199 protein-coding genes (1 of these 199 only partly in view) are annotated in these 230,686 nt (G+C 49.5%); 56 read left to right on the top strand and 143 right to left on the bottom strand.

The genetic code is table 11. From position 1 onward, the window contains the following. The 5 genes from FJM74_RS00860 to FJM74_RS00880 all read left to right on the top strand — a co-directional run. On the top strand, window positions 1-209 hold the 3' end of the coding sequence (locus tag FJM74_RS00860) for a metal-dependent hydrolase (protein WP_187260665.1). The gene continues 808 nt to the left of window position 1, outside the view; only the last 209 of its 1,017 coding nucleotides appear in the window; the start codon falls outside the window, past its left edge; it ends in the stop codon at window positions 207-209. 266 nt (window positions 210-475) lie between these two features. Then, window positions 476-811 carry a hypothetical protein gene (locus FJM74_RS00865; RefSeq protein WP_187260666.1) on the top strand — a complete coding sequence of 112 codons (336 nt, stop codon included), beginning with the start codon at window positions 476-478 and terminating at the stop codon, window positions 809-811. A 1-nt stretch (window position 812) separates the two neighbouring features. Then, window positions 813-1,121 (top strand): hypothetical protein, encoded by a 309-nt coding sequence (locus FJM74_RS00870; RefSeq protein ID WP_187260667.1) that lies wholly within the window; start codon window positions 813-815, stop codon window positions 1,119-1,121. A gap of 95 nt (window positions 1,122-1,216) precedes the next feature. Then, on the top strand, window positions 1,217-3,814 hold the full coding sequence (gene gyrA / locus FJM74_RS00875; protein WP_187260903.1) for a DNA gyrase subunit A: 2,598 nt from the start codon (window positions 1,217-1,219) through the stop codon (window positions 3,812-3,814). 74 nt (window positions 3,815-3,888) lie between these two features. Beyond that, on the top strand, window positions 3,889-5,025 hold the full coding sequence (locus tag FJM74_RS00880) for a tetratricopeptide repeat protein (RefSeq protein ID WP_187260668.1): 1,137 nt from the start codon (window positions 3,889-3,891) through the stop codon (window positions 5,023-5,025). Between the two features lie 225 nt (window positions 5,026-5,250). Here the strand turns inward: FJM74_RS00880 and FJM74_RS00885 are convergent, their stop codons facing one another. The 20 genes from FJM74_RS00885 to FJM74_RS00980 form a co-directional block, all read right to left on the bottom strand. Further along, window positions 5,251-7,680: a TonB-dependent receptor gene (locus tag FJM74_RS00885; protein WP_187260669.1), complete on the bottom strand. Its 2,430-nt coding sequence runs from the start codon at window positions 7,678-7,680 to the stop codon at window positions 5,251-5,253. A gap of 415 nt (window positions 7,681-8,095) precedes the next feature. Beyond that, entirely contained in the window at window positions 8,096-9,013 is a 918-nt protein-coding gene (locus FJM74_RS00890) for an AEC family transporter (protein WP_187260670.1), read from the bottom strand. After that, window positions 8,997-10,520 carry an FAD/NAD(P)-binding protein gene (locus tag FJM74_RS00895; protein WP_187260671.1) on the bottom strand — a complete coding sequence of 508 codons (1,524 nt, stop codon included), beginning with the start codon at window positions 10,518-10,520 and terminating at the stop codon, window positions 8,997-8,999. Before FJM74_RS00895 ends, FJM74_RS00890 begins: the two co-directional genes overlap by 17 nt. Before the next feature lie 242 nt (window positions 10,521-10,762). Continuing rightward, on the bottom strand, window positions 10,763-12,478 hold the full coding sequence (locus FJM74_RS00900) for a GMC oxidoreductase (protein ID WP_187260672.1): 1,716 nt from the start codon (window positions 12,476-12,478) through the stop codon (window positions 10,763-10,765). A gap of 3 nt (window positions 12,479-12,481) precedes the next feature. Beyond that, window positions 12,482-13,018 carry a gluconate 2-dehydrogenase subunit 3 family protein gene (locus tag FJM74_RS00905; RefSeq protein WP_147922060.1) on the bottom strand — a complete coding sequence of 179 codons (537 nt, stop codon included), beginning with the start codon at window positions 13,016-13,018 and terminating at the stop codon, window positions 12,482-12,484. A gap of 27 nt (window positions 13,019-13,045) precedes the next feature. After that, the gene (locus tag FJM74_RS00910; RefSeq protein ID WP_147922061.1) at window positions 13,046-13,897 is read right to left on the bottom strand and encodes a sugar phosphate isomerase/epimerase family protein; all 852 of its coding nucleotides are present in this window, start codon (window positions 13,895-13,897) and stop codon (window positions 13,046-13,048) included. Window positions 13,898-14,037: 140 nt separating this feature from the next. Further along, entirely contained in the window at window positions 14,038-16,398 is a 2,361-nt protein-coding gene (locus FJM74_RS00915; protein WP_241738891.1) for a glycoside hydrolase family 3 C-terminal domain-containing protein, read from the bottom strand. Between the two features lie 407 nt (window positions 16,399-16,805). Continuing rightward, window positions 16,806-17,519, bottom strand: a complete 714-nt coding sequence (locus FJM74_RS00920; RefSeq protein ID WP_187260673.1) for an SGNH/GDSL hydrolase family protein — start codon at window positions 17,517-17,519, stop codon at window positions 16,806-16,808. Window positions 17,520-17,536: 17 nt separating this feature from the next. After that, complete coding sequence (locus FJM74_RS00925) at window positions 17,537-20,122, bottom strand: hypothetical protein (protein ID WP_187260674.1); 2,586 nt, start codon at window positions 20,120-20,122, stop codon at window positions 17,537-17,539. A gap of 228 nt (window positions 20,123-20,350) precedes the next feature. Beyond that, a complete protein-coding gene (locus tag FJM74_RS00930) occupies window positions 20,351-21,781 on the bottom strand; it encodes a RagB/SusD family nutrient uptake outer membrane protein (RefSeq protein WP_187260675.1) in 1,431 nt (476 codons plus the stop codon). A gap of 27 nt (window positions 21,782-21,808) precedes the next feature. Then, window positions 21,809-24,997: a SusC/RagA family TonB-linked outer membrane protein gene (locus FJM74_RS00935; RefSeq protein WP_187260676.1), complete on the bottom strand. Its 3,189-nt coding sequence runs from the start codon at window positions 24,995-24,997 to the stop codon at window positions 21,809-21,811. Between the two features lie 577 nt (window positions 24,998-25,574). After that, complete coding sequence (locus FJM74_RS00940; protein WP_187260677.1) at window positions 25,575-26,924, bottom strand: glycoside hydrolase family 140 protein; 1,350 nt, start codon at window positions 26,922-26,924, stop codon at window positions 25,575-25,577. A 506-nt stretch (window positions 26,925-27,430) separates the two neighbouring features. Then, on the bottom strand, window positions 27,431-31,537 hold the full coding sequence (locus tag FJM74_RS00945; protein WP_187260678.1) for a cellulase family glycosylhydrolase: 4,107 nt from the start codon (window positions 31,535-31,537) through the stop codon (window positions 27,431-27,433). A 506-nt stretch (window positions 31,538-32,043) separates the two neighbouring features. Continuing rightward, a complete protein-coding gene (locus FJM74_RS00950; RefSeq protein WP_187260679.1) occupies window positions 32,044-35,376 on the bottom strand; it encodes a LamG domain-containing protein in 3,333 nt (1,110 codons plus the stop codon). A gap of 47 nt (window positions 35,377-35,423) precedes the next feature. Then, a complete protein-coding gene (locus FJM74_RS00955; protein WP_147923846.1) occupies window positions 35,424-36,929 on the bottom strand; it encodes an L-fucose/L-arabinose isomerase family protein in 1,506 nt (501 codons plus the stop codon). Between the two features lie 703 nt (window positions 36,930-37,632). Beyond that, window positions 37,633-38,532 carry a DUF5017 domain-containing protein gene (locus tag FJM74_RS00960; RefSeq protein ID WP_187260680.1) on the bottom strand — a complete coding sequence of 300 codons (900 nt, stop codon included), beginning with the start codon at window positions 38,530-38,532 and terminating at the stop codon, window positions 37,633-37,635. A gap of 13 nt (window positions 38,533-38,545) precedes the next feature. Beyond that, on the bottom strand, window positions 38,546-40,153 hold the full coding sequence (locus tag FJM74_RS00965; protein WP_187260681.1) for a RagB/SusD family nutrient uptake outer membrane protein: 1,608 nt from the start codon (window positions 40,151-40,153) through the stop codon (window positions 38,546-38,548). Window positions 40,154-40,168: 15 nt separating this feature from the next. Next, a complete protein-coding gene (locus FJM74_RS00970) occupies window positions 40,169-43,339 on the bottom strand; it encodes a SusC/RagA family TonB-linked outer membrane protein (protein ID WP_241738892.1) in 3,171 nt (1,056 codons plus the stop codon). Window positions 43,340-43,601: 262 nt separating this feature from the next. Then, a complete protein-coding gene (locus tag FJM74_RS00975) occupies window positions 43,602-44,861 on the bottom strand; it encodes an MFS transporter (RefSeq protein WP_147923559.1) in 1,260 nt (419 codons plus the stop codon). 494 nt (window positions 44,862-45,355) lie between these two features. Further along, on the bottom strand, window positions 45,356-46,150 hold the full coding sequence (locus FJM74_RS00980) for a GntR family transcriptional regulator (protein WP_147923558.1): 795 nt from the start codon (window positions 46,148-46,150) through the stop codon (window positions 45,356-45,358). A 488-nt stretch (window positions 46,151-46,638) separates the two neighbouring features. Between FJM74_RS00980 and FJM74_RS00985 the strand changes: the two genes are divergently transcribed. Then, the gene (locus FJM74_RS00985) at window positions 46,639-48,456 is read left to right on the top strand and encodes a glycoside hydrolase family 15 protein (protein ID WP_187260682.1); all 1,818 of its coding nucleotides are present in this window, start codon (window positions 46,639-46,641) and stop codon (window positions 48,454-48,456) included. A 150-nt stretch (window positions 48,457-48,606) separates the two neighbouring features. Here FJM74_RS00985 and FJM74_RS00990 read toward each other — a convergent pair whose 3' ends face one another. Both FJM74_RS00990 and FJM74_RS00995 read right to left on the bottom strand, forming a co-directional pair. Further along, complete coding sequence (locus tag FJM74_RS00990) at window positions 48,607-48,879, bottom strand: hypothetical protein (RefSeq protein WP_187260683.1); 273 nt, start codon at window positions 48,877-48,879, stop codon at window positions 48,607-48,609. A gap of 149 nt (window positions 48,880-49,028) precedes the next feature. Beyond that, the gene (locus FJM74_RS00995) at window positions 49,029-49,691 is read right to left on the bottom strand and encodes a response regulator (protein ID WP_194349926.1); all 663 of its coding nucleotides are present in this window, start codon (window positions 49,689-49,691) and stop codon (window positions 49,029-49,031) included. Between the two features lie 445 nt (window positions 49,692-50,136). On the opposite strand from FJM74_RS00995, the gene FJM74_RS01000 reads away from it, so the two are divergent. Further along, entirely contained in the window at window positions 50,137-50,496 is a 360-nt protein-coding gene (locus tag FJM74_RS01000) for an STAS domain-containing protein (RefSeq protein ID WP_187260684.1), read from the top strand. Window positions 50,497-51,517: 1,021 nt separating this feature from the next. Here FJM74_RS01000 and FJM74_RS01005 read toward each other — a convergent pair. The 5 genes from FJM74_RS01005 to FJM74_RS01025 all read right to left on the bottom strand — a co-directional run bounded on the left by FJM74_RS01005 (window position 51,518) and on the right by FJM74_RS01025 (window position 55,822). After that, complete coding sequence (locus FJM74_RS01005; RefSeq protein WP_187260685.1) at window positions 51,518-52,660, bottom strand: DEAD/DEAH box helicase; 1,143 nt, start codon at window positions 52,658-52,660, stop codon at window positions 51,518-51,520. A 344-nt stretch (window positions 52,661-53,004) separates the two neighbouring features. Further along, window positions 53,005-53,415, bottom strand: a complete 411-nt coding sequence (locus FJM74_RS01010) for a phage holin family protein (RefSeq protein WP_187260686.1) — start codon at window positions 53,413-53,415, stop codon at window positions 53,005-53,007. 105 nt (window positions 53,416-53,520) lie between these two features. Beyond that, window positions 53,521-54,180 carry a peptide-methionine (S)-S-oxide reductase MsrA gene (msrA, locus tag FJM74_RS01015; RefSeq protein WP_187260687.1) on the bottom strand — a complete coding sequence of 220 codons (660 nt, stop codon included), beginning with the start codon at window positions 54,178-54,180 and terminating at the stop codon, window positions 53,521-53,523. Window positions 54,181-54,209: 29 nt separating this feature from the next. Next, a complete protein-coding gene (locus FJM74_RS01020) occupies window positions 54,210-55,199 on the bottom strand; it encodes a cation diffusion facilitator family transporter (RefSeq protein ID WP_187260688.1) in 990 nt (329 codons plus the stop codon). Between the two features lie 320 nt (window positions 55,200-55,519). After that, window positions 55,520-55,822, bottom strand: a complete 303-nt coding sequence (locus tag FJM74_RS01025) for a GIY-YIG nuclease family protein (protein WP_187260689.1) — start codon at window positions 55,820-55,822, stop codon at window positions 55,520-55,522. Between the two features lie 260 nt (window positions 55,823-56,082). Between FJM74_RS01025 and FJM74_RS01030 the strand changes: the two genes are divergently transcribed. After that, entirely contained in the window at window positions 56,083-56,346 is a 264-nt protein-coding gene (locus tag FJM74_RS01030; protein WP_187260690.1) for a hypothetical protein, read from the top strand. 12 nt (window positions 56,347-56,358) lie between these two features. Here FJM74_RS01030 and FJM74_RS01035 read toward each other — a convergent pair whose 3' ends face one another. Beyond that, a complete protein-coding gene (locus FJM74_RS01035) occupies window positions 56,359-56,568 on the bottom strand; it encodes a hypothetical protein (RefSeq protein ID WP_187260691.1) in 210 nt (69 codons plus the stop codon). 210 nt (window positions 56,569-56,778) lie between these two features. Here FJM74_RS01035 and FJM74_RS01040 point away from each other — a divergent pair, with 210 nt between their 5' ends. After that, window positions 56,779-57,534, top strand: coding sequence for a pseudouridine synthase (locus FJM74_RS01040; RefSeq protein ID WP_317175521.1), 756 nt, complete (start codon window positions 56,779-56,781; stop codon window positions 57,532-57,534). 262 nt (window positions 57,535-57,796) lie between these two features. Here FJM74_RS01040 and FJM74_RS01045 read toward each other — a convergent pair whose 3' ends face one another. The 16 genes from FJM74_RS01045 to FJM74_RS01120 form a co-directional block, all read right to left on the bottom strand. Further along, entirely contained in the window at window positions 57,797-58,717 is a 921-nt protein-coding gene (locus FJM74_RS01045) for a DnaJ C-terminal domain-containing protein (protein WP_187260693.1), read from the bottom strand. A 544-nt stretch (window positions 58,718-59,261) separates the two neighbouring features. Further along, on the bottom strand, window positions 59,262-59,468 hold the full coding sequence (locus FJM74_RS01050) for a hypothetical protein (protein WP_187260694.1): 207 nt from the start codon (window positions 59,466-59,468) through the stop codon (window positions 59,262-59,264). 928 nt (window positions 59,469-60,396) lie between these two features. Beyond that, the gene (locus FJM74_RS22775) at window positions 60,397-61,011 is read right to left on the bottom strand and encodes a YqaE/Pmp3 family membrane protein (RefSeq protein ID WP_241738893.1); all 615 of its coding nucleotides are present in this window, start codon (window positions 61,009-61,011) and stop codon (window positions 60,397-60,399) included. 156 nt (window positions 61,012-61,167) lie between these two features. Beyond that, a complete protein-coding gene (locus tag FJM74_RS01060) occupies window positions 61,168-61,893 on the bottom strand; it encodes an N-formylglutamate amidohydrolase (RefSeq protein WP_187260695.1) in 726 nt (241 codons plus the stop codon). Further along, complete coding sequence (locus FJM74_RS01065; RefSeq protein WP_187260696.1) at window positions 61,868-63,136, bottom strand: carboxylate-amine ligase; 1,269 nt, start codon at window positions 63,134-63,136, stop codon at window positions 61,868-61,870. The genes FJM74_RS01060 and FJM74_RS01065 overlap by 26 nt, the downstream gene beginning before the upstream one ends. After that, window positions 63,129-64,598 (bottom strand): RimK family protein, encoded by a 1,470-nt coding sequence (locus FJM74_RS01070; RefSeq protein ID WP_187260697.1) that lies wholly within the window; start codon window positions 64,596-64,598, stop codon window positions 63,129-63,131. The genes FJM74_RS01065 and FJM74_RS01070 overlap by 8 nt, the downstream gene beginning before the upstream one ends. Before the next feature lie 3 nt (window positions 64,599-64,601). Further along, window positions 64,602-65,327, bottom strand: coding sequence for a peptidase-C39 like family protein (locus FJM74_RS01075; RefSeq protein WP_187260698.1), 726 nt, complete (start codon window positions 65,325-65,327; stop codon window positions 64,602-64,604). Between the two features lie 454 nt (window positions 65,328-65,781). Next, a complete protein-coding gene (gene argH / locus FJM74_RS01080; protein WP_187260699.1) occupies window positions 65,782-67,113 on the bottom strand; it encodes an argininosuccinate lyase in 1,332 nt (443 codons plus the stop codon). Window positions 67,114-67,269: 156 nt separating this feature from the next. Then, complete coding sequence (locus FJM74_RS01085; RefSeq protein ID WP_206683985.1) at window positions 67,270-68,343, bottom strand: M20 family metallo-hydrolase; 1,074 nt, start codon at window positions 68,341-68,343, stop codon at window positions 67,270-67,272. Window positions 68,344-68,345: 2 nt separating this feature from the next. After that, window positions 68,346-69,161 (bottom strand): pyrroline-5-carboxylate reductase, encoded by an 816-nt coding sequence (proC, locus tag FJM74_RS01090; RefSeq protein WP_187260700.1) that lies wholly within the window; start codon window positions 69,159-69,161, stop codon window positions 68,346-68,348. A 453-nt stretch (window positions 69,162-69,614) separates the two neighbouring features. Then, the gene (gene argB / locus FJM74_RS01095; protein WP_187260701.1) at window positions 69,615-70,409 is read right to left on the bottom strand and encodes an acetylglutamate kinase; all 795 of its coding nucleotides are present in this window, start codon (window positions 70,407-70,409) and stop codon (window positions 69,615-69,617) included. 64 nt (window positions 70,410-70,473) lie between these two features. Further along, the gene (locus FJM74_RS01100) at window positions 70,474-71,427 is read right to left on the bottom strand and encodes a Rossmann-fold NAD(P)-binding domain-containing protein (RefSeq protein ID WP_187260702.1); all 954 of its coding nucleotides are present in this window, start codon (window positions 71,425-71,427) and stop codon (window positions 70,474-70,476) included. Window positions 71,428-71,562: 135 nt separating this feature from the next. Then, window positions 71,563-72,690 carry an aspartate aminotransferase family protein gene (locus FJM74_RS01105; protein ID WP_187260703.1) on the bottom strand — a complete coding sequence of 376 codons (1,128 nt, stop codon included), beginning with the start codon at window positions 72,688-72,690 and terminating at the stop codon, window positions 71,563-71,565. Window positions 72,691-72,946: 256 nt separating this feature from the next. Beyond that, window positions 72,947-73,951 carry an N-acetyl-gamma-glutamyl-phosphate reductase gene (gene argC, locus FJM74_RS01110; protein ID WP_187260704.1) on the bottom strand — a complete coding sequence of 335 codons (1,005 nt, stop codon included), beginning with the start codon at window positions 73,949-73,951 and terminating at the stop codon, window positions 72,947-72,949. Continuing rightward, a complete protein-coding gene (gene argG / locus FJM74_RS01115; RefSeq protein ID WP_187260705.1) occupies window positions 73,948-75,147 on the bottom strand; it encodes an argininosuccinate synthase in 1,200 nt (399 codons plus the stop codon). The genes argC and argG overlap by 4 nt, the downstream gene beginning before the upstream one ends. Before the next feature lie 9 nt (window positions 75,148-75,156). Then, window positions 75,157-75,801: a GNAT family N-acetyltransferase gene (locus tag FJM74_RS01120; protein ID WP_241738894.1), complete on the bottom strand. Its 645-nt coding sequence runs from the start codon at window positions 75,799-75,801 to the stop codon at window positions 75,157-75,159. A gap of 560 nt (window positions 75,802-76,361) precedes the next feature. Here FJM74_RS01120 and FJM74_RS01125 point away from each other — a divergent pair. Continuing rightward, window positions 76,362-76,646 carry a hypothetical protein gene (locus FJM74_RS01125; RefSeq protein WP_187260706.1) on the top strand — a complete coding sequence of 95 codons (285 nt, stop codon included), beginning with the start codon at window positions 76,362-76,364 and terminating at the stop codon, window positions 76,644-76,646. A gap of 116 nt (window positions 76,647-76,762) precedes the next feature. Here the strand turns inward: FJM74_RS01125 and FJM74_RS01130 are convergent, their stop codons facing one another. From FJM74_RS01130 to FJM74_RS01140, 3 genes are all read right to left on the bottom strand, one after another. After that, window positions 76,763-77,965, bottom strand: coding sequence for an aspartyl protease family protein (locus FJM74_RS01130; protein ID WP_241738895.1), 1,203 nt, complete (start codon window positions 77,963-77,965; stop codon window positions 76,763-76,765). A 399-nt stretch (window positions 77,966-78,364) separates the two neighbouring features. Next, window positions 78,365-79,708, bottom strand: a complete 1,344-nt coding sequence (locus FJM74_RS01135) for a voltage-gated chloride channel family protein (protein WP_187260708.1) — start codon at window positions 79,706-79,708, stop codon at window positions 78,365-78,367. A gap of 294 nt (window positions 79,709-80,002) precedes the next feature. Beyond that, window positions 80,003-80,302, bottom strand: coding sequence for a hypothetical protein (locus FJM74_RS01140; protein WP_187260709.1), 300 nt, complete (start codon window positions 80,300-80,302; stop codon window positions 80,003-80,005). A 705-nt stretch (window positions 80,303-81,007) separates the two neighbouring features. On the opposite strand from FJM74_RS01140, the gene nhaA reads away from it, so the two are divergent. Then, entirely contained in the window at window positions 81,008-82,354 is a 1,347-nt protein-coding gene (nhaA, locus tag FJM74_RS01145; protein WP_187260710.1) for a Na+/H+ antiporter NhaA, read from the top strand. Between the two features lie 401 nt (window positions 82,355-82,755). Here the strand turns inward: nhaA and FJM74_RS01150 are convergent, their stop codons facing one another. Continuing rightward, window positions 82,756-83,340, bottom strand: a complete 585-nt coding sequence (locus tag FJM74_RS01150; RefSeq protein ID WP_187260711.1) for an acyl carrier protein phosphodiesterase — start codon at window positions 83,338-83,340, stop codon at window positions 82,756-82,758. 292 nt (window positions 83,341-83,632) lie between these two features. Between FJM74_RS01150 and FJM74_RS01155 the strand changes: the two genes are divergently transcribed. Together FJM74_RS01155 and FJM74_RS01160 are read left to right on the top strand one after the other, a co-directional pair. After that, window positions 83,633-84,133, top strand: a complete 501-nt coding sequence (locus FJM74_RS01155) for a pyridoxamine 5'-phosphate oxidase family protein (RefSeq protein WP_187260712.1) — start codon at window positions 83,633-83,635, stop codon at window positions 84,131-84,133. 103 nt (window positions 84,134-84,236) lie between these two features. Then, a complete protein-coding gene (locus FJM74_RS01160; RefSeq protein ID WP_187260713.1) occupies window positions 84,237-84,983 on the top strand; it encodes a spheroidene monooxygenase in 747 nt (248 codons plus the stop codon). 1 nt (window position 84,984) lies between these two features. Here the strand turns inward: FJM74_RS01160 and FJM74_RS01165 are convergent, their stop codons facing one another. Then, the gene (locus FJM74_RS01165; protein WP_187260714.1) at window positions 84,985-85,638 is read right to left on the bottom strand and encodes a DsbA family protein; all 654 of its coding nucleotides are present in this window, start codon (window positions 85,636-85,638) and stop codon (window positions 84,985-84,987) included. A gap of 614 nt (window positions 85,639-86,252) precedes the next feature. Here FJM74_RS01165 and leuS point away from each other — a divergent pair. Then, entirely contained in the window at window positions 86,253-89,024 is a 2,772-nt protein-coding gene (gene leuS / locus FJM74_RS01170; protein WP_187260715.1) for a leucine--tRNA ligase, read from the top strand. A 186-nt stretch (window positions 89,025-89,210) separates the two neighbouring features. Here the strand turns inward: leuS and FJM74_RS01175 are convergent, their stop codons facing one another. The 3 genes from FJM74_RS01175 to ispG form a co-directional block, all read right to left on the bottom strand. After that, entirely contained in the window at window positions 89,211-89,681 is a 471-nt protein-coding gene (locus FJM74_RS01175) for a MarR family winged helix-turn-helix transcriptional regulator (protein WP_187260716.1), read from the bottom strand. Window positions 89,682-90,185: 504 nt separating this feature from the next. After that, window positions 90,186-90,350: a DUF6728 family protein gene (locus FJM74_RS01180; protein ID WP_187260717.1), complete on the bottom strand. Its 165-nt coding sequence runs from the start codon at window positions 90,348-90,350 to the stop codon at window positions 90,186-90,188. Window positions 90,351-90,695: 345 nt separating this feature from the next. Beyond that, window positions 90,696-92,669: a (E)-4-hydroxy-3-methylbut-2-enyl-diphosphate synthase gene (ispG, locus tag FJM74_RS01185; protein ID WP_187260718.1), complete on the bottom strand. Its 1,974-nt coding sequence runs from the start codon at window positions 92,667-92,669 to the stop codon at window positions 90,696-90,698. Window positions 92,670-93,028: 359 nt separating this feature from the next. On the opposite strand from ispG, the gene FJM74_RS01190 reads away from it, so the two are divergent. Beyond that, entirely contained in the window at window positions 93,029-93,421 is a 393-nt protein-coding gene (locus FJM74_RS01190) for a hypothetical protein (RefSeq protein ID WP_187260719.1), read from the top strand. Window positions 93,422-93,738: 317 nt separating this feature from the next. On the opposite strand, the gene FJM74_RS01195 is transcribed toward FJM74_RS01190, so the two are convergent. Further along, a complete protein-coding gene (locus tag FJM74_RS01195) occupies window positions 93,739-95,931 on the bottom strand; it encodes a glutamine synthetase III family protein (RefSeq protein ID WP_187260720.1) in 2,193 nt (730 codons plus the stop codon). 490 nt (window positions 95,932-96,421) lie between these two features. Further along, entirely contained in the window at window positions 96,422-99,562 is a 3,141-nt protein-coding gene (locus FJM74_RS01200) for a galactose-binding domain-containing protein (protein WP_187260721.1), read from the bottom strand. Between the two features lie 693 nt (window positions 99,563-100,255). On the opposite strand from FJM74_RS01200, the gene FJM74_RS22620 reads away from it, so the two are divergent. Continuing rightward, the gene (locus FJM74_RS22620) at window positions 100,256-102,094 is read left to right on the top strand and encodes an LTA synthase family protein (RefSeq protein ID WP_187260722.1); all 1,839 of its coding nucleotides are present in this window, start codon (window positions 100,256-100,258) and stop codon (window positions 102,092-102,094) included. A 428-nt stretch (window positions 102,095-102,522) separates the two neighbouring features. Here FJM74_RS22620 and FJM74_RS01210 read toward each other — a convergent pair whose 3' ends face one another. The 23 genes from FJM74_RS01210 to FJM74_RS01320 form a co-directional block, all read right to left on the bottom strand. After that, window positions 102,523-103,002 carry a hypothetical protein gene (locus FJM74_RS01210; protein WP_187260723.1) on the bottom strand — a complete coding sequence of 160 codons (480 nt, stop codon included), beginning with the start codon at window positions 103,000-103,002 and terminating at the stop codon, window positions 102,523-102,525. Continuing rightward, window positions 102,999-104,825, bottom strand: coding sequence for an alkaline phosphatase D family protein (locus FJM74_RS01215; protein ID WP_187260724.1), 1,827 nt, complete (start codon window positions 104,823-104,825; stop codon window positions 102,999-103,001). The genes FJM74_RS01210 and FJM74_RS01215 overlap by 4 nt, the downstream gene beginning before the upstream one ends. A 209-nt stretch (window positions 104,826-105,034) precedes the next feature. Next, complete coding sequence (locus FJM74_RS01220) at window positions 105,035-105,220, bottom strand: hypothetical protein (protein WP_187260725.1); 186 nt, start codon at window positions 105,218-105,220, stop codon at window positions 105,035-105,037. A 101-nt stretch (window positions 105,221-105,321) separates the two neighbouring features. Beyond that, window positions 105,322-105,945, bottom strand: coding sequence for a peptidoglycan-binding protein (locus FJM74_RS01225; RefSeq protein ID WP_187260726.1), 624 nt, complete (start codon window positions 105,943-105,945; stop codon window positions 105,322-105,324). Between the two features lie 4 nt (window positions 105,946-105,949). Next, the gene (locus FJM74_RS01230; protein ID WP_187260727.1) at window positions 105,950-106,228 is read right to left on the bottom strand and encodes a hypothetical protein; all 279 of its coding nucleotides are present in this window, start codon (window positions 106,226-106,228) and stop codon (window positions 105,950-105,952) included. Next, a complete protein-coding gene (locus FJM74_RS01235) occupies window positions 106,209-106,724 on the bottom strand; it encodes a hypothetical protein (protein ID WP_187260728.1) in 516 nt (171 codons plus the stop codon). The genes FJM74_RS01230 and FJM74_RS01235 overlap by 20 nt, the downstream gene beginning before the upstream one ends. Window positions 106,725-106,891: 167 nt before the next feature. Then, window positions 106,892-107,296, bottom strand: a complete 405-nt coding sequence (locus FJM74_RS01240; RefSeq protein ID WP_187260729.1) for a hypothetical protein — start codon at window positions 107,294-107,296, stop codon at window positions 106,892-106,894. Further along, the gene (locus FJM74_RS01245) at window positions 107,293-107,466 is read right to left on the bottom strand and encodes a hypothetical protein (RefSeq protein ID WP_187260730.1); all 174 of its coding nucleotides are present in this window, start codon (window positions 107,464-107,466) and stop codon (window positions 107,293-107,295) included. The genes FJM74_RS01240 and FJM74_RS01245 overlap by 4 nt, the downstream gene beginning before the upstream one ends. Beyond that, on the bottom strand, window positions 107,463-108,800 hold the full coding sequence (locus FJM74_RS01250; protein ID WP_187260731.1) for a hypothetical protein: 1,338 nt from the start codon (window positions 108,798-108,800) through the stop codon (window positions 107,463-107,465). The genes FJM74_RS01245 and FJM74_RS01250 overlap by 4 nt, the downstream gene beginning before the upstream one ends. A gap of 2 nt (window positions 108,801-108,802) precedes the next feature. Next, window positions 108,803-110,299 (bottom strand): hypothetical protein, encoded by a 1,497-nt coding sequence (locus FJM74_RS01255; RefSeq protein WP_187260732.1) that lies wholly within the window; start codon window positions 110,297-110,299, stop codon window positions 108,803-108,805. Further along, window positions 110,296-112,047, bottom strand: coding sequence for a phage tail protein (locus tag FJM74_RS01260; protein WP_187260733.1), 1,752 nt, complete (start codon window positions 112,045-112,047; stop codon window positions 110,296-110,298). Before FJM74_RS01260 ends, FJM74_RS01255 begins: the two co-directional genes overlap by 4 nt. 1 nt (window position 112,048) lies before the next feature. Beyond that, entirely contained in the window at window positions 112,049-113,206 is a 1,158-nt protein-coding gene (locus FJM74_RS01265) for a SprB repeat-containing protein (protein ID WP_187260734.1), read from the bottom strand. A gap of 3 nt (window positions 113,207-113,209) precedes the next feature. Then, window positions 113,210-115,108: a hypothetical protein gene (locus FJM74_RS01270; protein ID WP_187260735.1), complete on the bottom strand. Its 1,899-nt coding sequence runs from the start codon at window positions 115,106-115,108 to the stop codon at window positions 113,210-113,212. Continuing rightward, on the bottom strand, window positions 115,105-118,812 hold the full coding sequence (locus tag FJM74_RS01275; protein ID WP_187260736.1) for a phage tail tape measure protein: 3,708 nt from the start codon (window positions 118,810-118,812) through the stop codon (window positions 115,105-115,107). The genes FJM74_RS01270 and FJM74_RS01275 overlap by 4 nt, the downstream gene beginning before the upstream one ends. A gap of 348 nt (window positions 118,813-119,160) precedes the next feature. Beyond that, window positions 119,161-119,667 carry a hypothetical protein gene (locus FJM74_RS01280; RefSeq protein WP_187260737.1) on the bottom strand — a complete coding sequence of 169 codons (507 nt, stop codon included), beginning with the start codon at window positions 119,665-119,667 and terminating at the stop codon, window positions 119,161-119,163. Then, window positions 119,652-119,972 (bottom strand): hypothetical protein, encoded by a 321-nt coding sequence (locus tag FJM74_RS01285; protein ID WP_187260738.1) that lies wholly within the window; start codon window positions 119,970-119,972, stop codon window positions 119,652-119,654. Before FJM74_RS01285 ends, FJM74_RS01280 begins: the two co-directional genes overlap by 16 nt. Next, window positions 119,972-120,541 carry a hypothetical protein gene (locus tag FJM74_RS01290; RefSeq protein ID WP_187260739.1) on the bottom strand — a complete coding sequence of 190 codons (570 nt, stop codon included), beginning with the start codon at window positions 120,539-120,541 and terminating at the stop codon, window positions 119,972-119,974. Before FJM74_RS01290 ends, FJM74_RS01285 begins: the two co-directional genes overlap by 1 nt. After that, complete coding sequence (locus FJM74_RS01295) at window positions 120,538-121,005, bottom strand: hypothetical protein (RefSeq protein ID WP_187260740.1); 468 nt, start codon at window positions 121,003-121,005, stop codon at window positions 120,538-120,540. Before FJM74_RS01295 ends, FJM74_RS01290 begins: the two co-directional genes overlap by 4 nt. Further along, window positions 121,002-121,949 carry a hypothetical protein gene (locus FJM74_RS01300; RefSeq protein ID WP_187260741.1) on the bottom strand — a complete coding sequence of 316 codons (948 nt, stop codon included), beginning with the start codon at window positions 121,947-121,949 and terminating at the stop codon, window positions 121,002-121,004. The genes FJM74_RS01295 and FJM74_RS01300 overlap by 4 nt, the downstream gene beginning before the upstream one ends. Before the next feature lie 50 nt (window positions 121,950-121,999). After that, a complete protein-coding gene (locus FJM74_RS01305; RefSeq protein WP_187260742.1) occupies window positions 122,000-123,052 on the bottom strand; it encodes a hypothetical protein in 1,053 nt (350 codons plus the stop codon). 34 nt (window positions 123,053-123,086) lie between these two features. Continuing rightward, window positions 123,087-123,944 carry a hypothetical protein gene (locus FJM74_RS01310; protein ID WP_187260743.1) on the bottom strand — a complete coding sequence of 286 codons (858 nt, stop codon included), beginning with the start codon at window positions 123,942-123,944 and terminating at the stop codon, window positions 123,087-123,089. Window positions 123,945-123,965: 21 nt separating this feature from the next. Beyond that, on the bottom strand, window positions 123,966-124,136 hold the full coding sequence (locus FJM74_RS01315; RefSeq protein ID WP_187260744.1) for a hypothetical protein: 171 nt from the start codon (window positions 124,134-124,136) through the stop codon (window positions 123,966-123,968). Next, complete coding sequence (locus FJM74_RS01320; RefSeq protein WP_187260745.1) at window positions 124,136-124,294, bottom strand: hypothetical protein; 159 nt, start codon at window positions 124,292-124,294, stop codon at window positions 124,136-124,138. The genes FJM74_RS01315 and FJM74_RS01320 overlap by 1 nt, the downstream gene beginning before the upstream one ends. A 148-nt stretch (window positions 124,295-124,442) precedes the next feature. Between FJM74_RS01320 and FJM74_RS01325 the strand changes: the two genes are divergently transcribed. The 3 genes from FJM74_RS01325 to FJM74_RS01335 all read left to right on the top strand — a co-directional run bounded on the left by FJM74_RS01325 (window position 124,443) and on the right by FJM74_RS01335 (window position 125,383). Next, complete coding sequence (locus FJM74_RS01325; protein ID WP_187260746.1) at window positions 124,443-124,625, top strand: hypothetical protein; 183 nt, start codon at window positions 124,443-124,445, stop codon at window positions 124,623-124,625. 53 nt (window positions 124,626-124,678) lie between these two features. Further along, window positions 124,679-124,873, top strand: coding sequence for a hypothetical protein (locus tag FJM74_RS01330; RefSeq protein ID WP_187260747.1), 195 nt, complete (start codon window positions 124,679-124,681; stop codon window positions 124,871-124,873). 240 nt (window positions 124,874-125,113) lie between these two features. After that, window positions 125,114-125,383, top strand: a complete 270-nt coding sequence (locus tag FJM74_RS01335) for a hypothetical protein (RefSeq protein WP_187260748.1) — start codon at window positions 125,114-125,116, stop codon at window positions 125,381-125,383. 185 nt (window positions 125,384-125,568) lie between these two features. Here the strand turns inward: FJM74_RS01335 and FJM74_RS01340 are convergent, their stop codons facing one another. The 18 genes from FJM74_RS01340 to FJM74_RS01425 all read right to left on the bottom strand — a co-directional run bounded on the left by FJM74_RS01340 (window position 125,569) and on the right by FJM74_RS01425 (window position 137,512). Continuing rightward, complete coding sequence (locus tag FJM74_RS01340; RefSeq protein WP_187260749.1) at window positions 125,569-126,435, bottom strand: hypothetical protein; 867 nt, start codon at window positions 126,433-126,435, stop codon at window positions 125,569-125,571. Next, entirely contained in the window at window positions 126,432-126,701 is a 270-nt protein-coding gene (locus FJM74_RS01345) for a hypothetical protein (protein ID WP_187260750.1), read from the bottom strand. The genes FJM74_RS01340 and FJM74_RS01345 overlap by 4 nt, the downstream gene beginning before the upstream one ends. Window positions 126,702-126,755: 54 nt before the next feature. Further along, window positions 126,756-127,304, bottom strand: a complete 549-nt coding sequence (locus FJM74_RS01350) for a hypothetical protein (protein WP_187260751.1) — start codon at window positions 127,302-127,304, stop codon at window positions 126,756-126,758. Between the two features lie 36 nt (window positions 127,305-127,340). Then, complete coding sequence (locus tag FJM74_RS01355) at window positions 127,341-128,807, bottom strand: DUF5977 domain-containing protein (protein WP_187260752.1); 1,467 nt, start codon at window positions 128,805-128,807, stop codon at window positions 127,341-127,343. Beyond that, window positions 128,804-130,669: a hypothetical protein gene (locus FJM74_RS01360; protein ID WP_187260753.1), complete on the bottom strand. Its 1,866-nt coding sequence runs from the start codon at window positions 130,667-130,669 to the stop codon at window positions 128,804-128,806. The genes FJM74_RS01355 and FJM74_RS01360 overlap by 4 nt, the downstream gene beginning before the upstream one ends. 130 nt (window positions 130,670-130,799) lie before the next feature. Beyond that, complete coding sequence (locus FJM74_RS01365) at window positions 130,800-132,236, bottom strand: PBSX family phage terminase large subunit (RefSeq protein WP_187260754.1); 1,437 nt, start codon at window positions 132,234-132,236, stop codon at window positions 130,800-130,802. Next, complete coding sequence (locus tag FJM74_RS01370) at window positions 132,229-132,723, bottom strand: terminase small subunit (protein ID WP_187260755.1); 495 nt, start codon at window positions 132,721-132,723, stop codon at window positions 132,229-132,231. Before FJM74_RS01370 ends, FJM74_RS01365 begins: the two co-directional genes overlap by 8 nt. A gap of 514 nt (window positions 132,724-133,237) precedes the next feature. After that, window positions 133,238-133,420: a hypothetical protein gene (locus FJM74_RS01375; protein ID WP_187260756.1), complete on the bottom strand. Its 183-nt coding sequence runs from the start codon at window positions 133,418-133,420 to the stop codon at window positions 133,238-133,240. 24 nt (window positions 133,421-133,444) lie between these two features. Next, on the bottom strand, window positions 133,445-133,801 hold the full coding sequence (locus FJM74_RS01380; protein ID WP_187260757.1) for a hypothetical protein: 357 nt from the start codon (window positions 133,799-133,801) through the stop codon (window positions 133,445-133,447). Window positions 133,802-133,911: 110 nt separating this feature from the next. Next, window positions 133,912-134,283: a hypothetical protein gene (locus FJM74_RS01385; protein WP_187260758.1), complete on the bottom strand. Its 372-nt coding sequence runs from the start codon at window positions 134,281-134,283 to the stop codon at window positions 133,912-133,914. Between the two features lie 43 nt (window positions 134,284-134,326). Next, window positions 134,327-134,587, bottom strand: a complete 261-nt coding sequence (locus FJM74_RS01390) for a hypothetical protein (protein WP_187260759.1) — start codon at window positions 134,585-134,587, stop codon at window positions 134,327-134,329. A gap of 68 nt (window positions 134,588-134,655) precedes the next feature. Next, window positions 134,656-134,988 (bottom strand): hypothetical protein, encoded by a 333-nt coding sequence (locus FJM74_RS01395; protein ID WP_187260760.1) that lies wholly within the window; start codon window positions 134,986-134,988, stop codon window positions 134,656-134,658. A 121-nt stretch (window positions 134,989-135,109) separates the two neighbouring features. Then, entirely contained in the window at window positions 135,110-135,610 is a 501-nt protein-coding gene (locus FJM74_RS01400) for an HNH endonuclease (RefSeq protein ID WP_187260761.1), read from the bottom strand. Between the two features lie 94 nt (window positions 135,611-135,704). Continuing rightward, a complete protein-coding gene (locus FJM74_RS01405) occupies window positions 135,705-135,893 on the bottom strand; it encodes a hypothetical protein (protein ID WP_187260762.1) in 189 nt (62 codons plus the stop codon). Between the two features lie 3 nt (window positions 135,894-135,896). After that, entirely contained in the window at window positions 135,897-136,415 is a 519-nt protein-coding gene (locus FJM74_RS01410; protein ID WP_187260763.1) for a dUTP diphosphatase, read from the bottom strand. 118 nt (window positions 136,416-136,533) lie between these two features. After that, complete coding sequence (locus FJM74_RS01415; RefSeq protein WP_187260764.1) at window positions 136,534-136,941, bottom strand: hypothetical protein; 408 nt, start codon at window positions 136,939-136,941, stop codon at window positions 136,534-136,536. 2 nt (window positions 136,942-136,943) lie between these two features. Next, window positions 136,944-137,285, bottom strand: a complete 342-nt coding sequence (locus FJM74_RS01420; RefSeq protein ID WP_187260765.1) for a beta barrel domain-containing protein — start codon at window positions 137,283-137,285, stop codon at window positions 136,944-136,946. Further along, window positions 137,282-137,512: a hypothetical protein gene (locus FJM74_RS01425; protein ID WP_187260766.1), complete on the bottom strand. Its 231-nt coding sequence runs from the start codon at window positions 137,510-137,512 to the stop codon at window positions 137,282-137,284. Before FJM74_RS01425 ends, FJM74_RS01420 begins: the two co-directional genes overlap by 4 nt. A 126-nt stretch (window positions 137,513-137,638) precedes the next feature. Here FJM74_RS01425 and FJM74_RS01430 point away from each other — a divergent pair, with 126 nt between their 5' ends. Beyond that, on the top strand, window positions 137,639-137,833 hold the full coding sequence (locus FJM74_RS01430; protein ID WP_187260767.1) for a hypothetical protein: 195 nt from the start codon (window positions 137,639-137,641) through the stop codon (window positions 137,831-137,833). 11 nt (window positions 137,834-137,844) lie between these two features. Here FJM74_RS01430 and FJM74_RS01435 read toward each other — a convergent pair whose 3' ends face one another. Genes FJM74_RS01435 through FJM74_RS01460 form a run of 6 tightly spaced genes read right to left on the bottom strand, consistent with a single transcriptional unit; the run spans window position 137,845 to window position 141,976 of the window. Continuing rightward, window positions 137,845-138,213: a hypothetical protein gene (locus tag FJM74_RS01435; RefSeq protein ID WP_187260768.1), complete on the bottom strand. Its 369-nt coding sequence runs from the start codon at window positions 138,211-138,213 to the stop codon at window positions 137,845-137,847. Next, window positions 138,210-138,521, bottom strand: a complete 312-nt coding sequence (locus FJM74_RS01440) for a hypothetical protein (protein WP_187260769.1) — start codon at window positions 138,519-138,521, stop codon at window positions 138,210-138,212. Before FJM74_RS01440 ends, FJM74_RS01435 begins: the two co-directional genes overlap by 4 nt. Next, complete coding sequence (locus FJM74_RS01445) at window positions 138,518-138,727, bottom strand: hypothetical protein (protein WP_187260770.1); 210 nt, start codon at window positions 138,725-138,727, stop codon at window positions 138,518-138,520. The genes FJM74_RS01440 and FJM74_RS01445 overlap by 4 nt, the downstream gene beginning before the upstream one ends. Further along, window positions 138,727-140,562: a bifunctional DNA primase/helicase gene (locus FJM74_RS01450; RefSeq protein WP_187260771.1), complete on the bottom strand. Its 1,836-nt coding sequence runs from the start codon at window positions 140,560-140,562 to the stop codon at window positions 138,727-138,729. The genes FJM74_RS01445 and FJM74_RS01450 overlap by 1 nt, the downstream gene beginning before the upstream one ends. Beyond that, window positions 140,562-141,332 (bottom strand): Lin1244/Lin1753 domain-containing protein, encoded by a 771-nt coding sequence (locus FJM74_RS01455; protein ID WP_187260772.1) that lies wholly within the window; start codon window positions 141,330-141,332, stop codon window positions 140,562-140,564. Before FJM74_RS01455 ends, FJM74_RS01450 begins: the two co-directional genes overlap by 1 nt. A gap of 2 nt (window positions 141,333-141,334) precedes the next feature. Continuing rightward, window positions 141,335-141,976, bottom strand: coding sequence for a PDDEXK family nuclease (locus FJM74_RS01460; RefSeq protein ID WP_187260773.1), 642 nt, complete (start codon window positions 141,974-141,976; stop codon window positions 141,335-141,337). A gap of 141 nt (window positions 141,977-142,117) precedes the next feature. Here FJM74_RS01460 and FJM74_RS01465 point away from each other — a divergent pair, with 141 nt between their 5' ends. Beyond that, window positions 142,118-142,276, top strand: coding sequence for a hypothetical protein (locus FJM74_RS01465; RefSeq protein WP_187260774.1), 159 nt, complete (start codon window positions 142,118-142,120; stop codon window positions 142,274-142,276). An 11-nt stretch (window positions 142,277-142,287) separates the two neighbouring features. Here the strand turns inward: FJM74_RS01465 and FJM74_RS01470 are convergent, their stop codons facing one another. The 17 genes from FJM74_RS01470 to FJM74_RS01550 form a co-directional block, all read right to left on the bottom strand. Then, on the bottom strand, window positions 142,288-142,917 hold the full coding sequence (locus FJM74_RS01470) for a DNA methyltransferase (protein WP_187260775.1): 630 nt from the start codon (window positions 142,915-142,917) through the stop codon (window positions 142,288-142,290). Then, window positions 142,918-143,139, bottom strand: a complete 222-nt coding sequence (locus FJM74_RS01475; RefSeq protein ID WP_187260776.1) for a hypothetical protein — start codon at window positions 143,137-143,139, stop codon at window positions 142,918-142,920. After that, a complete protein-coding gene (locus FJM74_RS01480) occupies window positions 143,129-143,587 on the bottom strand; it encodes a hypothetical protein (RefSeq protein WP_187260777.1) in 459 nt (152 codons plus the stop codon). The genes FJM74_RS01475 and FJM74_RS01480 overlap by 11 nt, the downstream gene beginning before the upstream one ends. Further along, entirely contained in the window at window positions 143,584-144,489 is a 906-nt protein-coding gene (locus tag FJM74_RS01485) for a DNA cytosine methyltransferase (RefSeq protein WP_187260778.1), read from the bottom strand. Before FJM74_RS01485 ends, FJM74_RS01480 begins: the two co-directional genes overlap by 4 nt. 1 nt (window position 144,490) lies before the next feature. Continuing rightward, window positions 144,491-144,685 carry a hypothetical protein gene (locus FJM74_RS01490; RefSeq protein ID WP_187260779.1) on the bottom strand — a complete coding sequence of 65 codons (195 nt, stop codon included), beginning with the start codon at window positions 144,683-144,685 and terminating at the stop codon, window positions 144,491-144,493. After that, window positions 144,660-144,818 carry a DUF6965 family protein gene (locus FJM74_RS01495; RefSeq protein WP_187260780.1) on the bottom strand — a complete coding sequence of 53 codons (159 nt, stop codon included), beginning with the start codon at window positions 144,816-144,818 and terminating at the stop codon, window positions 144,660-144,662. The genes FJM74_RS01490 and FJM74_RS01495 overlap by 26 nt, the downstream gene beginning before the upstream one ends. A 94-nt stretch (window positions 144,819-144,912) precedes the next feature. After that, complete coding sequence (locus tag FJM74_RS01500) at window positions 144,913-145,794, bottom strand: phosphoadenosine phosphosulfate reductase domain-containing protein (protein ID WP_206683986.1); 882 nt, start codon at window positions 145,792-145,794, stop codon at window positions 144,913-144,915. A gap of 177 nt (window positions 145,795-145,971) precedes the next feature. Further along, the gene (locus FJM74_RS01505) at window positions 145,972-146,283 is read right to left on the bottom strand and encodes a hypothetical protein (RefSeq protein WP_187260781.1); all 312 of its coding nucleotides are present in this window, start codon (window positions 146,281-146,283) and stop codon (window positions 145,972-145,974) included. 94 nt (window positions 146,284-146,377) lie between these two features. Next, window positions 146,378-146,584, bottom strand: coding sequence for a hypothetical protein (locus FJM74_RS01510; RefSeq protein WP_187260782.1), 207 nt, complete (start codon window positions 146,582-146,584; stop codon window positions 146,378-146,380). A 35-nt stretch (window positions 146,585-146,619) separates the two neighbouring features. Further along, window positions 146,620-146,865 (bottom strand): hypothetical protein, encoded by a 246-nt coding sequence (locus FJM74_RS01515; RefSeq protein ID WP_187260783.1) that lies wholly within the window; start codon window positions 146,863-146,865, stop codon window positions 146,620-146,622. Then, complete coding sequence (locus tag FJM74_RS01520; RefSeq protein WP_187260784.1) at window positions 146,855-147,568, bottom strand: ERF family protein; 714 nt, start codon at window positions 147,566-147,568, stop codon at window positions 146,855-146,857. Before FJM74_RS01520 ends, FJM74_RS01515 begins: the two co-directional genes overlap by 11 nt. 17 nt (window positions 147,569-147,585) lie before the next feature. After that, window positions 147,586-147,831, bottom strand: a complete 246-nt coding sequence (locus FJM74_RS01525) for a hypothetical protein (RefSeq protein ID WP_187260785.1) — start codon at window positions 147,829-147,831, stop codon at window positions 147,586-147,588. A gap of 162 nt (window positions 147,832-147,993) precedes the next feature. Beyond that, window positions 147,994-148,233, bottom strand: a complete 240-nt coding sequence (locus FJM74_RS01530) for a hypothetical protein (RefSeq protein ID WP_187260786.1) — start codon at window positions 148,231-148,233, stop codon at window positions 147,994-147,996. 126 nt (window positions 148,234-148,359) lie between these two features. Beyond that, window positions 148,360-148,548 (bottom strand): hypothetical protein, encoded by a 189-nt coding sequence (locus FJM74_RS01535; protein WP_187260787.1) that lies wholly within the window; start codon window positions 148,546-148,548, stop codon window positions 148,360-148,362. A gap of 13 nt (window positions 148,549-148,561) precedes the next feature. Then, on the bottom strand, window positions 148,562-148,861 hold the full coding sequence (locus FJM74_RS01540; protein ID WP_187260788.1) for a helix-turn-helix domain-containing protein: 300 nt from the start codon (window positions 148,859-148,861) through the stop codon (window positions 148,562-148,564). A gap of 40 nt (window positions 148,862-148,901) precedes the next feature. Further along, window positions 148,902-149,648, bottom strand: coding sequence for a KilA-N domain-containing protein (locus FJM74_RS01545; RefSeq protein WP_187260789.1), 747 nt, complete (start codon window positions 149,646-149,648; stop codon window positions 148,902-148,904). Window position 149,649: 1 nt separating this feature from the next. After that, window positions 149,650-149,955 (bottom strand): hypothetical protein, encoded by a 306-nt coding sequence (locus FJM74_RS01550; RefSeq protein ID WP_187260790.1) that lies wholly within the window; start codon window positions 149,953-149,955, stop codon window positions 149,650-149,652. Between the two features lie 69 nt (window positions 149,956-150,024). Between FJM74_RS01550 and FJM74_RS01555 the strand changes: the two genes are divergently transcribed. The 6 genes from FJM74_RS01555 (at window position 150,025) to FJM74_RS01580 (ending at window position 154,934) form a co-directional block, all read left to right on the top strand. Next, on the top strand, window positions 150,025-150,444 hold the full coding sequence (locus FJM74_RS01555; protein WP_187260791.1) for a helix-turn-helix domain-containing protein: 420 nt from the start codon (window positions 150,025-150,027) through the stop codon (window positions 150,442-150,444). Window positions 150,445-150,622: 178 nt separating this feature from the next. Further along, on the top strand, window positions 150,623-151,075 hold the full coding sequence (locus tag FJM74_RS01560) for a hypothetical protein (RefSeq protein ID WP_187260792.1): 453 nt from the start codon (window positions 150,623-150,625) through the stop codon (window positions 151,073-151,075). Next, entirely contained in the window at window positions 151,072-151,515 is a 444-nt protein-coding gene (locus tag FJM74_RS01565; RefSeq protein ID WP_187260793.1) for a hypothetical protein, read from the top strand. The genes FJM74_RS01560 and FJM74_RS01565 overlap by 4 nt, the downstream gene beginning before the upstream one ends. Window positions 151,516-151,561: 46 nt before the next feature. Further along, window positions 151,562-152,890 (top strand): tyrosine-type recombinase/integrase, encoded by a 1,329-nt coding sequence (locus tag FJM74_RS01570; protein WP_187260794.1) that lies wholly within the window; start codon window positions 151,562-151,564, stop codon window positions 152,888-152,890. After that, entirely contained in the window at window positions 152,887-154,254 is a 1,368-nt protein-coding gene (gene mtaB / locus FJM74_RS01575) for a tRNA (N(6)-L-threonylcarbamoyladenosine(37)-C(2))-methylthiotransferase MtaB (protein ID WP_187260795.1), read from the top strand. Before FJM74_RS01570 ends, mtaB begins: the two co-directional genes overlap by 4 nt. A 32-nt stretch (window positions 154,255-154,286) precedes the next feature. Next, window positions 154,287-154,934 (top strand): OmpH family outer membrane protein, encoded by a 648-nt coding sequence (locus tag FJM74_RS01580; RefSeq protein ID WP_317175522.1) that lies wholly within the window; start codon window positions 154,287-154,289, stop codon window positions 154,932-154,934. Between the two features lie 391 nt (window positions 154,935-155,325). Here FJM74_RS01580 and FJM74_RS01585 read toward each other — a convergent pair whose 3' ends face one another. Then, window positions 155,326-156,558 (bottom strand): ABC transporter permease, encoded by a 1,233-nt coding sequence (locus FJM74_RS01585; protein WP_187260796.1) that lies wholly within the window; start codon window positions 156,556-156,558, stop codon window positions 155,326-155,328. Between the two features lie 134 nt (window positions 156,559-156,692). On the opposite strand from FJM74_RS01585, the gene FJM74_RS01590 reads away from it, so the two are divergent. Further along, entirely contained in the window at window positions 156,693-157,958 is a 1,266-nt protein-coding gene (locus tag FJM74_RS01590; protein ID WP_187260797.1) for an asparagine synthetase B, read from the top strand. Window positions 157,959-158,167: 209 nt separating this feature from the next. Here FJM74_RS01590 and miaE read toward each other — a convergent pair whose 3' ends face one another. The 3 genes from miaE to lpxK form a co-directional block, all read right to left on the bottom strand. Beyond that, window positions 158,168-158,791 (bottom strand): tRNA-(ms[2]io[6]A)-hydroxylase, encoded by a 624-nt coding sequence (gene miaE, locus FJM74_RS01595; RefSeq protein ID WP_187260798.1) that lies wholly within the window; start codon window positions 158,789-158,791, stop codon window positions 158,168-158,170. 360 nt (window positions 158,792-159,151) lie between these two features. Then, window positions 159,152-161,074: a putative porin gene (locus FJM74_RS01600; protein WP_187260799.1), complete on the bottom strand. Its 1,923-nt coding sequence runs from the start codon at window positions 161,072-161,074 to the stop codon at window positions 159,152-159,154. 344 nt (window positions 161,075-161,418) lie between these two features. Next, window positions 161,419-162,486: a tetraacyldisaccharide 4'-kinase gene (gene lpxK, locus FJM74_RS01605; RefSeq protein WP_241738897.1), complete on the bottom strand. Its 1,068-nt coding sequence runs from the start codon at window positions 162,484-162,486 to the stop codon at window positions 161,419-161,421. Window positions 162,487-162,555: 69 nt separating this feature from the next. On the opposite strand from lpxK, the gene FJM74_RS01610 reads away from it, so the two are divergent. The 3 genes from FJM74_RS01610 to FJM74_RS01620 all read left to right on the top strand — a co-directional run bounded on the left by FJM74_RS01610 (window position 162,556) and on the right by FJM74_RS01620 (window position 165,878). Then, the gene (locus FJM74_RS01610) at window positions 162,556-163,656 is read left to right on the top strand and encodes a Nif3-like dinuclear metal center hexameric protein (protein WP_187260800.1); all 1,101 of its coding nucleotides are present in this window, start codon (window positions 162,556-162,558) and stop codon (window positions 163,654-163,656) included. 3 nt (window positions 163,657-163,659) lie between these two features. Next, complete coding sequence (locus FJM74_RS01615) at window positions 163,660-164,391, top strand: zinc ribbon domain-containing protein (protein ID WP_187260801.1); 732 nt, start codon at window positions 163,660-163,662, stop codon at window positions 164,389-164,391. A gap of 194 nt (window positions 164,392-164,585) precedes the next feature. Further along, the gene (locus tag FJM74_RS01620) at window positions 164,586-165,878 is read left to right on the top strand and encodes an anthranilate synthase component I family protein (protein ID WP_187260802.1); all 1,293 of its coding nucleotides are present in this window, start codon (window positions 164,586-164,588) and stop codon (window positions 165,876-165,878) included. 298 nt (window positions 165,879-166,176) lie between these two features. Here the strand turns inward: FJM74_RS01620 and gdhA are convergent, their stop codons facing one another. After that, window positions 166,177-167,526, bottom strand: coding sequence for an NADP-specific glutamate dehydrogenase (gdhA, locus tag FJM74_RS01625; RefSeq protein WP_187260803.1), 1,350 nt, complete (start codon window positions 167,524-167,526; stop codon window positions 166,177-166,179). Between the two features lie 394 nt (window positions 167,527-167,920). Further along, window positions 167,921-168,409 (bottom strand): DUF2062 domain-containing protein, encoded by a 489-nt coding sequence (locus FJM74_RS01630; protein ID WP_241738898.1) that lies wholly within the window; start codon window positions 168,407-168,409, stop codon window positions 167,921-167,923. A gap of 431 nt (window positions 168,410-168,840) precedes the next feature. Here FJM74_RS01630 and FJM74_RS01635 point away from each other — a divergent pair, with 431 nt between their 5' ends. Both FJM74_RS01635 and FJM74_RS01640 read left to right on the top strand, forming a co-directional pair. Further along, window positions 168,841-171,723 (top strand): TonB-dependent receptor, encoded by a 2,883-nt coding sequence (locus FJM74_RS01635; protein ID WP_187260804.1) that lies wholly within the window; start codon window positions 168,841-168,843, stop codon window positions 171,721-171,723. 467 nt (window positions 171,724-172,190) lie between these two features. Further along, complete coding sequence (locus FJM74_RS01640) at window positions 172,191-174,980, top strand: TonB-dependent receptor (RefSeq protein WP_187260805.1); 2,790 nt, start codon at window positions 172,191-172,193, stop codon at window positions 174,978-174,980. A 167-nt stretch (window positions 174,981-175,147) separates the two neighbouring features. Here the strand turns inward: FJM74_RS01640 and FJM74_RS01645 are convergent, their stop codons facing one another. Continuing rightward, complete coding sequence (locus tag FJM74_RS01645; RefSeq protein WP_241738899.1) at window positions 175,148-176,233, bottom strand: AI-2E family transporter; 1,086 nt, start codon at window positions 176,231-176,233, stop codon at window positions 175,148-175,150. A 158-nt stretch (window positions 176,234-176,391) separates the two neighbouring features. On the opposite strand from FJM74_RS01645, the gene FJM74_RS01650 reads away from it, so the two are divergent. The 5 genes from FJM74_RS01650 to FJM74_RS01670 all read left to right on the top strand — a co-directional run bounded on the left by FJM74_RS01650 (window position 176,392) and on the right by FJM74_RS01670 (window position 183,143). Then, a complete protein-coding gene (locus FJM74_RS01650) occupies window positions 176,392-177,768 on the top strand; it encodes a DEAD/DEAH box helicase (RefSeq protein ID WP_187260807.1) in 1,377 nt (458 codons plus the stop codon). Window positions 177,769-178,086: 318 nt separating this feature from the next. Continuing rightward, window positions 178,087-179,430, top strand: a complete 1,344-nt coding sequence (gene rmuC / locus FJM74_RS01655; protein ID WP_187260808.1) for a DNA recombination protein RmuC — start codon at window positions 178,087-178,089, stop codon at window positions 179,428-179,430. A gap of 186 nt (window positions 179,431-179,616) precedes the next feature. Beyond that, complete coding sequence (locus FJM74_RS01660) at window positions 179,617-180,186, top strand: hypothetical protein (RefSeq protein ID WP_187260809.1); 570 nt, start codon at window positions 179,617-179,619, stop codon at window positions 180,184-180,186. Between the two features lie 363 nt (window positions 180,187-180,549). Continuing rightward, window positions 180,550-182,493 carry an IGHMBP2 family helicase gene (locus tag FJM74_RS01665; RefSeq protein WP_187260810.1) on the top strand — a complete coding sequence of 648 codons (1,944 nt, stop codon included), beginning with the start codon at window positions 180,550-180,552 and terminating at the stop codon, window positions 182,491-182,493. A gap of 137 nt (window positions 182,494-182,630) precedes the next feature. After that, on the top strand, window positions 182,631-183,143 hold the full coding sequence (locus FJM74_RS01670; protein WP_187260811.1) for an FKBP-type peptidyl-prolyl cis-trans isomerase: 513 nt from the start codon (window positions 182,631-182,633) through the stop codon (window positions 183,141-183,143). 283 nt (window positions 183,144-183,426) lie between these two features. Here FJM74_RS01670 and FJM74_RS01675 read toward each other — a convergent pair whose 3' ends face one another. After that, window positions 183,427-184,350, bottom strand: a complete 924-nt coding sequence (locus tag FJM74_RS01675; RefSeq protein ID WP_187260812.1) for a universal stress protein — start codon at window positions 184,348-184,350, stop codon at window positions 183,427-183,429. A 163-nt stretch (window positions 184,351-184,513) separates the two neighbouring features. Between FJM74_RS01675 and FJM74_RS01680 the strand changes: the two genes are divergently transcribed. From FJM74_RS01680 to mnhG, 7 genes are all read left to right on the top strand, one after another. Then, window positions 184,514-186,823: a putative monovalent cation/H+ antiporter subunit A gene (locus FJM74_RS01680; protein WP_187260813.1), complete on the top strand. Its 2,310-nt coding sequence runs from the start codon at window positions 184,514-184,516 to the stop codon at window positions 186,821-186,823. 2 nt (window positions 186,824-186,825) lie between these two features. Continuing rightward, window positions 186,826-187,368, top strand: a complete 543-nt coding sequence (locus FJM74_RS01685) for an MnhB domain-containing protein (RefSeq protein ID WP_187260814.1) — start codon at window positions 186,826-186,828, stop codon at window positions 187,366-187,368. A gap of 6 nt (window positions 187,369-187,374) precedes the next feature. Continuing rightward, complete coding sequence (locus FJM74_RS01690; protein WP_187260815.1) at window positions 187,375-187,755, top strand: Na+/H+ antiporter subunit C; 381 nt, start codon at window positions 187,375-187,377, stop codon at window positions 187,753-187,755. A 247-nt stretch (window positions 187,756-188,002) separates the two neighbouring features. Beyond that, window positions 188,003-189,523 (top strand): proton-conducting transporter transmembrane domain-containing protein, encoded by a 1,521-nt coding sequence (locus FJM74_RS01695; protein WP_187260816.1) that lies wholly within the window; start codon window positions 188,003-188,005, stop codon window positions 189,521-189,523. A gap of 1 nt (window position 189,524) precedes the next feature. Then, on the top strand, window positions 189,525-190,016 hold the full coding sequence (locus FJM74_RS01700) for a Na+/H+ antiporter subunit E (RefSeq protein ID WP_187260817.1): 492 nt from the start codon (window positions 189,525-189,527) through the stop codon (window positions 190,014-190,016). After that, window positions 190,013-190,282 (top strand): monovalent cation/H+ antiporter complex subunit F, encoded by a 270-nt coding sequence (locus tag FJM74_RS01705; RefSeq protein WP_187260818.1) that lies wholly within the window; start codon window positions 190,013-190,015, stop codon window positions 190,280-190,282. The genes FJM74_RS01700 and FJM74_RS01705 overlap by 4 nt, the downstream gene beginning before the upstream one ends. Before the next feature lie 3 nt (window positions 190,283-190,285). Continuing rightward, a complete protein-coding gene (mnhG, locus tag FJM74_RS01710) occupies window positions 190,286-190,684 on the top strand; it encodes a monovalent cation/H(+) antiporter subunit G (protein WP_187260819.1) in 399 nt (132 codons plus the stop codon). 22 nt (window positions 190,685-190,706) lie between these two features. On the opposite strand, the gene FJM74_RS01715 is transcribed toward mnhG, so the two are convergent. Then, window positions 190,707-191,528, bottom strand: a complete 822-nt coding sequence (locus FJM74_RS01715; RefSeq protein ID WP_187260820.1) for a metallophosphoesterase — start codon at window positions 191,526-191,528, stop codon at window positions 190,707-190,709. Between the two features lie 1,104 nt (window positions 191,529-192,632). Between FJM74_RS01715 and FJM74_RS01720 the strand changes: the two genes are divergently transcribed. Next, window positions 192,633-196,835 (top strand): T9SS type A sorting domain-containing protein, encoded by a 4,203-nt coding sequence (locus FJM74_RS01720; RefSeq protein WP_187260821.1) that lies wholly within the window; start codon window positions 192,633-192,635, stop codon window positions 196,833-196,835. Between the two features lie 209 nt (window positions 196,836-197,044). On the opposite strand, the gene FJM74_RS01725 is transcribed toward FJM74_RS01720, so the two are convergent. Next, the gene (locus tag FJM74_RS01725; RefSeq protein WP_187260822.1) at window positions 197,045-197,761 is read right to left on the bottom strand and encodes a 3-ketoacyl-ACP reductase; all 717 of its coding nucleotides are present in this window, start codon (window positions 197,759-197,761) and stop codon (window positions 197,045-197,047) included. An 886-nt stretch (window positions 197,762-198,647) separates the two neighbouring features. Between FJM74_RS01725 and FJM74_RS01730 the strand changes: the two genes are divergently transcribed. Then, on the top strand, window positions 198,648-199,646 hold the full coding sequence (locus tag FJM74_RS01730; RefSeq protein ID WP_187260823.1) for an FUSC family protein: 999 nt from the start codon (window positions 198,648-198,650) through the stop codon (window positions 199,644-199,646). 70 nt (window positions 199,647-199,716) lie between these two features. Here the strand turns inward: FJM74_RS01730 and FJM74_RS01735 are convergent, their stop codons facing one another. Further along, window positions 199,717-200,319, bottom strand: a complete 603-nt coding sequence (locus FJM74_RS01735) for a TetR/AcrR family transcriptional regulator (protein ID WP_187260824.1) — start codon at window positions 200,317-200,319, stop codon at window positions 199,717-199,719. An 888-nt stretch (window positions 200,320-201,207) separates the two neighbouring features. Here FJM74_RS01735 and FJM74_RS01740 point away from each other — a divergent pair. The 3 genes from FJM74_RS01740 (at window position 201,208) to FJM74_RS01750 (ending at window position 204,631) form a co-directional block, all read left to right on the top strand. Continuing rightward, entirely contained in the window at window positions 201,208-202,203 is a 996-nt protein-coding gene (locus FJM74_RS01740; RefSeq protein ID WP_187260825.1) for a mevalonate kinase family protein, read from the top strand. 266 nt (window positions 202,204-202,469) lie between these two features. Further along, window positions 202,470-203,354 (top strand): UTP--glucose-1-phosphate uridylyltransferase GalU, encoded by an 885-nt coding sequence (galU, locus tag FJM74_RS01745; protein WP_187260826.1) that lies wholly within the window; start codon window positions 202,470-202,472, stop codon window positions 203,352-203,354. Window positions 203,355-203,569: 215 nt separating this feature from the next. Continuing rightward, window positions 203,570-204,631: a ferredoxin--NADP reductase gene (locus tag FJM74_RS01750; protein WP_187260827.1), complete on the top strand. Its 1,062-nt coding sequence runs from the start codon at window positions 203,570-203,572 to the stop codon at window positions 204,629-204,631. Between the two features lie 175 nt (window positions 204,632-204,806). Here FJM74_RS01750 and FJM74_RS01755 read toward each other — a convergent pair whose 3' ends face one another. The 5 genes from FJM74_RS01755 to abc-f all read right to left on the bottom strand — a co-directional run bounded on the left by FJM74_RS01755 (window position 204,807) and on the right by abc-f (window position 212,897). Further along, the gene (locus FJM74_RS01755; RefSeq protein ID WP_187260828.1) at window positions 204,807-205,343 is read right to left on the bottom strand and encodes a YceI family protein; all 537 of its coding nucleotides are present in this window, start codon (window positions 205,341-205,343) and stop codon (window positions 204,807-204,809) included. A gap of 508 nt (window positions 205,344-205,851) precedes the next feature. Beyond that, window positions 205,852-207,504 carry an alpha-glucan family phosphorylase gene (glgP, locus tag FJM74_RS01760; protein WP_187260829.1) on the bottom strand — a complete coding sequence of 551 codons (1,653 nt, stop codon included), beginning with the start codon at window positions 207,502-207,504 and terminating at the stop codon, window positions 205,852-205,854. A 476-nt stretch (window positions 207,505-207,980) separates the two neighbouring features. After that, the gene (locus tag FJM74_RS01765; protein ID WP_187260830.1) at window positions 207,981-209,048 is read right to left on the bottom strand and encodes a PAS domain-containing sensor histidine kinase; all 1,068 of its coding nucleotides are present in this window, start codon (window positions 209,046-209,048) and stop codon (window positions 207,981-207,983) included. A gap of 396 nt (window positions 209,049-209,444) precedes the next feature. After that, on the bottom strand, window positions 209,445-210,239 hold the full coding sequence (locus FJM74_RS01770; RefSeq protein WP_187260831.1) for a hypothetical protein: 795 nt from the start codon (window positions 210,237-210,239) through the stop codon (window positions 209,445-209,447). 729 nt (window positions 210,240-210,968) lie between these two features. Next, window positions 210,969-212,897 carry a ribosomal protection-like ABC-F family protein gene (abc-f, locus tag FJM74_RS01775; RefSeq protein WP_187260832.1) on the bottom strand — a complete coding sequence of 643 codons (1,929 nt, stop codon included), beginning with the start codon at window positions 212,895-212,897 and terminating at the stop codon, window positions 210,969-210,971. A gap of 722 nt (window positions 212,898-213,619) precedes the next feature. On the opposite strand from abc-f, the gene FJM74_RS01780 reads away from it, so the two are divergent. Beyond that, entirely contained in the window at window positions 213,620-214,171 is a 552-nt protein-coding gene (locus FJM74_RS01780) for a 2'-5' RNA ligase family protein (protein ID WP_187260833.1), read from the top strand. 682 nt (window positions 214,172-214,853) lie between these two features. Beyond that, window positions 214,854-217,061, top strand: a complete 2,208-nt coding sequence (locus FJM74_RS01785; RefSeq protein ID WP_206683987.1) for a catalase — start codon at window positions 214,854-214,856, stop codon at window positions 217,059-217,061. Window positions 217,062-217,920: 859 nt separating this feature from the next. Here FJM74_RS01785 and FJM74_RS01790 read toward each other — a convergent pair. The 3 genes from FJM74_RS01790 to FJM74_RS01800 form a co-directional block, all read right to left on the bottom strand. Then, complete coding sequence (locus FJM74_RS01790) at window positions 217,921-218,892, bottom strand: deoxyhypusine synthase family protein (protein WP_187260834.1); 972 nt, start codon at window positions 218,890-218,892, stop codon at window positions 217,921-217,923. 241 nt (window positions 218,893-219,133) lie between these two features. Continuing rightward, window positions 219,134-219,673 (bottom strand): ATP-dependent protease subunit HslV, encoded by a 540-nt coding sequence (hslV, locus tag FJM74_RS01795; RefSeq protein WP_187260835.1) that lies wholly within the window; start codon window positions 219,671-219,673, stop codon window positions 219,134-219,136. Window positions 219,674-219,815: 142 nt separating this feature from the next. After that, window positions 219,816-219,974 (bottom strand): hypothetical protein, encoded by a 159-nt coding sequence (locus tag FJM74_RS01800; RefSeq protein ID WP_187260836.1) that lies wholly within the window; start codon window positions 219,972-219,974, stop codon window positions 219,816-219,818. Between the two features lie 93 nt (window positions 219,975-220,067). Between FJM74_RS01800 and FJM74_RS01805 the strand changes: the two genes are divergently transcribed. Then, window positions 220,068-221,342 carry a DUF2157 domain-containing protein gene (locus FJM74_RS01805; protein ID WP_187260837.1) on the top strand — a complete coding sequence of 425 codons (1,275 nt, stop codon included), beginning with the start codon at window positions 220,068-220,070 and terminating at the stop codon, window positions 221,340-221,342. Then, window positions 221,332-221,943, top strand: coding sequence for a GDYXXLXY domain-containing protein (locus FJM74_RS01810; protein ID WP_187260838.1), 612 nt, complete (start codon window positions 221,332-221,334; stop codon window positions 221,941-221,943). Before FJM74_RS01805 ends, FJM74_RS01810 begins: the two co-directional genes overlap by 11 nt. A 214-nt stretch (window positions 221,944-222,157) precedes the next feature. On the opposite strand, the gene FJM74_RS01815 is transcribed toward FJM74_RS01810, so the two are convergent. Next, entirely contained in the window at window positions 222,158-222,397 is a 240-nt protein-coding gene (locus FJM74_RS01815) for a hypothetical protein (protein WP_187260839.1), read from the bottom strand. Window positions 222,398-222,518: 121 nt separating this feature from the next. On the opposite strand from FJM74_RS01815, the gene FJM74_RS01820 reads away from it, so the two are divergent. Continuing rightward, complete coding sequence (locus FJM74_RS01820; protein WP_187260840.1) at window positions 222,519-222,674, top strand: hypothetical protein; 156 nt, start codon at window positions 222,519-222,521, stop codon at window positions 222,672-222,674. Between the two features lie 55 nt (window positions 222,675-222,729). Here FJM74_RS01820 and FJM74_RS01825 read toward each other — a convergent pair whose 3' ends face one another. From FJM74_RS01825 to mnmA, 5 genes are all read right to left on the bottom strand, one after another. After that, a complete protein-coding gene (locus FJM74_RS01825) occupies window positions 222,730-225,168 on the bottom strand; it encodes a TonB-dependent receptor (RefSeq protein WP_187260841.1) in 2,439 nt (812 codons plus the stop codon). Between the two features lie 13 nt (window positions 225,169-225,181). After that, window positions 225,182-225,844 carry a ribulose-phosphate 3-epimerase gene (gene rpe, locus FJM74_RS01830; RefSeq protein ID WP_187260842.1) on the bottom strand — a complete coding sequence of 221 codons (663 nt, stop codon included), beginning with the start codon at window positions 225,842-225,844 and terminating at the stop codon, window positions 225,182-225,184. Between the two features lie 165 nt (window positions 225,845-226,009). Beyond that, window positions 226,010-227,686: a S8 family serine peptidase gene (locus FJM74_RS01835; RefSeq protein ID WP_187260843.1), complete on the bottom strand. Its 1,677-nt coding sequence runs from the start codon at window positions 227,684-227,686 to the stop codon at window positions 226,010-226,012. A gap of 3 nt (window positions 227,687-227,689) precedes the next feature. Further along, window positions 227,690-228,415: a hypothetical protein gene (locus FJM74_RS01840; RefSeq protein ID WP_187260844.1), complete on the bottom strand. Its 726-nt coding sequence runs from the start codon at window positions 228,413-228,415 to the stop codon at window positions 227,690-227,692. Then, entirely contained in the window at window positions 228,412-229,542 is a 1,131-nt protein-coding gene (gene mnmA / locus FJM74_RS01845) for a tRNA 2-thiouridine(34) synthase MnmA (protein WP_187260845.1), read from the bottom strand. Before mnmA ends, FJM74_RS01840 begins: the two co-directional genes overlap by 4 nt. A gap of 236 nt (window positions 229,543-229,778) precedes the next feature. Between mnmA and trpF the strand changes: the two genes are divergently transcribed. Then, entirely contained in the window at window positions 229,779-230,399 is a 621-nt protein-coding gene (trpF, locus tag FJM74_RS01850) for a phosphoribosylanthranilate isomerase (RefSeq protein WP_187260846.1), read from the top strand. The last annotated feature ends 287 nt before the right edge of the window (window positions 230,400-230,686 follow it).

The following is a 230,686-nucleotide window of genomic DNA, read 5'->3' on the forward strand; positions in this document are numbered from 1 at the left end:
TGGAGAAAACAGTGGAAGGCGTGGCCATCAACGACCTCCGGTTTGGGCAGTTCGATGGCTGGCGTAAAAGCGGGGGAGAATACGTGTTTAAGTATAAGCTCTGGTTTGATGAAGAAAAGCAGCTGCAGTTTGAGGAGCAGAATTACCGCCCCAAAGTGGACAAAGTGTACCTGAGCTCATTTTTAAACCGGGTTATGGGAGAAAAGTAGTGCCCTGACGCGCTGATTTATAAAACGGAGATTTGAAGTTGACCTAAGTCTGAAAGGAGATGCCCCCATGCAGCCTCCCCCTTCGCGGGTACCCATGCCCTCAAACAACAGCAATAAGAGCTCCGGAGGGCCATTTTCATTAGAATAATTCAGGTTCTATGGCTCAGTTCATGTTGCTGTGTAGCGGCATGAAACCTAGCCTCAAAAGCCAGTCGATACAGCTCATGGATATCCCCCGAGATTTTCAAGAATAAAAAGGTGAGAGGATGGCTGGAACGCAGAGGAGTCCCGAAGAATATGGTTTTTTCCTGAACACCAGTTTATGGTCGGCCTTTGGGCGGAGCAGGCAGTTTTATCCCTTGCTCAAGCCCCCGGAGCAGGGCAGCCTGGAACTGATTCCCCTGGTGGCCGGGTCCCTAATAGGCCTGCTGGTGCCCTCTACTGCCAGCGGCGGCGGCCTTTCTGTGCCTGGCAGCCGCGGCCTAAATGAGCGGGCAGTGCCGGGCGGTGGATGGCGACTTTTCAATCAGCAGTTTGTACCCGCTCCGGAGCCGTGCCAGGGCCTAAAACAAAGGCGGCAAAAGCTGGTTAAATTGCGCTAAAATGTTTACTTTTGTAGAGTTATGCAAGAAAGTGCCAGGTAATAACCGGGTGCTTTTATTCAACCTTTATATACATGCTTACACCCCGCTTATTATTGCTGTGCTGCGTTCTGTTTATGGCATTTTTCTCTGTTTCCTGCAAGCCAATGTGTCCTATTTCATCGTGCCAGGTGCGCATGGTGCACCCGCATGGGGAGCATCAGTTCAGGGGGCAGCCCTTTTACAAAAAACAGAACCCAAAAATGGGGGAGAAGCTCCCGAAAATGAAAGGCGAGAAGAAAAAAGCCGACAGCCCGAACAACAAGGCTAAGAATAAGAAGTAAGCATGTGCTTTATATAGGCTTTTTTGCATAAATTGCCACTATTAATATTCATCCATATACATTCATATTTTAGACGTTGAGCATGATCGAAGGCGAACGAATAATACCGATAAACATTGAAGATGAGATGCGCGGAGCATACATCGACTATTCAATGTCTGTTATCATTTCAAGAGCCTTACCCGATGTCAGAGACGGATTGAAGCCTGTGCACCGGCGTGTGCTCTACGGCATGTCCGAACTGGGGGTATCCTATAACAAAGCTTATAAAAAATCTGCCAGGATAGTAGGAGAGGTGCTGGGTAAATACCACCCGCACGGCGACTCCTCTGTGTACGAAACCATGGTGCGCATGGCCCAGGAATGGTCGCTGCGCTACCCACTCGTAGACGGGCAGGGGAACTACGGCTCCATAGACGGCGACTCACCAGCCGCCATGCGTTATACCGAGGCGCGCCTGAAGCGAATTGCGGATGAGCTCCTCAACGACCTGGACAAAAACACCGTGGACTTTGTGCCTAACTTCGACGACTCCCTCAAAGAGCCGTCGGTGATGCCGGCCAAATTCCCGAACCTGCTGGTAAACGGCACCTCCGGCATAGCCGTGGGCATGGCCACCAACATGGCCCCCCATAACCTGACCGAGGTGGTGAACGGCATTATGGCCTACATCGATAACAACGATATCACGATTGCGGAACTGATGGAGCATATCACCGCACCGGACTTCCCGACAGGTGGCATCATTTATGGCTACGATGGCGTTAAGGCTGCATTCGAGACCGGCCGTGGCCGTGTGCTGATGCGTGGCAAAGCCATCTTTGAGACAACACCATCCGGTAAGGAGCAGATTATTGTGACGGAGATTCCGTACATGGTCAACAAGGCTTCCATGATCGAGAAAACGGCCGCCCTTATCAACGATAAAAAGATAGAAGGCATCTCCGACCTCCGGGACGAGTCTGACCGTGACGGGTTACGAGTGGTGTACGACCTGAAGCGCGATGCCATCCCCAATGTGGTGCTCAACAACCTGTACAAATACACCCAGCTTCAGTCTTCTTTCGGCGTGAACAACGTGGCCCTGGTTGGTGGCCGCCCCATGACGCTGAACCTGAAGGAGCTGATCAAGTATTTCGTAGACCACCGCCACGAAGTGGTGATCCGCAGAACACAGTTCGAGCTGGACGAGGCCAGGAAACGGGCCCACATCCTGGAAGGCTTGCTCATTGCTCTCGACAACCTCGATGAGGTGATCACGCTGATCCGGTCGTCGCGAGACCCGGAGATTGCCCGTAACGGCCTGATGGAACGCTTCAACCTGTCGGAACTGCAGGCCAGGGCTATTCTGGACATGCGTCTGCAGCGCCTTACTGGTCTGGAGCGCGATAAAATTGTGCAGGAGTACGAAGAGATCATGAAACTGATCGATTACCTGACTTCGATCCTGAACGATGAAGGCCTGCGCATGCAGATCATCAAAGACGAGCTGGCCGATGTCAGAGACCGCTATGGCGACGCCCGCCGCACCACCATTGAGGCCTCTATGGGCGACATCTCTTACGAAGACATGATCCCGGAAGAGAACATGGTAATCACCATCTCGCATGAAGGCTATATCAAGCGTACCTCGCTGAACGAATACCGCAGCCAGAGCCGTGGGGGCATAGGTTCCAAAGGTGTAGGCGCGTCTAAAGAGAGCGACTTTACAGAGCACATCTTTATTGCCAGCACCCACCACCACATGATGTTCTTTACCGAGTTCGGTAAAGTGTTCTGGCTGAAGGTGTATGAGATTCCGGAAGGTGGCAAAACAACCAAAGGCCGGGCCATCCAGAATATCATCAACATTGAGAAGGAGGATAAGGTACGTGCCGTGATTAATGTGCATGACCTGAAGAACCAGGATTTTGTCCTGAACCATAACCTGATTTTCTGCACCGAGCAGGGTACTATTAAAAAGACCGTGCTGGAAGCTTATTCCCGCCCAAGAACCAACGGTATCAACGCCATTACCATTAACGAAGGCGACAGGCTGCTGGATGTGCAACTGACCACCGGCAACAGCGAAGTGGTAATTGCCCTGGGCTCAGGAAGAGCGATACGCTTTAATGAAAGCCAGGTAAGACTGATGGGCAGAAACGCTGCCGGCGTGCGCGGTGTAACCCTGGCTGGACCGGATGATAAGGTGGTTGGTATGGTTTGTGTAGAAAATGATCAGACAGAACTGCTGGTGGTGTCTGAAAACGGTTTCGGTAAGCGCTCCAAATTAGATGAATACCGGATTACCAACCGTGGTGGCAAAGGTGTGAAAACACTGAACGTGACCGAGAAAACCGGCAAGCTGGTTTCGATTAAAGGAGTGGTAGACGGAGACGACCTGATGATCATTAACCGTTCCGGAATTACTATCAGATTGCGTGTAAGCGAGATCCGGGTAATCGGAAGGGCTACCCAGGGAGTGCGCCTGATCAAACTCAATGACGGCGACAGCATCTCTTCAGTGGCCAAGATCGAGATGGAGAACGAGGAGGAGATCGTGCTGCTGGAGTCGGAACTTCAGCCGGAGGATTCGCTTCAGCCTGACGACATGATCGATCCTGTTGCCGATCCGGAAGAAGCGCCATCTGATGATCAGGTTGATGGACCTGAAGACACTGAAACAACGGAAGAAATTTAATTTTTTAATTCATTAGGAATTTTATTTCTTTCATAAACATTTCCTAAAACAAACACAAAACTAATTGGACAAGTATGAAAAAGGTACTTTTGACAGTCTTGGCGGCCGCAAGTTTGCAGGTGGCCACGGCTCAAAACTCAGCCGTTAACAGTGCTGTACTGAATCATAAAAACGGTTTACTGGACAAGGCCCAGACAGACATTGACAAGGCTATTGTACATAAGAAAACCAGCGAGAGCCCCAAAGCCTGGTTTTATCGCGGTGTTATATACCAGGATATGATCTCCAGCCCGATTTACAGCAAGCAGGTTAGCGACGAAACTCCGAACCTGGTGCTTGAGGCTTTCAACAAGGTAAAACAGCTGGAAGGAAATAATGGCGAATACACCAAGCAGTTGCCGGAGCGTATGGAATTGCTTTATGGGCAGGTGCTGAACCAGGCGGTAGCGTTCCATAACGAGCAAAAGTGGGACGATGCCATCAAAAAATACGAGATGGCCTCTAAGATAAGCCCTACCGACACTACTGCGCTGATGTATGCCGCTTATGCCGCCACAGGTAAGGAAGATTACAAAACCGCTATCCAGTATTACGACAAACTTCTGGGCATAGGCCATAAGACAGAACCTGTATACAAAGCTAAAATCCAGCTGATGCAAGCTACTGAGGCCAAGGAAGAAGATGTAATGAAAGCGCTGGAGGAAGGCCTGGCCGCTAACCCGAACAGTGTTTACCTGATGCAGGAAGAGCTGAAGTACTACCTGGCAGCCGGCAGAGGCGACGAAGCAACAGAAAAACTGGAGAAAGCCATTGCCGCTGACCCAAAAAATGCCAGCCTGTATGCAGTGCTGGGCAATGTGCAGGAGCGTAAGAAAGACCTGGAGAACGCTACCAAAAACTACAAAAAAGCGGTGGAGCTGGATCCTAACAACTTCGATGCCTATTATAACCTGGGCGTAATGGAATATAACAAGGCCAGTGAGCTGATTAACCAGGCTGCTAAAATGGATTATGCCACTTACCAGAAAAAAGGCAAGCCATTAGAAGCACAGGCTAAGAAGCATTTCGAAGCGGCAGCTCCTTACTTTGAAGCTGCTCACAAAGCCCAGCCAGACGACATCAACACCATGCAGAACCTGTTCCGTGTGTATACCCGCCTAGACCGCAAGGCCGATGCCGACCGCATGAGCAAAATGCTCGGTAACGAATAGGAAGATATTGCACTCAAAAAAAGAGCCTGCCTTTTGGATAAAGGGCAGGCTCTTTTATTTGTAATACATCATCCAGCCATCCTTAGTGCTTATAAAATTGGGGGAATGTAAGGTCAATTATTCCAATAAAAAGCGCCCTCCAGTGGCGGCTCCTCTGCTGCTGCTCGGCATCTTAAATGTATATCAGGATCCGAACTGGTGGCATGGCTCATTACAGGCTTCCGGCTAAAACTCCACAATAAAACCCAGTGTAGGCACAAGGTTGCCATCATCGTTATTTAATACCACCGGAATAGCATTGCTGCCATCTGCGCGGAGAGCCGCGCCATCGGTGGTAGCGAAGCCGGAATTGTCGCTGTTACGCTGGAAGGTGTAGCGGTCATAGCCTGGGGTTTTGCTGGCAAGTATGTTAGCTACGTCCAGGAACAGGTCAAGGGTTATGCGGTTAAAATTCCACTTCTTGTCGATACGGAAGTCCAGCTGGCTGAAGGGGCGAAGCCGTTCGGTGTTGAGCAGCGAATAGTCCAGTATCCCGACGCCAAGCGCCCCGTAGTTTCTCTGGGATGCCACCAGGTCGAAAGGAGTGGCGGGCGCTCCGCCAGCATAACGATATTTGGCTCCTACTTCCCAGTTCTTCGGAAGCTTTTTACCCACCAGGCCAGAAATCAGGTGCCTGTAATCCCAGGAACTGGAGACAAAGCGCCCATCGGATCCGGCAAATTCGCTTACCACATAAGTATAGGAGAGCACAGAAAAGACAGTGCCGGTCAGTTTTTTCTGCACATAAAACTCCATACCATAAGCACGCCCATCTCCGTTGGTACGCACGTTTTCATTTCCGATAGACCCGAAATCGCCTCCCTGGTTGGCCAGCGAGATGCCGTCGCGCACAGAAACAGGGTAGTTGCTATAGTCTTTGTAGAAACCCTCCAACGTAAACCGCAGGTCGGTGCGTGGCAGGAACTCGGTGCCCAGCACATAATGGATCGATTTGGTGTAGTCTGCCGAGGTGTTCAGGAAATTTCCGTTTTCCTGGTAACCAAGCACTGTGTAAACCGGCAGCTTGTAATAAATACCAGAAGAAGCATTAAGTGTCCATTTATCTGAAAGCAGGTAGGAGAGGGCAACTCTGGGTGAGAGCGTCTTCAGGGGGTTGTCGCCTGTCTGGGTAAACGAATTCAGGTCTGTCCGGAGGCCGAACGACAGGCCCAGTTTATCATCCAATACCGACCCGGAGACTTGTCCGAAAGCGCCATACCTGAAAAAATCGAGGTCGCTGGCATAGTTTATCGTCAGGCCAGGCTGCACCAGGTTGTTCTGCTCATCCCGCAGCTCTTTGCGAATCTGGCTGAACACGTTGTTGGTGAACTGCACATACTGCGCAGAAAGGCCATATGAATATTTTATGCCGTTCTGATATTTGTTCACGTCGAGCCGCAGTTTATTCTCTGTTTCGCGCGAGGTTGACTTCAGCGTGCGCAACGACTCATTTTTGTTCTGGGCGTCTTCGTATTTTTCCAGATCAATGTTAAAGGCGTTGCGGCTCAGGGCCAGGTTTACGTATCCATCCTTCACCAGTCTTTTCACGGCAAAGCCCGTGGTGTAATTCCATTGGTTGTTGAGCGGCACAGAGCGCAGGATGTACTCATTTTCTGGCGTGCTGTTGCGTGGCACCCCAAACGAAAACTCGTCTATGGCACCAACTCCCAGAAAAGAAAGAGAGGTCTTCTTGTTAAGTTGGTGGTCTACTTTGTACTGAAAATCCCAGTAGTTGGGGCGTATCGGAAGATCCAGCAGCTTAAACAACAGTTGCAGGTAAGACCTGCGGCCCGATACCAGAAAAGTGGTTTTTGGAGATAGCGGACCTTCCAGGGTAGTCGCAAATTCGGAGCCGCTTAGGCGCACATTGCCTGACAGCCGCTCCGGGTTGCCATACCGCTGCCGGAACTGGAACACCGAGGCCAGGGCATTGTCGTAACGGGCATCAAAGGCAGAGGAGCTTACTTTCAGATCTTCAATAAAAGACACGTTCAGGATGCCGGTGGCGCCACCGGCGCTTCCCTGCGTGGTAAAGTGGTTGATGAGCGGTATTTCGATGCCATCGAGGTAATATACGTTTTCGTTTGGCGCCCCTCCGCGTATGATCAGGTCGTTGCGGCTGCCACCGCCGGTGCCGCTGGTTGCCACGCCCGGCAGCACCTGCACTACCTTAGATATATCGAAGTTCCCGCCGGGGTTGCTGCGTATTTCCTCCGTGCTCAAACTCTGCACCGATAGGGGAGTTATCAGGTCGGCCACGGCTGCACTTTGCCGTCTGTTCACCACAACCTCCACCTCCTGCAGACTGTTGGCTGCCGGCGATAGCTCGAAATTCAGAATCTGGGCATTGCCGGACGTCACGTTAATATTGAATTTGCTTTGGGGTTGGTAGCCTACATAAGAACTTTGCACGGTATAGCTCCCAAGTGGAATATTATCCAGCCGGTAAGCGCCCGATTCGTCGCTGGCCGTGCCTAAAGAGGTGCCCCTTAGTTGAATAATAACCCTAATAAGGGGTTCTTGTGTGTTAGCATCCCGAACAGTTCCCGTAATAACGCCGGATTGAGCTATGGTAAACCGAGGAATCAGCAGCAATAGCAGTAAAAACAACTTCATGTTAAATGATATAATATCCAAATTGTATTAGAACATAATATACATCAAATTGTTTAGAGCTTATCAGCTACGCAGAGACAAACCGTTTGACGAAATTTGTTGGGGCGGGCAGCACCACCATTTGCTTGATCATTCGATCAGGGAAATATCAGGCAACATGCTGTGGCTATATGAACCTTGGGAGTGACGCGTGCAGCAGATGGCACATATATGAAAAGGGAGTTGTCTTACATACTACTTAACATAATATAAATTATAAGACTTATAATATACGAGTAAATCGTTATCCAATAAGTGTCACTAATAATATACTTTATGTTAAATAGATGGTCTTTTGATTAAGCCCTGTAATTTTGGTAACAGATTGAATAACTGCTGCTGTTTACAGTTAAATTAATTCTTACAACAACTTATATTAAAAAAGCAGCAGACTGACAATCGGAACCAGTAAGAGTGAGATCAGCGATGACGTAGCGACCAATAGTGCGGCCGATTCCTGTTCGGTATCCAGGAAAGATGAAAACACGACCAGGTTGGCGGCTATCGGGAAAACTGATAAAAGCAGCATGAGTTTTTGCTCGTCGCTTTCCAACTGCCCAATTATGGCAGCCTCAGCCAGTACCAGTAAGCCCATCAGGATAACAGATCCCAGAAAACGACTGCCGACCAGTTTGCCGTATTTTTTATAATCCAGCTGCCTCAGGTTCGCCTTTGATAATCCGATTCCGATCATGATCATGCCGAGCGCCGAAAGCGTCCAGCTGGCACCTTTCATTACCGGCGACAAGGCTTCCGGCAATTCAAAACCCAGCAGGTTTGCTATAACTGCTGCTACGCAGGCGTACACCGCAGGAATTTTTAAAACATTCTTAACAGCCTCACTAACTGGCAGATCCTTGCTTCTGGATATCAGAAAGTATCCAATAGTATCGCCATAAAAAACGTTTCCCATATACGCGCTCATAATTAGCGGCATCTGCTCCTGACCAAACAAAGCCATTACCACCGGAATGCCAAACCAGCCAATATTGTAGTACGAAAAGGAACAGTTTAACTGGTACTTGTTGATGTCCTTCACCAGAAATTTACCGACCAGCCAGGCAGGCAAATTCATCAAGACGGCCAACATAAAAATCATGACGGCAACTATGGCCATTTGTGCCAGCTCCGCTTTAATCAGGTGCTCAAAAATGACGACCGGGATCAGCAGGTACAGCAAGAGCCACGAAATCCATTTATCTTTTAGGCCAAACCAGCGGCTGGCCGCATAGCCTACACCTATAAAGCCATACAGCGGCAGTACGTTTGTAAGAAGCTTAGGCAGAATATCCATACTTAAGGCTGCGCAAGATGTGGTTTGTCATTTGATCGATGCAGGCTACATTGAACCAGACGGCGTTGGTGTCAAACAGTTCCCCTACCAGTAACTGGCCAACCCCATAAAGCGGCGCCTTTGGCTGCGCTGGCACATACAACCTCAGCGAATCAGGGTTGGCAAACACACCTCCGGCCGGATGCGGTTGCAGGAACTTGTTTCTGAGCAGGTTCTGCAGCAGCGGGATGTCCATTTTCTCTACATCTTTTGCCGTTCCGGTGGCATTAATCAGGAAAGGAGATTTTTCAATAGTTCCGTCAGCTAGGTGCAGGAGGAACCGCTCCTCCCCTTCCTCCCAGTTAACCTCACTGGAGCCCCCTTTGATGGTCAACTGTCCTTTTTGGAGCAGTGCCAGTATTTTATGGGCATTGGTTATGGGCATGCTGTGCCGGTTAATGTCCCAGTGGGGGCCGAACCATTTAAGAAAATGGACCTTTTCATCTGCCGTGAGCAGTTTCCAGACCGGAAAGGAGAGATAGCGTGTAGAGACAGCCAGTTTCTGGAAAACGCTTTTTCCGGCCAGCGCTACTGTAAAATCATGCTGCAGCAGTTCCTGGTGAGGCTTGTCGGTACGGTTAAACGCCTTCCAGTTATTTTGCGGCCCCATTACCCGCTCAGCATCCTGCCTGAATAAACGGAAAAGGTCTTTGGTGCGCAACTCTCTTTTTTCTTCCCGCATAAGTTTCCGGATGTTCTCCAGCGTCAGGTGCTTCCTTTCAAAAGGAACATCGAAAGGCGTTTGAATGCGTGGCAGCAACCCGTGCCTGGAGTAAAGCGTCAGGTGGCCGGTGTGGCCGTTGTCCATCAACGTTATTACTGTATCGATGGCGGTAAGGCTGGTGCCGAGCAGCGCAACCGGTGCCTCCTTCGGAATGTTCTGGAGTAACTTGCCGGATGGCCAGGGAAAATCGAAGTAATGGGGCGAATGGTTAAGATGCGGGAAATTGTTGGGTTTTGGAGTTCCTGTGGCTAAAATGGCTATATCCGCTTCCAGCCTGGCACCGGATTTTAACACCAGCGTAACTTTATCATCCGTTACTGTTGCATCTGTTGCCTCCTCCTTCAAAAGTGCAACCTCCAAGTTATGCCGGCGGGCCAGTTGCCTGTATGCGTCTAGCTGCTCCTTCAGATAGGTACCGTACAGGCATCGGGGCAGATAAGCATATGCGTGGATTTCTGCTTCGGGAAATTGTTCCTTCACCATGGTGCTGTTTTCCTGTAGCCACTCCACAAAGTGCATCCGCTCTTCTGCGAAAATACCCATCAGGCCTGCAGGTGTGTTCAGGAGGTGGCCCCTCTGCTGCGTTCCGTAGGCCAGCCCTGGACCAAAGTCGCTGTTTTTCTCCAGCAGCACCAGTTTTACCTGTTGCTCCAGTGGTTCGGCCACCAACTTCAGGACCAAATGCAAAAAGGTGGCTACCCCATTGGCTCCACCTCCTACTATGGCAATTGTTGCTTGTTTCATAGGGGTATAGCAAGGTGTGCAGCTTTACCACACCTGCTATACCTAACCTACATTGCCGGAATTTTGTTTTACCGCTGTTCCTGTAAACCTGAAAGGACGCTATGATCACAGGGAATAATGGCCATACTTCCTTCAGCCGGCAAATAAATTATTCTAATTCAAATACCCCTCCGTAGATCTCTTCTGCTCCTGCTGCTGCTGATCAGGTTTTTCCCTCCATAATCTAGTCCGTCATTTTCAGATTACAGATTTCTCTTTTTCATCTCACTTACTGCAAAGTCAGCTGCCCGTGCTGTCAGGGCCATATACGTTAAGGACGGGTTCTGGGTGGAGGTGGATGTCATGCAGGCGCCATCGGTCACAAACACATTTTTGCAGGTGTGCAGTTGGTTGTGCTTGTTCAGCAACGAGGTTTTCGGATCGTGGCCCATTCGCACGCCGCCCATCTCATGAATATCCAGGCCCGGAGCCTGGCCGGTGTCTATTGTTTTGATATTGGTGAAACCTGCCTTCGTAAACATTTCTGTAAACTGCTCATGGTAATCGGCCATCATGTTGCGGTCGTTCTCGTCGTAGTCCAGGGCTATGTTTACCAGCGGAACGCCCCATTTGTCGGTTTTGGTTTTGCTGAGGCTTACGTGGCTTTCTGCTTTCGGAATGGTTTCTCCCATCATGTGCGAGCCTATTTTCCAGTTGGTCCATTTGGGGTTCAGGAGCTCCTCTTTTAAGGAGGCACCAAAACCGGAGCGGTCTTCCACCTCGTAACGCCTGGCATTCAGCGCGCCGGCATATCCTCTCAGGAAATTAGTTTCCTGCCTGTGCAGGTTTCTGAACCTCGGAATGTAACCGCCCGCCGCCGGGTTGCGGCCATCGGTCCTATATTCCAGCAGGCCTTCATATTCAGCCGTTATCCTGGCCCTGTAGTTATGAAAGGCAAAATACTTACCCAGCAGGCCACTGTCGTTTCCTAAACCTTCCGGAAAACGATCGGAAGTAGAGTTCAGCAAAATCTGGTTGGTATTGACGGCCGATGCATTTACAAAAATAATCTGTGCGTAAAACTCCGTCATTTCCAGAGTATTGGCATCTATTACCCTGACGCCGGTTGCTTTGCCTGCTTCTTCATCAAAGATAATGGAATCTACTATGGCAAACGGATGCAGCGTGAGATTGCCGGTTCGTGCTGCCCAGGGTAAGGTGGACGAGTTGCTGCTAAAATAGCCGCCAAAGGGGCAGCCGCGCTGGCACAAGGTGCGGTTCTGGCACTGCGCCCTGCCCTGCTCCAGGTGGATCGGATTCGGTTTGGAAAGGTGCGCGCAGCGGGCGCTGATCACATGGCGGTTTCCGTACTGGGTCTTTAACTGTTCCTTAAAATAGGCCTCTACGCTGTTGAGCGGGTAAGCTGGCAGAAAATCACCGTCGGGCAGTTCAGCCAGACCGTCAGTGTTTCCGGAAATACCGGCAAATTTTTCTACGTAACTGTACCAGGGCGCAATGTCTTTGTACCTGATGGGCCAGTCTACGGCAAAACCATCGCGGGCAGGGCCTTCAAAATCGAAATCGCTCCAGCGTTGGGTCTGCCTGGCCCAGAGCAGCGACTTGCCTCCTACCTGGTAACCACGAATCCAGTCAAAAGGTTTTTCCTGCACGTAAGGCTGCTCTGAGTCTTTTACAAAAAAGTGCATAGAGTCTTCCCGGAAGGCATAGCATCGGCTCACGATCGGCTCGTTCTCTTTTATGGCAAGAGGCACCTCCAGCCTGTGCTCAAACTCATAGGGCATTTTGTTGGTGGTAGGGTAATCTACCGGATGCTTTACGTCGCGCCCCCGCTCCAGCACCAGGGTTTTCAGTCCTTTTTCTGTCAGTTCCTTGGCCGCCCACCCGCCACTTATGCCGGAGCCAATCACGATGGCATCGAAGGTGCGCTGCTCTACGCTTTTTAAATTTAAATTTGCCATGGCCTAACTAACTAATGTTTTACTTACAGGATAATAACCATCGTATCTGCCCGGAATGAGTTCATACACACGCAGTTTCGTCATCACCAATTCTGAATTCAGATATCCTTTGATGGTTTCGTTTTTCATGATGCTGTAGAAGGTAAGCACGTCCTGGGGTGCCTTCTTATTGTTCAGAGCGGCGATCGCCTCCTGCCGCTGCTCCAGGCTGCAATCTGGAAAGGCGGAACCATATTGTTTTTTCACCATTTCTTCGAACTGCGCAAGTCCGGTCATAAAAGCTTTCTGGTCTTGTTTATTGTGGCAATCGTCGAGCATTTTCAGCACAAACAGGTGCAGCCCTAATTCTTTGGCTCCCGCTGTGTCGGTGGCCGGCAGTATAGTTTCGGCTACCTCTGCCAGCACCCTCTCCTGCCCTTCCGACACCGCCAGGTTTTCTAAGCGAATAGAGGCTTTCTTCTCTTCCGTGATGCAGGATGGCAGCAATACGACCGCACCCGAAAATAAAACCAGGTTTTTAATTACCGAACGTCTGTCCATAAAATCTTCTTTCTGCTAATTTCGTTCTTATTTTTTGCTAACCACACTTCTGAAATATGTCACACTTTGTTTAACATCCGGTGTGTTATGGTTCCAGTTATATTCGTACTCGGCAGAGAGCATGCCCTTGAATTTCTGCCTTTTTAACTCCCCGATAACGCCTGCTATGTTGGTAACGCCCTGCCCCCAGTGTACATCGTGCCCTTTCAGGTCCTGCTCATGCAAATCCTTTACATGCAAATGAAAGATCCGGCCTTCCAACTGCTTCAGGCTGGCAACAGGATCGATCCCGGAGCGGGTCCAATGACCGATATCGGCGCACACACCCATTCGCTTGCTTTGGCCCTTCAGGGCATCCTCTACAATAGCAGGGTTCCAGTAGCGCGACGGTGTAGGGTGATTATGAATGGCTACCTTGATTTTAAATTCATCGCAAAGCTGCGATACCAACGGCAGGTCCTCCAGCTTCGGTTCGGAGGTAATGGTCTCTATGCCCATGGCTTTTGCGAATATAAACAGTTGCCGCCAGTCTTCTGCATTGCCCGGCGAAACCACACCGAATGCCTTCATTTTAATTCCTTTCTTCTTCAGCATGGCTAGGAGCTGTTGCCTTTTCTCGGCCTCCATCCGAATGTCCATCTTGCCTTCCAGGCCACCGCCCAGCGGCTGCCCCGGGTAAGCTTCCACATATTTCAGGCCACAGCTGTCGATCTTGCTTAGCGCTTCATAAAAGGTAAAGTTCTTAAACGTATAGGCCTGCGCTCCCAGTTCCCAGCCCAGTTTGGCTTCGGGGTGTTTTTGGGCATAAGCTGCTAGGCTGCCACCTAAGAGCAACACCAGGCAAGCAAAAGCCTGCAGTATTTTAACATGAAGTATCATATAGGTAATAGTTAGTGTATGCTAAATAAAGATCCAGTAATAAGTAGTGCTGCCAGGCAAGCTGACTGGGGCTTTGAAGGAATTATGCTAAAAGAAACGGGCCTCCGGCGCTTACTTCCTCTGCTGATGCAGCTGCTGTTCTAATGCTTTGCCTTGAGTTCGCTGATGGCTACCTCCGGTACCAGCACTTTGTTTACCTGCTCGGTTACAAGGCTTTTAGGTAATTTGAAAGCAGCCGTCTGCTTTATGTTTCTGGACGAAGCGCCTGCTTTCAGCGTGTATTTCCCGGCTTCTGCTACCCAGGCTGTTTTTCCGGTATCGAAAGAGGAAAGCGCACGTGCATCTAAAGTAAATGTTATGGTCTCTGACTGGTCTGGTTGCAGCAGCCCTGTTTTAGCGAAACCTTTCAGCTCTTTCTCTGGTTTGTCCATGGTATTGGCAGGGGCACTGAGGTACAGCTGCACGACTTCACGCCCTGCTACTTTACCGGTGTTCTTCACTTCCAGGGTTACCGTGATTTTATCCTTAAACTTACCAGAGCTAAGGTTAAGTTTACCATACTCGAAAGTGGTATAAGATAGGCCATAGCCGAACTCATAAGCAGGGTTTACCTTAAAAGAGTCGTAGTAGCGGTACCCTACGTAAATGCCTTCTTCATATACTACTTTTTCGGGTTTGCCAGCCGGTGTGCCTGGAAAGTTTTTGGCAGACGGGGAGTCCTGGTACGCCATAGGAAAGGTGGTGGCCAATTTGCCGGATGGGTTTACTCTCCCGCTCATCAGGTCGGCCAGGGCATGACCTCCCTCCTGACCAGGCTGCCAGGCCAGCAGGATAGCGTCTGCCTGGTCGCGCCAGCTGGCTACTTCAATTACACCGCCAATGTTGAGCACCACCACCACTTTTTTGCCTTTGGCCCGAAACGCCTCCGAAACAGTCTTCAACAGCTTTATCTCCTCAGCCGACAGGTAATAATCATTGTTCAGCTTTCTGTCGCCTCCCTCCCCGAACACGCGCATCAGCGTTATCACCGCCATGTCAGCTTCCTGTGCCTTTCTTCGGATCAGGTTTTCGTCAATGGCCAGCTCTCCCAGAATACTGTCCAGCTTGGGCATGGCAGTAATCAGGCTGTCGGCTTTCATGTTGCGCGGGCGGCCTTTCTTCAGGTACTCCTGGTAGCTGCTTTGCAGTTCTTTGTCGAGCTGGTAGCCTGCCTGCCGGAGCCCTTCGGCCAACGAAACACTGTATTTATTGTTTACCATGCCAGAGCCGGTGCCGCCTACTATCATTTTGTAGGAGTAGTTACCGAACGCGGCAATTTTCTGGTTGCTATTTGCTATTGGCAGGGCCCCCTGCTCATTCTTCAGCAACACCACCGACTGTGCCGCAGCTTCGCGGGCCAGCTGTGCATTTTGCTCCAGGTTGGGCTTGTCAGAGTACGGGTAGTTCTTATACGTTGGAGTCTGCATGGCCACCTTCAGGATACGCCCAATGTTATGATCCAGCACTTTCATATCGAGGGCCCCGTTACGGGCGGCGCTGTCTATTTTATTTGACCACACCGCCAGGCCCGGCATTAGCAGGTCGTTGCCTGCCTGCATCTGCTTCAGGGCGTCTTCGCCACCGTACCAGTCGCTCAGCACAAAGCCGTTGAAGCCCCACTCCTTGCGCAGAATCGTCTCCAGCAGCTCCCCGCTTTCTGAGGTATACACGCCATTGATCTTGTTATAAGACGACATCACCGTCCAGGGATCAGCTTCCTCTACCGCAATTTTAAAGCCCTGCAGGTAGATTTCGCGCAGTGCCCGCTCGCTTACAATGGTGTTGATAAAGCGGCGGCTGGTTTCCTGGTTGTTAGCGGCGAAGTGCTTAATGGAAGTGCCCACTCCCTGCGATTGTATGCCCTTAACGGCTGCTGCTGTCATTTTACCGGAGATAAGCGGGTCTTCGGAATAATATTCGAAGCTTCGGCCTCCAAGCGGGTCCCGGTGAATATTCAGCGCCGGGGCAAGCAGAATGTCTACGCCGTACTCCAGCGCCTCGTGCCCCATTGCGCTGCCTACGCGTTCAGCCAGTTTCAGGTCCCAGCTCGAAGCCACCAGCGATGCCACCGGAAAAGCGGTGCAGTAATAGGAGTTTGGGTCATTGTCTCTACGGGGTGCAATCCGCAAACCGGCAGGTCCGTCAGAAAGATAAATGGCCGGAATACCCAGGCGCACAAACGGATAGGTGTAGCCTCCTACTGCCACAATATTTTTTTGCTTCCGTCCTGGTGTGGCGACAGGCACTACCTCCCGTCTTTTGGCTCCGGTTACCATCAGCGATTTTTCCTCAATGCTCATGGCATCTATCACCTCCTGTAAAGGATTCTGGCCGAGCTGCGGGGCCGGTTTGGTTGGCGGCATGGCAGAAGAATTATTCATGGCCGACTGGGCCATGCCTGATCCGGCAAAGAAGCACTGGGCGATAAAGCAAATGAGTAGTGGGTATTTTGATATTTTCATATTAAAAAGATAATAGATTTAAGTTTTGCCCGGTCAGCTTGCCAGGAGGCAGAGGCCCGGATTTTACAATTATTTGAGTGTTTACATATTTCTATATGTATCTCTCCCGCGAGCTTTCAGCTCGAGGACATTTTGAGGCGAGCTTTCAGCTCGCGGGAGTAATGCTACAGGCGATAAAAGTGGTCCTCGCGAGTTGAAAACTCTCTCCTTCTAAAACCACGAGCTGAAAGCTCGCGGCAGGGATGGTAGTTTTAACTGTAGTTAATCTTTTTAGAAACCCCTTAAGGAGCAGCAGCAGCAGAGGGAGTAAGCGCTGGAGGGCCAGTTTCATTAGCATAATTCCTCCAGAACCTGAAAAGAACTTTTCGGTACAGTAGCCTTATTTTCTTATTGTTCTTCACAGACGATCATTTAAACCATTTCAGCAGTTCTTCTGCAATAACCGTATGGCCGCGCTGGTTCGGGTGGTTCACATGCGACATGTAGGGCTCCACAGTTCCTTCGGTTTTTGCGATCTTCTCAAACTCCGCGTACGGGTCGGCCAGGCCAACTCTATATTTGGCCGCCAGAGCCCGGATCTGTTTGGCATGCTGGGCCAGTTTATTGTCCGGGTTTTTCAGGTCCTGCCGCTGATCAGGTGAAGGCGTTACCAGTATTACTTTTATGTTGTGCCGGAGTGCCTCCTCTATCATTTTCTCCCAGGCCACCTTCGACCTCTCCAGGCCAGGCCCCATGTCGTTAAGCGCATAGTCTATAAACAGCACATCAGGTTTGTGTGGTAGCACGTCGGTGGCAAGGCGGGGCTGGCCCTTTTCGGCATACTCCCCTCCTATGGCCGTAATAATGACATTGATAACCGCATGCGGGTACTCCTGCTTCAGCTTGCTTAACAAAAGGTGCGGGTACGACTCCAGCGTATGCACCTCCTGCCGGCTCCAGTACCCCGACGGTACCGAATGACCATGAAACACCAGGTTGATTCTCCTGTTATTCGGGAATACCGTTTTCAGCTCTTGCTGTACCTCGCTTAAATAAACAGAACTGCCTGCGCTTTTCAGGCTCTGGCACTGTGCCGAAAAAGCTAACAGCAAGGCTAATACAATCAGGTTCGTTTTTCTCATTTTCAACAGACAGCCATTTACCAGGAAACCACCAGATTTCCGGTCACATTTTTCACTACATAACTTTTCCCGAATTCCTTCTCCCCTTTCTGGGCAGGAATCTTTCCTTTTTTCCAGGGGTAGGTGGCGTTCACGTAAAAATGAATACCGTCGTCTGTAATCTGCTCATCGGGGTAAACGCGAACCGTAGCGTTCTGAAGTCCTGATATCTGAAGCCTTCTGCTGATGCCCAGTTCACCGGAGTGCATTTCCTTGCACGATACAATGCCTTCGTTCTGCTCCACAAACACCCGGGCCTCTCTGTTCCAGGCAGTCGGGAAAAAATAAGTAGCATATCCGTTCTGCAGCTCCGTGTCGTAACCATTGAGTACCGGTGCTCCCTGCGGAAATTTAAAGCGATGCTTTACAGAGGTGTTGGGAACATATCCAGACAAGAAATACCCGTTGTTGCTGCGCGAAATGCTTAGAACAGGGCTCTTTACGGCCGGGTCGTATTTATCGACGATGTACTCGAGGCCAAACTCCTGCAGGGCATGCCTTAGATAGGCCGGGCCCACCGCATATTTTTCCGGATCATTTGGTTTCAGGAGTCGTCCCCCTTCGTAGTGGCTGGAATTGGTGCCTCTCACATACACTATTTTGCCGCCTTTCCAGTCTGGCTGCGCCCTTACCCATAGCACGTCGCGGGTGTTTTTGCCCTGCGTCATCTTCACCTTTACCTTAGTGTTCGGGTCTTTCAGTTCTCTGATCTGAGTTTTTAGGCCTCCGCCGGAAAAGAGAGCGGCATGCTGTATAACGGCAGGTGCTGCTTTTGTCAGCCGGTCTTTGCTGTAGCTGTCTGCCAATGTAAACTCTCCTTCCAGTGCAGAAGTGTTCTGCAGGTTCATTAAGGCTGCAAAAGCCGGGCTGGCATGGTCCGCAGGCCCGTACACCATCACCTTACCGCCGTTTTTTACATAATCGATCAAGCTTTTTTCGAAGTCGGAGCCTGCTTCCGGCACAATGGTCACCAGCACAGAGGCATCGAACATGTCCGGCTTGTGCTGCAGGGCAGACCCGAAGTATTTGGTAGAGATAATGGTGTTAAGCGGAAAACCATTGTTGATGGCCTGCCGGATAAACCAGTCGCCATAATATATTTCTGCCAGCCGGTCTTGTTCATTGTAAGCCCAGCTATGATATTCTTCAAAAGGATACACCCAAACCAGCGGCCCCGGCGCAGTCGGGCTGTCGTAGCGGGCTTTCAGAATGTGCGGGGTTACTTCGTTGGGCACCTGTGTCGGCATATTGCCAAAGGAGTCGTCGATGGTCAGGAAATTGAGGTGCGTGGGCAGCTTTATCTCACCCTGCTGGTTAATCATGGCCACTGACATTGGCAGGTAGATGTCGTGTGGTTCACGGCCATACCGGTCGAGCCAGGGGCTGTTCAGCCACCAGGGGTCGTGGGTATAGTAGCGGAAAATGTAGCGGTTGTCGGGCAGCTGCGCAATGCGTGACATGTACCCCACCATCTCCAGTCCAAAATCTCCGTCCAGCGCGGCCCAGGGCGAGTTAGGTGGCGGCAGAATATTATAGCCACCCTCGTAAATCGCCTTCAGGTCTACGCCATCTTTGGCCAGGTCGATGCCCGTAGCCAGGTTGGTGCCCCGCGTCTCGATCCTGAAATCAGGGCATTCCTCCCGGAAAAGGGTCCAGAAATTGATGATCTTGTCTTTGGTGTCTGTCAGATTTTCTTCGTTAAAGCCTTCGCCTGTAAAAATAGTGCCGGTAGAGGCCCAGGGCTCCATGCCAAACCCAAAACCGTTGCTGAACCAGATGTAGTCGAATTCCAGGTCTTTGAGGAAATGCTGGCTCTGGCGACCGAAAAAAGTGCCAAAAGGCGTATTGTCCGGTATTCCGTTTGGAAAGCCTGCGTACGAATCCTGGTCAGCTTTTAAAGTGGCGTAGCTGAATACAAAAGATTTGTGGCCCATGGCGCTACCTTCCAGTATCTCAGGGTGTTTTTTGTACTTAAAATCAGACTTGGCGAATTCCGGCCCCGGATCAAAAGTAGCACCTATGCGGATAGGTTTACCCGTAAGGGCTTCCCCTGTTTCCTTTAAGGTCTGCACTATAAACTTCAGGTCCTGGTAAGTAAAGTTGGGCGGGTTTTCCATGTACAGGTAAGCCCGCTCATGCAGCGACAGCTCTTTGGGCCCTACGCCTACCTCATGTTCGGTATTTGGGTTACCAATGTATTTTGCCCACTCCAGCGGTTGCTCCAGGCTGCCGTTATAATCCAGAATTTCGGAGCCATCAGAGGTCCAGAGCATCACCGAAATGGTATCGGCGTGACGTAACAAAGCGCTCCATTGCGTAAACATCTCTGCCGCCACCCTCCGGATGTAGGCCTCATCGTTTTGCTTGAATGGCTTCAGAGAAGTCTCCAGTGTAATGTTCTGAAACGGTTCCCCCCTCAGGCTAGTGTCTACCAGTGGCAAGGGGGCAGACTGGGCAGCAGTTGGAGCAGGAAGCGGAGGTGGTGGTGTGGTTTTGGAACTGGTGCAACTGTAGGCTAAAAGCCCCAGGAGTAGCCAAAGCCGGTGTTTAAGCTTAAAATTCATTTTTTGTTATAGCGTTATTAGCAGTAATTAAAAGGAAATCAGTATCGGCAATAAGGCACTGGTGTGCTTCAAATTAAATATTAGAAATGATGGAAGATAGGTTCTCTGGCAGATTTTTCAGCATGAAACCTTTTTCCAAATCCATATGGTGGAGCACTTGGTTACGGATCATTAGATTTTCCATAATAGTTTGTCCATTCTGTTATAGACAACGCGTGCCTTTCTTAATTAATAACCTGTATTTTGCTTAATGGCAGGATTTATTTCAATTTCTCTTCTGGGAATAGGCAGGATAAGCTCGTGCGGGGCTATAGAAAAGTTGAGGCCCTTTCCGGCATAGTAGGCATTAACCACCTCTTGTGCCCTGCCAGTTCTTACCAGGTCGAACCATCGGTGCGCTTCGTACGCCAGCTCTACTCTTCTCTCCTGCATTATCACCTCCCGCATCTCCGGCTGAGACAAGCCTTCCAAACTTTGCAAACCGGCCCGACGGCGCACTTCGTTCACATATTGCTGTGCGGATTCCGGGCTCCCCTGCTCATTTAGCGCTTCTGCATACATCAGCAATACATCGGCGTAGCGCAGGACTAAGAAATTAACGGCACCATCTCTTGGGTTTACAGCGGTCAGGTCCACAAACTTAAGGCCATGGCGGCTGTATTCGGTTGCTCCGGTCAGGTTGGAGGTAATGGAGTCGCCTACGGAGGCTTCTCTCCTGCTGTCGTCTGCTTCATAGGCATTCATCAGGCTCAGGGTTGGGGTTATGCGGCCAGAGCCCTGCTGATTATTGGCCAATAGCCCCGTAGAGGCCGGTGTAAACTGTACCGAATAGCTATTTCCTAAGTTCGCGCCCGAAATAAACTTCAGCTCAAAAATAGATTCGGGAAGATTCTCGTTTCCTTTCACAAACAGGCTTCTGTAATTTTCCGCCAGGGTGTACTGGCGTGCGTCTATTACTTCTTTCAGTTTGGAGGCGGCCAGGTCGTGGCGATGCTGGGTCAGATATACTTTCCCCAACAAAGTTTTAACTGATCCGCGGGAGGCATGCCCTTTGTTGGGGTTAACTTCAGCAGGCAGCAGGGTTTCTGCACTTACCAGGTCCTCTATAATCTTACCATAGACTTCATCTTTTGGCTTTAACGTTAAGTCTGTTGCTTTTATCTGTTCAGGGCTGCGGAACTCCACCTGGCTGATGGGGGCAGACCCAAAAGCTTGTACCATGATAAAATTGGCGTAAGCACGCATAAATTTTGCCTCTCCCAGTATCTTGTTCCTGGTAGCCTCATTAATGTCAGCACCTTCCAGGCGATTGATAATAACATTGCAGCGGGAAACAGTATAAAGTAGTCGGTCCCACACTGATTGAACAATGGTATTGGCCGGTGTAAGATTCATTTCATCAAACTCCACTTCTGTAATGGAGGAAGATGAAATAGAAATCTCCGCATTATCCGACATCAGTTCAGCTATGTAGAAGATATCGGTGTTGTACACGTCCCGGAAGGTTCCGTAAACACCGATCATGGCTTTTTCGAAGTCGTTTTCGGTCTTAAAGAAATTCTGGTCGTTTATCTGCGCTTCCGGTTGCAGGTCTAAAAAATCCTTGCAGGAAGTTAAGGCAACTATCAGGAACAGTATAATGATCGCTTTATTTTTCATGGCTTTGTTGCTGTAGGTTAAACTAACTTATTGAAGCGTTACTCTTAAGCCTAGTGTGAAAATCCTTGGGAGCGGGTACGAAAAATAATCTATCCCACTGGCCGCCACATTGTCGCCGGTTGAGCTTGACTCGGGGTCGTAGCCCGGGTAATCGGTAAAGGTGTACACATTCGCCACATCTCCGAACACTGTGAGCGCAGGAATCCGCAGTCTCTGCAGCAGGTTGTCGGGCAGCCTGTAAGACAGGTTGATGTTCCTGATTCTCACAAAAGAGCCATCGAACAGATACCTGGAATTGGAGCTGAGGCCTCTGGCGTAGTCGTTCCGGATGGCTCTGGGTACTATCCCGTCTCCCGGTTCCTGCTCCGATTTCCAGCGGTTGGCCACCAGGGCCAACTGGTTCTGCACACCTGCACTGTTCAGCACGATCTCTCCTCCCTGGAAATAAACCTGGTTTCCTTGCGTACCCACAATGGTCGTACTCAGGGTCAGGTTTTTAAAGGTAAGGTTATTCGTGAAACCGAAAGTGTATTTTGGCCAGGGGTTTCCTACAATAGTTCTGTCAGCATCTGTTATCACACCATCGCCGTTCACATCCTCAAACTTTAAATCGCCGGGCTGCACGTTGGGGTGTTGTTTGGGCAGGGCATCTACCTCCGCCTGGTTTTGAAACACCCCGATGGCATGCAGCATAAAGAAGCTTGAAATAGGATGCCCTACTTCCGTTATCTGGTAGGCCGAGTTACTTATTCTGGAACCTGTGGAGCTCAAGGCCAGCACTTTGTTCCGATTCATGCTGATATTGAAGTTCGTGTTCCAGGTGAAATTGGAAGATCTGATATTAACCGTGTTTAAGGCAAGTTCTAAACCCTTGTTTTCGAGTTCACCTACATTTTGGGTGGAAGATCCGAATCCTGAGATGGCGGGTAGCAGGCTATTGAGCAACAAGTCCTTTTTGTGGTTCCGGTATACATCTGCTGTCAGCGTAAGGCGGTTGTCGAAGAGGGAAAGGTCCATGCCCAGGTTCACTTCCTGTGAGCGCTCCCAGGTCAGGTTTTCGTTGGCCAGGCTTTGTGGTACAATGCCCAGCACCGGCTGCGCTCCGGACACATACCTGGAAATGCCGAGCAGACCGATGTGCGCGTAGTTCCCGATCAGGTTATTGCCGGAGGTGCCATAGCTGGCCCTGAACTTTAAGTCATTCACCGCTGTCAGGTTAGCCATGAATGGTTCTTTGGACACACGCCATCCTGCCGAGAAAGAAGGGAAAGTGCCCCACCTGTTATTTACCCCAAACCTGGAGCTGCCATCGCGGCGGATAGTGGCCGTAAAAAGGTATTTGTCGTGGTAAGTATAGTTTACCCTTGCCAGCAAAGAAAGCATCGACCACTCCGTTATAAAGTTGGTCCCGGCATTTACGTTTCCGCCTGCCAGAATCGGAATATAATCGGTAGGGAAATCCATGGCGCCGGCCTGGAACATTTCCAGGGCATCTTTCTGGGCCGTAAACCCTGCTACTGCGTTCAGGCTGTGCCGCTCCCCGAATACCCGCTGATAGTTCACGGTGTTTTCGTTGAGCCAGTTCAGGTTGGTGCGCTGGTGCGTTCCTGCGGTGGCCGGGCTGGTTTTGGCTCCCCACTCTCCTATTTCTGACGATTTCCAAAGCCTGGTCTTGTCTACAATGTAATTGACGCCCAGGGAAGTGCGCAAGGTAAGGCCATTCAGGATTTCATATTCCAGAAAGTTATTGTTGAAGATATTCGTGGAGTTGCGCCGGTCGCTGAATTCATCCAGAATAAGCAGCGGGTTTTCTACAGGCACTCCAAGCGGATCCAGTAGCTCTGAGCTGTACTGTCCGTTTTCGGTATAAATAGGAAGAGCGGGCGAATTGGCCAGGGCTGCTGAGATCAGGCCCCTTTGGCCCAGGTGACCTTCGGCGCGGGCAAAGTCACCGAATGAGTGGGAACCGGCCACCGATACGCCAATCTTTAAACGTTTTGTTAAATAGGCATCTACGTTGGTGCGGAGGTTAAACTTTTTAAAGTTGGAGCCCTCTATTATTCCCTCCTGATCGAAATAGCCACCTCCTACATAATAATTGATATCGTTGGCACCGCCACTTACCGATAGCTGATAATTTTGCATGGTGGCTGGCCTGAAAATTACATCCTGCCAGTCGGTGTTGGCCGGAAGTGCGGCCGGGTTCCGGAATTCAGGCTTAACGCGTGTGGCTCCTGATCTTATCTCATTTGGGTCGGAGGCGTTTCCACCGGCATACACCCAGGCATTGTCCCGGCCATCAGCCACGAATTCAGCAAACTGCTGCGCGTCCAGCAGGTCCAGTTTCCTGGCTACGGTCTGCACACCACCGGTTGCCTCAAAGCTGATGGAAGCCTTGCCCTGACGGCCCCGCTTGGTAGTAATGATAACAACCCCATTGGCTCCCCTGGAACCATAAATAGCCGTGGCAGAGGCATCCTTCAGAATTTCTATCGATTCAATATCAGCGGGGTTGATGGTGCTGAGCGGATTGATTTTGTTAGCGGTGTTGTTGGCCATGCCACTTGAGGAAAAAGAGTTTCCGTTGAAGCTGCTCACATCTGAGCCGCCACCTCCGGCACCAATTGCATAGCCGTCTATCACATACAGGGGCTGGTTTCCGCCGGTAATAGAGCTGATACCCCTAATCAGGATATTTACGTTCCCGCCCGGAGCTCCTGTTGTTTGCGTAATCTGCGTACCTGCCACTTTGCCCTGCATCATCTGGTCAAAGCTGGCTGATGGAGTTGGCAACAGCTGCTCACTGGTCAGGCTTACCATCGAGCCGGTCAGGTCTTTTTTCTTCTGGGTGCCATACCCCACCACCACAACTTCCTGCAACAGCTTCTGGTCGTTATCGAGCGCAACATGTACAACAGCCCTATTTCCGACAGCTACTTCCTTGGGGTTGTATCCTACAAAGGAAGCAACCAGAATAGCGTTTGGACTCACTGATAAGGTAAAGCTGCCAGTTACGTCGGCTGTGGCGCCGTTCATTGTTCCTTTCTCCACGATCGTGGCCCCGATAAGCGGTTGTCCGCCATCTGCGGCTGTGATGGTTCCGCTGATCTCAATTTTGCTGCCTGATTGTGCTGCCAGCTTATTTTCAAAGCCTGTTAACTGTAACACCACGTAAATCAAGCCCAGAAAAAGTACTTTACTGTTTACATATTTCATCGTAGTTTATCATATAGGTGAGGCAATGAGTTTATAGTACTACTTGTAATCTTAATAACTGAGTAATGCTGAAAAGTTGATCTTACATAAAACATCCTAACGCACTAAGTTAAAACAGGCAAAAAAAATAGCTCCATTTTATGTGCCTTAAGTTAGCTGCGATGTATTGTCGGTGTTGTTCATAGATCAACTTAATGTAAAACCTGATAATATAAATTAATTATTTTGGATAAGTTACTAGACTCTCTTTTTAGCTCTATGGGGCAATTTTAATTGGTTAGTACTCTTAACGCACTAAGCATGTAGCAATAATAAAAAAATATCCTGAAACAACCTAACACCTGTAAGTCTTTTACCAATTATTTCTTCCATGTTTAGGAGCAGCAGAAGCAGAAGAGTGCTCAGGAGGGTGTTTTTGATTAGAATAATATGGGTTATGCTGAACAAGCTTATAGGGCCAGATGGCACTTTCTGAAGCCTCTGGTACACCTCCCATTTCATCTAAATGCAGGTGTCGTATTTAAAATACTGCCCAATCGGCCTGGCTCCGTCTGCTGACTTGGCCTGCAGCACGAGGTCAGCGGGCATCGAGGATTAGCACCCAGTCCTGGTCATCGCCTTGTGTGGGTGGGGAGAACGCTTTGGTGCCGGAGTTTTTGAAATTACCTCCTTTGCTTACCGTTCCGGTTCTGGGGTTAAACCAGGAGGCCTTTATTTTTTTCCCGGAAATAATTCCCAATTGTAATGTGAAAGGCAGCCCCGAAGCGGAATAAACAAAGCTGTATTCCGTTCCCCGGGTTGCCTGAATTCGCTCTTTATAATGATCAGAAACCGGGCTTACGATCATCGACTGATCCGGCACCCGCTCCAGCAGGGGGCGCGACTCCATCAGTTGCCGCACATGTGTCATGGCGTTGGCGCCAGGCAGGTCCAGCGACTCGTACCAGGGCTTGGTGGCATCTATATGCCTTTTACGTTCCGGCGCGTACATCTGCCACACGTTATTGCAGCCGTAGGTGTGGCCATGGGCACCGGCAAACAAATTTAAATAAGCCTTTCGCCGGATATCGGTGGGATCTGCGTAGCCGTTTTTCTCCAGGTTAAAGCACACGGGAATTTCTTCGTACATCGGCTCCCCATCCATGGTCGGCTTTACGGGTGACAGATTATAATCGTGCGTGATCTTGTCCCAGACTTTGGTGTCGGCGCAATGCCCGGACTGCCACATGTTAAAATCCAGCCAAGGTTCGGCATGAAACCACTTCGAGGAATTTGTTTGCGGGTGGAAGGTCATCATGGCATTTTGGTTGCCGCCTACTGCTTCGGTTATGCCTCTGGCCAGTGCGCGCCACACCTCTACATCCTCAGAGCCATCGCGAGGGTTGCGGTCGCCGCCAATTACCCAGATTATATTTTTCCGCTCTTTGTACCGGTTGCCGATATACCTGCCGTAGGCATAGGCGTTGCGGTAATCGAGGATCTCAGGCCCCACCCCCCACTTATTCTTAAACAGCTTGTCGCCCCAGGTGGGCAGCAGGGCCATGTGTAAACCCAGTTCAGCAGCTTTATCCAAAATAAAATCTACGTGCTCAAAATAAGCTTCATTGGGTTTTAAGAGATCGTTCCCGTGCAAAGGCGTGTGCCCATAGGGGTTCGGGTCGTTCAGCCCATCATGCTCGGCCAGGACGACGGCCTGAATTACAGTAAAACCCTTTTGGGCCCTGTTGGTTAAGTACATGGTTGCTTCTTCGCGGTTTAACCTGTGAAAAAGCTCCCAGGCCGTATCGCCCAGGTAAAAAAACGGTTTACCATTGGTGTACACCAGGTACCGCCTGTTGTCGCTTACCTTTAAATCAGTCTGCGCTCCCGACAACATTGGAATAGTGAGGGCGAGGACTACAAACAAGGCTTGTACATAGTATTTCATAGGGAGTAGCGTTTTTGAAACTTTGATAAAGAACCTAAATCAAATTATTTAAATGAAAATGCCCCTCCCGAGGCATTTTTTCTGCTGCTGCACCTGCTGAAGCTGCACCTGGAACCAGCAAAATCAAAACATAAAGTACCTGGCTAAAAGCTTTATGTTGGTGTAATTCATCAGCTAAAGTTAAAAAACTATTCCTGCTTAAACCTTGCTTCCTTATGGTGAGGCAGCACAAATTATTCTGATGAAAAACCTCTTTGGGACTGCATCGAATTCAACATTAGGAATGATGGCAAATGTGCTTTGACAACAGCTATCGTAGCAATTTTCATCTGCTTATAATTCGTGAGTTGCTGAATTTATTCCAACAGTTTTACTTCAAAAGGCTTTTCATCAGAATTTTCACCTGGCCTTGTTAGAGATAAGTTGCATGCGTTTCAGTAAGCGGTGAGTAAGGCAGTTTGGGCAACACTGTTTCAGATACCAGCTTGCTCCACGTTGCCTTATTTTTAAAACTGCACGATAAATTTGCGGCTCATCTTGCTGTTTGCATTGTAGAAGGTGGCAATGTATAAGCCCGACGACAACCTCTGTACCGGCACCTCCAGTGCGTTAGTTCCCTCGGTAAAAGCATATGGTAGCTCTGCCAGTTTTCTGCCCAGCATATCTGTTATAATGACCGTACCTTTACTGTCAGCGGAAACTGTGGCAGCGATATGAATAGCCCTTTCTGTTGTTGCCTTAATGTGCAGTTGATCCTTTTCTAGTACATGCTTTGTGGAGTACAAGGCATTGGAGGTAACACTGCCAGGGTTTTCCAACTGCTGGTGAGACGAAAGTTGAATAAAATCGATACCTACGGCTTTCCCTAAAGATGCTTCCTGCACCGGGCTCGGTACATCGAACCGGATGATGCGCGCATAGCTCTTGCTGCTCCAGGCAGCTATCTGGCTTAGGTCCAGGGTATATTCCTTAAATTCAGTGTCGTTGCTGCTGATCTCAAATTCCAGAAAGTTAGCGACGTTGTCGCCTACCGGCCCCCACCAGTAGAACCTGGCTTTGGTTTCCTCTGTATCGTTTTTCAGCTTAATGGTGAGGTGCTTATACACTTTCGGTTCGATGGGCGACATGGCTGGCACATCGTAGCGGATGTTGTTGTAGGTTTGGGCGGCGGTCAGGTTCAACACGCCTTCTTCCGTAAAGGCACCGGTATAGTTCACGATGCTCCAGCCTTCTGCCTTGTTGTTCACCACGGGCTCGTTGAATTCCCAGCTATAGGTAAACACCTGTGGCAAAGCCGACAACAACTTAACCTGATCTACCTGCACCTGCTTGCCCTGGGCAGCAGCACTTGCCACGGCAGGCACATCAAATCGAATCAGGCGGATGCTGCTTTTGCCAGTCCAGGCCGCGTTCTGGCTCAGGTCTAAGGTATATTCCTTTACACCTGTGTCGTTGCTGCTGATGTCGAACTCCACGAAATTTGCCACATTGTCACCGACTGGTCCCCACCAGTAAAACCTGGCTTTCGTGTCTGGGGTCTCATTTTTCAACCTGATAACAGCGTATTTGCTCAGGTTTGGGTTAATGACATTGCTGGCCGGCACATCGTATTTTATGTGCTGGTAGGTCTGGTTTACGACCAGGTTCAGCAGGCCTGCCTCAGAAGCTGCCTGGGAATAGTTCACAATGGTCCAGCCATCTATGGTGTTGTTCTGAACGGCTCCGTTAAAGTCCCAGATATGCGTTTCCGGGTTATCTTCTACTTCGTTCGTGCATTGGGTTTTTGCAGCAGTGTATTTTTCCAGTATCGCCATCTGCGGCCTGTCCACGCCGCCAATGGGTTCTACAGCCAGTTTGTACGTATTCCACCAGGGGCCGGCAGCCCAGTAGGTGCCGTTAATGCAGTTATCCCGCAGGTAAGCCAGCATATTGTCGAGTGCAACCAGCCAGCGTTCATCGTCGTCAGGCACACCATACTCGCCTACAAAACCTCTCAGGCCGTTCTCACGGAGCCACCTCACAAAGGGAGCCGTGCGGGCTATGCCAATGGTTGGGTTGGCCTGCTCCCCATCGTAGGTCTGGTCGTACTTGCCGGAAGCATCATCGTCGAAGTACACATGCGCCTCAAAGATCAGGTTGTCGGAGGGGTCCTGCAGGTTCTTCAGGTTATCGCTGGCGGCCGGCCAGCGGGCAGCGGAGCTCCAGCTGTCGCCTCCTACCACAATAGTGGTTTGGGTATCGATGCTTCTGATGCTGGTGATGATGGCTTGTGCAATATTAAACCAGGGGGTGGATGCCAGCATGCCGTGAGGCTCATTCATGATGCCATAGCCCCATATATTTTCATCGTTTCGGAACTCATTGGCCAGTTTTGCCCAGGCATCTGCCACTGTGGCCACAGGCAGTTCCGGGTTTCCGATTATGAACTCCACCCCGTTTATTCTCCGGCGGCCGTAGTTGTGCATGTCCAGCAGTACCCATACACCACGGGCCCTGGCATCCGCCAAAAATGTCCGCATCCGGGCCAGCTCCACCGGGTCGAGCGGTCCGTTCAGTTCCGGCTGTATCCGCTCCCACTTAAAGGGCATCCGGACCAGGCCCAGCCCTTTAGATTTAAAGTAGGTCAGTTCTGCAGCGTTGGGGTAGGTGTAATCCGTACCGAAAACGCCGGGTATGTTTGAACCGAACTCAGCACCGGCCAGGTTCACGCCAAAGGAAGCCGGTTCTCTGGCAGGCATGGGCTCCAATGGCTCCGGTTCCGGAAGAGGCAATACCTCGGTGGTAAGTTTAATGACATCTACCTGCACGTTTTTACCGAAAGAAGTAGCATGCAAGGGGCTCGGCACATCAAAGCGGATGATGCTAATAGAGCCGCTCCACCTGCTGTCTCTGCTCAGGTCTATCTTATATTCTTTGAACTCCGTGTCGTTGGCAGATACAGGAAACTCTATGTAGGCGGCCGTAGCGGCACTCCCCCACCAGTAGAACCTCGCCATGCCATTCCCAGTCTCGTTTTTTAAACGGATAACAGCTGTTTTGCTCTGCGCCGGATCTATGGCATTGCTGGCAGGCACATCGTAGCGGATATGGTTGTAGGTCATGTTGCCGGTCAGGCGCAGGATGCCGTCAGTGGTGCTGGCATTGCTATAGTTCACGATGGTCCAGCCTTCTACCTTATTGCCAACTACCGGCTCTTCAAACTCCCAGCTATGCGTGTTATTTTCGTTAGGATCGGTCTGCGCGCCCAGGCTAATGCGGTAGGCATGTGTAACGGGCTTGTTGATCGTATAGATATGGTCGGCTACGGCAGCGACTTGCTGCTCGGTTTCCTGTTCCTGTGGCTTCTCCAGGAGGTAAGCATCAAACAGGCTTTTGTTGGCGGCATAAACCGGATCGTTTATAGTTCTCAGGTTGTCGATATGAGCTTTAACCTCTGAAAAAGCCGCCTGCTTCAGGGATGCCGGGAGGTAGTTTATCTCCAGCCGCTTTATATCGCGGAGTTTGCGCTGCAGCGAACGGTAGCGCATGGTCTGGGCCCTCACCTGCACGGCCTGCCTGTATTGCGGTGTGTTTTGCTCCAGCGCCAGGTTTACGCCCTTATTTAACTCTTCGCTGGTGTAGTTTCGGATAAAGATGCCATCAATGGTAAGGGCATAGTCGCCTTTGGGCAGCGCTGCCACTTTTAGCAGCTCAGCATTCAGTTCCTGCTGAAACGGCACCAGTTCCAGCGCAGATGCTGCCTCAGCTGGTACCGGGAAAGGCAGGCTTTTGGCAAGGTGGTTAAACTCTATGAGGTCGTTCCCTGTAACCAGGTTGCTCACCGTACAGTCTTTACATCTTTGCAGCTTGCCGCTCCGGATGCTGATTTCCGACACGAATCGGGGGGCGCCCGTATCTTTCAGAAACTGATAGGCCATTATAAAATTGCCGGGCGTACCCGGATGGATGCGGTCGTTGCTGATCAGGGTGGCTTTGGGGTTGGTTGCCTGCACCTGCTGGTTCAGGTTGTTCAGGATGCTAAAATAATCCACCACCTTCAGGTTGTATTGCTGTGCCAGCTCGTCTATGATGACCGTGCATTTTTGCAGGGCATCGTTCACGCCATACATGTTGGGGGCTGGCAAATCGCCTGTCTGGTCGTATATAGATGGCTTTTGCAGAATTACCCTGGTGTTGGCCTGCAGAAGCCTCTGAATAACCTGGTTCAGGTAACCTCTGTAGTCATCGATTGCCCGCTGTTTCTTTACTTCGATGTCAGGTTCATTTTGCCGCTCTGGCGCGTACAAGCCTCTGTTCACATCGTTCATGCCGGCCATTACAACCGACCAGTCGGCTGGTTTGCGCAGGATGTCTTCGTCCATTCTCCGGAGGAAGTTGTTGGCGTTGTCGCCCCAGATGCCGGAATTGTAAAAAGTTACTTTTGAGTCGGGGAAGCGGGTGGCGTAGTACAACATAATAAAATTATGGAACTCCCCGCTATGCGTAATGCTGTTGCCAATGAAGTTGATGCGATCGCCGTTCTTAAAAATAATGTCCTGGTCTTGCCGGGCAAAGGAAAGGTGGTGCAGCACCAATACCAGCAAAAGCGTAAGTAAAGCTGTTTTCTTTCTCATGGTTTTTATGTGTGAGGTGAAAGGTTTGCAGGTTTGGTGGGTGCTGCAAAGACAATAGGCCGGCGGCCCTGCAGAAGCTCGTTTCTTCCATAGGAAGCTACCCACTAAAAATGTGTGGCAGCAGAAAGCCAGTTGGCATAAAAAATAGCCTGATGCCATTATCGAAAATATGCAAATAAAATCTCTGCACGTAAGCGCAGGCAGCAGCTCGCCTCCAGTAAGCTGGCAGTACCAGCTTCAGCTCCCTTCTTACACATCTAACTCAGCGAATGATCTACTGTTGAAGCAGTCTTTTTCAGGGAATGGTTACCAGGTTGAGGCAACTCCCATCATCAGCAGCATCAGCAGCAGCAGCAGCAGCAGCAGAAAGGAGCTCCGGAGGGCATTTCTGATTAGAATTATTCATAAAACTATATCGTATGACCCTCTCTCGCTTACCTTTTGGCAAATAATAGCAGGTACTTGGTCCTGTTCTACAGCTGCCACCTTTCTGCTCTACTGGTACATTAAGGATTATTTCGGGAAGCCGCGTCTAAACTGGTTTCCGGGGCCAGCAGCGCAGCAGCCCAGTCTTCCTGCAACAAAAAGTAAAGTCGGGAGTAGTGTTTATTATCCCAGGTTCTTGCCGCCAGTTCCAGATAAGGCGCTAGTTTGCCCTTGTCCATGCCTTTTTCACGGGCTAGTTTCTGCACTGTTTCCAGTTTGCTCCGGAGGCCGTTCACGAACTCTTTCGGCAGCCGTACGTCTCCTCCTGCCACAGCCTGTTGCCCCTTGTTACTAGTGAAAACCCGTAACTCGTATGGCTTCAGGGCCAGCTTGACTTTGCGTGTTTTTTTGGTGCTTGTGCCAATAGCAGGCTCCATTAGCCGATCAGCGTGTGTGAGGTTTATGGTAACCTGGGCTGGCTCCGGCAAGGTGTTCAGCACATAAAAGTACAACTTGCCGTCCACCACTTTCTGCCGGATGCGCACAGGGTCTGCTACCGCTGGCACATCGTCGAATTTAACGGCTGGCAAGGCCTGCAGTGCCCGCGAGAACTGACTTAGCTCCTCTTCCATTCCGAAGGTGCCTACCACGTATCCGCCTTTCACTAAACTGGTGGCATCGAGGTGGTGCAGGGCGAAAACATAGGGCTCCATGCTGTGGTAGCCAACCGCATTCAGCGTAGATGCCCGCCACACCATTTCATTAACGCCTAAGGCTTTCAGTCCTGCCAGCGGCGCCTCTTTTCCGATCGGGTCTTCCCAGTAGCGGTCGTGTATCGTTACCCGCACCTTCTCATGGTCTTTAAGCGATGCCACTACTTCGGGTGCCGTCATTACAGTACGGTTTACCTCATGATTGGCAGGCGGATAGTTGTTTCGTTTCCAGCGCATGTCTGCCGGTACCGTGGTATAGTTAAAGACGATGTTCGGGTGATTTTTGTAGAGTTCCGGGTCTATACCCATCTCCCGCATTACTTCCACGCTGGGTTCAGTAAGGTAATCTGCCAGGCGCTGGTTATGGGTAAGGTGCACAAATACGTTCAGCTTTAGTTTCAGGTCGGGGCGGTAAGTGGCCATGTGGCGGCCCAGGCTGGCGTAGTGCTCATACAGAACCTTACAGCGCCAGTCGATCCAGGCTTTTTTGGCGGCTGGGTTGTTCATGAGCCAGGTGTAGCTCTTGTTAAAGCGTGTCGGATCTCCTGCTTTGTAAACCGGTATCCGGAGCCCGGCTTCTTCCTGAAATCGTTTGAGGTTACTGTCGTTGTAGCCGGATGCCAGGGAACCGAAGGTGAATAGTTTCGGGCGAGCCATGACCAGGGAGATGCCGTCAAAGGCCGGTTCCTGGGCGTAGCGTTCGCAGAGTTCCGTTACAATATTGGTCACCGAAGCCATAACCCGCGGATCGGCCGGGTTATAGTTAGGGTCAGCGCCATGCCAGTAGCCATACCAGAGTTTCCCGTCTTTGTTAATATTGATGACGGTTTCTTCGCCTGTATGCAGCAAGGCGGTATCAGCTAAAGCATACTTGTTTAAGCTGGGCAGCGTATGGATGTGTAGACCTGCCGTAAACTTGATCTGTTGTTCCCCCAGCCGCTTGAGCAGGTAAGCCGGATAACCATCGGGATGAGGACGCTGCCCGCCCTGGGCCCCATCTATGTCTGGCTGAAAAGGTTCTACAGCAGTACCGTATAGTGGGCCCGCATACCAGGCTAGCGGGTACTCCAGCTCCGTCTGCCCAAACGACTGCATGTATTGCAACAGCCGATCGGTGGCTTTGGTGAACCCTGCAAGGTCACGACCGGTGCCGAAGTTATGGAACAGTACCGGGTCTTCGTAATAGAGGCCGGTGCTGCGGGCCGGTACCGTGCCGGAAAAACGGTTTTTCGCATCTGTCACTTTAAAATGCTGGATCTTGTAAATTTTGATGTGCTGCACCGCTGCCGGATAATCGGGTTCAGCTGTCATGAAGATGAACGCCTGTTTTTTGGAGCGGGGCCAGAAGACAATGCGGTGCTCCTGCATGTTGTGGGAGAGCGGATATTCCTCCCCCGTAAAAACACCGGTATGCGCCTGAAAATCTATGTTGTTGCCAAAGTCCTGCAGAAGCACCTCCATGGTGCGGGGCTTATCGTCCGGATAGCTAATCACAGCCAGGTGCGGCTCATTGGCTTCTTCCACCTCAAAGGCCATGGCAAAGCGGTCGCGCTGTTTGGCACCAGCTTCGCGGTAAGCGCCAATGGGAGCTTGAATCAGCGTAGTGCCGCCAAACTCGCCAACCGGCTTCTGGCTTACGGCGTCTACCTCGGCCACCAGGACCTGTTTCGCCTCCTGCGCCTTAGCCTTTTCTGCTACAGCCAGCACATGCACCGGTGACTGCGCCTTTTTTGGCATTCCTTTTTCCTTGTAATACAAAGAGAGCTGGTAGGTGCCAGCCGGGTTAGCTGCCAACTCAATCGTAAGCTTCGATTTCTCCAGACCCTTCAGCGTTTGATCAGGAAGCTTGCCCTGCTGCAGCACCTTGCCGCTATTCCCTGTGAGTTCAAACCGAAGCTCCTTCAGGTTTATGGTGGCCTGGCCGGCATTGGCCAGCACTACAGGAACCTGAGCAGGCGAGGCAGCCGTTACAAAAGGATCATGCATCGTGACATCAGCTGTAAACTCTCTAAAACGGAGGAACGCCTCTCTTGCCTCAGCTTCGGTCAGTTCGCGGTTGTAGATGCTGAACTCATCGATGGCGGCAAGGCTGGCACGCTCTCCTTTTGCATTGGCCGCCCCTATAAAAAAGGAATTGTACGTGGCAGGTTGCCATTGGGGCATCCAACCAATAGAGGCGGGCTTGCCATCTACATATATACTGGCTCCTTTCCTGATGTTCCAGGTAAAGGCCACGTGGTGCCACTCCTGCTGCCAGTCCTCAATTTTATGGTAAAAAATGTACGAGTCTTTCGGGTCTTTTATGCTGAAGCGGATAAACCTGTCTTTGTACAGCTCTATTTTCAGGCTGTTACTGCCAGCGTTTTCAGGGCCATCTTCATTGAACAAGGTGTAGACCTCTCCTTTCCTGCCTTCACTCCCTGGCGGCAGCCGAAGCCACATGGCAATGGTGCCTTCCTGCTTTTGCAGGTTCCCGGAGGAGGCATACTGCAATACCTGACCAGGTGTAAAGCTGACGGCTTTCCCCTTAATCCCGCCTGTTGTGGCAGGCCTGTTGCTGCTGTTGACGGGGCTACGCCTGCCCCTGGCCTCTGCCTCGAAGCCTTTGTCAAAATCCAGGTGGAACAAGACCTGCGCTTCCTTTTGGCTGCCGGGTGCTTCACCTGGATTATTAAAAGCCACCGCTGCAAAAGAATGCAAAAAAAACAGGATTAAAATAGAATTTGCCGTCCGCTTCATCATCATATTTACTCCACTATTACTGCTTCAATGTTTAGATATTCGCCAATTTTCTTAATGGTCTGCGCATGGTGGCCTACACCAAGTGCAAAGTGATGGGTTGGCCCTTCTTTCACCCATTTTTTCAGGAAGGTCCGCACATCCGGTTTAAAATAGCCCCTGGTGTTGGTGTTGCCTGTTGGCGGAATAGGGCCTTCAACCGATGTTCCTTCCGCTATCACAAACTTAAACTTGCCATCGTAGGTGGAGGTAATACTAAGCATGGTGATGGGGCCTTCCTTAATCTTGAACTCCACTCCTGCCCCGAAACCGGGTTTGCCATGGTACTTTTTAAGGCTTCTGAGCACTGGTTTACCCTGTGCTATGGTCACGTTATGCGGGCCGTCGTGCCCTACCAGAATAAAGTTCTCTTTAAAGTCCACCGGGTGAAATTCGGCGAAGCTGCCACCAATGCCCAGCCGCTCCATTATCATCATGGCGATGCAGCATTTCAGGTCCGATTCGCCACACATCGGGAAGCCGGCACCCGTGAGCAGGGAGTTTCCTACGATCAGGTTCGTCATAACCTTGCGCGTGTCGCTCTCCGCTTCGCCTTCGTAGTAATAGGCCAGTCCGTCCAGCTTCTTATCTTTCACAAACTCCTCCAGCGCCACCGACACGCGTGCGGCCACTTCCAGGTCGGTAGCGCGCAGCTTTTCAGAGATAGGGTCAGAAACAGGGTCCGGGGTGTCAAAGAAGTCGAGGATGCGTTTTTCTTCTTTTTTGATGTCCTGCTCCGCTACCCGATGGTATTTGCTTACAATTTCGTGGGCTTCGCACTGCACAATATGTAACCCGAAGTGTGCGGTGAGCATGGTGGCATCGGAGTGCATATCGAGCATAGCCTCGATGGGGTGACCAATATGGCCGATACGTGCCGTTTTAAGGTCGTGCAGCACGCGGGCAATGTTGCAGTAAGTACCTATCTCTGCCTCGGCAGCCGGATCGTCGTGCAGGGTTCCTATAATTACATCGGGAACCTTTTTACCCATGCGCACGGCCACACCCGTAAACTCTGGCAGCGAGCAGATATCGTCGTTGTACAGTTGCTGATAGGTCGACGCTTTGCTGTAGTTCAAGGCTTTGTCAGGCTGCAGCGCCACCAGTACCACCGGCACGTCAATGCTCTTGATGATGATGCCAAAAGTGCTGGAGGTGGCATAAGTGAGCATGTCGCAGAAAATAAGGTCCAGGTTGGCGGCTTTGAGTTTCGGCAGCAGTTCATAAGCGCTGATCACATCGTCTACCATCCCAAAGTCAACTACCTCCGCATTATGCTTCTGCACCTTTTCCAGGAAAATTGCCTGCTTCTCCAGCATTTGCTCATACAGCCCCTCAAATTGCTCCCAGTATTTAGAGTACCCTACCCCAAAAACACCTATGCGGGGAACCGTTTCCTTTCTTTTTTTAATAATCGGTGAATGTTGTGTTTTCACGTCTAGTTCAGCAATTGCCAACTCTTCCAATTGATTCATATTCTAAGGTTTAATACTTTATTATATTCTTTACGCACTAAGGTTTTTGCAGAAAAAAGATCCCTCTCTGGGAAGTTGTTTTAAACAGTAATTATTTGCTTTTAGGCTTCTTATTAAGGATTCGCGACAGTATTCAAAGGAGGTTCCTGCAGCTTTCTTATTGTCTTTCTCTTTTAAGCTGATGCCGAAAGAAAAGGCAGAACAATTGCCACCCGAATTATTCTAATCAAAATGCACCCTCAAACCATATGTCTGCTCCTGCTGCAGTTGCTGCTTTGCCGGCTGATGGGCTTATTAAATGGCGCCTCTGCTTCCAGGCTCAGGTTTAATTTTGATCTGTTTTTAAAATAAAAAGTTAACGCACTAAGTTAATAAAATTATTGATACTCCTACCTTTTCAAAGCCTTATTATTCCGAAAAGGACTAAAGTTTTTTGCCGAAGCGGAATTGCCTCTCTTTGGAGCCCTGAGACTAAATTTAGGACTGAAGGTTTATGGCTGAAACTGGTGCTAGCATTCAGATCTTCCTTACTAACAGCAGCAACAGCAGAGCCTTGCTCTTAAAGAGGCGATTTTTCATTAGAATAATTGCTCCTGTGCTCCACAGCATTTGCTTCTATGTACTTCGGCCCAATCCGGCTACATCTCTGGATTAGTAACAAGGTTTTTTATAGCGGGAGTTTTAAAGCTGTCACTATTTCGCCTTACTCCGTTATGGTGATTTCAAATTGCCTCATCACCTGCTTGCGGTCGTCAACAGTTTGGTTGGCGCCTATAAAAGTGACGACGTAGGTGCCGGGTTGTGTGTATACAAACTGGTGGCTGTCCAGGGCATTGGTTCCTATATTCTGGATAGGCGTGCCTCTGTCGGGTGGCACCTTAGTAAAATAAAGCGGTTTGGTAACGTACCAGTCTTCGCTTTCGGGCGCATTTTTGCCGCCACCTATTATAACCAGATCCACAATCGGGGTGCCCCTGGAGTACCAGGCATTGGCATCGTTTGTAATGCTGAAGGGCTGCCAACCGGCAGTCTGCAAGGTAGCCACCGGAATGGCGGAGCCATCGGGCAGCAGGGTGCTGGCTTTGAACTCCGGCACGATCCAGTTTCCGGCTGCCTTGTCGGGGTCGGTGGCTCCCTCAAATTTCAGGGCAAAGAACAGCGGCTTGCCCGGTTCCACTACGTCAGAAATATCCATCGTTCCGGAAGGGGTTATGGTGGGGTTAGGTGCAATGGTGCCTCTGTTGGTAATGTCTGTCCAGGAGGCTGCTTTCACACCTTCTGCCGTTAACGCAGCAAGGTCGCTGCTCACCATTAGCTTAAGGGAATTCAATTGGGTGCCTCCTCCGCCATACTGGGTGGTAACGTGCAACTGTGGCTTGCCGCCTTCCACCTCGGTGCGGTCGCGGAAATTGTAATCGGCACCGGGCAAGCCTGAATAAAACGTGATATGGCCTGCATAGCCTGTAAAATTGAACTTAACAGGCTCTCCGACCTTATAAGTCAGCTTTTCTGCCTGCACATCGAAATCAGGTGCAACCACCTCCATCGTCTTATCGCACGAAAGCAATGTAAGGGCGATAAGCATTCCGTATAAATATCTCATAACCAATATCTTTTTAGTATCCTGGATTTTGTGTAAGAGCCTTGTTCAAGGCCATGTCGTAGGTTGGGATAGGCAGCAGCAGGTTGCGCTCCGACACGTTGGTCTGCGCCAGCACGTGCCCCTGCACAGCGCCATTGGCAAGTGCCCAGCTCATATAGGATTTCATATCGCCTATAAAATTGCCCCAGCGGATCAGGTCCGGCCTTCTGGAAGCCTCGAAGCAGAACTCGCGCGCTCTTTCATCTTTAAGTATTTCCCTGAATTCTTCTTTGCCCAGTCCGTCCGGCAGATCGGCGTTTATGTCGGGTTTGGGCGGGTTGGGCAGCAGGAGGCCATAGGCTCTTCTACGCACCTCGTTTATGGCCTCATAAGCCACAGCCGTCGGGCCATTCAGCTCGTTTTCTGCTTCTGCTATCATTAAGAGCACATCGGAGTACCTGAGGATAGGGAAATTCTGTGGCGAGGTGCTGATGTCTTTCGGAGACACCACCTCATACTCTCTTCTCCACTTGCCCATGGTGCGCCTCCAGATGTCGGGGTTTGGCGTGTACACGGCCGGGTTGCCCACATAGGTGAAGGGGGCAATGTTCCAGTCTCGGCGCAGGTCGGGCGAGGCCTGGGGTACGTCGGTGTTCTCCGCATCCTTTTCATACAAATCGAACAACCGGCGGGTAGCGAGCACAGATCCGCCACTGATTCCTTTATCACGGTCTGAAGGGTTCCGGATGCCCCCACGCGCCCCTACATAGTAGGTGTACTCGCTGTGTGCCCCGGTGTTATTGCCGAAGAACTCCACTTCCCAGATGCTCTCTCTAACATCGTACTGGTCTTTGGCATATTTCATGAAAACATCGGTATAATCCGGGTTCAGGCCATGCCTGCCGGAGTCACGCACCTTTTTTGCCCAGGCCAACGCTTCAGTGTACCTGGAGTGGTCGTTTAGTGGGAAACCAGCCATCTTCAGGTTTACCCGTGCCAGAATTCCCTGCACAGCCGACCGCGACACCCGGCCGCCATAGCTAAGGCCTCCTTCTGCGCCCGGACCGGCCACATCCTCTACCAGCGCTTCCGCCTCCGTCATGTCCCGAATCACCATGTCGTACACTTCACGCATAGGGGTACGCGGTATGTCAACCGCCGAAATGGAAGGCTTGTCGGTGAGCAGTAGCGGCACATCGCCATAGTTGCTTACCAGCTGAAAGTAATAGTATGCTCTGAGGAACAGGGCCTGGCCTTTTATTTTATTGCGCGCCGCTTCGTCAATCTCAGGGTTGTCTACAACAGCCAGCAGCAGGTTGGCCCGGTAAATGCCCTGATACAGGGTTTTCCAGTAGTTGGTGATCTGGGCATCTGCTGGCGTATAAATATAGGCAGTGGTGTTTGACTGGCCTGTATTGGTATATTCGATGTCAGAGCTCACGTTGAGCCAGTAAGGCACCACATCGCCGTACATGGCCTGCGACCCCAGCACATCATACACGCCGGCGAGGGCGGTTTCCAGTTCTGCTAAAGTAGCATAGTTAGGAGCTATAAAATTGGTTGGTTCGGTATCCAGAAAGTCTTTGCAGGAAGTTCCTCCCAAACAAAGCACGGAAGCAAGGATGTAATATTTCAGTTTCATATCTCAGCAGTTAGATTACAAGGTGGTGCTTAAGCCTACAGTCAGGGTTCTGGCCAGCGGGTATGAGGCAAAGTCGAAGCCCGGTGTCAGGGCGGAGTGCCTGGTCGACACATCGGGGTTAGATCCGGAGTACTTGGTCCAGGTAAAGAGGTTCTGAGCCGAAACATACACCCGCAGCGATTTCAGCTTTACGCGGCTTACCAGCGACTCCTGGAAGTTGTAGCCCAGGGCAACTGTTTTCAGGCGCAGGAAAGAACCGTCTTCGATCACGCGGCTGGAGTAGTAAGTATCTCGTTGACCACCGGTTCTGAACAGCGTGTTGCTTGGATTTTCCGGCGTCCACCGGTCCACGTAGCTGGCGTACTGGTTCAGAGAACGTGTGCGCTTGGCGTTTCCTTCGAACAGCAGGCGGTTGGCATTGATGATGTCGTTGCCGTAGGACCACTGGAAAAACACGTTCAGGTCAAAGCCTTTGTAGCTAAAATTGTTTGAGAAGCCGCCTACATGAATCGGAAGTCCTCTTCCAATTACGGTGAAGTCCATTTCATTCACCACCAGGTCGCCGTTTATGTCTTTGTACTTAATGTCGCCAGGCTGGATGTTGGCTCTTGGCTGTCCGTTTGTAGGGATGTTGTCTTTCAGCACATGGTTACCCAGCACCAGGTCAAAATCCTCATACTGGTACACGCCGTCCCAGATCAGGCCGTAAATCTGGCCTATTGGCTGCCCCACCTGCGCAATATAAGGTGAGGTGTTACGGAAGTCGGTGTCAAATGCTACCTGGCTCAGCAAGGATGTCTGCCCCTCGTTCAGAGCCAGGATTTTGTTCTGGTTAAAGCTGATGTTGAAGTTTGTGGTCCAGCTGAAATTGTTTTTCTGTACGTTCACGGTGTTCAGCGTCAGCTCCAGCCCCTGGTTCTGCAGCTTCCCGATATTTTTGAAGGCGGTTGCCATGCCGGAGGTGTTCGTAAGGCCGGTGCCATAAGGCAGGCTGGCGTTCAGGAGCAGGTCGCGGGTAGTTTTGCGGTAGATATCGGCCATAATTTCCACACGGCCTTTCAGCAGGCTCAGGTCATAGCCAATGTTGGCCTGCGCTGTTGTTTCCCACTTCAGCTCGGGGTTGCCATAGTTCTCCAGCAGCGCGCCCCTGGTCGGGTTGCTGTTGTTGAAGGAGTAACCTCCGTAGCGCGGCACGCTCAGCTGGGTCAGGTAAGGGAAGTCAGACACACGGTTGTTGCCGGTAAGACCATAACTCACACGAAGCTTGGCATCATTGATAAAGCTGATATCCCGGATCAGAGGCTCGTCTGACATCCTCCAGGCAAATGCAGCCGAAGGGAACAGGGCCCAGCGGTTGCCGGGAGCAAACTTGGAAGAACCGTCGTTCCGGATAGAGGCCGTGAGCAAGTACTTCGATTTGTAGTTGTAGTTCACACGACCTAAGAGAGAGGCCATCGTCCAGCGGGAGCTGTAAGAGTAGCCAATATTGGTGTCTGCTTCGTCCAAACCGTCGATGCCGAGTGCTTCGTTTAATACATTAGTAGCTGTAAACCCATAATTTGCGTCGTTTTGTTGCTGCATGGTAAAACCGCCCACCACGTTCAGGTTATGGTGCTGGTTAAAGGTCTTTTTGTAGGTAAGGGTATTTTCGTTCAGCCAGTTCGTAACGGGCCTGAAGTTAATGGAACCGTTTACACCTTCTGCTCTCCTGCTGTTGCCGTTGGTAGTAAGCGAGTTGAAAAAGTTGTCGCGGCGTACCATCATGTTCGTGATGCCGCCAGACACGCGTAAGGTCAGCTCGGGCGTAATGGAATACTGGGCGTAGGAGTTTACATTCAGGTTGTTCACCCTGGTTTCGCGCAGCTCGTTTTTGGCAGACATGATGGGGTTAACCCGGAAATCGTTGCCGAGCATAGTAGGGTCGAAAAGCTGATCCAGAATCTGGTCGCCGGCACCTGCCACCGGCCGGAACCCCCAGACAGAGTAAAGCAGACTCAGGCCGCTGTAGGTCATGGTGTGTGAGGTGTTGGATACGATAGCACCATAAGTCAGTTCGCTGCTGTAGTTGGCGTTAACCCCTACTTTCAGGTTTTTGCCGATGCCCTGGTCCAGGGTAAGCCGGCCCTGGTATCGCTTAAAGCCGGAGTTAATCACAAGCCCCTGCTGGTCGATGATGTTGCCGGAAATGGAATAGGTAGTAGCGCCGTTGCCACCTCTTATGGCCAGCTCGTGGTTCTGAATCGGGGAGCGTTGGTAAACCTCTTTCTGCAAATCTAAACTTTCGGCGTTACGGTAATCCTCCAGCGTTTTTTCGCCGGTAAAATATACGTTGTCGGCAAATTCCGGCTCCAGCTCGCTCTGGTATTTCACGAACTCATAGGCATTCATGAGCTCCAATGGTTTAGGGTTTTCAGAGATGCCGTAGAACGTGTTATAGGAAATGACAGGGGTTCCCTCCTTGCCTCTTTTGGTTGTGATCATCACGACCCCGTTGGCACCTCTGGCTCCATAAATGGCTGTGGCAGAAGCATCCTTCAGGATGTCAATCGATTCAATATCGCTTGGGTTTATGGAGTTGGCCATAGAGGTCTCCATCGGGAAACCATCTACCACATAGAGCGGAGACGTATCCTGTGTTAAGGAGCCTGCCCCCCGGATTACAATGTTGTTGTTGGAGCCCGGCTGCCCATCGTTTCCAGAAACGGTGACACCCGCCACACGGCCTGCAAGCGCTTCATCAAAGGACTTTACAGGGGCTTTCTCCACATCCGCCATCTTTACCTGACCGACTGCACTGGGCACGTCTTCGCGGGCAGAGGTGCCGTAGCCAATCACGACCAGCTCTTTCAGTTGCGCCTGACTGGCCTCCAGTTTTACATTAATGCCTGTCTGGTTCTTTACCGGAATTTCCTGGCTTTTAAATCCTAGAAAGGATACCACCAGCGTAGCATTGCTTTTTACGCTAAGGCTGAACCGTCCGTCAGTATCTGTGGTCGTGGCGTTGGTAGTGCCTTTCTCCACCACAATGGAGCCCGTCAGGGGGGCGCCATCTGCTGCGGCCGTAACTTTGCCGCTAACTGTAGTCGTCTGCACCGCCTGTGCTGCCAGGTCCTGCACGCCCAGTGAAAAACCCAGCATGACACAAACCATCTTTAACCACAGCAGGTTGTTTAAAAAGTGTTTCATACTTCTATCTTGTTAAATTGTTAAAATACATCGTCTTGATTTTTATATTTTACTTAAGGAAAATCTATCTCATTTCGTTAGGACTGGATAATAAAACTTTTGAAGGTGGCCTACTTTAATAAAAGGCAAAACATCTTAACGCACTAGGTTAAAAAATTCAATACTATGCCATCATGGTTTTAAAACCATCTATCCTCTTTCCGGATACTTACCTTTAGATATTTATTGGAGAAGGCATCAAGCCGAACACTCCTTCAAAGAATTAACCTACTACCTGTTTTTCCAGCTTTTGCCCGATGCTAAAATCAACGGCTTTAATCTTCGGGATAAAAATGGCCAGCAATACAAAAGCCAGAGGATACATGATGCCGGAAATTATCCATAGCGGGCCATAAGAGTAATCTTGTATGACCATACCGATGAGCGGATTCATGACCATGCCGGAAACAGCTCCTGCCGTGCCAGAAAGCCCTACCACCGTAGAGGTGGCGTAACGGCCAAACACATCTGAGATAGCGGTTATATAGTTGGTGATCCAAAGGCCATGGGCCAGCATCAGTACGGCCATCAGCAGGATGGCCACCTCCACCGAAGATACCCAGGCAATAAGGGGAGCAACCAGCGTAATCGCCGCTGCAATGCCCATAACCCATTTTCGGGCAGAATTTACAGGAAGGCCTCTTGCTATCAACCTGTCGGAGAACCAGCCGCCCATAATGTTGGAGATGCCCAGGGCCAGGAACGGAATCCAGAAAAGCTCCCCTACCCGCTCAAAAGACACGCCCCGCTCCTGGTTGAGGTACTTGGGCACCCAGAACATTAGGAAGTAGAAAACAGGGTCCAGCAGAAAACGGATCAGGATAAAAACCAATACCTCCTTATTTTTCAGCAGCGTAAGGAACGGGATTTTAGGCGCTTTCTCCTGCTCCTGTTCCACTACAACTGGCTGCTCTTTTGTAGCTTTTTTGCGCCAGGGCACCAGCATCCACACTAACACCCACACAATACCCACCAGCCCGGGAATGGCAAAGCTCCAGCGCCAGCCCATGCTGTTTGAAATAAGGATAGTGACAGGCGGCGCCAGTACGGCTCCAATGGCAGAGCCCCCAATAGCAATGCCATTGGCAAGGGCACGCTCTTTTTTGCCGAACCACTCATACACCGTTTTGGCAGCGCCTGGAAAACAACCTCCCTCGCCTACACCCAGCAGGAACCGGAAGGCCAGCAATTGATGAAAATTCGTCATGACGCCGTGCAGGCTATTGGCCACTGACCACACCCCCACCGAGAGCGCCAACCCCGCCTTTCCGCCAATCCTGTCGATCAGCCTGCCACCAACCGTGAACATAATCGCGTAGCTGATCAGGAAACTGGTGTTAACCCAGCCATACTCTACATCACTGATATTAAACTCATCCTGAATTTTAATGATGGTCATGGATAGCACCTGACGGTCCAGGAAGTTGAGCCCTGTGGCCAGGAAGACTAGCCCTAATATAAACCAACGTATTTTGGATCCCATATCTCTTAACGCACTAAGTATGCGACAATAATAAAAAAATATTTTACAACTACCTAACATTAGTAAGTAAAATTTAAGATAAATTTCAATGATCAAGCAGAGGGCACCTCTAGATTTAAATATTTATCTCTTTTAAATTATATTTATCAATACAATTGCCTTTTTTATGTTATAAGTAGCTGCATTTATTACAAAATTTCCTAACGCACTAAGGGTAAAAAACAAACATAACTTTTCCGCCCATATAGGAAAATAATCACGAAAAAGATGGGGTAACGCTTAAGGAAAGGTAAATTTTATATTGGGTTTCTGCTTTAAGAGTGAAACTCCGTTAAGATACCGGGCTTGCAATATGCTTTCGTTATGATTTAAAGATTCACAACCCCGCCCGAATCAGCAGGGCGGTGGGCCAGACTAACTATAAGTTTAAGCTCTTCCTTACAAAAACCAGGAAGCGGTGCAGCTAAATAATGGCGGCAACTGTGCCCGGCCTCTTACCGCAGGTTATGACTCTTTTTAGGCTCCTTCCCGTGGTGCATTTCCTCGTCTTTGTACTCTGGGTTAGCCACAATCGCGAATTTATATTTATCTCCCCTGTAATAAGATTTCTCGATTTCCAGCACCTTGTCGGGCTGGCTAACTACGGCGCTATCCAGTACAAATACAGGCAGGCGTCTGGACGTATCAAAATTATTGTCGGAAGAGTCCGGCTCCAGGATTGAGGCACTCAGCGTTTGCTTTACATCCGTAATTTTATGGCGGTACTTATCTTCATACACCTTAAAATAAGAGATCTCTGTAGACATCATATTGATTTTAGGGCAGAGCTTCAGGGAGATGTATTTTACCTCGTCTTTTATAATAGTGTCGTCTGCATAGCGGAGCTGGTGTATTTTCAGGACCGGCCCCTCCATAATAAAGTGTTTGCCGCTAATTTCGGAAGAGATGCCGTGCTGCAGAATGGTTTTTTCGAGTACAATGTTTTTGGGGTTGAAGCCTTCTGCGCGTAAGCTCTCGTTAAAGCCGCGCCGGGTAGAATCAATAGAGCCGAGGGTGCGTAGAATGTGGTGGTCCTCGGTGCGGTTCAGCACAAAGGTGCCTTTGCCTTTTATCCGTTGGGCCCATCCTTTAGACTCTATCTCCAGCAAGCTTTTGCGGGCAGTGGTATTACTGACCTTGAAATTTTTTATGAGCTCGTTTTCTGATGGAATCTTATCGCCCGGCTGTAGTTCCCCCGACTTTATCTTTTCTATGATGGACTCACTAATGGAGATGAATTTAGGCTTCATGCATGTTTAGATTAACAACAAGGTCCAATATAAAAGAATTAATACAATAAGAGAATTCAAGGTTAAGAAATAAGTCTTTTGGCGGCAAAAACCTCTGTTAGCGGGAGCGGGAATCTATATTTCGCTCTTTACAGTGCCCTATGGGTCCGAATCAGCCTTTAGAATGTTTGCCGTACTTTAGCAGCAGCAACAGCAGCAGAGGGTGTTGGAGGGCTGTTTTCATTAGCATAATCCTGCCTGTCAGTTTTTTTCTTCCCGGGTTGTCTGTGTTATCTTTCCAGATGATAAGCTTGTAGTATGCTGCAGGCCGGAAAAGACCGGAGGTGAATTATGCTAATGAAAACAGCCTTCGAAAGGAACTTACGGCTGCTGCTGCTGCTGCTCCTCTTTAGCTAAATCCGGCTGGCACCTAACCCAAAAGATTCTGCCACGTAACATAGCTTATATATTATATTCAGATGATTGAATAAACTTACAGCCTTTACTACATGGGATACCTTCCGATAGAGAATTATGGTGTGATTGGAGATTTAAACACCGTGGCCTTAGTAGGCCTCAATGGCTCCATCGACTTTATGTGCTTCCCCGATTTCGACTCTCCCACTATTTTTGCCTCTATCCTGGACCAGCATAGTGGTGGTTTTTTTGCCATAAAACCCGCTCGCGACGGCCTTAAAACCAAGCAGCTTTATTTGCCCGACACAAATGTCCTGCTCACCAGGTTCCTGTCGGATGAAGGTATCGGCGAAATAACGGACTTTATGCCGGTGGAGGAACTCTACCAGGGCAAGGAACTGATCAGGCGCATCACCTGCGTGCACGGCGACATGACCTTTAGCATGCGCTGCGCTCCCCGCTTTAATTACGCACGCTCGGAGAAGGTGACTGAGCAGATCAGCGACTATGAGATCATCTTTCTGAGCAAAGGTCCCGACGATACCGTTATCCGCCTAAAGAGTTCTGTTCCGATACACATGCAGGATGGTGATGCGGAGGCCACCTTTTCGCTTAAAACGGGAGAAAAAGTAGATTTTATCCTTGAATTTATCGATTATACCCATCCATCTGCCACTAACCTGGAAGAGTTTGTAACGCAAAGCCTCTACGATACCATAAATTATTGGAAGGATTGGGTGGCGCATTCGAGCTACAAAGGCCGCTGGTTCGAAGTCGTGAACCGGTCGGCACTGGTGCTGAAACTGCTGACCTCCCACCGCTATGGGTCTATGGTGGCGGCCCCTACCTTTGGCTTGCCCGAGGAGATTGGCGGTGTCAGGAACTGGGATTACCGCTACACCTGGATCCGCGATGCCTCCTTTACAGTGTATGCGCTCCTGCGCCTGGGGCACAAAAAAGAGGCGAAGGCGTTTGTTGACTGGGTCGACAGGCAGTGCGACGATGTGGGAAGTGCCGGTTACCTGCGCCTGATGTACACACTGGCAGGCAAGAAAGACCTGGAGGAGGTGGAACTGCATCACCTGGAAGGCTATATGGGCTCTAAGCCTGTCCGGATCGGCAATGGCGCCTACGACCAGATCCAGCTTGATATATATGGGGAGCTATTAGACTCGGTGTATCTCTACGACAAATATGTGGAGCGCATCTCCTTCGATTTCTGGAACGACCTGCGCATACAGGTGGAGTGGGTTTGCGATAACTGGCGACGCGAAGATGAGGGGATATGGGAAGTGCGTGGCGGCAAAAAGCAGTTCCTCTACTCCCGCATGATGTGCTGGGTGGCAGTAGACAGAGCCATGAAGATTGCCGAAAGCCACTCCTACCCTCTCCCCGCCCGCTGGCGCGAAGAACGCGACAGTATCTTTTTCTCTATTCACAACGAATTCTGGAACGAGCAGCTCCAGTCTTTTGTGCAGTACAAGGGAGCCGAAACCGTGGACGCAGCCACGTTGCTGATGCCCCTGATCCGGTTTATCGGTCCTAAAGATCCGCGCTGGCTCTCTACGCTGAAGCGCATTGAGGAAGAGCTGGTATCTGATGCGCTGGTATACCGCTACCGCGTAGATGCCGACTTCGACGGGCTTACCGGTGGCGAAGGCACTTTCTCTATGTGCACCTTCTGGTATGTGGAGTGCCTGGCCTTATCTGGCCAGCTGGAAAAAGCCAGGTTGTATTTTGAGAAAATGCTAGGTTATGCCAACCATCTGGGGCTCTATGCCGAACAGCTTGGCCTGAAAGGAGAGCACCTGGGGAACTTTCCGCAGGCTTTTACCCACCTGGGCCTGATCAGCGCTGCCCTGAGTATAAACGATAAGCTCAACGAAGATCAGCAGAAAAGCAGGTTCTAAAATAATGTGCCGACTGTTTCCGCGCTATGCGTATCTTCACCAGCCAGCAGGAACGCGGCCCTCTCCCCTGCTGCAGCTCTACCACAGGACCATAAAAAAAGAGAGATAGCCTTTGCTACCTCTCTATTTTTATGTAGTAACGACAGAAAATTATTTATCCTTCTCGTACCCTTCCATTTTTACCAGCTTATTATATAAGCCTAAGAGCAGGAATGGTGCTGGCCACTGGCCTACAAATAATGCCTCCTCATCCTTTTTCATGATTTTCAGGGTAGCAGAAACGGCCATGGACCCCAGAGCTGCCCAGAGGAACAAATCAGAAGGAAGTTTTGAAGTGTATTTTTCGATGGAAGCGGCTACGGGGCCTTCTTTTCTTTCAGGATTAAAATTGTCTGCCTTATTTTTCAAATCTCTTGTTTCCATAATTTTATCTTGGTTTTAGTTTCACAATAGTTTTATGGAAACGAATTAAATGGCACTAATGTTTACAAAAATTTATCTTTACGGTTATTTTATCTGTTTTTAACAGGAAGTTTCAAGGCAATCGGGTGGCTCATAAACAAGGCCGGTGTTCAGATTAACCCATTCAATACCGCGTATTTTATCAGGCTGGCGGTGTTCTTGCACTTGGTTTTTTCGAGCAGGTTCTGGCGGTGTGTTTCGATGGTGCGTTTGCTGTTAAAAAGCTTCTCGGCTATTTCGCTGTTGGTGAAGCCCTCGGCTATCAGGTGCAGCACTTCCATTTCGCGTTTAGAGAGGTTATTGGTAGCCTGAGTTGCCATATCCGATGTGTCGTGGAGAGTACCGGCCTGCAGCAGGTTAAGGCTAATGCTGGGGCTGATGTAGGGGGCTCCGGAAGCAACCAGTTGTATAGCGGACTGCAGTTCCTCCTTGCCTGCATTTTTTAGCAGATACCCATCGGCGCCCAAATCCATCGCCTTCTTCACATAGCTCTCATGGTCCAGCATCGACAAAATCAACACCTTCGTATCCGGGTAAGCTTGTTTTAGCTCTTCTGTAATCTCCAGCCCGCTTTTTCCGGGCATGTTCATGTCCAGTAGCACCACATCGGCATGGATTTTCGTCAGCATATCCAGAAGTTCTGAGCCGTTGGAGGCTTCCCCCACTATTTTAATTAAACCCTGGTCCTGAAAGAGTGCTGTAATCCCATCTCTCACAATTTTATGGTCGTCAGTAATCACAACCCTGAGTATCTTTTGTTCAGCTCCGTTCATAAGAAATAACCTTTGTCACTTTTACGGTTATGCAGCAAAAAATGCCAGATTAATTTCAACTCTGTCTGGGCAACATCTGCCCCTGATACTAAAAACAAAAGCACCCTGAGGTCGGCGCTGAGCATCTGGTGTCATTTTATTGATAACAGTACAATTCCGGTTTCTAGGAACCTGAGCAGCAATCTGTATTAATCCTATATAGTATTCATTTAATTGTGTTTATGTTCCGACCACAAATTCCGATAAGCATTTTACCTCTTAAAATTAGTACAAAAACACTAGCATAAATCTTTTGCTTTCGCTATATTTGTTATACACCTTCAGGCTATCTTCCTGAAACATATTGCTTTGAGGCTTACTTCATCGGGATATGCGGTAAGCAGAGATTACGATCAAGTAAGTGAGCAGATAAATGAACGCGGCCCAAAAGTAAAATCTGAAAGTTATGAAAACATTTGATATTAATTACACTGAAGTAGATGACAGCATCTTTATCAGTATTGAGGGAGAGCTAGATGCCAGAACCTGCGTAAAAGCCCATTATGGTTTCCAACGGATAGACATACATAAAACCAAGGCCATTATCATAGATTGCCGGGAGTTGTCATACGTTTCCTCGGCTGGCATCGGCGTATTAATATCTATGTATCACGCCTGCCTGCATAACGGGACGCTGCTCGTGCTGCATGGCCTGCAACGCAAGGTCAGAAATGTGCTGGAGATACTCGGACTGGAGAAAGTCATGACCATTACAGACACGTTCTCTGAGGCAGTAGAACTGATGAGAGAAAAAATACCCGCCTAACGATTATACCTGTAGTATGTGCGGGTCCTCTCCCACTGCCTGAAGTTCTGGTACAGAGTCAAGAAGATTGGATAATGAAGGCTCTGCTGGTTACATAACAGCAATGGTCCAGCTTCCTGGTTATTAGCATGATATGGTTTTTGTGCCAGTGCTCAAAACAACTATCTCCAGACGATTATGTTAATCCTCAGGCCCTTCCGGAGGCTGGTACTTGTGCTGCTAAAAGCCGGCAGTTAATCCTGTTTGCTTTACTAACTACATGCTCTCGGGTTTTATCGGCGTAATCAGCATAGCAGCAAGTGGCTCGGATTCTGAATTATTCCAATCAAAATGCCCCTCCGGAGCTCATCTTACAGGGAAAGAATAGGAAGTGCCTCCAGATGAAATGTAGCAGTTTTTACTTATTGCTCAAATAACAGAAAAGAGCCTTTACAATGTCCCTTAGCGGTTTTAAGGTTTTCCCCTTGGAGAATAGCTTTGGAGAGATACGCTGCTGATCAGGATGGTATGCAATAATGGGTGCCGGCTAAAGCCCAATTATAGGCAAAAAAGAAGGGAACCAGAAGGTCATTTGTTTCATGAGCTTACGGCTCCCTTTTCAACTAAAATAGTCAGCCTACCCTCAACACCCAATCAGGTAGAACAGCCTATCTAAGTTTATTCAGAAGCAGAAATTTGCTCTATCGTTTATAGATACCTGACAAAAGCCAAATATTAAACAAACCCTTCACGATACAGATTTTCCTGTCTGCTGATTAAATATACGGGCTGAAATTTTTTTATCCTTGTCCTGCACTCTAAACAGGTACTTATTCCTATGAATTACAGGTTTATAACCAGTCTTCTCCTTAACAGTGTATTAATACGGACGTAAAGAAGATGCCTGAAAAAACGGGATGCAATAACGCACAAGTGTTCCTCCAATTTGATTTTAGAAAGATTTAAGGCTTGTAAAGCTTACAAAAGGCATACCTACCATAATTTCTAATTTTGAATTTCTAATTCTTAATTTGGCGAAGCCCTAGTAACCATGCAGATCGAGCATGTCTGTTTGTATCATCTCCACCTGCTTTCCCATCTTCTTCTGAATAATCTTAAAATGGTGTGCATCTTCGGGCGTAACAAACGTGATGGCTTTGCCTGGAGATGCTGCCCGGCCTGTACGGCCAATCCGGTGCACATAATCTTTAGGGGAGCGCGGAAGCTCGTAGTTAATAACGTGCGGCAGAAACTGTATGTCTATCCCCCTGGAGGCCAGGTCGGTGGCTACCAGCACGCGCAGCCTGCCCGCCTTAAATTTGGTGAGGGCATCGGTTCGGGCTCCCTGGCTTTTGTCGCCGTGCAGGGCGGCTGCCTGCACACCGTGTTTCAGAAGCTTTCCTGCTATGTTGTCGGCTGTGCGGATAGACGAGGCAAATACCAGCACCTGCTGCATGTCTTCGTGCTGCAGGAGGTAACGCAGCAGGGGCCCCTTGCGGGCTGCCTCCACAGCATAGGCCAGCTGGTCGATCAGGTCAGGAACGGACGTTTCTTCTTCCTGACGCATGGTGACCGGATCAGAAAGCAGCCTGCTCACCAGCGCCTCTACCTCGCCGCTTACCGTGGCTGAAAACAGGAGGTTCTGGCGCTTTTGCGGCAATAGCCCGAATATTCTGTCCACTTCCTGTTTAAAGCCCAGGTTCAGCATTTTGTCGGCCTCGTCGAGCACCAGCATCTCCACCTCCGAAAGCTGTACCGCCTTGTTATCGACCAGGTCGAGCAGCCTGCCGGGCGTTGCCACGAGCACATCCGTACCATTCATCTTGATCATCTGCGGGTTGATGGACACGCCGCCATAAACAGCCAGCGACCTTACCTGCCGGGGCAGCCTGGAACCAAAGGCTCGGATCACATCCTGTATCTGAATAGCCAGCTCGCGGGTTGGCACCAGCACCAGTATTTTAACCGACCGGCCTTTGGCCGGTTTCCTGCTCTGCAAAAGCTGCAGAATCGGAAGCACAAAGCCAGCTGTTTTGCCGGAGCCTGTCTGCGCAATTCCCAGCACGTCTTTACCAGCCAATACCGCCGGAATAGCCCTTTGCTGAATAGGGGATGGCTGCACGTATTTGTGTGCCTCAATGGCTTGTATGAGTGGCGATGAGAGGCCAAGATCTGAGAATGACATATACTTTAACATGTGAGGCACAAAGGTAAGCAATAATTTCGTGCCTGCCCCGGCCACTTCATCCTTCCATAGTTAAAGCACAGCACCTGGTAGAACTTCCCTCTATTTTCAAGCAGGGGCGGTTTTTTCCTGATCGCAGTAGCCTGGAATATTATCGTTGTCTTCAATAAAGGAGAGCGACAAATTATTCGAATGAAAACAGACCTCCGGAAGTATAATCTGCTGCTGCTCCTGCTGCTGGCTACATAAAAAGGCCTGTACTTTTATTAGTACAGGCCTTTGGGCGGCTATAGACAATGACAAAAAATATCAGGATTTAAGTCGAGGTCTATCATACGGCAGGGCTACATCTGAGCCAGCAGTTGTTCGGTTTGTTGCGGGCGGGGCTCCAGCGAGGCTCTTTCGTTTTCACCTTCGCTGCCTCTGATATAACCTACGGCGGCTATTGCCAGTGCGGTGGCAATGGCAATGATCAGGGCCGGCAGAAAACCGTCTACCTTGAAGTTCCTCACCAGCTTGTCGACCAGCTTAATCATGAGAGTAGTCACAATTAAGCCCACAATGGCATCGAGCAGGAAAAAGGTAACCAGGTTTAGGATACCTCCTAAAATCCAGCCGATGGTGGCGTTCAGCAGGCCGATCAGAAAGGCCACCCACAAAGCAGTCCAGAAGCTTTTGACGTGGACTGAGGGCAATATATAAGCCAGCAGTACGATCACCCCTGCGCTTATTAGTAAGTTTACAATAAAATCCATAGTCTTATCCGTTAGTACAATTGTTGTCACTACCTTACGCACAGAATAAAAAATGGATATTTAAAAGGGTACATATCCCTAAAATGATTGTTCTCTCCCTGGTTCTTATTTCAGCTTCTCCTGAAAATTCTCTTCCAGCTTTTTCATCTTAGGGCTCATCACAGACCTGATGTAAGGGTTGTCTGGATTGCGCCGGTAAAAATCCTGGTGATAATCCTCCGCCACCCAAAACGTGCTGAAGGGCTCCACCTGCGTTACAATCTTTCGGCGGTAGGTACCTTTCAGGTTGAGCTGGCTGATGTAGCTCTCTGTTAGCTGTTTCTGTTCTGCGTTATGATAGAATACCGCCGAACGGTACTGCTCCCCAATATCGGGCCCCTGCCGGTTGAGCGTGGTGGGGTCGTGCGTGGCAAAAAACACCTCCAGCAGTTCCTGGAAAGAAAGCTCTTTGGGGTCGTAATAGATCTGCACGGCCTCTGCATAACCCGAGTTGCCTTTGCTTACTTCTTCGTAGGTTGGGTTAGGGCTGGTGCCGCCGCTGTAGCCCGACACCACCTGCCGGATGCCCCGGAGCTGCTCAAAATATCCTTCGGTGCACCAGAAGCAGCCGCCGGCGAAGGTGGCGATCTTCAGCCCGGTGGTGTCGGTCTGCAACTCAGGGCCAGCCTCGCTGCCCGCCTGCATCTTGTTTTTGGTGCCGGCCTCGGTGCAGCTTGCCAGCAGGCTCAAAGAGCCCAGTAACAGCGCAAAGATGGTAATTTTCATGGTCAGGAAAGTTTACTGTTGTTTTAAGGCTACTGCAGCCCATGCTTTTTGTCGGCAATCACTTTTTCGAACTCCCACTCCACCCGCTCCCTGAAATCTGCTTTACGGGAGGAGCAGGCAGACTTACCGCACACCGTGCACGACAGCTCCACACAAGGGTCAGTATGTATAAATAACTCAATAGAGGGATCAATGTTTTCGCGCACCAGCCGCGACAGCTCGTCTACCTCGTCGTGCGCCTCCAGCACGGTCAGGTACCAGGGCACCGTCAGGTGGCAGTCTATGTGCAGTTTGGCGCCATACTTGATCACGCGCAGGTTGTGTATGTCTATCCAGTTGTCGCGCCTGTTATCGTTCAGCACCTGCACGATCCGCTTGAGCAGGTCGTAATCGGCTTCATCCATAATGCCGGCTACGGATGTCCGGGTTATTTTAAGCCCTGAATAGCAGATGATGCCTCCGAAAACTACCGCCACTATGCTATCGAGCCAAACCAGCCGGGTTAAATATATCAGCAGCAGCCCCACCAGAATGCCTGCCGTAGAATAAGCATCAGTTTTCAGATGCCTGCCACCGGCCACCAGCACCATAGAGTTGTTGTCGCGGCCCTTCTTCTCGGCCACATACCCGGTGGCAAAGTTCACGACCCCCGACATGGTAATGAGCAGGATGCCAAGATCCAGCTGCCGCAGCTCAACCGGGTTAAAAAAGTTAAAGATCGATTTTATGATGATGAAAACCCCTGCCACTATTATGAGGGAGCCTTCTACAGAAGAAGCGATGAACTCAATTTTCCCGTGCCCATAGGGGTGGTTCTCGTCTTTGGGCCTTGCCGAAATAACCAGGCTATAAAGTGAGAAAAGGCCGGCTACTACATTAATAACAGACTCTAACGCATCTGTAAGAATAGCATTGGAGTTGGTCAGGAAATAGGCGACGAATTTCGTGACAAGCAAAATCCCCCCCACCGTCACTACCAGCATCTGCAACCGAATATTCTCGCTCAGGCCTTTAAGCATGCTTAATGATTCAGATTAATAAAAAAAGCTCCACTCAGGCAAAACCCATAGCCTGTTAGAACGGTTGGAAGTAACAGACAGTGGAGCCACCGAAAGGCAAAGATACAGCAATATAAAGGTTAACAGCAATTTCAGACTTCGGAACCAGGTTATGCGGGGCTTCACAATGCAAGGCATCGGGATGTCTTTCTTTTCTGTTGAAAACGAAAGAAATATACCTTCACACCTGAGTCGGATCCTTTAAACCAGGCGGCCAGTTTTCTAAGGCTGACTAAGAGTAACAGAGTTCGTTTAAGAACATTCCTGCCTGTGGCCTGCTGTTAATTCAGGGTATCGCTCAGGTCGAGCCAGTTGGGGTTCATGGAGTTGATCAGGCTATACGTAATCTCCTGAGGATTTTCTTTTAACTGGCGCTCACGCTCCAGGGCAATGGCCTCCAAGTCGTAGTGCTCGTAATACACCAGGCTCAAGGCCTTGTCCGGACCCTGAAACTGAGAGCTCGTGGAGCCGGGAGCTGCCAATTGATCCCGCTGTTCCAGGTCGGCTGCTACACCTATCTGTACCTGGCTGCGCTGCTGGTCGCCGTATATATAAACAAAAAAGTGGGTGTCTTGAAAGGTCATAACTAGCTAGTATACATGTTCTAACGATGCCGTTGCCGTATAAGTATATCTGTGGGGCAGCTGTAGCGAAGCAGAGTTTCTGCCGAAAACTTAGAACTGCTTATAGGACGGAAATTGACATGGAAAGTTGAGGGAGAAAGGGCTTGTTTAAATCTCTTTTATGTTACTATAAGCCTGCTGTTAAGTCATCTCCTGTTGCGGCTGGCCCTAACTCCTGGCATTCTGTTTCGTACCACCTTTTATAAGCAAGTATCAAGAATATGACCCTGAACGAGAAGCTGGTCGCGAAGCTAAACAAAAAATATGCTCCCGATGCACGGATAGATGATAGCTACCATGGCAAAGACCTGACCTTTATGACCAATGAACATGGAGAGCCGGTAACGCTGTTTATCGGCAAAAGGCGGGAAGACGGGGCCATTGCTGGAGAACGCTACACCCGAAAAATTATACGGAAACCCAATAGCCAGGAGATCCTGAAAAGCCATTGGGACCTGAAGGGAAAGGTCACGCGTTCTGCCTGAGCTGCCTGCTGCTCATAGCGAACCGTATTCCTGCAAATCAAAATCTTTGCCTTTGCCGAATCTAGTCAGAGCCTCGAGCAGGTATTTATCGAGTGTGTGCAGGTCCTTTACCTGGTACACCCCCTCCTCCGGCATGGCTATCACCTGAAAGTCAAAAACCTCCCCATAGTTTCGTAAACTGTATTTTTTCCCTATCCGCAGGTTGTCGAACGATAGCGCCATGCTGTCATGTGGTTAAGAGTAGTTTTGAGTTGCTGATATGCCCGGAAGGAATCACTCCGGGAACTCCAAGGTATTTTTTATCATACCTGGCTTCAAATATACGAAGCATATCGGAGTAATAGTTTACCGATGGCGTTTTATAGGCAAACTGCCTTGCCTGGCTCACCTAAAGGAACCTATCTTTGCAGCCGGACTATTTACGATTTCCTGGTGGAGTTAGAGCTAATTTATGAAGATGAGCAGTACGTGGCTATAAACAAGCCAAACGGGCTGCTGGTGCACCGTACGCGCATAGCAGAAGAGAAAAAGGAATTTGCACTGCAGCTGCTCCGCGACCAGCTCGGATATCGCCTCTACCCGCTCCACCGCCTGGACCGCGGCACCTCCGGCGCTCTGCTGTTTGCTAAAAGCCCGGACGGTGCCGCCCCGCTGGTAAAAGCCTTTGAGGAACAGCAGACTGATAAAACCTACCTGGCCATTGTGCGCGGCTATACCCCGGAAGCTGAAACCATAGACAATCGCATCAGGCCAGATAAGGACCACCGGCACAAGGCCCCGCAGGACGCCCTGACACACTATAGCCGCCTGGCAACCGTTGAACTCCCCATCCCCGTAGGGCGATACGATACCGCCCGCTTCAGCCTGGTACGGGTAAAGCCTGAAACAGGACGCATGCATCAGATCCGGAGACATTTTGCACACATCCGCCATTATATCATCGGGGATAAAAGGCATGGCGACTGGCGCCAGAACCGCATGTTTCTGGAGGAACTTCAGAGCCCTTTCCTGCTCCTGCATGCGGCTGAACTGGGTTTTACACACCCCTTCACCGGGCAAAGAATTACGATTAAGGCACAGTTGCCGCCTAATATGGCTCGCCTGTGCCAGCAGTTTGGATGGCAGCAGGTGCTGGAGCAGCAGACATGCCTGCCACAACCCATCCCCTTTGCCCTGCCGCTACCCTGACAATGTCCTGGCGCAGCAGCAGACCCTCCGGAGGTCATATTTCATTCAAATAATTGGTCTGTAGGCAATTAAGACAAGATATACACAAATCCTTTATGCGGTATTTGTCCGGATAAAGGGTCATCAAAATATACCTGCCAGGGGAGTGTGGATAAGCGCCCCTTGTAGTGGTGAGCGCGGCAGACTCTGCCTGTATCTGCAAGAAACCTCCTGGTTACCAGCATAGCTTAACCTTCTCCGGCAGGGCAGGTTACAAATTGAGTTAAGCTTTTGCGGAACGTGCCATGACCATCGCTCTCAGTTTTTCGAGCTGTTCTTTCTCTTCAGCAGTGAGATGCACCGGCAAAGCAACCTCGATCCTTACATACAGATCGCCGAACTGGTCAGGTTTGGTATAAACAGGCATGCCCTTTCCGCGCAGGCGCAGCGTTTTTCCATTTTGAGTGCCAGCAGGTATTTTAACCCTGATTTGTCCGTTAAGCGTGTTGACCTGTGCATCGCCCCCCAGTATGGCTGTGAACATATCGAGTTTTATGGTGGTGTGCAGGTCATTTCCTTTTCTTTCGAAGGCAGGATGCGGCTCTATCTTCACGGTCAGGAACAGGTCGCCGGGGGTGCCTCCTCCTGCAGCGGCACCGCCCTTGCCCTTTATTTTAAGCACTTGTCCGTCTGCTACCCCAGGTTTGGTCGTAATGCGCAACTGCTGGTTCTCCAGTGTAAGGAGCCTGGAGGTGCCGGTAAAAGCCTCCTGCAGGGTTATGAGCATTTCTCCTTCGTAGTTCTGGCCTTTCTGGCTCCTGGGGCGGCGATAGCCGGAACTGCCTCCTCCAAAAAACTGCTCAAAGAAATCAGAGAAGCCGCTTCCGAATATATCGGATGGGTCCTGGGTGGAGTAGCCTCCGAAGCCTCCGCCTGGTTGCCCGCCATAATGCTGGCCGCTGCCGGGACCTTGCTGGTACTGCTTCCAGTTTGCGCCTAGCTGATCATATTTGCTACGTTTCTCCTCGTCTCCCAACACCTCATACGCCTCAGAAATTTCCTTAAATCTGCCTTCAGCTTCTTTGTTATCCTTGTTTTTATCTGGATGAAACTGCTTTGCGAGCGAACGGTATTTCTTCTTAATCTCAGCCTGAGACGCTGATTTATCTACGCCAAGAATTTTATAGTAGTCCTTATAGTCCATACTGAATGTCGGTAGAAGTTACTTTAGTCGGTGCGCCATCTAAGAAAAGAAAGTAGCGGTAGCTTTAACAGAACTGCTATTCTCTTCACACCTTCCTAATACGTTCGTCCGGGAGGAAAGTATCTGAAAATTAGAATGCAAGTAAACAGACCCTTGGCACAATGGTCTGTGCGAATAGCGGAACATCTATTAAGGGTCTGATATTAAGATTGTTGTAGAAATGCTATTTAGCAGCGTATTTGGGAACAGCACATCGTATGTTTTAGGTAAAGTACGTTAAAGGATCAAAGAAAGGGAAAGGCTTTACCCGGATAATTTTTTGGAATAAAGTTCTTAAAAACAAGCCGGAAGAAATTTTTTGGAAGATGAGGTGTGCCTATTTGGGAATATTTTCCCGGAACGGGTTAGCAAAATAATATGGAGCCAGCCTGGATAAAGCTTGCTGCACGGCCAACTGAATTTTACAAAAAAAGGGAATTAGCCATTCGAGGCCGGAGGTTTCTCCTTTCTCGAATGGCTAAAAAATATCATGTGTGGGGAGCTTTCAGGAAGTGTAGCTGACCATGTTGGAGGTTTCGTATATTACATTTACAACAACAGATTTCACCTCATCGTCAATCTCGACGTCACGAACAAAAACAAAGAGGTTGTTAGATGTAAGCTCATAATGCCCGTCGGCAACCTCCACCTCGTCGTTCACGAATTCAAAAATGTTATATACGTAAATAAACTCTTTCGTATTGTCGTTCATACCATCAATCACGACCACTTTATCCAGTTCAAGGCAATCGCCATACAGTATTTCCTGTTTGTTATTTTTCCTGGATCGGTGATTTACACGATATGGTACTTTTATGAAGCAGTTGTCATCGCTTCGCTTCTTTATATTTAAAATACTCTGTTGGATATTAAAGTCGGTAATTTCAGAATTTGAAGGCTCACGGTCATACGAATTTTTATAAAAATCCATTATAAGTGCTACTTCGCTTTCGTATTTGCTAAGATTCCAGTATGTATATTTCATGGCAATTAATTCTAATTCAGTTTATTATATATATCAATGCCTAATAAAACTTCTTACGTAAATGTAGGTTAAATGATATTTGTTTACAAAACTTTTTTTAATAATAATTTAATATAACCTACAGAGGTATTTTTATCAGAACCAGAAAAGGCGTGCATTCAATCACAAACGCTTGTTAGGGTAAGTATTAAATATCATGCCAGCTTTGCGATACGATGCCTATTATTATTTTAATTTTTGTAAGGGCACGCTTTAGCAGAGGCACTTATGATGCTGTAAAAGAGGTGAGATACGTGCTGTAACTTGTATGCATGGAAGGCGCTTAATATCGTCTGGGCTCTGGGCCATCGGACTTAATGCTTCACCAGTTTAAAAATTATAAATTCAAAATTAGTAAGGAGGGCTTGGTAAGTATTGGGGCAATTATGCTAATCAAAATGCCCCTCCGGAGCATATTTCTAATGCTGCCGCTGCGACCTAATTACCCCTCAGAAAATCCTGTCTACTGTCTTTCAACCTCTACCTGATTCTGAAGGTAATGACGGGCAAATTCCAGATTCTGGACAAAAAATCCAGGAATTGGAAAATGTTAAAAAATGTGGCGCATAAAAAAAGCGCCAGTTGGAGCTGGCGCTTTTTTTGTTCGGAAATACTGTTATATAGTGTCTGTTACAACCAGAAGCGCGTGTATGACACCCGGCACGAAGAAGAGCAGGGTAAGCAGGATGTTGATCCAGAAAGAAGATCCAATGCCATCGTGCAGGAATACGGCAAGCGGCGGCAGGAAGATGGCGATGATGACTTTCACCACTGTAGAGACGTCGCTATCCTGACGCATGGTGTCGCGGAATTCTTTCTTCAGCGCCTTTTTCTCTGCTTTGGTCATAGAGGCAATTCTTTCTTTGGCCATTGCCATCGCTTCAGCTTCTGTAAGGCTGGTTTCGGTTGCTTCCGCAGCTACTGATGCCCTGCTGATGGGCGCCACCGTTTTAGGAGCCATAACAGGAGCAGCCTCTGCCGCACTGGCTGCTAACACGGGCTGTGTGGAGATTAAAGCTTCTGCGTTGGCTTTTTCATCTGCAGCTGCCAATGCTACCTCTGTCAGAGAAACCGGGGCCTCCTCTGCAGGAGCCGCTTTCTGCTTTTGCTGCTGCAGGTACGGAGCCTGCTTTTTTGCTGTAAATTCGTAATAACGAGCAGAGTTACAAGAAAAAAGTAACTGGCCAACTATCATTACCATAACCAGGTGAAGTACACTTTTGATGTTCATAGTTTTAAGTTTAGTGGTGAAATTAAAATGAATTGAAATTTGGTTGTCAACTCTGATGTACCTCATCAGAATTAATATAGAAATACTTGAATTTCATATATTTTGTTATGATTTTGCCCTGCAACAGCAGTTTTAGTTTTTTTGGACCGATCTCAGTCATGCCAAATCCCGGTCTGCCGTTGTGATAATGGGCTGAACGGCAGATATAAGGGTGTCCCGGATCTTATTTTTCAGGTATTCCCACTGGTGCGCGTCTCCTACCGGAAATTTCTGATTTACCTCTAGTTCTATGCCGGCATACTGCGCATTGGTGAACTTGCGGCGCAGGTAAGTCGGAAAACCGTCGGCAATGCCCAGGTAAGGGTAGTTATAGCGCACAGTCAGCGATGGATCAGCCTGCTGTAGCGCTGTTTTCCAGGCTTTGCTGATGGTCTGCTCCAGGTCTCTTTTAGGGTCGTAGAGCAGGCCAATGTCTGTCTGCCTCACCTCGCCCTTCAACTCCGGCGTGAAGGAGTGCACCGAAATATGAATGACTTTCCGTCCGGCATTTACCAGGTCCTGCACCATGTGCTCTACCTGTTCGCGGTAGGGCTTGTAGAAGTTTTTGATCAGAAAAAGTTTCTCCTCCTCAGAAAGAGACTTGGTGACTTTCGAAAATAGCTTCGGGTGATGCTCTGAGCGGTTTAACTCAATCAGCAGGCGGCTGTCTTCAGAGAAAAAGCTCACATCGGCTACGGGCCGCAAGGACTTAAAGAGGTCCAGGGCTCCTATATCATATCCTTCATGCGTTGAGAGCAATTCTTCGTGCCCCTTAAAGTAGGTTTCAAAACCGGGCGGTATTTGGTTACCCCCGTGTTCACAGGTTAGTAAAATTTTTGGCATAAGCATTAGGTTTAAATAGAATTCCGGTATGAAGGCAGGTGGCTAATTGGTGGTAGACTTGCAGAATGGTTTCGTGAGTCGGCGATGCTCCCAATGCGTTTACCATACGGTTAGCCAGGTTTCCCTCTTCCAGGATGGTCTGCAGTGCCTGCACAAGCTCCTGCTCATCATCAGTAGCACTGGTTTCGGTTAACAAATGTTTCCAAAGCTCGCCGGCTGTGCAAGGTGTTGATATGCCAAAGCAGCTGAGGTACTGCTGATCCTGTAAAGGGGTGTCCTGCCCTGTGCGGATAACCTGCAGCAGCAGGTCGGCCAGCATTTGGGTGTCAGTGTGATTTAAATATTCGATGGGCTGCCACCTCTCCGCTACCAGCGCCTTTACCACCCCAACCACGGCCTGCACGATAGCCAGGTCAGCCAATGGGCACTCCTGTATATCGATCAGGCGGATTTCGATGGCATTTCGGCTGAAGCGGGCAATGGCTCCCCTGGAGTTGAGAAATTCCTCCTGCAGTACCCCCCGCACATCATAAGGCGCCACATCGGCATAGATAGGTTTCAGAATCTGCTCCTCGTACTGCTGCTTTGTAAATACCGGTTCTGGAATTACATTGCCGGCAATAGAAGGGATCTTGGCCTGGTTGTGGCGGTATACCTCTATCCGGGTGTCCAGCAGGCCGGTTAGTTTGCCGTCCAGCACCGGCGAGGAGGCACTGAGGGCCGGTATCAGGGGCAGCACCAGCCGGATGGCAGCATGCAGCCTGGCAAATTCCTGGTCGTTGGCAAACGGAAGGTTAATGTGAGTGCTTTGCAGGTTAGACCAACCGTGCCCCCGGCAGTCGAAGATCTGGTTGTAGGCGTTGTACACGGCGCTGTACTCGTGCTGCCAGAGCACCGTTTCCGTGAAGGGGTCCATAAAGGGGTGCGCGCCAGTTGGCAGTAGCTTAGCGTTATATTTGGACAGCATCTGGTTTATCTTCTGCACGTGCTCCTGAAACTGCTGCGCCAGCCCGGTTAAGGAAGGGGCTGGTGTCTGCGTCTTCAGCTCCACCACATGCTGCACCAGTTCATTAGACCAGGCTATCTTACCAAACTCCACATCCGACACATAGGCCCCCACCTCGTCGTAAATCAGCTTGTCGGCAATGGGCAGCACCCGCAGCGAGTCTTTGTCGACTATCATGTATTCGAGTTCTATGCCGAAGCCTTCGAACAGGTGCAACACGTTTCCTGTACTACTCATTTACCCTGAAATTTTTATGGTTGTCGATCCGCTTTTTAATGGACTTCAGAATGGAGGCATACAGTTCCTTTTTTAGAATCTGGTCTTCACATCCGGCGTCGATGCTGGGGTTGTCGTTCACTTCGATTACGTAGGCTTTTCCATCTATTTCTTTTACATCAACGCCATATAGCCCATCCCCGATCAGGTTTGCTGCCTTAAGCGCTGTGTGCATCACCACAAACGGCACCTCCTCAAAAGGAACTGTCCGAACGGCCCCCTCTGTGTTGTGCTTCTTGCCGTTCCAGTTGTAAATCTGCCAGTGGCCTTTGGCCATGAAATACTTGCAGGCATAGAGCGGCTGCTTGTCCAGTATGCCAATTCGCCAGTCATAATCTGTGGGGATATACTCCTGCCCGATTACGAGTTCCGAGTCCAGCAGCATGGTGTCCAGCTCCTGCGCCAGGCTCTCGGTATCTTTTGCCTTCACCACCCCTTGCGAAAAGGAGCTGTCGGGTGTCTTGAGCACGCAAGGCAAGCCCAATTCCCGCTCCACCTGTTTCCGGTTGTCTTTGTGAATGATCATGGTTTTAGGGGTCGGCACTTTTGCTTTTGCCAGCAGCTCTGCCAGGTATACCTTGTTCGTGCAACGCAGAATCGATTCGGGATCATCGATCACCACCAGCCCTTCGGCATAGGCTTTGCGGGAGAACTTGTAGGTGTGGTGATTCACGGCAGTCGTTTCCCTGATAAAAAGGGCGTCGAACTCGGCGAGCCGGCGGTAGTCGTCTTTGGTAATGAGCTCGGTATAAAAGCCCAGGCTATCGGCGGCATCCAGGAAATGCTGGATGGCTTTCTTGTTGGATGGCGGCCCCTTCTCCTCCGGGTCAACCAGGATGGCCAGGTCGTATACTTTGCGGTTCAGCCGGGCACCGGAGAAGCGGTGGCGCGCAAAATATGATTTTGCAAACGTTTCCAGGTACTTCCAATGATAGTCCGGCACCTCGTTTATTGGAATGGCCGACACGCTTTGCAGCACCCACTCCTCTTTCTTGATGAATTGCACCCTCAGCAGCGGCGCCTGAAACAGGTCGTGTAGCTGTTTGCAGAGCTTCTCATACTTATTGGCTACATTCTGCCCAAAATAAATACTGAGCGTAAAGGTTTTGGAACGTAAAGAGCCCAGGCTTTTCTTGATCAGGTCCTCGATCTCCACGGTGATGGCCCTCACAATGGTCTGGGTTTTGAGGTCCTGCATGGTGGTTACGCTCGGAATGGGCTTGTGCCCGCGCGCCTCGGCCAGCAGCGACACGTAATATCCGGCGGTCTGGTACTTGTAGGACCTGCAAAGATTAAAAATCCGGGCATGTTTGATTTCGGTGTAAGCCGTATCAGTTAGGTATTTTTGAACATCTACTACCTCCACATCTTCTATCGTGACGCCCCAGTCTTTTGGGTAGTCTACCACAACAATTTTTCGCATTTTTTATTCCTGAGAAGTTTCCGGTAAGGCAGGTTGAATAGCAAGCAGGTTGGCATCGTAGGTGGCCATGCCCAGCATAATGGAATTCAGCAGCCGCGACACATTAACCTGGTAATAATTATTTTGGAAGAAGGGATTCTCTTTATATGGGTCGGCCACGACAATGTGCTTCTGGTCTTCGGCAAAGCCGCACAACACAACAAAATGCCCCATCGGGAAGCCCTGTACATCATCGTAAACGGAGGCACCCAGCTTATCGGTGCATTCGCGGGCGCTCTGGTACAGGTAGGTGGCACTAAGCCCGGTGAGCAGCGGCACCCTTTGCTCAAAATATTTGCGCAGCAGGCCTTTCGTAAGATCTGTGCAGCGCAGCTCCCCTCCCAGCTCCAGAAACTCGATGTAAGCCCGCGTGGCCCTCTCAAATTTGCTGGTGTGTTTTTTCAGTTCCAGCTGCATTTCCAGTTTCTCTATTATCTCCTCGTTATCAAGTTTAAACCAGGTAGGATCAAACACGTGCAGGTTATAGGTATAGATGCGGGCACGGTAGCCTCGTTTCAGGGCGTGACTGGCCAGCAACACCTCCAGGGTGCCGCCTTCATCGAGATATGGCACTTCCCTGATTACCTCATTGAGCGGTATCGGGTCGTTGAAGTAGCGGTACACGGCATGCAGGCTGGTAGGGCCGCAGGTGGAGTCGTCGGGTTGCGTATGTATCTTAATCGGAATCACATCGGCTGGTTTGCTTGTAACAGAAACAATGTGCCCTTTATACGCGGATTGCGAAGGAAGTTTTGCGAAAAGAGGTTGTTTTAAAAAGAATAAAGCTGACAGGTTTTAGGACCGTGTCAGCTTTAGGTAAAAAGTCAATTATTTGAATGAAAAAGGCCCTCCGGAGGCAAAAACGGGACACCAGACGCAGGACATTGGACGCAAGACATATTAGCTAGCGTAAGGTCGTTATTTTGTCAGTTGGTGATTGTTGCTTGTTTATTTTGATCGTTTTATGACCTTCCCCCTGGCCAATCACCTTCAAATTTTTAAATCAACCATGTAGCCTTTAAACCATTTAACAATCAGCAACTAACAATCAGCAACAATGTCATCAGCAACAATGTCATCAGCAACTACCCATCGAACTAATTATTCGAATGAAAATGCCCTTCAGGAGGTAGAAAAACGGCTGCTAACTTACGAGTTCCTGAAGCGCTTTCTCGGCACGACTGAAGTTGAATCCTTTAACGGCCTGCTCCATGAGTCCGCGGATCTGCTCGTTGCACAGGTTGCCGATGCTTCCTTCGTGAGTGTGGGTGACAGAGGCTGGCACTGTGAAGCTGCCTGCCTCTATCGAAGCTCCCACATTTTTGTAGGCATCGCGGAAAGGAACGCCGCTCAACACCTCGGCATTCACGGCATCTACACTGAAGGCGTATTTATATTTCTCCTCTTCCATAATCTTGTCGCGCACCTGCAGGTGCTCCGCCATAAAGGCCATCATCTGCAGGCAGTTTTCTATTTCGGAAAAGGCTGGAAACAGGCATTCTTTCAGCAGCTGCAACTCCCGGTGGTAGCCGGAAGGCAGGTTCACCAGCATCATGGTCACTTCATTTGGAAGCGCCTGCAGGCGATTGCACTTGCCTCGCATGATCTCGAACACGTCCGGATTCTTTTTATGGGGCATGATGCTGGAGCCTGTGGTGAGGTTATCGGGCAAGGTTACAAAAGCGAAATTTTGACTCATGTACAGGCACAGGTCCATAGCCATTCTGGCCAGGGTAGCCGCCACAGAAGCCAGGGCCACGGAAACCACACGCTCCGTTTTTCCACGCCCCATCTGCGCGTACACCACGTTGTAGTTCAGCGACTCGAAGCCTAGCAGATCAGTGGTCATCTGGCGATTGAGCGGAAACGACGAACCATAACCGGCAGCTGAGCCAAGCGGGTTTTTGTCGGTTATCTTGTAAGCCGCCTGCAGCAGGTGCATGTCATCGATCAGGCTTTCGGCGTAGGCGCCGAACCACAGGCCAAACGACGAAGGCATGGCTACCTGCAGGTGCGTGTAGCCTGGCAGGAGCTTATCTTTATGTTTTTCGCTTTGTGTCAGTAGCACCTCGAACAGGTTTTGTACCTGCTGTACGGTTTGCTGCAGCTGGTGCCGGAAAAAAAGCTTCAGGTCCACCAGCACCTGGTCGTTTCGGGAGCGGCCGCTGTGTATTTTCTTGCCGGCCTCTCCAACCCGCCGTGTCAGTTCCAGCTCCACCTGCGAGTGTACATCCTCTACACCTGGCTCGATAGAGAACTCTCCTTTCTGAATACTTTGGTAAATTATTTTTAACTCCCGTTGCAGCTCGTCCAGCTCGGCCTTCTCCAGCAGCCCGATGCTCTCCAACATGCGCGTGTGGGCGAGCGAACCGAGCACATCGAAAGCAGCCAGTTGCAAATCAAAATCCGGGTCTCTGCCAACCGTGAACTTTTCTATTTCGGATGCGACACTTGTGTTCTTCTGCCAGAGTTTCATTTTATTAGATGTTAGATAGTAGATGTTAGACTAAAAATTTGGACAGGAGCAAAAGTAACAGAAATAGAGGTATGTGTTAAGCGAAAGTTATAATTAGGTTAGATGCAAGCTCTGTAAATTTCAGCATATGAAATTCTAACATCTATTATCTAACATCTAGCGTCTAAAAAGGACTTGCTCCAGCAGCTGCACATACAGGCTGATCCCCTCCTCTATTTCATGCAGGTAAATAAACTCGTCGGCCATGTGAGAGCGGGCGGAGTCTCCGGGGCCCAGCTTTAAGGACGGAATGGAGAGCAGCGCCTGGTCGGAGGTGGTGGGTGAGCCGTAGGTGTTTCGTCCTAACGACAAGCCCGCCTGCACCAGCGGATGCTCCATCGGGATAGAAGATGGCCGCAGGCGCATGGAGCGTGGACTAACCTCTGCCTTTACATTAGACTTAATGATCTCCAGCACTTCTTCCATTGTATGCGCATCCGTCAGGCGCACGTCTACGGTATATTGGCACTGGTCCGGCACCACGTTGTGCTGTGTGCCCGACTGCACCATGGTTACCGACATTTTTATAGGACCGAGGTAAGCTGATGCCTTCGGAAATCTAAAATCTTTGAACCACAGGATATCCGGCAGCGCTTCGTAAATGGCATTTATGCCTTCTTCGCGGGCAGCGTGTCCTGATTTTCCCCTGGCTACACAATCCAACACCAGCAGTCCTTTTTCGGCTACGGCCAGGTGCATAAGGGTAGGTTCTCCTACAATGGCAGCCTCTAAGGGGCCCAGTTCCGGCACGACTAGCTCAATACCGTTTCTTCCTGAGATCTCTTCTTCGGCGGTAGCCGCCATCACCAGGTTATAGGCCATGCCTTCTGCTTTGTAAAAGTGCAGGAACGTAGCCAGCAGCGATACCAGGCAACCACCTGCGTCATTGCTTCCCAGGCCGTACAGCCTGCCGTCTTGTACCGTTGGGGCAAAAGGGTCGCGGATGTAGCTGGTGTTGGGTTTTACGGTGTCGTGGTGCGAGTTGAGGAGCAGTGTGGGTAGTGCCGGGTTAAAATGTTTGTTAAAGGCCCAGACATTGTTGAGTTTCCGGTGCACCTGCTCCACCCCATGCCGCTCCAGAAAAAGCGCAATGGCAGCAGCCGTCTTGTCCTCTTCCCGGCTGAATGACTGAATAGAAATAAGCTCTTTCAGCAGCGCCGTTGCCTCCTGGTACAGTTCCTGCATACCCATGCCTACTCCTTGTGGTACAGCTGCTCAGCTTTGGCTGATGATAACTTAATGCCTTTGATCATGGCAGAACTGAAACCGTGGTGCTCCATCTCGTTAAGTCCGGCAATTGTGCAGCCCTTTGGAGAGGTTACTTTGTCGATCTCATTCTCAGGATGGCTACTGTTCTGTAGCAGCAGCGATGCAGCTCCTTTTGCCGTTTGAGCTGCCATACGCAAAGCATCTTTGGCATGAAAACCGATTTCTGTTCCGCCCTGTGCTGCTGCCCGTATAGAGCGCAGGAAAAAAGCTATACCACAGGCAACGAGTGCCGTAGCTGATGACATGAGTTCTTCCTCAATCTCCACCGTTTCTCCCACTGAGTCGAAAATATCTTTTACCAGCGCCGTGCTTTCAGCCGATGCGTTGCCGGCCAGGCAGGTCATGGACTCACGGATGGCGATGGCTGTGTTTGGCATGGCACGAATCACTTCCACTGGCTTCCCAAGGCGCTGCACAATATCAGCAACCGTTACGCCCGTCACGATCGAGATGAACAGGTGCCGTTTGGGGTCTACGCTCTCGGAGATGGTGTCGAGTACGCTGTCGAGTTGCTGGGGCAGAATGCTCAGGATGATAATATCGGCCTGTACCACAGCCAGCGCATTGTTGGTCGATGCCTTGTAACCTTCTTTTACTATATCGTCGAGCTGACGCAGGTTGCGGCGGGTTAAGGTAATGTTTTCCGCCTGGTATTTTCCGGATGCGAACATGCCTTTGGCTATGGCAATTCCCATATTGCCACCACCCAGTATGGCCACTTTTTTAGATTCAGTACGCATGGTTCATTTTGCTTTCAAGGTGCAATTTACCATTTTTCTTCTTGCCAGTAGCCAATAGTAAGTTTTCCGGCAATTTTAAATGCCGTTTTAGTTGGTTGTAAAACCAGGCACTGCCCCCTGCAAGCTGGAACCGGGTAAGGCGGATTTCTATCTGGTACAAATTATTTGAATGAAAACGCCCTTCCGGAGGCTTTTTTAGTCACCAGACACAGGACTTCTTTATTAGCTAAAAGTGAATAGTTCTGAGTGAAGTGTGGCCGGTTTTCCGTGTCAGTGTAAATGGTTTATTTTGAGGACCCTAAACCTACAGGTTAAGCCTGAAAATATCAGCACCTTAGCACCTGAACCAAATTATTTGAATGGAAATGGCCCTCCTGAGGTAATTTTCAGTGATGAGGCCGCTGCTCTAATTTACGCTTTAGCCAGTAAAAATCATTTGCAGCGTCGCTATCGCTACAACTTGATCAGCGTGCCAGCCTCTCCTCCTGCTACTATGGTTTTGATTTCGGCCGCGTCTCCGATCACAACAGCGCTCACACCCTGGTCCAAGGCCGCAAAGGCGTTGTCGAGCTTCGGGATCATGCCCTGGTTCACAATGCCATCGGCCTTTAACTGCTGATAGGAAGCCTTGTCTATGGTGGCAATAACGGAATCATCGTCCTCGGCATTTTGCAGCACCCCTTTTTTCTCAAAACAGTAGATCAGCTTCACCACATAATGACCTGCCAGAGCGGTGGCCAGTACCGAGGCAATGGTATCGGCGTTGGTGTTGAGCAGGTTGCCCTGGCCGTCGTGTGTGAGCGGGGCGCAGACAGGGGTGATGCCACTTTTCAGAAAGGTGTCCAGCACCAGGGAGTTGATGGTTTCAGGGCCGGCCACATCTCCAACAAAACCATAGTCGATTTGCTTTACCGGGCGTTTGGTGGCGGGAATTATGTTGGCATCGGCTCCTGTAAGCCCGATGGCGTTGCAGCCCATGCTTTGGAGCTGGGCCACTACGTTTTTGTTCACCAACCCGGCATACACCATCGTCACCAGCTTCAGGGTTTCGGCATCGGTAATGCGACGGCCTTCCACAAGATTGGGTTCAATGCCTAACTTTTTGCCTATGATAGAGGCTATTTTACCGCCTCCGTGAATGAGCAGCTTTGGCTCTGGCAGCGTAGCAAAATCCTGCAGGAAGCTCTCCAGCTTTAGCGGAGAATCGAGGATGTTGCCACCAATTTTTATGATGTGTAAAGTTTGCACGAGATTCGGGGATTATAAAACCCCGGCAGGTTATCAAGATCTGCCGGGGTTTTCATTTCCTGTTTTATTTAGAATTTTCCAGCAGTTGCTTGAGTACTGCCTGCGCCGCAAAAACACGGTTGCCAGCTTCCTGAATAACCAAAGAGTTGGGGCCATCCAGAATCTCGTCGCTCAGCTCCAGGCCACGGCGCACCGGCAGGCAGTGCATTACTTTGGCGTTATTGGTGTTGCTCAGCTTCTCGTTGGTCATCATCCAGCCTTCACCGTCAGACAACACCTTGCCGTATTCCTGGTAAGACGACCAGTTCTTCACGTAAATAAAGTCGGCGTCCTGCAACGCTTTCTCCTGGTCGTATTCGATGGTGGCGCCTTCCGTAAAGCTGCTCTCCAGTTCGTATCCTTCGGGATGCGTAATCACAAAATCCACATCGGCAGCGCACATCCATTCGGCAAACGAGTTCGGTACAGCCTGTGGCAGCGCCTTTACGTGCGGTGCCCAGGTAAGCACTACTTTGGGCCTGCGTCCGGCTGGTTTGTGTTCTGTAATGGTTACCAGGTCGGCCAGGCTCTGCAGGGGGTGCCGCGTGGCAGACTCCAGGCTCAGAATCGGAATGCCGGTGTACTTGATGAATTTGTTCAGGATGTCCTCGCTGTAATCTTCTTCTTTGTTTTGCAGCTTCGGGAAAGAACGCAGACCCAGAATGTCGCAATACTGCCCCATTACGGCCGCAGCTTCTTTAATGTGCTCTACGGTGGTGCCGTTCATCACCGCGCCTTCCTGCGTCTCCAGGGCCCAGCCTTCTTTGTCAAGGTTCATCACCATCACGTTCATGCCCAGGTTCAGGGCAGCCTTCTGCGTGCTGAGGCGGGTACGTAAACTTGGGTTCAGGAAAATAAGGCCGAGCGTTTTGCCGGCTCCCAGGTCTTTATGAGCAAGCGGAGATTTTTTAAGTTCCAGCGCTTCGTTTACGAGAGCGGCCACGTCGGCTACATCGTGCACAGAAGTATAGTTTTTCATAGTTATTGGGTTAGGGCTTTGCCAAATTAAAAATTAGAAATTCAAAATTATGTAAACAGGCTTAAATAACAGCCATTAAGCCATTTCTTATTTGATCGCAATCTGCGATCGTTGACAATATCCGGGAGGCTTTACTTAGGAGACTAACGTTTTAAACGCCGCTATAAACTGGTCTGCCTCGGCTTTGGTCACTGATAAAGCGGGAAGCAAGCGTAAGGTGTTTTTGTTATTGGCAGAGCCGGTAAAGATCTTAAACTCGTTCAGGAGTTTGCTGCGTATCGGGCCGCAGGGCTCCGGTAGCTCTACTCCTATCATCAGTCCCTGGCCGCGCACTTCCTTCACCCCTTCCAGCTTGTTCAGCTCCTCCATCAGGTAGTTTCCTACTGTAGTGGCATTGTTCAGCAAGTCTTCCTCCTCCATTACTTCCAGCACCGCCAGACCGGCGGCACAAGCCAGGTAGTTACCTCCGAAAGTAGTGCCCAGCATGCCATGCTTTGCGTTTATTTCCGGGCTGATCAGCACGCCCCCAATCGGGTAGCCGTTGCCCATGCCTTTGGCCGTTGTAATAATATCCGGCTTCACATTCGTGTATTGATGTGCGAAGAATTTACCGGAACGGCCGTAGCCAGACTGCACTTCATCTAAGATCAAAAGTGCGCCATACTCTTTGCAGAGTTTTTCCACTCCTTCCAGAAAATCGCTGTCAGGAATGTATACACCGCCAATGCCTTGAATGCCTTCTATGATCACAGCTGCGAAGTCTTCCTGTTGAAAAGCTTCTTTAACTACCCCTAAATCGTTGAAAGGCAGAAACAGGAAATTATTAGTTTCATTGATTGGCGCTATGATGCTGGGATTATCTGTTGCAGCCACCGCGGCCGATGTACGGCCGTGAAAAGAATTGCTGAACGAGATTACCCGTTTGCGGCCAGTCTGGAAGGAGGCCAGTTTCAGGGCGTTTTCATTCGCCTCTGCGCCGGAGTTACATAGGAAGAGGCTGTAGCTTTCGTAGCCACTCAGCCTGCCCAGTTTCTCTGCCAGTTCTTCCTGCAGGGGCATTTTAACGGCATTGGAATAGAAACCAATCTGGTGCAGCTGCTCCTGTATACGGTTGATGTAATGCGGATGACTGTGGCCAATGGAAATTACGGCATGGCCGCCATATAAATCAAGGTATTCAACGCCGTTCTTATCCCAGACTTTCAGTCCGGAAGCTTTCACAGGCTCAATATCGAAGAGAGGATATACGTCAAAAAGATTCATCTTTTTTAGTTGTTGATTGTTCTTTGTTGATTGTTCTAGGTTTCATGATGAAAGAGTTGATTATCTGCCGTGGCTAGCGCTTATGGCTATTGGTCTGTTTTTATAAGAATTATTCAAATGAAAACGGCCTTCTGAAACGCTTTGCACCTGCTGTTGCTGCTGCTCCGAATCATAGCTGAGTCAGCCTTCTGATCAGATCATTTGATTTAACTGTTAAACAATCAAACCTTTCAACTTTAAACAATCAACAATTAAATTAAAATGCGGCTGGCTTCAGCTTCAAACCGGCTGTTTCTTCCAGGCCGAACAACAGGTTCATGTTCTGAACGGCCTGGCCTGCGGCTCCTTTCAGGAGGTTATCGGTCATGCTGGTGATTACGAGCATTTCCCCATGCTTTTGCAGGTGCACGACGCACTTGTTAGTGTTCACCACCTGCTTCAGGTCCGGGTTATGCTCCGTTACGAACGTGAACGGGTGCGACTCATAGTAGCGCCTGTAGAGTTGCTGCGCCTCCTCCAGGCTAAGGTCTGTTTGCAGGTACGAGGTTATGAAGATGCCCCTGGAGAAAGGCCCTCTGTACGGGATGAAATGAATGTTGGGCAGTTCCTGCTCCGGCTGCAGGTGCCGCAGGGTGCGTCTGATCTCGCGCAGGTGCTGGTGCTCCATTACCTTGTAAGTGCTCACATTTTCGGTGCGCCAGCTGAAGTGTGAGGTTGGGCTCAGGCTTTGGCCGGCACCGGTAGAGCCGGTTATGCCGCTCACATGCACATCGGCCGTAAGCTTGCCGGCATCAGCCAAGGGTAGCAAACCTAATTGTATGGCTGTGGCAAAACAGCCCGGATTGGCAATGTGCTGCGCCTCCTTAATCTGGCTGCGCTGCAACTCGGGCAAGCCGTAAGTGAAAGTTCTTCCTTCGGCCTCTACGTTGGCAGTTTCGGTGCCTTCGTTCCAGCGGAAGTCCTGGCTCAGGTCCACAATCTTAGTTGTAGCAGGCACGGTGGCTGTAGCCAGAAACTTCTTTGCTTCGCCATGGCCGGTGCACAGGAACAGAACATCTACCGCCTCATCCGCATCAGCCGAGAAAACAAGGTCAGTTTCGCCCAACAGGTCGGGGTGCGTTTCGGAAACAGGTTTACCGGCCTGGCTGCGGCTCTGCACAAATGCCAAAGAGACTTGTGGGTGGAGTAAGAGCAGGCGAAGTAACTCTCCGCCTGCGTATCCTGCTCCACCCACAATGCCCGCCTTTATCTTATCTGTCATTTTAATGTCGATCCGTTGATTTTGTGGTACATCACGGATTGGTTACCGAATATCTTGGAGAAGCCTTTAACATCTTCGCCGCTCCAGGTATTGTTCATTTCCCCGTAGCTGCCAAACTTGCTCGACATCAGATCGTGCTCCGACTCGATGCCTTCTACCTGGAAGCGATAAGGTGCCAGCAATACCTGCACTTTGCCGGTTACGTTCTGCTGGGTGTCCTGCAGAAACGCTTCGATGTTGCGCATGGTGGGGTCCAGAATCTGGCCTTCGTGCAGCCAGTTGCCGTACCAGGCCGAGAGCTGGTCTTTCCAGTACAGCTGCCATTTGGTCAGCACGTGCTTCTCTAAGGTGTGGTGCGCCTTTATAATAATAAGCGGAGCAGCAGCCTCAAAGCCAACGCGGCCTTTAATACCGATAATGGTGTCGCCCACGTGAATGTCGCGGCCAATGGCAAACGGACCGGCCATTTCCTGCAGCGCTTGAATGGCCTCTACCGGGCTGGCATACGTTTTGTCGTTCAGCCCAACCAGTTCACCTTTTACAAAGTGCAGGGTCACACGCTCCGGCTCCTGCTTTGTCAGTTGCGTCGGGTACGCTTCTTCCGGCAATGGCAGGTGCGACGTAAGGGTTTCCTTTCCTCCTACCGAGGTGCCCCAGATGCCTTTGTTGATGGAGTACTGCGCCTTTTTGTAATCGTATTCTACACCGTATTTCTTCAGGAACTCAATCTCCTCTTCTCTCGACAATCTGTTGTCGCGGATCGGGGTCAGGATCTCCACCTCCGGGATCATCATCTGGAAAATCATGTCGAAGCGCACCTGGTCGTTGCCGGCACCGGTACTGCCATGCGCCACATACGATGCTCCTACCTGCTGGGCATGGCGGGCTACCGCAATGGCCTGCGTTACGCGCTCGGCGCTAACCGACAGCGGATAGGTGCCGTTCTTAAGAACGTTGCCGAAAATCAGGTATTTAATGCAGCTCTGATAGTAGTATGCGGTTTCGTCGAGGGTGGTGTGCTCTTTCACGCCCAGTGCGTAGGCTCTTTCTTCCACCTCTTTCAGTTCTTCTTCTGAAAAACCGCCTGTATTTACCAACACCGAATAAACCTCAAGACCTTTTTCTTCTTTCAGGTACTTTACGCAATACGATGTGTCTAGTCCGCCACTGAAGGCTAATACTACTTTATCTTTCATTTTAAGGGTTTATTGAATTACCAGTTCAAGGTCTGAGCTTCTAACATGCTCTACATTCTGACTAACCGCTATAGGCGCCTTTTGCTCAATAGCGGCTTTCGTCTTTTTTTCGCGCTCGGGATCAAACAGCATGGCGGTGCACAGGCAGTTGCTGCGCCCTTTCATCATCAGGATCTCGTAGTTCACGCAGCTTTTGCAGCCGTTCCAGAAGGCCTCATCATCAGTCAGCTCCGAGTAGGTTACTGGTGTGTAGCCCAGTTCGGAGTTGATCCGCATCACGGCAAGGGCTGTGGTGAGGCCGAAGATTTTGGCTTTCGGGTACTTGGTGCGCGAAAGCTCAAATATCTTCTTTTTAATCTGTTTCGCCAAACCGCTTTTGCGCAGGTCCGGTGACACAATCAGGCCGGAGTTGGCCACATACTCCCCATGCCCCCATGTTTCGATGTAGCAGAAGCCGGCCCAGGTGCCATCTTCCTGCAGCGCGATCACGGCCTTCCCCTCCAGCATTTTCTGAGAAAGGTAATCAGGAGAGCGCTTGGCAATACCGGTGCCTCTTGCTTTGGCAGAAGATTCCATTTCGTCGCAGATCTGCTGTGCGTACGAGATATGTTGCTCACCGGCAACAATAATACTAAAACCCGCTTGGTTGCTCATAACCATAAAATATAAAATTACTGTGCCCGGCACAGCAGATGAACCAAAAAAGTAAATACGAATAATACGAATCGAATAATTGTACTATTAAGTACAATTATTAAAGCGTGGCAATAGAAGTAGTTGGAGGAGTGATTGCCGCGTAGGCAACCGGAAAGCACGTCGGCCTAGGGCCTGTAGCAGAAAAGCGTTAACGGTGCCCTAAAAACTATCCTACCTGGCAGGATAGAAAAAGACGCATTCCTCTGGAAGGAATGGTTTATCATGTCAGATGATAAAACCGGCTTTTTTTTCATTTTTTGATCTAAAGTAAATGGTATTGTTTTTTAGTATACCAGTTAGAAGGACAAATGTTTCTTAAAATTTCTGTAAAAACAAATGCTATACCGAAATTCTATCTAAATTTTTAAAATATACCAAATACTGATAGATTCTACCTGTTTTTTAAAATCTATACAGCAGGTAACAGGCGCATAACACGGGCCGGCAGATTTTAGTGCAGTTATTCAGGAATTATTTTTCAGGCAAAATACTAACTTGCCAATCTTTTAAAATACCTTATGAAAATCTTTACTTTTCCTGTCCTGTTCGGTCTGTTATTTTCCTCTATCGGAACAGCTTCTTTGTTCTTTTATAAAGATGTGCTTTTGTCTGCCATCTGGCTCAGTTTCGGAAACGGCTTGATGCTGTCGGATTTTAAATTAAAGAAGCAGGATGCGGCGGGGAATACCTACCTGCAGCCTGTGCCAAAACCCCGCTTCTATGCCGGTCTTTTCCTGATCGTGCTGGCAGTGCTCCTGCTTCTACTGCAGGTATTGCTGGATATACAGCAGACAGAACAGTAAGCCTACAAATTCCGGGAAATTGTGCTCAGAAGCTCTAACCTCATATTTTAGAGGTGCCTGCTATCTCCATCTTTCAGAATGCCGGCAGAAGAGCACGGCTGGCTTTAACCCGCAGTTTAGATCCTGCTCTGTAAGGTTAAGGTGACCTGGTGAATTTCTTTTTGCCGGTAGAGCCGGATTTTCAGCTTTTTGCCAGGTCCTTTCTCAAGGTACCCCAGCACATCCTGCAACGACATTTCAATACAGTTCTGGCCATTGATGCTGAGTATCTGGTCGCCAAGTTTCAGGCCTACCTCATGCGCCGGTGAGCCTTCTACCACATGCGATACTTCGTATAGTTTCAGGCCGATAATGGGTGTGCCTACCTCGAAGCCGGCCAGATTATAGTGGAAAGGCTCTTTATAGCGTTTGTTTGGGATCAGGGTCATCTGGCGGTGCGGATAGTCGAAGATCACCGTAAAGCGTTTCAGGATGTCGGAGCCCAGGTTCCCGTTCCTGTCTGATATATTCATGGCGGCCTGGATGGATTTTTCGTCGGGATAGGAAGCCGGCAGGTTCTGAAGTTCGTGCCTGCCAATGGAAAAACTGTTAATGCGCCCGATCTTCCCGTTTATGTCGCCACTCAGGCCACGGCCCAGGTAAGCCTCCATTACTTTCGGGGGGAGCGTAAGTTGGTTGTTGCTCGGCAGGTAAAGCGACAGCGAATGGCTGGCGCCGGTATCTACTACCAGTTTTACCCGCACCGTGTCTCCATTGTGCTGCCTTACCCTGGCATAGATATAGGCTTTATCCCGCTCCAGGTACAGAGGGTAATTTTCGCCCCGTTTATGTGGCTTCAGTACTGCGTCCGGTCTATACAAAGTTATGTTCTGAGCACTGTAGTTGATCTTCACTATAAAGTTCTTGAAGATGTCGTAACCTATAATACCGTGCACCGGCATTCCCATGCGTGAAGAAAGGTTAAATATATCTTCTTTCAGCACATACACATCCTGATTCTGGCCCTCAATGCCTTTCATTTTAAGAGAATTGCCTTTGGAATAATAGGCTTTCAGGGTGTCTCCGGTGCCGAGGCCCTTTATTTCAATTTCTGAAGCATGCTTGAGGTTCAGCGTGTCGGAATACTCCAGGTGGGTGATCAGGATGTTTTTTACGCCGGTATCCAGAATGAAATTGAGCGGAGGAGAATTGTTGATCTGCACCGGAATGATCATCAGGTTATGGATGAAATGGAAGGGGACTGTGATGCTTTTCCGCTTAGTTACAAAGGTAACCGTGTCATGGGCAATGTTTTGTGCATGCGTTTCCAGCCCTATCATCAGAAAAAGATAAAGACAGAGTAAAGAAGAAAGTCCTCTTTTTGTCATGGCACCTCACAGCAAAATGTTCAACATCTACCTACCTAATGCTACTGTCATAACACAACGTATTCCGTATACGTTCCTGCCTGAATTTCAGCAATTGTTTAAAAAAAAATAAGAATGTTTAAACTTTGACGAAGGCTAGGTACACGCTTCCATAGAAAAGGCTGACTGCATTTCCGACTTCCCGAAATCCGGATCATCTGCTTTTCGACCTTAAATTCTAAAGTGCTGCTTAGCTGGCCTTCCGAACAGGGGCAGGCGATTTAGGTTCCGGCCAGGCAGCAAGTGATAACCTGCCACCAAATTATTTGAATGAAAATACCCCTCCAGAGGCTCGGCTGCTGCTGTTAATGATTAGTTGCCCTTTTTTATGCTGCGGCGGGATTCCTGTATGGAGGCCAGGCTCCTGCCGGCTTCCCTGCCATAGAAAAGATGTTTGGGGCTTCCGATAACCTGTGCGCCATAAATTCCTGAGTGGCCCGAAAACAGGTAGGCACAAACGCAGGCAACAGCCATAAAAACTGCGCTCTCGGCCCCGAAAAGCTCTATCGCCAGGATGGTGCAAGTTAAGGGGGTGTTGGATGCGCCGGAGAAAACCGCTACAAAGCCCATGCCGGCCAGCAAACCCATAGGTAGTGGCAGCACCTGCGACAGGGCATTGCCCATGGCAGCGCCCGTAAAAAACAAGGGGGTAACCTCCCCTCCTTTAAAACCAGCCCCAAGCGTAAAAGAAGTAAACAGGATCTTGATAAAAGCATCGTAAACGGGCAGCTCATCAGTAAAGGAGGCCAGCATGGTTGGTATGCCTAATCCGATATACTTCGTGGTTCCGATAGCCCATACGGCTACAGCCACCACCAGTCCTCCTGCCATTGGCCGGAAGGGGGCATACGAGATCCTGTCATGGAACTGGCCCGACCAGAAATGGGTGGCTTTGGCAAATAGCATACCTGTAATACCAAACACGGCCCCTGCCACCAGGGCGTAGCCAAAGCCTGCAAAGGTCATGGGTGGCACAAACGGGATATCATACTGCGTATGCCCTATTCCCCAGGCATGGCACGTGAGGTTGGCTATCACAGCAGCCAGTAAACTAGGCACCAGGGCCTCGTAGCGGATCCGGCCAACCAAAAAAACCTCCAGGCCAAAAATCGCCCCTGCCAGCGGTGTGCCAAACAAGGAGGCAAAGCCAGCGCTTATACCGGTAATGATGATGATTCTCCGGTCGCGCGGGCGCAGTTTGAAGACTTTGGTGAACTGGTCGGCAATAGTGCCCCCCATCTGCACGGCTGTGCCCTCCCGACCGGCAGAGCCTCCCAAAAGGTGCGTCACAAGGGTGCCGAAAAGCACCAGCGGTGCCATCAGGAACGGGATTGTCTGCCGCGGCTTATGGATCTCCTCCAGCAGCAGGTTGTTTCCTCTTACGGCTCTGCCGCCATAGTAATGGTAGAGCAAACCCACCAGAAGCCCTCCTAATGGCAGGAACCAGATAATGGAGTCATGCGCCTCCCGGAAGCTGGTGACCCAACCTAAGGAGACCAGGAAAAAGGCAGAAGCAGAGCCTGTCAGCACTCCCACCACGGTGCTAATAAGTAACCATTTAAAAGTAAACAGGAAGGCTTTGGCCTGTTCTCCTGATGAGAACAGCTTTTTCAGGAAAGAATATGATGCTGTGCTGGGGCGGTGTTTTGATGTCATATTGCGTTTGGCTGATAACCGGGCATCGCCAACTGGTGCCTGAGTGGCGTGGCGTTCGGAAGGAATTATCAGCCACAACTTACCGGTCGGCTCCAGGTAGACCCTCAGCACCTTTCCGGGCAAAAGTAACGCATAAACCTGAATGGAGCAACATCTCTGGTGGCCTCAGCCCGCGACAATTGCAGCAAAGGTAAGGGCCTGAAAAGTGGCAGGCGCTTGCGGTATAAAAAGCCTTTCAGCAGATTGATTTCTTAAACGGCGGAAAATGGTGAAATTGACAGGAACCCGGGAAGTTTACTTGTCCTGGGTGGCAGCGCGTATGGCGGGATCGCCTTGTAGATCTTTCAGCATGCCGTCCAGCACCAAAGGGTAATACTCCTGCATTTTAACCATCATAAAGTGCATGATCTTGTACTCCAGGTGCTCATTCATGGGATTGTTGTGCAGGGTGGCGAATTTATACTGCATAATGCTAAAGAAAACCAACGAGTCATTCTCCTTGATGTATTCATAAATGCTGTCATACAACTTTTCTGATTGAGTCGTGTCCAGATCAGCATATAACACTTCTGCAACCGCTTTCTTCTTACCCATGTTAAGTTATGTATGAAAGTACTTCAATTACCGCAGCAAAGGAGCAGTTTTCAAATTTAACAAAATATTTAATGCGTACAAATTCGCTTTACAGGTTTATACGTAGTCAACCGTAAATAAGGGGTGAATCTCCAGGTTTATTTCAGATATAAAACCTGCTCCGCCTGAACTGGTTGTAGTTTGATAAATAATTAATAATCAACCATATAATTATATTCAAATATTTGTTGCCGAATCTGGCCCCATCGAAAAGTAGGGAAGCTTTATGTGAAATAAGGCGAATTTACTACAAGTTTAACCAATATAGGTGCTGCCAGATAATTATCTTAATCCAATTTAAGGTACTGGCCAAAGTAATGACCTATAACGGTAATTTAAGGATATTCATTGGAAGAATAGCATAAAATGTCAGTCAGCAACTGGCTTCGCAAGGGAAACTTACACGCTTGCTTTATATTTTGGGCGGGCAGATTTGCCAGCCATGCAATTGCCATTGTCTATTTACTCAACAGCTACTCCCCTTTTCGCCTGTATAAATACGTAGTTGTCGGCCACAGGTGGTACCGGTAAAGAAAACAACTTTTGCGAAACCGGTACGTCTTACCACTAAAGCTGCATTTGCCTGGTTTTCTTTGTTGGTTAAGCATCTCCAGCAAAAAGAAGCCATGGTCTTAGGAGCCTGCTTTAACCCCTAAACGACAAACTGTGAGTAACGCTGCCAAACCCAGATTATCCCGGAGGATCCTTTATCCTATTCAGACTTTTATACAGGCCGAGGCATTTAGCGGCATTCTGCTAGTTTTTATCGCCCTTCTGGCTTTGATATGGGCAAACTCCGCCTGGGCCGATACATACGAGGCTACCTGGGGTACTACCTTTACGGTGGCTATCGGCGATTTTAGTCTCTCTAAAGACCTACTGCACTGGATAAACGATGGTTTGATGACCATCTTCTTTTTTGTGGTCACCATGGAGATTAAACGGGAGTTCTTATTGGGAGAGTTCGCCTCGTTTCGTAAGGCGAGTTTTCCGATTATGGCTGCTATAGGTGGCATGGTGGTTCCGGCTCTTATTTTTGTGCTTTTCAATGCTGGAGAGGCAGGTATTTCGGGTTGGGGTATTCCTATGGCAACGGATGTTGCGTTTGCGCTGGGTTTGCTCTCGCTGCTTGGCAAGCGGGTGTCTCTTGCCCTAAAGCTTTTTCTGGTAGCCTGTGCCATGGTAGATGATATCGGGGCGGTACTTGTGATAGCGCTTTTTTATACGGCCGACGTAAACTTTCTGAGTCTTTGGGTGGCCTTTGGCATTTTTGGACTTCTCCTGGTTATCAGTTCTTTCAATGTCCGGGCACTGCCTGTTTATATACTACTAGGCCTTGTTATGTGGGTGGCTTTCCTGCTGTCGGGGGTGCATGCCACGGTAGCTGGCATCCTGCTTGCGCTCACTATTCCTTCACGATCCGGTATCAAACAAGACGAGTTTATCTTTTCGACTGATCATATACTGGGAGAACTGCATGCCGCTCATTTTTCACCTCACCTGTCGGGGGCTGCTGTGGCGGAGGAGGAACGGGAAGGCGATTTTCAGGCTGCCGCGTACACCATAGCGGCCAATAGTGAAAAGGCGCTTTCGCCCTTAAGCAGATTGGAGCGCGCCCTGCACCCCTGGGCCGCTTTTGCCATTATGCCACTGTTCGCGCTGGCAAATGCCGGAATTTTTGTAGATGCTGCCTTGCTGGACAATTTTTTCAACCCTCTAGCCGTAGGCATTGTACTTGGGCTGACATTGGGGAAACCACTGGGAATAATTGTTTTTGCCGGTCTGGCTTCCGCCGCAGGCTTTGCCATAAAGCCCGATTCCATCAGTTGGTGGCAGGTAATCGGAGTGGGCCTTCTTAGCGGCATCGGCTTTACCATGTCTATTTTTATTGCGAACCTGGCCTTTGAAGGCACTGGGCTGCTGCCTGCTGCCAAATTAGCCATTCTGGCTGCTTCCGGTATGGCAGCGGCAGGCGGCTTACTGCTGCTACTGCTTGCCAGGTCGGTCGATTAGGCAAAGACTTGATTATCAGTGTAAAATGGAGTGGCTCCGGATAGAAGCTTGTGCTCGCTAAATTAGCCAATTCCAAAGCCATGCCATAGCAATGAATAACTAATCAAATTGCTGACTTACCTAAAGTGCGTTGTCAGGAGACAGCGCCCGGAAACTCTATTTATCTCATATTAGGTTATCCACTTGAATAATTAGCTCATCAGCACATCAAACCAAATTATTTGAATGAAAATGCCCCTCCAGAGGTTTTGCGGCCGCTGTTTTGAAGCAGGAAGGCAGATACGAGCGAAAACACTTGGACCATATAAGGTAAGTTATCCGATACTATTAGTGAGGAAGTTCCAGCTGTAAAACACCAGATAGCAGAAGTAAGCTTAGGGGTACTTTTTAACCATCACGCCCTACAGTTCTTTCTTTACCTGCTCCACATAATGCACAAGATCTGGGAAAAAAGTGTCGAAATCGGCACCATATCTGCCATAGTTTGCCTCTAATTCATCTCCGGCCAGTTCCATGCCCGAGGTGAAGGCCGTGCGGCGGCTCATGCCGACCAGCGCCCGCCTGATTCCCTCCACCTCTGCATAAGAGGCCAGCCAGTCCTGTCGCATCATGTACGGGAAAAAATATTGTACCTTAGGAGGCAGCAGCAGGAAGCGGTTTTCTATGATCCTGTACACCTGCTTTGCAAAGGCAGGCAGCGATACGTCAGCATATTGCTCAAAGCCTTTTGCCAGAAAATGGTCGTAAAAAACGTCGGCCACCACAGGCGCATATTTTCTGAAATGTGGGCGCAGGCGCAGTTTGGTCTGTCGCACCACCGGATGCGTATCGGTGTAGGAATCGATGAGGCGGTGCAGCCGGATGCCGCGGGCTATCCCCTCCTGGTACTGCTCCACCTGTTTTCCTTTCACCGCATCTGCTATAAAGTTGCCGATCAACAGCTCTTCTTCATCGCCGGACAAGTATATGTGGGCCAGGTAGTTCACGGTTCGCTCATAAGCTTAGGGCCAGACAATGGTTGGGCAGCATTCTTCCGCTGCTCATAATTTCTTTGGTGCTGACAGGTTTCTGCCGGTTTAACTACCGGCAGATACAAAGCTGGTTTTCTGCCTGAAGAAGGCCAACTCCCGGCATAGCCTATTTGCCGGATGCCGGGCTTTATGTCACAAAGATAAAACATTTGGGAGGGATAAATGGTTACAGGCTCATTCAGAAGCCGGCTACAAACCCTTTCTGATAGCACCGCGTAATTAAAGCACAAACACAAGAACGAAAGCTATGACTAATAATCTGATCACCAAAGAAAATCTAAATAAACTGATCGAAAAGATCAAGGACATCGACATTGCCATGATGACGACGCACGAGCAGGACGGCACGCTCCGCAGCCGCCCCATGAGCACCCAGCAAATAAAGGATGATGGGTACCTGTGGTTTTTCACGGGCTATGATTCAGGCAAATCGCACGAGCTGAACAACGACTCCCACGTAAACCTCAGCTATGCCAAACCTGGCGACAACCTGTATGTGTCGGTGTCGGGAAGGGCCACACTGACCAGAGACAAACAGAAAATTGAGGAGCTTTGGTCTCCTGCCATGAAAGCCTGGTTCCCCGATGGCAAAGACGATAAGAATATCGGTTTGATAAAAGTGACCATAGAGCAGGCTGAATACTGGGACTCGCCCAACAGTGCGGTAGTGCACCTGATCGGCATGGCAAAAGCCGTTATTACCGGCCAGGAGTATCACCCCGGTGATAATGAAAAACTAAACATGTAAAGCTCTGAAACAAAACTAAGAAATCACCTGTCACCGATTAGAGTGGCAGGTGATTTTTTTGATAAGGATGCGTACCTTTACGGAAGCACTATTGGAACTACCTTTGCAAACCTCAGCACCTGCCCCTGCCCGGCTCACCACCCTTACCCTTTTCGGAATCTGCCGGGGCCATGTCCGCTGGGGGCTTGCCCAAATGGGTACTTCTGTGGCTCCACTCAACCAAACGCCGGGTCTTCTGTTTTACAAACTGCTGGGGAGTGGCCAAGGCAAAGGCTTCAGCCTGACACCGGATTTCCGGCGGTATGGTCTGATGGCCACGTGGGAGAGCCAGGAAGCTGCAACCGATTTTTTCCAGAATTCTTCCCTGATCCGGGATTACCGGCAGCACACCGACGAGATCTGGACGGTATGGCTCTACCCCCTGCAGTCGCATGGACAGTGGGACGGGAAAGCCCCTTTTCAGCCTGCTCTGCCAACTGGGCACGTAGCCGGGCCGGTGGCGGTGCTAACACGCGCCTCGGTGAACTGGCTAAAGCTGCCCCGGTTTATGCGGTATGCGCCTGGTGCCACCCGCGCCCTCGACTCGGCCAAAGGTTTAATATGTTCTATTGGTTTAGGAGAGTTGCCGTTTATCAGGCAGGCCACTTTTAGCGTCTGGGAGTCGGCGGAGGCCATCAAAGCATATGCTTACCAAGACCCTATGCACCAGGAAGTCATTCAACGGACAAGGGCAGAGAAATGGTATTCGGAAGAATTGTTTGCCCGGTTCAGCCCATTTGCCAGCGATGGAACCTGGCATGGAACAGACCCACTCCAGGCCTATCTCGCACTCTATCCAAACGAAAGCTGATCTACGAGGGCAAAGGCTCGTTTAGCGCCTCTGCCAGCCGGCTGTTTACGGCTTCGTATTTTTTGTAGCCTCTGCTGATCAGGCTTATCCGCTTGTCGTTCAGGAGGTAAAGGCTTGGGAAGGCGATGGCCCTGAGCTGGCGTGCAATCAGAAAATCCTGCTGCGTTTTCTCAATCAGCAGCGGATCCTGAAAGTTTTCCAGAAACGTTTCTTCCTGCACACCAAAGTGTGATGCAATGGCTGCCAGAACAGCAGGGTTGGTTACATCCTGGTTCAACTTGTAGAATGCTTGCTGGATTTCAGATGCCATTTCCAGCTCATGTTCCGGTGCCAGGTAACGAATGGCAACGATGGCCCGGCAGGCAGGTTCCGTGTCATAGACAAATCCCTCCCTTTCAAAAAAATCAAAATTAAACGGCTGGCCAGAGGTTTCTGCTACTTCATGCCAATGCTGCTGCACATTGTCGGGCGTGTCGGCTTGCAATGGTGTGGTTGCACCAGGTCTTAATCCGCCTACTACCACTTTTAATTTCAGTTTATCCTGATACTCTTCGTGTAGTCGCTTTATAACCGGGGCAAAACCGTAGCACCAGGTGCACATAGGGTCCATCACATAGATCAGGTGGGGCGAATCCAGCAGGTCGTTCTTTTCCATAAGGTAAATTAAAAGGGGCATAGGAACCGGTACTTCAAGCGCATCATAACCCACAATCGTAACCGAGGGGCTCCACAGCCGATGTTGCTGTGCAAGGGAGCAGTCTTTTCCAGGAACAAAAATAATCAAATTCAGGCAAAAAGAACAGGTACACGCCAATCTCTGTAGCAAGGAACTCTCCTTCGAGGTTAGCAGCTGGAATTATTCGAATGAAAATACCCTTCCGGAGGCATGGAATTGCTACTGCCCGCTAATGGGCCGAAGGCAGTCTTACCGGCCGGTCTGGCTGGCTTAGCCTGTTTCAGCACTGGAAGGGCTTTTTCATTTAAATAATTGGGTTGATTGCTGGTTGTTAGCTGTTGATTGTTAAATGAGGCGATGGTTGAATTGTTGATTGGCAGATTAGTAATACAGAGAATCGAACACAGCGCTCCTGTGAAGCTACCTAAAAAACGATGGAAGTACCTATAGAGCCATGGAAGGAGCTATGCAGCATTTCTAATTTTGAATTTGTAATTATTAATTTAGCGAAGCCTCCTTAATAAAATAACTATTGCCATTAATCGGGCAACTATTCCTAAATTTACCGTTCGAAAAACAATGCTATAAAACCGATGTCAGAGTATAATTTCAACCAGATTGAGAAAAAGTGGCAGCGTTACTGGGAAGAGAACCAGACGTTCAGAGCCGAAGCAGGAAGTGAGAAACCCAAGTACTACTCCCTCGATATGTTCCCCTACCCTTCCGGGGCCGGGCTGCATGTGGGCCACCCGCTCGGCTACATCGCCTCTGACATTGTAAGCCGCTACAAGCGTTCCAAAGGTTTTAATGTGCTACACCCGATGGGCTTCGATGCGTTCGGTCTGCCGGCCGAGCAGTATGCCATCCAGACGGGCCAGCACCCGGCCATCACCACCGAGCAGAACATTACCCGCTACCTGGAGCAGCTCAAGAACCTGGGCTTCTCGTTTGACTGGGAACGCGAGGTGCGCACCTCCGACCCAGGTTACTACAAATGGACGCAGTGGATCTTCATGCAGCTGTTCCAAAGTTACTATAACTACAGTGCCGAAGCAGCAGAACCCATAGACCAACTGGTGCGCGTGTTTGAGCAAACCGGCAACCAAACCGTTAACGCGGCCTGCGACGAAGACACTCCGGCCTTTACCTCGGATGAGTGGAATGCCATGACCGAGCAGCAGAAAGCCGAAATGCTTCTGAAATACCGCCTCACCTATGTGGCCGAAGCCGTGGTGAACTGGTGCCCCGCCCTGGGCACGGTACTCGCCAACGACGAAGTGAAAGACGGTGTGTCGGAGCGCGGCGGCTACCCGGTGGAGCGGAAGCGCATGCGCCAGTGGATGATGCGCATCACCGCCTACGCCGAGCGCCTGCTGCAGGGACTCGATACCATAGACTGGCCGGAGCCGGTAAAGGAGATGCAGCGCAACTGGATCGGGAAATCGATTGGCGCCGAAATGGAGTTTGCCCTGGAGAACTCCGATCAGAAGATAAAAGTATTCACCACCCGCGTAGATACCATTTATGGCGCTACGTTTCTGGTGCTGGCACCGGAGCATGAGCTGGTGGAACAGATCACAACCACCGAACATGCCTTTGAGGTAGAAACCTATGTGGCTGTGGCTAAAAACCGCTCGGAGCGCGAGCGCATGACCGATGTAAAGACTATTTCAGGTGCTTTTACAGGTGCTTATGCCATCAATCCTTTTAACGGAGAGAAAATACCGGTGTATATTGCCGACTATGTGCTGGCAGGTTACGGCACTGGAGCTGTGATGGCCGTACCTTCCGGCGACCAGCGCGACTGGAATTTTGCCACGCATTTCAACTTGCCAATTATTCAGATACTGGATGCGCAGCAGGATATTGCCCACCAGGCCGATGCCACCAAGGAAGGCCGGTATGTGAACTCCGCGCTTATTAATGGCCTTACCTACCAGGAAGCCCTGCCAGTGCTGATTAAGTTCTTGGAAGATAATGGTGTGGGTAAAGCAAAGATTAACTACCGCATGCGCGATGCCGTGTTCAGCCGCCAGCGCTACTGGGGTGAGCCGGTTCCGGTGTATTTCAAAGACGGAATTCCGCACCTGATCCAGGAAAGTGAACTGCCGCTGGAGCTGCCCAAGATCGATGCCTACCTGCCTACCGAAACAGGCGAGCCGCCACTTGGCCGCGCCGTGGATTGGAAGTACCACAACGAGCACCCTTACGAGCTGAGCACCATGCCCGGCTGGGCCGGCTCCAGTTGGTACTGGTACCGCTACATGGACCCTAAAAACGACCAGGCCTTTGTAGACCACGACGTGGTGAACTACTGGCGCAGCGTAGACCTGTACATTGGCGGCTCCGAACACGCCACCGGTCACCTGCTCTATTCCCGCTTCTGGAACAAGTTCCTCTTCGACATGGCGCTGGTGCCGGAAGACGAGCCGTTTAAAAAGCTGATCAACCAGGGCATGATTCAGGGTCGGTCTAATTTTGTGTACCGTCTTAAAGACAGCAATACCTTTGTTTCATTTGGCTTGAAAGATCAGTACGAGACGACGGCCCTGCATGTAGATGTAAACATCGTGGAGCACGACCTGCTAGACTTGAAGGCTTTCAAAAACTGGCGCGCAGAATACGCGGATGCAGAATTCATTCTCGAAGACGGAAAATACATCTGCGGCGTGGAGATTGAGAAGATGTCGAAGTCGAAGTACAATGTGGTGAACCCGGATGATCTGGTGGAGCGACTGGGAGCTGACACGCTGCGCATGTACGAGATGTTTCTGGGGCCGCTGGAGCAGTTCAAGCCCTGGAATACCAACGGCATGGACGGCGTGAACAAGTTCCTGCGCAAGTTCTGGAAGCTCTTCTTCGACAAAGACGGCCAACTGGCGGTTTCTGATGATGCGCCTTCGCCAGCGGAGCTGAAATCGCTGCACAAAACCATTAGGAAAGTAGAAGAAGACATTGAGCGTTTTGCCTTCAACACCTCTGTGTCTACGTTTATGATCTGCGTGAACGAACTGGGGCAGCTAAAGTGTAACAAACGAGCCATCCTGGAGCCGCTCACGATTATCCTGGCCCCCTACGCCCCGCACATTGCTGAGGAGCTTTGGGAGAAGCTTGGCCATACCGAAAGTGTCAGCTTCGCTTCTTTCCCGGCCTGGAACCCGGATTACCTGGTTGAAAACACGTTTGAATACCCTGTTTCCATTAACGGCAAGATGCGGGCAAAGATCAGTTTTGCCACGGATGCCCCGCGTGAAGACATGGAGAAAGCGGTGCTGGCAGATGAGCAGGTCCTAAAATTCTTAGAAGGAAAAGCACCAAAGAAAATAATTATAGTGCAGAACAAAATAATTAACGTGGTAGTATAAAGAACTCCATCTTACCAATTAACTATCGGCAGCCGCTTAGACGCAATTTTAAGCGGCTGTTGGTTTTCAGACTGGTCTAGAAAAACACTTGCCCGCTGGAAAGGTTTAAGCATTGGAAAACATCAGAAACCGACTTCTGATCTACGGGTCTGGCAGTAGAGGGCAGCAGGCAAAAATTGAGGTTTTTTAAATCTTAAACTTGCGCACAGAGTCCCTGACCTTGTCAAGAAGCGAATTCAGCGTAGAGGCTTCCTGTTCATCCAGATCCACGAGCATACTATCTAAGAGAGGGGCTGCTTCATCAATTCTGTGCATTAACTCAATGCCTTTTTCAGAAAGAACAATATTGACCAGGCGCTTATCGGCAGGATTTGGTGTTACGGAAACGAGATTCTTGTTTTTGAGTCTGCTCACCAGGCGCGAAACATCAGACATCTTATCGAGCATGCGCTCCCTTAATACAGATGTAGAAACGGGATCGGGATAGTCCACTCGCAGAATACGCAGAATGTTATACTGCTGCGTCGTCAACTCATATTGTCTGAAAAAGTTTTCGTAGGCATTAAAGATTAAGCCGGAAGTATAAACAAGATTTATACATCCTTTATGCCTTTCGCTGCGAAAATTGAAGGTGGTCAATTCTAGTTCTAGCTGCATGTAACTGGGAAAGTGTTTAGTCAAGTATAATAAAAAAATCCTTTTTTATTCCGAAATACCCATCTTTTTTTTAAAAATTAATACAAAGAGTTGATAGGCAAACCATTAAACGGAAGAAATCATTTTTTTCTCCATCCTAAGGAAGAAGTTTTCGAATTAGTTACTACCAAAAAGACTACCCACGACCTGGCCAGGCCATCGTTTTGGTTAACCTGAAACTCAACACACCTAACCATAAGCACAAATGTGTGCAAGCTATCTTCTGTTATAGCAGCTCATGCAGGTATGCCTCCCTTCCCGGTGCTCCTTCAATTAGATTATTAGAATGGTTTAACGCTAATAAAACTGGCGAACGGCGTACCCGCCATCCTTTCTGATTTTAAATTTCTATTTCCTACTTCGGCAAAGCACTAATTGCAGCAGCAAGTTTTGTCCCAGACCTTCTGCCCCCAGCGTATTCAGGTAATCATTTGCCCAGCCAAACACCACCAGGTTACTCCCACCTTACCAGTGCTTAATGATAAAATACACAGCCCCCAGTAGAAACATGATGATAGATATTTTATTGATGGTATGCATGGCCCGCAAGTTGAAATTTGATTTGCGTTGTGGGTCTTTCTTACGGAAAAAGTAGGTCGCTACTTCTGTGAAATCAAACAGTCCCTTCATAATCATTGGTTTTTATTAGTTTATTATCGGTAATTTCAAGTAGCCGGCGCAAATCAATTAGAGTGCTTAATGAATGCGCACCGTCGTGTAGGTGGAGCAGCAACAGCTGCAGAACCCTCCGAGGCTAATTTTGTAGGAAAAAATAAAAAGTGCCTTTACGATGTACCTTAGCGATATCAAGATTTTTCCCTATAAAATCAGCTCCGAGGGGCTCTTTTCATTAGAATAATTGAGTTTTAAGACTTTCCATAACAAGTTGTTTAAGCAAGTATCCTGAGGGTGCCGGCGTATCCTCTGTTTTCCTTTACAGCATTGAGCAACAAACTTCCGGAAGTCGCTTAAAACTTACTCCTGCAGCTGCACCGGCTCCAGCCAACGGTCATCTTCCCGAATCAGTTCAATCAGTTCATCTACGGCCCTGTCGGCAGGAACAGACTTTTTCACGACCGTCTGGCCTCTGTAAAGCGCAATTTTGTCTTTCCCTACGCCTACATAGCCATAGTCGGCATCAGCCATTTCGCCCGGTCCGTTTACGATGCAGCCCATAATGCCTATTTTCACGCCTTTCAGGTGGTCGGTGCGCTTTCGGATCATGGCCGTTGTTTCCTGCAGATCGAAAAGAGTGCGTCCGCAGCTGGGGCAGCTTATGTATTCTGTTTTGCTCATACGGGTGCGGGCCGCCTGCAAGATGCCGAAGCTCAGCTTGTTGAGCTGGTCGATCGTTTGTAACAAGGCGCCTTTCTCCTGCTCCGGCAGAAGCTCTGTACCCAGCATCACCCCGTCGCCCAAGCCATCTATCAGCAAGCCTCCCACATCGGTGGCCGCATACAGCTGCACTTCGTCAGCAGTTAAGGCTCCGTAAGAGCGCTGGATGATGCAGGGGTTCTTCAGCCCGTTGTTCATCAGCCGGAAAAAGCATTTCCGCAGTTCCGCCATGGCGTGTTCATTGCTTGTCTGCAGCAGCAGTACCGTTGTGCTGTCCTGCTTTAAACGTGCCAGCAACTCGTCGGTCAGGTCACTGATGCTGATCTGCACGAAATTTAGTGTAGGGTGCAGCTGTGTTGCCTCCCGGTACTGCCTGGCTGTGAGCAGGGGGTGGCTATCTGTCAGGCGGTCCATCAGCTGCCAGGGCACATAGTTTACGATTTCCTTCAGCCCATTGGGCAGCATAAATTTTATCGGAGAGTCGCCTGTGTAGATGTAGTCGGCTCCCAGGTCGCTCATGCTGAATTTATCGAGCAGCATGGAATACAGGTGCCCCACGCATTTCAGATCGGCATACACAGGTTCCTTTAGCCGGCTCAGGTCTGCCACCACTCGCGGCACATTCAGGCCTCCCAGGTTTTCGGTTTCCTGAGTTTCGCGGCGCTGGTACTGAAATGGGTTTATCGGAACGTGGCAGATCGGTTTTATGGGGTGGGCCTTCTCCGCGCGGTGGGCGTAGCGGTCTATCAAGGCTTTGGCAACGGGTGCCTCTGCCTCAGGGGCCTCGGTGAGTGATACCCGCACGGTGTCGCCAAGGCCATCTTCCAACAGGGTGCCTATCCCTACCGCCGATTTTATGCGGCCGTCTTCTGCCTCGCCGGCTTCCGTAACGCCCAGGTGCAGCGGGTATGGCTTTAGCTCTTCTTCGTCGAGCTTCTGCACCAGTAGCCGGTAGGCCTGCACCATTACCTGCGTGTTAGAGGCCTTCATCGAGATGACGATGTTGTAATACTGCTCGTCTTCGCAGATGCGCAGAAACTCCAGGGCGCTCTCGACCATGCCGAGCGGCGTATCGCCGTAGCGGCTCAGAATCCGGTCTGAGAGGGAGCCGTGGTTGGTGCCGATGCGCATGGCGGTGCCATGCGCTTTGCAGATGCGCACCAGCGGCAAAAATCGCTCCCGGATGCGGTCAAGTTCAGCCTGGTAGGTGGTGTCGCTATACTCGATTACTTCGAATTTCTTTTTATCGGCGTAGTTGCCGGGGTTTATACGAACCTTCTCTACAATGCGTGCCGCCACTTCCGCGGCATTGGGCGTAAAGTGTATGTCTGCGATCAGTGGGGCATGGTAGCCGCGGCGGTGCAACTCATCGCGGATGTGGCGGAGGTTCTCCGCTTCTTTCATGCTGGGGGCCGTAATGCGGATGTACTCGCAGCCGGCCTCCATCATGCGGATGCATTGTTCCACCGACCCCAGCGTATCCATCGTGTCTACGGTCGTCATCGACTGCACCCGTATTGGGTAGTCGCCACCCATGGGCAAATCGCCGATATTTACTACAATAGATTTTCGGCGTTCGTACGCCGTCAGGCTCGGACAATAATAGTTGCTCATATTCTAAGGAATCTGCTCGTATCGTTAACCAAAGTTGCTGCCACTTTGTTCAACAGCTATGGTACGTAAAGTTACAGCTTATTCGTAATTTTGCCGGATTAAAACCTGATTTAACCCTTTCGGCCCCTGCAATTGCAGCTGAAGCGAAGTTTGGTTACCCGTAAACATGTTTTCAGTGGCCGGAAAGCGTATTACTGGTTTATTGGCGCAGCAGGGAATAAACATAGACGGGCCCAGGCATGGAGGCTGGTGTAGGGTTTTACTTCATGCAAGATTTTAAATTGCTAATTATCAGAAAAATATCTGTCTTTTGCGTATTTTAACCTGAGCTGAATTTGCTCCTTATATTCTTATGCCATATGCAAAACTTTAAATTTAAGATTCCCCCTATAGAACAGCTGAAATTGCAGGAACTCCTGCGCTGGACGCAATTGCGGCAGGAGCAGGTGGCGGAGGCTATCCTGATTACCAAAGACACTATTCTGGGGTTTGTGAAGCGGCAGGCTGAGAAAGGAAACTGGAAAGAGGTGGAGCAGGTGCTCAAAGGCAAGCCCATGTCAAGGACGGCTGGTTTTCTGGCTAATGAACTCAAAGACCGGGTTGTTCAGAACCTGATTTTCCGGCTGGGCTTGCGCCGTATTATCGCCCTTGCCCTGGCCATGGTGCTTCTCCCCTTCCTTCTTGCCAAAATCAGCGGAACACTCATTTGCAAATTCAGGGAAAAAGGCCAGAAGGAACAAGCCGCCTCCTGAGACCTGAATTATTTGAATGAAAATACCCCTCCGGAGGCTTTATCAGAGACACCGGCCACAGGACCTTTTAAGGTATCCGGCTTTTGGGTTGCTGATTGTTTGTTGTTAATCGTTAATTGATTCCGGAGGCTCACTTTGGTCATTCAATATCAGGCTACAAATGCAACCATCCAACAACAAACAACCAATTATTCCAATGAAAACACCCCTCCGGAGCTGTTTTGAGCAACCGGCGCCGCGGCTCCCTTAACACAAATTAAAAGGGGAGGCATCCTTCCGGACACCTCCCCTTTTTTAATTCCGTACTATTGGTTCTGCTATTGCAGGAACAGCAGCTCACGGTATTTTACCAGTGGCCAATCCTCGTCGTCCACCATTAGTTCCAGCTTGTCCACGCTGTGGCGGATCGTATCGAAATAGCCGTAGATCTCCTCGCTGTAGAAGATGGCACGCTCACGGGAATCCTCAATTTTGTTCGCCACTTTGCGCGATCCGATCATGGCTACCACGTTCTTCTGGATAGTGGAGATGTAGCCCGACATTTTCTTGATGGACTCCAGCATGGTGTGGGAGTAGTCGTCTTCCAGGCCAAGCTCCTTCAGGCCTTTATAGTTGCTGATAAGTTTGTTCTGATAAGCAACTGCCGTCGGAATGACGTGGTTCATGGCCAGGTCTCCCATCACGCGCGATTCGATCTGGATTTTTTTGATGTACTCTTCCAGCAGAATTTCGTGGCGAGCATTTAGCTCAACCTCGGTAAAGATGCCGTGTCTGGCGAACAGGTCCTTCACCTCTTGCCTGTGGTACACATCCAGGGCACGTGGCGTGGTCTTGATGTTCGACAAGCCTCTGCGCTCCGCTTCCTGGGCCCACTCCTCGGAGTAACCGTTTCCTTCGAAACGAATATTCTTAGACTCTGCCACATACTCACGCAGTACCTGAATAATGGCAATCTCTTTCTTCACGCCCTGCACGTCGATCAGCTGGTCTACCTTCGTCCTGAAATCCACCAGTTGGTCAGCCACCATGGTGTTGAGGGCCGTCATAGGAGCTGAAACGTTGGCAGAAGAACCTACGGCGCGAAGCTCGAACTTATTGCCGGTGAAGGCAAAAGGAGAAGTACGGTTGCGGTCGGTGTTGTCGAGCAGGATTTCAGGAATCTTGTCGATGCCGAGTTTCATGTACATGTTGTCGCCTTTTTCCATCGGCACTTTTTCGGTGCGCTCAAACTCGTCGAGCAACTCCGTCAGCTGCTGTCCGATGAAGACCGACATGATGGCCGGAGGAGCCTCGTTGGCACCCAGGCGGTGATCGTTGCTGGCCGAAGCGATGGTGGCACGCAGCAAGTCGGCGTTCTTGTAGACGGCCTGAATCGTGTTGATAAAAAAGGTAAGGAACTGCAGGTTCTCTTTCGGTTTCTTGCCCGGGGCCAACAGGTTCACGCCGGTGTTGGTGCTCATGGCCCAGTTGTTGTGCTTGCCGCTGCCGTTAATGCCTTTAAACGGCTTCTCATGCAGCAACACTTTAAATCCGTGGCGCTCGGCAACCCGGTCCATAATGTCCATCAGGAGCTGGTTGTGGTCGGCGGCCAGGCTGGCATCTTCAAAGGTGGGGGCACACTCAAACTGTCCCGGGGCCACTTCGTTGTGGCGGGTTCGGAGCGGTATTCCCAATCTATGTGCGGCCGCCTCAAATTCTACCATAAAGGCGTGCACGCGGCTTGGAATAGAGCCAAAGTAATGGTCTTCCAGCTGCTGGCCTTTGGCCGGTGTGTGGCCAAAAACAGTTCTTCCGGAAATAGCCAGGTCCGGGCGGGCATCGAAGAGAGCCCTGTCAACCAGAAAGTACTCCTGCTCAATACCCAGCGTTACCGAAACTCTTGTTACGTCCTTATCAAAATACTGGCAAACCGGCACGGCGGCCTCGTTTAGCAGGTGCAATGATTTGAGGAGTGGCGTTTTATAGTCCAGGGCCTCGCCGGTGTAAGAAACGAAGATGGTAGGGATACAAAGTGTTTTGGAACCGCCGCTCTCCAGGATGAAAGCCGGAGAAGAAGGATCCCAGGCAGTATAGCCTCGAGCCTCAAACGTGTTGCGGATACCTCCGCTCGGGAATGAGGAAGCATCGGGCTCCTGCTGTACCAGGGCGCTCGCTTTAAAGCTCTCGATAGCCTTGCCGTCGCTGGTCAGGTCGAAGAACGAGTCGTGCTTCTCAGCAGTGGCACCCGTCAGCGGCTGAAACCAGTGGGTGTAGTGGGTTGCGCCTTTGTCAACGGCCCAGGCCTTCATGGCGGCTGCCACCGTGTCGGCCAGGTTGCGGTCTACCTTTTCACCAGCGTCGATAGCACGGCGCAGCTTCTTAAAGTAGTCGGATGAGAGCGTGGAACGCATGGCATCCAGGCCGAAGACATTCTCACCATAGTAATCTGAGATTTTCTGTGAAGGCAGTTTTACTTCACGGGCGGTGCGTTGGCTTACGAGCTCAAGAGCTTTGAAACGGAGTTTGGCCATATATTAATTAAGGTTGGTGTTTTAGATGAGCAAATATAATGAGAAAATTAATTTTTCAAGTACATCGCTAGTTTTTTTATAGGGTATTTTGAAAATAGTTAACAAATTTTCAATCGACCCCCTGGTTTTTGCACCCAGCCAGCCGGAAAAGTGGCTATAAAATTAAGAGCTGCATATTAATTGTTTATGAAAATAACCTGGTCTTTCCACGATAATATAAACAGGCTATGCTTTTATATGTGGGTATGGAGAGCAAGAGCGTGCATAAAATAACCTCCCTCGAAAGAGAGAGGCGCAGTGGTAACTAAGGTACAGTGGGAAATCATGTCAAGGCATTAAAGGCAGCAGGCAACCTTCTCCACACTCAGGCAATGATGTACCACATCTGAACAGAAAAGCTCATTCCTTCTCCAAAATTGCGGACAGGTTCTTCGCTGGAATTCAACTCTGTGTATATAATTCTAATTAATCAGTGCCCTTAAAGGAAGACCTATTCTTTCAGTAGCTTTCTGTTATATAAAATTTTATCTTCACTACGTACAGTAACAAAATATAATCCTTTTGCTATTTTACTTAAGTCTAAAGTTATTTTGTCAGATAAAATTGAAGAGACTGTCTTTGTAAATACAACATGTCCTGCTATGTCAATAATCTGTATGTAGCATGTCTTTGGTTCACTGAATTGCAGGTATATATCAGTTTTATCAGACGATGGATTAGGTGCCACCAGCACATACGGCTGATTAGTAATAAAACTCAGCGCTAACGTCTTGGAATAAGCTGCCTTTTCGTCAAAATCAATTTGCTTTAAGCGATAATAAGACGTACCAGATAACGGCAACTTATCCTTATATGAGTAGTTCCTCTGGATGCTGCTGTTACCTATTCCGTTTATGAATGAAAGAGATTGGAATGTAATTCCGTCTGCTGATCGCTGCACCTCAAATCCTTTATTATCTTTTTCGGACGCAGTAGACCAATAAAGTAACACCTCATTTTTATCAAGTTCCGCATTAAAACCTAAAAGCTCAACTGGTAATGCATTGTTGATAGAGAAGGACCCTAACGTAACAGGGCTAAAGGAGGTAAAATGAGTTGAAGAAGTAATAGTGCCTGCACTGGCATCGCCTGTGAACCTACTATGACCATGATTTGCCCATTTGGGGCCTCCCGGCGCACTTACATCCCAATGCGCCACCAGCAGGTCTGCAGGAGTCTGTACGGCACAGCCTTCTACAGCAGTATTGTCCCAACTGAGGGTTACATCTGTGCTGGCACTTCCTCCTATCCGGTCCAGAAGCCAATATTCACAACTGCTCAAATGATCAATAGCCACGTCTTTGGTGTTGAGGGGATAGTTAGAGTTTGGATTCTCAGGAAAGTACTCAGCTTTAAATGCATCTGTGGCCACCCCTGCAGGTGCAATTCCGATAGATCGGTAATAGTTTCCTTTTCCAACCGGGAAGGTGAAGGCCCCGGTACCATAACGCACGACTGGTCCTTCCACAAAACTGCTGTTGGATGCTCCGATTACGGTTGCTCCTGCCATAAACAGTAGCTGGTTGTCATCAGAACTAATTATTTTCCCTTGTTTCAGGTTTAAGGAGGAAGCAATATGCAAAGGGGTGTTCAGAACTAAGTTACCTCCTGGCTTAGCCAATTCCATTCGATTAAAGTTGATTCCGGCAGCACCTGACTGACTGATAATCTGATCATTAGATCCATCTGCAACCACAGTTCCGCTTCCGGTACCTAGGCTGACAGGCATGCTGCTGCCAACGGTAATATGGCCGGAAAATGTGGAGCGGGTATTGTGGCTAACTTCCAAAGACCCCGTGCCGCTCCGAACAAAAGTTACGTTGTTATTGAAGTCATCGCCGGTTAGATGTCCCATACGCAGCCGCCCGGAAGAGTTATTCCGGATTACCACAGGACCGTTGAAAACGCTTCCGCCATTACCGTCATTATCTGCCGGCTGTTCTCCCTGCTTTGTAATACTAGTGGCCCCATTAAAAACAGAACCCTCCAGGTAAATATTATTGCATACCGTTGATAAAGTAGTGCTTGCCTCAAAAGTCGTTCCCCTGAAGCGAACTTCAGAGCATTGCACATTAAGATTGCCATTCATAACCGTGCCAGCCTCAAACAATACATTTCCGGTAACGGAGAGCTGGTGCCCATTCAGGTTCAGGGTACCCGACCTCATCGTCAGGTTCGTGATGGTGGCAGGCCCCTGTAATTGCGGCGGCGTCCCTGCAGCCACGATCACAACCGGGTCGCTTGCTGCCGGCACACCATTTGGTGTCCAGTTAGAGGCAGAGTTCCAGTTGCTGCCAGCACTCCCGTTCCAGGTATAAGTGGGCTTAATAGGAGAGCCGTAAACTTCAAGTTCAAAGATGGAGTAACCGTATAGATTTTTACCTCCACCAATCCCTCTTCGTGTACCGACTATTCTGACATATCGGCCTCTACTGTTTAAGTTTACATGCTCATTGTATGTCGGCTTAAATGATGAGTTATCTGTAATGGTAGTTATGGTTGTCCAACTGGTGGTATTGTCAGAAACTTCTATTCTATAATCTTTAGCGTGAGCACTCTCCCAAAGTATTTTAACCGTATTAATAGTATAGGTAGCGCCCAGGTCGACATAAATCCACTGCGGGTCAATATTGTGCTGGCTTTCCCAGCGGGAGTTAGCGTTACCATCTACGGCATTGGTTGCGCTGTTTGTGCTATTGTAAGCACTTAATGCAACCACAGGTTTATTCAGTGCTAGATTAATATTTTCATTTACATCAGTTACAGCTATGGTAAACATCTGGCTGGTGGTTCGGGTACCATCAGAAGCCTGCACAGTTATATTGTGCGTAGTATTAGTCTCGAAGTCGAGTAAGGCGCTGTTGGCTACTGTAACAATTCCAGTGGTAGCATTGATGGCGAACCGGCCTCCTGCATTATCAGTCAGCGAGTAGGTAACAGCTTTCCCCTCCGGCGAGGTAGCCTTGGCAGTTATACCTACCGTTGTTCCGGTGGCGGAGTTCTCTGCAACAGTATTGGGTGCGTTATTTTCGTCTGTTATCGTAAAAGAAGTTCCAGCAGTCGTTCCATACACCTCAAGCTCCCAGATGGAGTAGCCATACAACGTTGTGCCGGCCTCAATGCCTCTTTTTGTGCCAAATATTCTGACGTAACGGCCACTACCATTTAAGTCTGCATGTTCCCGATAGGCCGTTTGATAAGTTGTATTGCCTGTGACGGTGCGTAAAATGGTCCAGTTGAGGGCGTCATTAGATACTTCTATCCGGTAATCAACGGCATGTGCATTCTGCCAGAGTATCCTTACCGTATTTATGTTATAATTGGCCCCCAGATCGACATGAATCCACTGCGGATCACTGTAGGCGCTTTCCCAGCGGGAGCCGGCATTGCCATCTACGGCATAAGAGGCGGGCTGAATAGGGCTAGGAGAAGAAACAGCTGGTTTTCTCAGAGCGAGGTTAACCTGAGCACTGGCCATTATATTGACAGCCACCAGCAGAAGAACAGTAGCAAACACTTTCGGGCTAACCAGGCAATTAAAGCTCTTCTTCGGTAAACTCAAAAGCTGTAAAGGGAGAGTATAAATTATCATCCAAAAAGAATTATTTGAATATTAAAAATCAGGGGAGGTAGTGGGGCGCTTTTTTAGCATAAAAAATGAATCACCTACAAGCACTTAGTGATGATATAAACTGCCAAGGCCGTACATCACAAAGTATTGAGATAGCTATTATGCAAATTATAATAGCTATTGTTTTAAAATTATCAATGGAATAGAACAATTTTGTCTTTCTTGGCATTCACTAGATTAGTTTGTGCAAATAACTTAATATTTAGATAATTAATTCAATTTAGTGGTTTTTTTATTCTCCACCTTACTCTGATGAAAAAACATCTTTGAATCTATCTTAGAATAAACTAATTCTATTGAAATACTATTTATTAAAGCATCTTGCTAAAGTTCAATACAATTTATTGGTGTGAATTAGAATGGATTGGTTTTTTTAAAGCCGGTAATCTTTAATTATATACTTGCTAATTGATAAAGCGCAGGTATAAAGCCACTTAAGTCATATATATATAATCCAGAATTAAGAATTAGCCTTGCCTCTCCCCTTGTCATTGGCGTAACCATTCTATTAGATCAACCTTTTCAGTTTTATCTACATTGCCTCTGCAGGGACTAAAACTGCATCTGCCGTACAACTTGGTAGTAATCTTTATGCTGAAATTGCAGACTTTTCTAGAATAACATCCTTAATTTTGTGGGCTACCAATTTGTGCCGTGAAAAGAAGAATCCTATACCAGCCTTTTTATTTTCTGTTCTGGATCATTTACTTTCTGGTGGCCAGAGGCATATTTCTGATGTACCACTACCCCCGGGCGGAGGTGCTTTCCGGCAACGACCTGCTCCGACTCTTTATCAATGGGTTTCCGCTCGATATGTCTTTTGCCGCCTACTGCAGTGTGCTGCCTTTTTTTGCCATTACCCTGGCAAGGGCTATCCCGAAACTCCGGGCCGGGAAGTTTATCCGGTATTACACCTATAGTATAGTGCTGCTGCTCTCGGTGTTGCTGGCCGCCGATCTGGAGCTGTACAATTTCTGGGGGTTCCGGCTGGATGCCTCTCCGCTGCAATACCTGAACACACCTGCCGAAATGATGGCCTCTGTGGCGATGGCGCCCCTGTTCCTGCTCGCGTTGGTGGTGCTGGCCATTAGTGCCCTTTTTGTTCTTTTGTTCAGGTTCGTGTTCGATTACCGTGAATCGGTACCCCCTTCTGGCAGGCTTCTCTTTTCTGCTGTCGCTTTTGTGTACCTCATCGTGCTGATCATACCCATGCGGGGCGGGCTGCAGCAGATTCCGATAAACCAGAGCATCGCCTATTTCTCCGATAAGCCTTTTGCCAACCATGCCAGCCTGAACATGCCCTGGAACCTTATGCACTCCCTCATCAAATACAACAAGGAAAAAGGCAACCCCTACCAGTACATGGAGCTGCAGCAGGCCGAAAAAATGGTTCAGGAGCTTTATGCCGCCGCCCCGGACACTGCTGCCAGTGTATTAAAGCAGGCACACCCCAATGTACTCTTTATAATTCTGGAAAGCTTTACAGGCAAGTTCGTGGGCAGTATTGGAGGCAAACCGGGCGTAACCCCGAACCTGGACCAGATGGCTGCCGAGGGCATTAACTTTACCCATATATATGCCAGCGGCGACCGGAGCGAGAAAGGCCTCGTGTCGATTCTGAGCGGCTACCCGGTGCAGACGACCACCTCTATCATCAAAAACCCCAGAAAATCGGAGAAACTGCCTGGACTAAGTCATGTTTTTGAGGAGCATGGGTACAGCACCAGCTTTTATTATGGGGGTGAGCTGGAGTTTGCCAATATTAAGTCGTACCTGCTCAACGGAGGCTACGACAGGCTAATCAGCAAATATGATTTCGACCCGGCATCTTATAACTCTAAATGGGGCGCACACGACCATGTGCTGTTTGAGCGGGTACTAAACGATTTGAAGTCAGAGAAGCAGCCCTTCTTTTCCACTGTCTTCACCCTCAGCAGCCATGAGCCTTACGACATTCCGATACCGGCGAAATTCCCGGGCAACGATTTTGCAGCCAAGTTCCGCAACTCTGTGTACTATACCGACTGGGCGCTGGGCAACTTTATAGCGGAGGCAAAAAAGCAGCCTTGGTGGGAGCACACACTGGTGGTGCTGGTGGCTGACCACGGGCACCCGCTGCCCAACGAAGACCCGAACCATGTGCCGTCCAAGTTCCACATCCCGCTTATCCTGACAGGAGGCGCGGTAAAAGAAAAAGGATTGGTGGTGCCAACCCTCGGAGCCCAGACAGACGTTGCCGCCACCCTTCTGAACCAGCTGCAGATGCCCCATGACAAGTTCAGGTGGAGCAGGAACCTATTGGCGCCAACCCCTTATCCGTTTGCGTTTTATGTGTACAACGATGGTTTTGGATTTATAACAAAGCAAGGCACCGTGGTGCTCGACAATATCGGCCGGAACGTACTGCTTCGCGACCCTGAGGTAACAGACGAGCAACTGGAGCAGGGCAAAGCTTATATGCAGTATTCGTTCGAGGATTTTATCCAAAAGTAATTTTGAATGAGTGGATGAGTGACTACACAATTTCCGAATTTGAGGATGGTGGAAAGCCACAAAAACAAATTATTCTAATGAAAGAAGCCCTCCGGAGCATTTTTACTGCAGATGCATTTGAGGCCGTTTAAAAGCAGCAAATCTCTAAACCCTCAATTAAAAATCTGCACCTTTTCAAATTTCCAAATCTTCAAATCAAGAAATTAATTTTCGTACCTTTGTGGCCTGATTATGAAGAAAGTCGCATTTTATAATAGCTGTTTATATAACTAATTGATAACAAGCTACTTAGTCCTGCTTTTTTGCTATTATTTTCCCCGTCAGGTAAACAATAGGTAATTTAATACGGGTTTTCCTGCTTTCTGCCTACTATAAACAAAAAAGCCCACCCCCATCAGGAGCAGGCTTAATAGGTTGTCTAGATAATGTTACTTTCTGACCAGCGCGATAAACAGCCCCACGGCCACGGCACTCATAATGATGCTGAACCATAGCTGCTTTTTGCCCTTGTCTTTTTCTTCTGCCAGTTCTGTTTCGAGCTTCCCGTTCCTTAATGTCAGGGCATCCACCCGGAAAGTGTTCTCTTTTGTGATTGTCTCCTTAGTCCTGATATACTTCACCTCCTGCTGCACATCAGGGCATTTGACCTTTGGCGTGTATTTTTCGCCAGTTGTCGGGTTAGTGGTTTCGGGGCAGTCTAATTCTATGCCGGGTAAAGTTACCACTTTTACTACCGTGTCGGTTACGGTCTCTATGGTTTCCTTGATCTCTCCCAGGTCGGCACAGAGTTCCAGGGCCAGCAGCTTGTGCTTATCCTTCCGTAGTTCCTTCACGGCTCTCTTGCCGGACACACAGGAGGAAAGCAAAATCAGAATCCAAATTATGGCTAATATGTGTCTATGTTTCATGCTACGGTGTATTTAATATCCGGGAGGTCTAGCTCATGCGTAAAAACCTCCTTCATAACATTGGTGCCGTGATACATCATCATAGCTATACCCTTTATTTTCAGCCTGCCGCTTTCGTGCTTTACAAATACCCGCCCGAATTGGCGTGTGCCGGATTGCAGCCCTTCAGAGTATGGCCCTCCCTTTTGAGAGTTGGAGGCATCCAAAGCAGCAAAGCAGAATACAGGTGGCCCCTTATGCGTGGCTCCTGAATAGCCTTTTGCAAACTGTGAGTTCGTGCCGTTATCTATCGCTATCTGGTGCGCATCCCCATGCAGGATAAAGCAGCGGTCGTTCAGGCGTACCCCGTTGCGCTTGTTTTCCTCTGCCATCAGGAAGTTGGCTATCTCTTCGCGTTCCTCTGGATATTGGCCCCAACTATCCACAAAGTCGCCCAGGTGAGGTGAATCAGGTCGCATAATGTATACAGACCCGGACACGATCATTATAGCGGGTTCAGTAGCATAGGCAAGGGTTTCTTTGAACCATTCCATCTGCTGCCTCCCTAACAACGTCTTGCCTGGCCCGGTTAACACTTTCTTTGTCCTACAGTCCAGCATGATAACCCGAATAGACCCCATTGCCCACGTTTGCCCCGCTGCCAGTGTTCCGTCGTCACGCGGTATTACCCCCGTTTTAAGGGATTGCTGGAAAGGGTAATTAGGCACGTACTCCCTGTATGCCCTGTTGGATGCCGGGGCACCTGTAGACTGCGAATGTGAGTTGTTGTTACAGAAGTCGTGATCGTCACGCGTGTAAGGCATGCCCCAATAGCTGTACATGTCCCTGTAGCTATCTTCCAGGTAACACCCCTTAAAAGCATCACGCCATAGCTGCGGGTTATTCTGATTGTTGTCTGAGTAGTGTAAGTCCCCCATGTGGACAAAGGTCACCGCATTAGGGAACTGTTTCGGGAGCTGCTTCAGGATAGGTGCCCCTGAAATCCTGTCCTTTGATCCCTTCCCGCTGCACGAGGCTGCCAGAAACTCAAAGTCGGTGCCCGGTGCCGGATAGGTTCGGAAAGACCCGGTTGCTGCCAGCTCCCCATCTACTTTAATCTTATAATAATAGCGTTGGTTCGGTTTCAGGTTCTTTGGCCTAAGCGAAATGACATAATCCTTTTCGGGGTCGCCGGTTCCGGTCGCTGCTGTAAATGGGTTGTCGAAGCTCGAAGAAAGCGACATTTGCAAACTCGCCTCCTTGTTCTCAGACAGCCTCGTTTTAATGGTGGCTTCTGTAGTTGCCACGGCCCCTACCCAGGCGGTTTCAGCTACAACCGTTCCTCTCGGTTCTTCCGGTAGTGGCTCAACTGGTGTCGGTTCTTCCGGTTGCGTTTCCGGCTCTGGTGCCGGCTCCCCTCCTTCGGCTGGCTCTACCTGGATAGTGGTAGTCATGGTGGTTCCTTTATAGGGATAGGCAGGCTCTTGTATGGCTTTCACGTTGGAACGCGCCGCTTTCATACCTGTGGCATACCAGACACCGTCCTTTTCTTCTATCCTGATAATATCGGAGTAAGAAGCTGAAACACTGATACGACCCTGGCTTTTAGAGGTAAACCCGAAAGGCTTCGTTTCCCCTACCTTTAGTTTGGGTGGCACCCACCGCATTTCAGGGTGTATGTAGGGTTCTTTGTCAGGTTCAGGTTCAGGTATAGGCTCTATTGGATCCGGCTCAATAGGTTGTTCTGGCTGTGGTTCTTTCAGCTTTTCTTCCAGGGCTTTTATCCTGGCTTCCTGTTGCTGGAAAGCCTCCCGTATGCCCTCCAATAATAGTTCGATCTCCATGATGTTACTGCTAAGGTGTCAATTTTTGATAGGTAGATTCAGAAATGTATACAGAGTACAGTTTGCCATCTAGCCTGTGTCGCAACTTATAGCACATAGTACCTTTCTTTATAGTTTCCCCTGTCCGTACATCAGTGTGTTTTTTACCAGCCTTTACATGCTCGGTCATATCGGGGTCGTACTTGATCGTTATCTGTAGGTATCTTTCGTTAGCCATGATCTTCTTCCTCCAATGCTTCGTTTTTCTTTCGTTTCAGTGATGGGTAGTTGCTGGTGGTGAGCTTTGCCAGGGTTGCCCCGAATAGAGCAGCACTGTACACCATCCGTAAAGCCATCTTCCAATGGTCCGGCACAAACTCATCATGCAGGATAGCAGGCAGAAAGTCCGTTATCATAGCGCAAATACCACCGATGGAAACGAATATTACAGCAGCGTTACGCCACCATTGGTTTAAAGGCTCTTTCCACCTTAAATAGATTTCAAGAATAAATTTTCTCATATACATAAAGCTTTTAGTGTCTGCTCTCCTACAATGCCATCAGCTTTCAATCCTTTAGAAGTCTGGAAACGCTTTACCAGTGCTTCGGTGCCGGGGCCAAAGATTCCGTCTGCCTCTATGCCCTCCCCTAAATACAAGGCTGCTGCTGTCTGAATGTATTTGATGTAATCGTCTTTCATATAAGGATGCTCTAGTTTGTAGACCTTGCGCCTTTTAGATAGCATCTGCCAGCCGGTTAGCTCCCAGTGTGGCGCGTCCTTTATGCTCTTAAAGTTGCCGCCCCAGGTAATGCCCACCGCTACCTGATTCACCAGCTTGTTGAAGTCTGCAAACATGTTGCTGCTCCAGTCTAGTGTGCCGTTCGGGTTCTTGAAAGCAATATCAAAGGCGTATGCAGGCTTGAAGTTATGCGGACTGGATCCGGGCCGCGCATTAGTGACCCTTGCGCCTGGCTTTGTCCTGCCTTGTGCGTACAGTTCCCCTTGCTCGTAGTCGCTACGGTGGGTGGCAGTCAGCATCGGGATAGGCCGGTTGGGGTATTTGTCTAGCCATAGGGCTGTTGCCTTAATGTAGGCGTTGGCTAGAGTAGGGTGCAAATCATTTACATTGCGTGAGGCCATGATATTATCTTGATCTTCTGTTTACTTCTTTGAGTTCCTTCACATCGTCTTTCAGCTCCTTTATCTCCTGCATGATGTAGTCGTTGTCGCGTTTCTGCACAGCCTGGTTCTGCTGCAACTGGTTCAGCACGTTCACCAGTTTCTCGTTGATGTCAGCCTGGTGCTTCTGGTACTCCTTGTTCTGGTTGTGGAAATCCACCAGGAAGAACACGACCATAGCCCACAGGCCCTTAAAGAGCCAGTCCACCACGTTGATCCCCTTATCATCTATCTTTACTGCCACTACTTCCCTTTTTTTTATATGCCACGATCATAGACAACGCCACTGAAACAGTGATTGCCTGAAGCCGCCAATCCGTCTGCCCTGCGAAAAAGACAAAGTCCAGCAGCTCGTAGAGGAAAAGCGCAACTAGTAATAAGGTAAAGTATGGCATCTTAACCATTTCCCTGCCTGGAATCTCTCTGAGGAAGATGTTAAGCGTGCTGATAAGCTTTAATCTGTCAAGTGCGAACAGGAACAGGATGACCTTAAACCCCAGCCTGTAGAAGTAGATTTGAATATCCATCCGCACCGTTTCCCCATAATGCCCCGTTTCCTCTGCGTCGAAGAAGGGGAATATGTCACGTATAAAGAGCGTTTGCCCGAAAAGCCTGATACTCTGGTTTATGTGCAACACATCGTAGTTCAGGCTGCTAAAGGCGTTGTGGGCAAAGAAGCATATAATTATCAGCAGGGTTAAGGTGTATGTGCTTCTATATATGCTTCTTCTCCTGTGCATTACTCAGTCGGTTTCGGGTCAGGCTTCTTGATGGGAGGGTCTGCCATAATGCCCACCTCTTCCTTTACAGGCTTTGCAGGCCTGGCTGGTTTCTTGTCCTTTTTCATGGTTCTATGATTTGATGTTATACGTTCAAATATAATTAAAAACTGGCTATAATCTTACTTTTATCCAAGTGCATACCCTGTTATAAGCGCAATCAGTATACCTATTTTCAGGTACATGCTCAGGTGTTCGGGTTTAATTCCTAGTTTCTGTGCGGTTCTCCTTATGGCTTTGTCTGTTGATGCGTTCTGCCCCACATAGAACGGGTGCAGGCCGCGCTTCACGTTCAGCCCTGTATCGAACACCAGCCAGAAGATAAGCCCCAGGATAAGCCCGTTTGCGCCTGCTTTCAGGGTAAGGCCAAAGAGTACCACTGTAGGCACCGCTATGGCTAAGGCTCTGCTGCACCAGGCGTAACGGTGGCTTAGGTTCTGCCTGCTGCTGTAGGTGCCATTGATAATCGCGTACCCATCTCTGAAGATTTCCAGTACAGCGAGCAGGACGGTATAGAATACCAGGTAGATCATTGTTTCAGGCTCCTTACATAGCTGCCAATCAGGAACACAGCAAGCGCAATGATAGCCACATAGCCGAATTCCTGCGCCTCTGGCACCACAAAGCCTACTATAATGGCAATGACAATAGCCCCTAACGCTAGCAGGTTGGCAGGCTGTGAGATGTATTTTAGAAAGCTCATAGATTCCCTATTTTAATATCCTTGTGCTGATGCTCCCATTCCAGGATAGCTTTTACTTCGTCTGCTTTGGTCACAGATGGTAAGTGTCTGGTGCCGGTGGCCGTGGCTCCCTTCATAATTGAAATGTCGTTGCGCTTATCGTAATAGTTCACGCCCACGGTGTTATTTTCAAAGACGTTGTTATCCATTGCCCCCTGCCGTGTGCTTTGCGGGTTGCTCCAGATGCCGGAGGTGTTCATGCTTGGGATCGCGTGGTAAGACCTACCATCGGGCAACTGACCTGCATTAATGACCGTGTTATCAGAGGCTTTCAGGTGGTGCCCTGCCGCAAAGCCTATCCCGTAATTGCCGGTTTCCGTAACCACGTTGCTGAAGATTTCTATGTAAGCCGGGGCCGTGCTGTAATCTCCATCCCCATCTGTGATAATGCCCCCGCCGGAGTAGTATTTCTTTGCCTCTTGTGTCGGATGGTAGAAAGCCCCGCTTATCCGGTTGTGGTGAATCTTGATGGGATTGGCGGCGGTGCCTCTGGAATTGTAGACGTTCACATTATCTTCTACATCTGAACTGCCGTACTCGTTCACCACCCTGTTATAAGCAATTTCAGCCTCTACTGCCTTGTAGTTCATCACCTGCACAAAGTTGGCATGTGCCCTGCTTTCTTCCTTAATGCCGTTTACTGTTTTCAGCATCAAGCCGTTCACATTCTTCACATCGTTGTACAGGATGCTGATCTTACCCCCCTGCTGCCCGTTACCGTTGGTGGTCACAAAGCCGCACCCCTCTGCTGTGTTGTTGGTCACGGTTAAGGCAATCACGTTATTAACTGAAAGGCAGCGTCTTGGGCTGCTGGTGTTGCCTGTATGGGGTAAGGCGGCAAAGCTACAGTTATGTACCAGCAGGTTTGTTTTGTCTGAATGGTTCTTGATCCCGTAGCCTGCCAGTTCAAAGGAACAGTTGGTAATCTCTACAAATTCCGCTGTCGCTATCTCAATACAGGCCACCTCTGATTTAGCAGAACGAATGTGCAGGTTTTGATACACCCCACCCTTTGTAATCCTGAATGGCTCCCGGCTTTCTTTCACTACTGGAGGTTGAGGCACTACAGGATGAACAGGCTTTTCAAGTACCGCTATCCTTTCAGAAAGGGTTTTCTTTTCTGCTTCCAGCGTCTTGATAGTGTTGTTTGCCCTGTTGAGTTCATCTGAAAGCCCTTTCACCGTGGCCGCGTGGATCGTGTTCAGGTGGTTGATCTCCAGCTTCAGCTTTTCGTTTTCATCCCTTGCGGTAACGGCTTGCTGTATCTCTGTAAGTAATGCTGTTAAGTTTTCCATGTTTAAGAATGTTGTATCGGGCCTATAACCGCTGATTGCTTTCTTTCTGTAATTGCCCCTATGTAGAGGTCACCTTGCAGGTCTGTGCTGGTAACTGCAAAGTTATGCGTAGTGCCTAGCGTGTTAGAGCGTGTCGGCGCTGGCATACTGGCATCTGAACCGCCTCGGCTGTGTTTCCAAAGCACTACCCTGCAAGGCTTATTGGTGGTCACGGTTAAGGTGCTGCCTGAAACGGAATAGTTGATTGTAGGTGCTGCCAAATCCACATAAGCAGGTATAGCCGTTTCGGATAGCGTGAAAGAGTCAGTATTATAAGGCACCTCCACTACAAACACGTTAGCTGATTTCTTCAGGATAGAGCCGACACTGCTCTGTAGTTCCTTGCCTGCTAAGGCTGTACCGGACACATCTATTCTTATTGATACCGGAACCGTAAGAGCCTGCGGTAAATCAAAACTGTTCCATGTTAGATTAACCGTATTGCCGGATACGGTAACAGCCTGCACCATCTCGCGCGCCCACAGGTAGCGTAAGGCTTCATCATAGCCTGCATAGTGTACATCGTAAGGAGCCAATACTTCCGCTACCTTCTCGTACATATCCCGTACCTTCGTGCCTGCCGTGTGCCAGTGCATGAAGTCCTGAAAGAAACCATTGCTGTCAACTGTTTTAAGCAGCTCCTGCTCCAGGTAAACAAGACTTTCCGCATACGTGCCGCCTGCTGGAATACCCAAAGGGGTTACGCCCGTTTCAAAGTCTGCAAATCTGGTAGCTGATGCCCTGTCTACATAATCCAGCCTTGCCGTGTCATTATTCGGTAGTCCAGCCCCGGCGCCATAAGCGGTATAACTGTCTCCCGATGTGCTGAAAAAGGAGTTACGGCCCCCTAAGAAGTAAGGTAGGTACACAGAAGGGGAATCATTGCGCCCGTTCCGGTAACTGAAAACAAACGGTTCTTCGTTGTACTGGCTCTTTTCTGCCTCTACCAGTTCCGAAAGCTCCTGCATGTTGCTGTCACCGATACCACTCACCGCATCATACCCGTAGGCCCCGTTGCTGATGTCATACAGCTGCTGGCCGTGGTTCGGATAGCGGGTGTCTTTCGGCTGGCCTACAACCGCATTGGCAAACGCTGCGGCCCCGGCACTGGTCCAGGAGGTAGCGGTATAATCCGGTATCAGTTCCACTGCCTGCGACACAGGATTGTACCACCTGTCCGTCTGGAAGTAGATGGCCTTCTCTACCCTGCCGGAGGCGTTCATGGCATCGTCTATGCCTGAATACCTGCTCACAAAAGAGGTAGCGGCTATGTTATGTTGCCAGGCCCAGAACTCGGAAGGATAGCGGTTGGTGCCTAATGTATCCGTGTTCTGGTTGAAGGTCATAGCTGCCCCGTAGCGGTTCTTGCTTACCGTTGCAGCAAGCAGGCTGCTTTCACCCGGTGGAATTACAACACCGGATGAAAGCGAGCTGATGCCAAATATGAATGTCCGTATCATACAGGTAACTCTGTGCTGTAGTTTGTATTCGCTACTCGAAAGCTGGAGAAAGAAGCAACGAGGTCAGTGGCTTCTGTGCTGATACACTGCCCCGAGAAACGTACTTTCAGGTCGGTACCCATGTCCCTTATTATCGGGTCAGTATTCATGCGCTGCCAGATGCTTCCGGTGGGGTTCCATGCCCAGAAAGCTATTTCCGTAGTGGCGCTGTCATAGGTAATCTTCACGCGCCTGTTCGTCAGGGTGTACTCTGCGTTGGTGAGGTCTTGCTGGAAAACGTTGGTTGAGCCTTCAAACACCACAATCCGTGTAAAATGCGTGTTAGGGGCTGCGGCTCGTGAAATATGAGCGGTACACAGTGTGCCCTGTACGGTAAAGGAAGCTGTATGCCCGTTTGTCAGTGGTGTTTTGTCAAATATGGCAGAAGCTGCCCCGCTATTAAATGTCAGATTGTTAAAAACTGCATTCGCTGTCGTGCCGCCTGTTGCCTGCCCTCCCTTCATGGTAAACTGTAGCTTACCGTTTGTTTCAGCGATAAGCACCTTTGCCGGGTCAGTCTCTGTCACTGAATAGTTAGTCGCTGAAATCACACCATCACCGAAATCATCCTGGAAAAGAATAATAGATGCAGTGGTAGCCTGCGCTGTGGCCCATCCTGAATCGGTATAGGTCGTTCCGTTCCCTACTGCCTTGATTCTGTAGTAGCGTGTGCTGCTCGCTGTCAGGCCTGTATGTGAATAAGAAGTAGCATTGGCAGCAGGAGCATTCAAGAGGCTCCATGCGCTGTTATCGGTGCTGGCCTCTATTCGATAGCTGCTTTCATTGGCTACATCACTCCATGTCAGGTTAATTTGCGTGTCGCTGAGGACTTCTGCGCTGAAGTTGGCAGGTGTGGCAAGCTGGGTGCTGCCTGGCTCTGTGTTAATCACAGAGATATTAACTGTATCCGTTCTGGTAATTCCCCCCTCGGTATAGCTGATGTTAATCTGTGCTGTCTCATTGGCTGATATGGTGCCCGTTGCATACGTGTTTCCTGTCAGTGTGCCAGAGCCGGAAGCCTTTGTAAAGGCGGCACTGTGGGTTACGTCTGCTGTAGAACCATCTGAGTAGGTGGCGGTCACGTCAATGGATACATCATCCCCTTCGTTGATCGTGTTCGCGGCTGGTGTGGCCTCTATGCTGAACAGGGTAACGGCTGGCGGCTCTGTAACAACTTCCGCATTAGACCAGATATTCACCAGGTAATAATTGCCTATTTCCCTCAGTATAAATAGCCTGTTCAGGGCATTAACATCATAAGTCCCTTTTTTATCTATCGTGCCCCCGGTAATGGTTGGTTCTGTTGCGGCCTGGTGATAGATAACTATACTGGTGCCATCGATCGCCCCTGTATTGTCTAAAGCAATATCACCAGACAAGGGGGCTGTTGGGGTGCCATAGAAAACACCCGGTGCCCAGTCTGACTTGTAAGGCCCAGAGGCACGGTAAAGTGGTGTGCTACCTCCCGGCTTTACAACCAGGTTGCTGTCTGCCGTGCCGTCTTGATACCAATACACGGTCGGGAGCGGGTCGCTGGCCGATTTAATCAGCACTTCCTGAAAGCGGTAACGGTACGCCGCCACGTTGTACTGGTTGGCCTCTGCCACGCTCAGGTAAGGCCGCCATGCCCCTGATACAAACCGCCCTTTCTTGTCGTCTAAGTCCTTTGGGGCTAATACCCGGACGTTATCGTTTGGAGTAGATGCCATCTTATGCTCTTAATTCTATGGTGTGTGCGAATTGTGTCTGATACCAGGTAATGTAGAACCTGTAAGCCCCTACTATCACAGGGTCTTTGAACAGGTTATCGTCGCCGCCTATGGCCCCGTTGTTCGGAATGTTCACGATGTCCTGCCATTTGGTTTTCACAGGTTCCGTAGCCAGTTCTGCGTACCAATGGAATAATGGGGTGGTGTTGGCGGTGTAGTCTATCGCTACATTGGCCTGCCCTCCTGTTACCACGCTGCTGCCTGCCTCGATCTGCGTAGCGGTGAGTACTGCGTCGGTTGGTTTGTAGCCAAAGTAGCCGGTTGCCTGTGGTGCCGGTGCCTCTGAGAAAGTAATCGTAACGGTGCCCGATGCTCTGGTGGCCGGGGTGGTGGTTTTCAGGATAAAGCGGTAATCCTTGCTCTCGTATTCGGTGTAAGTGTACGTGCCGGACAGCATCCCCACCACAAACAAATCCGTCCACTGGCTTTCCGCTGCCCCTTTCGGCTTGTATTGCAGCACCCTGGGGTTGGTGGCTATCAGGGTTTCATTGCCTAAACTGCCGTCATAAGTGAGCGTCACGCTTTCGCCTGTGCCGGTGGTGCCGGTGGTCTTGTTGATGGCTATCGTGGCGCTGGCGTTCTGATAGGCCGGTTGTGTGATAGTGACCGCCTTGCTTTTCACCGTGTTGGCCGCATCCTTCACGTAGACCGTGTAGACCCCTGCCGGAAGGTTGGAGAACACGCCGGAGGTCTGGTAGTTGATGTTGTTCAGGCTGAACTGGTAAGGAGAGGTGCCGCCGGAGGCCGTGGCCGTAATAGAGCCGTTAGAGGCTCCGTACACGCTTACATTGGACTGCGTGGAGCTAATGGCTAACTCAGTGGAGCCTGTACCTGTATAAGCCGCAATAGCAGAAGCCGGAACCCTGTAATGTGTGTTGCCCCTCTTGACTGCAAACAAGTCGCCTGCCTGTACCGCTGTCGGTAAAACGGGCAAGGCTCCAATGTCGAAGCCTGCCACGCCGTCATCTGCCGAATTAAAGAGATTGTCTACAATGTAATTGAGGGCGTTACGGACTACTTTAGCGGAGTTCTGGCGGTTGTACTCGTCTGTAATCGTTGCCTCTATGAATGCCTTTATCTGTTGCCTGGTGTCTGCCATGAGTTATCTGAAGCTATCGTCAAAACTATCATCGAACTGCCTTCCGAGGTTTATATGACCTGTTCCGGTGGTATCGTGTAATAAGACAAGCTCGGCATCCCCTGTTATCAGGTTATAACTCATGCTTTCCAGTTCCGCGTTGGCGGAAAGAGTGGAGATAAAACGGGCGAAGGGGTTGATCTTTTCGCAGCAGACCGGGACGGTGAGCGTCGCCTGCTTTCGCGTTTTTTTCACACTCTTAAATATACGGATAATCCGGTTAACCGCCCCATTTTCTAGTACCCGATTATGCGTATAATAGTTTTTTACGAGGTTGGCGGCGGATAGTCCGGCATTTGGATAGAACAAACCGGACAGGTCGCCCCGCTCCTTCAATACCTGGCCCTCGGAAATTAACATGAATACAAAGCCCTTTTGCCCTGTGTTACCGCCCGACGTTATCAGGTATTCCAGGTCGGTGGTTACCTCTGTGATGGTGGTTTCGTCCGTGTCCTTGCCCTCGTCTTTGGTCACGCACACGCCGCCATACTCAATCTCCCCCTTTTCAAAGTCCTGGTTGAAGGCGTTGCTGAACAGCAAGCGTTGGAAGCGCGGCATGTCCTCCTTCACATACTCGTAGGACTTGGTGCCCCGCAGGTGCTTTTCATGTACGGTTAAGTCCTTTTCGCCCTGCAGCTGGTAGAACGATTCATGCTCCAGCCTGATCTTGCCCTGCTCAATGTCCCAATACACGCGGAACATGCTGCGCAAAGTGTCCAGCAGCTTTTTCAGGCTCCAATCGGCTTTGGTGGCCGGTTCTGAGCTGTTGTAGCCGACCACATCCGAGAGGGAGGCTACGTGCATCCCTCTCAGGCTGTTGGGTGCCTCGGTCACATAGTTCAGCTCGTCATTGAAGAAGCGGCTCAAGGCCACATCGGAGGCTGGCAGCAGGTCAGGCGTGGCCGTCAGCTCTACCAATCTCCTGACAATATCGGTAAAGGCCCGGTTCCGGCTGTAGGTAAGCGTGCCGAAATCCCACAGTATCTGCACGTACCTGTCCTCGTTCATCTTGCGGAACATGTTCAGGCACCCGTTTTGCAGATTGACACCCTGTAGCAAAGCAGTCACGTTGATGTAGCGGCTGGTGTCATACGCTGCCCCGCAATCTATCTGCAGCAGTTCAGGATAGCGGGTAAAGTTCCCCTTGCTGTTCCAGTCGAACGGTTTGAACTGGTACAAATCCGGCGCTTTGGCATACTTTGCCTCGTCTGTTTCAGGGTATTCCGCCACGATAGACCACCCGCCCCCGGACAAGTCCACCGGCACCCCGTTTTCGCGCCTTAGCCTGCGTAACATCCTGAACCATATCTTCCCGTTAAAGTGGTCACCTCCCAAAAAGGAAGGATCAACCCAATAATTCATGTGGATGAACTCTGCCCATGTCCCGGCATCCTGTACCGGCTGTTCGTCATAGTTGGTGAACAGAAACTCAAAGTCGGCCTCTAAGTCCAGTTTCACACTGGCGCTTACCGGCGTGGTGCCCGGCAGGACGTTATACTCCTTGCTGTAGTTCTCCAGGATGGAGCGGTATTCGTCGTCGGGCAATGGAGTAACAGAGGCATCGCATTTGCTTAAATCCCACTTGACATCGTTGCACGAGAAATAGCCCTTCCAAACTACTTCCCATACCCCGCTGCACTTCTTCTCGATCTCAAACCCGATCTCTAAGCAACGCTCTGCGCTCTGTTCTACTGCCAGCAGCAAATCGAAGTCACTTTTCACAAACACCGCCTCGCCGGTCAGCTTGGTTCTGTAGAATATCTGGTCTTTCTCCCTGGCGGTCACAAGCTTCAGCTTATGGGCCTCATAGGGGAACACCTCTAGCCGCTCTGCTGCGATGGTTAGAAAATATCGGTGCCTCATTTGCGTATCGTTCTAGTCCTGTTACCACTCTTCAAAATGGTAAATTCGGGTGTCTCTATCCTTTCCGGTGTCGGTGCGGTGTTTTTGGCTATCGTGCCTAAGTGCTTAATGATCTCGGCAGGTAGTTTGGCCTGCGCTGGTTTGGCGTGTGCCGTTTTACTCTCTGCCTGTAAGGTTTGCAGCCTTTCGGGTAATTCCGGATTCATCATCACCCCCGTACCCATCAGCAAATCATCTAAGGCATAGCGCACAATGGCTTTCTGGTTGTCGCCGTTGATCGCCTCCAGTAGCTTCAGGTGTTTGGCCGTGGCTTTGGAGTTGACCGCGTACAGGTACTCATTGCCCTCGTACTGTGCGATTTCCTTGCCGGTAACGTTATCGTATAAGCCGACCCCGCCCTGGCTGTGCTTGGCCCCTTTGATCTCAAAGCCGCCCCCCTTTGCAAAGGTTGGAACGGTCGTGCTTTGCAAGGCCCTGGCTTTCGCGGCCAGGAAGGTGCCGAACATGGTCGCAATCAGGGCAATGGCCCCGGCCAGTCCGACCGGCCCCAATGGTGCCATTACCGCATAAATCTCTGTAGATGCTGTAATAAGGTTGGAGGCCTGCATGGCCGAATCCAGGGCAATCTGCGCCCGTTGCGCCTTCTGCTGATCCCGGAAGGCCTGCTCCCTTTGTTGCTTCAGGATGTTGTACTCCTGCTGCTTGGTTTCCACGTTGGAGGCGAAGCCCTGCTCATTGAGCAATATTTCGCGGTCTAATTCCCTGCCTTTTTCATCTATCGCCTGCGTAAGCCCCTGCACCTGCTTTTCGTGCATGGCTACGGTTTCGGCTAGGAAGTTTTGCAACTGGCCTAATGTCTCGCCGATGGCATACTTTACCGCGTCCATCTGCTCGTCATCCAAGCCTAAGAGCTTCTGAAGGCTGAACTTGTTGCGGCTGGCCTGTAAATCTCCTAGTTGCTGATTCAATCGGTTAATCTCGTTTTCTAGCTGTAACGCCCGAATCTGATCTTCTTTATCAGCACTATTGGCAACTAAGGCAAGGCGTTCCTCATTGGCCTTTATCTGTATCTGCAAGAGCCTTTCCTGTAGCAGTTCCTCGGCCTGTACGCGGCTCAGGGTGTCCGGCAAAGTATTCTCAGCAAGGGCAGTATCAAACTCTTCATTCTGGTTAATGCGCCTTTCCTGCTGGTTTCTTCTGAGGGCTATCTTTTCGCGTTCCTTCTCTACCTCTAAGGCTATGGCTAACTCTTTTTTGCTGGCCTCCAGTGCCGCCCGAATCTGCGCATCATACTTGGCCTCCAGTTGAGCCATTTCCTTAACGTCAGAATCTTTCTGTGTTTCCAGTATCTTCGCCCTTTCATCTTCCTGCATTTTGGTTAAAGCATCAAAATAGCGTTTGTTGGCAGCGAGGGAAAGCGCGTTTACCTGTACCTGCTGCTCTACCGATAACCCTACAGGTTTACCTGCCAGCTTCTGCTGTTTCTCAATGCTGTCTACCAGCGCATCAATCTGCTTTAACTCGGCTTCTAACACGGCTTTCAGATAGGCTTCGCTGTTTTTATCCAGCATATCAAGCCTTGCTTTTGCTGCCTCGTTCTCCAGTTTCTCCAGTTCTTTGTATAAGTCCTGTAGGGCTTTCTTTCTTTCGGCAAGTTCTTCCTTGCTGGCTTCCTTGTTGGCCTTAATCCGGGCTTTGTTGGTGGCTAGTGCCTCTTTCTGTGCGTTGGCCTCTGTCTCTTTGAGCTTCCTGGCGTTGGCGGCTTTCTCCTCCTTCTCCTTTTTGGCAGCGTCTTTGGCTATGCTCTCGTTGTACCCTTTGGTGAAAGCGTCCCCAAGTCCGGCCCCTAACTCCTTTATTTTGGCAAAGTTTACTACGATTCTGGAAGGGTTTGCCAGTGTCTCAAAGGTCAGGTAGGCTATCTCGCCTACGTCTTTCAATACCTGCCATAAACCCATCATTACCGCCCTAGCCTTCTCGCTGTTCTTGTACAGCAGCACCAAGCCGCCTACTAAAGCAGCTACCCCTGCCACAACTAAACCAATAGGGTTTGCGGTCATAGCGGCATTTAAAAGCCACTGTGCAGCGGCTGCGCCTTTGGTGGCGGCTGTTCTGGCCTTCTCTACCGCTGCATAGTAAATGGTGGTGGCGGCTGTCTTGATGTTGGCAGCGTTCAGGGCTATGAGGGCAACCCCTAACGCGTAAAAGGCTTCCTTATTCTCTTTCAGGAAGGAGGGCAACTCTCTTAGAACCGCAATAACCTGCATCACGAATTTAAGCGTGGCGTTTAAGGCATTGTTTAGCCCTAACTTAACCGCACTGCTGATGTCTGCCGTTTCCTTTGCCAGCTCGTTCTGCGTGGCGGCTAATTCGGTATAGCTGGCGGTCAGTTCCCGCTGCTTAATCACAAACTCGCTGGTGGTGTCTATCAAGTCCTCAGAGCTTGTCTTGATGTTCTGCAAGGATTTGATATACTCCAAGCCTGCGTCCTCCCCTGGCCCCCCGAATACGTCTGTGATGACAGTCTGGGTTTCCTGTGCCGTTAGCGCGGTGTTATCCAGCCCCTCACTGATGGTTTTCAGTGCGTCAACCGTAGAAATACTGCCATCGTTAATCCCTTTGAACAGTTTATCCGTGAACTCCTTGCCAAAGGCGTTCTGTAGTGCCTCGCTGGTGGCTTTGGTCTGCTCTCTGATTCTTAAACCGAACTCTTTCACCACATCGGCCCCCTTATCAGAGAAAATACCCTGTTCAGCAGATTGTGATATAACCGAAATAAGTTCATCGGCACTGGCTCCGGCTGCCTGAAACTGTGGCGCGTATTCCCGTACCTGGTCTAGCAGGTCACCCCCGGCATCGGCCCCGGCCAGAAACCCGTTCTCAATCTGCTGCAAGGCTTCTATCTGTGTGATACCGAAGGCTTTCGCGGCTGCATTGCTGGCTAACAGTACTTCCTGATAGTCTTTCCCGTAAGCATCCGCTACACCTTTCAGTTTAGCGGTTAGTTCGTCCAACCCATCGCCCTGCGCCCCGGTCAGGCTGGCAATACTGGCCCGTAGCTTAATAACCTGCTCATTGGTGTCACTTACCCCCCCTGCAAAGGACAGAATCTTATCAACGGCAAAGAAAGCGGCTATACCTGTGCCTATGCCTACCATCATACCCTGCAAGCCGCCTACCTTCTCAATGGCGTTGCCCATTTCATCAAAGCCTTTCTTTCCTCGGTTGGTGAGCTGGCTTATCTGCTTTTCGGTTTCCTCCAGCTTCTGGTTGTACTTGGTAATGATGCGTGTATCAGTGGCTTTCTCTACAATAGCCTTGTAGCTGTCCATCTTGATCTTTAGCTGCATAATGGACTTATCCAGCTTGGTAGCGGCTTTGTCTGTGCGGTCAAGCCCTGCGGCCCCTTCCTTGCCTGCCGTTTTCAGGGTGTTATCCAGCGATTGCATAGAGCTATCGAGCCGCTGAACGGTCTTTTGGTGGTTCTGCGCGGCCTGATCTATTTTACGGTAGGATTGCACACCTTCGTTTAATGACTTGTTATAGCTTTCAGTAGAGGCGGCTACACCGGAGAAAACGGACTTGCCGGAGGTTTGCATCGCCTGCGTTTTGTCGGTTACCTCCCCCATCAAGGCGGCGGTTCGCTGCAGCCCCTGTATGGTGCCGGTTAAGTCTAAATCAATCTCCTGCCGTACTGTTCCCATTATCTAAAAGGTATAAAGTCCTTAATCTCGGTTAACTCTGCTGCGAACCCCTCGCACGTTCTTTCCATGTTGCGCCCGTAGCTTCTGGCCTTCCTGTACTTCAGGAGGAGAAAAACACAGCCGGCTAATGTCAGGAGGTTTGTAAGTATCAGTGCTGCTATCATTTCAGGCGTTCTATCTGTTGCTTTTTCTGCTCTGTCCAAATGTCCAGGACGCGGTAAAACTCTTCTATCTCCATTTCTTTGAGGCTCTGGAAATCATCGGCATTGCCTTCCGACACGCTCCACAGGAGTTTAGCCCAATAATCGTCAATATCCTTGCGTACATGGTGGATGTACTTTAGGTCACCTAGTTCAGCACCCTTCCGGTTTCCAAAATGGTGCGGGAAAGTTTTTCGTAAACGTCCCTGTAGCCCACTGCTGAAGCGGCTGCCTGCATCAAAAAAAAATCAGCCACAATCCCGGCCTCCTGCCAGTCACTGATCTTCTTTTTGGCCGCTGCCTCATCATACACGCGCGGGTTTTCACCGTCGGCATTAATGAACAGGGTGCAAACCTCAAAGGCTTGTACCTGATTATCGCTTATCTTGGTCAGTCCCTCAATGGCATTGTACACCAGCACCGAACAGGCACCGAACTCCATTTTTTGAAGGTGTGCCCATAGCTGCGTGAGCATCTGGTGAAAGCCCTGCGTATTCAGCCCGAAACCATAGGTAGCTGTCAATTTCTGATAGGCTGCCATACGTCCGGTACTTATCTTATCAGTCACATTGTACCAGGTGCCGTTTGCCTGAAAGCGTTTGGTATCGAGTGGCAGTTCTACTAATTCGGTTCCCTGCATTATATCTTTGTCCATAGGTAAAGTTTTCTCAATAGAGCGGCCAGGAAGATGCCCAAAGCCGTAAAATACAGATGCTCAAACACGTTGTAGCTTCTGTGATAAATGATTAGGTAGCCCCAGAAGCACCACTGCCCGGCCACGCACAAAGCGCAAGAGATAAGCGGTTTCAGCCAAAAGACCTGCTCCGGGTATTGATTATATTTAGTTAATGTCCAGTTCTGAAGGCGTTGGTACAGGCCCCCCAAGAGCATTCCCGGCTCTGTCAGTACCAGGCTGTAGACCACGGCTACCAGTGTGATGCAAAAGGCTGCGTACTCCATCAGGTGAAGCTATTGTTAAAGCTGTCGTCAAACTGTCGCGGTGTCTGGTAGTCAGCAGGCACACACACGGTAAAGCTCACCGACATTCTAAGCCCGAAAGCATCGTAAGGCTTTTGCAGGTACTTCTTCACCCCTGCGTCGTAGTCGTAACGGCTAAAGAGCTGCTCTCCTTCCGGCAGCAGCTCCGTAAACCGCACCATCACTTGGCTAAAAGTTGTGGTATTGATCGGGCTTTTAAAGACCTTCTGTAGCTGTTCAATCAGGTAAGGGGTAACAACCCCGAATCTGGTGTTAACCCACCCTATCAGGACTAAATCAGCTTTGTATTTCTGGCCTAACCGTGGCTCCTGTAGCTGCGTGGCTCCCCGTTCCTCGAAGTAGACCATCGCATGGCGTTCGGCATCGGGCACGAGGTTCACATGCTCCTTTCTGGCATAGTCCCAATAGACCGCCTTCGTGTGTTTCTTGCTGTCGTTGTACTTCCAGGCAGAGGCAAGCCCCCCGGCCAGCCAGACAATGTTTGCCTTGCGTATCTCCTGGGCCAGTTCCTCACAAAGTAGCTGTATCACGTAATGTGCTTTTTAATGATGTCTAAAACGTCTGCCCTGGAATCTTCCAGCAGTTCGGCCTGCTCGGTGTCGTTGGGCTGCAAAAAGTCCCCGAAACGCCGCATATTGCCAATGATCTTGTCGTCTACCTCCTGATCGGTGCCGCCTACCTGCGCCTGAAACACGCCTTCTCTCAAAGTGGTGGTGCCTAATACCGCTATCCCGTTCCACATCCGATTGCTTAGGGTCAGATCAACCTTGCCATGTGTGGCGTAGTCCTTGAAGGCTCCGGTTTTCCTGCCTCCTGAGAAGTAAGGCACCTTGCCTTTGCTCTTATAAGTGGCTCCTTCTATGCCCTGCTCCTTTACCCGCCGTTCCACGACCGCTATCGAATCCATTGCGGTACGGCGAACGATCTTAGCCCCTTCGGTTTTAAGCTCGTCAGCGGCTCTCTGAAGCCCTCGTGTAAATTCTAACAGGTTCATCTCCCAATACTCACTACACGCGGCCCTGAACACGAAAAGCAGGCAGAGTTCTCCACGTTGATTCCCGTTTCCAGCAACCACTGCAGGCGGCTTTCGAACTCCTGCAGCAGTTCCGCTCGTTTCGCGGCCACGTATTCCAGATTAGTATCATGTTCCTGTGGCTGCACCTCCCCAAAGATGAAGTCACAGAGTACCACGCCTGCCCTATAGTAGAGCATTCGCGCCATGACCTTCTGCACGTTCTTGTCGGTGGTGTGTAAGCGGGATAGGGTGGTTTCCACATCGCAGCCAATGGTGGCATCCAAACTGATACCGGCCGCATAGGAGGCATTGAACCGCATGTAACCGTACAGGGCCGTGTCTTTGGCCCCGCAACCGCAACCGATGGAGTTGTTCTGCAGCTTGACCGTGCCGGTGGTCTCTACCTCAAAGGTGTATTCGCTGCCGTCTAAGGGAAGCTTTAAAGCCACCTCTACGCCCGTATAGCCGCTTTTGTCTATTTCTATGACGTAGCTATTACCGTTCAGGGTCACGATGGCAGAGCCGGTGCCAGAGGCCACCACGCCTATCTTGGAGATATGCAGGTAAGCATCGAGGAATCTGCCGGTCTTGATGTTGAGTTGGGAGGCAGTTGCCAGGCCAACGCCGGAACGTTGCCCGATGTACCAGTTATGCGGGAAGGTCTGTAGTTTGTGTTCGCCTTTCAGCCCCCGGATAATGGCCTCTTCTACCAGGTCTAAGGCTTCGGCTCGTGCCAGCACCATGCGGTTGAGGTAGCTTTTAGGCTCATTGCAGGAACCGTACTCCCCATCAGAGGCAAAGTAATCGGCTCCAAGTCCCGGTAGCTGGTCGAGGTACAGCCCGCTGTCGGAATCGGAGATATTGACCCCTGTACAAAGCAGGTTCGGCTTTTGGGTAATGCCTATGGCGGTGATTGCTTGCATGTGGAAGGGTTTAAGAAAGGCAGGCTACACGAATGCAGCCTGCCTGATTATTATACTGCGGCTCCTTTACGGAAGGCCAACACGCCTGTCAGGTCTGCGTCGCCTATGATCGGGTTCTGCAGCAGGTCGTAGCGAAGGATAAGCTTGTACACATGGTAGTACTTATCGTCAATACACTTGAACTGGTACACTACGTCGGCCTCTACCCGGTTGCCAAGCTCAGGAAGCGGCATAGAGTAGTTGTACAGCCCGTTCACACCCAACTCACGCACGGCGCGGGTGTAGTGGTTCTTAGAGAAGAAGCCCACCGCGTTGCGGTCTACCAGGAAAGCGCGGTCATCCACACCGGCCTTTGCGAAGCCCCACATGTCCTCGGTAATATCGAACTGACCGAACAATGACTGCAATCTCACCTGGTCGGCACCAGTGGCACCCACGGCAGAGATAAACATATCATCCCACAGCAGGCCACCATCCAAGATGTACGGGTCAACGTAGCGGTTCATCATCTGCACCCGTGCCAGGTAAGGCAGCAGGGTTCTGGCTGAATAGTCAGCAGCAGGGATAGTGGTATCCCCATCGGCTGCGGTATAGCCGCCTAAGTACTTGTTCACGCCTGCAAAGGTGTCCAGCTTCGCAATAATGCGGCTGTTGGCATCTTCTACCAGGGCTTTGCGGGTTTCTAATAACCCCTGGGCCACCAGTTGCTGAAAGCTTACGTCCACATCGCGCAAACCTTCGCCCCATGCAGAGCCGGTTTCCTCGATCTTGAAGGTCTTTTCAGTACCGATGGTCAGTCGGTAGTCCTGCGCTCCGGCCTGCAGTTCCGGGCCATCAATAGAACACACGGCAGGGCCGGTGGCTATCGGGTCAAAGGTCTGCACCGTTTCATCTCCCAGGGTTAACCAGGTCACGCGCACGTCCACGTCTTTATCGCGTTGGCCGTTCAGGGCCTGCCCGTTGGCGGTCTGTTTCTGAATGATTGCGTTAAGGGTGTCCGCTTTGGCGGTGAAGTTCTTACGCATCTGGGCATCGCCCCACATGTTTTCCATTGTGGTGCGTACTTCTCTTAATTTTACGTCGTCAAAGGCTGCTGTTGCCATGTTGGTTTAGTGTTTTAACTGTTTACAATCCGATTTAAGATTGCGCATAGTACAGTTGCTTAACCTGTTCTTTCTCAGATGCTGGTGCGTCTGAATCCAGGTATTTAATGTACTCTTCGCGGTTTTTCGGCACAGCTATAGAGGGTGTTGTTGTCTGCTCGTCTGGTTTTCTGCCAGTTGAGGCGCGTGGTTCGGCGGTCTGCAGGTCAAAGTACTGTGTCGTGATGTTCTTCACCACGTCCTCGAACTTTACCCGGTGCCCCGTTTCGTTTTCCAGTCTGTCACCATCCGGCTTTAGCACAATAAACTCATTGCCTTCTTTCTGGAACTTGTAGTTTTCAAGCTCCCTAATCAGGATTTGCTTTTGTGCGGCGGCTCTGTTCGGGTCACTGGAAAGGATCGGTTTCAGGCTTTCAAACTGCTGCAGGCCGATGCTTTTTACCTCGTTGAACAACTCCTTCTGGGCGTATGCCTCCTCTTTTTCGGCTAGTATCTTCTGATATTTCTCCTCGGCTCTCCTCTCGGCCTCCTGTGCGGCAGTCTCCATCTTGATAAACTCAGGGTGCTTTTTAATGGCCTCCACTGTGATATCTTTGGCTGGCTTCTGCTCGGTGGCTTTGGATTCGATGACCTCTTGAACTTCATCAATAAGCTCTATGCCCTTTGTTTCGGATTGGATGTTAAAATCTGCCTTTATCTTATTCTCCCATGCGGTGTTAACCTTGCGCTCCCCTGCTTTGTAGCCGGTGTCTTTAACACTCTTCACATGGTCGGAATACTTTTTCGTCAGAGCTTCCAAACCTCCATTAGATTCATCTTCCAGAATCTCTTTAATCTCATCTTCATTCATGTTCAGTGCCTTTGACACGAACGCCAGTAATTTTTCTTCCATGAGGAATCCAGTTCTTTTGGTTTACTTTTTGCCTTCCTTCACCTCTTCCGGTGCTTTGGCGGTTTTGATGTTGGATTTGCTTTCCTCAACCGTGATATGAGGATTATTCTTTTTCAGGCTGTTGACTTGCTCTATTGTAAGCCCATCTTCCTGATAGCCGTTTTTTGCTGTGATCTTGTAGGTAGTTGCCATTATTTATCCTCCTTTTTGGTTTTGACTTCGGCAGGCTCTTTGGCCTCTTTCTCTACAGTCCAATTTTTGCGCTCACTTTCAGAAAGAAAGCCCCACGTTAGATTATTGTAGGTGCGCCGCCTCCCAGATGTGTGGGTTGCTTTAAATTGCTTTGCCATGATGTGAAATGATTTGTATCGTATTGAAAGTTACATATTAAATACAGCCTATGTTCTGAATTCACAGAAAATTACATCTTTTTAGCCGTTTTTACGGTTATTACGGTGCTAATTCCGTATATTGTCATAAATTCAACCCTACAAAACTATGGCGAAAACAGTTAAGGATTCCCTGTACCTGGATGAAGGCAGTTATAACTTTATTATGGCTGAAGCAGAGGCAGGCAGGTTAAAGAAGCAAAAGTTTTACAATCTTGCGATTGAGAAGGAGATAGAAAGAATCAAGCAGGAAAAGAAGATCATAGAGGAACACATGAAACAAGCCTCCTAACTTGGTTAAAGCTAAGTGTACACTGTGTTATCACAACACCTAAAAAGCGTAAAATGGGCAGAGAACTCACAGGACTAGAGCAGGACATTACAGCAGCTATTGCAGCAAGATACCCTTATCCTTTGAATGAGGTACAGCATGTATACAAACACATAAGGTCTTTTGATAAGACAATAGAGTTTTTGGAGATTTGCATGAGAGACAAATTAAGCCCAATGCAAGTTATGGAAGTTTTTAAGGCTCTGTAAGGGCTCTGTAAGGGCTATTAACATTCTAAAAAGAAGAAGATGACGAAGTCGTTGAAATATTTCTTTCAGGGAGCAGGTACTATCTTTAACCTCTGGCCTACTCCATCCAGATTGCCTAAACTAAAAGATGGAAGATCTGACTATGAAGCTATAAAAGCTGATTGGGAGGCTGTAGGTAAAGATTTTCAGAAGGCAATAGAGAAACAACCCCTATAATTGCACAAAATCAGAAATTAAATTATGACAAAGGAGCAGTTAATACAGATAGCAAAGGTTGCATTCCCGGAAAGGGTGCAGCATTCAATAAACTTCGATAATACTGAAATGCTTCATCAATCAGGCGTATACAGGCTTTACGATAAAGATGAAGATTTTGTAATGCTATCGCCCAAATCAAGCTATCTGTCGGTTTTTATAGGAGAAGACAAGTTTGTGCAATTTGAAGTGGGACATAAGGCATTCAATCATTATGCCGCCATTAAAGAAATGGAGAAAATGAAGCTTGTTTAGGCCAGGAATTGAAACAACCCCTATAATTGCAGATAAGATGAAACAGCAAAGACCATTAAAGGCAGGTTTTGACTTTGAGGAACTTTCCACTAACATAAGGATAAGCTCTCTCGGACTAGCTAAAGCCAGCAAACAGACTCTAGAAGCAATGCAGCAATTTACAGAGGCTGTTAACAATACAAAGATTAAGAACTCTTAACCTGTAGCTTCCCGCTCACTATCTCTAAATCCTCCCGTAGCCTCATAGCCCTTCTTGAACTCAGGTAATTTATGCTATGCCTGCAATTAAATTTCCCTCTGTCAATCAAAGGTCTGTAAGCAGAACCCCCTTTAGGCAAGTCAGGGTCTTTCGGCCATTCCTTCAGGGCCTCTTCCTTTAGAAAAACGCGCCCATTTTTCTTCTTACAGAACTCCCGGCTAGTGCTAATCAATCCACCCTCATACACAAAGGCGGTCAGCTCCAGTTCCTCGCTGTACTGCTCTTGCAGGGCACTATCCACTTGGTTATAGGTGTCATAGACGAACGTGTTGTAGTGGGCCTCTAATGCCCCTAGTTTCTCCCCTTCCCCTAGTACCAGGCTTTTGATGTTCTTTCGAAAGGTAGTGGCTCCCTCCCCTGCTAAGAGGTTGGTGTACGCCTGCTGCTTTACCTTCTGCTTTACGGTGGCATCGGTTAAGAGCGTGTCTAAAAAGGAATCAGCTATGACCTTATTGCCCTTTAAGCCTATGCGCTCCTGAATGAAGGTATCCACCGTGCCTTTTATCTTGGTGAAGTCTTTGCCGGAAAGGTTCAGTTCATCTTTGAAGGATAGGAAATAGGCGTAGTTGTAGCCCGAAATAGCCGCTACATCTGTGGCAATGGTGGTAACCAGCTTCATGCCTGCGCTCTCCTGGTATTTCTTAAAGACCTGCTCCACATAGGCGGGGTCTTTCTCTATCCGGTCGATGGATTCCAATAATAGCCGATACAGAGCCTCCTGCGCCTGCTTGATCTTAGCGGCAAGGGCGGCTTGTTTCTTCTCTATGGCTTTTATCCGTTCTTTGGAGGTCACGAGGCACTGAATTTAATGTTATGGCTGCTTTGGCTCTCCAGGTACACGAGCCAACCGTCTAAAACCTTCTGCATCGGCTCCAGGACATAGTAAGGCTCTCCGAACTCATCCTGAAAGGAGGTCACGAAGTCGTACCTGTCGAACTCATCCGACACATCTTCAAACGGCCCGTTCATCTGGGCGTAGGGCATGGCAAGGCGGCGGGTGTATTGCACGCCCGTTTCCTCACTCACCAGTACCCGTATCGTGTCCAGAAGATGCACCATCGTAAAAAGTTATATTAGAGACTACCCATTTGCAGCCCCTAATATAACGATAAATTACACAAGAACGGAAGCTTTACGCTCTGACATCGGGCCAGTCCAGTTCGCCACCAGCGTGCCGGTCTGCACCTCTGAGCTTGCAGCCGGGATTATGTTGTTGGCCGTCAGGGTTACCTCGTTGCCAGCGTTGAATACTTCCCCGCCGTACATGTCGCCGCCTGCCGTGATGTACCACATCAGGTAACGGCCCCCGCATTTGTCGATCTTGCGCAGGAACTCATAGTTCGTGTCGTTCAAATCGGCCACGTTGAAGTTCAGGGTTCTTTCCTTCGGCGACGTGATGGTGTACTTGCTGCTGAGTCTGGTAGGCTCCCCGGCAGCGGCCGGAAGGTCACCGTAACCATGCACAATGGCTATCTTGGTTTCATCCGTCGCGGCTAGGCGCGCTGTGATCTCGGCAGAATCGCCGGTTGCCAGCGGCTGGCCTACCTGGGCCAGAAGCAGGGCGGATATCTCACCATACTTGAAGAGCGGTGAGCATAAATTAAACGCTACGTCAGGAACTCCGCCTGTAGCGCAATCGGTTGGGCATACTATTAGTGCCATAGTTGAAAGTTAATTAAAGGTTTAACATGTTAAAATCTATCCCAGGTCGGGGTTTATCGGCCCCGATCCCTGGCAAACGCCGATGCTCTGCACCACGCCCCCTGCTCCGACGGACATCCTGCGACCGTCTCCGAGGCTGTAGTTGAAGGCTCCCAGCGTACTGTTTCCTAAGTTGTCGTAATACAGCGTCACGCCCACTTCAAAGGCCCCGTTGAGGCTATAGGCTGGCACCAGGTCGCCCGTATGGTAACAGGCCTGGCTTGGGGTGCTGTAGCCCTGTGACACGCTGATAGCGTAGTCGTAAATAGGGTTCTGTATACAGGTGCCACGGCTGTTGGCCTCTGCCTGCTTGATGCTGTTCAGGTGGGCCAGGGCTTTGTTGTTGGCATCCAACTGGCTGGTGGTGCTGGTGTACTGGCCTGCCGCCACTTTCACTAACACTTCCGTTCCTGTGAAGCCGTTGCCACAGTTGTTGCGCTGCACGTACTCGCTCTGCTCCACGTTGTAGTAAGTTACCGGCACCGGGCAGGCAGTCAAATCCTGTATTCCTCGTACCGTTCGCGTGTTGTTGTAAGTAGGGCTGGCCGGGTTCATGTCGCGCTGCTGTACCAGTACAAAGCCGGTATTCTGGCCCCCGGCCTTCTCGCAGGAGGTAACGCCGGTGTTCTGCCAGCTTGCCAGGTTGTCCGGCTTGCCGCATACAAAGCCTCTCGGTGTGTAGTTGGCTAAGTTGTATTCCTCCAGTGGTAAAGTTTCCGCGCATCCCATCGCAATGATGGGGTTTGCCTCCGAGAACTTGACGTTAACCGTGGCCGCAATTCCCAGCGGCAACCATTCCGGGCTAACCTCGATCTCCTTTACTTCCTGCTGCTCCCCGATCTGTACCTGGGAATGCATGGGAAGGGCACCCAGCGCATCTGCTAAGTAGGGCGGTATGTCCAGTGTGTTGAACTCGCTCTGCTTGGTGACACGCTTGAAAGAGGCCAGAAACTCCTTGTACTCATTCTCGTTGCCGTCCTCCGTGTAAGGATAGGTGGGGTTCAGTATCTCGGCCTCCAGGTGCAGTCGTTGCAGGAAGCCGGTTTGATAGATCGCTAAAGGCTTGCCGGTGCTGTCGGTCAGGTTCGCTTCGTTGCGGTATTCCACTTTCAGCAGGTCGCTCACGCTGTTCAGGGCAGAGAAAAGGGCCGAATACCTCCCCTGTATCTCCAGGTAGTAGTTGCCACAGGCCAGAGGCTGCGCTAAGGTCGCCCCGTAATAGGTAATGAAGTCGTGCTGCGCGGTCTGGTGATAGTCGTAGTCGATCTCGTTGCCCATGATGGTGCGGTACAGGGTGCCATCTTCCCGAAACACGTTGATACAGTCGATTGGCTGCCCGTCATGCGCTTTCACGATCTGGAAAGGCAGGAACCGCGTCACAGGGGAAAGCAGAAGCCTCCCGTGCTGGCAGGCGCGTTGCATCTCCTGTAAGCTATCGAAGAAAGGGAAAGCCATTAGATTCATGCGTCTGCGTTTTCAGTGAACGTAAGTGTCGGTGTCGCCGCCTTTGGCAGCTCGCTGATAATCTGGCGCACCCGCTCCATGACGATGACGGACTGCCGATCATAGGAAAGGTCAAAAAAGCCCGGCACCTCCATCTCCAGGTCGTCAAAGATGGTATCCACATAGTTGTACAGCACCTTATCTTCCATCCGAACATCGTTGGACATGAACAGGGCCGCTATGTAGGATTCAGATTTGCCGATAAAGGGCGTGAAGCGGGTCTTGGTCAGGTACTTTTTATAGGCGGTTTCATCGTCTGCGAATCTCTTTTTGGCTATGTCGTTCTCGATCTCCTGCACCAGAAAGGCACTGGCTCCGGAATCCTTCGCGGCCTTCAAGTCCTCCAGCATCTGCCGTTCTGATTTCAGCTTGTAATCAGATGGAAACTCAAAGACAATCTCTAAGCCGTCGGCCAGGTCGGTGAACTTCGCACATAGCCAGGTCAGGGAGCGGTACACCGTGGAATATCGTTCGGCAAAAGGAAAGAACGTATTGTGCATCTCCTCTTTGTTCTCGTTTACCTCCGTGGCCGTGGTGCCGAACTGTGGCCGCTCAATGATATCGCTGTTATAAACCGCTTTGATGGCCTTCAGGCTCAGTTTGTCCACGTAGTTATCCAACCACTGTACAATGTGAATGGGTAGCTCATGGTAGTGCTGGCGCTCTGAAAGGGGAATTACTTCATTAGCAGGTGTTTTGGCAGGCAGCGGGTAAACCATCATGTCCTGTGAGGACTTGTGGTACTGAATGCCAGAGCCGTTACACTTCTGGCAGGTTTTGCCGAATGGGTCTTTGCCTCCCTTACAAACCTGTGTTTCTGAAACTCCTGGGCACAACTCGGCAAAGGTAGACTTTTGCGGGAACACATGCAGCGACACCGACAAGTCCAGCTCTGACACGCTCTTAATGAGCTTCATAAAGTACGGCAGGGCCGCGTGCATCGGGCTTAGGAACGTCCTCCCCTGCGTCTGGTTGTCGAGCTTGTAGCCTACGCGGGTGGCCTGCACCCTGCCGGCATTGTGTTGGTAGACCTCCAGGGTAAAACGATCGAACTTGTTATCTGAGCCGTTCTTGAACCAGCCTGCAAAGTTGTCGCCCCATACGTTGAAATCCTTCACCGGCTTTAGCCCTTCCTCCAGCGCATCGTAGTAGTAGGCCACGGTGTCGGACGTATCTACGACCTGTGTTGCGGTCAGCACGAAGTCAGGCGTGTACATGTAGTACCGCTCTTGCTTTCTATTCCTTCCGGTGTCGGGGTTTTGTACTTCTTTGGTGGTGTGGCAGATGAGCCAGCTTAGCGTGTTGTTTCGGTATTCGTAGTTGATCGCCTCATGGCTGGATATCTCATAGGGGTACGGTTGGGCCTTCTCGCTCCTGTAGTCGAACTCCTCAAAGTCCACTAATACGAAAGCGTTCGGGTCGGAAAAGTTAAGGTCTACGAACCGGGTGCCCAGATACTTCTCTAAATGCTCATTGCCCCAGAACTTAGCCAGTACCTCCTCCAGCTCCTCCCGCTTGGTGCCGTTGTCCTGCTCGTAATACAGGGCGCGTTTGATGTTGTCCAGTCGGCCGGGCCGGTAGAACGGGCTTTTGATGGACTCGGCTAAGGGTTCGGTGATCTGTACGGTCAGGGCCTTTCGCTGCTGGAACTCCTCGTCGGACTCGCGGCGGCTGAACTGCTGCAGGAGCGATTCTATCCCCTCCCCGGAAATGAGCTTATGGTACAGGTCGGCCAGGGTGGTCACGCGCTCATAGTCGCGATGCCTGCGCTTGTACTTGATGGTGTCCTGAAGAATGGAAAGGGCTTGCTCTGGTGTTATCATGCGTCACATAACGTCAAACGTTAACGCCTTTAAACGCTGGCAAGCTCCAGATTAGGAAGGGAATTGGCAACAGTGCTGCCGGATACCATAAAGATATGTAATATTCCTTTACGGTTATAAAAATATAGGGTTAAGTCAGCAAATAATCAAAAAATTCGGTAAAGAAGTAGTCGGTGCTGTCTGTGCAATGCCCCAGACGCTCATAAGACACGCCTAATACCTTGTCTGTGACGCGTTCTTTCACTTTGCCATACATATCCATCTTCACGGATTCAAAGTCCTGAATAGTCTCTGTACAGCTTTCGTCGATACAAATCTGAATATCCGGCCATTTGTTACCCTCCAATAGGGCATTAATAAAGTCCCTCCGTTTCAGCACATTGGTATTCCGTTTGGCTACTCTGTCGGAACTGTTGTGCAGGAATCCACCCTGAAACAAACCGGCTTCGATATCATCAAACGCCCGTTCATCTCCTTTGCCCGGAATGCGGCTTTTACCGGACGCATCGCCATAATAGTACACAGATATTCCTTTCTTCTCAAACTCTCGCCTGAACGCCTGTGTGACAGCGGCAGCGGTGTTATTCGGTGGGCGTAGGCACCATTCCTTAAAGATTCTGATCTGTGTCTTGCGGGTTGCCTCATCCCGGATGGCCTGTATGCCGATCTGCGTCATGTAGGGCAGACTGTTGAAGTCATAGGTCAGGTGGATAATCTGATGCTCTGGCAGGTACGGGAAAGGTCCGACGTGCTTCTCTCGCTTGAAAGAGGTGTAGAACTCGGCTCCTGTCAGTTTTGCCGCCCATAAGCCCAACGCCCAAACCTTGTAAAGATACGGGTCAGTGTGTTTATAGCTCTCATACTGCGCGGCTCTTTCCGGGGGGCACCATCGGTTATCGGCATAGGTGGAGTGCATAACAGAAAAAGGAACAGTGATCTCCCGTTCCTCTAATTGCCCTTGCTTGTTGACATACACCCTGCTGGTGGTCTTACCTGAGAAGGAAAGACCGTTTTCATTGCCTGTGCTGGCAAAGAACTTCTTATAAATCCAGAACTTCTTGTAATCTCCCTCATGGTCAGGGTTGAAGGTGAACACCTCCTGAATAGGCACCTCGTAGGAGGTTCTGAGGGACGTAGACAGCACGTTAAAGTCTTGCTCTTCTATTTGGTTGGCCTCCTCATACCATGCGTCTGTAGGGTCTGAAATGGATTTAAGCTTATCGGGGTTATCCATGCCCCGGCAGATGAACTTATTGCCGTTGAGCAGGCAGCGGATTTCTAGAGGTGAGGAACCAAAGAAAAAGTATTTGTCTAAGCCTTCGCGCTCTGCCACCTTGCGGATAGTGGCTACCTGGCTATCTTTGATCGTGTCGAATACCTTTCTAACCAAGACGCATTTAAAGTACTTCTGCGTCATGCACTTTAACAGGAACTTCAGGGCCACAAAGTCGGATTTGGAACTATCCCGGCCACCCCAATACAGTTCAAACCGAGTCCTAGCGGTCAGGTAAGGCAGAAACCGTTCGTTTACTGCGTCTGGCTGAACATCTAGTATTATCTTACCCATTAACTGCTTTGCCGCCTATCGTCAGGATAACATCGGCTTTCTTCTGATCGTTGTCTTTCTCAAAGAAGCCGATATGCTTGCCGATCATCTCCGTGGCTTTGTTGGCTCCGTTGGAATCAAACTGATACAGCTTATTCCCCTCATCATCTTCTTTATGCACCATTGCCTTATCAGCAGGGGAAAACGTCATAACGGGTTCTGCTTGCATACATCTGTCTGAAATGGATTTAAGCCTTCTCAGTACCCATTCCGCATCTATCTCTAGCTTGTCTGCCCGTTTGTCTTTTAACTCGGCTATACGCGCGGCAACTCTAGTTTTACCAAGTAATTCAGAACCAACTTTATCCAGGTTGTTCCCTTTATACCCTGCCCTCGATGCAGCCTGAGTAGCGTTCAAATCAATCAGATACTCTCTAACGAACATTTCCTGCTTATCAGTAAGCTTTTGTTCTCCTGCGTCTGGCTTTGCTTCCTTCTTGCTTGCCATTCTTAAAAATGTTATATGATATTTGTCTTGCGCCGTGACGTTTTACGGGATAATACAATTACAATAGCTGAATGTAGAGCAATTTACCATTTAACTTGCTTTGCAACACCTCCATTTTCGCATCGTGGCTAATTCTTTTGGTAGCAAGCACTACTGCATATCCTTCCCATCTCCTGTAACGGGGAATATCAGCAGAGTACGTTAATACCCTGCTGATCTAACTCCTAAAATAACAAGAAATGGATAAACTTGTTGAAACGCCGCGAAGATTCGAACTCCATCCTACACCTACTCTTCCCATACACTGATTATAGCTTAGGGCATAGCGGTCTGCTCTTCCAGTTGAGCTAACGACGTTAAATTCACTTACGCAATATAGCAATATTTTGGTACAAATAAGAATACTCCTAAAGACATCTGTTGTTATTGCAATGACTTTTTGGTGCAGTAGCTGTATCACTATTCAGCATCCGAGCGATGAACCGTTTTACAGGGCTCGGTTTTTGATAAGATGCTAATCTTTAGCCAATCTTTCAAGTTCAGTAATAAAGGTTCTATAGCAAGAGGCTTTAGTTCCTAATTTTTGCCACTGATCTGTATTGGTAGCACCTTGTAAGCTTAATGATATGCTCATGTTTTCTACTGTGGCTAACCTTCTTTTGTAATCTTCTATTAGCTGTTCTATTTGCTCTTTCATGGGTTTAATCTTCTTTAGAGGGTTCTATTTCTCTTTTCCTATGGCTAATAATCTACGCTCTATTTCAGCCTCTAAAAGCTTGTAAACAGCCTCTAATTCATCTCTTTTTACTGAATCGTCCAGCAAGAAGAACCTGTCATGCGCGGCATCTCTCATTGAAAGAAGTCTTTCCCAAGAGTAGTTAGTGAGGTTGCTTAATAGGGTATGATCTCCTGATGGGTGTACTTCCTGGCTGGCTATCTTTTTCAATGCTATAAAAGCTAAGTCGAACACTAGAGGCAAATCTGTTTTACCATCATTCCTCCAATATTCTTTATTCTCTAAAGCCTCAAGACACTTCTTTATTTCTTCTCTGTCTGTTTTACAAAGGGTGGTTTGCATAAAATAATACTGTTTTTAAGTGAATAAATTAAAGTTGGGCAATGCCTAAAGGCCCGAGCTGCTACGGACTACGCTTCGCTTCGGCCCTTCGGGCTAAATCCTGCGCATCTCTATTGCGGGGCTATTCTATCTTTAGAGGCTCTACCAATTATCTCGCACTGGTTAAAGGAGTAGTGGTGCAAGTCGCCTGTAACATCGTTTTCTTCGTACGCCTTCCCTGTCCATTCTCCACCTTCAAACACTACTTGAAACTTCATGCCATCAAAGGAAATAATATCATTCTCATAAACATCTAAGCCTTTTATGTCTGTATAAGGTGTTATCTGCTCACGATATAAAACCTCGCCTACAATAGGTATGATAGTCCCTAATCGCCACTTGTTCTCAGATTTGAGATACATTTGCCATGAACTGTTCTCTAGCTTTTCATATCCTACTGTTCCGTTTTTGGTGCTTACCCTAAATCTTATTTCTCTTTCCATTATGATGCTTGTTTAAGTTGATTAAATACTTCGTCTTTGGTCATTAAATAAGGCGTGCCCCTTTAAGAGCAGATTCTATAGCGTCCTCTATTTCGTAAAAATCTTCGTAGGCGTCCACATCTTTCATCCCTGTTTCAATATCAATAACATCTATTAAAAAACGCTTAAGATACTTGTCTTTTGGTTTCCCAAAACCGTGATCTGTCGTGATGAAAATATGCTTGCCTTTGTAAGTAGCGTCAAACCCTTTGCTCGAATGAGTTTTAATGTTCCTGTTTTGAATTACTGCGCCTGATATTTTCATGATGCTTTCTTTAACTTTTGATACAATTCGTCTTTGGTCATTTTCTCTGCAAACTCTCTGTTGATCTGCTACCCTTTTAAAGGCAAATACCCATCTAACTCTTCATCTGAAGCACTCATGGTATCTAAGTACTCATTCAGGCTTAATTCATCGAACACTTCCAACGCTACCGAATCTACGGAGGGGGCAATGGTCATTTCTATTCTGAAATACCTTACGTTGGCTCCATCTGTCAGCCTTTGGTTTGCAATTACCTCTACCTGAATATCATTATCACCCTGCTGCTTCCAGGCTTCATGTGCGCCATTTATGAGGCGTTCCGTGTCTTTTTCAAGCTCTTGCTTCTGTACTGGCGTTAATTTGTACTTAGCGGCTAACAGGTCGTAAATAGGGTTTTTCATGCTGCTTTATTTATTGATTTCAATTGAAGTTTATTAAAATAGGCTGGCTCATACTTCAGGATAAAGTTCAGTATCTGCTGCCAGTTGCCTAATCTCATTTTCTCTTCTAAGCTTCCATGCTCTAAAATATAAAGAGGGGCAATTCAACGGGCTTGATAATATTTAATCTGGCATCTTCCCCGAGTAGTCTGATTGCTGCCTTATTATAGGCGAATGCCGCTTCTTCAGCAGTAAGATAATGTCCTAATGTTTCTCTTTTTCCATTAGCCCTGATTTGCGCGACATATTTTTTTGTCCTATTCTTTTTAATGTAAACTCCGAAATATTCACATTCGCCTGATGCTTTTCTATTTTGATTATTTAAACCACGATCGACAATTCGGAGATTTTGCCTAGTGTTATTTAGCTTATTCCTGTCAATATGATCTATCTCCATTCCTTTGGGAATATCATCAATAATAAATCTATGCATGTATTCACATTTCATTGTTCTTTTATTTACGCTAATACCACGCCTTGCATACCCGCTTGACGATAGCTGCCATTTAAACATTGATACTCTTTCAAAGTCAATGTCATCAACCATTGCTATAGCTCCCTTAGTTAATTTTATTTCTTTCATAATATTTTATTTGAATTGTTAATCACGACAGCCAGTAGCGTCTATTAGCCTGTATCTGTCATGTAAGGGGCAGGAATGATATTCTTTAGCATAATCAATCATCCCTTACAACTGCTTTCTTAGCATCTCTCAGATGTATTTCAGTGTACCACATGACTTTACCGGATATGTTAAGCTTCACCTGATAGTTCTGCTTGTTTTTGTTTTGCTTGTAGCGGATGAACTCTGCTACCCCTCCTGGGGTGTCTACTTGCTGGCCGGGTTGTAGGTCTTTTAGGCTCATAATCTATCTTTTACAGTGTTCACATGTTTCTTTATTGTGGGCATCTCCTGAATTAGGGTTAAGAGGGTTGAAGGCTGCTTCTTCGCAGAAAGGAATATTGGTGCTGCCAAAGCCTCCGGTGCCACGTTCGCTTGCTGATAGCTCCTGCACCTCTTCAAACTCTATCTTGGGGTAAGGGAGAATGATTAACTGGCCTATCCTGTCGCCTACCTCGTAATCTTTCCTTAGGGGGTTCATGCCTGAACTTACTCTCTGGAATCTTAGTGTAACCTCCCCACGAAAGGAGGAATCTATTACACCCACGCTGTTTTTAAGCAACATATCGTGCTTTGTGATGCTGCTACGCGGGAACAGTAACCCTACATAGCCTTCTGGAATCTCAAAGGATAAGCCTGTATGGTATTCCTGATAGCGGTCTGTTTCTGAGTAGTCCACTGCTGTCAGGTCAAGTCCGGCATCGCCTGGTTTAGAATAAGTCGGAATTACGGCCCTTTCAACGAGCTTTTTTACTTTTACTTTCATGTGTGTTTAACTTATGGTTTTAAAATCCTTTTGTTGCTGTCTCTGTTGCGCCTAGAATGAACGCAAATATATTTTTGGTATCAATGCCTGCTTTTGGGCTTGAGTTCGTTAAAACGGCTTATGCTGCTTCTTCTAGCTTCTCCTGTAATTCCTCTAATCTGGCAAATAGTCTATCATCCCAATCTGCCATCTGCTGTGCCTGGCTGTTCAGCACTTCCACCAGCATGTTTAATCCTTCTTTGTCCAGTTCCTCGGCTTTCTTCCTAGCCCGTAGAATCTTGTTGCGGTACTGTTGCGGCATCTCTTCCCATTGCGGGTATGCCTGACGGTGCATCTGTTCCGGTATCCTGATACTCTCGGTGTGAAGTTGCAGAATATCCACATAGGGGGTCATTTTGTCGAGCAGGGCTACTACTATCTTGTTGGCTTCTATGATCTGCTCGGTAAGGGTCTGCTTGAATACGATGTTGCGTAATCCTGTCTCGAACTCTACTAGCTGCTTGTCTGAGGGGTATTTGAATTTCATGGTTAATCTAGGTTTAAAATCTCTGCTACTTTTCTTAACTGTTCCAGGGTGTAGGGCAATCTTCCGTAAGACTGGGTAACTGCTTTTCTGAACTTGTCAGATAGGATGTTACGTTCTTGCTCTTCGTGATACACCTGAATATCTGTATAGACAACTAAGGTGGAGCCATAATCGCTTATGTTTTTGCCTGATTCGCGGCTAAACTTATGACCTGGGAAGTCTTTCAGGTAGAAATATTTACTGCCTATTTTTTCAACTGTAGTTTCCTTTGGCTCTTTTGGCCCATTGCTGAAATAACTGTAGGTTACGACCGATACCGTTTGGCCTACTTTAACATCTATCATGGTTTCTTTTTTATCACTATCACTTCGTAATCTTGTTCATCCAGCCTTACTTCTATCTTCAGGCGGTCATAGTTGACGATCTGGCCTACTTTGCAGATAAGGCCGTCTATGATCCTTTCTTCAGGGGTGCGGCTGATATCCATCATCTCCGCTGCCGATTGGGTCTTTCTCTGTGGGGCTGCTCTGGTGGGCTTCCTGTGTAAAGCCTGATAATCTGCTGCTTTCATGGGTTTCGTGCTTTTCTATTACTTCATGTATCTTCAGGGCTATGCCCGGGTGTAGGTCGGGACACTCTCTTTCAAGCATGTCCCTTATCTGGAAAGTGAGTGTCCAGGCTTTCATGGTTGTATGTAATGAAAGGTTTCGCTTATTACACTTTCACAACTACGGCACCTGAAGATATCCCAAGCATCCAGCTTTTCAGGGTAATGGTATCTAACGCCATTGGTTCTACAGGTGCAACTGCTGTTTACTACCGCGTGTACTGGCTCACCACAGGAGCAGGCACCTTTCACGATGGAATCAAAGTATTCTATCCGGTCGGCTAATTGTCGTTGTCTCATGCTGCTACTCTTGAATGTGGTTGCATCGTATGGCAGTTGCTGAACCTGGGCCAGACTTCTGATAACTCAAATACGATCTGGTCTATGTGTACCCGCTCGTCAAAGGCTGCCAGCTTCCAGTGCCGAAGCAAATCCTCGTAATCTGCTCTTATCCCATAGCCTGCCAGGTAGAGGGCATAGAACTGGCGTATCTCCACGCTGCTGTACTTCTGCTCGATGGTGTCCTTGTGGGATTTGAGTTTCCCGTACACCTCCTGAACGATCTGCTTTGCCTGCTGTGCGCTTATCCCGAACTTGTTGCAGGTGGCTCTTTGGGTGTGCCTCTGGTAGTAGAGGGCTATCGCTTGTTTTTGTTCTTGGGTCATGGCTGAATATTCTCTAATTCTGATTTTAGCATTTGAACATATTCCGGCAGGTTGTATAAGCTTACTTCTGGTTCATAGCCTAAGCTTCTCATTTCCTTCTTGAAGTACGCTATGGCTTTTTCGTCATAGGTAGTAGGAAGCTGCATATTGAATCGCCTCCCCTGCTCCCGCATCACTTCATAGATGATCCTGCATTCCTCGTACTCCTCCTGATCTTCCAATTCTTTTATTAAGGCCGCAAGGGTTAGGAAGCCATATTTGAACATACCGGCCTGATAGATGCAGTATTTCTTTTGGGTTAAGTTCATCTTATCTTCTCTTTAAGTAGTTTCTGAATAGTAAGTAATCCTTCAAAATTCCCGGTAAGCCTCAGATCACTGGCAAATCGGGCATGGTCGCAAGGGGTAAGGTTCTCATTGCTGGCTACCTTCTTACACCAGCGTTCTGATGCGTACCGGGGCTTGCCGTTCTTGTACCTGGTCTGGGGGTTGTATCTTAGCTGTAGTCTTTTCATTAGAAAGGCGGTGGTTCCGCTTGATATTCTGTAATCTTCTCTTCACTAAATTCGCTTGGCGTACTGTGCCTGAACTCCTGCCTACTTGGTCCTTCGGGTGGTTTCGGGAATGGGCTATCAGTGTTCCGCATTAGCTCAATCGGGCTTACACCGTTTAGAAAATACCTGTTAGATGATCTGTCGAATATGATCCCATGACAGGCCCCCGGTATGCCTACCAGCTTTTGCTTCTTGATCTTGTCTGAGTAAAACACGACCTGCGTATCTGAAGGGCTTGCCCCTCTGTTGGGCCTGTGTACTACCAGAACATTATCTGCCTTGTCTGCGAAGGTGCCGCCCCCTTTGATGTTGTAAAGTATCGGCTTGGGGTAGTTCCCTTTCTCATTTGGCCGGGGCGTGTTCTGATGCGCTACCAGGTGCATGCTTACATCATTCTCTTTCGTGAACCTCGTTAGGCTGCTCATAAACCTGCTGATATACAAATCTTCCCTTTCACCTGGGTTCATCATATGTTCAATCATGTTATAAGGGTCAAGAATGCAGCCCCGAACGCCCTTCCTTCTAATCAGGTAAAGAAACTTTTCTTCAATGATTTCAAGAGTGAAGTTCTTTGGCGGGTACACAATGAAAAAATGATCCCGCATGAATTTGGCCCCCTCCGCAAGTTGCGCCTCCGACATTAGGTTGTTCGGGAAAAACTTATCTGCTGACCTCCCGATATAGCTGTGAACCAAATCTGCGTAAAGCTCACGTACTGGTATGTTTTCAGGAGAGAATACAGCGAACTTCCAACCCTCTGCCATTGCTTTAATCAGGCAGAGCTGCAAAAGGAATTGTGTTTTCCCCTCGTTGTTGTAGCCTGTCCAGATGTTTACATCTCCCGTTCTCCATGTCCAGCACTCATCCAGTTCAGCGAAATAGGTAGTGGTGCCCCGCTTTGGCCCGTTGCGAAGGTCTGCAAGCATGTCCTCAAACACATCGTCTACAGTCCAGATACCTTCTACCTTTACATCTGATGCGTTAGCCAGTGCCTTCCCTAGTGCCTCTTTACCTTCAAATCTCAGCAGGTCGTTCGCGTCTTTATACTTGGCATCCCAATTAACCACCTTGCACTTTTCGGCACCTATCCTTCTGATGAGCTCCTCTTCCAGCCTTTTCCCGTTTTCGTCTTTGTCTACTGCAATGTAAACCGTTTCGGCTTCCTCAAACAGATCATAGCTGTTGTTCAGGCATTCGAGCTTCTTATCTATGTTCTTGTCGTTGGCGTTGGGTGCCCCCTGGTTAACCGATGTGGCGTTTGTGAATCCTGCCACCTCAAAGGCCATACAGTCAAGCTCTCCCTCACAAACTATAATCTCTTTCTGCCCCTTGCACCTGTCATAATTGTACATGATGGCCTTTGACCCTGCTGACTGCCGGAAGTCCTTGCTATCAGTGTTCCGCTTTTTCACGTTGATAAGCTGCCCGTTTTCCAGGTAAGGGAACACCAGCCACCCTTTTTCTTCTACTATCTTGTTTGCTATTACCACCTCTTGCGTAATGAACCGATCTGTGAAGAACTTTAGCCCTTTATCGGATAGTTTGGTGAAGTTCTTCTTTTCGGGCACCTGGTACATAGGGGTAAACTGTTCTTGTGTCTTGTATTGGTTAATCATGCCCTTTGCCTCACAGTGCATGCAGTGGTAAACACCTACTGCCACCCCTGGCTTTGGCTTTGCCCTAACAGATAAGCACTTGTCTGCTTTCTTTTTTCGGGTGTGGCTGCATTCGTAGCAGATCGAGAAGTATTCCTCTTTGCTGTAGCTGGCCGGAATAACTATATCCTCGTTGGTCATTAGCTAGCATAGTTTTCTTTCCTGCCCCCAAACATTTCCATATAGCTTGGTCTTTTCTCCTGCTGCTTAAATTCCGGTTCAGAGAATGTTTTTGGGGCAAATAAACCTTGATAACCTGAACCTATACTGAATTCAATAATCTGTATTGCTCTATGCTCCATGTTGCCAGCCTGTTTGCAAAGAGACTTCAGAGCAAGCATTTCGGATTTGATGCACTTATATTTAAACTTGTGCTGCAACCATTTGTATTCCTTCCAATCATTCCATGCTGCCGGGAATTCCTTCCCCTCAAAAGGATAAATAATTTTAGAATCTTCTTCAGGAGCTTGCTCCGTTAATTCCTTTATTTTAATATCCTTTTCTTTCCTATCCTTTCCTTTCCTTTCCTTTATAGCATTGCTATCGGTATGCGTTGGCAATGCGTTCGCATCTTTCTCCCATCTCTTGTTTGCTGATTCTCTGGCTTTTTGTGATTTTTCTTCTCTCTGGCTAAGCCTTTTTTCAACTGATTTGCTACCAAAGGTCTTTCCATTTAAGTTGAATAAATCAAAGTCGTTAAGTATTGATTTTACTGTAGATTCGTCCGTTCGCAAGTCGTATGCAATACACTCGTAATCCAAAGGCATTGCATTCGCATTGTTGTACAAGTCCTCGATTATGCCCCAGAAGATTCCGTATCCAGTCATCCCATGCTTTAGAAGCAACTTCTTAATCTTAGCGTTGTTCCTGGTGTTATAGTCATGCGAGAAATAAAATGTGTCTTGTGCCATATTTAAAAAAGAAGTTTAATCGTGTTTGGTAAATCTGATTGAGGCTCTGATGCCTTAGACATTTGCTTAAAGTATCCGCTCAGGTGATAAGATTCTTGAATGAAATCTCTAAAGTCAGATACTAAGGAGTTACAGGATGTGTCTTTTTTTGACAATCTCCATTCTTGAGTTGATTTTTTGAAAAACAAACCATCAAAATCATATTTGAAGGTGTAAATTGAACAGTGGGGATCATTATTATACATAAACACAAAGTCACCATTTGTATTTATGCTGCTCCCGATAAGAATTGTCTTAATCTCAATTTGTGAGTAGGAAAGGTCATGATCTTCTAAAATACTCTTTATCCCTGTTACATATCGCTGCGCCTGCATATAGGCATTAGCATCAATATCATTGAGTTTGCATTCAATAACTGTAATAACAATTTTCCTTCGGGCTGGGTATTCAATTGTAGGATCATATGGTATTTGCTTGTATTCAACATTTATCAAGTCAGCAATCCCGTAATTACCTAGATTTACCTGTTGCAACAATTGAATATTATCAGGTCTAAAAATCGAGTTAATCACCAAACCCCTGCTCCCAATCTTTTCAGGATTATTGTAAATCATGTTTTCTATATCCTTCTCTAAAAATTTCATGGGTTATTTGGTTTTAGGTGTCATACATATTCTATGCAATTCTATGAACTTCTATCCACTTATCAAAATAAAAACTCACTTTATTTGCATAGAAAAATATAAATACCTATAATTGTCCTATTAAATCCTATTCACTTAATTATGGCAGCCAAAGAGTACGTTAACTATCCGGTAAGACTAGAGAAAACCCTTTATGAAGTGGCTCAGGAGTATTGTGCAAAGGAGGAAATTTCTTTAGCTGCTCTCCTGCGTAAGTTCCTGAAAGCACATCTGGCTGAAAAGGGCATTACAGTAGACTAACCCCTCCTTTCTCATGCTGCGAACAGATTTAGCTGGCGTTTGTGCTGGTTAAACCTGGCAAGCCCTTTTTCAAAGTATTCCTGATCTATCTCACAGCCTACAAATTCTTTCACCTGGTAGTCATAAGCGGCTATTACTGAACTCATGCTGCCTAAGTGGGTGTCTAGTATCTTCATATCAGGAGTGGCGTAGTTCTTTAAGAGCCATTTGTAGAGCTTTACAGGCTTCTGTGTGGGGTGATTTTTCCCGTTTGAATAGGCTTCCACCCTGCTCATTCTGAAAGCTTTAGAGGCTTTATCAAAAGAAGTCCAAGCTAACTCAAAATCTGACCCTGTAAATACTTGCATCTTATCCCAAATAAGATTGCACCGTGTAGCTGGCAAATCGAAATAATTGCCGCCCCATATAATTTGATGATTTGAAACCCTGAAAAGCTCTGTAAAATATTCAATAGTGGGCACACTATCCCATTTTATGGAGTTCCTGTTATTATCAAACTTTGCTTTTCTTGTGCCTCCTCCATCAACTAACTTGTTCCCTATCCCATAGGGCGGATCAACGATGGCAAGTGAGAAATACTTATCAGGGTAACGAGCCATTACCTGTAGGCAGTCCTCGTTGAATAGTTGTATGTTGCTCATTTATGCTGCTCTTTTAAGGGGTTCTTTTCTCTTTCTTCCTCTAGTCCTGCACCTTTTCGCCTTCTTATTAAGCTCTGTAGGCACTTTGTAGGTGTACCGGGTTGGTTCCCACTTCTCAATACTTCGAGGCTCTGGTGGCCTGAATACGGGGCTTGCATTGGCTTCTTCTAGTGCCATGCGCTCTGCCTGTTCGGGGGTAAGGTTCCAGAAATCAAAACTCATAGCTGTTAAACTCTTTCTCCGGTGTCATCTGCACCTGCTCAAACACTCTCATTACCTTTGCTCTGAACTCTAAGGGGTATTCCAGCTTGCAGGGGTATCGTAAAACGCTCTCATCCCCTGTTTTTAGCCACTTCTGCACCATTAGCACCTCTGCCTCTTCGTTGTAATGATCCAAGTGGAGCTCCATATCTTTTGAGGCTGCATAAAGTGATTTTGAGTATTCAAAGCCGAGCTCCTGCATGTAAAGGTGATGAAGGAGCTCGTGATGCATGCGCATTTCCCAAGTGTCAGAATAGCCGAGCTCCTTCGCTTTGTACCGGTACTCGTCAGTATCTTCTGGGCTGGCTCCTAACATCTGCCCATCAGGAAAGGTTGAACGCACATGGCGGGTCGTATGCCAGATTTCTACCAGGACGGGGCCTAGCTGTAGTTTGATAGGTTCTTTCATAAGGTATCGTAATTTTCAATTGCTTTAAATATCTCGTAAGCCACTTGGGGCACAATCGCGTTTCCTGCTGCCTTTATGGATTCGTTTCTCCATTTTGGAAAGGTAATTCCGTCCAGTTCGGTGGGAAGCCCATCATCTCCAGCGCAAACCGGGGGTTGAGTTGGAAATTTCTCCCAATCCGTCGTTGCAAATGCTCGTGCAAGTTTACCCCTCTCGAATGTTCCTGCCGTTTCAGAAAAGCCTCTGATTCCTGGTTGAATCCGCTTCTGTAATCCCGGGCTGTTGGGGTGGGGAGCATCCCCGAACGGGCCATTGTACCCAGGTTGCAAGTGGTTTTCCCCATATTCTTGGGATTGCCACTGGCAACCATCCGGGCTCTCCATTCGTGGTAGTCCTCCTCTATCTCCGTAGCCTTTGGTGTGGGCAACAAACCATACCCTGTCCCTCCTGTGAGGGGCTCCGACACCGCAAGCCGGAAGTACATACGGTTGTACCTCGTACCCTTCAGTTTCCAGGTCAGCCTGCACTTCGTTGAATACCATTCCCCCGTTCCAATTAACAAGGCCGAGAACGTTTTCGCCCACGACCCAGCGCGGGGCAATCTCCCGAATTGCTCTAAGCATCTCCGGCCATAGGTGGCGGTCATCTTCCTTTCCAAGTCGTTTGCCGGCCATTGAGTAGGGCTGACAGGGGAAGCCGCCCGTGAGAACGTCAATCCTGTTTCTCCAAATAGTGAAGTCTGCTTTTGTAATATCATGGTATGAGGTGGCGTTAGGCCAGTAATAGTTCAAAACTCTTTGTCCGAAGGGGTTCCACTCACAATGGAATTTGTTTTCCCAGCCCATCCACTCTGCCGCAAGATCAAACCCTCCAATGCCACTGAATAATGAGCCGTGTGTCATATCAGTTCTTTCTTAGTGCTACATCTTCTTTACTTACTGTATAGGCCTCTCCGTCTATTTCCACGAGGTAGAAGCCGTTTTCGTAGTCCAGTACTGGTAAGTCCTTGCCTTTAACATGTTGTTCAAATATGGGCTGGTTAACGCCTACTTCTGGGTAGGTCAGTTTTGGATTAATCCTGATTGTCTTTGGTAGCATCGTAGTAGTTGTTAAGGTTATGTTGATATGCTTTTTTAGCCTTGCCTTCTGGCATGTTCTCTATGTAAGAGGTGTGGCGTTTAAGGAACTTACTTTCGTCTGTTATCCTTTCGCCTGGGTTAAGGTAGATCATAAAATAAGGGGTGGGCGGCTGTATCTTGCTATCCGCTTGTACTCCTCGCTCCTATCGTCGCTGTGGGGTACCGCTACTATCAAGGCCGCAGGGGTTATTCACAAATATTGTAGTAGGACATGCAGGAAGGGCGGCTAAACAACTCTTGCTGATCGGGGTTATCTGCCACATACTTTACCACATCGGACACCAAAGGCACATTCCCCTGTGGCGTTTCTTTGCTGCAAAACCTGCGCGGGATATAATCAGGCGGGAAGAACGTGCTATTCTCTAGTGCTTCCAGTGCTTCCAGTGTTTCCAGTGTTTCCAGTGTTTCAGGGAACTTCTCAGCTATGGTTTTAATCTCGTTATGGCTGCACATAATGCAAGGAAAACACCCTACCCGCTTCATGCCCATGTAATACAGGGGGTTAGGTTTAAAGCCTTTGGAAAGGATAAAATCTATCACCTCCTGGCCGCTCCACTTGTGAATAGGTCTTTCCACATCGGCTGAATGCTTATCGCACCAAGCGACAATATCTTTCTTCCGGTAGCTGTGGTACTTTGGTTTGCCTTTTTTGTCGGTGCCGTATGGCTCAAAGTAGAACTTAAAATAATCATCTGAGGGACTCATGGCGCGTCTTGCTGCGCTTTCCTCTGCCCTGATGCCCTGGTAAATTCTTACATCTTCTGTGAGGCTTAAAACATAGTCTATAGAGGGCTTTACTTTGAGTTCCTCCGTGCAGAACCTGGCTTTAGTTGAGGGGAATCGACCTTTTTTAGTTACCATATCAGCAAAGCCATCGTATTTCTTGCTCTTGATAATCTTTATCTGCTGCCCGATCTGGCTTTCCACCTCTTTGATGTGCTGGTAGGTAAGCTCGTGTTCCCATCCGGTATCACAGAACACTATCTCGAAGGCTGGCAGGTTGTCTTTTGCCCAGAGCAGGGTCGCTAGACTATCCTTGCCACCTGAAAACATGATTATATTTCTCATCCTTTATTTTGCGTTAACGATTGAAGCGCCCTTATTCTGTGATTTTGAGTACACAATACTCCCATCCTCCTTTTCTATCACTTCCCCATACTTATATTTATCATACAGGAATACAAGGAACAGGATAAACGAGCAGGCGATACTTATAAGCAGGTAGGTTATCATGGCTTTATTTGGTTATAGTTCAACTAATTCAGACAGGAGCAAGGCAGATATGGCCTCTTTTTCTTCGTGTTTCGGCTCATAGGATTGCATAAAGGACTTCAGGTAGCGCATGGCCGAACGCTTGAAATCTTCTGGCAGGTCAGGTTTAAAATTCAGGGTGCCGCCTGTGAAGAATAGCGTATTGAAAAGTCTATTATAAGGCGTGCTGCCATTATAATAACCTCTGGCCTTTGCTTCTATCAGGAGCTTTTTATCTGTTTTCACTGTTGAAAAGGCCATATCAACATCAGAGATTGGAGGGAATTTATACTTAAGTAGATCCATTATTTCTTTTGGTTAAGTGTTAACTGAAGTCTTTCAATATGCTTAGGCAGGTCTGCCAGTTTGCAGTAGGTGGTAATGCGTCTTACTTTCATAACTAGGCTGGGTTAGCGTATTTGGTTAGCTCCCTTTCTCTCCTGAACTCCTGCAGCCAGAGATAACCACCAGTACCGATCAGTACCGAACCGGCTACCAGGAGTATGACAGTTTCCAGCGGCCCTTGTACTATGCCGGACAGGATAAGGAACAGCAGGCCGATGTAGCCCACTGCTTTTTGATTGGTTTTGTTATTTCGGTTCTCCATTTTTTCTAAGTGTATGCTGTGTTGTACAAACTTTTTCAATCCTGAAAAAACTGCTTTTTGGTAAGCACTAACCACTCCGGCACCGTGATCTCTACATACCCTGGCTGCTCCGGCTCTACTGTGCATCTGCTTACTGGGAGGTGGGCCATAAACCCTACCCGCCCTTTCTGCAGCACGAAGCTTTTAGCGGTTTCTCCTGCATGAACTGTAGGAGGTATGTAGACATAGAGGGTTCTTTCTGTAGGCTCTGTGAGAGAGGCAAGGATGGTTTTAGGCTGCATTGGCTTTGGTCTTTGCGGCTGTTACTGCTTTCTCGGCTACCTGCTTCTTTAGGAATTGTATAGCTTTTTGGGCTTCTTCTTTTGTGAACTTGTCCATTTTGCCAGTTACACGCTTAATGGTTTCTTCTGTCTGAGCCGGGTCTTTTAACCATTCCAGTATTTCAGCCCTTTGCGGGTCTGACATGGGCTTTTTAGCTTCCTCTGCGGCTTTGGCTGCTGCCTTGTTCTGCTGTTCCTCCAGCTCCTTATTATGGGTCTTGTCGGTGTCGTCACCTGTAGGAATGGCAAAGGTCTTTAAAAGGAGATTCTTGTAAGCGTAGGTCATAGCCTTGCCTACTCCCTTATCTTGCGGGTCTGTACCTGTGCCGGAGCTTACCACGATCTCAAACTCTTCCGGCTTGTCTACATTCACCATCTTATAGCGAACATCTACTGTAGTGATGGGCACTAGTACCTGCTGCCCCTGGTTATTAAGCCTGGCTTTATCTTCCATCATATGCACCTGCTCAATAGGGAAGATTACCAGCCCGTGCCGTATCATGGCCTGCCGAACGGATTCGGTTACTTTCTCAATGCTGATGGCCTTATAACCGTAGTTGCCGGAGCCTACCTGATCGTCTTTCTGCAGGTACTGTATATCTGCCATTACCGCGCTGATGCGTTGGTATAGGTTCTTTACTGGTTGTGTTTCTTGATTATCCATTATCTAGGGGTTATAGGTTACTTTAATTCAGGAAAGGGAAAATCTTTGATTCGGGCAATGGCTACCTGGCCTATTGCCCCAAGTCCGGCTAAGTGCCTTTCTACATTCTCGCGGTCGGCTCTGGTGGCTTCATAGGCAAAGTTGCTGATGGCGGTGTCTGTCCAGGCATCTAAGGCGGCGGGCTGGCTTTTAATCGCCTGCTCCCATGTTTCATGCCCGTACTCCTGTGCCAGAGCGTCTTTAATTTGCTGTATCGTTCTCATTTCCCGAACTGGCTGTTGAATACTCTTGCACTATGCTTCACATGCTCCGGTTTCGGCTTCGTGTGGCAGGACTTGGAAAAGGATTTGTAACTGGTGGTTTTCGGGCTACAGCCTGCAAAGGCTAAGGCGGTGATAAGGAGGGCTATAAAGTTTCTCATACAATTAGGCGGCTATTAGGTTTCTATGTTCTTGAAGGATGGATTTCAGCAGGGCAAGCGTTTCATGGTAGTATTCCTCGTTGTTGTGCAGGCTTCTGGCAAGAATGTACTCCTTGCCTTCCGTCACATTCACATTCAGCGGGTATTTGTCTTTCCCCAGGTAGGATACCAGCACATTCAGATGGGTTTCCTCGTCTATCTGCATACAGACAGACAATATTTCAAGTGTTAATTGCTTTTCCATTATGGCAGGATGTTATTGGTGATTACTACATAGATCAGGTAGGACACAAAGGCGGCGGCGGCGGTGGCTGTAATCCAAAAGGCGGCTCTTTCTTGTTTCTGGTCGGTCATGGTTGGAATAATTTTATTAGGCTGCTTGATTGTTTTGTTGACTGATTAATTTCTCTACTGCGTATTGGTGGGCCTCTCTGACTACCTGGCAATCATCTAAGATGGTTTCTCTGGTTATCCCCAGGTATTCCAGCACGTAGGCATCGTAGGCTTCCCGGTTGCCCTCTATGGCTTGCAATCGTTCTAGGACTGTGGCTTTCTTCATAGTGTATTCTGTACTAGGCGGCTTTATTCAGGGTGTAATTGCTTCTCTTTTCAATCCGGCGCTGGCGCTTGTGGTTTACCAAGTCTTCCCGTGAGAAAGAAATGGTCTTGCCGTGCTTCGTGTAGGGGATCTGGTTGCCCCTTACCAGCCGCTCCAGCTTTGAGACCGAGCATCCGAGGAACCTGCTGGCGGCGGAATACCCCTTGATCTCGTCGTCTACCTGCGAGAGGTAGTCAGAAACAAACTCTTTGAACTCCCGAAGCTCATTCCGAAGCTCCCTGTTCTCCTGTTGGATTTGCTCTAAGATTCCCATTGTTATTCTCTTTCTATTTTTAAGTGAGGGATTTGCTCTGTTATTGGCGGCTTTTGTTTCTAACAAGGGCTTGTGCTACAATTTGACTAGAGGCGTAACACTCATATTCGCATGGCTTATTACCTCTAATATTCTTTGCCTTGATGTTTTCGGCTGCCATTAACTCAGCGAAGCGCATTCCGGCAAGTTCTAACTCGCTCATGTGTTCGCGGGTGTTCGTTTTTACTGGAAGGTTTTTCTTTTGCCTTACCACTTCAGCACCGCCTCCATACATAGGCATGTAAATAGCATTTGTGCAAAGCTTAAACCCGCTCCCTTTAACATCATGCGCGGCAAGGGTTGCAGTGAAATGGTTTCTGGCAGCAATAGTAAGTAACCGTTGATTTACCCATGCATCGCTTTTGCCTTTTTTGTTCCATGTTTTTCTTGCACGATCAACAGCCAGTTCAGGGTTCTTTTCCTCTTCAATTCGCTCGAAGAATACTTGATTGACAGCAACACCCAATTCAGGAGATAAGTACTGAGCATATTCTAGGGCTACTTGCTTATGTGCATATGTGCCACCTCCTTTACCTCTTTTTGATTTTATAATAACGCTCCTGGCGTTATTTAAGAATTTACAAGCTGCATTGATAAAAGCCTTTGTACTATCAATTTCTTGCCACCTGTATGGTGTTTTGCTTGATTCAGATCCAGCGGCTTTGTGTAAGTCATTTAGACAGATATTACCGTCTTTGTCAGTGCGTACCTGTACGCCGTTAGTGAACATTATTAATTCCTTGTTCATGTTAAGCAGCATTAGGGGTTAAAACTTTCATGGCTTCATCAAGAAGGGATTTTACAGGAGCAGCGGCTTTCCCTTTTCTGATAACTAGTTTCAGGAAAGCTTGCATGATCACATCGTTTTCTGACCTGCCGTGGGCTACATCATATATTTCCCGGTCGTTTTTCACTACATAGCCATGCTCTGACGAAAGGATTTCCCTTATAGCAGGTGCATAGCCATGTCCAACTGTTTTCCGGAATTTTAATAATGTTTCTTTGTCTGGCTTGTACATATTGAATTTTTGTTTATGTTTGTAATACTTTGTCAAAGGTAGTTCAATTTACGTGAACTTGCAAGCCAAAGTTTAAACAAAGTAAACAATTTTTCTAAAAAGTTCATGGAAAACATACAAGCTTCTATAGGTCAGAGACTTAAAAAAGCTAGAGAATCGAGGGGGATGAGCCAAGACGAACTTGGTGTATTGATTGACAAGGGCAAGTCTGCCATATCTCAATATGAGAGCGGCAGGACTGCGATGACCACCACACTGCTTTATATGATCTGCGAACACCTGAAGTGTTCTGCTAGTTGGGTATTTACTGGTGAAGGGTCCATGACTGGCAACATAGATAACAGCAACAGCTTCACCATGCGCAACATGAAGGGGAATGGCAACACGGCAGGGATTAACAACACCACAACACCTTCGATCGTGGATGAAAAGTGTCAGCAGGAACTAGAGAAAACAAGGGAGCGGTATTATAACCTGGAAACAAAATACCAGGAACTTGTGGACAGGCTCCTGTCAAAAAGCTAAATCCCTTAGCAATCAGTTGTTTACACATTAAATAAATTTAATTATACTGGATAGCCTTTATTAAAGAGTGGAATATCTTTAATATAAATATTATTATAAACTGATATAAATATTGTGTTTCCATTTTGGGAATCGTAAGTTTAGCTGACAATATTATTAGCAAAGTTTACCGCGCCGGATGGATATTCCCACAACGAACTTAATTTTACAGACTGCTATTTTTTCTTTTTTGGTGGTGCCCCACATGTTTATCCTGTTGTATGGGGTTTACCGGATATGGCGCAAGCAGGAGAAGAGGCGGGAGAAGCAGCGGCAGAGAGAGACAGAAAGCAAGTCCAATGATTTCCGATTCAATGATTTCGAAGGGGATAATGCCAGCCTTGCCCTGAACAACAACCATGTCAGGGAGCAGCACAACCACAACCACAATTACAAGCCAAAGAGCAGCGAAGTGGCCGCGATTGAGGCCCTGCAGCAGGTAATTACCATATTGCAGAAGGAGAAGGAAGCACAGGCAGAGGTTATCGCTGCGCAGTCAGACGTAATCGACGGTCTGCGAAATGAGCTGTACGAATACAAATTTTACAACCTCCCGCTTTGGGAATTAAACGAAAACAAACAAAAGACATGAGAAACCCTTTACTATTATTACCCCTACTTTTTATATTATTAAGCTGCTCACAGGATGAAGATGTAACCCCGGCTATCAACAACCAACTGCAGGGCACATGGATAAAAGACATTATCCGTATCCAGTACTATGATGCGGCCGGAACGCTGGACTATGAGGACATTGTGACGGAAAACAAGGGCTATGTTTATGTGATTGGTGTAGATTCAATATCAGTTACAAGCCCGTACTATCAGGAGACATTACCCTATGGAATTAGGAGAGTTGATGGGAAAGAGTATGTCTTTAGCCCTGATGACAATTCCGGGCAATGGGAAATAGTAACGCTTACAAACAACAAGCTTATCTGGCAACAACCTTACCACAGGCTCAATTATTCAAAAGGGGGTGCAAAGAAAACAGCCTCAAAGTCTTTATTAATAGAAGAGTTTGACAGGTAATCAACGGCCTTTCTTTCATGTTCTTCGTGAACCTCATTAGCTTAAGATGTCATCTGCCACCTACAAAGTTACCATACGCACCGACCAGGTAAACGAAGAGGGTAAGAGCGCCGTGCGAATCAGGATCACCAAAGACCGCAAGACCGCCTACTACCATTCCGGCATCTTCCTGAAGGCAAGCAAGGATGCCCGTAAGAGCGAATGGAACCCCAAAGCCACCACCGAGAAAAAGAACTGGGTATCCTCCAGGCACTACGACAGCGGCCCCCTCAACCATCGCATCAAGACCATCCTGGAGGGCCTGCAGGAGATCGAGACAAAGAACCCCGTCTTCAGCAGCCAGGAGATCCGCGACACCTACGGCCGGCCGGAAGAAAGGCACAGGTACGGCTTCATCGCCTTTGCAGAGGAGTGGATCAAGCGCAAGCGGAACCTGGGGCAGTACGGCAGCGCCAACACCTACCACGTGCAGCTCGGCTACTTCAAGCGCTTCTGGGGCGACCGGCCCGATGACCCCTCCAAGCTCACCCCCTACACCGTGTCGGAGTTCGTCTACTTCCTGCGCACCTGCGACACCCGGCGCGGGAAGGGCTGCGGCTATGACCCCAAGACGATCAACGACGCTTTCGCCGTTTACCGCAGCTTCTTCAAGAATGCCATACTGGAAGGGTGGGCCTTGCCGGTGCCGAACCCTTTCGACGTGCCCCCTGTCGAGGAGAAGCTCAAGCAACTGGAGCGGCCCGACGTTAACCAGACCTTAGGGCTGATGCACCTGGAGGGGCTTTCGCCTTTGCAGGTGCATGTGCGCAACCTGTTCCTGATGCAGTATTTCCTGCACGGGGCGCGTGTCTCGGAGGCTTACACGCTCAAATGGGAGAACGTGAACAGCACCCACATCATTTTCAAGCCCAGGAAACGGGCAAAGGAGGTGAAGGTCATCCCCAGGCACGACGGCATCGAATGGATTTTGGCGCAATATTCCCGGCAGGGCAATTATATTTTCCCGTTCTTTGCAGAAAAGCACGAAAAGGCGAAGGGCGAGGAACTGCGCCAGCTCATGCGCAACCTGAACACGCTTATTGCCAACACGCTGAAGGCAATTGCTAAAAAGGCAGGGTTGCCGCACCTCACCTCCCACATGCAGCGGCACACGTTCGCCGACCACGCCTGGGAGCTGACCAAGAACATCCGGCAGGTGCAGGAGATGCTGGGGCACAGCGAGAGCAGGACGACGGAGGTGTACATGACCAAGCTCGGGCAGTTGAGCCAGGATGACCTGAGCAAGACCCTGTACGGCGGCGTTCAGGTAAACATCAGGAAAACAAATGTAAAGGATGACGCTGGAAACGAGGCGTCAAATGATGAAAAGGAATGAGTACAGATAGAAATGAAGGCATAATTCCCCATAGTGCCGGACGGAGTAGAAAAGTCGCATTTTATACCTTAGGTTGTAAACTCAACTATTCCGAAACCAGCACCATTGGGCGCATTTTCCAGGAGCGGGGGTTTGAGAAGGTGGAGTTTACTGATACGCCTGACATTTACGTCATCAATACCTGCTCTGTAACAGACAATGCCGACAAGAAATGCAGGAAAATAGTGAAGGAGGCGCTCAAGCACTCTCCTGATGCCTTTATTACCATCGTGGGCTGCTATGCCCAGCTCAAACCCCAGGAAATTAGTGAGATTCCGGGCGTAGACGCCGTACTGGGTGCCGCAGAGAAATTCCAGCTGGTCGATATTCTGGAGGGGTTCGAGAAAAAGGACAGGCCGCAGGTGCACGCCAGCGCCATCAGCGAGGCCAACACCTTCCATAACTCCTACTCTTTCGGCGACCGCACCCGCACCTTTCTGAAAGTGCAGGACGGCTGCGATTACTCCTGCACCTTCTGCACCATTCCGCTGGCCCGTGGCAACAGCCGCTCCGACACCATCGCTAACGTAGTGCGATCGGCACAGGAAATCGCTGAGTCCGGCGTGAAGGAAATTGTGCTGACTGGCGTGAACACCGGCGATTTCGGGCTGCAGGATGGCCAGCGCGTAGAAACCTTCTTTGAGCTGGTGCAGGAACTGGATAAGGTGGAGAACATAGACCGCTTCCGGATCTCCTCTATAGAGCCTAATCTGCTGAGCAACGATATTATCTCTTTTGTGGCGCAGAGCCAGCGTTTCATGCCGCACTTCCATGTGCCCTTGCAGTCGGGCTCCAACAAGATCCTGAAGCTGATGCGCCGCCGCTACCTGCGCGAGTTGTATGCCGACCGGGTGGCTGCCATCAAATCGCTGATGCCGCACTGCTGCATCGGCGTGGATGTGATCGTGGGCTTCCCGGGCGAAACCGAAGCGGACTTTCTGGAAACCTATAATTTCCTGAACGGGCTGGATGTAAGCTACCTGCACGTGTTCCCCTACTCTGAGCGCGAAAACACCATGGCGCCCGGCATGGCCGGCAAAGTGAGCATCAAAGACCGGAACCGGCGGGCCGACATGCTGCGCATTTTATCTGAAAAGAAGAAACGCCATTTTTATGAGCAGAACATTGGCCGCGAGTTTACAGTTTTGTTCGAGGATGATGTGAAAGTGGGGCAAATGGAAGGTTGGACAGAGAATTACGTGCGTGTGGTGGCCAAGTACGATCCGGTTTTAATTAACGAGACCAAGCATGTGCGCCTTACCGCTATTAATGCCAGCGGCCTTATGGAAGCTGAAGAAACTTACACCGAGATTTTAAAACATTAGGAAACCAATTAAATAAAATAAAAAACCAACCTGTGAAAGTAAGAAACTACGCTTTGGGCTTCACCATGACCGCCTTGCTGATGAGCGCCTGCCAAAATGACCAGAACAAGCAGGCAGACAAGACAGCCGCTGCTACCGTTGCACAACAAGCAGCTACAGACACAACTGCTGCCGGAGATGTAACCGGCCTGGCTGCCTCTGAGAAAATCGTGTACATCAACACCGACACGCTGCTCACCAACTACCAGTATTTTAAGGATGTAAGCTCCCGCCTTAAAAACAAAGCTCAAAAGACGGAGCAAAACCTGCGTTCTCAGGCAGAGGCCTTCCAGAAAGAAGTGGCCAAATACCAGCAGACAGGCGCCGGCATGACAGCCGAGCAACAAGCCTCCACAGAGCAAAAGCTTGCCCAGAAGCAACAGCAGATTCAGGAAAGAAGCCAGAAAGCAGGCAACGATATCGCCACCGAAGAATCGGAGGAGATGAAAAAGCTCTATGACCGCGTGGAAGATTACCTTAAGATCTTTTGCGAGCAAAACGGCTACAAAATGGTGCTTAGCTACGCGCGTGGCAACAGTGCCATCTTGTATGGCGTTACCGACCTGGATGTAACCCCGGAAGTTCTGAAAGGCCTGAACGAAGAATACGAGCAGGAGAAGGCGGCAGCTAAAAAGAAATAACCAAGCCAGTTTACTTACTGAAAGGCTGCAGCAGGGAACTCGATTCCTCTGCTGCAGCCTTTGATATTATTGGCAAAAATGAGCTTTCAGAATTGCCGGAGGCTTATTGAAAGAGCAAATAAACTGCAGCCACCTGTTTTTGTTAGTTAAATTTTCTGTGCGGAATCACCTGAGTGCGCACTTCACATTTTACACTATCGGCATATTTTGCGGAAAACAAGTTAGGATACCAGTGATTAGCCCTGGAATACGATACGGATAAAACTTTTCCAGAGCAGGATAAATTATTCTAATAGAAAGAGCCCCCAGAGATGGAATAGCTGCTGATGCTCTCGCTGCCCCTCTTGTACTCTAAGGCTAACAAACAATTTCTAATTCTTAACTAATTAACCTACTCATACCTGAGCGACTCAATCGGGTCTAACTTAGATGCCCGGTAAGCCGGGTAAGATCCGGAGATCACACCAACGGTCACACAGATAGTCAGACCGACCAGCACCCAGATCCAGGGAACTATAAAACCGCCCTCTCCTATAAGCGAGGCTATGCCATTGCCTGCCAGAATCCCCAGTACTATGCCAACTAAACCACCCAGCAGGCAGATTACAATGGCCTCGATCAGGAACTGCTGTCTGATCTGAAGCGCCGTTGCTCCTAGTGCCTTTCGCACGCCAATCTCACGGGTACGTTCGTTTACCGATACCATCATAATGTTCATCAACCCAATGGAGGCACCCAGCAGAGTTATAAAGCCGATCACAAAGCCACCTGCCTTCAGGTAGCCTGAAATCTCGTTGAGTTTCTGCATGGCCGTGTCGCTGCGGTTTATCTCGAAAGAGTCTTCCTGCCCCAAAGGGTCCTGCCGCACCGCCCGCATCACGCCGGTAGCCTCTCCCATTACATAATCCAGGTCTTCAGGGTTAGGCAAAATTGTTTTGATCTCGTAGCTCAGCGTCTTGCCATCGAGCGCTATCTGCCGCCCTGTTTCCAAAGGAATAATTATGGTTCTGTCGGAGCCGGTACCGCCCATGGTGCTGCCTGTTTTCTCGGTAACCCCGATTATTTTGAACCTGCGCCCTAAAAATGTGATATACTCACCCAGGGCCTCGGTTTTTGGAAACAGCTTATCGGTTACCTCTACTCCTACCACCGCCACGCTCGTGCCGTTCTCCAGCTCAAACATAGAGAAGCTCCGGCCACTGGCTACATTTATATTGCGGCTCGGCATATAATTCTCGTCGCCCGCCACAATATTAATATTCGGATTCGTTTTATCGGTATGGCTCTTTACCACCGTGGAGCCGGATATATAAGCCGACAGGCTCACCTGGGCTTTGGCCTCCATCAGGTCTTTGTATTTGGTGGCCTGGTTGTAGTTGATGGTAGCATAAACTTTACCGGCCTTGCCTCCACTATAATTGCTCGATTTGCGTTGAATATCGAAAGAGTTGGCACCAAGATTAGAAAAGGTCTGTTGAAGGGAATACTTCATGCTGTCTACCGCCGTAAGAATACCAACCAGCGACATGATGCCGATGGAGATGATCAGGCCGGTCAATATGGTGCGGAGCAGGTTGCTCACGATGGCCCGAAGCCCTTCCCGTATGTTCTCTATCAGGTTCATTCGTAGAAACGGATATGGTCTTTTATCTTAAGTCCCTTTTAAAGGTTATCTGAAAGGGCGGCATCTAAGATAATTGCATTTTCTGAAAGAACATCCATTTTTAGTATATTTGTTGAGACTTCAAAATTTGATTCATGCTATTCCGCTTTCTAACATTCCTATTAGCCTTTGTTGCCGTCAGTTTCAGCAGCCTGGCCTCCACGGTGCTGATACCGATGGATGAGACGCAGAAAGACCACTTAAAGTCTTATGGTGTGGCCTATTGGGTGCTCTCCAAAAACATACAGGTCGATTGGCTCCTGAACTACCGGGGCGGCAGCTTTGCGTTTCAGTATGCGCCGCAGCTGGAGAGCGAGTTGATCGTGCGGGGCGTGAGCTACCAAGTAATCTCTGATGCGCAATACACCACCGTGCTCTCGCAGATAAGCGATGCCGATGCCAACATGGATGTGATGAAGCTGGAGAAGGTGCCGAAAGTGGCCGTGTATACCCCAAAATCCAAAATGCCCTGGGATGATGCCGTAACGCTGGTGCTGACCTATGCCGAAATACCTTACGACAAGATTTATGACGAAGAAATAATAAAGGGCGACCTGCCCAAGTACGACTGGCTGCACCTGCACCACGAAGACTTTACTGGCCAGTACGGAAAGTTCTATGCCAGCTACAAGCATTTTCCGTGGTACCAGGAGCAGCAGCAGACGGCAGAAGAGTCGGCTAGAAAACTGGGGTTCCATAAAGTGTCGCAGCTGAAGCTGGGCGTCGTTACCCGCATTAAGGAGTTTTGCGCCGGGGGCGGCTTTTTGTTCGCCATGTGCTCGGCCACCGACACCTACGACATTGCCCTGGCGGCCGAAGGCGTGGATATAGTGGATGTGATGTACGACGGTGATGGCGTGGACCCTAAAGCGCAGGATAAACTCGATTATAGCAAGACCTTTGCCTTTCAGGACTTTAAGCTGGTGCGCAACCCGCTGGAGTATGAGTACTCTAACATCGACATGCAGCCCCAGGAGCGCAACGTGACCGAGCAGAACGACTTCTTTCAGCTCTTCACTTTCTCCGCTAAATGGGACCCGATCCCGACGATGCTTTCGCAGAACCACACCCGCACCATCAAAGGCTTTATGGGCCAAACCACTGCCTTCCGCAAAAGGCTGGTGAAACCCGATGTGATTGTGATGGGTGAAAACAAAGAATTAGGTGAGATCCGGTACATGCACGGCACCTACGCCCAGGGCACCTGGACCTTCTACGGCGGCCACGACCCTGAGGACTACCAGCACCTGGTTGGCGAAGACCCTACGGACCTGGCCCTGCACCCCAATTCCCCCGGCTACCGCCTCATCCTGAACAACATCCTCTTCCCGGCCGCCAAAAAGAAAAAGCAGAAAACTTGATTATTGTGCTAATTTTTTTAATGTGCTAATGAATTAATGTGCTAATATGCTAATATGCTGATTATATCTTTTATGGAAGAGTAATTATTCAATTGATATTTCACCCTAGGCTTATGCAAAGGACATCCAATAGCCTTATTGATACCGCTGATTGGTCGGTAAAAAGCCTAATTAGCACATCAGCACATTAATTCATTAGCACATTAAAACTAGTGCATCCTGTCCGGCCTGGGTTCCAGGTTTTGGATGATGTTGGCTTCTATCTCGAGGAGTTCTTTGAGGCGGGCATCTACTACATCGGCTGGCATGTATTCTTTGGCCAGTTTAACGAAGCTTACGTAGTGGCCGGCTTCCGATACCATCAGTTCATAGTAAAATTTCTGTAGCTCTTCGTCGGCGATGTTTTTCCAGAGCAGCTTAAACCGCTCGCAGCTGCGGGCCTCTATGAGGGCGTTTATCAGGAGGTGGTCCATGAGTTGGCGCTCGCGTTGCCCGCCTTTGCGGATATGCCTGGCCAGTTCCACCACGTATTCATCGGGTCGGTTACGCCCCAGGCCGTAGCCCCGCTTTTTCAGCTCTGCCAGCACGCGCTCAAAATGGCTCCACTCCTCCGCCACCAGATCCGTCATCTCCTCCACCAGCCTCGTCTTGTCTGGGTACTTCACTATCAGCGATATGGCAGAGGTAGCGGCCTTCTGCTCGCAGTAGGCATGGTCCACCAGAATTTCCTCGATGTTCTTTTCCGCTATGTTCACCCACCGCGGGTCGGTCGGCAGTTGCAGCTTCAGGATGGTTTTGGTGGGTTGCAAGGGTATATTATCTTCTGATTCCATGGCTCTTAAGGACTTCGTCAAATTCAAAATTAGAAATTAAAAATTATGGTAAATCTGCTATGGTTACAGCTTTACATGCCTTTTTCAACCTCTGGCATTTCCCGAATCGCTTCATTAATGCTGACAATGCTACGCAGGTTCTTTGCTGCATCTCCAAATTTTCAAGAAAACTAATGAATGGCTCTCCAACTCATTCATTGGAAAAACCTTTCTTTATTCGATTTTTAGAAACAATGTAAGGTTAGCATTCCTGCCTTTTAATTTAGCGCAGCAACAGGTAGTGCTACCAAATTATGCTAATGAAAACACCCCTCCCACGCCCATTTGCCGGCTGCCGATGATGATGCACAGGCTAACGCTTTAATCAAAGAACATCCATTTTATACCGAAAATAAAACTGCGGCGCATGCTCGGGTACCGTGGTGTTGCCCAATAGGCCGGGGTTATCAGCCCGTCGTTTACGTGGGCCATTTTCAGGAACAAATTCAATGTTTTGATATCGGCGTTCAGGAATACGTCCACTACCGGGTAAGTTGGCTGCATAAAGCCGTTCTGCAGGTGGAACTGCTGCGTAACCGGCATATAAGCATCTGCCCTGTAGGCAGTGGGCATGGTCAGTTCAAGACCTAGCTGCCCGAAAAGAGCTTCTTTAAAAAGAGAGCCCTGAAAGTACAGCTTTGAATTCACGAGCCATTCCGGAATCCGCATGTATTCCGCCTCGTCGGTGTTGGTGTAGGCAATGGTGTTGTCGAAATGGATGGCGCCAAAGCGGATGCGGTGTTCCAACTGTGCCCCCAACAGCCGCTGGTTGCCGGTTAGCTGCTGTGGCAGTGCCTGCTCGTTAAAGAAGATGTACCGTTTGATGTTGGTGTAGTAGCCTTTGAGCTTCAGGTACTGCCGCCCTCCGAGCTTGCCAACATAACTGGCCTGGATGTAGTCGGTCACGCTGCTTTGGAAATTGCTGTTGTCCCAGTTGAAGTGGTTGCTCATCATGCGCTGCTCCGTAAACGAGGGCGACCGCAGCACCCGGCTCAGCATGAACTGCAGCCCCTCGAAATAGATCAGGCCCGACACTTTGTAATCGTTTGTCATCTGGAACTCGCCATCTACCTGCAGCATGGCTTTGTTCTCGTAGTGCATGCGCAGCTGCCCCCCCACAAACAGCTGGTTAATAGAGAACTGCTCCTGTTTTCTTAAAGTGGTAGAATCATTTTCATTTTTCACAAATTCCAGAACATCGTACTCCTGCAGCGCGTTGCGGTACTTCAAATAGCCCCTAAAGAAGGAATATTTGCTGTTGCCGGTAACGCCAAATTCGTTCTGAACTTCCCGGTAAAAACTGCGGTCGTCGGTAATGTTAGGGTGAAACAGGGTCCGGTCATAGAAAAATGGAGTAGTTGTGTTGTCCTCCGAATCAGGTATTCTCTGTATCCCCGTGTCCTGGTACCGGACACGCTGGCGGCGGGTATCAAAGGCGTGGTACAGCTTCAGGTCCTCATCTACCAGTTTAAAAATTTGCAGCGCATGGATGTTGTTTCGGAATTCCTGGCTCGATGCCTGGTTCAGGAAGATAGATACCGTCTCGAAGTCGCTTTTAAATATACTGTCTTGTGCCCCTTCCAGCGGATTGAAGCCGCCAAACTCCACCTGCTCGTGGTTCAGGTGCGTGAAATTGGCGAACAGATCGTATCTGTCGTTTTTGGAGCGGTAGTGGGTGTAGAACTTTACCGCCTGGCCATCAATCAGCCGGTCGCCGCGCAGGGTCCTGGAGGCTCCTATCTGTCTGTTGGCCGCCAAAAGTTTGTAAGCGATGCCCACATTCCATCTTTCGGTAATGTTACGGGCGTGCTGTGCCTCAAAAACCTGCTCCCCCCGCTGCCCCTGCACGTAATGCAGGTGCGTGTAAGGCGACCGGGTATCAAAGTAATTTATCCGGTGCGGATCGTAGGCATAGCGGTTAAAGGCATACCTGCCGGAGCGTGCGCCTATCTGGACGGGCAGGTGGAACAGCAAAGGTTTTGCAGCCGAGCCATTGTTGCCTAAGGTCTGGTAAAAAGAAGTGTCCTGAAACCAGTAGCGCTCGTTGTGCAGGTTATGGATGGCCGTATCTACGCGCTGCTCGCGGTAGCTCCCTTCCAGCACATCCCGCTCATAGAGTTGCAACGTGGTTCTGGGGCCATAAAGTACTTTTGTCGAGTCATCAATAATCTGGGCGTAGGCAGCCTGTGTGCCAGCCATCAGAACGAGCGTCAATATAAATCCTGCAAGTAGCTTTCGTATCACAGTTCAAAATTAGTGTTTTTCGCACAACTAGCGTGCACCAAGCCTAAGTAAAGCGCAACTTTAGCCTCCTGCCGCAGGGCCAGCTATCGGGCTTAAAAGGCAGATCGGTTACCGGTGAGCACTGGCCAGGCAACCATCCGGCGCAAATATTTAAATGAAAATGGCCCTCCGGAGCCCCTCTGGCTCTGCTGTTCCTGATACTTTCACTTTAATTTAGTATGCTCAAGTTGGATCTAATGAGTGCGTTATCATGAAGAAGGAAGTGCAAACTCATCGGCCCAAAAATTATCAGTCAGCTGAAAAAAAGCCTCCTATGCTGCTCAGGGAGCAAATATGTAATATTTCTACTTATTAATCTGGCCATGCTCCAACGCTTTTACATGCTGCAGAATAAGCTGGTCAAACTGCTGCCGGTTATTCAGGAAATCTACCTGAACAGGAATGTAAAATAGCGGAAGCGAAGCCGTTACGGTTGCCAGAGTGGGAGCCGTCAGCTTCACGGCGTCTTTCCGGGTAGTGATGATGCTGGCCCCTGTGTGTTTTTCTTTCCGGAGCAGTTCCTGCAGCCGCTGCAGATCCTGCAAGGTGTAATGGTGATGGTCCGGAAACGCCAGGTGCTGCAGAATTATAAAGCCCTTTTTCAGAAGATGCTCCACCAGCGGCCCGGCATTGGCAATTCCTGTCAGTAAAATGACTTCTTTGCCAGGCCTGGTACCCATGCCCATCCCCACAGCCTCTCCATAACGATAGCTGGTGAAGTATATTGGCGCCCCGGGGCTGCTGTACCTCCTGATGCTGCGCATGATGTTCTCTTTCTCATCAGGCTGCAGGTTTTCCGGGCATTTGCTCACCAGCACGGCATCGGCGCGTCGGGCCCCGCCACGTGGTTCGCGCAGCAGCCCGGCGGGCAGCACAAAATCTTTGTAAAAGGGCCTGCGATAGTCGGTGATCAGCAGGTTGAGCGAAGGCTGTACGGCCCGGTGCTGCATGGCATCGTCGAGCACGATTACTTCCAGCTCCGGCTTCAGGTGCTGCAGCTGCTTTATACCCTGCACCCGGTCTTCGCACACAGCCACGGTCACGCTGCCAAAGTCCTTGTAATACTGAAAAGGCTCATCCCCTACAGTCGTGGCCGAAGCCTGCTCGCTGGCGAGCACAAAGCCTTTGGTGCTGCGCTTGTAGCCCCGGCTGAGGGTGGCCACCTGGTAAGGCGCCAGCAAACGAAGCAGGTACTCCACATGCGGCGTCTTGCCGGTGCCTCCTACCGTCAGGTTGCCCACCGCAATCACGGGCAGGGCAAACCGGTGCGCGTGCAGCACGTCCTTATCGTATAAGGCATTCCGCAGGGCCATGATGCGCCCGTACAGGAGCGAGAAAGGCAACAGGAGCAGTTTCAGTTTTTTTACCATCATATTGAAGCGGAAGCAAAATTAAAACTAATTTTAACGTACCTATGCTAAAGATTCAGAAAGACAATAATTATGGTAACGATCGCTGACGTAATAAAGGTACTGGAGCGCCTGGCCCCGCCCAGTTACCAGGAAAGCTACGACAACTCCGGCCTGCAGACCGGCGACCGGCAGCAGCAGGTGACGGGGGTGCTGGTCACCCTCGATTGCACGGAAGCTGTGCTGGACGAGGCCATGGAGAAAGGCTGCAACCTGGTGGTGGCGCACCATCCGGTCATATTCAGGGGGCTGAAACAGCTCACGGGGCGCAATTATGTGGAGCGCACCATCATCAAGGCTATCCGCCACAACATTGCCATCTATGCCTGCCATACCAACCTCGACAATGTGCACACGGGCGTGAACCAAAAGATTGCACAAAAGCTAGAGCTGCAGGATTGTAAGATATTGGTAAACAAGCCCCAAACACTCATGCAGCTGGTCACTTTCTCGCCGCCCGAAAACACGGAGGAGGTGCTGGAGGCGCTGCACCAGGCAGGCGCCGGACAAATTGGCGACTACCGCAACTGCAGCTTCCGGGTGCAGGGCACAGGGCAGTTTCTGCCCACCGGAAACGCCGCGCCCGCCATTGGCGAAGTTGGCACGCTGGAGAAGGTGCCGGAAGATCGGCTGGAGGTTATTTTCCCGGCCCACCTGCAACATGCCGTGATGGCGGCCCTGCGGCAGGCCCACCCCTACGAAGAAGTAGCCCATTACCTCAACTCCCTCGAAAACGCAAACCAGGAAGTAGGCATCGGCATGATCGGTAACCTGCCCGCCCCACTTACGGAAGAAGCGTTTCTGGCCTGGCTGAAAGAGAAAATGGCCTTGCAGGGGTTGCGCTACACCACCGCAGGCAACAAAACAATTAAGAGAGTGGCCGTGTGTGGCGGAGCAGGCAGCTTCCTGATAAAAGATGCGATCCGACAGGGGGCCGATGCGCTGGTGACGGGGGATGTGAAATACCACGAGTTTTTTGATGCCGAAGGCCAGCTGATGATTGCCGATATTGGCCATTACGAAAGTGAAGTATATACAAAGGAGATATTTTATGCTACACTTTCGAAAAACTTTACTACTTTTGCAGTCTATTTATCAATTGTCAACACTAACCCTGTCAGATACACTTTTTAATACATGGAAAGTACGGTAGCCAGCAAATTAGAGGCGCTTTTAAAGCTTCAAAGCATTGATTCACAGCTCGACGAGATCAGACGCGTAAGAGGTGATTTACCAGAAGAGGTTCAGGACCTGGAAGACGAGATCGAAGGCTATGAGGTAAGGGTTCGGAAGTTTGATGACGAAGTTGCTGGTCTGAATGAGTCCATAAGTGCGCGTAAGCAGGCCATCAAAGATGCTGAGAGCCTTATCAGAAAGTACGAGGACCAGCAGACCAATGTGCGCAATAACCGCGAGTACGATGCCATCACCAAAGAAATTGAGCTGCAGAAACTGGAGATCCAGATCGCAGAGAAAAAGATCAAGGAGGCTTATTACCAGATAGAGCAGAAAAACAGTGAGATAACAGGTACGAAAGATCGCCTGGAGGAGCGCCGCAAAGACCTTATCAACAAGAAAGAGGAACTGGACCAGATCGTATCTGAAAGCGAAGAAGAAGAAACGAATCTGGAAAAAGACCGGGACGTGGCAGCAACTAAAATTGAAGACCGCCTCTTGAGCGCCTACACCCGGATCCGCCGCAACGTGCGCAACGGGCTGGCTGTCGTAACTGTTAAAAGAGATGCCTGTGGCGGCTGCTTCAACACCGTTCCTCCACAGCGCCAGGCCGACATCTCTGCTCAGAAAAAAGTGATCGTGTGTGAGCACTGCGGCCGTATTCTGGCGGGTGTGGAGCAGCGTATTTACTAGACCAGAGACTCAGGCGTGTTTTGCGCCCTAATGTATAAAAGGATGGCTAACTCCATCCTTTTTTTGTGCCGCAAATATTCTGCCGGCCTGCCCAAACCCTATACGTTTCCTAAAACGGGCGCGGCATCGGCAGTCAAATCTGCCTCCGGAGGGTTAAATTGATTAGAATAATTCCAGCGTATAACGACAGTCAGATGCTTGTACACACCACCCAAATACCATTTGCTGATCTGCCTGTTCCGCCAGATGACTTCAGGCTGAAGGCGCTTGCCTGGGCCGGTCAGTTTCCGTTGGTGGCCTACTACAACGCAAATCAGATTCCGTATCCTTACCATGGGTTTGATCATTTTCTGGCGATTTCGGCTGGGGCTCCCATTGCCCTCGATCAGGAACAGGTGTTTGAGAGCATCCGGCACTTGCTGCAGCAGCAGGAGAACATATGGTGCGGTTACCTGGCCTATGACCTGAAGAACCAGGTGGAGAAACTTCAGAGCCACAACCGCGACCAAGTTGGCTTTCCGCTGGTCATGTTTTTTGAGCCGGAGGCTATTATTTGCTTTAACAGCAGCAGCATAAGTATCTGCTGCAAAGACGGGAAAGAGACAGAGCTGATCGCTACTATCGCTGCCACTCCTACTCCTGCCCCTGCGCCACCGCATCGGATAACTATGCAGCAGAAGGTAACGCCGGAGGCGTATAAAGCCAACGTGGAGCAGATCAGGCAGCATATCCTGGAAGGCGATGTGTACGAGCTGAATTACTGCATCGAGTTTTTTGCTGAGCAGGTGCAACTGGAGCCGCTGGGGCTGTTCCTGTCGCTGAGCCAGGCTTCTCCCACGCCGTTTGCGGGTTACCTGAAGTATGAGGACAAATATCTGCTGTGCGCCTCACCGGAGCGGTTTCTCAAAAAAACCGGTAGCAAATTAATTTCGCAGCCTATCAAGGGAACCATCCGAAGAGGTGCCACTCCTAAAGAAGATGCGCAACTGCAGCACCAGCTCCGCAACGACGAAAAAGAACTGGCCGAAAACATGATGATCATGGACCTGGTCCGCAACGATCTGCGGAAGTCCTGCGCGACCGGCACTGTAAAAGTAGAGGAGATGTTCGGCATTTACGGCTTCCGGCAGGTGTCTCAGATGATCACCACCGTGACCGGCGAGCTGCGGCCGGCCTGCGATCTGGCAGATGCCCTGAAAGGAGCCTTCCCGATGGGCAGCATGACCGGAGCGCCTAAAATAAAAGCCATGGAAATAATTGAGGAACTGGAGACGAGCCGGCGCGGCCTCTTCTCTGGGGCCTTCGGTTACATAAAGCCCGGCCAGGACTGCGATTTCAATGTGGTTATTCGAAGCCTGCAATACAATGCCGGCAGCGGCTACCTGTCCTTTATGGTTGGCAGTGCCATTACCTACGACTCAGACCCGCAACGGGAATACGACGAATGCCTGCTAAAAGCCAAAGCCATGATGCAGGTGCTTTCCTGAGGAGGCACGCTGCGGAGATTGGGAAATGTGAAGATTGGGAAATGTGAAGATGAGGGTATTTGAGAGTGGATCTCAGAGAACTTTTTATTCTTAACTCTTCACTCCATAGTATCTTATAACTGCCAAAAAGGTCTTGTATTGTATTCCGAGGCTCTTTGTATTTTAGCCGGGGAGAGGCAGGACGCTGCTTATGGTCCGGGAGGATCTGGGAAAAAACTGGCGGCTCCACAAAAAAACCCTTGTTACTCTGGTTGCGCCAGAGTAACAAGGGGTAAAACTCCAAAAGAGTAGGGCTTTATTATATCACACCCATTGCCAGCATGGCATTGGCTACTCTGATAAAACCGGCCACGTTGGCTCCCAGCACATAGTTGCCAGGAGATCCAAACTCTTCGGCTTTCTCATAGCAGAGGTTATGGATATTGGTCATGATCTCAGAGAGTTTATTTTCTGTGAACTCAAAACTCCAGGAGTCGCGGGAGGCGTTCTGCATCATTTCCAGGGTCGAGGTGGCTACACCGCCGGCGTTGGCTGCCTTGCCTGGTGCATACAAGATGCCCGCTTCCTGAAACACTTTTACACCATCAGGCGTGGTAGGCATGTTGGCCCCCTCTCCTATGGCAATACAACCATTCTTAACCAGCAGGGTGGCATCTTTGCCATTTAACTCATTTTGAGTGGCAGACGGGAAAGCCAGCTGACAAGGCACTTCCCAGATATTTCCTTTCTCTATATAGCGGGCATCCCCACGGTACTCCAGGTAATCTTTTATTCTTCGCCGCTCCACTTCCTTCAGCTGTTTCACCACCTGTAGGTCGATGCCGGCTTTGTCATAAATATAGCCATTAGAGTCGGAGCAGGCTACCACTTTGCCGCCCAGCTCATGAATCTTCTCGATGGTATAAATAGACACGTTTCCGGAGCCGGATACAATACAGGTCTTGCCTTCAATAGACTCGTTTATGGTCTTCAGCATTTCCTTCACGAAGAATACGTTTCCGTAGCCTGTCGCTTCTTTTCTTACCAGCGAGCCACCCCAGTCGAGTCCTTTGCCTGTTATTACCCCTGCTTCGTAGCGGTTGGTAATACGCTTGTACTGCCCGAACATATAGCCAATTTCACGGCCGCCTACGCCAATGTCACCAGCCGGTACATCGGTGTGTTCTCCTATATGGCGGTACAGTTCCGTCATAAAGCTCTGGCAGAAGCGCATGATCTCGCTGTCTGATTTTCCTTTCGGGTCGAAGTCGGAGCCACCTTTACCGCCACCTATAGGCAGGCCGGTCAGGGCGTTCTTAAATATCTGCTCAAAGCCCAGGAACTTGATGATTCCCAGGTAAACAGATGGGTGAAACCGCAACCCGCCTTTATAAGGCCCCAGCGCACTGTTGAACTCTACCCTGAAGCCCCTGTTGATGTGCACATTGTTCTTGTCATCGGTCCAGGGGACTCTGAATATGATCTGCCGCTCTGGCTCACATATTCTTTGAATGATCTTATGATGGGCAAATTCCGGGTATTTAACCAATACCGGCCCTAACGACTCCAGCACCTCTCTAACGGCCTGGTGAAATTCTGTCTCGCCAGGGTTACGCTTGATAATCTCTTGATAAATGGGAGTCACTTTTTCGTCAAATGAATTACTCATATAAAGGAATCAGAAAGCTAAAATAATTTCAGAAAAATTTAAGTTAAACAGTTATTTGGGCTCAGCCAATTTTCCGTTCAGGTGGGGTGTTGTTGCAACGGCCATTCCCGCCTAAACCTACGATTGCCTAATTGCGGTTTAAATTAATGAAAGATTTTTGAATTAAATCCTAAAAAATGAAATTAGTAGAAAATATTCGGTTTTTTTTGCTGATTATGGAATTTATCCCCCATATTTTATCAACAACCACCCCATTTTCGAGCATTTTCTAAAAAAATCAGATTTCACCATTGGCAAGGACGAAGGCGCTGAGGCGTGAGATAGGTTAGGGATAGGGAACCGTGAGCGCGCAGTATGTGCCTGCTGTTACGGCAGCATGGGCCCAGGAAAAAAACTATGGCATGGGGCGCCCGACCGGGAGTGTTCTCTTTAACACCGGGTGCAGCAAATAATAGAGCATGGCCCCGGTAGGAAGCGCCAGCAGCAGCCAGGCCACCACCGCCACCAGGTTCGCCAACCAAAGTTTTTGCAGCGCCTCCAGCCAGTCGGCCTTAAACATGAAGGTTATCTCATCCAGAGAAAAACGCAACTCTTCCAGGTTAAAAAGTAAAATGCCCGCCCTGGCATAGGGTATAAGCAGCAGCAACTGCAGTGGCTGCATCAGGTAGCTGATCAGGATGGAAGCTCCAATGTTCAGGCGAAGTCTGGCAGCCACTAGCGTAACAAGTATCGTGGTGGTGCCAAGAGCTGGAATTATCCCAATCACAGCCCCCACCGCACAGGTCAGGGCAAGTTTATGGGGCGTCATCCCTTGCCGGAGCAACTGTAGGAGCGGTTGCGTTATGCGTCGTTTAAAGAAACCTGTAGTTGTAGGGCCTGTCAAATCTGAGTGTGCTTATTAGTTGCAAGACTCTGCTCCTGCAGCAATAGTTGCAGGCAGCAGGAACGAATTTGCTGGTTTTTATACCGTTTGGAGTTAAAAGTAACCTTTTTCAGCTTAAAAAAACTGTTCCTTTACCAAATAAAGCATAGCAAATATGGTGGCAGAAAGTAAAGAAAGTCTGCTCCCTCTGGATTATTTGAATGAAAAAGCCCCTCCGGAGGTTTTGCTGCTACTGGCCAGTAAAACTTCCTTTTCAGCAAATCACTCAACGTATTTTCTGCCCCAGGTGTGCGGGTCAGGTACTGGGGCAGGCCCATATAGCGCGCATGCTTTATCCCATGCGCTGATAATATTTTTTTGCTGACCGGTTAAACTTAGCGGGCAGCGGCAGGTCTAACATCGAAAATCGACCATATCTTATATTCCCTGCAATGAAAAGACTGCTACCTCTCCTCTTCCTATTTGTGTTTGTGCAGGCAAAGGCGCAGCAGGTAGCAGTACAAGGCACCGTACAAAGCAAGCTAACTGAAGAAACCCTGCCGGGTGCCAGCATCATGCTGCTGCGGCAAGCCGACTCTGTGCGCACGGTTACCATTACCGACAAGGATGGTCAGTTCCGGTTCGAGAAAGTGGCGGCGGGCAGCTACCACCTGCTCATCAACTATATCGGCTACAAACCTTTTTCCCGAGCCATCCAGGTGCAGCAGCGCGACCTGAACCTGGGGCAGCTGGTGCTCGAAGATGAGGCCACCACCATGAAGGAGGTGGAAGTAGTGGGGCAGATCCCGATGGGAGAACAGAAAGGAGACACCACGCAGTTTAATGCGGCCGCCTTTAAGGTGGCGCCCGATGCCAGCGCCGAAGACCTGGTGACCAAATTGCCTGGTGTGGTGATCGTGGACGGCAAAATTCAGGCGCAGGGTGAGGAGGTAAGGCAGGTCCTTGTAGATGGCAAGCGCTTTTTTGGCGAAGATGCGGACGCAGCCCTCCGGAACCTGCCGGCCGAGGTGATCGAGAACATCCAGATTTTTGACAAGAAAAGCGACCAGGCCGAGTTCAGCGGTTTTGACGATGGCAACCGGGCCAAAACCATTAACATTGTCACAAAGCCAAACCGCCGGCAGGGGCAGTTCGGGAAAGTGGCGGCGGGTTATGGCACCGACGAGCGCTACATGGCCGGCGCGAGCGTGAATGTGTTTAAAGGCGACCGCCGCTTTACCTTCACGGGTATTACCAACAACATCAACATGCAGGATTTCTCGGCTGGCGAGGCTCCCGGCGGTGGCATGCGCGGGCGAAGAGGGCAGCGAGGCGGCGGCGGCGGCGGGGCCACAAACGGGATTTCCACTATCAACAACTTCCGTCTGAACTACAACGATACCTGGGGCAAGAAAATAGAGACCAGCGGCACCTACTCTTTCAGCAATAACCGCAATACCAATAACACGGCCCGTTACAGAGATTATATCAATACGTCCTTTCTGAACCAGGAAACCTTCGACAACAGTTACAACACAAACACTAACGTCAGCCACCATTTTCAACTGCGCCTGGAGTACAAGATAAACGAACGGAACAGGTTGCTGGTCACCCCTAGCCTTTCTGCCAACAGTACCGACGCATTTTCCAGGTCTTCGGCCGTTTCGTTGTACGATACCCTTTTTGCGGAGGCTACGGAGTTTGAAGAGGCAATTTACAGCCAGACCGAGCTTACCCGCTCCCAAACCTTAAACAACTCCGAAAACGGAAGCTATAGCTTTAACAACAACATCAACTACAGCCATCGGTTCACAAAGCCCGGTCGAACTGTATCCACCAGCCTCAGCACCAGCTATAGCCTGAACGATGGCACCGTTTTCCGGCTGAATGATGTGGTGGATGTGGAGCGGCCTGACCGGAACAAAAACCTGGACCAGCGCATACTCACCGAAAGAGCGAACCTTTCGTGGCGCGGCAATGTGGCTTTTGCGGAGCCAGTGGGGGAACAAGGGCGGCTGCAGCTGGAGTACCAACTGAGCAACCGCAACGACGACTCCGACAGGCTTACCTATGATCTGGTGGAGCAAACCGGTTTATACAGCTTCTTTAACCCCTACTACAGCAATTCCTCTGTAAGCGATTACCTGACACACGAAGCCAAAAGCAGCTACCAGTACAACTCCGAAAAAGTGCGGCTGCAGCTGGAAACACAGTACCAGATAGCGAACCTGCAGAACGAGCGGGTGTACCCCACCGAGTACGAGATGAACACTACCTTCCACCGCGTACTGCCCACAGCGCAACTGGAGTACAAGTTCTCCAAAACCAAAAATCTGCAACTCGACTACCGCACCGCCACCAATGCGCCCACCATTACACAACTCCAGGACGTGCTCGACAATACCAACCCGTTGCGCTTCCGGATTGGAAATCCTGATCTGGTGCAGTCTTACCAGAACAACATGAACCTGCGCTATCGGTCGTTTAATGCAGAGACAAACCGGGTCTTCTCGGCCTTTGTTACAGGCTCCCTCACCAACAACTACATCACCAACAGCACCTCCGATGCCAGGCCAGAGGATGTGCCGGCAGGTGTCGACATTTTGCGGGGTGCGCAGATTATCCGCCCCGTCAACCTGAACGGCAGCTGGAACACGAGAGCCTTTGTGAGCTATGGGCAGCCCATAAAAGCCATTAAAACCAATGTGAACCTGACCGGCGGCCTGGGCTATTCCCGCACGCCCGGCCTGATCAATAACGAGCTTAACTTTTCGAACACCACCAACTACCGCCTCGGCACCAGCCTTAGCAGCAACATCAGCGAGAAGATCGATTTCAACTTATCGACCAGCGCCAATTACAACGTGGTTACCAATACGGTTCCTTCCAGAGCCGGCGCGAACAACAACTTCTTTAACCAGTCTACGCAGCTGCGGGCCAACATTATTTTCTGGAAAGGCATTGTGTACCGTACCGAGCTGGCCCACCAGTTCAATTCAGGTTTATCGTCGGGCTACAACAACAGTTTTATGCTCTGGAACATGAGCATGAGCAAAAAAATGCTGAAAAATCAGCGCGGTGAACTCAGCCTGAGCGTGAACGATGTGCTTGGCCAGAATGTCAGCATTGCCCGGAACATCAATACCAACTATATAGAAGATGTGCAGTCTACGGTGCTGCAGCGGTTTTTCATGATGACGTTTTCTTATAACATCCGCAAGTTTGGCGGTGCCGGTATGCCTGGCCAGGAGCGCGGCCGGGAAGGCAGGGAGCGCAGCAACTTCCGAGAAGGAGGCGGTGGTGGTGGTTATGGTGGCGGAAGAAGCCGGGAGTAAAGCCAGTTAGGGCACCTGCCAATATTAGCCCTCGCTAAGCTTGCTCAGGAGAAATCCCAGACAGCCTAAAAATGTGCCGTAGTCTGCAACTTCTGGATTATTTGAATGAATATCGCCCTCCAGAGCTTTCTGTTGCTGCTGACCTGCAGGAGCAGAATGCTCCGGAGGGGCTTTTTGATTCAAATAATTGCCCCACAACCACCCAACTCACCTAACATCCGGCTCCTGGGCGGCTAAGCCCGGAAACCTCCCTCATCCTCTTACCCGACCTCTCTCCATCAGCGCCCAGGCAGCCAGCAGCTCGTCTTCTTCGATAACTCCCACCAGTATTAAAACAATAAAATGACTTGGCAATCAACTGGTTAGGTGAGTATGGATGCATAAATAAAATTATTTTACGATCCGCTAAACTTTTTACGTTTCTGCTTGTCCAATATGGCAACTAGGATACGCATTTATTATAAAGAATGAAAAAATTGATACTACTCCTGATCGCGCTGATCAGTATTATGCAGGCTTCTGCACAGACGAGAACCTACTCGGTTTCGGGCACCGTCAAGAGCCAGCAGGAAAACATAACGTTGCCAGGTGCCAGTGTGGTGCTTACCAGCAATTCGGATGCCTACCAGACAGGGGCCGCTACCAACCCTGACGGCGAATTCAGCATCGATAATGTGGCTCCCGGAGAATATATCCTCTCCATTAATTATGTCGGGTTTAAAGCCTTTAGCCGTACGGTGCGGGTACAGAACACTGACGTAAGACTGGGCCAACTGGCATTGGAAGGTGAAGCCATGAGTATAAGAGAAGTGGAGGTGTTTGGCCGCGTGCCCCTGGGGGAGCAAAGAGGCGACACCACTTCGTTTAATGCCAAGGCCTTTAAAACGGCCCCCGATGCCAGCGTGGAGGACCTCGTAACAAAAATGCCTGGCATCACGATTCAGGATGGAGTGGTGCAGGCGCAGGGCGAGGACGTGAAGCAGATAATGATCGACGGCAAGCGCTATGGCGGCTCTGACGTGAGCTCAGCCTTACGGAACCTGCCTTCTGACATGATAGAAAGTGTGGAGGTGCTCGACAGGCAAAGCGACCAGGCCGCCTTTAGCGGCTTCGACGATGGCAACCGCGAAAAGACCCTTAATTTTGTTACCCGCAAAGACCGCCGCAAAGGCCAGTCCGGGAAAATATCGGCGGGCTATGGCACCGACGACCGCTACATGGTAGGGGCTGCCCTCAATTTCTTCGACAACGACCGTAAGATTACCCTCATGGGCCTTACCAATAACATCAACATGTTCGATTTCTCTATTGGCGAGACACCCGGAGGAGGCATGCGCGGCCGCAGAGGCGGCTGGGGCGGTGGTTCTCCCAACGGCATCATCTCCACCAACACCCTTGGAGCCAACTATAACGACATGTGGGGAAAGAAAATAGAGGTAACCAGCAGCTATAATTTTACTTCCAGAGATGTGTTTAACCGCGAAGACCGGCTCCGGGATTTTACGGCAGGCGAACAGGTAGGCAACCAGCTGGTGGAGCGGAATCTTAACAACAACCAGGAGAACAGCCACCGTCTTAACCTGCGCTTGCAATACAACATCAACGAGAACAACAGGCTTCTGGTAACCCCTAACATCTCGGTGCAACAGAACAAATCGCAGGTCAACGGGCTTTCTCAACTGTATAATCCCGAAAGATCGCTTCTTACGAATTCAGAGACCATTAACAACTCCGAAAACGCGAACCTGAATTTCAACAACAACCTCCTGTATTCGCACCGGTTTGGTAAGCCCGGCCGTGTTTTCACCACCAATATCAACACCTCTTATGGCAACACCAGCCAGGACAACTACTTTATTGAGAACTCAGTCAACAACATAGACCCTGAAAGGAATGCCAACCGGAACCAGTACAACGATATTGACCGGAACAACTTCTCGTGGTCGGGCAATGCGTCTATTTCGGAGCGGGTTGGCGAGAAGGCGTTGGTGCAGATGGAGTACAGCATCGGAAACCAGCGAAACGACTCCGACAGAAGAACCTACGACCAGGACCCGAACCCGGAATCTGAGCTGCACAACCAGCTGAATGTGCCCCTGAGCAGTACCTTCAAAAGCGATTACCTGTCGCAGAGCGTTGGCCCGAGCTACCAGTACCGCTCCGACAATACCAGGCTGCAGCTAAACGCCAAATACCAGTACGCCACGCTGCAGAGCAACACCGTGTACCCGGAGCCCTTTAACATCAAGCGCCATTTCTCCAACGTTCTTCCGTCGGCAGAGCTGGAACATAAATTCTCGCCCACGCGCAGCCTGAACATTAATTTCCGGACCGGCACCAACGTGCCATCGGCAGAGCAGCTGCAGGAAGTGCTGGATATAACCAGGCCGCTGCAGGTAACCATCGGCAATGCCAACCTGGACCAGGATTACCAGAACAGGCTGTTTATGCGCTACCGCAGCTTTAACCCGGAAACGAACAAGATGTTCTTTTTAGGCATGTTCGGCACCGTGACCCAGAATTATATCGGCAACAGCGTGTACGACAACCCGCCGGCCGAGCTGGTAGAGGGGTATTCGCTGCAGCCAGGAGCCCGGCTGGTTCGCCGCGAGAACATGGACGGTTTCTGGAATGTCCGTTCCTTCTTTAACTACGGCCAGCCTGTTAATTTTATCAGCTCTAACATAAACGTGCGCGGGTCTGTGGGCTACAACAGAACGCCAGGCCTGATAAATAATGAGTCGAACTTTGCCAACCGCACCGATTTTGGGATTGGCCTGAACCTGAGCAGCAACATCAGCGAGAACATTGATTTTAACATTGGCACCAACTCCAACTATAATATTGTTAAAAATACGCACGCAGCCTCTGCCCGTAACAACAACAATTATTTCGCACAGTATTCAAACATGCGTCTGAGCTGGATTTTCTGGAAAGGCTTTGTGTACCGCACCGAGGTGGCCCACCAGTACAACTCGGGCGTAACCGCTGGCGCAGACAACAACTTCACGCTCTGGAACATGAGCGTAGGCAAGAAGTTCCTGAAAGACAACAAAGGAGAGATCAGCCTGAGCGTGAATGACCTGCTGAACGAGAACACCAGCTTCTATCAGAATGTGACGGAATCTTATGTGGAAGACGTGCGGTCTACGGTGCTGCAGCGCTTCTTTATGCTGACATTTACCTACAACCTGCGCAGCTACTCCGCCGCAGACGCTCCTGACACGCGCAACGAACGGGGCGGCCGCCGGTTCTAAACATGTATATCTCATTTTAACTAAAAGAGGCAAGGCTGATTAGCTTTGCCTCTTTTAGTTTCTGGTGCAGCAGCAAAACCTCCGGAGGGGCGTTTTGATTAGAATAATTAATATGTTTATCTGACAGCATCTTGTTAACCTCTGATAGGGGTAAGCACGCCTTCAGGCTACTCTTTCTTTTTCTGTCCGATGCCGAAAAACCGTTTTAGCTTAATCAGGTCAAAAGCATGCTCTTCTGTACCTTCAGTGCCGAGCAGATAGGCGTAAGGGGAAAGCTTGTCGTTGTTGTCGCAGAAAATTTTGAACATGCCAAGCATAGGCACAGACACAAACATGCCGGGCAGCCCCCAGATCATACCTCCTACCACAATGCTCAGAATCGTGAAGAGGGGGTTTATCTTCACGCGGCTCCCTGTGATGTTCGGGGTCAGGATATTGTTTTCGGTAAACTGCACCAGCAGGAAAAAAATAGTTACGCCCAGAACCTTTTGCAAATCGCCCTGCACTACCAGCGTGTAAAGCAGCGGGATGGCCCCGCCAATAAGAGTTCCGAAATACGGAATGAAGTTCAGGAGCGCAGAAATAATGCCGAGCAGAATGGCATATTCCACACCGATAATAAGCAGGCCGGCCGAATTGATGAAACATAGAATAAGGATGACGGTAACCACGCCCCCCATGTAGCGCTTAGTTACCTGGGCAATTTCATCGATAATGCGCTGGGCTTTGCTATGCGCGTAAGATGGGATAAGCCTGAAAATAAAATTTTCGAACTTATTGCGGTAATACAGCATCAGGAAGGTGTACACGGGCATAAGGCCGAACTTGGTGACGGTGCCTGTGATGGCCAGAAGCACACCTGCCAGTACACTGCCGCTAAACTCCAGCGCATTCGAAACCTGCTTCCGTAGCCAATATTCATTGCCAGGATCGGTATCGTTGAATTTCCGGTCCAGCACGTGCTGCAGTTTATCGAGGTTTTGGAGGGCCTTCTCCTGCAGTGCCGGAAAGTCGTCCAGAAACATGGCCAGCTGCTTATAGAGCATTACCGTAAGCACCGAAAGCAAGGCCATACTTACCAGAATGGTGGCCAGATTGGCCAAAATGCGGGGCACCCCCCACCGTTCGAGTATTTTTACAACCGGGTACAGAAGATAGGCAAAGAGCATGGCCATGATAATGGGGTACAAAAACGCCCTTGCCTCTACCAGTACATACACGAGCATGATCAGGAACAGCAACCCGTATGTCATTCTTCTCAACCGATCATAACTTTTTCCCATATTCCCAATACTGAAAAATAAGTAAAAAGATATATTTGTTCCTCCACCTTCTTATAAGGCTTCAGCGCACTGCGTGTGCTGAAGCCTGCTGATAAAGTTGTACCTTTGCACTCTACGAAGCTATTATCATGTCATCTTTTGAAGATTTAAAACTCAACACGCCGTTGCTGCAACGCCTGCAGGAACTCCAATACCAGACCCCTACTCCTATCCAGAAAGCCGCCATCCCAGTGTTGCTGCAAGGCCAGGATGTGGCAGGGCAGGCAGAAACCGGAAGCGGAAAAACGGCGGCTTACGGCCTGCCCATTCTGCAAAATATAAATACCGACCTGCAGCAGGTGCAGGCGCTGGTGGTGGTGCCCACGCGCGAACTGGCGGTACAGGTGCGGCAGGAGCTTAAAAACCTGGCCCAGCAGGTAACCAACCTGAAGGTGAGCGCCTTCTACGGAGGCCATGCCTTTTCGCAGGAAAGGGCCTCGCTGGCGTTTCCGCCGCAGGTGCTGGTGGGAACACCTGGCCGGCTTACCGACCACCTCAGCCGCCGCACCCTGGACCTGAGTAACCTGAAACAGATCGTGCTCGACGAAGCAGACAAGCTCCTGGAGATGGGATTTGAGGAAGAGCTGGACCAGATACTGGCGGTGCTGCCAACCAAACGGCAAACAGTGCTTTTCTCGGCTACCATGCCCGACAAAGTAAAGGAGCTGATCGCCAACTCGCTCAAAAACCCGCAGTTCATTAAAGCCACCACCACGGCCATACCCGACCAACTGCACCTGATCGGTATGAAAGTGGATCAGTCTGACAAAAAAGAAACATTGGCCGCCCTGCTCCTGAGCAAAGACCCGACCGGTACCGTAATCTTTGCCAACACCCGCGCCACTACCGACGATCTTACCAGCTTCCTGCAGGACCAGGGTTTGTCGGCCAAAGCGCTGCACGGTGGCATGGAGCAGATTGACCGCGACCGAACCATGACCCTCTTCCGCAACGGCAGCACCACCATACTGGTAGCCACCGACCTGGCAGCCCGGGGCCTGGACATAGACGCGCTTACCACCATTATCCATTATGAACTTCCCGACGACGAAGCTGCTTACCTGCATCGTAGCGGCCGCACCGGCAGGGCCGGCAAAAGCGGCACGGTGTATACCCTCGCCTCCAAAAGAGACGAGCAGAAGCTACGGGAATGGGGACAGGTGCGCATGGACGAATGGCTGAAAACATCGGATCTCAAAAGCACCCCAAACAAAGCCACACCGGAGGCTGCCGCTTTTGCTACGCTCCACATAAACGCAGGCCGCAAAGACAAGCTGAGCCCCCGCGATATTGTGGGCGCTCTGATTGCCGAAGCCGGATTAAAGGCCGGAGACATCGGAAAAATAGAAGTGCAGGATCGCCAGAGCTTTGTAGCCGTGCCTTCCTTGCAAAGTACAACCATTGCCAAAAAGCTGGGCGAAGGTAAAATAAAAGGCCGCAAGTTCCGGGTAACGCTGGTGCAGTAGATTGAAGGTTGTTGATTGCTGGTTTTTGATTGTTGGTTGTTAATTGCAATTGGTTGTTGTTGATTGATATTACACAGTGCTTCTTGATCTCCTTCTTTAATATAATTGGCACGAGCTACAACAGCAGCAGCAAAGACCTCGCAGCGTGCGCAGCTCCTGCAACCGTCTGGGGAAGTAGTAGCTTTCCCTGACATAACACTCGCAGGAGCTGCGCACGTTGCGAGGTTTGCAGCAATTCCGGCACGTGAGCCAATTACAGAACCAGCACAACAGACTAATATAGTTAGCATTTAGCTAAAAAAATGTACCTTTACCGGCATGGAGATCATAATTGGTATTGCGGCTTTTTTAGCAGGATTGGTGGTGGCTTTTCTGGTGCAGCGTGGTAGGCAGCATGCCCTGCAACAGGCGGTGAACCAGGCGCAGGTGAACCTGGGCGTTCTGGAGGGGCAGGCAAAGGGGAAAGCTGCCGAGAATGAGGAACTGAAGCAGCAACTCCGGGAGGCGCAGTCCGAGACGATGGAGCTGACCAATGCCCTTACCAAAACCGAGACCGATTACGAACACCTGCAGCGCCGCCTCCACGAGCAGGCAAAAGAGCTGGAGCAACTCCGCGAAAATTTTCTGCAGCAGTTCCAGAGCATCTCCAACCAGGTGCTTATGTCGAACGCCGACCACTTTAACAAAGCTTCTTCAGATAACCTGGAGCGCATTTTATCGCCGCTGAAAGAGCGTATAAAAGAATTTGAGGCCAAAGTAGACCAGACCTACGAAAAGACTTTCCGGGAAAGCGTGTCGCTGAAGGAGCAGATCACGCAACTGGCCACCCTGAACCAGCAGATGAGCCAGGATGCCCTGAACCTGACAAAAGCCCTGAAAGGCGAAAGCAAAACGCAGGGCAACTGGGGAGAGTATCTGCTCGAGAGCCTGCTCGAAAAATCAGGTTTGCGCAAAGGCATACACTACGAGCGGGAGGAGGTGCGCCAGAACGACGAAAGCAAAATATACCGGCCTGATGTTATTATCCGCCTGCCAGAGGGCAAGCACTTGGTCATTGACTCCAAAATGTCGCTGGTGGCGTATGAGGCCTACTGCAGTTGCGAAGACGACAGCCAGCTGGAGCTGTACCTGCGCAGCCATATCAGCTCCATCCGCACCCACTTCAGCGACTTGGGCCGCAAAAACTATCATCGGCTTACGGGCATCAACTCACCCGACTTCGTGATGATGTACATCCCCATTGAGCCTGCCTTTAACCTGGCCCTGCAGCACGACCACGACCTGTTTACCGATGCCTTCGATAAGAATATTGTGCTCGTAACCACCTCTACCCTGCTGGCTACCCTGCGCACAGTGGCCGGTGTGTGGCGGCAGGAAGACCAGAAACGCAACGTGATCCGCATTGCCGAAGAAAGCGGCAAGCTTTATGATAAATTCGTGAGTTTTGTGGAAGACCTGAAAACCATAGGCAAGCACCTCGACAACAGCCAAAGCTCCTACAACGCCGCCATGAACAAGCTCACCGAAGGCAAAGGCAACCTCATCCGCCGGGTAGAGATCCTGAAAGAACTTGGAGCCAAAACCAGCAAAACTCTCGACGACACGCTCCTGCAGGAAGCCCGTGCCCTGGAAGGCCACGAGGAGCAGGCAGGCAACCTCTGAATTATTCGAATAAAAATGCCCCTCCGGAGCAGCGCCAGAACCACTAGAAAGGCCGATTTTATTCGGATAATTGCGCCCCGCACAATTTTATGTCCGGAGGTTCTGGCTGGCAAGTCATAAAAAAATAGTGCCTGATTCAATATGGTTAACCATATTTGTATCTTGTTTGATGCAAAACGGAAAGGGATGAAGAAGAAACTAATAGCCATGGCAATGGTATGCCTGTGCTTTACGGGAGTAAAGGCACAGCAGGACGAGCGGCTTGCCAGCCTGATGGAAGAGCGGGAGCAGTTGGTGATGGAGTACCAGTTTTACAACCAGCAGAACAGCAATTTCTGGGGAAAGAAGTCGAAGGCTGACCTGATGGCCATTATTGAGACCCTCAAAAAGATCATCAACAAAGACTCAGAACTGATAAGTGCCGTAAAGGCAGCCAGCATAAAAAAAGTGGCCGAAAATACGGTGGAGATACAACGTAGCGGCAAGCAGGTGCAGGTAGACCAGCGCCAGATAAATGAGCGCATTGCTGGCTTGCAGAGCCAGATAAACACCCTGGAGAGCCAGCTGAAAAAAAGGGAGCGCACCATGCAGGACATCAGGGCAGAATTGGCCGCATCCGACGACAGGCGTTACGGCAAAGACAAAGTGATCGCTATTCTGGCGGTGGCGGCTTTTATTATATTTCTGTATGCAGTGCTGCTCCAGATAAGGCTTGGCAAGGCATTGGCTACGGGTAAAAAGAAGAAAAGCCGGTAACACGAGGGGGGCCACTTTCAAAATCAGAGATTGAAAATTATTCAGGCGCATGCCTCCCTGCTCTTTCTTGTTTTTTTTTAGCTCTGGCCGCCAACAGCCATATGGAAGCAGGCCTGACATACAGATTTTCCTTTTTGCTTCGTTTAAGGAGCAGCAAGTGCAGCAGAAACCTCCGGAAGGCTATTTTTATTAGAATAATTTAGCAGGAAAAAGTACTTTGCTGGAGCTGCAGGAGTTTTACTAATATTTTTAGCGGATGAGGAATCAAATTCAGCCTTTTGTGTGTTATAAGACGTGATATTTAGTGCAATTTTTTAAGCTAAAACAAGGGCTGGTGCGTATGTCCAGCCTTTTTTGATATACATGACGGACGAAACGTTACAGGAACTAAAGCTGGTGCAGGAACTGCTTAAAATTGAGCAGGAAGAAGACCGCCAGCAATTCAAGGCTAAAAGCCTCAAAAGCTCCATTGCAGAGCGCAAAGCCATGGGCTTTTGCTGGTACCCGGTGGTGATCGCCAAAGAAGAGATCGGCTTCGGAAACAAAGTGGTGCTGGAGCTGGAGCGCACCTCCGGCCGGGACCAGCTGCACCTTTTCCAGACGGGAAAGGCTGCCGCGCTGTTCTCTAACCAGGGCGAGCGTACCAACCTGTCGGGGGTAATTGTGGGGTTGCGTCGAAACAAGGTGCTGCTGGCCACCAACAAAGAAGACCTGCCCGACTGGGTGGACGACGGCAAACTGGGCATCGAGCTGACCTTTGATGAGATGAGCTACCGTGAGATGGAAATCGCCATGCGCAAAGTAATGGAAGCGACCGGCACCCGATTGGCCCAACTCCGCGACATCCTGCTGGGCGAAGTAGCTCCCGCTTTCAACGATGTACCTGTAGAAGCCATACCGGCTCTGAACCAATCGCAGAACGAGGCGGTGCAGAAAATTGCGCAGGCAAAAGATGTGGCGATCATCCACGGCCCTCCGGGAACAGGCAAGACCACCACCCTGGTGCAGGCCATTCTGTACACGCTCCAGACACAGCGTCGCCTGCTCGTAACGGCTCCCTCCAACACAGCTGTAGACCTGCTGACCGAGAAGCTGGCCAACGAAGGCGTGAATGTGATCCGGATCGGCAACCCATCTCGGGTGTCGGATGTGCTGCTGGAGCATACGCTTGATGCGCAGGTAATGAGCCACAAGGCTTATAAAGACCTCAAAAGCTTTAGAAAAACGGCGGCAGAATACAAACGCATGGCGTACCAGTTTAAGCGCAAATTCGGGCACGAGGAGCGGGTGCAGCGCCAGTTCTACAAGAACGAAAGCCAGCGCCTGCTGGAGCAGGCCGACCAGGTGGAGCACTACATTACCGAAGACCTGCTCGACAACGTGCAGGTAATTACCTGTACCCTGGTGGGTTCTGCCAACAAGGCCATCCGCCACCTGAGCTACGACACCGTGTTCATAGATGAGGCGGCGCAGGCACTGGAGCCAGCCTGCTGGATACCGATTTCCAGGGCAAACCGGGTGGTGCTGGCGGGAGACCACTGCCAGCTCCCTCCTACCGTAAAATCGTTTGAGGCGGAAAAAGGCGGACTCAGCCGCACTTTGTTCGAAAAGTGCATAGAGCGGCAACCCCAGGTATCGGTTATGCTAAAGACCCAGTACCGGATGCACCACCACATCATGGAATTCTCGAACCAGCAGTTTTACCATGGGGAACTGGAGGCGCACGAGAGCGTGCGTGAGTCTGATCTGCACCAGTACGACCCACACTTTGCGGCAGGGCTGGCAGTGGAGTTCATCGATACCGCCGGCTGTGGCTACAACGAAACCGATATGGCCGAGACGCAAAGCTCCGCGAACCCCGAGGAGGCTGATCTGCTGCTCAACCACCTGCAATTTACGCTGAAAGACTACACGCCTGCTGCCGAAGATGCACCTTTGCGCATCGGCGTCATTGCGCCCTATCGGGCCCAGATCAATTACCTCGAAGACAAAGTAGAGCATATGCCGCTGCTGCACGAGCTGCGGAGCAAACGCCAGCTTTCGGTGGGAACCGTAGACAGTTTTCAGGGGCAGGAGCGCGACATTATCTACATGAGCATGGTGCGCAGCAACGAGAAAGGCGAGATCGGCTTCCTGAGTGACATTCGGCGCATGAACGTGGGCATGACCCGGGCCAAGAAAAAACTGGTGATCGTAGGCGACAGCGCCACCCTTACCCAGCACCCTTTCTTCGAAGCCTTTATCCGCTATGCCGAGTCTATCAACGCCTATAAAAGCGCCTGGGAGTTAAATGAATGCCTGCCTTAAACGGTTCGGTCAGATTCTCGTACTCTAACTCAAACAGTCCTGAAAAAGGACCCTGGTACTCAATTAATAGCAATTTTGCTATGCATACTCCGTTATAGTTTCTACCTTTCGGGTGTCTTACAAAAAACCAGTAATCTATGAAAATCGAAAAAGACAAAGTGGTTTCGCTCACCTACGAGCTTCGTATTAAAGATGAAAATGGCGAGCAGACCTTAATAGAAACAGCAACAAAGGAGCAGCCGATGGTCTTTTTGTTTGGCGCAAGCGGTTTGCCGGAGCAGTTCGAAGATAACCTGGATGGCTTAACCTCCGGAGACGCCTTCAGCTTCTCGCTGGATGCCGAAGACGGTTACGGCGATTTCGACCCGAATGCGATGGTAGACCTGCCAAAGTCCGTTTTTGAGATTGAAGGCAGCATTCCGGAGAACATGCTGGAAGAGGGCAACTTTATCCCAATGGCCGATAACGAAGGAAACCAGTTGCAGGGCCGGGTTATAAAAGTGGAGGAAGAAACCGTGACAATGGATTTTAATCACCCATTGGCAGGCAAAGAGCTTTTCTTTGAAGGCAAAGTAGAAGAGGTTCGTGAAGCCACCAGCGAAGAGATAGACCACGGCCACGTGCACGGCGAAGGCGGCCATCATCATTAAGAGGCTTTAACCCAGGCTTTGTGGGCAGCAGAAAGCCTCCGGAGGGCCTTTTTGATTGGAATAATTTGCGGAGGGGAACTTCTGGCTTCTTCCCTTACAACTTCGGGTAAGTATATTTTCTCTGTATTCATAAAGAAGGAGCGACTGTACAGTCGCTCCTTCTTTAGTTTAAAACAATCTCAACAGCTGGGCAAAAAAGCGTTTAAACTGAATATTCTGTTTAGGTGCCCTATGTATTGTACCTGTTCCGATTGCCTTTTCTTTCAGGTCTCTCCTCTGCCTTTCAGGTATCCAGCAGGGCATCCAGAAATCCTACCTCTTCCTTCTCGTTTCTGAACACCAGCAGCGGAATATCATTGTTGTGGTGCAATACCTGTTCGGCTACGCTGCCGACTATAAACAAGGCAATGGCCGATTTTCCTTTGGCCCCTACTACGAGCAGGTCGGCCTCAGAGCGCTTCGCTTCCAGCACGATCACTTCTCCCAGATCATCGTTGTGCTCCTGCTTCACCAGCCGCAGGAAGGCTCTGCCGGCCAACTCAGGGTATCTTGCCAGCACCTGGTCAAATTTTTGTTTGGCGAAGCCCTGCATCTTCTTGTCAAACGATTCGTAGCTCTCGCCAAGAGTAATATACCCGGTAGGCACCTCATACACATGCAGGCATTCCACTTCCATGCCGGGCCTGTGCATGGCCGTGATAAGCATCCGGTCCAGCGCCATCAGAGAATACTCCGAAAAATCGATGGCGACTACCGCCTTATTAAGTTTAGGCTTATTATTTTCCGGCACAAACAAGACACTTACTTTACCTGAGCGGAGCAGTTTCTGAGGCAATACGCCGCTTCCTCTCAAATGCAATTTTCTGCCCGCAATCAGCAGGTTGACCTGCTCCTGCTTCGAGAGATTCAATATTTCTTTTACGGGAGTCCCCTGCACCACAAACACCACCACCTCCACCTGCGGCAAGTCACTAAAATAGGTTTGCACCTTTTTCAGGATACTATCCCTGATCGTTAACTCAGTTGAAGTCTGCTGCCGCGAGAGTCCACTCATAAGCTCATCCGGCATATCCAGACTTTTTTCCGTATGAATAAAAAATACTTTTTCTATGGCGGACTGTTGGCTAATATAGGCTGCATAACGGATAAGGGTATCATCCATTTCTGTCAGATCGAGCGCCACCATAACTTGTTTCAATACAAACATAATTTTAAGATTTTGTTGATATTCTGCGAATAACTGTTGCATTTAACGACTAGCTACCCGGTCTGTTTTATGCCCTAATGTAACCAAATTTGAGCAGATAGGTACTGTAACCTTGGGTTACATACGAAATTTAACATATAACATTTACATTTTCTGACAGCACATGCTTATAGTCATACTTGCCGGCGTATTGCTTGCTTTTCTCGCACCACTCTTGTACAGGTGGCTTGGCAGGTATGTTTCTATTCCAATGGCCCTTTACCCCTTGTCTGCGTTTGTGTTTTTAGCCAGTTACCTGCCACAGGTCCTTTCCGGCGAAACCATAAATGTGGTGTACCGGTGGGCGCCGGCGCTTAACATTAACCTGCATTTTTATATCGACGGGTTGAGCCTCTTCTTTGCCTTACTGGTGACTGGTTTTGGCACCTTAATCATGATCTATGCGGGCGGCTACCTCAAGGGCGACCCTTTGCTCGGTCGTTTTTACCTGTACCTCACCCTGTTTATGGTGGCTATGGCAGGTGTGGTGCTGTCGGGGAACATCTTTTGTCTTTTTGTGTTCTGGGAGCTTACCAGCTTGAGCTCCTATCTGCTAATCGGTTACAAACATAACAAGCAGGAATCGCGCGATGCGGCGCTGCAAGCCCTTATGGTGACAGGCGCCGGCGGGATGGCCCTGATGGCCGGCCTGCTGCTGCTGGGCATGGCCGGTGAGACCTATACCCTTAGCGATCTGCTCCATAAGAGAGAGCTCGTCACCAGCCACGATCTCTACCTGCCGCTGCTGGTGCTGATCCTGATAGGGGCTTTTACCAAATCGGCGCAATTCCCGTTTCACTTCTGGCTGCCCAATGCCATGGCCGCCCCCACCCCGGTCAGCGCCTACCTGCATTCTGCCACCATGGTTAAGGCGGGTATTTACCTGCTTGCCCGGTTAACGCCAGTGCTGGGTGGCACCGAAGTATGGCATTACTCGCTCATGACAGCAGGAGGCATTACAACACTGTTAGGAGCGCTGCTGGCCATACAGCACACCGACCTGAAAGCCATACTGGCCTACACCACCATTAGCGCCCTCGGTATACTGGTTACCATGACGGGCATTGGCTCTGCACCTGCGCTACAGGCCATGCTGGTGTTTCTGCTGGCTCATGCGCTCTATAAAGGCACCCTGTTTCTAGTGGCGGGCAATGTTGACCATGCCACCGGCACCAGGGAGATAGGCCAACTTCAAGGCCTGGGAAAAGGCATGAAAACCACTGCTGTGGCGGCCATGCTGGCGGCCATGTCTATGGCAGGCGTACTTCCTTTTTTCGGATTTATCGGGAAAGAGCTTTTGTATGAGGCGGCTCTTGGGGCTACTGCATTTAAAGCTGTTCTTTTTGCCGTCTCGTTCTTCTCCGGGATGGTGTTTGCCGCAGTCGCTCTGGTGCTGGGTTACCAGTTGTTCTGGCGGCGGAAGGCCAGGCCTACGCCGCTCAGGCACAGCTTATCGCCCGCTCTTTTCTGGCCTCCTTTGATTCTGGCTTCCACGGGTTTGGTGTTTGGGTTGTTTCCGGCGCCCTTAGTCACGCCTGTTCTACGGAGGGCGGCCGAGGCTATGCTGGGGGTAGAGCAGCTGTTTGAACTGGCGCTATGGCATGGGTTTACACTCGTGCTTGGCCTGAGCCTGCTTACCCTGCTGATGGGTTATGTGGTATACCGGTATTCGAAACGGTTGCTGTCGTATTCGTCGAGGTTCAACATCCTGTATAAGCTGGGTCCCGACAGGGTATATGGGCTGGCGATAAAGGGGCTGCTGCTTGGATCAACCAGCCTGACCCGGATAATTCAGAACGGCTACCTCCGGGTCTATATCACTGTAATGATCATTACTTTAATAGGGCTGTTGGTGTTGGTGAAGAACCAATCGCAGCTTGAGTTGGACCTGAGCCAAAGTACGGTCACGATCATGGATGTCCGGCTGTATGAGGTGGTTTTATTTATACTCATTCTACCGGCGCTGCTCTTCCTGATCCGGGTGCGCTCCCGGCTAACGTCCATCGCTATTTTGGGCATGATCGGTTACTCGGGCGCCCTTTACTTTGTTCTGTTCGGTGCTCCGGATGTAGCCGCCACACAGCTGCTGATCGAAACCATGACGGTGGTGGTCTTTGTACTTGTCCTGCACAAGCTGCCCCAGTTCCGCTTTGTGGGCTCTCGTTTTCAGAGAATCAGGTACATGATCGTGTCCGTTCTGTTTGGTGCCATGATGACATACGTCACGCTTCTTGTAAAACAATATCCGCTGGTATCAGGGCTCAAGACCTTTTATGGCGAGAACAGTTATCTGCTGGGGCATGGCCGTAATATTGTGAATGTAATACTGGTGGATTTCAGGGCACTGGATACCCTCGGAGAGACAACAGTGCTCGGCGTGGCGGCCATTGGCATCTATGCCATGCTGAAGCTCAGAATGGACAAAGACCATTAAACATGAAGACACTGATACTTGCGGTAGCCATCCGCATCTTTATTCCGATTTTTGTATTTTTTTCCTTGTATATCCTGATCCGGGGGCACAACCATCCGGGCGGTGGGTTTATAGGGGGGCTGATCTGCGCCATTGGCTTCATATTTCATACCATGACGCATGGACCAAAGGAAACATCGAACACTTTTTTCACTGTCCGGTATTACAGACTAACTCCTGAAAGAGGGCAGGGATTCCTGCTTCATAAACTGATCATTCTGTACAAGAACCTTTTCAGGAAAGAGGAAGTCCGCACCGGCTCCGAGTGGCACAAACGGCAGTTCCGGATCGACCCCATCTTTATAATTGCCTCCGGACTATTTCTGGCGACTACGAGCGGGGTCTTTAGTTTGCTGGCCAACCAGCCTTATATGACGGGTGTTTGGGCCGATTATTACCTGCCGATAATTGGCAAACCAGGCACCCCCATATTATTTGATTTGGGCGTATACCTGCTGGTTCTGGGCGTGGTGCTCAAAATAACATTTATAATGGCAGAAGAGTAAGCAGCTATGGATATCCTTTTACCAGTACTCGTAGGTTTTTTGTTTGCGGCAGGGCTCTACCTGATCCTGCACCGGCACTTTTTTAAGCTGATCATTGGCATGATGCTGTTCGGCCTGGCCACTAACATGTTCCTGTTCGTGATTGGGCGCCTGACCAGGGGGAACACCGCCATCATCGCCGGCACAGACCAGGTGGCCTCCGAGCCGTTTGCCGACCCGGTGCCGCAGGCTCTTCTGCTCACCGCCATTGTTATTGGTTTTGGGGTGCAGGCCTTTGCCATTGTGCTTATAAAACGTGTGTACCAGGTTTTTGGCACAAACGACCTCGACGACCTGGACAAAACGGACAGGATTCATGAAAAGTACCCGGACAAGGCCAGTGAGTAGCGGCGGCAACAGGTTCCGATTAATTGCAGAAGACAGGGTTCTGGTAATTTTCTGGACTATACCTTCTGGAGGGCCTTTTTCATTCAAATAATTTATGCTTTTATCAGATATAACAGACCGCATAACGTTTATAAATGCTCCATAAGCAAAACACCATTCTCAGCTCCGGAACTGGCAGAGAAATTTGTTTCCCTATAAGTTTTAGTCCGGTCAGTTCTTGAACAGATATCCAGATACTTAACCCTTTATGCAACATCTTATACTGGTTCTTCCTCTGCTGATTCCCCTGTACGGTGCTATTCTCTGCCTTTTCTTCTGGCGGAAACTGGGTGTACAGCGTGTAATTGGTGTTGCGACACAACTCAGCCTGTGCGCGGCTTCTGCCTACCTGCTTTCTGAAACAGACCAAGCCGGTATTCTGACGACTCACATCGGAAACTGGGAAGCCCCGTTTGGCATCACCCTGGTGGCCGACCTGTTCAGCAGCCTGATGGTGGTAGCAAGCGCGGTGGTGGGCATTGCAGTTTTCGTGTTCTCGCTGCGCGGACTGAGCAACGCACGGCTGCTTTATGGGTACTATCCGCTCCTGCTGCTGCTGCAAATGGGCGTAAACGGCGTATGCCTTACCGGCGACCTTTTCAACCTGTACGTATGGTTCGAAGTGCTGCTCATCTGCTGTTTTGTGCTTATTGCCCTGGGCGGCAGCAAACCTCAGCTGGAAGGTTCCATCAAGTATGTCACCATCAATTTCCTGGCTTCCAGTTTCCTGCTTATCGGCATCGGCATGGTATACGGCATACTGGGCAGCCTCAACATGGCGGAGCTTGCCGTGCTCATTCGGGCGGCCGAAGACAACCACGGACTTATAACGCTGGCAAGTGTGTTTTTTCTGATAGGCCTGGGCATTAAATCCGCCATTTTTCCTTTGTTCTTCTGGCTGCCGGCCTCCTATCATACCCCGCCCATCGCCATCTCAGCTTTTATTGCAGGGCTCATCACCAAGGTGGGCCTCTACACGCTGATTCGCCTGTTCACCCTGTTGTTTGTGCTCAACCAGGACATTGTGCTGCCCCTGCTGCTGGTGGCCTCCGGGCTTACCATGGTGGTAGGGGTGCTGGGAGCCGCCGCCCAAGTCGATTTCCGGAAAATCCTCTCCTTTCATATTGTCAGCCAGATCGGGTACATGCTTATGGGGCTGGCCATCTTCACACCGCTGGCCATAGCCGGCAGTATTTATTTTATTATCCATAATATCCTGGTCAAAACCTGCTTGTTCCTGATCAGTGGCGTTGTGTACAGAACCAACGGCTCCTTTACCTTAAAGAATTTGGGAGGGGTTTACCTGTTTCAGCCCCTGCTGGCAGCAATGTTTGTGATAGCTGCCTTTTCGCTCGCAGGCATACCGCCTCTGTCTGGTTTCTGGGGAAAGTTCATGCTGGCAAAAGCAGGTCTGGAGGTGGGGCAGTTTGGGCTTGTGGCCACCTCCCTCAGTGTTAGCATCCTCACAATTTTTTCAATGACCAAAATATGGAATGAGGTTTTCTGGAAGAAAAGGCCCCGAACCGATGTAACTGCAGATGCCGCAATGGCAGAAATAAACGTAGCCGACAAGCCGGTGATCAGGCTCCTGCACCTGCCTGTGCTGTTCCTGGTTCTGGCTATCCTGTTTATAGGGCTATATGCCGAGCCGCTGGTAAGTCTGGCGTTCCGGGCCTCAGAGCAGCTCCTCAACAGCGAAATCTACATAAACGCCGTACTGCTTAAGTAACATGAAGACATTCCTGATACATACCGTCATTTCGTTTGTGGTTGCCTACCAGTTTTTCCAGAGAACAGACTGGCTGTCGTATCATGCCAGGTCTGCAGGCGGGATTTTCATGCTTGCTTTTGCTGTGCTCTGGATCACGACCCTATTGTATAACAGGGCCTATTTCCGGAAGATGCCGAAGGCCATTTTCTTTATTCTCTATATCCTGAAAGAGATCTTTGTAGCGAACCTAAGAATTGCCTACGACATCCTGAAGCCACGCTACGCGATAAACCCGGCTGTGCTGGCTGTGCCGCTGGATGCCAAAGACGACCTGTCGATAACCTTGCTCGCCTGTGTGGTAGCCCTGACGCCAGGCTCCATTGCGCTCGACGTGCGGCAAGACAGGCGGGTGCTGTATGTGCATATGCTTTACATAGACGACGACCTGGACAAAGCGAAGCACCAGATTAAACATGGCTTTGAACGAAGAATACTGGAACTGACCACATGAACCTTTTCTCTGTCACCCTTATCATCGCTATCGGGACGCTGAGTATTTGCCTGGTGCTCACAGCTATCCGATTTGCCATTGGGCCCACCCTGCCCGATCGGATCTCAGCCTTCGACCTGTTTGTGGCCAATGTGATCGGTATCATTGCCATATACACGGAGCTGACCGGAAATGCCGACTTTATTGACGTAGCCATAATTCTTTCGCTCTTCGGTTTTCTGGGCTCTATCTCTTTCGCCTATTTTTTAATGAAAAGAATCCGCTGACGTATGCTAAACAACCTAGACTCCTTTTTGCTGAAAGAAACCATAAGCTCTGTTTTTATTCTGGTAGGTGTGGCCTTTATGCTGATTGCCACCATCGGGCTCCTGCGGTTCCCGGACTTCTACATACGCATGTCGGCCATTACCAAAGGCTCCACGCTGGGCCTGGGCCTTATTCTGGCCGGCCTTGGCATTTACTTTGATCATCCGGCCATGCTGCTGAAAGTGGTGGCCATAATCAGCTTTACGTTTATGACCGCACCCGTGGCAGCACATGTTCTCAGCCGCACGGCGGTCCAGAACAAGATTCCTTTCTGGAACAAAACCAATCTGACCGATTTTCAAAGTTACCTGAAAAAGGAGCACAGGTCAGAGAAGAAGGTGGATGAGGAGCGGGCAAAATAAGGCGCCGATGTACGACTCCGTTTTAGTGCTGGCGCAGTTTTAGTGGATGGACCTCCAGAAACGGGCGCATTGTTTGCGCATAGGTCGTGGTAGATGGCACAGAGGTAAGCACCAGGTCCGGATACGAAATGGCCGTTAGCATGCCTCCGAAAACACAGCCAGTGTCTATGTTAATGGTATTGTTGATCCAGCGGGGATCTTTAACCGGGGTGTGCCCATACACCACCAGAGCAGAGCCAGAATAGTCGGCAGCCCAGTCGAGCCGGATTGGAAGCCCCAGGTGGTCTATTTCGCCATTGGTTGGCCCAAACAGGCAGAGCTGCTTCACCGATTTACTGTGCTGCCCGTGGTAGATTTCTGCCAGCCCCGCATGCGCCACTACCAGCTTGCCATCATCCAGCACGATGTGGTGCGGGAGGCTTTCCAGAAACTGCCGTACCCGGCCAGTAAACTGCTTGCTGTAGCCTGCCAGTTGCGCTACGGTGAGCTCCAGCCCGTGGCGCACATGTACGCTGTGGCCCTGCAACTTGCGTTTCAGTTTATCGTCGTGGTTGCCGCTCACACATAAAGCCACCCCCTGCTCTACCAGGTCCATCACCAGCCGAAGAACCTCCGGAGAGTTAGGGCCTCTGTCTACAAGATCTCCCACAAAAACCAGTTTGTAGTTGCCCGGAGCCACGGCCACATAGCGATTGAGCCTCCTGTTTTCTGTAAGGCTGAAGCCTAGTTTCAGCAGCAGCGCCTGCAGTTCTCCAAAACACCCGTGTACATCGCCAATAATATAAAATGGGCCATGTTCCTGGGGTAGCAGGAGATTACCTTTTTTATCTTTCTGTAGGATCATACATATTTCCTTTTCCTGTTTAGTGCAGCTTACCTCTTATGGCCTGCATCTTATCTTAGCGGCATCAGAAAGGGCATCACCCTGGAAATAACGACTAAATGTAGTATCTCGACAAGCGAAATATAACTATTTATCATTTGCACAAGAGGTGAAACAAATTCCGGCATGTTGTCTCGCTTCTATATAAACAGCAAATCTTTAGGAAGGGTTAATTTTTATAATACTATTTTTTTGAAAATAAAAAACAAGGAGCAAGCCAGGCAATAGCCGCTAAAAGGGTATTTCTTTCTCAGCTTCGGTTATCCGTCTATCATAGTTTCGGTACTAAATGAAAATCCTGACCTGATAAAATCATAATCCCGCTTTTACGGATCAGGCGGCAGCTTCTTTATTCGGGCAATCCTGAAAATTCTCTAATCCTGTAAGTTTTTGAAGTAAGGGCCCTGCAGCAAGATTCTGATATATCCTGCGTCTTGTGTCTTAGAAAGCCTCTGGAGGGCCTGTTTCATTAGCATAATTGCTCTGGCCCCCTCCAGGTAGGTATCAGAGCGGGCACGAGACGTGATCAAATAAGGGTTTTGCCAATCGAGCTGAGAGGCTGGATAAATTATGCTAATCAAATGGCCCCTCCAGAGGCCGCACTACCTCCTCCTTCCGCAGGTAATCTTGCCGGGAGACGACAAACCTCACGTTCATTCGCCTGTGAATCAGCTGATCATTTTTCCGGATAATACGCCAGAGAAATTGCTTTCTGGTTTATCTGCCAGTACCGTCTGCCATTGTTCCCGGATTTATTCTTGTAATAGCATATCGGCCAGGTTGTTTGCCACTGTTCTATAGGCGCTGTGGAAAAACGAGTAGAAGAAAATACTGAATTGTGTTATTTCCTAGGCCAATTCCTGTGCATTTAAACCTAATTCACTGATTTGATGATAATTATCAGCATATTTTTTGCATCATTTTTGAACTTACAAATAGTACAATCGGTTAGAGAAAAAATCTGGTTAAAATCCACCTTTAATTTTTCTGATCGTGAGAAGTTCTGTTCGTTCTCTTGCCCGGTGCAGCAGGAAATACCTGTACCTGACAGCTTTAGTTTTGCTAATGCCCTCCTTGCTCCTGGCGCAGGTAGGCGTGGTGCCAGGAATCACCATAAGGCAAACCTTTGACCAAATCGGATCTGGCGCTACGGCACCTTTGCCGGCGGGCTGGAAGGCAGATAATCTGACAGCTATCAGATCAATTAATTCCTACAGCGGTGCCCGCACCACTACCACACAGTCGGCCAGCACATCCATGACCACACACGGCGCCTACAACTTCGGCTCCTCCTCCGACCCCACCGACCGGGCCATTGGTGGACTTGCCACTGGCTCTGACTCAAAAAGTGTAAACCTCTATGCAGAGCTGCAAAACAATAGCGCTGGCACTATCAGGGACTTTACGATCAGTTACCAGGTTGAAAAATACCGGAACGGCACTAATACGGCAGGTTTTAGTATGCAATTATTCTATTCCAAAACAGGCGAAGCCGGAACATGGTTACCTGCCGGGGATGATTTCAAAACAAGTTTTGCAGGTGCTGACCCCAATAACAATGGAAGCGGCCCCACAGGTAGTGCCCCCCTGCTGACGGTTGCAGTAACAGAGAAGCAATTTAACTATACCCTGGCCCCTGTCGAGAAGCTGTATCTGGCCTGGAACTATTCTGTTACAACGGGCACTACCACCACCAATGCCCAGGCCCTGGGCGTAGATGATATTGTGATCACGGCCAATGATGCAGCTGTGCCTGTTCCCACCATTTCTGCTCCCACTTTTACTGCGCCTGGGCCATATTGTGCGAGCACTAACATGTCCGTCAGTTTTACAACAACCGGCACCTATCAGAAAGACAACCTGTTTAAGGCGGAGCTTTCGGATGAGAACGGTCATTTTGCCCATCCAACAGCCACTTCTACCGGGGTTGTTGCTCCAATAATGTTAGCGATACCGGCCAATGCCAGGCAGGGCAGCGGGTATAAAGTCCGGGTGGTTTCTTCCGGACCGATCATTCAAAGCCAAGAAACCGAACCCTTTGCAATTAATGCCGCTCCCACCGAAAACGTTGTGTCGCTGAGCCCGGGCAGTAGCCAGACCATTTCCACCACCGGTTCAGGCACAGCCATCACGGCTTCAGCCTTAGCCGCTTCCGCTTATCAGTGGTTTGTGAGTTCCAGTAAAGAAAGCGGCTACACCCCTGTGCCTGGTGCCATCGGGGCAAGCTACACACCTCAGAGCCATCATTTTGGTCCGGCAGGCACAACTTATTATGTACTGGCGCAGGCCACCGCGCTTTGCGGCGGCAGCGTGGGCAGGAGCCAGCCGGTTGCCATTTCCGTTGCCTTGCCCGTCACAGCCACCTCGGCAGAAAGCATAGAGTTTGGTTTTGCGGATATCCAGAACAGCCCCGCCTTCCCTATTCAGAACCTGACCGTACAAGGGAATTACCTAGCCGGCCCGGTAACAGTGTCTGTGCCCGCCAACTCCGGGTTCAGGTTGCGCATTGGCAATATGGCCAATTTTGTAAACAGCGTAACCCTGGCACCCGCTGCCGACGGCACGCTGGCAGGCACCCAATTACAAATAAGATTTGAGCCGAACGCCATACAGAGCTATCATGCACAAATCCGGATCAGTACAGCAGGAGTTGCGGATAAACTGGTTCGCCTGACAGGCGCAGGCTCAGAAAGGCCGGTTGTGAGCACAGCTGCCATAACGCCTATAAGCGGCACAAGCGCCATTGCTGGCGGCCTGGTGAGCACAAACCCGGCAGATGCTCCGGTTACGGTGCGCGGCCTAGTGTATGGCACCAGCAACAACAACCTTACTGCCAACTGGTCTGCCCATACCACTACCACAGACGGTGCCGGCAGCGGCGCCTTCCAAAGCACACTTGCTAACCTGACGCCCTCCACCACCTACTTTGCAAGGGCTTATGCCACCAACGGAGCCGGCACAGCTTATGGAGCAACCGTTTCCTTTACGACACCAGCCGTTGCTCTGGCCACAGAGCCTACCATGCAGTCGGCCTTGGCAGTTTCCAAGATAGGTTTTGATGCCATCACCCTGACGATGACAGGCGGGAACGGTGCGAAGCGGATAGTACTTGCCCGACAAGGAAGTGAAGTAACCGCAGCTCCCGCAGATGCCACCACCTACCCTGCCAACAACGCCTTTGGAGCCGGCGCTCAGATCGGATCGGGCAATTTTGTGGCGTATGCAGGTAGTGGAGATGTTGCCGTCATCACAGGGCTGGCTCCTAATACAGCTTACCACTTTGCTGTGTATGAGTTCAACGATAACAACACGGCTTTTGCAGAAAACTATTTAGCTAATAACCCGGGAAGGCTGCATCAAACCACAGCTCCCGCCCCTGGCCAGCTTATTTTTGAGGAGAACTTCGAAGATCAGCCTGAAAGTTTGCTTACCGGCAGCGGTTGGTCCGTGCATAGCGGGTCAGAAACAAATGCTATAAAGGTGACATCATCAGGATTGTTTTATACTGGATATGGCTCCAGCGGCATTGGCCATGCCACCTACCTTAACACCTCGGGGCAGGATATCAATAAATCTTTTGAGACAGTTTATCCTAATACTCCGGTCTATACTGCTTTTCTGGTAAATGTGGCGAGCGCCACCACTACCGGCGATTTTTTCCTGCACTACGGTAGCACCGCCACCACCCAGTTCAGGAGCAGAGTGTTTGCCAAAAGTGGCACAGTGCCCGGAACAGTTCAAATCGGTATTAGCGGCAGCACTAATACCGGCTATTATGCGCCACAGAATTACCCGCTAAACACCACCCTGCTGGTAGTAGTCCGGTTCGATTTTGATGGCACCGGCAACAGCACCACCACCCTCTATGTGAACCCGCAAAGCCTGAAAGAGGAAGATCAGCAAGCAGGCTTCGCTGTAACAGAAACCCCTGCCTCCAATAGCACACCAGGCATCTCCAGCATTGCTTTGCGCCAGGGTACCGCCAGCCTGGCACCCAGATTAACCATCGACGGGATCCGGGTGGCCACCTCTTATGAAATGGCGCTGGGCAACCCAACTATTGCCGGCTCAGCCCAACCACTGGCTGCGGGTAATTACCATTCCATAACAGTAGCTGGGGAGGCCACCGCCCTCGTACTGAAAGGCCCGGTTACAGTGCATGGCACCCTAACGCTTACATCCGGAAACATCCTCTCGACGGCAGACGAATTGCTCACCATCAGCAGCTCTGGCACCATTTCCGGAGGCAGTGCGGAGAGTTATATTCAGGGCCCGCTGAAGTTGAACTCCTCCAGGCAGAAAGATGAGCTGTTTTTCCCGATAGGTTCGGCGGCCAGGTTCTCGCCCGTGAGGCTTAACCTTGACCATACAGGCCAATCTCTCACTGGCTACACGGCAGCCTACCTGCCTGGTGCGCCAGCCTCCCGTACCTTGCCTGCTGCCACTAGCCTATTATCAGAAGAGGGCCATTATAACATTACGTCTGATAATCCGAATAACCTGGAAGCCGCCTTTGTTACGCTGCCCTACGGTACGCCTGAAGGTGTTGAAGAGCCATGGAACCTGCGCATTCTTAAGTCTGATGGGAATAAGTGGATAGACCTGGGCGGTGTTCTTGCCAATGAAACCTCTTCTGCCGGCCTGATCACGTCTTATCTTCCTTTCAACAGCTTCAGCGATTTTGTGCTGGCCAGCAGCGAACAGATCTCCCTCTTCAGCCTGCCGGTAGAGCTCACCTCCTTTACCGCCAGAAGAGCCGGCCAGCAGGTGGAACTGAGGTGGGAGACGGCGATGGAAAAAAACAACAGACACTTCGAGGTGCAGCGCAGTAGCAACGGGCAGGATTTTAACACGATCAGCCTTATACCCGGCAAAGGCAATACGACCATGGCCACCCCCTATGCGGCTACCGACCCGAACCCGCTTCGGCTCACAGCTTACTACCGTCTGAAACAGGTTGATCTGGACGGTGCCTACAGCTTCTCCTCTGTCCTAGCAGTAGAACCTGCGCCAGGCGAAAGCCCTTTAAGGTTGCATCCGAATCCAACCAGGAGTTTTCTGCACATCACTATTGGTGCAGGAGAGCAGTTTGAGCACCTGGAAATCAGTGATATGATGGGACAGGTGGTGCTGAGAAAGACTCTTTCAACAGTGCCAGGCTCCGCCCTGGAGCCTTTGGATGTGAGCTCCCTGGCCAATGGAGGCTATGTGCTCACCTTACATGCTGCTTCCTATACCTCAAGAGCCAAATTTATCAAGTTCAGATGATCAGGGAAATGAACAATACCACTTAGTGCTTGGCAAAATAATAAATGATGGCAGCCAGGCTTTATGGCAACTATAAATACCTTTAATCTTTATAAAATTTATTGGTGAAGTACTTGCCTGCTTACCTGGCACAGCAGCAGCAGCAGCAGATAAAAAAGGCTCTCGGAGGGCCTTTTTTATTTAAATAATTTATCCTGCCCTCTGCCCTGCTACGGATTTGTCGACCAGAGGCTGGCGTCTTTGATCAGGATGCGCCTGTTGAGTTTTAGCTGGGCGACCAGGAGCTCTGCCAGGTCCTCGGGTTGCATCACTTTATCAGGGTTGCCGTCAGTCAGTTTGTTTTCGTAGGCGAGTTCTGTGGCTACGGTGCTCGGCGTCCAGGCGCTTACGCGGATATTGTGTTTGCGGACTTCCTGCATCAGCGATTCCGTCAGGCCCATCACCCCGAATTTAGAGGCACTGTAGGCACTTGTAAGCGCTGTGCCCCTAAGGCCGGCAGTAGACGAAATGTTGATGATGTCGCCCGTTTTCCGTTCGATCATGCTGGGCAGCACGGCCCTTGTCACGTAGTACACGCCCATCAGGTTTACCCGTATTATCTTTTCCCATTCATGCGGCCCCAGCTCCAGAAACTTTCCGAAGGAGGCCATGCCGGCATTGTTGATCAATATGTCGATAGGCCCGAGCTCCAGTTGCACCTGCTCCACGGCGGCATCTACGGCAGCCAGGTCGGCCACATCGGCTTTCACCACGCTGGTTTCCACGCCCATTTCCTCGAGTTGGGCCGCCACCTCCTTTATCTGACTTTCGGTGCGGGCGAGCAGGCCAATGTTTACTCCCTCTCTTGCCAGGGCAAAAGCCATCGCCTTACCTATCCCCTTTCCGGCACCTGTAATAAGTGCATTTTTACCGGCTATCGTTTCCATATATAATTGAGTTAAAAATTAGTGAAAGTAAGGTTTGCAGGCAGCCAAACACAATCGCCTGCCCTGCTCAGGCTTTAGGCACGAACTCTTCCCTGAGCAGCTACATTACCTTAGGCTGTTTGAAAATAAAACTTCCCTAACATTATTACGGGGCTTCTTCTTTGCTGTTATTTTTCTGTTCCGCAAACGCAGCATCTGCTCCGCATAAAATACTTCAACCCTACCATTAAAACGTCTCTACCGATCACCTAAATAGGTGAGTTTTCTCACTTTTATGGTCAAAACTCTTTCTTACCTTTGTGCGGAGCAAGCCGGGGAACAGCTCCCGGCTAGGCTGCTTTTAAGAGTACTTTTTTTGAACTTGATGCGCTGCTGATTTCAAACCGGAAGGCCATGAGGTGAGAAAATTCGGACAGGCTTAACCAGCACACGCGAAACCTACAGTCAACTCACCGGTTTCTGCCTCTCAACGGCCAGGTTCATGGATACAGGAAAACGTAAACGCCAGCCTCCTGTGTCTTTTGGAAGAGCAGCCGAAAACCTGTGGAGGGCCAAATTCATTAGCATAATTTGGTTCTGGAGCCGGTAGATTAAGGTGCTGGTGTGCTGCTGATTATTTTTGAAGTTGAGGAAATTTGAAGAGGGATTTCAGGAAAAAACCACAGACAAGCGCCTCCTCGCTTTTAAAGAAAGGTCTATGGCTCAGGGCACATGCGGTCAAACCTGTGGAGGGGCTGTTTTATTAGAATAATTCGGAGTGGCCGTACCGGCACCTTATCTCTGCCACTAAATGAAGCCATCTCACTCTTTGCCTCATAAACCAGTAAGCAAAAGCATGATTAAAGGAGCTGACATAGTCAAAAAGGTAGGATTAACCTCACAAATTTTGAAAACTGCCTTGGCGGCAGCCATTTCCTGGTTCCTGGCCACCACCCTTCTACAGGATGAGTACCCGTTTTTCGCCCCGCTGGCAGCTGTGCTAACAGTACAGGTGACGGTGGTAGACTCGCTGGAGAAAGCTTCGCACCGTTTGGTAGGCATTATAATGGGCGTGATGCTGAGTATGCTCATCGGGCACTGGTTCAACATAAATACCTACTCCATCTTTTTTGTGATTCTTGTTGGCATGACGCTGGCAAACGCCCTGCGGATGAACCCCCAGATTGTTTCGCAGGTGGGCGTGAGTTCGCTGCTGGTGCTTGCCTTTGGCCACAGCCATGGCTACGCCACCGGCCGGATTACGGAAACGGTGGTGGGGTCGGTAGTCGCCATTGCCATTAATGCCCTGATTGTACCGCGCAATGCCATACCCGATGTGGAGCAGGCCATCCTGAGGCTAAGCGAAAAATCGGCGGCCACCCTGACTTGGCTGGCCCGGATTCTGAAAGAGGAGGTTAAAAGCTCGCACTACGGCAAACGGGCGGTGGACGACCTGGTAGTGCAGACAGAAAAATGCATACAGACACTGCGGCTGGCTGAGCAAAGCCTGAAATACAACCCATTCCTGGTGCATAAGCGAACGAGTCTGGGCCGCCTGGCCATTGGTATCCGGCACCTGGAGCATATTACCGTCCAACTCAGAGGCATCCGCAGAGGCCTGGCCGACATAAAGTCTGTAGGACCGATCAGGGAAGAATTTCCGCAGGTGGAGGGAGTAGCTGCGGCCATGGAGGCGACTGCAGCCTGTATTCCTATCTTCGGGAAAATAGTGGCAGCGCCATCTGTGGAGTTGGCTGAACATCTGGGCAGTAGCATCAAGTCGGCCATGGCCCTTCAAACCAGCTGCCTTGCCGATCTGAGGGAAGTAAGGTCGCTGATGGTGCTACGCGATATGGGCAGTATTCTCACCGACCTGAGCCGTATCCTGAAGGAGGTAGAAAGGTAAACAGCCCTTCCCAGAGCCGCTACCCGCCAGATGCACCGTAGCCAGAGCTACAAAAAAAGATTTCCGCTTTTTAAGCAGCCGGAGTTTCATCCTGTTTGGACAACCCGTTCAGGAGGATGGTGATAATGGTTTCTTCCAGCGCCTTGGCCGATACGCCACGGTTAGGACGGTACCACAGCTCCACCCATCGCACAGCCGACAAAATGGTGAACAGCGATACGGAGATATTTACGTTATGAAACTCGCCTGCCGCTACACCCTGCTCCAGAATGGCCGCAAAACGCTTTTCATATCCTCTTCTGATCTCTTTGAACTCCTTCAGTTTATCATCTGGCAGGAACTTCCAGTCGTTGTTCGCTACAGACACGGCAGCACCGTCTTCAATCATCATTTTGATGTGAAGTTTGATCAGCGCCTTCAGCTTATCGGTGAAGGAATCGTCGCTGGACTCAATGCGCGTTAGTTGCGACACATACGAGTTGGCGATATGAAAGCAGATAATTTCCAGGATCTCATCCTTAGAGCGGATGTGGTTGTACATGCTGGGTGCTTCCATGCCCACCTTTTCGGCTAAATCTCGCATGGATGTGCCTCCGTAACCTCTTTCCTTGAACAACTTGGCAGCTTCTTCCAGAATTACGTCCCGCTTACTTTTCTTAAATTTCTTAGACATTTGAGATCGTTGTTATATATGAGATCGTTAATATGTACTTTTTCCGGTTGCACTTATTTTTCCAAAAACCATTAACAAGCGTCTGTTCTTTTATGCAGAGCCCTATATAGTGATTCAAAATTAAAAAAACTTTGCAATGTTATAACGTAAATAATAGTAAAAACACCATATATTTATCAGATTTGATAAAAAACAAGCTGTTTTTACGACAATTCTGCTAAGTTGACCTGACCAGTACAATTAAATAGCGAACATTCGCTCAGCCTTTAAAGCTTCTGGCATTCCTCCAACCCGGTTCATCTGCTCCCCCGGAAAATCAACTCTAGGCTCTACGCGGTTGCACTAATTTTCCTAAAACCTATCTTTTTAAAACTAGCCCCCTCATAATTTGGCCAGCCTGTGCAAAAATAAGCTTTTTTCGAAATAAATCCCTTTCTAAAACAGGGGTTATAAAGATAAATAAAAGATTTAAGGCAGTGCCCCTGATTATCAGGAGACTAATAATTTATTTTAAGCGTTAGTTTTAATTTTTGTCGTAATGTGTCGGTTTTCCGGCGCCTGTCGGGTCTCTTCTTTACAGGCAGTTGCTAACTATCTACGTTTTGTATCCGGCTGTTATTTTCTGGATTTTGGCTGGATGCCCGGTGGCGTTTTAAGATTTTGGAGTCTGGTGCAGGTCCTATTACTCCTCCAATTTGATTTTTGGAAATGATTAGTGCTTATAAAGCAGCCAGAAAGCATAGCGGCCATCATCTATAATCTTTAATTTGGCGAAGCACTACCTGTAACGCCGGTTTCCTGCAAAAGGACCTTTTTATTATTTTTAGCGGTCAAAATTTTTTTTTAAATCCGAACTCCCCCATCTTTAGCCTAGAAAAACAAACGCTAATGATTATAGAATCCCGTGCCTATGCCCGAGCTGCTATCCTTGGAAATCCCTCGGATGGTTATTTCGGGAAAACTATTTCGCTTATCGTTAAAAACTTTGGCGCCCACATTCTGCTCTACGAATCGCCGGAACTTGTAATTGAGCCACAAACGCAGGATATAAACCAGTTTAAGAACATCTATGAGCTCCACGACCAGATCGTACTGACAGGTTACCACGGAGGAGTTCCTCTGGTAAAAGCCGCCATCAAAAAATTCTGCGAATTCTGCACGAAACAAGGCATAACGCTGCCAAACCGAAACTTTACGACCCGCTACAGCGCCTCCATACCACGGCAGGTTGGCTTGTCAGGATCCAGCGCCATTATTATAGCTACGCTCAAGGCCTTGTCAGAATTTTATAAAGTGGATATCCCCAAGGTCATTTTCCCTAGTCTGGCGCTCTCAGTGGAGGCCGAGGAGTTAGGCATTACGGCAGGATTGCAGGATCGCGTGATTCAGGTGTATGAAGGCGTTGTGTACATGGACTTTGAAAAGGAGCACATGCAGCAAAGTGGCCACGGAATTTATGAAGAGATAGACCCTGCCCTGCTGCCGAACCTCTTTATCGCCTACAAAACTGAACTGGGCAAGGTCTCGGGCACGGTGCTCAACAACGTGCGCAGCCGCTACGACAAGGGTGAGGAGTTTGTGATCAATACCCTGGCCTCTATCGCCGACCTGGCAGAGCAAGGTAAAACCGCCTTGCAAAATGGCGACCGAAAGCTGCTGCACGAGCTCATGGACGAAAATTTTGACCTGCGCTGCAAAATCATGAACATCAGCGACAGCAACAAGGAGCTCGTAAAAACGGCCCGGGCGCTGGGTGCCTCCGCTAAATTTACCGGCTCAGGGGGCTCCATTATTGGAATTTACTATGGCAACGAAATGCTCAACAACCTGGTCACGGCCTTTAAAAAAATAAACGCGCGGGTTATAAGGCCTACCATTGTTTAGTTGTCAGAGCTGCCATTTCCGGGACAGCAGCAGCACCTTGTTTTGCTGCGGAGGGCCTGAATCATTCCAATAATTTAAGGATGCGAAAGCTTTGCTCCTCAGTGTTTCGAGCCTTGTTGCTCCTGACAGTAAATCGCTTAAACCTAAATTATCCTTTGCGGTATATTCTAAGAGCCACGTGCCTGTTTTTGATTTCCTGACTTATAGAGAGCCTGCTTTGTCGGGCCGTATTTAATACAATATTAATTTAGTTATCCCAGATCGAAATGATAAAAAAAGCCGTAATACCTGCCGCTGGTCTTGGTACCCGCTTTCTGCCTGCCACCAAGGCACAACCCAAAGAGATGTTGCCCATTATCGATGCCCCCACCATACAGTATGTGGTGCAAGAGGCCGTAAATTCCGGTATCGAAGACATCCTGATTATTTCGGGGAAAGGTAAAAGAGCCATTGAAGACCATTTCGACCGCAATTTTGAGCTGGAGGAGCGCCTGCAACAAAAAGATGAGGAACTCTATAAGGAAATGCGCAAGCTATCGGATATGGCCAACATCTATTTCATCCGCCAGAAAGAGATTATTGGCCTGGGTGATGCCATATCTTACGCGCGCCAGCATACCGGCGATGAGCCTTTTGCCGTGCTTCTCGGCGATACGATCGTAGACTCGGTGATACCGGTAACGCAGCAGCTCATGGATATGTATGCCCAGTATCATGCCTCTATTATTGCCGTAGAAACCGTGCCTGCCGACAAAGTAGACCGCTATGGCATTGTAGGAGGCAAACGCATAAGCGACTCCATTCTGCAGCTTAACCAGTTCGTGGAAAAACCGGCCGTTGACAAGGCTCCCTCTAACCTGGCCATTGCCGGGCGGTATATCCTGACGCCTGAAATTTTCAGGGCCATAGAGGAAACGCCCAAAGGCAAGAATAACGAGATCCAGCTGACCGATGCGCTCGAGAACCTGCTTAAGCGCGAAAAGATCTACTCCCACACCTTTGAGGGCACGCGCTACGATATCGGCAACAAGCTCGACTTCCTGAAAACAACCGTGGAGTTTGCCCTGAAGCGCCAGGAGTTCGCCGATCCTTTCTTCAACTTCCTGAAAGAGATTGTGGCCTCTCACCAGGCGAGTCTGGATAAAAAGTAAATAGAGCTTACATACAGGCGCCTGCAAAACGGGCGCCTTTTTTTTTTGACTCTCCAGCCCCCTTTAACTGCAGGAGCAGGGGCTGGATATTTTTCTTCGCTACTCGCTTAACCTGTGCGCCGGGTGTGGAACAGGAGCAGCCCGAAAACCTTTTGCCTGAAAAACCCTATAACCAGAAGACCTCAACAAGTTTTTACCAATAAAGCTATATCAGCATGGCTGCCTTTACTGACAACACTGAATCCGGATACATGCCGCTTCGGATTGCTGCCATTACAGAAGAAATAAAAGATTTTAAGACTTTCGAATTCGATCAGGAGAGTAAGCTTCGGTACAAGGCAGGGCAGTATCTTACCTTTGTGCACCGCTTTCAGGGAGAGGAAGTAAGAAGGTCTTATTCCATCATCTCGAGCCCGGCGCTGCAGGAGCCACTGGCCATAGGTGTAAAAAGGATAGAAAATGGCTATTTCTCCCGTCAGCTGGTAGATCATGCCAGGCCCGGAGATGTGGTCCTGACCACGGGGGCTGCCGGCTTCTTTACCCTGCCCGACGATATGACCCCTTTTAAGCAAGTGTTCCTTCTGGCGGCAGGAAGTGGCATCACACCTGTTCTGTCTATCCTGAAAACGGTTCTGGCCGCGCACCCTGCGGTGCAGGTGGTGCTGATCTACAGCAACAGCAGTGCTCAGAAAACGGCTTTCCGCGATTACCTGCTGCAGCTAAAAGAGCAGTACCGGGAGCGTCTGCAACTGGAGCTGCTCTACAGCAATTCAGAGAACCTCCTTAGGGCCAGGCTCCACCGGGAGTTGCTGCACCTGTTCCTGCAGCAGTACGCCGCTGCCCCGCTCACGCAAACTCTGTTCTACGTGTGCGGTCCGCTCAACTATATGCGCATGTGCCAGTACACATTGCGGCAGGCAAAGGTCCCGCTCAGCAACATCCGGAAAGAAAGCTTTAACATCGATAAATCGCCTCCCCCACCCGTTCGTCCACCCGATATGGCAGCGCATACGGTAAAGCTATGGTATAGAAATGAACCTTATCTCCTGCGGGTGCAGTACCCCGACAGCATTTTGAAAGTAGCCAGAAAAGCGGGGCTAAAAGTCCCCTACAGCTGCGAAACCGGCCGCTGCGGCAACTGCGTGGCCAGGTGCAGGAGCGGCAAGGTCTGGATGTCTTATAACGAGGTGCTGACGGAGAAAGAGCTGGATGCGGGCCTTATCCTGACCTGCACAGGCTACCCTATTGGTGGTGATGCGGAACTTGAAATTACCTGAGCCTGCCGCAGCTCCACCTTACCATGAAATTTGACGATGCCCGGCAATAAAAATCAAATTATTCTAATGAAAAAGCCCCTCCGGCCGGTTAGATTGCTGCTGCACCCTGTACGGAGCAGACAGGCAAATAAAAGCCCCGGCTGTTTTTGCAGTCCGGGGCCTTTTGAATAATTTGTTAGGATTGTTTTACCAGCTGAACTTCGCAGAGCAGGCGGATATCGTCACTCACTACGACACTTCCGGCCTCGGTTACGGCATTCCAGGTAAGGCCAAATTCCTTACGGCTGATTTTGCCTGTCACCGTAAAGCCAGCCTTTGTCTGGCCATAGGGATCTACCACGATGCCGGCATACTCTACGTCTACCGTTAGGGGTTTGGTGTTGCCTCTTATAGTAAGGTCTCCGTGTAGCTTAGCCTTGCCATCTCCGGTGGTCTCATAATTCTTACCTTCAAACCTGACCTGGCTATGCTCCTCGGCAGCAAAAAAATCAGCTGATTTCAGGTGCGTGTCGCGCTGCTCGTTATTGGTGCTGATGGAATCTACATCAGCCGTGAAAACAATGTGCGAAGCTCTCTCAAAATCTTCATCTTCTGTTTCCACTTCAATGTCGAACTGGCCGAAGTAACCGGTTACAGTCGTTATCATCAGGTGTTTTACTTTGAACTGGATCTCTGAGTGGCCCGGGTCCACTTTCCATTTTGTCTTTGCCATAGTTTATTTTTTGTTTATGAATAAAGTGCTAATAATGAGGGTTTCAGAGTACTAAAAATATGTATAAAAACATCATTGCCATCAGGCTAAGAAGGAGAAGGGCCTTCAGACGCTTCTGATGCTTTTGCATATTGAGAAGCCGCTGCCCTAGTTGGTGATAATACCAAACAAGGGCCAGCGGTGCAGCTTTTCTGGAATAACAGTAGGAAAGCGTTCTGCTTAGCCTGACGGACAGGGTGAAATAATAAACCTCCCTGCCTATATAAGACGCTGGCGGTGTATTTTCATACTTTGCTTCAACAAATAAAGTTGTCTGAAGACAGCTACGGCTTTTCAGGAGATGCAGGACTTAGGAAGCCTTCGACAGAAACTGAAAAACAGGAACCCAGACTTCCGGGATTTTTGTCGCTGCCTTAATGGAATATAGAGGGGTACAAACTGAAAAAAGCTGGCAGGGCCGCCCTCCTGTCGAAAGCAGTCCTGCCAACCTGACAATGCTGGTGTTGTCTTATTTATACAAGAGCGTGTAATATTCGTGTGCCATACGGTTGGCATCGAACATGGGCACCACATCGTTCATGCTTTTCTTCACAATGCTGAGCCACTTCTGCTTGTTGCGGTAATAGGTCGGAATAATCTCCTCTTCCAGCACAGTCATCATGTTCAGGTAATCAGCATCGTCCTGCAGTGCGTCGGGCAGCGAAGTATCTACAATAGGAAGCAGGAAACTGTTCTCGCCATGCACCCCGAATTCAGGGATCCAGCCGTCCTGCACCGAGAAATTAATGGAGCCGTTCATGGCAGCTGTCATGCCACTGGTGCCAGAGGCTTCGCGTGGCCGCCGTGGCGTGTTCAGCCAGACATCGGACCCCTGCTTAAGCTTTCTGGAAAGTTCTATCTCGTAGCCGGTGAGCACTGCCATATTGTTGCGCTTGTAAGAGAAGTTAACCAGTTTGTTAAAAACCTCCACGGCTCCATAATCATAGGGATAGGGCTTGCCTGCCCAGATTACCTGTATCGGTTCGTTTTGCCTGCTAAGCAGGTCAAAAAACCGGTTCATGTCGCGCATGAGCAGGTCCGCTCTTTTATAGGCGGCAAATCTCCTGGCCCACACAATGGTCAGCACGTTAGGGTCGAACAACTTGCCTGTCTGGTCGGCCACCACTTCAAAGAGCGTCATTTTCATCTGGCGCTTGCGCAAAGCCAGCAACTCGTCGTTGTCATTTTTGCAGGCATGCATCATCACGCTATCCATCCAGAAAGGCACGTTCTGCGCGTTGGTAATAGCTTTTATGTCACAGATGCCCTCGTTTTCGTACCACATGTGCTGCGCCACTTTTCCGTGCAGCTGCGATACGCCATTTGCTATTTTAGAGAGCCGGAGGGCTGCCAGCGTATGGTTAAACATATGGCCATGCATACCAGTAATTTCCCGGGCCTCCTCTAAGGGGATATTGCCGAAAAAGCTCATTCTGTTCAGCAACTGAATATCATGCTCCTCATTACCTGCTTTCTCTGGTGTATGCGTGGTAAACACCATGCGTTTCTGAAGCTCCTTTACATCGCCTTCAAATTTCTCGAGCAGGTGAAACGCCAGCGGCAAGGCATGGCCCTCATTCATATGGTAGATATCTGTGCCGCCAAGGGCATCTACCACCTTGGCACCACCTATGCCCAACACAATACTCTGAGAAATTCTGGCGTTGGTTTCTACATCATATAGCTTATGGGTAATGGTGCGGGCCAGGTAATCGTTTTCGGGAATGTCGGTGGTCAGGAAGTACATGGGCACTGTTCCGAAGGTCTCCGGCTTCAGCACCATGGCTTTCACAAAAACCGGGTGCCCGTTTACCACTACTTTTACGGTAATGCCTGAGTCTTCCAGAAAGGAGTAGAACTTTTTCTGAAAAACGACCCGCATGGTCTGGTCCTCGTTCCGCATCTGGTCGTAGTAGCCGAACTTCCATAAAATTCCAATCCCGATCATGTTCTGACGCAGATCATAAGCACTACGCATGTGTGAGCCTGCCAGAAAACCAAGGCCGCCTGAGTAGGTTTTAAGGGCCTGGTGAATCCCGAATTCCATGCTGAAATAAGCTACCCGCTTACCATATTTTTCATCTGTGTCGTATGGATGATACCATCTATCGTAGTTCGTCATAAGTGATTTTTATTTTCAGATTAGTTACAGGATCTGTACCGGATTGAGAGCCTGATCTAAAGTATGTTTTTGCGCCTCTTTTTGCCTTTTATAGGCACTGGCCCCCTACTTTTTCAGGCCAGAATATTTTCAGAGCAAGGGTAGCAACATGCCAACCTCAGGCTCACGCTTACTCAAACCGGACAACTGTAAACTGTTTCTATATTATCGTTTTCTTTTTAATTACTGAGCGGCCAGCTAAGGACCAACTGTGGAACCTGCTATACCCGCACGGGGACAGCAGGTGCTTTTGGCCCCCACTCCAACAGGCACCCATGGCTGCCAGGCCGGATGCCTTTATCTGTAAATATAATAAAAGTTAAATATTATAACCTATGGTACAATATCTAATTTATTATAACTAACATAAACCTGGAATAAGCATGAAAGGTCTCTGTTTTATGGCATTGCCAGACAATACTATTTTTCGCTTATGCCTATTTAGATAATGAGATATAGAAAGTTGTGCCTTCATTTTCTTTGCTCTCAAACCAGATTCTGCCTCCCTGAATTTCTACCAGGTCTTTCACAATGGACAGGCCAATACCTACCGACTTCTCGCCGGACAAACCTGCTCTGGCGGCTTTGGTAAACCGCTCGAAGAGGTAAGGCTGATCTTCCGGGGGTATTCCAATCCCATTATCAGCATGTACGATGAGCAACTGCGTAGGCTCGTCCTGAATTGTAATGGTGATTTTACCGTCAGGCCTGGTGAATTTGATGGAGTTGGCTATCAGATTATTCATGATCTGGTCCATCTTCACGATATCTGCCATGGCAAATGCTTTTGACGGTCCCCTAATCTCGAAGGCCTGGCTAATGCTGTTGCTCGAGGCATAAGTTTCTACTACATTTCTTACTTTTTCAACCATATCCAGCCGCTCCAGGTTAACATTCACTGTATTCGACTTTAAGTGCTCTTCGCTCAGAATGTCTGATATGAGGTTAACACAAGCTTCACAGGCCTGTTTTATAAAGCGGGTATAGTTCGATATCTCATCATAAACGTGCTGCTGATGATCTTTTTCGAGGGAGTCGGCTATGCTCTGCACTATGGCTAAGGGGCCACGAAGGTCATGGGCAACAATCTCTAAAGCGGTATTTTTCTTTCTGGTAAACTCCACCAGGTAGGCCAGGTACTGCTCCCGCGGGGTAATATCTTCTACTATGCCAGCCACAGAAACAACTTTATCCTGCTCATCTGTAATCGGGTAAGCTTCTATATGAATTATTTTATCGAACGAACCCGGAAAATGAAGCCGGAAATCCAGGCTACAGGTCTGGCCCTGCAGCAGAAGATCAAAATTCGTGGATAGCAAAGGAAAATCGTCAGGATGGACCAATTCCAAAAGCAGATCAGGCTTATGCAGAAAACCGTCCAGGGTTCCATTCCAGATCTTTTCTATAGCCTTGTTCAGATATTCAAAATGAGCCTGTGTCAGGTTATACAAAAAGAAAACCTTGGGACTGGATTCTCCGATCTTTTCAAGAAGGCGTGTATCCATATGGGGTGTTGTGGGGTACAAATTTTCACTTTTTAGTTCCTAAACCTTACGCAGGAATATTGCTATAGTTCTATCAGATAAGGAACTGCCCCTGTATCTGAAACAGGCAGGACTTTAGCTGTGCCAATCATCCTGGTGGCTATCATATTTTTACAGTCTGGTTGCAGCTATGCTGCCATTTGGCAGGTTAGGTATAATCAAACTTCCCGGCAGGTAACAGAAAATGTGGTTGTTACCTGCCGGGAAGCTTTCCCAAATCTCTTGTTATGGCCATGTGCTACATAAACATTTTTTGTCGGGTTGTAAAGCAATTATTCTAATGAAAACGCCCCTCCGGAGCTTTCTGCTTCTGCTCATCAACAACCCACTGTTCATACTATATGAAACACGGGACTGCTACCTGAAAGAAAGGGCGGTGGAGTTGGTATAGGCTTTGATATACTTAAACAGCGTCCAGATTAGCACCAGGATGCCGGTCATCTCCAGGCCTTCCTCCACAGTGGTGATAAAGGAGTAGGTAATATTTTCTTCACCATAGGCACTGGAATAGGCGCCTCCCAGCAGCTCTACTCCCAGGGCGCCTCCTACATACAAGGCGGCGGCTGTTGCAAATCTAACTTTAAACCTGGCAGGTAGGCCCAGGAAAAACTTCAGAAAGTAGATTCCAAACCCCGCCACGAAAAGCATTCCTACAATAACCCACGAAAAATATAAAATTCCGGTAAACTCAAAAGCGTCCCGAAGCGGGTTGATCATGCGTTCGTGCGTGCCGGTGGCCTCATCAAAAGAAAGGTACATAAACAGATAACCTAATATGGTCCAGTGGCGGGCAAAGGCGTCCTTTACTTTTTGCTTATGCAAAGCCACGATACGGAACAAAAAGCCGGCAAAAAGTAAAATCAGAGCCGAGAAGTAAGACGGTATATTGCCTTCTGTATCCAGGTTAAAGTTTGGCACAAAACCATAGGCTGAGTCATACCCCCCTTTGTAGAGCAAAAAAGAGCCGATGATGCTGAACAGAACCAGAATAGCCGTTATAACAGCAAGCGTCTTTACAATGGTTGAGGTGTTAATGGAAATGCCGGCAGAAGTCTTTTGCTGAAGGCCCGGCTCATTTACAGCCACGGTATCTTCATTTAATGCCATTCTTTTCAAGATAGAGGTGTCGTTTTGTATGGTAGAATCTTTCATATTTTATAATTGCTGTAACACAATTTTAAACGACGCTTTACAGCTAATGTTAAGCTTTTATGAATATTTTTGTTTACTTATATTTTTCGGAAGCTATTAATGCTACTGCCATACATGCCTTATACTGTTGTAAATCAGACTATTATGTTTTTTTATAAATATGTTTTGTGTACGTTATCTCTTTGTCCTGGTGTGATAATAGCACCTGACAAAGCGGGATACCCGAATCTTTTTAGTATTATATAAACCCGTAATAGTGAAATATGCAATAATAGCAGGCGGTATTTTAATTGCTATTAGGATTGCCTGCACGAAAGCCCCATCGCCTGAACCTCGCTCCTCTGTGCTAGTATTTACCATATCACCGCCTGATTTTTGTCCTATTTTATTTATTTATGGCATTATATATCCTGATCAGGATAATCTGTAAAGTTTATCCGGACACAAACGATAGAAAAACCAATTAGTAGCCGGTACTTCTCGGCGGTCAGCTGTTTCATCATACCATTATCATCTGGATTCGGTGCATAAGCTTCCGTGCGGTGCCCCCTGACTGCGCACTTTGGGTAAGGCAGCCTTTGGTCTGGTTCCTGTTAAGAAGGATCTGTCGGGAAGAAGTCCCGGGGATAAGGGCAACAAATGAAGCAATAGGAGTATAACAACCTGCCTCAAAAAAATCCCCTGGAAAACAAGTTGCCAGGGGATTTTCAAAATTGCAGGAAACTTTGGTCAGGTGAGCTTTGCCTCCAGGTCCTCGACCTCTTCCATTAGCTTTTCCCATTTTTTGTTCATCGCTTCGAGTTCTTTCTGCACTGCTTCAAATTTCTGCGATGCCTCCTGCAGCAGGTTCACATTCCCATAAACATCCGGGTCTGCCAGTTGCGACTCGTATTGCGCCAGTTCCGTCTCCAGTTTCTGAACCTGTTTTTCTACTTCGCTGAGCTGCTTGTTGGCTTGTTTCAGTTGGTTGTTCAGCAAATTGAATTCAGCATTGTCGCGCTGCTTTTTTTCTTCCTTTTTAGCGGGGGCAGGTGCGGTGGCGGCTGTTTTCTTAACGTCTTTCTCCCGGCGCTCCATCCACTCCTCGTACTCGTGGTATGTGCCTGGGTACTCTTTAAGCTGGTAATCATCAATATACCAGATCTTGGTGGCCACATGCTCTACAAAGTACCGGTCGTGCGAAATCACGATAAAAGTGCCCTCGTACTGCTCCAGCGCCTGAATGAGAATATTAACCGACATCATGTCCAGGTGGTTCGTAGGCTCGTCGAGCATCAGGAAGTTGGCCTCCGAGATCAGGGTCTTGGCCAGCGCCACCCGTGACTTCTCCCCGCCCGACAGGACTTTTATTTTTTTAAAGACCGCTTCGCCCGTGAACAGGAAAGAGCCTAGCAGCGTACGCAGCTCCATTTCGGATTTCTTTGAGCCTGCCTGCTGCAGCTCCTGCAAAATTTCGTTCTCCACATGCAGCGACTCCAGCTGGTGCTGCGCGTAAAACGACATGATAACATTATGCCCCAGCTCCCGATTGCCTTTTATTGGCTCGGTACCGGCAATAATGCGCAGAAGCGTAGATTTACCTTTTCCGTTGGCCCCCACAAGCGCTATTTTGTCGCCTCGCTCCACATGCACATGGGTGTCGCGAAAAATTACTTTATCGCCGTAGCTCTTGCTCATGTGCTCCAGTCGCAGAATGTGCCGCCCAGGCTGTATCTCAAATTTAAAGCTGAAGTTAACACGCGCCGCCTCCGGAGCTACATCCTCTATCCTGTCGAGGCGGTCGAGCTGCTTCATGCGGCTCTGGGCCTGCTTGGCTTTGGAAGCTTTGGCTTTAAAGCGCTCGATAAACCGCTCCGCCTGCCGTATCTGCGCCTGCTGGTTTTCATAAGCCCCTTTCTGTATCTCGTTCCGCATAGCCTTTTCCTCCTCATAAAAACTATAGTTGCCGGCATATACATTCAGTTTTGCGTTCGATACCTCCACCGTGGTGTTGGTGGTACGGTCCAGGAACTCACGGTCGTGCGACACGATTACCACAGCCCCTTCGTAGCGCTCCAGGTATGTTTCGAGCCACTTGATGGAGGGCAGATCGAGGTGGTTGGTAGGCTCATCGAGCAGCAGCAGCGAGGGTTGTTGCAACAGTATTTTAGCCAGCATCACACGCATCCGCCAACCTCCCGAGAAAGAGGCCAGCGGTTGCTGCAGCTCCTCCGTAGAAAAGCCGAGCCCTTCCAGAATGGCCTCTGCGCTGGCCTGCATGGTATAGCCCCCCAACGCCTCGAACCGCTCCTGCAGGTTTGCCAGCCGGTCTACCAGTTGGTCATGGAAATTATTTTCGAACTCCACCAGCACCTGATCTATCTCGGCCTGCAGCGAGAGCGCTTCTTCAAAGGCCTGCATCGCCACCGACAGGATGCTTTCGTGTGTCTGGTAACTGAGCAGGTCCTGGTTCAGGAAACCTATGGTAGTTTCTTTGCTCATCTGAATGCTGCCGCCATCGGGTTTGTACTCTCCTACAATGATGCGGAGCAGGGTCGATTTCCCGGTACCGTTCAAGCCAATCAGGCCGATCTTGTCCTTGGGTTTGATGTGGAGGTTGGCATCCTCATACATCGGGCGGCTTCCAAAATGAAAGTTGAGATTATTGATAGAGATCATTTGCTCGGGAAATAATGAAAATGCAAAGGTACTCAAATTTTCAAGAAAATATTTCCGGCAATACCCGGGTGCGACATAGTGCCCCTCAACCGAAATACGTTCCTTGCTGGCTCAGAGAGCAATTATTCTAATGAAAAAGGGCCTCCGGAGGCTTTTTAAGACACAGGATGCAGGCCATAAGACAAAGGTCTTTTTTGTCTGAGTCTTTCTTTAGGTGCCTTCCTTCAGGGTTCGCCCCATTCGAGTTGCTGCAGCCTTTCATTTTTACTATTTTAACTGGAAAGAACTTGCCATATTTTAACAGCAAGCGGGAGATACTGATAAAAAGCGGGCTGATCTACAGCATCGCAGTACATTTTTAGGCCAGAAAATTCACTTTTACCTTGTTTCCTGCTTCTTAACTGTACCTTTGTTCCAGAATTTAACGTTACCGAAACTGAAGTTTTTTTTAAAGTATGATAAAAAGTGAAAAACCGCGTACCCTTTGCCCTTAAGTTTTGCGAATCTGAAAAGGCAGCCGGGCTTTTATTTTTAAAGTAAAATAATTAAAATTGCCGTTGCAGGATCAGCTCTTCCTTACACCAGCGCACAATTTTATTGCAAATACAGGGTGCGGTTACCTGTAGCAGCACATTATGAAGAGAGGCGGGTTTCTAATGCCTGTTGAGGTCGTTTCCCTTTACTATCGCGTCAAAAAAAATTACGCAAACCTTTAAAACTACATGATAGCAATCACATCGCTTCTAGATAAAGTTTACTCTGATCGTGTGACAGAACTGGTTGAGCTCCTGGAGAAGAAATTCGGACTGAAAGGTGTAAGAATGTCTCCATACCCACACCTGACGCTACTGACGGCCGAAGTGCCGGATATGGAAGAACTTAAAGTTTACCTGGAGCAGGTATGCCTCGTAACACCTGCTTTCAGCGTACGCACCACCGGACTTGGCATTTTCCCGGGCGAAGCGCCTGTTATATACGTGCCCGTATTGCGCACCTCCCGGCTAAACCAGTTCCATGGCAACCTGCACCGCGATATTGCCGAGATGAGCGTGGAAATGAGCGTATATTACAACCCGAACATGTGGCTGCCTCATATTTCGCTGGCACTCGGCGACACGACTCCTGAATTGCTGGGTCCAATTCTTAACTTTCTGAACACCTATAATTTTAATTGGGAGGTCTCGCTCGATAACCTCACCATCATGCGCAAGTGTGGCGATTATTATCTGAAAGAGGAGCAGTTTCAGTTCAGCCGGCGTGAACTGATCACCTGATGAAATATGTCAGAAATGAATGACCTGGCGGCCCGACAAAAAGAAATTATACAAACGACCTCTCAACGTCCTGGAATTCTCGATTGCAGAAAAAGAGAATCAAAATCCCCGCCATAGTCAAGGTTTATATTTCTATTTGATTTCCGACGGGTTAAGTTGAAGTTTCTATCTGCCATAATTACAAATATCTGATTTTGCGAAGCACTGGCAGCGGACCGGACCCTGTCGCTGCCAACCCAGATTATTTGAATGAAAATGCCCCTCCTCAGGCTCTGCTGCTCTACGGCTTTTTGCTTTGGCAAAGGTTCTTAGCGTTACTGGCTCCTACCCGTTGCTCTACTTTCAGGAAGAAAAATCCGATCTGTGCGGCATAAGAATATTTCAATTTAGACTTGCTCTTCACCTGCTGCACTTAAAGCACATGCAAAAAGCTGTTTATTGCTCCAAATCTTATAAATGCGCGCTACCTATACTTTGCCCACTCTATTCTGCAGCTTCAGCTATTTTTCGCAAACCGGGTGTCTGCCACTACTATTAAAATAATACTATTAACGTCAGCTCCTGCTGTTGCACCACCTCCAATTTTTGAACGGAAGCCGGATTTTGGCCGTACTTCAAGGGGTCCGGGTAACCCAATAATTAAGCTAAAATTTTATAAAGTACCTTATATCACAGCAGAACTATGAGCAAAAATGAACGAAAGAACAAGGGCGAAATGTCTTCGCGGCAAGTAGATGAAAACAGCAAAAACAGGCAGTTAGAAGAATTCCGAGAAGATCCGAACGAGCAATTTCTCACGACCGATCAGGGGGTGCGGGTAAACCATGCAGACGACTCTCTGAAAGCAGGCTCCCGCGGGCCAACTGTGATGGAAGATTTCCTTTTCCGGGAGCGTATGACCCACTTCGACCATGAGTCTATTCCGGAGCGCGTGGTACATGCCCGCGGATCAGGCGCCCACGGGTTTTTTCAGCCTTACGACGACTCCCTGAAAGAATACACCAAGGCCAGGTTCTTAACCAACCCGAATGTAAAAACGCCGCTTTTTGTTCGTTTCTCCACGGTGGTGGGCTCCAGAGGCTCGGCAGACACCGTACGCGATGCAAGGGGCTTCGCCGTCAAGTTTTATACAGAGGAGGGCAATTATGATTTGGTCGGCAACAACATGCCCGTGTTCTTTATTCAGGACTCTATCAAGTTCCCGGACCTGGTGCATGCCATTAAGCCCATGCCAGACAATGAAATGCCGCAGGCCTCTGCCGCCCACGATACCTTCTGGGACTTTGCCTCGCTGATGCCGGAAACCACCCACATGCTTATGTGGATCCTCTCTGACCGGGCTATTCCGCGAAGCTTCCGCATGATGGAAGGGTTTGGAGTGCACACCTTCCGCCTTATTAATGCAGCCGGCAAAGCCCGGTTTGTGAAGTTCCACTGGCGGCCGCTGCTGGGTACGCACTCACTGGTGTGGGACGAAGCGCAGAAACTGGCAGGAAAGGACGCTGACTGGCTGAGGCGCGACTTGTGGGAGGCCATAGAGATGGGCGATTACCCGGAGTTTGAGCTGAGCGTGCAGATAGTGGAGGAAGAAGATGAGTTTAAGTTTAACTTCGACCTGCTGGACGCCACCAAAATTATTCCGGAGGAGCTGGTGCCGCTCAGGCCAGTCGGCAAAATGATTCTGAACCGCAACCCCGACAACTTCTTTGCTGAAACCGAGCAGGTGGCTTTTCACCCCGGCAACCTGGTGCCGGGCATCGACGTAACGAACGATCCGCTTCTGCAAGGCCGGCTTTTCTCCTATGTAGACACGCAGATAAACCGCTTCAATAGCGCAAACTTTGCTGAGGTGCCGATCAACAGGCCTGTGGTGCCGGTCCACAATGGCCAGGGTGCCGGGTTTATGCGCCAAACCATCAACAAGGGCAAGGTAAACTACTGGCCAAACTCCCTGGGAGGCGGGCATCCTAAAATGGCCTCCGAAGAGGAGGGCGCTTATGTGCACCACCAGGAAAAAGTGGAAGGCCTTAAAATCCGCGCCCGCAGCGAAAGCTTTAAGGACCATTTTACCCAGGCCACCCTTTTCTGGAACTCCATGACAGAGCCGGAGAAGAAGCACATCGTGGAGGCCATTCATTTTGAGCTGGGCAAAGTAGAATCTATTGCTGTGCGGGAGCGCATGGTGGCCAATTTCCATAAAGTGGCGCCGGAGCTGGCCCAAATGGCAGCCGAGGGGCTGGGCGTAGAGGTAAAAACAGAGCTGCAGACAGAGTCCACGGGCAACTTCGAGACAAACAAAGCTTCTGATAAAATTAAAAAAGGAAAGTCCGTAAAGGAATCTCCGGCGCTAAGCATGGAAATTGGCAAAAAAGAAACTGCCAAATCCAGGAAAGTAGCCATTCTGCTGGAAGATGGTTATAACCACGACGAGGTGATGGCCGTGAAGCAAGCCCTGAAAAACGAAGGAGCCCAGGCCAAAATTGTTTCGAAGGTGTTTAAGACCCTGAAATCCTCCAGCGGCGAGGAGATAGAAGTAGACAAGAGCCATGTAACCACCGCCTCCATTATGTTCGATGCCGTGTACATACCAGGAGGCATGGCCAGTGTGGAAGCCATGAAAAAGCAGGGCGATGTGCTGCACTTCATCAACGAAGCCTTTAAGCATTGCAAGACGGTTGGCGCCTCACGCGAAGGGGTGGAACTCCTGATGGCATCCAGCATAAAAGGGGTAGCCTTGGCGGAAGAAGCTTCCGGTGAGATTGTTGCAGACAGAGGAGTGGTTACAGCGCGCGCCGCCGCCTCTCTCGATGCCTTCAGCACCTCGTTTATAGCAGCCATAAAAATGCACCGCCACTGGAATCGGGAAGAGAAAATTATGGTGCCCGCCTAGAATAGCATAATTGCTTTAACATTTTTTGCAGAAGCCGCATCATTGCGGCTCCTGTCTTTTTGTGGCTGTGCATACAGTCTAGTCGCCTCCAGCAGCAAATGCTCCGGAGGGGTTATTTCATTAAAATAACCCAAGTTGTGCGGTAGCAGCCCTAAATAATGTGGTGCGGCTGGTAACTACGAGTCAGATACAGTTGCCAGGTGCAAAGAGTGACGATTTTTTGTTTGAGCGTTCAGCGAGTTCAAAATCGTCTTGATTTTTTTGGTTCTTTTTGTATCAAGACAAAAAGAACAAAGACACGGGCCATGAAACAAGCTGCTTCTGCCATCAAGTCTTAACAAGTGGCTATGCTAACTTAACCCCAGGCCAGTGGCCATTGCCTTAGGCTCTCGCCCACAAGATCCTTTCAGGAGGACAAAGGGACAAAGTCAGTAAGGCTCTCTACCGCACAACTTGGGTTAAAATAATTTGGTTAATGTACTGATGACTAATTATTCTATCAGGAGATTTTTCGTTTTGAAGATTTGAAAATGGATGACCTGAGCAGGCTATAGTACAAATCCCAGTCCCTGGCTGGAGGCCCCTTCCCCGGCCATAAGCGCTTAGCGCCTCAGCCATACAACAGAACAATAGCAAGGCACCAGAACGCGCAGCAGCAAAGACAGTGAGAGCCAATGGTTATTAAAATATCATACTATCGATACCCCAAAATATGTTCTGCCTGCGAACAATTAGCACATCAGCACATAAACCAAATTATTCTAATCAAAACGCCCCTCCAGAGCTGCTGCACCTGATAGTTTCATAAAAAAAGGCCGGTAAAGACCGGCCTTTTCAGGTATTCAGCATAATGGATTGCTTACATATCCAGCACGATGGCGAAGATCAGCGGCACCACAATGGTAGCATCCGATTCGATAACGAACTTGGGCGTATCTTTACCCAGCTTGCCCCACGTAATCTTCTCGTTCGGCACAGCTCCGGAATAAGAACCATAACTGGTGGTTGAGTCTGAAATCTGCGCAAAATAGCCCCAGAGCGGAACACCGGTGCGTTGCAGGTCCTGGTGCAGCATGGGGACCACGCATATCGGGAAGTCGCCGGCGATACCGCCGCCTACCTGGAAAAACCCGATCTTCGACTCTTCGGTAGCGGTTTCGGTGTAGTAGTCGGCCAGCCGCATCATGTATTGGATACCGGTTTTAACAGTATGCACATTCCTGATGTCGCCATTGATTACGTGGCTGGTATAAATATTGCCCAAGGTAGAGTCTTCCCAGCCGGGCACAAAAATAGGCAGGTTCTTTTTGGCGGCTTCCAGCATCCAGCTGTTCTTGGGGTCTATCTGGTAATACTGCTCCAGGTCGCCGGACAGCAGTATCTGGTAAAAGAACTCATGCGGAAAATAAGACTCGCCGGCTTTGTCGGCCTTCTCCCAGTACTTGAGCACCACGTGCTCCAGGCGGCGCATCGCTTCCTCCTCCGGAATACAGGTGTCGGTTACGCGGTTCAGGTGGCGGCTCAGCAGCTCCTCTTCGTCTGCAGCCGACAGCTCGCGGTAGTGGGGCACACGCTCATAAAAATCGTGGGCCACCAGGTTAAAGATATCCTCCTCCAGGTTGGCGCCGGTGCAGGAGATGGCATGCACCTTGTCCTGGCGGATCATCTCGGCCAGTATAATGCCCAACTCTGCCGTAGACATGGCACCGGCCAGTGTAACGAGCATTTTCCCGCCATCATCGAGGTGGGTTCTGTAACCTTCTGCTGCGTCTATCAGAGAGGCCGCGTTGAAGTGCTTGTAATGTTTCTTTAAGAAATTTGTTACGTTCATGTTTGTTTACTTAAAGCTACCCGGTTGGGGCAGCCAGAGTCCGCAAGTTAAGAATTAAAGTATTATTAAGCTCTTACGGTTCATAAACTGCTGCAGTTCGCAAACCGGCCTGCGCCGGGAATTCCTATGTCAGATTATTTTCCTTCAGATTCTTTTTTTTAACACGCTTTCAGAGAAAGAATTCCATTTCAGAGACCTAATTTCGTTCCCGATAAAGTGCCCGTTTGAAATGGAAAGTGCTTTAAACCGGCTTCTCGATAACCAGGTTGTGGTTGGTGTAAATACAGATGTCGGCCGCAATCGTCAGTGCCTCACGCACCATTTCCTCCGCCGTTAAATGTGGGGCATGCTTTTTCAGGGCAAGTGCTGCGGCATGGGCAAACATGCTGCCCGAGCCGATAGCCGCAATTTCATTATCAGGTTCCAGCACATCGCCGGTTCCGGAAATAATCAGCAGTTCATTTTTGTTGGCTACCACCATCATGGCTTCCAGCTTGCGCAGGTACTGGTCTTTGCGCCAGTCCTTGGCCAGCTCAATGGCGGCACGTTTCATGTTGCTCTGGTAAGCGTTCAGCTTTTCCTCGAAGCGCTCCAGCAGTGTAAAGGCATCGGCCGTGGAACCGGCAAAGCCTGTCACTATTTTCCCGTCCAGCAGCTTCCTGATCTTTTTTACGTTGCTCTTGGCTATGTGCTTGTCCATGGTCGCCTGCCCGTCAGCACCCAGCGCCACTTCGCCGTTGTGGTACACACCCAGCACTGTGGTTGATCTTATCTTGGTCATAGTTTTTTGTTTCGGTATTCGGAAATTTAGTTTACGTAATAGCTGCCTCTCCCCTGTTTGTAAAGCTACGGTTCTTTCAAATAAAAAGCCAATGCTTGCCAGTGTGCCAAATTGGCCGGAAATGATACACAAATGCCGGCAATTAACTTGTGGTTGATGCAGCGATAGCCAGCGTCAAAAATTCCGGAACCTGGCGTTTTAAATTTTCAGCCTCAACAGTAGTATGATGTCCTGTTTCCTGAAGCGTTGCCATTGCTGATGCCGACAAGTTAAGACGATAACTATATTGCTTCTTCGGCATATTCTGTTATATTTAAATACTCCGGGCACGGATGAATTTCTGCTGAGTTAAATGAAGGCTTATTTCTGCTGTACGCTCTAACTACCTATGCTTATGATAAAAGATCTTCCGGAACTGGTGCAGGCCGGGGTTATTACGCAGGAAACAGCCGACAGGATCCGTGCTTACTATACAGCAGGCGCTGGCAAGCCCCAGAACAGGCTGCTGCTCGTTTCAGGCATTTTAGGCGCCCTGCTGATTGGCCTTGGCATTATCCTGATCATAGCCCATAACTGGGACGACCTTAACCGGTCTGCTAAAACTGCTCTCGCATTCCTTCCGCTGCTGATCGGGCAGCTCCTGGGCGGTTATACACTGCTCAAAAAACAAGCTAGCGTGGTCTGGCGGGAGGCTGCTGCTACTTTTCTTTTTCTCTCTGTTGGAGCCACCATTTCGCTCGTGAGCCAGGTGTATCATATTCCCGGCAACCTCAGTTCTTTCCTGCTGACCTGGATGCTGCTGGGCCTGCCGCTCGTCTATATCCTGGCATCTTCTTTTGCCTCCCTCTTTTACCTGGCTGGTATCACTTACTATGCCGTAGAAACCGGATATGGTTACCAGTGGGCTGGCAGGGATGCTTATTTATTCTGGCTGCTCCTGCTTCTGGCGCTGCCCCATTACCTGCGGCTTGTCAGAAATAATGTGGCGGGCAATTTTACTGTTTTCCACCATTGGCTGGTGCCGCTATCGGTGCTTATTGCCATGGGTACTGTGGCCGGAAGCGCCGGGGAGCTGCTGTTTGTGGCTTATATGAGTCTGCTGGGGATTTACTGTATCATCGGCAGCACCGGCTCTTTCAAAACACTGAGATTCAGAAACAACGGGTATTTATTTATGGGAATCATCGGCACCTTGGGCATCCTCCTTACCTTAACATTCAGGGTGTTCTGGGAAGAGATTGCACGGGAGAAGCTTCTTTCCTTTTCACCGGAAATGATGGCTTCGCTCCTGCTGGGCAGCCTGGCGCTACTGCTGCTGTTCTTAAAATGGCAGCGATATACCTTTAAAGCCATCAGTCTAATGGAATACCTCTTTCTGATTTTCATCCCTATTTTTTCAATAGGCTCGTATTCTGCTATACTTGCCACTGTTTTGGTGAATTTGCTTGTGCTTGGCATCGGCCTGCTTACCGTAAGAGCAGGAGCCACTAAAAACGACCTGGGGCTGCTGAACGCCGGGCTGTTGATCATTGCAGCACTTATCATCAGTCGGTTCTTTGATACCAATATCAGCTTTGTGCTGCGTGGGCTACTCTTCGTGCTGGTGGGAATCGGATTTTTCCTGGCTAATTTCTGGATGCTTAAAAAACGCAAAGCACATGAAATATAAATCTCTAACAATCGCTGCTTTTGTGGTAGTTTGCCTGGCCCAGCTGTATGCCCCTGTCAGCATGATCCTGCACCGGGAGGAGGTGCTCCAACATGGCAAAGAATATAAATTTGAGACAGCCCCGATAGATCCCAACGATCCTTTCAGAGGGAAATATATCGTGCTCCGGTTCAGGGAAGAAAGCTTCCCGGTCGACAGCACCGAAAACTGGGACCAGGCGGAGGACATTTTCCTGCACCTGCAAACCGACCGGAACGGTTTTGCCACCATCCGCAGCATATCCCAGGTGCCCCCTGCAGAAAACACTGATTATGTTAAAGCAAAAGTGAGCTATGTGTCTCACCATAATGGCCGTGACAGTATCTTCTTCGAGTATCCCTTTAACAGGTTTTACATGAAGGAGTCAAAAGCCTACGAAGCGGAACTTGCCTACCAGTCCTCACAGCAGGACACCACACAACAAACTTTTGCGCTGGTGCGTGTAAAAGATGGGGAAGCCGTTCTGAAAGATGTCCTCATCAATGGTGTGCCTGTAAAAGAAGTAGTGGAAAGGCAGCGGGAAAGAGATCAGGCTGCTATTAAAAAAGCGCAGGAACAGTAAACCGGCAGCAGCAGCAGAACTACCGCAGGGCCGTTTTTATTAGCATAATTCGTTTGAGTGGCCTTTGTGCAGAGGTAAAACCATCAGCCCGATGAACATGCCAGGCGCTTTATCCCCCTATAGCCATTATTCTTGAATTACTGCTGCCATGCCAGCTTGCATGCGTTTTGCCTTTCTCCCAGCCCCTCAGCACCTCAGGATATCGCAGCTGGCCTCACTTGTTTGTTGAATTCGGATCGATCTGCCACTTCACCTTCACTTCCAGCGGATGAGAGCCTTGTTCCCCGGTGTCTACACTGATTATCCGGATTTGCTCAAAATCAATGTCCAGGCCCAGCACCCCGGTGGCTTCCCCATACAAGGTCGGCAGGATGCTGACATCACGGGCCTTGGTCGTTTCAAATTTCTCAGGGTAATCTTCCAGGGTGATGATGGTCGTATATTGCTTGCTCATAAAACAGGTTTTAAGGATCTGCACTATTTAACTGAAGAAACACGGCTACTGTTTACCTATGTGCATACTTTTTCAGTACTCTTTCAAAAAAGCCGGAGCTCCGCAGGCCATCATCTGCGACATGGCAGAAGGCATACCAGCTGGTGCTGAACAATTTAAATACGAAATATATGAAGGGATAGATATGTATCATGAAAGTCACAACCTTTTTCCCGCCCAAGATCTGTCTAGTAAAGAAATCCCAGTCGTTGGCTTGGCACTCCAATTATTTGAATAAAAAAGGCCCTCCAGAGCCCCTGCTGCTTCCACTCTTCGATTGGTTTTGGGCAGGATCAGAACCTGGCGATAAACCGGAGGTTTATTCTTCTGCCTGGCAGATAATTAGGTACGGCATAAGTCAGGTTGTTCACGTCGCTCACATAGCTGTAGGACACGCGGTTGCGGGCATCAATCAGGTTCAGGAACTCCAGCCCTATCCATAAACTCTCCAACGACACATTCTTGCGGGCTGTAAGCTCATCGCCGAGCAGGATCAGTTTAGAAAAGCCGATATCCACGCGCTTATAGGACCTTCCTTTAAAATAATTACGGTACGCAGCCTCTCGTGGGGGACCGAAGGGCAGGCCGCTGGCATACACCAGGTTCAGGTTCATCCGGATGGTCGGGTTATCGGGCAGGTGGTCCTGGAAGAACACGCCGATGTTAACCAGTTGGTCCGTGGGCCTCGGGATATAGCCAAGCGGGGTTTTGCCTGATATTTCGCCTGCATTGTTAAAGACAAAAGTAGAGTCGCCCTGCAGGTTTTCTTTCGTCGTCATCAGCCCCAGGCTCAGCCACGACTCCGCCCCTTTTATAAACTCCCCGTTTACCCGCACATCAAACCCGGCAGCATAAGCCGTCGCATTATTCACGGCATGGTACCGCAGCCGCACATTGTCCAGGTCGTAAGGCACCACGTTGGTCAGGTACTTGTAATATACTTCAGAGGTGAGTTTAAAGTCGCGGTCCCAGGCTTTAAAAAGGTAATCGCCCCCGGCAATGGCATGCACCGAGCGCTGCGCCTTCAGGTTTGTATTAAGTACCCCCTCGTAGTTCCGTAGCTCCCGGTAAAACGGTGGCTGATAGTATAATCCGACGGCTGCTTTAAAGGAAAGGTTTGGGTTATGCCGCGTGATAAAAGAATATTGTACGCGTGGCGTAATGGTGACTTCTTTGTTGAGCTCCCAGTAGGAGGCCCTGATGCCATAGGTAATCGTTTTAAGCGAATCGATCTCGTAGGTGTGCTGCACGTAGGCGTTGTAGCGGATCGTGTTCAGGTTCAGACCGGAATGGAGGTAATAGGCAGGCGACACAAAATCGGCAGAGTCTGTAAAACCGTATTCCGACAGCTTATCCTCTATTCGCTCCTGCCCTACTTTAACGCCGGCCACTACGTTGCTCCGCTTGCCGAGTTGCCATTTGTTCCGGCTCTCGAAGGTCAGTACCTGCGCCAGAAGGGTATTGCGGGCATGGTCGAACTGGCTGCCTACGCCGCGCTGCTGCAGGCACTCCCCATAGTTGGCGCCCCGGTTCGTATTCACATCGCAGAGCCTGTAGCCAGCCTCAATATCGCGGAACTCGCGCTCTCTGGAGTACACACCAGACACGATAAACTCCGATAAGAACGAAGTGGTAAAGGCATGCGCCAGATTCAGCCCGATCTGGTAAGTCTGGTAGTCCATCAGCTCACGGCCGTCGTAGCCAACGAACAGCCGCAGCGGCGCCTGTCGGGTGCCAAAGGTCGTCTCCCGCGATTCGGGCACCGTGGTGAAATTGTTCTGGGCATAACTGCCCAGTATCCCTAAAGTAGTGCGTTCGGGCTGCTGCCCCTCTTTGGAGAGGTCCATGTGCACGTAGGCCTGGCCATCCGAAAAAACCGGCTGGTACTGCCCTTCCACCTGCAAACCGTTCAGAATATACCGGCCATCTTTGTGCCGGAGCCCCAGCAGGTACGAAACCTTTTTGTTTTTAGAGGCTGCCTCCAGGTGCATGGCCCCACCCGTCAGGCTACCCGTTACAGAACCCGCAAATTCCTTGGGTCGTTTGTACTGGATGTTTAATACCGACGACAGTTTATCGCCGTACTTAGGCTGCCACCCGCCGGAGGAGAATTCCAGCGACCCGGCCAGATCGGGGTTTACAAAACTCAGCCCCTCCTGTTGCGCATTGGTTACCAGAAATGGCCTGTAAATCTCAATGCCATTTACATAAATCAGGTTCTCATCGTAGTTGCCCCCCCGCACGGAGTAGGTAGACGATAATTCATTGCTGCTGCTCACACCGGGCAAGGTCAGCAGGATCTGGTTAAAGTCGCCGAAAGCCGAAGGCAGTTCCTTGATCAGCTTCGGATCGAGTTTGGTCATACTTACTTCTTCGCGGGTGTTGGCGTTGCGCCTGCCGTGCACATCTACGCCCCGCAGTTGCCGGTTATCCAGTTCCAGCTCAAAATTCAGGCTTCTGCGCTCACCAGGCATTAGCTGCAGTGTTTTCTCCTGCTCCTTATAGCCCAGAAACCGCACGACAACTGTTAGCTCCTCTTCTGGTGGCACCTGCAGGGTATACTGGCCCTTGCTATCGGTTTGCCTGGCAACGGATGTTCCCTGAACTCCCACTGTCGCAAATTCCAGCGGCTGCTTATCCGGCCCGGTAACTGTACCAGTTACAACAGCCTGTTGGGCTGCAGCAACTAACGGCAACAGAAGCAGCACCCAAACCGCAAGAAATCGAAGCATCCGGAGGTTCAATTTAAGAATGGGAAGATATACTTTTCAGGTTGGCGATCGTCTGCACCGGGTTGCTGGCCGTAAAAACGAAGCTGCCGGCCACCAGCACATCAGCTCCGCTTGCGAGTAACCTGGGGGCGTTCTGCTGGTTCACGCCCCCATCTATCTCGATCAGCGCCTCAGATTGCCTGGAAAGGATCAGCTCTTTCAGCTTTTCAATACGCCGGTAGGTGTTCTCAATAAACTTCTGCCCGCCAAACCCCGGATTTACCGACATAATGATCACCAGATCAATATCAGCGATAATATCTTCCAGCAGCTGCACCGGCGTATGGGGGTTTAATGCCACACCAGCTTTGGCCCCGGTTTGTTTTATTTGCTGGATGGTACGGTGCAGGTGGTTGCAGGCTTCGTAATGTACCGAAATGTTCTCCGCCCTGGCTTTCCGGAATTGCTCAATATACAGCTCCGGCTGCTCGATCATGAGGTGCACGTCAAGCGGTTTTTGCGCATGTCGTTGTATGGCCTCCAGCACCGGGAAACCAAAAGATATATTCGGCACAAAGCGGCCATCCATAATGTCGATGTGCAGCCAGTCGGCCTGGCTTCTGTTTAGCATTTCAACTTCCGCCTGAAGATTACCAAAATCTGAGGCAAGTACCGAGGGGGCTATAAGTGGATTCATGGAGCAAAGATAATTATTTCGGCTTAGGAGCTTTGCCAAATTAATAATTAGAGATGTAAAATCAGAAATTTTAACCCTTCTGCCTCCTGATAACCATAGCCGATTTTTTGCCTGGAGGTGCTGAAAATGACCTGACAGCTCTCCTTAATCTTAAAATAAAGGGGGTTATAGTTTCAGGAAACGAAGCGTGGCGCGGCTTTTTGCAGAGCTTATCCGGCAAATATACATACCCTGCTTCAACTGCTGAGGGGACAGGGCCAGCACCTGTTTCTGCTGGTTTGTAAAGAGCTTCTGGCTGAAAAGCAACTTGCCTGTTATATCGTAAACCTGCACACTTACCTCCTGTTGAGTCCAGGCCTCGCCAAACGTAAGCGCGATTTCCTGCGCTCCAACCGGGTTCGTGACTGTAACTATATCGTTCAGATTTTTACTTTCACCTGAGCTTGTAGAGCGGCCATAGCTGGGAAGCCCATAGCCTATGTTATTGTCAGGAGAGCCTGCATTGCTCCCCGACTGCCGGAGCAACCGGATCATGTCCATGTTGGTTAAGGAGGGGTTGGCTTGCCACAGGCAGGCGGCCATGCCTGCCACAATGGGGCCGGCAAAGGAGGTGCCGTTGCCTTTTACCACGTTTCCGGCGGTGTTCAGGAAATAGGTGTTCCAACCCATTCCCACAACATCTGGCTTAAGGCGGCCATCGCTGGTAGGGCCGACAGAACTGAACGGAGCTTTTATGCCCAAAGAGTCCACAGCACCCACCGTCAGCACCGAATCGGCATCTGCTGGCGCGCCAATGTATTGCCAATCCCTGGCGCCGTCGTTACCGGCACTCACCACCACCAGCATGCCGGTGGCCGCCGCGAAGTCTGCTGCTTTGGTTACCAGCGTGCTGTTTCCGTCCATGTCCTGGTAGGTATAGCTGGTGGAGGGGGCATGAAAAGAAGTATAGCCTAAAGAAGAGTTGATGACATCGGCTCCGGCACTATCGGCGAATTCTGCCGCCAGCAACCAGTTTATTTCTTCGATATTGTGCTCCGAGGCAGCATCCTCGGTTCTTAAAAGCAGGTAATTGGCCTTGTAGGCTGTCCCCACCAGCTTCCCTGGCAGGTAGGCGGCCATAGTAGAAAGTACAGAGGTGCCGTGGGAGCTGTCGTGGAAAACCTGCTGCTGCTTCCTTACAAAGTCGTAGGTGCCTTTTATCAGGTCATTTTCAAAAAGGTGCGCAAAGGCCGGGATAGTGTTCACACCCGGAAAACCAGCATCCAGCACCGCAATGGTCATGCCCTCTCCCTTCAGGCCTTCTTTGTGCAGCTCAATGACTCCGATCATATTGGCTTGATGGTACCCAATGCCATAAACTTCCTTTTCTTCCGGTTCCTCCTCTCTCAGTTGGAAAGGCATTGCCCCGGCATTATGAGACAAGGACTGCGCGGCGGACTTTTTCGATTTAGGGCTTGCTTTCTCGCGGTTAAGGTTTTGAGAAGCTATTACAAAAGGCAGGGCCTCAATTTTAGCTATTTTCTCGTCAGAACATTGCACCACCACGCCATTGAACCACCTGGAGGAGTACCACACCGGCACATCGAGTTGCTGTATGGCCTTTACATAAGCTGGGTTAACCGGTAAATCGCGCACAGTAACCGGAATCTGCTGTCTGTTGCGCCGGTCTATTGCTTTCTGGGAGAGGTAAGCTGTTGGTTGCTCAGTAGAAAAAGGAGAATCAGTTTTGTTGGTGAAGTAAACTAATCGCTTCCGCTCCCCGGTTGTACTGCCATCCGTGCCCTGTGCCAGCAGCATGGGCGATGGTATAAGGAGAAAAAAGCAAATCAGTAACTCCCGCATCTGTTATTGTTTACCGTATGAGTGTAGCACCTCTTCACGCTCGTGCCCGTTTAATTTATAATCTACGCCAAAAGGACAGGTAATTGACTCCGAGTCGTTGCAGTAGGTTATTTTATTGAACCGCCGCAGGACCAGCCCTACATGCAGGGCATAAATTTCTTTACGGTCGTCTAGCTGCACCAGGTTTTTGGAGGGAGAGCCTTGAATTACCGTTACCGTCTGGTTATACGTTTTGCCGGCAACAGTGGCGGGTAGTGCTACATCAGAAAAAGAGTACTTCTCCTTCTGATCATCCTCATAATTTACGGTATTGGCATTAAAGGCATCGGCACTCCAGGTCTTAGCAGCCTTTACCGGAAAAACCATCTTCACCCTTTTCGTATTATCCTTTGTCTCGGTTACAAACTTGTCAGATTTTGTAACCACCATCACCGAATCGTCCTGCCAGGCTGATGCAGCGTTTGCTCTCACAGAACGCACCACTTTGTAATTCAGTGTATTGGTCTGATCATAAAAGCTGGTGTCTACCCGCTCCCTTAGCTGGAAACGGGTAGTATCACCTATATTGTTTCTGAACCGGATGTCCGTTACATCATAAATCCTGAAATCTCCGACCTGAACCGGGTAATACGCAAGACCGGCCGCACCGGGGGCTGGCTCTACAAACTTTTCTGTGCAGCCACTGCCAAGTGCAGCTGTCAAGGTGCATAAGATAAGGGCTTTTCTCATGAAGGAAGCACGTCCAGGGTATAATCCAGGTTATAATTTGTTTCGATCCAGCCACCGCCTACTACATCGTTGCCTTCGTAGAAAACTGCCGCCTGCCCTGGGGCAATGGCGTGCACGCCCCGCAGAAAATGTACTTTCATCTTATCGCCGTCCTGCTCAATGATAGCCTCTGTGCCCGGGTCGTTGTAGCGAACTTTCGTAACAGTCGGGATTGGCTGCCCCTGCAGGTGCTCATATTTGCCCATGCTGAGTTTGCCCACGGTCATGGCATTTTTGGCCAGGTCCTCGAAATTACCAAGTACCACCTGGTTCAGGTCTTTCTCGATGCGCGTGACATAGGCCGGAAATCCCAGCGCTATGCCTAGCCCTTTACGCTGGCCGATGGTATAGAACGGATAGCCTTCGTGCTTCCCTACCACGGTGCCATCTTCCAGCACAAACTCGCCTCCGGCTACTTTCTCCTCCAGCCCCTCCACACGGCGTTTCAGGAAACCACGGTAATCGTTGTCCGGAATAAAACAGATCTCATAAGACTCCGGCTTGTTTACCAGCTCGGTAAAGCCACGGTCCGTGGCCATCTGGCGGATTTCGGTTTTGCGTAGCTTGCCCAGCGGGAAGATGGTGCGGCTCAGGCTCTTCTGCGAAATGCCCCAGAGCGCATACGACTGGTCCTTGTGCTCATCCAGCCCTTTGGAAATAATGTAGCGCCCGTTTTCTTCTCGAATTTGCGCATAGTGGCCTGTGGCTATAAAGTCACAGGCCAGCTGGTCGGCCCGGCGCAGGAGCGCATCCCATTTAATGTGGGTGTTGCACAGCACGCAGGGGTTGGGGGTTCTGCCCGCCAGGTACTCATCTGTGAAGTGATTGATCACAAAGTCGCCAAACTCCTCGCGGATATCAATAATATAGTGCGGGAAGCCGAGTTGCACGGCAATGTTGCGGGCATCGTTTATAGAGTCGAGGCTGCAGCAGCCTGTCTCTTTCCGGTTGCCGCCACTGGAGGCGTAGTCCCAGGTTTTCATGGTCATGCCCACTACTTCGTAGCCCTGCTCGTGCAGCATAACAGCCGCCACAGAACTGTCAATCCCTCCGCTCATGGCCACCAGCACTCTTCCTAACTTACTCATTTATATCTGAAAACAATAGATTCTACCTTGATTTTCCACAAATATACTAACATCGGCGCATTAATAAAGATTCAAGGCGCCAAATAATATGGCTCCGCTGGCAGGCGTTGGAAGAGAGGTGTGAAAGGCGCGGCACAAAAAAATTCATAAAAAGATAGCATCAAAAGGTTTTTGGGATTTACTTTGGTACTACTAACCATTATCTGAATATTAAATACTTTATTGAGAATATAATCATGGGACTTCGAACTTCTGTAGTAGTAAGCGGGATAAACAACCTGAGCGATGCACGCTATTGTGCAGGAATGGGTGTGGACATCATTGTGTTTAACCTGAAGCTGGACAGTCCTGAGCGCGTGTCGTCTGAAGCGCTGAAAGAGATTACAGGCTGGGTGTCGGGCGTGAAGCTTGGCGGACAGTTTGAGCGGGCTAAGCCTGATGTTATAAACCAATATGCCGAAGAGTTCAACCTGGATTATATTCAGCTCGACACGCCTTACCTGATCGATGAGATCGAGGATATTTCGCGCCCGGTCATCCTGAAGGTGTTCATCAACAAAGACACTGTAGAAAGCGAGCTGCTGGAGATGATGGAGCTTTACGCCCCGGTAGTAGATACCTTCCTGATCTATTCCAACGACTTTACAACCATAGACGAAACCAACAGCAAGCTCCTCAAGTCCATTGCCAAAGCTTACCCGGTTTTTATAGGGTTCGGGCTGCAGAAAGATAATGTTGAACTCATCCTCAAAAAAATAAAGCCAAGAGGCATTGGGCTGATGGGCGGCAACGAAATTAAGCCCGGCCTGAAAGACTACGATGAACTTCAGGAGATACTGGAAGTAATTGAGGAGTAGGCTTAACTTTTACGGCCAGGGCTTTTGGCCCGAAGGGAAGGTTGCGTGCTACTACCATCCAGGGCACACGCCCTTGCCAGCCTGTTTTGTCTATTGATTATTACGCATTATCAGGCAATAACGACAAGATTTTGGAGTGCGCTAGATGCTTCTGATGCTTTTGGGCGCAACAATTATTTGAATCAAAAATGCCCTCCAGAGCCTTTTGCTGCTGTTGCTGCCCCATATATGTTTATAATTTCCAGTATTAAAGATGCCTCCTTATGAACCTCCCGAAAATAACTTTT

It is taken from the genome of Pontibacter beigongshangensis, assembly GCF_014332515.1.
Taxonomy (GTDB): domain Bacteria; phylum Bacteroidota; class Bacteroidia; order Cytophagales; family Hymenobacteraceae; genus Pontibacter; species Pontibacter beigongshangensis.

Bases quoted from the DNA above. Each gene is read 5' to 3' on its own strand.
- FJM74_RS00865 (WP_187260666.1), top strand. From the start codon at position 476: ATGGCTGGAACGCAGAGGAGTCCCGAAGAATATGGTTTTTTCCTGAAC.
- FJM74_RS00870 (WP_187260667.1), top strand. From the start codon at position 813: ATGTTTACTTTTGTAGAGTTATGCAAGAAAGTGCCAGGTAATAACCGG.
- gyrA (WP_187260903.1), top strand. From the start codon at position 1,217: ATGATCGAAGGCGAACGAATAATACCGATAAACATTGAAGATGAGATG.
- FJM74_RS00880 (WP_187260668.1), top strand. From the start codon at position 3,889: ATGAAAAAGGTACTTTTGACAGTCTTGGCGGCCGCAAGTTTGCAGGTG.
- FJM74_RS00885 (WP_187260669.1), bottom strand. From the start codon at position 7,680: ATGAAGTTGTTTTTACTGCTATTGCTGCTGATTCCTCGGTTTACCATA.
- FJM74_RS00890 (WP_187260670.1), bottom strand. From the start codon at position 9,013: ATGGATATTCTGCCTAAGCTTCTTACAAACGTACTGCCGCTGTATGGC.
- FJM74_RS00895 (WP_187260671.1), bottom strand. From the start codon at position 10,520: ATGAAACAAGCAACAATTGCCATAGTAGGAGGTGGAGCCAATGGGGTA.
- FJM74_RS00900 (WP_187260672.1), bottom strand. From the start codon at position 12,478: ATGGCAAATTTAAATTTAAAAAGCGTAGAGCAGCGCACCTTCGATGCC.
- FJM74_RS00905 (WP_147922060.1), bottom strand. From the start codon at position 13,018: ATGGACAGACGTTCGGTAATTAAAAACCTGGTTTTATTTTCGGGTGCG.
- FJM74_RS00910 (WP_147922061.1), bottom strand. From the start codon at position 13,897: ATGATACTTCATGTTAAAATACTGCAGGCTTTTGCTTGCCTGGTGTTG.
- FJM74_RS00915 (WP_241738891.1), bottom strand. From the start codon at position 16,398: ATGAAAATATCAAAATACCCACTACTCATTTGCTTTATCGCCCAGTGC.
- FJM74_RS00920 (WP_187260673.1), bottom strand. From the start codon at position 17,519: ATGAGAAAAACGAACCTGATTGTATTAGCCTTGCTGTTAGCTTTTTCG.
- FJM74_RS00925 (WP_187260674.1), bottom strand. From the start codon at position 20,122: ATGAATTTTAAGCTTAAACACCGGCTTTGGCTACTCCTGGGGCTTTTA.
- FJM74_RS00930 (WP_187260675.1), bottom strand. From the start codon at position 21,781: ATGAAAAATAAAGCGATCATTATACTGTTCCTGATAGTTGCCTTAACT.
- FJM74_RS00935 (WP_187260676.1), bottom strand. From the start codon at position 24,997: ATGAAATATGTAAACAGTAAAGTACTTTTTCTGGGCTTGATTTACGTG.
- FJM74_RS00940 (WP_187260677.1), bottom strand. From the start codon at position 26,924: ATGAAATACTATGTACAAGCCTTGTTTGTAGTCCTCGCCCTCACTATT.
- FJM74_RS00945 (WP_187260678.1), bottom strand. From the start codon at position 31,537: ATGAGAAAGAAAACAGCTTTACTTACGCTTTTGCTGGTATTGGTGCTG.
- FJM74_RS00955 (WP_147923846.1), bottom strand. From the start codon at position 36,929: ATGAATCAATTGGAAGAGTTGGCAATTGCTGAACTAGACGTGAAAACA.
- FJM74_RS00960 (WP_187260680.1), bottom strand. From the start codon at position 38,532: ATGAGATATTTATACGGAATGCTTATCGCCCTTACATTGCTTTCGTGC.
- FJM74_RS00965 (WP_187260681.1), bottom strand. From the start codon at position 40,153: ATGAAACTGAAATATTACATCCTTGCTTCCGTGCTTTGTTTGGGAGGA.
- FJM74_RS00970 (WP_241738892.1), bottom strand. From the start codon at position 43,339: ATGAAACACTTTTTAAACAACCTGCTGTGGTTAAAGATGGTTTGTGTC.
- FJM74_RS00975 (WP_147923559.1), bottom strand. From the start codon at position 44,861: ATGGGATCCAAAATACGTTGGTTTATATTAGGGCTAGTCTTCCTGGCC.
- FJM74_RS00980 (WP_147923558.1), bottom strand. From the start codon at position 46,150: ATGAAGCCTAAATTCATCTCCATTAGTGAGTCCATCATAGAAAAGATA.
- FJM74_RS00985 (WP_187260682.1), top strand. From the start codon at position 46,639: ATGGGATACCTTCCGATAGAGAATTATGGTGTGATTGGAGATTTAAAC.
- FJM74_RS00990 (WP_187260683.1), bottom strand. From the start codon at position 48,879: ATGGAAACAAGAGATTTGAAAAATAAGGCAGACAATTTTAATCCTGAA.
- FJM74_RS00995 (WP_194349926.1), bottom strand. From the start codon at position 49,691: ATGAACGGAGCTGAACAAAAGATACTCAGGGTTGTGATTACTGACGAC.
- FJM74_RS01000 (WP_187260684.1), top strand. From the start codon at position 50,137: ATGAAAACATTTGATATTAATTACACTGAAGTAGATGACAGCATCTTT.
- FJM74_RS01005 (WP_187260685.1), bottom strand. From the start codon at position 52,660: ATGTCATTCTCAGATCTTGGCCTCTCATCGCCACTCATACAAGCCATT.
- FJM74_RS01010 (WP_187260686.1), bottom strand. From the start codon at position 53,415: ATGGATTTTATTGTAAACTTACTAATAAGCGCAGGGGTGATCGTACTG.
- msrA (WP_187260687.1), bottom strand. From the start codon at position 54,180: ATGAAAATTACCATCTTTGCGCTGTTACTGGGCTCTTTGAGCCTGCTG.
- FJM74_RS01020 (WP_187260688.1), bottom strand. From the start codon at position 55,199: ATGCTTAAAGGCCTGAGCGAGAATATTCGGTTGCAGATGCTGGTAGTG.
- FJM74_RS01025 (WP_187260689.1), bottom strand. From the start codon at position 55,822: ATGACCTTTCAAGACACCCACTTTTTTGTTTATATATACGGCGACCAG.
- FJM74_RS01030 (WP_187260690.1), top strand. From the start codon at position 56,083: ATGACCCTGAACGAGAAGCTGGTCGCGAAGCTAAACAAAAAATATGCT.
- FJM74_RS01035 (WP_187260691.1), bottom strand. From the start codon at position 56,568: ATGGCGCTATCGTTCGACAACCTGCGGATAGGGAAAAAATACAGTTTA.
- FJM74_RS01045 (WP_187260693.1), bottom strand. From the start codon at position 58,717: ATGGACTATAAGGACTACTATAAAATTCTTGGCGTAGATAAATCAGCG.
- FJM74_RS01050 (WP_187260694.1), bottom strand. From the start codon at position 59,468: ATGAACGACAATACGAAAGAGTTTATTTACGTATATAACATTTTTGAA.
- FJM74_RS22775 (WP_241738893.1), bottom strand. From the start codon at position 61,011: ATGAACATCAAAAGTGTACTTCACCTGGTTATGGTAATGATAGTTGGC.
- FJM74_RS01060 (WP_187260695.1), bottom strand. From the start codon at position 61,893: ATGCCAAAAATTTTACTAACCTGTGAACACGGGGGTAACCAAATACCG.
- FJM74_RS01065 (WP_187260696.1), bottom strand. From the start codon at position 63,136: ATGAGTAGTACAGGAAACGTGTTGCACCTGTTCGAAGGCTTCGGCATA.
- FJM74_RS01070 (WP_187260697.1), bottom strand. From the start codon at position 64,598: ATGCGAAAAATTGTTGTGGTAGACTACCCAAAAGACTGGGGCGTCACG.
- argH (WP_187260699.1), bottom strand. From the start codon at position 67,113: ATGAAACTCTGGCAGAAGAACACAAGTGTCGCATCCGAAATAGAAAAG.
- FJM74_RS01085 (WP_206683985.1), bottom strand. From the start codon at position 68,343: ATGGGTATGCAGGAACTGTACCAGGAGGCAACGGCGCTGCTGAAAGAG.
- proC (WP_187260700.1), bottom strand. From the start codon at position 69,161: ATGCGTACTGAATCTAAAAAAGTGGCCATACTGGGTGGTGGCAATATG.
- FJM74_RS01100 (WP_187260702.1), bottom strand. From the start codon at position 71,427: ATGAAAAACTATACTTCTGTGCACGATGTAGCCGACGTGGCCGCTCTC.
- FJM74_RS01105 (WP_187260703.1), bottom strand. From the start codon at position 72,690: ATGAATCTTTTTGACGTATATCCTCTCTTCGATATTGAGCCTGTGAAA.
- argC (WP_187260704.1), bottom strand. From the start codon at position 73,951: ATGACAGATAAGATAAAGGCGGGCATTGTGGGTGGAGCAGGATACGCA.
- argG (WP_187260705.1), bottom strand. From the start codon at position 75,147: ATGAAAGATAAAGTAGTATTAGCCTTCAGTGGCGGACTAGACACATCG.
- FJM74_RS01120 (WP_241738894.1), bottom strand. From the start codon at position 75,801: ATGAGCAACCAAGCGGGTTTTAGTATTATTGTTGCCGGTGAGCAACAT.
- FJM74_RS01125 (WP_187260706.1), top strand. From the start codon at position 76,362: ATGAAAATCTTTACTTTTCCTGTCCTGTTCGGTCTGTTATTTTCCTCT.
- FJM74_RS01130 (WP_241738895.1), bottom strand. From the start codon at position 77,965: ATGATAGGGCTGGAAACGCATGCACAAAACATTGCCCATGACACGGTT.
- FJM74_RS01135 (WP_187260708.1), bottom strand. From the start codon at position 79,708: ATGACATCAAAACACCGCCCCAGCACAGCATCATATTCTTTCCTGAAA.
- FJM74_RS01140 (WP_187260709.1), bottom strand. From the start codon at position 80,302: ATGGGTAAGAAGAAAGCGGTTGCAGAAGTGTTATATGCTGATCTGGAC.
- FJM74_RS01155 (WP_187260712.1), top strand. From the start codon at position 83,633: ATGACTAATAATCTGATCACCAAAGAAAATCTAAATAAACTGATCGAA.
- FJM74_RS01165 (WP_187260714.1), bottom strand. From the start codon at position 85,638: ATGGAAAAGAACGACCTGCTGGATTCGCCCCACCTGATCTATGTGATG.
- leuS (WP_187260715.1), top strand. From the start codon at position 86,253: ATGTCAGAGTATAATTTCAACCAGATTGAGAAAAAGTGGCAGCGTTAC.
- FJM74_RS01175 (WP_187260716.1), bottom strand. From the start codon at position 89,681: ATGCAGCTAGAACTAGAATTGACCACCTTCAATTTTCGCAGCGAAAGG.
- FJM74_RS01180 (WP_187260717.1), bottom strand. From the start codon at position 90,350: ATGAAGGGACTGTTTGATTTCACAGAAGTAGCGACCTACTTTTTCCGT.
- ispG (WP_187260718.1), bottom strand. From the start codon at position 92,669: ATGAGCAACTATTATTGTCCGAGCCTGACGGCGTACGAACGCCGAAAA.
- FJM74_RS01190 (WP_187260719.1), top strand. From the start codon at position 93,029: ATGCAAAACTTTAAATTTAAGATTCCCCCTATAGAACAGCTGAAATTG.
- FJM74_RS01195 (WP_187260720.1), bottom strand. From the start codon at position 95,931: ATGGCCAAACTCCGTTTCAAAGCTCTTGAGCTCGTAAGCCAACGCACC.
- FJM74_RS01200 (WP_187260721.1), bottom strand. From the start codon at position 99,562: ATGATAATTTATACTCTCCCTTTACAGCTTTTGAGTTTACCGAAGAAG.
- FJM74_RS01210 (WP_187260723.1), bottom strand. From the start codon at position 103,002: ATGAAACATAGACACATATTAGCCATAATTTGGATTCTGATTTTGCTT.
- FJM74_RS01215 (WP_187260724.1), bottom strand. From the start codon at position 104,825: ATGGAGATCGAACTATTATTGGAGGGCATACGGGAGGCTTTCCAGCAA.
- FJM74_RS01220 (WP_187260725.1), bottom strand. From the start codon at position 105,220: ATGATAACGGACTTTCTGCCTGCTATCCTGCATGATGAGTTTGTGCCG.
- FJM74_RS01225 (WP_187260726.1), bottom strand. From the start codon at position 105,945: ATGGCCTCACGCAATGTAAATGATTTGCACCCTACTCTAGCCAACGCC.
- FJM74_RS01235 (WP_187260728.1), bottom strand. From the start codon at position 106,724: ATGCACAGGAGAAGAAGCATATATAGAAGCACATACACCTTAACCCTG.
- FJM74_RS01240 (WP_187260729.1), bottom strand. From the start codon at position 107,296: ATGATCTACCTGGTATTCTATACCGTCCTGCTCGCTGTACTGGAAATC.
- FJM74_RS01245 (WP_187260730.1), bottom strand. From the start codon at position 107,466: ATGAGCTTTCTAAAATACATCTCACAGCCTGCCAACCTGCTAGCGTTA.
- FJM74_RS01250 (WP_187260731.1), bottom strand. From the start codon at position 108,800: ATGGAAAACTTAACAGCATTACTTACAGAGATACAGCAAGCCGTTACC.
- FJM74_RS01255 (WP_187260732.1), bottom strand. From the start codon at position 110,299: ATGATACGGACATTCATATTTGGCATCAGCTCGCTTTCATCCGGTGTT.
- FJM74_RS01260 (WP_187260733.1), bottom strand. From the start codon at position 112,047: ATGGCATCTACTCCAAACGATAACGTCCGGGTATTAGCCCCAAAGGAC.
- FJM74_RS01265 (WP_187260734.1), bottom strand. From the start codon at position 113,206: ATGGCAGACACCAGGCAACAGATAAAGGCATTCATAGAGGCAACGATT.
- FJM74_RS01270 (WP_187260735.1), bottom strand. From the start codon at position 115,108: ATGAGGCACCGATATTTTCTAACCATCGCAGCAGAGCGGCTAGAGGTG.
- FJM74_RS01275 (WP_187260736.1), bottom strand. From the start codon at position 118,812: ATGGGAACAGTACGGCAGGAGATTGATTTAGACTTAACCGGCACCATA.
- FJM74_RS01280 (WP_187260737.1), bottom strand. From the start codon at position 119,667: ATGGACAAAGATATAATGCAGGGAACCGAATTAGTAGAACTGCCACTC.
- FJM74_RS01285 (WP_187260738.1), bottom strand. From the start codon at position 119,972: ATGGAGTACGCAGCCTTTTGCATCACACTGGTAGCCGTGGTCTACAGC.
- FJM74_RS01295 (WP_187260740.1), bottom strand. From the start codon at position 121,005: ATGAACCTGTTAGAATTTACACGAGGGCTTCAGAGAGCCGCTGACGAG.
- FJM74_RS01300 (WP_187260741.1), bottom strand. From the start codon at position 121,949: ATGCAAGCAATCACCGCCATAGGCATTACCCAAAAGCCGAACCTGCTT.
- FJM74_RS01305 (WP_187260742.1), bottom strand. From the start codon at position 123,052: ATGGCAACAGCAGCCTTTGACGACGTAAAATTAAGAGAAGTACGCACC.
- FJM74_RS01310 (WP_187260743.1), bottom strand. From the start codon at position 123,944: ATGGAAGAAAAATTACTGGCGTTCGTGTCAAAGGCACTGAACATGAAT.
- FJM74_RS01315 (WP_187260744.1), bottom strand. From the start codon at position 124,136: ATGGCAACTACCTACAAGATCACAGCAAAAAACGGCTATCAGGAAGAT.
- FJM74_RS01320 (WP_187260745.1), bottom strand. From the start codon at position 124,294: ATGGCAAAGCAATTTAAAGCAACCCACACATCTGGGAGGCGGCGCACC.
- FJM74_RS01325 (WP_187260746.1), top strand. From the start codon at position 124,443: ATGGCGAAAACAGTTAAGGATTCCCTGTACCTGGATGAAGGCAGTTAT.
- FJM74_RS01330 (WP_187260747.1), top strand. From the start codon at position 124,679: ATGGGCAGAGAACTCACAGGACTAGAGCAGGACATTACAGCAGCTATT.
- FJM74_RS01335 (WP_187260748.1), top strand. From the start codon at position 125,114: ATGACAAAGGAGCAGTTAATACAGATAGCAAAGGTTGCATTCCCGGAA.
- FJM74_RS01345 (WP_187260750.1), bottom strand. From the start codon at position 126,701: ATGGTGCATCTTCTGGACACGATACGGGTACTGGTGAGTGAGGAAACG.
- FJM74_RS01350 (WP_187260751.1), bottom strand. From the start codon at position 127,304: ATGGCACTAATAGTATGCCCAACCGATTGCGCTACAGGCGGAGTTCCT.
- FJM74_RS01355 (WP_187260752.1), bottom strand. From the start codon at position 128,807: ATGAATCTAATGGCTTTCCCTTTCTTCGATAGCTTACAGGAGATGCAA.
- FJM74_RS01360 (WP_187260753.1), bottom strand. From the start codon at position 130,669: ATGATAACACCAGAGCAAGCCCTTTCCATTCTTCAGGACACCATCAAG.
- FJM74_RS01365 (WP_187260754.1), bottom strand. From the start codon at position 132,236: ATGGGTAAGATAATACTAGATGTTCAGCCAGACGCAGTAAACGAACGG.
- FJM74_RS01370 (WP_187260755.1), bottom strand. From the start codon at position 132,723: ATGGCAAGCAAGAAGGAAGCAAAGCCAGACGCAGGAGAACAAAAGCTT.
- FJM74_RS01375 (WP_187260756.1), bottom strand. From the start codon at position 133,420: ATGAAAGAGCAAATAGAACAGCTAATAGAAGATTACAAAAGAAGGTTA.
- FJM74_RS01380 (WP_187260757.1), bottom strand. From the start codon at position 133,801: ATGCAAACCACCCTTTGTAAAACAGACAGAGAAGAAATAAAGAAGTGT.
- FJM74_RS01385 (WP_187260758.1), bottom strand. From the start codon at position 134,283: ATGGAAAGAGAAATAAGATTTAGGGTAAGCACCAAAAACGGAACAGTA.
- FJM74_RS01390 (WP_187260759.1), bottom strand. From the start codon at position 134,587: ATGAAAATATCAGGCGCAGTAATTCAAAACAGGAACATTAAAACTCAT.
- FJM74_RS01395 (WP_187260760.1), bottom strand. From the start codon at position 134,988: ATGAAAAACCCTATTTACGACCTGTTAGCCGCTAAGTACAAATTAACG.
- FJM74_RS01400 (WP_187260761.1), bottom strand. From the start codon at position 135,610: ATGAAAGAAATAAAATTAACTAAGGGAGCTATAGCAATGGTTGATGAC.
- FJM74_RS01405 (WP_187260762.1), bottom strand. From the start codon at position 135,893: ATGAGCCTAAAAGACCTACAACCCGGCCAGCAAGTAGACACCCCAGGA.
- FJM74_RS01410 (WP_187260763.1), bottom strand. From the start codon at position 136,415: ATGAAAGTAAAAGTAAAAAAGCTCGTTGAAAGGGCCGTAATTCCGACT.
- FJM74_RS01415 (WP_187260764.1), bottom strand. From the start codon at position 136,941: ATGAAATTCAAATACCCCTCAGACAAGCAGCTAGTAGAGTTCGAGACA.
- FJM74_RS01420 (WP_187260765.1), bottom strand. From the start codon at position 137,285: ATGATAGATGTTAAAGTAGGCCAAACGGTATCGGTCGTAACCTACAGT.
- FJM74_RS01425 (WP_187260766.1), bottom strand. From the start codon at position 137,512: ATGAAAGCAGCAGATTATCAGGCTTTACACAGGAAGCCCACCAGAGCA.
- FJM74_RS01430 (WP_187260767.1), top strand. From the start codon at position 137,639: ATGAAAGGTTTCGCTTATTACACTTTCACAACTACGGCACCTGAAGAT.
- FJM74_RS01435 (WP_187260768.1), bottom strand. From the start codon at position 138,213: ATGACCCAAGAACAAAAACAAGCGATAGCCCTCTACTACCAGAGGCAC.
- FJM74_RS01440 (WP_187260769.1), bottom strand. From the start codon at position 138,521: ATGAACTTAACCCAAAAGAAATACTGCATCTATCAGGCCGGTATGTTC.
- FJM74_RS01445 (WP_187260770.1), bottom strand. From the start codon at position 138,727: ATGAAAAGACTACAGCTAAGATACAACCCCCAGACCAGGTACAAGAAC.
- FJM74_RS01450 (WP_187260771.1), bottom strand. From the start codon at position 140,562: ATGACCAACGAGGATATAGTTATTCCGGCCAGCTACAGCAAAGAGGAA.
- FJM74_RS01455 (WP_187260772.1), bottom strand. From the start codon at position 141,332: ATGGCACAAGACACATTTTATTTCTCGCATGACTATAACACCAGGAAC.
- FJM74_RS01460 (WP_187260773.1), bottom strand. From the start codon at position 141,976: ATGAAATTTTTAGAGAAGGATATAGAAAACATGATTTACAATAATCCT.
- FJM74_RS01465 (WP_187260774.1), top strand. From the start codon at position 142,118: ATGGCAGCCAAAGAGTACGTTAACTATCCGGTAAGACTAGAGAAAACC.
- FJM74_RS01470 (WP_187260775.1), bottom strand. From the start codon at position 142,917: ATGAGCAACATACAACTATTCAACGAGGACTGCCTACAGGTAATGGCT.
- FJM74_RS01475 (WP_187260776.1), bottom strand. From the start codon at position 143,139: ATGAGTTTTGATTTCTGGAACCTTACCCCCGAACAGGCAGAGCGCATG.
- FJM74_RS01480 (WP_187260777.1), bottom strand. From the start codon at position 143,587: ATGAAAGAACCTATCAAACTACAGCTAGGCCCCGTCCTGGTAGAAATC.
- FJM74_RS01485 (WP_187260778.1), bottom strand. From the start codon at position 144,489: ATGACACACGGCTCATTATTCAGTGGCATTGGAGGGTTTGATCTTGCG.
- FJM74_RS01490 (WP_187260779.1), bottom strand. From the start codon at position 144,685: ATGCTACCAAAGACAATCAGGATTAATCCAAAACTGACCTACCCAGAA.
- FJM74_RS01495 (WP_187260780.1), bottom strand. From the start codon at position 144,818: ATGATCTACCTTAACCCAGGCGAAAGGATAACAGACGAAAGTAAGTTC.
- FJM74_RS01500 (WP_206683986.1), bottom strand. From the start codon at position 145,794: ATGAGAAATATAATCATGTTTTCAGGTGGCAAGGATAGTCTAGCGACC.
- FJM74_RS01505 (WP_187260781.1), bottom strand. From the start codon at position 146,283: ATGGATCTACTTAAGTATAAATTCCCTCCAATCTCTGATGTTGATATG.
- FJM74_RS01510 (WP_187260782.1), bottom strand. From the start codon at position 146,584: ATGGAGAACCGAAATAACAAAACCAATCAAAAAGCAGTGGGCTACATC.
- FJM74_RS01515 (WP_187260783.1), bottom strand. From the start codon at position 146,865: ATGCAGCCTAAAACCATCCTTGCCTCTCTCACAGAGCCTACAGAAAGA.
- FJM74_RS01520 (WP_187260784.1), bottom strand. From the start codon at position 147,568: ATGGATAATCAAGAAACACAACCAGTAAAGAACCTATACCAACGCATC.
- FJM74_RS01525 (WP_187260785.1), bottom strand. From the start codon at position 147,831: ATGAGAACGATACAGCAAATTAAAGACGCTCTGGCACAGGAGTACGGG.
- FJM74_RS01530 (WP_187260786.1), bottom strand. From the start codon at position 148,233: ATGGAAAAGCAATTAACACTTGAAATATTGTCTGTCTGTATGCAGATA.
- FJM74_RS01535 (WP_187260787.1), bottom strand. From the start codon at position 148,548: ATGAAGAAAGCCACAGTCCTAGAACGATTGCAAGCCATAGAGGGCAAC.
- FJM74_RS01540 (WP_187260788.1), bottom strand. From the start codon at position 148,861: ATGGGAATCTTAGAGCAAATCCAACAGGAGAACAGGGAGCTTCGGAAT.
- FJM74_RS01545 (WP_187260789.1), bottom strand. From the start codon at position 149,648: ATGAACAAGGAATTAATAATGTTCACTAACGGCGTACAGGTACGCACT.
- FJM74_RS01555 (WP_187260791.1), top strand. From the start codon at position 150,025: ATGGAAAACATACAAGCTTCTATAGGTCAGAGACTTAAAAAAGCTAGA.
- FJM74_RS01560 (WP_187260792.1), top strand. From the start codon at position 150,623: ATGGATATTCCCACAACGAACTTAATTTTACAGACTGCTATTTTTTCT.
- FJM74_RS01565 (WP_187260793.1), top strand. From the start codon at position 151,072: ATGAGAAACCCTTTACTATTATTACCCCTACTTTTTATATTATTAAGC.
- FJM74_RS01570 (WP_187260794.1), top strand. From the start codon at position 151,562: ATGTCATCTGCCACCTACAAAGTTACCATACGCACCGACCAGGTAAAC.
- mtaB (WP_187260795.1), top strand. From the start codon at position 152,887: ATGAGTACAGATAGAAATGAAGGCATAATTCCCCATAGTGCCGGACGG.
- FJM74_RS01585 (WP_187260796.1), bottom strand. From the start codon at position 156,558: ATGAACCTGATAGAGAACATACGGGAAGGGCTTCGGGCCATCGTGAGC.
- FJM74_RS01590 (WP_187260797.1), top strand. From the start codon at position 156,693: ATGCTATTCCGCTTTCTAACATTCCTATTAGCCTTTGTTGCCGTCAGT.
- miaE (WP_187260798.1), bottom strand. From the start codon at position 158,791: ATGGAATCAGAAGATAATATACCCTTGCAACCCACCAAAACCATCCTG.
- lpxK (WP_241738897.1), bottom strand. From the start codon at position 162,486: ATGATGGTAAAAAAACTGAAACTGCTCCTGTTGCCTTTCTCGCTCCTG.
- FJM74_RS01610 (WP_187260800.1), top strand. From the start codon at position 162,556: ATGGTAACGATCGCTGACGTAATAAAGGTACTGGAGCGCCTGGCCCCG.
- FJM74_RS01615 (WP_187260801.1), top strand. From the start codon at position 163,660: ATGGAAAGTACGGTAGCCAGCAAATTAGAGGCGCTTTTAAAGCTTCAA.
- FJM74_RS01620 (WP_187260802.1), top strand. From the start codon at position 164,586: ATGCTTGTACACACCACCCAAATACCATTTGCTGATCTGCCTGTTCCG.
- gdhA (WP_187260803.1), bottom strand. From the start codon at position 167,526: ATGAGTAATTCATTTGACGAAAAAGTGACTCCCATTTATCAAGAGATT.
- FJM74_RS01635 (WP_187260804.1), top strand. From the start codon at position 168,841: ATGAAAAGACTGCTACCTCTCCTCTTCCTATTTGTGTTTGTGCAGGCA.
- FJM74_RS01640 (WP_187260805.1), top strand. From the start codon at position 172,191: ATGAAAAAATTGATACTACTCCTGATCGCGCTGATCAGTATTATGCAG.
- FJM74_RS01645 (WP_241738899.1), bottom strand. From the start codon at position 176,233: ATGACATACGGGTTGCTGTTCCTGATCATGCTCGTGTATGTACTGGTA.
- FJM74_RS01650 (WP_187260807.1), top strand. From the start codon at position 176,392: ATGTCATCTTTTGAAGATTTAAAACTCAACACGCCGTTGCTGCAACGC.
- rmuC (WP_187260808.1), top strand. From the start codon at position 178,087: ATGGAGATCATAATTGGTATTGCGGCTTTTTTAGCAGGATTGGTGGTG.
- FJM74_RS01660 (WP_187260809.1), top strand. From the start codon at position 179,617: ATGAAGAAGAAACTAATAGCCATGGCAATGGTATGCCTGTGCTTTACG.
- FJM74_RS01665 (WP_187260810.1), top strand. From the start codon at position 180,550: ATGACGGACGAAACGTTACAGGAACTAAAGCTGGTGCAGGAACTGCTT.
- FJM74_RS01670 (WP_187260811.1), top strand. From the start codon at position 182,631: ATGAAAATCGAAAAAGACAAAGTGGTTTCGCTCACCTACGAGCTTCGT.
- FJM74_RS01675 (WP_187260812.1), bottom strand. From the start codon at position 184,350: ATGTTTGTATTGAAACAAGTTATGGTGGCGCTCGATCTGACAGAAATG.
- FJM74_RS01680 (WP_187260813.1), top strand. From the start codon at position 184,514: ATGCTTATAGTCATACTTGCCGGCGTATTGCTTGCTTTTCTCGCACCA.
- FJM74_RS01685 (WP_187260814.1), top strand. From the start codon at position 186,826: ATGAAGACACTGATACTTGCGGTAGCCATCCGCATCTTTATTCCGATT.
- FJM74_RS01690 (WP_187260815.1), top strand. From the start codon at position 187,375: ATGGATATCCTTTTACCAGTACTCGTAGGTTTTTTGTTTGCGGCAGGG.
- FJM74_RS01695 (WP_187260816.1), top strand. From the start codon at position 188,003: ATGCAACATCTTATACTGGTTCTTCCTCTGCTGATTCCCCTGTACGGT.
- FJM74_RS01700 (WP_187260817.1), top strand. From the start codon at position 189,525: ATGAAGACATTCCTGATACATACCGTCATTTCGTTTGTGGTTGCCTAC.
- FJM74_RS01705 (WP_187260818.1), top strand. From the start codon at position 190,013: ATGAACCTTTTCTCTGTCACCCTTATCATCGCTATCGGGACGCTGAGT.
- mnhG (WP_187260819.1), top strand. From the start codon at position 190,286: ATGCTAAACAACCTAGACTCCTTTTTGCTGAAAGAAACCATAAGCTCT.
- FJM74_RS01715 (WP_187260820.1), bottom strand. From the start codon at position 191,528: ATGATCCTACAGAAAGATAAAAAAGGTAATCTCCTGCTACCCCAGGAA.
- FJM74_RS01720 (WP_187260821.1), top strand. From the start codon at position 192,633: ATGCCCTCCTTGCTCCTGGCGCAGGTAGGCGTGGTGCCAGGAATCACC.
- FJM74_RS01725 (WP_187260822.1), bottom strand. From the start codon at position 197,761: ATGGAAACGATAGCCGGTAAAAATGCACTTATTACAGGTGCCGGAAAG.
- FJM74_RS01735 (WP_187260824.1), bottom strand. From the start codon at position 200,319: ATGTCTAAGAAATTTAAGAAAAGTAAGCGGGACGTAATTCTGGAAGAA.
- FJM74_RS01740 (WP_187260825.1), top strand. From the start codon at position 201,208: ATGATTATAGAATCCCGTGCCTATGCCCGAGCTGCTATCCTTGGAAAT.
- galU (WP_187260826.1), top strand. From the start codon at position 202,470: ATGATAAAAAAAGCCGTAATACCTGCCGCTGGTCTTGGTACCCGCTTT.
- FJM74_RS01750 (WP_187260827.1), top strand. From the start codon at position 203,570: ATGGCTGCCTTTACTGACAACACTGAATCCGGATACATGCCGCTTCGG.
- FJM74_RS01755 (WP_187260828.1), bottom strand. From the start codon at position 205,343: ATGGCAAAGACAAAATGGAAAGTGGACCCGGGCCACTCAGAGATCCAG.
- glgP (WP_187260829.1), bottom strand. From the start codon at position 207,504: ATGACGAACTACGATAGATGGTATCATCCATACGACACAGATGAAAAA.
- FJM74_RS01765 (WP_187260830.1), bottom strand. From the start codon at position 209,048: ATGGATACACGCCTTCTTGAAAAGATCGGAGAATCCAGTCCCAAGGTT.
- FJM74_RS01770 (WP_187260831.1), bottom strand. From the start codon at position 210,239: ATGAAAGATTCTACCATACAAAACGACACCTCTATCTTGAAAAGAATG.
- abc-f (WP_187260832.1), bottom strand. From the start codon at position 212,897: ATGATCTCTATCAATAATCTCAACTTTCATTTTGGAAGCCGCCCGATG.
- FJM74_RS01780 (WP_187260833.1), top strand. From the start codon at position 213,620: ATGATAGCAATCACATCGCTTCTAGATAAAGTTTACTCTGATCGTGTG.
- FJM74_RS01785 (WP_206683987.1), top strand. From the start codon at position 214,854: ATGAGCAAAAATGAACGAAAGAACAAGGGCGAAATGTCTTCGCGGCAA.
- FJM74_RS01790 (WP_187260834.1), bottom strand. From the start codon at position 218,892: ATGAACGTAACAAATTTCTTAAAGAAACATTACAAGCACTTCAACGCG.
- hslV (WP_187260835.1), bottom strand. From the start codon at position 219,673: ATGACCAAGATAAGATCAACCACAGTGCTGGGTGTGTACCACAACGGC.
- FJM74_RS01800 (WP_187260836.1), bottom strand. From the start codon at position 219,974: ATGCCGAAGAAGCAATATAGTTATCGTCTTAACTTGTCGGCATCAGCA.
- FJM74_RS01805 (WP_187260837.1), top strand. From the start codon at position 220,068: ATGATAAAAGATCTTCCGGAACTGGTGCAGGCCGGGGTTATTACGCAG.
- FJM74_RS01810 (WP_187260838.1), top strand. From the start codon at position 221,332: ATGAAATATAAATCTCTAACAATCGCTGCTTTTGTGGTAGTTTGCCTG.
- FJM74_RS01815 (WP_187260839.1), bottom strand. From the start codon at position 222,397: ATGAGCAAGCAATATACGACCATCATCACCCTGGAAGATTACCCTGAG.
- FJM74_RS01820 (WP_187260840.1), top strand. From the start codon at position 222,519: ATGGCAGAAGGCATACCAGCTGGTGCTGAACAATTTAAATACGAAATA.
- FJM74_RS01825 (WP_187260841.1), bottom strand. From the start codon at position 225,168: ATGCTTCGATTTCTTGCGGTTTGGGTGCTGCTTCTGTTGCCGTTAGTT.
- rpe (WP_187260842.1), bottom strand. From the start codon at position 225,844: ATGAATCCACTTATAGCCCCCTCGGTACTTGCCTCAGATTTTGGTAAT.
- FJM74_RS01835 (WP_187260843.1), bottom strand. From the start codon at position 227,686: ATGCGGGAGTTACTGATTTGCTTTTTTCTCCTTATACCATCGCCCATG.
- FJM74_RS01840 (WP_187260844.1), bottom strand. From the start codon at position 228,415: ATGAGAAAAGCCCTTATCTTATGCACCTTGACAGCTGCACTTGGCAGT.
- mnmA (WP_187260845.1), bottom strand. From the start codon at position 229,542: ATGAGTAAGTTAGGAAGAGTGCTGGTGGCCATGAGCGGAGGGATTGAC.
- trpF (WP_187260846.1), top strand. From the start codon at position 229,779: ATGGGACTTCGAACTTCTGTAGTAGTAAGCGGGATAAACAACCTGAGC.